At 72.1% G+C, this 230,686-nt stretch carries 183 protein-coding genes and 3 tRNA genes (2 of these 186 cut by a window edge); 101 read left to right on the top strand and 85 right to left on the bottom strand.

Going from position 1 to position 230,686, the window contains the following annotated elements:
- Positions 1–546 carry the 3' portion of a hypothetical protein gene (locus ACFPCY_RS22280; RefSeq protein WP_378258076.1) on the top strand. 132 nt of this gene lie to the left of the window's left edge, so 546 of the gene's 678 nt are visible here — the last part of the coding sequence; its start codon lies beyond the left edge, outside the window; the stop codon is at positions 544–546.
- Between the two features lie 61 nt (positions 547–607).
- The gene (locus ACFPCY_RS22275; RefSeq protein WP_378258074.1) at positions 608–1,309 is read left to right on the top strand and encodes an SDR family oxidoreductase; all 702 of its coding nucleotides are present in this window, start codon (positions 608–610) and stop codon (positions 1,307–1,309) included.
- A 163-nt stretch (positions 1,310–1,472) separates the two neighbouring features.
- On the opposite strand, the gene ACFPCY_RS22270 is transcribed toward ACFPCY_RS22275, so the two are convergent.
- From ACFPCY_RS22270 to ACFPCY_RS22260, 3 genes are all read right to left on the bottom strand, one after another.
- Positions 1,473–2,075, bottom strand: coding sequence for an FMN reductase (locus ACFPCY_RS22270; RefSeq protein ID WP_378258072.1), 603 nt, complete (start codon positions 2,073–2,075; stop codon positions 1,473–1,475).
- Positions 2,072–3,205 carry an LLM class flavin-dependent oxidoreductase gene (locus ACFPCY_RS22265; protein ID WP_378258444.1) on the bottom strand — a complete coding sequence of 378 codons (1,134 nt, stop codon included), beginning with the start codon at positions 3,203–3,205 and terminating at the stop codon, positions 2,072–2,074. The genes ACFPCY_RS22270 and ACFPCY_RS22265 overlap by 4 nt, the downstream gene beginning before the upstream one ends.
- A gap of 72 nt (positions 3,206–3,277) precedes the next feature.
- Positions 3,278–4,234, bottom strand: a complete 957-nt coding sequence (locus tag ACFPCY_RS22260) for a MerR family transcriptional regulator (protein WP_378258070.1) — start codon at positions 4,232–4,234, stop codon at positions 3,278–3,280.
- A gap of 68 nt (positions 4,235–4,302) precedes the next feature.
- On the opposite strand from ACFPCY_RS22260, the gene ACFPCY_RS22255 reads away from it, so the two are divergent.
- Together ACFPCY_RS22255 and ACFPCY_RS22250 are read left to right on the top strand one after the other, a co-directional pair.
- On the top strand, positions 4,303–5,070 hold the full coding sequence (locus ACFPCY_RS22255; RefSeq protein ID WP_378258068.1) for a maleylpyruvate isomerase family mycothiol-dependent enzyme: 768 nt from the start codon (positions 4,303–4,305) through the stop codon (positions 5,068–5,070).
- A gap of 108 nt (positions 5,071–5,178) precedes the next feature.
- Entirely contained in the window at positions 5,179–6,417 is a 1,239-nt protein-coding gene (locus ACFPCY_RS22250; protein WP_378258067.1) for a M20 metallopeptidase family protein, read from the top strand.
- A 69-nt stretch (positions 6,418–6,486) separates the two neighbouring features.
- On the opposite strand, the gene ACFPCY_RS22245 is transcribed toward ACFPCY_RS22250, so the two are convergent.
- Both ACFPCY_RS22245 and ACFPCY_RS22240 read right to left on the bottom strand, forming a co-directional pair.
- Positions 6,487–8,802: an ATP-binding protein gene (locus ACFPCY_RS22245; RefSeq protein ID WP_378258066.1), complete on the bottom strand. Its 2,316-nt coding sequence runs from the start codon at positions 8,800–8,802 to the stop codon at positions 6,487–6,489.
- A 201-nt stretch (positions 8,803–9,003) separates the two neighbouring features.
- Positions 9,004–10,125 carry a TDT family transporter gene (locus ACFPCY_RS22240; protein ID WP_378258064.1) on the bottom strand — a complete coding sequence of 374 codons (1,122 nt, stop codon included), beginning with the start codon at positions 10,123–10,125 and terminating at the stop codon, positions 9,004–9,006.
- A 95-nt stretch (positions 10,126–10,220) separates the two neighbouring features.
- On the opposite strand from ACFPCY_RS22240, the gene ACFPCY_RS22235 reads away from it, so the two are divergent.
- Positions 10,221–11,135: a LysR family transcriptional regulator gene (locus tag ACFPCY_RS22235; RefSeq protein ID WP_378258063.1), complete on the top strand. Its 915-nt coding sequence runs from the start codon at positions 10,221–10,223 to the stop codon at positions 11,133–11,135.
- A 26-nt stretch (positions 11,136–11,161) separates the two neighbouring features.
- Here ACFPCY_RS22235 and ACFPCY_RS22230 read toward each other — a convergent pair whose 3' ends face one another.
- Positions 11,162–11,740, bottom strand: coding sequence for a YceI family protein (locus ACFPCY_RS22230; protein WP_378258061.1), 579 nt, complete (start codon positions 11,738–11,740; stop codon positions 11,162–11,164).
- 367 nt (positions 11,741–12,107) lie between these two features.
- Between ACFPCY_RS22230 and ACFPCY_RS22225 the strand changes: the two genes are divergently transcribed.
- The 5 genes from ACFPCY_RS22225 (at position 12,108) to ACFPCY_RS22205 (ending at position 14,518) form a co-directional block, all read left to right on the top strand.
- Positions 12,108–12,926 carry a universal stress protein gene (locus ACFPCY_RS22225; protein ID WP_378258060.1) on the top strand — a complete coding sequence of 273 codons (819 nt, stop codon included), beginning with the start codon at positions 12,108–12,110 and terminating at the stop codon, positions 12,924–12,926.
- A gap of 121 nt (positions 12,927–13,047) precedes the next feature.
- Positions 13,048–14,076: a CHAP domain-containing protein gene (locus ACFPCY_RS22220; protein ID WP_378258059.1), complete on the top strand. Its 1,029-nt coding sequence runs from the start codon at positions 13,048–13,050 to the stop codon at positions 14,074–14,076.
- Positions 14,077–14,237: 161 nt separating this feature from the next.
- A tRNA-Gly gene (locus ACFPCY_RS22215) sits at positions 14,238–14,309 on the top strand.
- A gap of 28 nt (positions 14,310–14,337) precedes the next feature.
- A tRNA-Cys gene (locus ACFPCY_RS22210) sits at positions 14,338–14,408 on the top strand.
- Between the two features lie 35 nt (positions 14,409–14,443).
- A tRNA-Val gene (locus tag ACFPCY_RS22205) sits at positions 14,444–14,518 on the top strand.
- Between the two features lie 38 nt (positions 14,519–14,556).
- Here the strand turns inward: ACFPCY_RS22205 and ACFPCY_RS22200 are convergent.
- Complete coding sequence (locus ACFPCY_RS22200) at positions 14,557–15,438, bottom strand: ABC transporter permease (RefSeq protein ID WP_378258057.1); 882 nt, start codon at positions 15,436–15,438, stop codon at positions 14,557–14,559.
- Entirely contained in the window at positions 15,435–16,379 is a 945-nt protein-coding gene (locus tag ACFPCY_RS22195; RefSeq protein WP_378258055.1) for an ATP-binding cassette domain-containing protein, read from the bottom strand. The genes ACFPCY_RS22200 and ACFPCY_RS22195 overlap by 4 nt, the downstream gene beginning before the upstream one ends.
- A gap of 113 nt (positions 16,380–16,492) precedes the next feature.
- On the opposite strand from ACFPCY_RS22195, the gene ACFPCY_RS22190 reads away from it, so the two are divergent.
- Positions 16,493–17,218 (top strand): TetR/AcrR family transcriptional regulator, encoded by a 726-nt coding sequence (locus ACFPCY_RS22190; protein WP_378258054.1) that lies wholly within the window; start codon positions 16,493–16,495, stop codon positions 17,216–17,218.
- 120 nt (positions 17,219–17,338) lie between these two features.
- Here ACFPCY_RS22190 and ACFPCY_RS22185 read toward each other — a convergent pair whose 3' ends face one another.
- Positions 17,339–17,953, bottom strand: a complete 615-nt coding sequence (locus tag ACFPCY_RS22185; protein ID WP_378258052.1) for a TetR/AcrR family transcriptional regulator — start codon at positions 17,951–17,953, stop codon at positions 17,339–17,341.
- Between the two features lie 299 nt (positions 17,954–18,252).
- Between ACFPCY_RS22185 and ACFPCY_RS22180 the strand changes: the two genes are divergently transcribed.
- From ACFPCY_RS22180 to ACFPCY_RS22140, 9 genes are all read left to right on the top strand, one after another.
- Positions 18,253–19,239 carry a TauD/TfdA dioxygenase family protein gene (locus ACFPCY_RS22180; RefSeq protein ID WP_378258050.1) on the top strand — a complete coding sequence of 329 codons (987 nt, stop codon included), beginning with the start codon at positions 18,253–18,255 and terminating at the stop codon, positions 19,237–19,239.
- A 3-nt stretch (positions 19,240–19,242) separates the two neighbouring features.
- Positions 19,243–20,085: an ABC transporter permease gene (locus ACFPCY_RS22175; RefSeq protein WP_378258048.1), complete on the top strand. Its 843-nt coding sequence runs from the start codon at positions 19,243–19,245 to the stop codon at positions 20,083–20,085.
- Entirely contained in the window at positions 20,058–20,993 is a 936-nt protein-coding gene (locus ACFPCY_RS22170; RefSeq protein WP_378258046.1) for an ABC transporter ATP-binding protein, read from the top strand. The genes ACFPCY_RS22175 and ACFPCY_RS22170 overlap by 28 nt, the downstream gene beginning before the upstream one ends.
- On the top strand, positions 20,990–21,958 hold the full coding sequence (locus ACFPCY_RS22165) for an ABC transporter substrate-binding protein (RefSeq protein WP_378258045.1): 969 nt from the start codon (positions 20,990–20,992) through the stop codon (positions 21,956–21,958). The genes ACFPCY_RS22170 and ACFPCY_RS22165 overlap by 4 nt, the downstream gene beginning before the upstream one ends.
- Positions 21,955–24,249 carry an arylsulfatase gene (locus ACFPCY_RS22160; RefSeq protein WP_378258043.1) on the top strand — a complete coding sequence of 765 codons (2,295 nt, stop codon included), beginning with the start codon at positions 21,955–21,957 and terminating at the stop codon, positions 24,247–24,249. Before ACFPCY_RS22165 ends, ACFPCY_RS22160 begins: the two co-directional genes overlap by 4 nt.
- A gap of 445 nt (positions 24,250–24,694) precedes the next feature.
- Entirely contained in the window at positions 24,695–25,729 is a 1,035-nt protein-coding gene (locus ACFPCY_RS22155) for a glycosyltransferase family 2 protein (protein ID WP_378258042.1), read from the top strand.
- A 19-nt stretch (positions 25,730–25,748) separates the two neighbouring features.
- Complete coding sequence (locus ACFPCY_RS22150; RefSeq protein WP_378258040.1) at positions 25,749–26,249, top strand: GNAT family N-acetyltransferase; 501 nt, start codon at positions 25,749–25,751, stop codon at positions 26,247–26,249.
- A gap of 71 nt (positions 26,250–26,320) precedes the next feature.
- Positions 26,321–26,800, top strand: coding sequence for a hypothetical protein (locus ACFPCY_RS22145; protein ID WP_378258038.1), 480 nt, complete (start codon positions 26,321–26,323; stop codon positions 26,798–26,800).
- A 196-nt stretch (positions 26,801–26,996) separates the two neighbouring features.
- The gene (locus tag ACFPCY_RS22140; protein ID WP_378258036.1) at positions 26,997–27,818 is read left to right on the top strand and encodes an MOSC domain-containing protein; all 822 of its coding nucleotides are present in this window, start codon (positions 26,997–26,999) and stop codon (positions 27,816–27,818) included.
- Positions 27,819–27,864: 46 nt separating this feature from the next.
- Here the strand turns inward: ACFPCY_RS22140 and ACFPCY_RS22135 are convergent, their stop codons facing one another.
- Complete coding sequence (locus ACFPCY_RS22135; RefSeq protein WP_378258034.1) at positions 27,865–28,617, bottom strand: phosphotransferase; 753 nt, start codon at positions 28,615–28,617, stop codon at positions 27,865–27,867.
- 20 nt (positions 28,618–28,637) lie between these two features.
- The gene (locus ACFPCY_RS22130) at positions 28,638–29,888 is read right to left on the bottom strand and encodes an MFS transporter (protein WP_378258032.1); all 1,251 of its coding nucleotides are present in this window, start codon (positions 29,886–29,888) and stop codon (positions 28,638–28,640) included.
- 498 nt (positions 29,889–30,386) lie between these two features.
- On the opposite strand from ACFPCY_RS22130, the gene ACFPCY_RS22125 reads away from it, so the two are divergent.
- Complete coding sequence (locus ACFPCY_RS22125; RefSeq protein WP_378258030.1) at positions 30,387–30,992, top strand: response regulator transcription factor; 606 nt, start codon at positions 30,387–30,389, stop codon at positions 30,990–30,992.
- Here ACFPCY_RS22125 and ACFPCY_RS22120 read toward each other — a convergent pair.
- Positions 30,918–33,236 carry a sensor histidine kinase gene (locus ACFPCY_RS22120; protein WP_378258028.1) on the bottom strand — a complete coding sequence of 773 codons (2,319 nt, stop codon included), beginning with the start codon at positions 33,234–33,236 and terminating at the stop codon, positions 30,918–30,920. The genes ACFPCY_RS22125 and ACFPCY_RS22120 overlap by 75 nt on opposite strands.
- 189 nt (positions 33,237–33,425) lie before the next feature.
- Here ACFPCY_RS22120 and ACFPCY_RS22115 point away from each other — a divergent pair, with 189 nt between their 5' ends.
- The 4 genes from ACFPCY_RS22115 to ACFPCY_RS22100 all read left to right on the top strand — a co-directional run bounded on the left by ACFPCY_RS22115 (position 33,426) and on the right by ACFPCY_RS22100 (position 37,614).
- Complete coding sequence (locus tag ACFPCY_RS22115; RefSeq protein ID WP_378258026.1) at positions 33,426–34,061, top strand: DUF1579 family protein; 636 nt, start codon at positions 33,426–33,428, stop codon at positions 34,059–34,061.
- Between the two features lie 90 nt (positions 34,062–34,151).
- On the top strand, positions 34,152–35,087 hold the full coding sequence (locus tag ACFPCY_RS22110) for a zinc-binding dehydrogenase (RefSeq protein WP_378258024.1): 936 nt from the start codon (positions 34,152–34,154) through the stop codon (positions 35,085–35,087).
- A 337-nt stretch (positions 35,088–35,424) separates the two neighbouring features.
- A complete protein-coding gene (locus ACFPCY_RS22105) occupies positions 35,425–36,084 on the top strand; it encodes an MBL fold metallo-hydrolase (RefSeq protein WP_378258023.1) in 660 nt (219 codons plus the stop codon).
- A 57-nt stretch (positions 36,085–36,141) separates the two neighbouring features.
- Complete coding sequence (locus ACFPCY_RS22100; protein WP_378258022.1) at positions 36,142–37,614, top strand: carboxylesterase/lipase family protein; 1,473 nt, start codon at positions 36,142–36,144, stop codon at positions 37,612–37,614.
- On the opposite strand, the gene ACFPCY_RS22095 is transcribed toward ACFPCY_RS22100, so the two are convergent.
- Positions 37,548–38,669 (bottom strand): TetR/AcrR family transcriptional regulator C-terminal domain-containing protein, encoded by a 1,122-nt coding sequence (locus ACFPCY_RS22095; RefSeq protein ID WP_378258020.1) that lies wholly within the window; start codon positions 38,667–38,669, stop codon positions 37,548–37,550. The two genes, ACFPCY_RS22100 and ACFPCY_RS22095, sit on opposite strands and share 67 nt — an antisense overlap.
- A gap of 152 nt (positions 38,670–38,821) precedes the next feature.
- On the opposite strand from ACFPCY_RS22095, the gene ACFPCY_RS22090 reads away from it, so the two are divergent.
- From ACFPCY_RS22090 to ACFPCY_RS22075, 4 genes are all read left to right on the top strand, one after another.
- Positions 38,822–40,396, top strand: coding sequence for an amidohydrolase family protein (locus ACFPCY_RS22090; RefSeq protein ID WP_378258019.1), 1,575 nt, complete (start codon positions 38,822–38,824; stop codon positions 40,394–40,396).
- Between the two features lie 90 nt (positions 40,397–40,486).
- Positions 40,487–41,371 carry an SDR family oxidoreductase gene (locus ACFPCY_RS22085; protein WP_378258017.1) on the top strand — a complete coding sequence of 295 codons (885 nt, stop codon included), beginning with the start codon at positions 40,487–40,489 and terminating at the stop codon, positions 41,369–41,371.
- Positions 41,372–41,474: 103 nt separating this feature from the next.
- Positions 41,475–42,434: an NAD(P)H-quinone oxidoreductase gene (locus ACFPCY_RS22080; protein ID WP_378258016.1), complete on the top strand. Its 960-nt coding sequence runs from the start codon at positions 41,475–41,477 to the stop codon at positions 42,432–42,434.
- A 30-nt stretch (positions 42,435–42,464) separates the two neighbouring features.
- Positions 42,465–43,019 (top strand): P-loop NTPase family protein, encoded by a 555-nt coding sequence (locus tag ACFPCY_RS22075; protein ID WP_378258014.1) that lies wholly within the window; start codon positions 42,465–42,467, stop codon positions 43,017–43,019.
- Here the strand turns inward: ACFPCY_RS22075 and ACFPCY_RS22070 are convergent.
- Complete coding sequence (locus ACFPCY_RS22070) at positions 43,001–43,888, bottom strand: alpha/beta fold hydrolase (protein ID WP_378258012.1); 888 nt, start codon at positions 43,886–43,888, stop codon at positions 43,001–43,003. The genes ACFPCY_RS22075 and ACFPCY_RS22070 overlap by 19 nt on opposite strands.
- A gap of 85 nt (positions 43,889–43,973) precedes the next feature.
- Between ACFPCY_RS22070 and ACFPCY_RS22065 the strand changes: the two genes are divergently transcribed.
- Entirely contained in the window at positions 43,974–44,525 is a 552-nt protein-coding gene (locus ACFPCY_RS22065) for a CGNR zinc finger domain-containing protein (RefSeq protein WP_378258009.1), read from the top strand.
- A 7-nt stretch (positions 44,526–44,532) separates the two neighbouring features.
- Here the strand turns inward: ACFPCY_RS22065 and ACFPCY_RS22060 are convergent, their stop codons facing one another.
- Complete coding sequence (locus tag ACFPCY_RS22060) at positions 44,533–44,664, bottom strand: hypothetical protein (protein WP_378258007.1); 132 nt, start codon at positions 44,662–44,664, stop codon at positions 44,533–44,535.
- 102 nt (positions 44,665–44,766) lie between these two features.
- Here ACFPCY_RS22060 and ACFPCY_RS22055 point away from each other — a divergent pair, with 102 nt between their 5' ends.
- Positions 44,767–45,450, top strand: coding sequence for a GNAT family N-acetyltransferase (locus ACFPCY_RS22055; protein ID WP_378258005.1), 684 nt, complete (start codon positions 44,767–44,769; stop codon positions 45,448–45,450).
- Here the strand turns inward: ACFPCY_RS22055 and ACFPCY_RS22050 are convergent.
- The 4 genes from ACFPCY_RS22050 to ACFPCY_RS22035 are packed head-to-tail and all read right to left on the bottom strand — an operon-like array spanning position 45,416 to position 46,818.
- Positions 45,416–45,610 carry a DUF397 domain-containing protein gene (locus tag ACFPCY_RS22050; protein WP_378258003.1) on the bottom strand — a complete coding sequence of 65 codons (195 nt, stop codon included), beginning with the start codon at positions 45,608–45,610 and terminating at the stop codon, positions 45,416–45,418. The two genes, ACFPCY_RS22055 and ACFPCY_RS22050, sit on opposite strands and share 35 nt — an antisense overlap.
- 33 nt (positions 45,611–45,643) lie before the next feature.
- Positions 45,644–45,805, bottom strand: coding sequence for a DUF397 domain-containing protein (locus tag ACFPCY_RS22045; RefSeq protein ID WP_378258002.1), 162 nt, complete (start codon positions 45,803–45,805; stop codon positions 45,644–45,646).
- A 3-nt stretch (positions 45,806–45,808) separates the two neighbouring features.
- Entirely contained in the window at positions 45,809–46,000 is a 192-nt protein-coding gene (locus ACFPCY_RS22040; RefSeq protein WP_378258000.1) for a DUF397 domain-containing protein, read from the bottom strand.
- Positions 45,997–46,818, bottom strand: a complete 822-nt coding sequence (locus ACFPCY_RS22035) for a helix-turn-helix domain-containing protein (protein ID WP_378257999.1) — start codon at positions 46,816–46,818, stop codon at positions 45,997–45,999. Before ACFPCY_RS22035 ends, ACFPCY_RS22040 begins: the two co-directional genes overlap by 4 nt.
- Before the next feature lie 114 nt (positions 46,819–46,932).
- Between ACFPCY_RS22035 and ACFPCY_RS22030 the strand changes: the two genes are divergently transcribed.
- Positions 46,933–47,349, top strand: coding sequence for an ATP-binding protein (locus tag ACFPCY_RS22030; protein WP_378257997.1), 417 nt, complete (start codon positions 46,933–46,935; stop codon positions 47,347–47,349).
- Positions 47,350–47,352: 3 nt separating this feature from the next.
- Here the strand turns inward: ACFPCY_RS22030 and ACFPCY_RS22025 are convergent, their stop codons facing one another.
- On the bottom strand, positions 47,353–48,228 hold the full coding sequence (locus tag ACFPCY_RS22025; RefSeq protein ID WP_378257995.1) for a LysR family transcriptional regulator: 876 nt from the start codon (positions 48,226–48,228) through the stop codon (positions 47,353–47,355).
- A gap of 2 nt (positions 48,229–48,230) precedes the next feature.
- Positions 48,231–49,124, bottom strand: coding sequence for a LysR family transcriptional regulator (locus ACFPCY_RS22020; protein WP_378257993.1), 894 nt, complete (start codon positions 49,122–49,124; stop codon positions 48,231–48,233).
- 208 nt (positions 49,125–49,332) lie between these two features.
- On the opposite strand from ACFPCY_RS22020, the gene ACFPCY_RS22015 reads away from it, so the two are divergent.
- The gene (locus ACFPCY_RS22015) at positions 49,333–50,262 is read left to right on the top strand and encodes a GNAT family N-acetyltransferase (protein ID WP_378257991.1); all 930 of its coding nucleotides are present in this window, start codon (positions 49,333–49,335) and stop codon (positions 50,260–50,262) included.
- 14 nt (positions 50,263–50,276) lie between these two features.
- Here the strand turns inward: ACFPCY_RS22015 and ACFPCY_RS22010 are convergent, their stop codons facing one another.
- Entirely contained in the window at positions 50,277–50,975 is a 699-nt protein-coding gene (locus tag ACFPCY_RS22010; RefSeq protein WP_378257988.1) for an alpha/beta fold hydrolase, read from the bottom strand.
- Between the two features lie 34 nt (positions 50,976–51,009).
- Positions 51,010–51,531, bottom strand: coding sequence for a MarR family winged helix-turn-helix transcriptional regulator (locus ACFPCY_RS22005; RefSeq protein ID WP_378257986.1), 522 nt, complete (start codon positions 51,529–51,531; stop codon positions 51,010–51,012).
- Positions 51,532–51,612: 81 nt separating this feature from the next.
- Between ACFPCY_RS22005 and ACFPCY_RS22000 the strand changes: the two genes are divergently transcribed.
- Positions 51,613–52,656, top strand: a complete 1,044-nt coding sequence (locus ACFPCY_RS22000; protein ID WP_378257984.1) for an alpha/beta hydrolase — start codon at positions 51,613–51,615, stop codon at positions 52,654–52,656.
- On the opposite strand, the gene ACFPCY_RS21995 is transcribed toward ACFPCY_RS22000, so the two are convergent.
- Together ACFPCY_RS21995 and ACFPCY_RS21990 are read right to left on the bottom strand one after the other, a co-directional pair.
- Positions 52,643–54,655, bottom strand: a complete 2,013-nt coding sequence (locus tag ACFPCY_RS21995) for a hypothetical protein (protein WP_378257982.1) — start codon at positions 54,653–54,655, stop codon at positions 52,643–52,645. The genes ACFPCY_RS22000 and ACFPCY_RS21995 overlap by 14 nt on opposite strands.
- A gap of 4 nt (positions 54,656–54,659) precedes the next feature.
- Positions 54,660–55,214, bottom strand: coding sequence for a helix-turn-helix domain-containing protein (locus ACFPCY_RS21990; RefSeq protein WP_378257980.1), 555 nt, complete (start codon positions 55,212–55,214; stop codon positions 54,660–54,662).
- Positions 55,215–55,251: 37 nt separating this feature from the next.
- On the opposite strand from ACFPCY_RS21990, the gene ACFPCY_RS21985 reads away from it, so the two are divergent.
- Positions 55,252–56,154 (top strand): alpha/beta fold hydrolase, encoded by a 903-nt coding sequence (locus ACFPCY_RS21985; protein ID WP_378257978.1) that lies wholly within the window; start codon positions 55,252–55,254, stop codon positions 56,152–56,154.
- A gap of 9 nt (positions 56,155–56,163) precedes the next feature.
- On the opposite strand, the gene ACFPCY_RS21980 is transcribed toward ACFPCY_RS21985, so the two are convergent.
- Positions 56,164–57,321, bottom strand: a complete 1,158-nt coding sequence (locus tag ACFPCY_RS21980; RefSeq protein WP_378257976.1) for an NAD(P)/FAD-dependent oxidoreductase — start codon at positions 57,319–57,321, stop codon at positions 56,164–56,166.
- A 75-nt stretch (positions 57,322–57,396) separates the two neighbouring features.
- Positions 57,397–58,434, bottom strand: coding sequence for an RNA polymerase sigma factor SigJ (sigJ, locus tag ACFPCY_RS21975; RefSeq protein ID WP_378257974.1), 1,038 nt, complete (start codon positions 58,432–58,434; stop codon positions 57,397–57,399).
- A gap of 44 nt (positions 58,435–58,478) precedes the next feature.
- Here sigJ and ACFPCY_RS21970 point away from each other — a divergent pair, with 44 nt between their 5' ends.
- Positions 58,479–59,240 (top strand): dioxygenase family protein, encoded by a 762-nt coding sequence (locus ACFPCY_RS21970; RefSeq protein ID WP_378257973.1) that lies wholly within the window; start codon positions 58,479–58,481, stop codon positions 59,238–59,240.
- Between the two features lie 48 nt (positions 59,241–59,288).
- Here ACFPCY_RS21970 and ACFPCY_RS21965 read toward each other — a convergent pair whose 3' ends face one another.
- Complete coding sequence (locus ACFPCY_RS21965; RefSeq protein ID WP_378257972.1) at positions 59,289–60,422, bottom strand: amidohydrolase family protein; 1,134 nt, start codon at positions 60,420–60,422, stop codon at positions 59,289–59,291.
- 262 nt (positions 60,423–60,684) lie between these two features.
- On the opposite strand from ACFPCY_RS21965, the gene ACFPCY_RS21960 reads away from it, so the two are divergent.
- The 3 genes from ACFPCY_RS21960 (at position 60,685) to ACFPCY_RS21950 (ending at position 63,568) form a co-directional block, all read left to right on the top strand.
- Positions 60,685–62,127, top strand: coding sequence for a type I glutamate--ammonia ligase (locus tag ACFPCY_RS21960; protein WP_378257970.1), 1,443 nt, complete (start codon positions 60,685–60,687; stop codon positions 62,125–62,127).
- A gap of 167 nt (positions 62,128–62,294) precedes the next feature.
- Positions 62,295–62,873 (top strand): hypothetical protein, encoded by a 579-nt coding sequence (locus tag ACFPCY_RS21955; RefSeq protein ID WP_378257968.1) that lies wholly within the window; start codon positions 62,295–62,297, stop codon positions 62,871–62,873.
- 155 nt (positions 62,874–63,028) lie between these two features.
- Positions 63,029–63,568 (top strand): CGNR zinc finger domain-containing protein, encoded by a 540-nt coding sequence (locus ACFPCY_RS21950; RefSeq protein WP_378257966.1) that lies wholly within the window; start codon positions 63,029–63,031, stop codon positions 63,566–63,568.
- Between the two features lie 163 nt (positions 63,569–63,731).
- Here the strand turns inward: ACFPCY_RS21950 and ACFPCY_RS21945 are convergent, their stop codons facing one another.
- Positions 63,732–64,481, bottom strand: a complete 750-nt coding sequence (locus ACFPCY_RS21945) for an MBL fold metallo-hydrolase (RefSeq protein WP_378257964.1) — start codon at positions 64,479–64,481, stop codon at positions 63,732–63,734.
- Positions 64,482–64,498: 17 nt separating this feature from the next.
- Positions 64,499–65,449: a methyltransferase gene (locus ACFPCY_RS21940; RefSeq protein ID WP_378257962.1), complete on the bottom strand. Its 951-nt coding sequence runs from the start codon at positions 65,447–65,449 to the stop codon at positions 64,499–64,501.
- A gap of 546 nt (positions 65,450–65,995) precedes the next feature.
- Between ACFPCY_RS21940 and ACFPCY_RS21935 the strand changes: the two genes are divergently transcribed.
- Positions 65,996–66,292 carry a VOC family protein gene (locus ACFPCY_RS21935; RefSeq protein ID WP_378258442.1) on the top strand — a complete coding sequence of 99 codons (297 nt, stop codon included), beginning with the start codon at positions 65,996–65,998 and terminating at the stop codon, positions 66,290–66,292.
- 104 nt (positions 66,293–66,396) lie between these two features.
- Here ACFPCY_RS21935 and recD2 read toward each other — a convergent pair whose 3' ends face one another.
- On the bottom strand, positions 66,397–68,607 hold the full coding sequence (recD2, locus tag ACFPCY_RS21930) for an SF1B family DNA helicase RecD2 (RefSeq protein WP_378257960.1): 2,211 nt from the start codon (positions 68,605–68,607) through the stop codon (positions 66,397–66,399).
- A gap of 164 nt (positions 68,608–68,771) precedes the next feature.
- Here recD2 and ACFPCY_RS21925 point away from each other — a divergent pair, with 164 nt between their 5' ends.
- Together ACFPCY_RS21925 and ACFPCY_RS21920 are read left to right on the top strand one after the other, a co-directional pair.
- A complete protein-coding gene (locus ACFPCY_RS21925) occupies positions 68,772–70,883 on the top strand; it encodes a M28 family peptidase (RefSeq protein WP_378257958.1) in 2,112 nt (703 codons plus the stop codon).
- 8 nt (positions 70,884–70,891) lie between these two features.
- Positions 70,892–72,049 carry an aldose epimerase family protein gene (locus ACFPCY_RS21920; protein ID WP_378257956.1) on the top strand — a complete coding sequence of 386 codons (1,158 nt, stop codon included), beginning with the start codon at positions 70,892–70,894 and terminating at the stop codon, positions 72,047–72,049.
- A 64-nt stretch (positions 72,050–72,113) separates the two neighbouring features.
- Here the strand turns inward: ACFPCY_RS21920 and ACFPCY_RS21915 are convergent, their stop codons facing one another.
- Both ACFPCY_RS21915 and ACFPCY_RS21910 read right to left on the bottom strand, forming a co-directional pair.
- Positions 72,114–72,323: a DUF397 domain-containing protein gene (locus ACFPCY_RS21915; protein WP_378257955.1), complete on the bottom strand. Its 210-nt coding sequence runs from the start codon at positions 72,321–72,323 to the stop codon at positions 72,114–72,116.
- 32 nt (positions 72,324–72,355) lie between these two features.
- Positions 72,356–73,216 carry a helix-turn-helix domain-containing protein gene (locus ACFPCY_RS21910; RefSeq protein ID WP_378257953.1) on the bottom strand — a complete coding sequence of 287 codons (861 nt, stop codon included), beginning with the start codon at positions 73,214–73,216 and terminating at the stop codon, positions 72,356–72,358.
- Positions 73,217–73,385: 169 nt separating this feature from the next.
- Here ACFPCY_RS21910 and ACFPCY_RS21905 point away from each other — a divergent pair, with 169 nt between their 5' ends.
- Positions 73,386–74,141 (top strand): nucleotidyl cyclase domain-containing protein, encoded by a 756-nt coding sequence (locus ACFPCY_RS21905; protein WP_378257952.1) that lies wholly within the window; start codon positions 73,386–73,388, stop codon positions 74,139–74,141.
- Here the strand turns inward: ACFPCY_RS21905 and ACFPCY_RS21900 are convergent.
- Genes ACFPCY_RS21900 through ACFPCY_RS21890 form a run of 3 tightly spaced genes read right to left on the bottom strand, consistent with a single transcriptional unit; the run spans position 74,125 to position 76,736 of the window.
- Entirely contained in the window at positions 74,125–75,126 is a 1,002-nt protein-coding gene (locus tag ACFPCY_RS21900) for an NAD-dependent epimerase/dehydratase family protein (protein ID WP_378257950.1), read from the bottom strand. The genes ACFPCY_RS21905 and ACFPCY_RS21900 overlap by 17 nt on opposite strands.
- A 14-nt stretch (positions 75,127–75,140) precedes the next feature.
- Entirely contained in the window at positions 75,141–76,166 is a 1,026-nt protein-coding gene (mtnA, locus tag ACFPCY_RS21895) for an S-methyl-5-thioribose-1-phosphate isomerase (RefSeq protein ID WP_378257948.1), read from the bottom strand.
- A gap of 45 nt (positions 76,167–76,211) precedes the next feature.
- Positions 76,212–76,736, bottom strand: coding sequence for a CGNR zinc finger domain-containing protein (locus ACFPCY_RS21890; protein WP_378257946.1), 525 nt, complete (start codon positions 76,734–76,736; stop codon positions 76,212–76,214).
- On the opposite strand from ACFPCY_RS21890, the gene ACFPCY_RS21885 reads away from it, so the two are divergent.
- Entirely contained in the window at positions 76,735–78,003 is a 1,269-nt protein-coding gene (locus ACFPCY_RS21885; RefSeq protein ID WP_378257944.1) for an MFS transporter, read from the top strand. The genes ACFPCY_RS21890 and ACFPCY_RS21885 overlap by 2 nt on opposite strands.
- Here the strand turns inward: ACFPCY_RS21885 and ACFPCY_RS21880 are convergent.
- Positions 77,909–78,871 (bottom strand): D-2-hydroxyacid dehydrogenase family protein, encoded by a 963-nt coding sequence (locus ACFPCY_RS21880; RefSeq protein ID WP_378257942.1) that lies wholly within the window; start codon positions 78,869–78,871, stop codon positions 77,909–77,911. The genes ACFPCY_RS21885 and ACFPCY_RS21880 overlap by 95 nt on opposite strands.
- Positions 78,872–78,980: 109 nt before the next feature.
- Between ACFPCY_RS21880 and ACFPCY_RS21875 the strand changes: the two genes are divergently transcribed.
- The 3 genes from ACFPCY_RS21875 (at position 78,981) to ACFPCY_RS21865 (ending at position 84,769) form a co-directional block, all read left to right on the top strand.
- A complete protein-coding gene (locus ACFPCY_RS21875; protein WP_378257941.1) occupies positions 78,981–79,832 on the top strand; it encodes a hypothetical protein in 852 nt (283 codons plus the stop codon).
- A gap of 116 nt (positions 79,833–79,948) precedes the next feature.
- Positions 79,949–81,472, top strand: a complete 1,524-nt coding sequence (locus ACFPCY_RS21870; protein ID WP_378257939.1) for a DNA polymerase Y family protein — start codon at positions 79,949–79,951, stop codon at positions 81,470–81,472.
- 21 nt (positions 81,473–81,493) lie between these two features.
- Positions 81,494–84,769, top strand: a complete 3,276-nt coding sequence (locus ACFPCY_RS21865) for an error-prone DNA polymerase (RefSeq protein ID WP_378257938.1) — start codon at positions 81,494–81,496, stop codon at positions 84,767–84,769.
- 69 nt (positions 84,770–84,838) lie between these two features.
- Here the strand turns inward: ACFPCY_RS21865 and ACFPCY_RS21860 are convergent, their stop codons facing one another.
- The gene (locus ACFPCY_RS21860) at positions 84,839–86,293 is read right to left on the bottom strand and encodes a polysaccharide deacetylase family protein (RefSeq protein ID WP_378257937.1); all 1,455 of its coding nucleotides are present in this window, start codon (positions 86,291–86,293) and stop codon (positions 84,839–84,841) included.
- A gap of 234 nt (positions 86,294–86,527) precedes the next feature.
- On the opposite strand from ACFPCY_RS21860, the gene ACFPCY_RS21855 reads away from it, so the two are divergent.
- Positions 86,528–88,888, top strand: coding sequence for a protein kinase domain-containing protein (locus ACFPCY_RS21855; protein WP_378257935.1), 2,361 nt, complete (start codon positions 86,528–86,530; stop codon positions 88,886–88,888).
- Here ACFPCY_RS21855 and ACFPCY_RS21850 read toward each other — a convergent pair.
- The 3 genes from ACFPCY_RS21850 to ACFPCY_RS21840 all read right to left on the bottom strand — a co-directional run bounded on the left by ACFPCY_RS21850 (position 88,848) and on the right by ACFPCY_RS21840 (position 92,691).
- Positions 88,848–91,004, bottom strand: a complete 2,157-nt coding sequence (locus ACFPCY_RS21850; RefSeq protein ID WP_378257934.1) for an MMPL family transporter — start codon at positions 91,002–91,004, stop codon at positions 88,848–88,850. The genes ACFPCY_RS21855 and ACFPCY_RS21850 overlap by 41 nt on opposite strands.
- A 228-nt stretch (positions 91,005–91,232) precedes the next feature.
- Positions 91,233–92,159 carry a Ppx/GppA family phosphatase gene (locus tag ACFPCY_RS21845; RefSeq protein WP_378257932.1) on the bottom strand — a complete coding sequence of 309 codons (927 nt, stop codon included), beginning with the start codon at positions 92,157–92,159 and terminating at the stop codon, positions 91,233–91,235.
- Between the two features lie 37 nt (positions 92,160–92,196).
- Positions 92,197–92,691 (bottom strand): LURP-one-related/scramblase family protein, encoded by a 495-nt coding sequence (locus ACFPCY_RS21840; protein WP_378257931.1) that lies wholly within the window; start codon positions 92,689–92,691, stop codon positions 92,197–92,199.
- A gap of 60 nt (positions 92,692–92,751) precedes the next feature.
- Here ACFPCY_RS21840 and ACFPCY_RS21835 point away from each other — a divergent pair, with 60 nt between their 5' ends.
- Complete coding sequence (locus ACFPCY_RS21835) at positions 92,752–93,225, top strand: PH domain-containing protein (protein WP_378257930.1); 474 nt, start codon at positions 92,752–92,754, stop codon at positions 93,223–93,225.
- Here ACFPCY_RS21835 and ACFPCY_RS21830 read toward each other — a convergent pair.
- The 5 genes from ACFPCY_RS21830 to ACFPCY_RS21810 form a co-directional block, all read right to left on the bottom strand.
- Complete coding sequence (locus ACFPCY_RS21830; RefSeq protein ID WP_378257928.1) at positions 93,192–94,094, bottom strand: ribokinase; 903 nt, start codon at positions 94,092–94,094, stop codon at positions 93,192–93,194. The genes ACFPCY_RS21835 and ACFPCY_RS21830 overlap by 34 nt on opposite strands.
- Before the next feature lie 39 nt (positions 94,095–94,133).
- Entirely contained in the window at positions 94,134–96,077 is a 1,944-nt protein-coding gene (locus tag ACFPCY_RS21825; RefSeq protein WP_378257926.1) for an ABC transporter permease/substrate-binding protein, read from the bottom strand.
- Entirely contained in the window at positions 96,074–97,600 is a 1,527-nt protein-coding gene (locus ACFPCY_RS21820) for a sugar ABC transporter ATP-binding protein (RefSeq protein ID WP_378257924.1), read from the bottom strand. The genes ACFPCY_RS21825 and ACFPCY_RS21820 overlap by 4 nt, the downstream gene beginning before the upstream one ends.
- Positions 97,597–98,697, bottom strand: a complete 1,101-nt coding sequence (locus tag ACFPCY_RS21815; RefSeq protein WP_378257922.1) for a LacI family DNA-binding transcriptional regulator — start codon at positions 98,695–98,697, stop codon at positions 97,597–97,599. The genes ACFPCY_RS21820 and ACFPCY_RS21815 overlap by 4 nt, the downstream gene beginning before the upstream one ends.
- A gap of 110 nt (positions 98,698–98,807) precedes the next feature.
- On the bottom strand, positions 98,808–99,899 hold the full coding sequence (locus ACFPCY_RS21810) for a LuxR C-terminal-related transcriptional regulator (protein ID WP_378257920.1): 1,092 nt from the start codon (positions 99,897–99,899) through the stop codon (positions 98,808–98,810).
- Between the two features lie 149 nt (positions 99,900–100,048).
- On the opposite strand from ACFPCY_RS21810, the gene ACFPCY_RS21805 reads away from it, so the two are divergent.
- The gene (locus ACFPCY_RS21805; RefSeq protein WP_378257918.1) at positions 100,049–101,497 is read left to right on the top strand and encodes an FAD/NAD(P)-binding protein; all 1,449 of its coding nucleotides are present in this window, start codon (positions 100,049–100,051) and stop codon (positions 101,495–101,497) included.
- Here the strand turns inward: ACFPCY_RS21805 and ACFPCY_RS21800 are convergent.
- A complete protein-coding gene (locus ACFPCY_RS21800; protein WP_378257916.1) occupies positions 101,484–101,696 on the bottom strand; it encodes a hypothetical protein in 213 nt (70 codons plus the stop codon). The two genes, ACFPCY_RS21805 and ACFPCY_RS21800, sit on opposite strands and share 14 nt — an antisense overlap.
- Positions 101,697–101,797: 101 nt before the next feature.
- On the opposite strand from ACFPCY_RS21800, the gene ACFPCY_RS21795 reads away from it, so the two are divergent.
- Positions 101,798–102,427, top strand: coding sequence for a GNAT family N-acetyltransferase (locus ACFPCY_RS21795; RefSeq protein ID WP_378257915.1), 630 nt, complete (start codon positions 101,798–101,800; stop codon positions 102,425–102,427).
- Here the strand turns inward: ACFPCY_RS21795 and ACFPCY_RS21790 are convergent.
- Together ACFPCY_RS21790 and ACFPCY_RS21785 are read right to left on the bottom strand one after the other, a co-directional pair.
- On the bottom strand, positions 102,424–103,569 hold the full coding sequence (locus ACFPCY_RS21790) for a glycerophosphodiester phosphodiesterase (protein WP_378257914.1): 1,146 nt from the start codon (positions 103,567–103,569) through the stop codon (positions 102,424–102,426). The two genes, ACFPCY_RS21795 and ACFPCY_RS21790, sit on opposite strands and share 4 nt — an antisense overlap.
- A gap of 280 nt (positions 103,570–103,849) precedes the next feature.
- A complete protein-coding gene (locus tag ACFPCY_RS21785; RefSeq protein ID WP_378258440.1) occupies positions 103,850–104,644 on the bottom strand; it encodes an aldo/keto reductase in 795 nt (264 codons plus the stop codon).
- Positions 104,645–104,846: 202 nt separating this feature from the next.
- Between ACFPCY_RS21785 and ACFPCY_RS21780 the strand changes: the two genes are divergently transcribed.
- From ACFPCY_RS21780 to ACFPCY_RS21765, 4 genes are all read left to right on the top strand, one after another.
- Positions 104,847–106,286: a cytochrome P450 gene (locus ACFPCY_RS21780; protein ID WP_378257912.1), complete on the top strand. Its 1,440-nt coding sequence runs from the start codon at positions 104,847–104,849 to the stop codon at positions 106,284–106,286.
- Positions 106,287–106,509: 223 nt separating this feature from the next.
- Positions 106,510–109,488 carry a helix-turn-helix transcriptional regulator gene (locus ACFPCY_RS21775; RefSeq protein ID WP_378257910.1) on the top strand — a complete coding sequence of 993 codons (2,979 nt, stop codon included), beginning with the start codon at positions 106,510–106,512 and terminating at the stop codon, positions 109,486–109,488.
- A gap of 266 nt (positions 109,489–109,754) precedes the next feature.
- Positions 109,755–110,852, top strand: coding sequence for an alpha/beta hydrolase (locus ACFPCY_RS21770; RefSeq protein ID WP_378257908.1), 1,098 nt, complete (start codon positions 109,755–109,757; stop codon positions 110,850–110,852).
- Positions 110,853–110,912: 60 nt separating this feature from the next.
- Complete coding sequence (locus tag ACFPCY_RS21765) at positions 110,913–113,594, top strand: GMC oxidoreductase (RefSeq protein WP_378257906.1); 2,682 nt, start codon at positions 110,913–110,915, stop codon at positions 113,592–113,594.
- 110 nt (positions 113,595–113,704) lie between these two features.
- On the opposite strand, the gene ACFPCY_RS21760 is transcribed toward ACFPCY_RS21765, so the two are convergent.
- Entirely contained in the window at positions 113,705–115,783 is a 2,079-nt protein-coding gene (locus ACFPCY_RS21760) for a CehA/McbA family metallohydrolase (RefSeq protein ID WP_378257904.1), read from the bottom strand.
- 208 nt (positions 115,784–115,991) lie between these two features.
- Positions 115,992–116,564 carry a CGNR zinc finger domain-containing protein gene (locus ACFPCY_RS21755; RefSeq protein WP_378257902.1) on the bottom strand — a complete coding sequence of 191 codons (573 nt, stop codon included), beginning with the start codon at positions 116,562–116,564 and terminating at the stop codon, positions 115,992–115,994.
- A gap of 70 nt (positions 116,565–116,634) precedes the next feature.
- Here ACFPCY_RS21755 and ACFPCY_RS21750 point away from each other — a divergent pair, with 70 nt between their 5' ends.
- Entirely contained in the window at positions 116,635–117,405 is a 771-nt protein-coding gene (locus ACFPCY_RS21750; protein WP_378257901.1) for a class I SAM-dependent methyltransferase, read from the top strand.
- 21 nt (positions 117,406–117,426) lie between these two features.
- On the opposite strand, the gene ACFPCY_RS21745 is transcribed toward ACFPCY_RS21750, so the two are convergent.
- Both ACFPCY_RS21745 and ACFPCY_RS21740 read right to left on the bottom strand, forming a co-directional pair.
- Entirely contained in the window at positions 117,427–117,855 is a 429-nt protein-coding gene (locus ACFPCY_RS21745) for a PPOX class F420-dependent oxidoreductase (RefSeq protein ID WP_378257899.1), read from the bottom strand.
- Positions 117,856–117,971: 116 nt separating this feature from the next.
- A complete protein-coding gene (locus ACFPCY_RS21740; RefSeq protein ID WP_378257897.1) occupies positions 117,972–118,697 on the bottom strand; it encodes a hypothetical protein in 726 nt (241 codons plus the stop codon).
- A gap of 354 nt (positions 118,698–119,051) precedes the next feature.
- Between ACFPCY_RS21740 and ACFPCY_RS21735 the strand changes: the two genes are divergently transcribed.
- From ACFPCY_RS21735 to ACFPCY_RS21725, 3 genes are all read left to right on the top strand, one after another.
- Positions 119,052–119,786: a sigma-70 family RNA polymerase sigma factor gene (locus tag ACFPCY_RS21735; protein ID WP_465251230.1), complete on the top strand. Its 735-nt coding sequence runs from the start codon at positions 119,052–119,054 to the stop codon at positions 119,784–119,786.
- On the top strand, positions 119,783–120,535 hold the full coding sequence (locus tag ACFPCY_RS21730; protein ID WP_378257895.1) for an anti-sigma factor family protein: 753 nt from the start codon (positions 119,783–119,785) through the stop codon (positions 120,533–120,535). The genes ACFPCY_RS21735 and ACFPCY_RS21730 overlap by 4 nt, the downstream gene beginning before the upstream one ends.
- Positions 120,536–120,635: 100 nt before the next feature.
- On the top strand, positions 120,636–121,331 hold the full coding sequence (locus ACFPCY_RS21725; RefSeq protein ID WP_378257894.1) for a hypothetical protein: 696 nt from the start codon (positions 120,636–120,638) through the stop codon (positions 121,329–121,331).
- Positions 121,332–121,347: 16 nt separating this feature from the next.
- Here the strand turns inward: ACFPCY_RS21725 and ACFPCY_RS21720 are convergent, their stop codons facing one another.
- Positions 121,348–122,139 carry an ABC transporter permease gene (locus ACFPCY_RS21720; protein ID WP_378257892.1) on the bottom strand — a complete coding sequence of 264 codons (792 nt, stop codon included), beginning with the start codon at positions 122,137–122,139 and terminating at the stop codon, positions 121,348–121,350.
- The gene (locus tag ACFPCY_RS21715; protein WP_378257890.1) at positions 122,136–123,095 is read right to left on the bottom strand and encodes an ATP-binding cassette domain-containing protein; all 960 of its coding nucleotides are present in this window, start codon (positions 123,093–123,095) and stop codon (positions 122,136–122,138) included. The genes ACFPCY_RS21720 and ACFPCY_RS21715 overlap by 4 nt, the downstream gene beginning before the upstream one ends.
- 97 nt (positions 123,096–123,192) lie before the next feature.
- On the opposite strand from ACFPCY_RS21715, the gene ACFPCY_RS21710 reads away from it, so the two are divergent.
- On the top strand, positions 123,193–123,957 hold the full coding sequence (locus ACFPCY_RS21710) for a TetR/AcrR family transcriptional regulator (RefSeq protein WP_378257888.1): 765 nt from the start codon (positions 123,193–123,195) through the stop codon (positions 123,955–123,957).
- 60 nt (positions 123,958–124,017) lie between these two features.
- On the opposite strand, the gene hrpB is transcribed toward ACFPCY_RS21710, so the two are convergent.
- Positions 124,018–126,585, bottom strand: a complete 2,568-nt coding sequence (hrpB, locus tag ACFPCY_RS21705) for an ATP-dependent helicase HrpB (protein WP_378257886.1) — start codon at positions 126,583–126,585, stop codon at positions 124,018–124,020.
- 325 nt (positions 126,586–126,910) lie between these two features.
- Here hrpB and ACFPCY_RS21700 point away from each other — a divergent pair, with 325 nt between their 5' ends.
- Positions 126,911–127,672: a nuclease-related domain-containing protein gene (locus ACFPCY_RS21700; protein WP_378257883.1), complete on the top strand. Its 762-nt coding sequence runs from the start codon at positions 126,911–126,913 to the stop codon at positions 127,670–127,672.
- Between the two features lie 268 nt (positions 127,673–127,940).
- Here ACFPCY_RS21700 and ACFPCY_RS21695 read toward each other — a convergent pair whose 3' ends face one another.
- Entirely contained in the window at positions 127,941–128,420 is a 480-nt protein-coding gene (locus tag ACFPCY_RS21695) for a hypothetical protein (protein WP_378257881.1), read from the bottom strand.
- Entirely contained in the window at positions 128,413–128,778 is a 366-nt protein-coding gene (locus tag ACFPCY_RS21690) for a hypothetical protein (protein ID WP_378257879.1), read from the bottom strand. Before ACFPCY_RS21690 ends, ACFPCY_RS21695 begins: the two co-directional genes overlap by 8 nt.
- Before the next feature lie 219 nt (positions 128,779–128,997).
- On the opposite strand from ACFPCY_RS21690, the gene ACFPCY_RS21685 reads away from it, so the two are divergent.
- Positions 128,998–129,705, top strand: a complete 708-nt coding sequence (locus ACFPCY_RS21685) for a histidine phosphatase family protein (protein ID WP_378257878.1) — start codon at positions 128,998–129,000, stop codon at positions 129,703–129,705.
- Positions 129,706–129,735: 30 nt separating this feature from the next.
- Here the strand turns inward: ACFPCY_RS21685 and ACFPCY_RS21680 are convergent, their stop codons facing one another.
- Positions 129,736–131,235, bottom strand: coding sequence for a helix-turn-helix domain-containing protein (locus ACFPCY_RS21680; protein WP_378257876.1), 1,500 nt, complete (start codon positions 131,233–131,235; stop codon positions 129,736–129,738).
- A gap of 609 nt (positions 131,236–131,844) precedes the next feature.
- Between ACFPCY_RS21680 and ACFPCY_RS21675 the strand changes: the two genes are divergently transcribed.
- From ACFPCY_RS21675 to ACFPCY_RS21650, 6 genes are all read left to right on the top strand, one after another.
- Positions 131,845–132,702 carry an SDR family NAD(P)-dependent oxidoreductase gene (locus ACFPCY_RS21675; RefSeq protein ID WP_378257874.1) on the top strand — a complete coding sequence of 286 codons (858 nt, stop codon included), beginning with the start codon at positions 131,845–131,847 and terminating at the stop codon, positions 132,700–132,702.
- Positions 132,689–133,735 carry a threonine aldolase family protein gene (locus ACFPCY_RS21670; protein ID WP_378257872.1) on the top strand — a complete coding sequence of 349 codons (1,047 nt, stop codon included), beginning with the start codon at positions 132,689–132,691 and terminating at the stop codon, positions 133,733–133,735. Before ACFPCY_RS21675 ends, ACFPCY_RS21670 begins: the two co-directional genes overlap by 14 nt.
- Positions 133,736–133,804: 69 nt before the next feature.
- Complete coding sequence (locus ACFPCY_RS21665) at positions 133,805–135,031, top strand: thiolase C-terminal domain-containing protein (protein WP_378257869.1); 1,227 nt, start codon at positions 133,805–133,807, stop codon at positions 135,029–135,031.
- A gap of 403 nt (positions 135,032–135,434) precedes the next feature.
- Positions 135,435–136,313, top strand: a complete 879-nt coding sequence (locus tag ACFPCY_RS21660) for an oxygenase MpaB family protein (RefSeq protein WP_378257867.1) — start codon at positions 135,435–135,437, stop codon at positions 136,311–136,313.
- Between the two features lie 99 nt (positions 136,314–136,412).
- Positions 136,413–137,480, top strand: a complete 1,068-nt coding sequence (locus ACFPCY_RS21655) for a lysylphosphatidylglycerol synthase domain-containing protein (RefSeq protein ID WP_378257865.1) — start codon at positions 136,413–136,415, stop codon at positions 137,478–137,480.
- Positions 137,481–137,597: 117 nt separating this feature from the next.
- Positions 137,598–138,116, top strand: a complete 519-nt coding sequence (locus ACFPCY_RS21650; RefSeq protein WP_378257863.1) for a GNAT family N-acetyltransferase — start codon at positions 137,598–137,600, stop codon at positions 138,114–138,116.
- Positions 138,117–138,186: 70 nt separating this feature from the next.
- Here ACFPCY_RS21650 and ACFPCY_RS21645 read toward each other — a convergent pair whose 3' ends face one another.
- On the bottom strand, positions 138,187–139,062 hold the full coding sequence (locus ACFPCY_RS21645) for a hypothetical protein (protein WP_378257861.1): 876 nt from the start codon (positions 139,060–139,062) through the stop codon (positions 138,187–138,189).
- A gap of 83 nt (positions 139,063–139,145) precedes the next feature.
- Between ACFPCY_RS21645 and ACFPCY_RS21640 the strand changes: the two genes are divergently transcribed.
- The 3 genes from ACFPCY_RS21640 to ACFPCY_RS21630 all read left to right on the top strand — a co-directional run bounded on the left by ACFPCY_RS21640 (position 139,146) and on the right by ACFPCY_RS21630 (position 141,001).
- Positions 139,146–139,751, top strand: a complete 606-nt coding sequence (locus ACFPCY_RS21640) for a gamma carbonic anhydrase family protein (protein WP_378257859.1) — start codon at positions 139,146–139,148, stop codon at positions 139,749–139,751.
- Positions 139,752–139,874: 123 nt separating this feature from the next.
- On the top strand, positions 139,875–140,507 hold the full coding sequence (locus ACFPCY_RS21635) for a hypothetical protein (protein ID WP_378257857.1): 633 nt from the start codon (positions 139,875–139,877) through the stop codon (positions 140,505–140,507).
- Between the two features lie 5 nt (positions 140,508–140,512).
- Complete coding sequence (locus ACFPCY_RS21630; RefSeq protein ID WP_378257856.1) at positions 140,513–141,001, top strand: HIT family protein; 489 nt, start codon at positions 140,513–140,515, stop codon at positions 140,999–141,001.
- An 8-nt stretch (positions 141,002–141,009) separates the two neighbouring features.
- Here ACFPCY_RS21630 and ACFPCY_RS21625 read toward each other — a convergent pair whose 3' ends face one another.
- Complete coding sequence (locus ACFPCY_RS21625) at positions 141,010–141,390, bottom strand: VOC family protein (protein ID WP_378257855.1); 381 nt, start codon at positions 141,388–141,390, stop codon at positions 141,010–141,012.
- Between the two features lie 331 nt (positions 141,391–141,721).
- On the opposite strand from ACFPCY_RS21625, the gene ACFPCY_RS21620 reads away from it, so the two are divergent.
- From ACFPCY_RS21620 to ACFPCY_RS21605, 4 genes are all read left to right on the top strand, one after another.
- On the top strand, positions 141,722–142,666 hold the full coding sequence (locus ACFPCY_RS21620) for an ABC transporter substrate-binding protein (protein ID WP_378257854.1): 945 nt from the start codon (positions 141,722–141,724) through the stop codon (positions 142,664–142,666).
- A gap of 251 nt (positions 142,667–142,917) precedes the next feature.
- Positions 142,918–143,895, top strand: coding sequence for a FecCD family ABC transporter permease (locus ACFPCY_RS21615; RefSeq protein WP_378258436.1), 978 nt, complete (start codon positions 142,918–142,920; stop codon positions 143,893–143,895).
- Entirely contained in the window at positions 143,892–144,731 is an 840-nt protein-coding gene (locus ACFPCY_RS21610) for an ABC transporter ATP-binding protein (RefSeq protein ID WP_378257852.1), read from the top strand. Before ACFPCY_RS21615 ends, ACFPCY_RS21610 begins: the two co-directional genes overlap by 4 nt.
- Positions 144,728–145,420 (top strand): adenosylcobinamide amidohydrolase, encoded by a 693-nt coding sequence (locus tag ACFPCY_RS21605; RefSeq protein WP_378257850.1) that lies wholly within the window; start codon positions 144,728–144,730, stop codon positions 145,418–145,420. Before ACFPCY_RS21610 ends, ACFPCY_RS21605 begins: the two co-directional genes overlap by 4 nt.
- Before the next feature lie 113 nt (positions 145,421–145,533).
- On the opposite strand, the gene ACFPCY_RS21600 is transcribed toward ACFPCY_RS21605, so the two are convergent.
- Positions 145,534–145,851: a hypothetical protein gene (locus ACFPCY_RS21600; RefSeq protein WP_378257848.1), complete on the bottom strand. Its 318-nt coding sequence runs from the start codon at positions 145,849–145,851 to the stop codon at positions 145,534–145,536.
- Positions 145,852–145,958: 107 nt separating this feature from the next.
- A complete protein-coding gene (locus ACFPCY_RS21595) occupies positions 145,959–147,479 on the bottom strand; it encodes an AMP-binding protein (protein WP_378257846.1) in 1,521 nt (506 codons plus the stop codon).
- A gap of 272 nt (positions 147,480–147,751) precedes the next feature.
- Between ACFPCY_RS21595 and ACFPCY_RS21590 the strand changes: the two genes are divergently transcribed.
- Positions 147,752–149,893, top strand: a complete 2,142-nt coding sequence (locus ACFPCY_RS21590) for a vWA domain-containing protein (RefSeq protein WP_378257844.1) — start codon at positions 147,752–147,754, stop codon at positions 149,891–149,893.
- Positions 149,890–151,446: an extracellular solute-binding protein gene (locus ACFPCY_RS21585; RefSeq protein ID WP_378257842.1), complete on the top strand. Its 1,557-nt coding sequence runs from the start codon at positions 149,890–149,892 to the stop codon at positions 151,444–151,446. Before ACFPCY_RS21590 ends, ACFPCY_RS21585 begins: the two co-directional genes overlap by 4 nt.
- Before the next feature lie 18 nt (positions 151,447–151,464).
- On the opposite strand, the gene ACFPCY_RS21580 is transcribed toward ACFPCY_RS21585, so the two are convergent.
- Positions 151,465–152,031 (bottom strand): SACE_7040 family transcriptional regulator, encoded by a 567-nt coding sequence (locus ACFPCY_RS21580; protein WP_378257840.1) that lies wholly within the window; start codon positions 152,029–152,031, stop codon positions 151,465–151,467.
- Positions 152,032–152,150: 119 nt separating this feature from the next.
- On the opposite strand from ACFPCY_RS21580, the gene ACFPCY_RS21575 reads away from it, so the two are divergent.
- The 6 genes from ACFPCY_RS21575 to ACFPCY_RS21550 all read left to right on the top strand — a co-directional run bounded on the left by ACFPCY_RS21575 (position 152,151) and on the right by ACFPCY_RS21550 (position 162,950).
- Positions 152,151–153,743 carry a carboxyl transferase domain-containing protein gene (locus ACFPCY_RS21575; RefSeq protein ID WP_378258434.1) on the top strand — a complete coding sequence of 531 codons (1,593 nt, stop codon included), beginning with the start codon at positions 152,151–152,153 and terminating at the stop codon, positions 153,741–153,743.
- An 8-nt stretch (positions 153,744–153,751) separates the two neighbouring features.
- Positions 153,752–155,701 (top strand): acetyl/propionyl/methylcrotonyl-CoA carboxylase subunit alpha, encoded by a 1,950-nt coding sequence (locus ACFPCY_RS21570; protein WP_378257838.1) that lies wholly within the window; start codon positions 153,752–153,754, stop codon positions 155,699–155,701.
- Positions 155,702–155,706: 5 nt separating this feature from the next.
- Entirely contained in the window at positions 155,707–156,627 is a 921-nt protein-coding gene (locus ACFPCY_RS21565; protein ID WP_378257836.1) for a hydroxymethylglutaryl-CoA lyase, read from the top strand.
- Positions 156,628–156,631: 4 nt separating this feature from the next.
- On the top strand, positions 156,632–157,783 hold the full coding sequence (locus tag ACFPCY_RS21560; RefSeq protein ID WP_378257835.1) for an acyl-CoA dehydrogenase family protein: 1,152 nt from the start codon (positions 156,632–156,634) through the stop codon (positions 157,781–157,783).
- A gap of 48 nt (positions 157,784–157,831) precedes the next feature.
- Positions 157,832–161,110 carry an NACHT domain-containing protein gene (locus ACFPCY_RS21555; RefSeq protein ID WP_378257833.1) on the top strand — a complete coding sequence of 1,093 codons (3,279 nt, stop codon included), beginning with the start codon at positions 157,832–157,834 and terminating at the stop codon, positions 161,108–161,110.
- 370 nt (positions 161,111–161,480) lie between these two features.
- Positions 161,481–162,950: a DHA2 family efflux MFS transporter permease subunit gene (locus ACFPCY_RS21550; RefSeq protein WP_378257831.1), complete on the top strand. Its 1,470-nt coding sequence runs from the start codon at positions 161,481–161,483 to the stop codon at positions 162,948–162,950.
- A gap of 135 nt (positions 162,951–163,085) precedes the next feature.
- Here ACFPCY_RS21550 and ACFPCY_RS21545 read toward each other — a convergent pair whose 3' ends face one another.
- The 3 genes from ACFPCY_RS21545 to ACFPCY_RS21535 all read right to left on the bottom strand — a co-directional run bounded on the left by ACFPCY_RS21545 (position 163,086) and on the right by ACFPCY_RS21535 (position 165,743).
- Complete coding sequence (locus tag ACFPCY_RS21545; protein WP_378257829.1) at positions 163,086–163,853, bottom strand: dienelactone hydrolase family protein; 768 nt, start codon at positions 163,851–163,853, stop codon at positions 163,086–163,088.
- Between the two features lie 61 nt (positions 163,854–163,914).
- Positions 163,915–165,462 (bottom strand): acyl-CoA synthetase, encoded by a 1,548-nt coding sequence (locus ACFPCY_RS21540; protein ID WP_378257827.1) that lies wholly within the window; start codon positions 165,460–165,462, stop codon positions 163,915–163,917.
- A gap of 47 nt (positions 165,463–165,509) precedes the next feature.
- Positions 165,510–165,743 carry a DUF397 domain-containing protein gene (locus ACFPCY_RS21535; protein ID WP_378257825.1) on the bottom strand — a complete coding sequence of 78 codons (234 nt, stop codon included), beginning with the start codon at positions 165,741–165,743 and terminating at the stop codon, positions 165,510–165,512.
- A gap of 228 nt (positions 165,744–165,971) precedes the next feature.
- Between ACFPCY_RS21535 and ACFPCY_RS21530 the strand changes: the two genes are divergently transcribed.
- Positions 165,972–166,580 (top strand): ATP-binding protein, encoded by a 609-nt coding sequence (locus tag ACFPCY_RS21530; protein ID WP_378257824.1) that lies wholly within the window; start codon positions 165,972–165,974, stop codon positions 166,578–166,580.
- A 300-nt stretch (positions 166,581–166,880) separates the two neighbouring features.
- Here the strand turns inward: ACFPCY_RS21530 and ACFPCY_RS21525 are convergent, their stop codons facing one another.
- Positions 166,881–168,299 carry an alpha,alpha-trehalose-phosphate synthase (UDP-forming) gene (locus ACFPCY_RS21525; protein ID WP_378257823.1) on the bottom strand — a complete coding sequence of 473 codons (1,419 nt, stop codon included), beginning with the start codon at positions 168,297–168,299 and terminating at the stop codon, positions 166,881–166,883.
- 261 nt (positions 168,300–168,560) lie between these two features.
- Positions 168,561–169,028 (bottom strand): DoxX family protein, encoded by a 468-nt coding sequence (locus ACFPCY_RS21520; protein ID WP_378257821.1) that lies wholly within the window; start codon positions 169,026–169,028, stop codon positions 168,561–168,563.
- A 116-nt stretch (positions 169,029–169,144) separates the two neighbouring features.
- Here ACFPCY_RS21520 and ACFPCY_RS21515 point away from each other — a divergent pair, with 116 nt between their 5' ends.
- The gene (locus ACFPCY_RS21515) at positions 169,145–169,669 is read left to right on the top strand and encodes a MarR family winged helix-turn-helix transcriptional regulator (RefSeq protein ID WP_378257819.1); all 525 of its coding nucleotides are present in this window, start codon (positions 169,145–169,147) and stop codon (positions 169,667–169,669) included.
- 88 nt (positions 169,670–169,757) lie between these two features.
- On the opposite strand, the gene ACFPCY_RS21510 is transcribed toward ACFPCY_RS21515, so the two are convergent.
- The 5 genes from ACFPCY_RS21510 to ACFPCY_RS21490 form a co-directional block, all read right to left on the bottom strand.
- On the bottom strand, positions 169,758–170,276 hold the full coding sequence (locus ACFPCY_RS21510; RefSeq protein ID WP_378257817.1) for a YbaK/EbsC family protein: 519 nt from the start codon (positions 170,274–170,276) through the stop codon (positions 169,758–169,760).
- A 115-nt stretch (positions 170,277–170,391) separates the two neighbouring features.
- Positions 170,392–171,042 (bottom strand): response regulator, encoded by a 651-nt coding sequence (locus tag ACFPCY_RS21505; protein ID WP_378257816.1) that lies wholly within the window; start codon positions 171,040–171,042, stop codon positions 170,392–170,394.
- Positions 171,033–172,139 carry a sensor histidine kinase gene (locus ACFPCY_RS21500; protein ID WP_378257814.1) on the bottom strand — a complete coding sequence of 369 codons (1,107 nt, stop codon included), beginning with the start codon at positions 172,137–172,139 and terminating at the stop codon, positions 171,033–171,035. The genes ACFPCY_RS21505 and ACFPCY_RS21500 overlap by 10 nt, the downstream gene beginning before the upstream one ends.
- The gene (locus ACFPCY_RS21495) at positions 172,136–172,957 is read right to left on the bottom strand and encodes a DedA family protein (protein WP_378257812.1); all 822 of its coding nucleotides are present in this window, start codon (positions 172,955–172,957) and stop codon (positions 172,136–172,138) included. Before ACFPCY_RS21495 ends, ACFPCY_RS21500 begins: the two co-directional genes overlap by 4 nt.
- 98 nt (positions 172,958–173,055) lie before the next feature.
- Positions 173,056–173,853 carry a DUF885 domain-containing protein gene (locus ACFPCY_RS21490; RefSeq protein ID WP_378257810.1) on the bottom strand — a complete coding sequence of 266 codons (798 nt, stop codon included), beginning with the start codon at positions 173,851–173,853 and terminating at the stop codon, positions 173,056–173,058.
- Between the two features lie 217 nt (positions 173,854–174,070).
- On the opposite strand from ACFPCY_RS21490, the gene ACFPCY_RS21485 reads away from it, so the two are divergent.
- Entirely contained in the window at positions 174,071–174,565 is a 495-nt protein-coding gene (locus ACFPCY_RS21485) for a hypothetical protein (RefSeq protein ID WP_378257809.1), read from the top strand.
- A 61-nt stretch (positions 174,566–174,626) separates the two neighbouring features.
- Here ACFPCY_RS21485 and ACFPCY_RS21480 read toward each other — a convergent pair whose 3' ends face one another.
- Positions 174,627–176,846, bottom strand: a complete 2,220-nt coding sequence (locus ACFPCY_RS21480; RefSeq protein ID WP_378257808.1) for a molybdopterin-dependent oxidoreductase — start codon at positions 176,844–176,846, stop codon at positions 174,627–174,629.
- A gap of 19 nt (positions 176,847–176,865) precedes the next feature.
- Entirely contained in the window at positions 176,866–177,444 is a 579-nt protein-coding gene (locus tag ACFPCY_RS21475; RefSeq protein WP_378257806.1) for a MarR family winged helix-turn-helix transcriptional regulator, read from the bottom strand.
- Between the two features lie 59 nt (positions 177,445–177,503).
- Between ACFPCY_RS21475 and ACFPCY_RS21470 the strand changes: the two genes are divergently transcribed.
- The 3 genes from ACFPCY_RS21470 to ACFPCY_RS21460 all read left to right on the top strand — a co-directional run bounded on the left by ACFPCY_RS21470 (position 177,504) and on the right by ACFPCY_RS21460 (position 181,165).
- Complete coding sequence (locus ACFPCY_RS21470) at positions 177,504–178,535, top strand: hypothetical protein (RefSeq protein ID WP_378257804.1); 1,032 nt, start codon at positions 177,504–177,506, stop codon at positions 178,533–178,535.
- 170 nt (positions 178,536–178,705) lie between these two features.
- Positions 178,706–178,960 carry a hypothetical protein gene (locus tag ACFPCY_RS21465; RefSeq protein WP_378257802.1) on the top strand — a complete coding sequence of 85 codons (255 nt, stop codon included), beginning with the start codon at positions 178,706–178,708 and terminating at the stop codon, positions 178,958–178,960.
- Between the two features lie 222 nt (positions 178,961–179,182).
- Positions 179,183–181,165, top strand: coding sequence for an N-6 DNA methylase (locus ACFPCY_RS21460; RefSeq protein WP_378257800.1), 1,983 nt, complete (start codon positions 179,183–179,185; stop codon positions 181,163–181,165).
- An 11-nt stretch (positions 181,166–181,176) separates the two neighbouring features.
- On the opposite strand, the gene ACFPCY_RS21455 is transcribed toward ACFPCY_RS21460, so the two are convergent.
- Positions 181,177–182,622 (bottom strand): serine/threonine protein kinase, encoded by a 1,446-nt coding sequence (locus ACFPCY_RS21455; protein WP_378257799.1) that lies wholly within the window; start codon positions 182,620–182,622, stop codon positions 181,177–181,179.
- Between the two features lie 114 nt (positions 182,623–182,736).
- Between ACFPCY_RS21455 and ACFPCY_RS21450 the strand changes: the two genes are divergently transcribed.
- From ACFPCY_RS21450 to ACFPCY_RS21435, 4 genes are read left to right on the top strand one after another with little or no spacing between them, the layout of a single operon-like run.
- On the top strand, positions 182,737–184,362 hold the full coding sequence (locus ACFPCY_RS21450) for a PD-(D/E)XK nuclease family protein (RefSeq protein WP_378257798.1): 1,626 nt from the start codon (positions 182,737–182,739) through the stop codon (positions 184,360–184,362).
- Complete coding sequence (locus ACFPCY_RS21445) at positions 184,359–185,486, top strand: pPIWI_RE_Y domain-containing protein (protein ID WP_378257797.1); 1,128 nt, start codon at positions 184,359–184,361, stop codon at positions 185,484–185,486. Before ACFPCY_RS21450 ends, ACFPCY_RS21445 begins: the two co-directional genes overlap by 4 nt.
- A complete protein-coding gene (locus ACFPCY_RS21440; RefSeq protein WP_378257796.1) occupies positions 185,479–189,099 on the top strand; it encodes a pPIWI_RE_Z domain-containing protein in 3,621 nt (1,206 codons plus the stop codon). The genes ACFPCY_RS21445 and ACFPCY_RS21440 overlap by 8 nt, the downstream gene beginning before the upstream one ends.
- Positions 189,100–189,121: 22 nt before the next feature.
- On the top strand, positions 189,122–191,917 hold the full coding sequence (locus ACFPCY_RS21435) for a pPIWI_RE module domain-containing protein (protein WP_378257794.1): 2,796 nt from the start codon (positions 189,122–189,124) through the stop codon (positions 191,915–191,917).
- 42 nt (positions 191,918–191,959) lie between these two features.
- On the opposite strand, the gene ACFPCY_RS21430 is transcribed toward ACFPCY_RS21435, so the two are convergent.
- The 3 genes from ACFPCY_RS21430 to ACFPCY_RS21420 all read right to left on the bottom strand — a co-directional run bounded on the left by ACFPCY_RS21430 (position 191,960) and on the right by ACFPCY_RS21420 (position 200,435).
- Positions 191,960–194,071, bottom strand: coding sequence for an MBL fold metallo-hydrolase (locus ACFPCY_RS21430; RefSeq protein WP_378257792.1), 2,112 nt, complete (start codon positions 194,069–194,071; stop codon positions 191,960–191,962).
- A complete protein-coding gene (locus ACFPCY_RS21425) occupies positions 194,068–200,031 on the bottom strand; it encodes a hypothetical protein (RefSeq protein WP_378257789.1) in 5,964 nt (1,987 codons plus the stop codon). The genes ACFPCY_RS21430 and ACFPCY_RS21425 overlap by 4 nt, the downstream gene beginning before the upstream one ends.
- 248 nt (positions 200,032–200,279) lie before the next feature.
- Positions 200,280–200,435 (bottom strand): hypothetical protein, encoded by a 156-nt coding sequence (locus ACFPCY_RS21420; protein ID WP_378257788.1) that lies wholly within the window; start codon positions 200,433–200,435, stop codon positions 200,280–200,282.
- Positions 200,436–200,592: 157 nt separating this feature from the next.
- Here ACFPCY_RS21420 and ACFPCY_RS21415 point away from each other — a divergent pair, with 157 nt between their 5' ends.
- Positions 200,593–203,925 carry a type ISP restriction/modification enzyme gene (locus tag ACFPCY_RS21415; RefSeq protein ID WP_378257786.1) on the top strand — a complete coding sequence of 1,111 codons (3,333 nt, stop codon included), beginning with the start codon at positions 200,593–200,595 and terminating at the stop codon, positions 203,923–203,925.
- A gap of 33 nt (positions 203,926–203,958) precedes the next feature.
- Here ACFPCY_RS21415 and ACFPCY_RS21410 read toward each other — a convergent pair whose 3' ends face one another.
- Together ACFPCY_RS21410 and ACFPCY_RS21405 are read right to left on the bottom strand one after the other, a co-directional pair.
- Entirely contained in the window at positions 203,959–204,468 is a 510-nt protein-coding gene (locus ACFPCY_RS21410; protein WP_378257784.1) for a hypothetical protein, read from the bottom strand.
- A gap of 25 nt (positions 204,469–204,493) precedes the next feature.
- Complete coding sequence (locus tag ACFPCY_RS21405) at positions 204,494–204,628, bottom strand: hypothetical protein (protein WP_378257782.1); 135 nt, start codon at positions 204,626–204,628, stop codon at positions 204,494–204,496.
- A 74-nt stretch (positions 204,629–204,702) separates the two neighbouring features.
- Here ACFPCY_RS21405 and ACFPCY_RS21400 point away from each other — a divergent pair, with 74 nt between their 5' ends.
- Positions 204,703–204,924: a hypothetical protein gene (locus ACFPCY_RS21400; protein ID WP_378257780.1), complete on the top strand. Its 222-nt coding sequence runs from the start codon at positions 204,703–204,705 to the stop codon at positions 204,922–204,924.
- A gap of 120 nt (positions 204,925–205,044) precedes the next feature.
- Complete coding sequence (locus ACFPCY_RS21395) at positions 205,045–205,770, top strand: ROK family transcriptional regulator (RefSeq protein WP_378257778.1); 726 nt, start codon at positions 205,045–205,047, stop codon at positions 205,768–205,770.
- Positions 205,771–206,042: 272 nt separating this feature from the next.
- On the opposite strand, the gene ACFPCY_RS21390 is transcribed toward ACFPCY_RS21395, so the two are convergent.
- On the bottom strand, positions 206,043–209,345 hold the full coding sequence (locus tag ACFPCY_RS21390; RefSeq protein ID WP_378257776.1) for an AAA domain-containing protein: 3,303 nt from the start codon (positions 209,343–209,345) through the stop codon (positions 206,043–206,045).
- Between the two features lie 177 nt (positions 209,346–209,522).
- Entirely contained in the window at positions 209,523–211,076 is a 1,554-nt protein-coding gene (locus ACFPCY_RS21385; RefSeq protein ID WP_378257774.1) for a CBS domain-containing protein, read from the bottom strand.
- A 229-nt stretch (positions 211,077–211,305) separates the two neighbouring features.
- Here ACFPCY_RS21385 and ACFPCY_RS21380 point away from each other — a divergent pair, with 229 nt between their 5' ends.
- The 5 genes from ACFPCY_RS21380 to ACFPCY_RS21360 all read left to right on the top strand — a co-directional run bounded on the left by ACFPCY_RS21380 (position 211,306) and on the right by ACFPCY_RS21360 (position 229,761).
- Complete coding sequence (locus ACFPCY_RS21380) at positions 211,306–212,337, top strand: serine/threonine-protein kinase (RefSeq protein WP_378257772.1); 1,032 nt, start codon at positions 211,306–211,308, stop codon at positions 212,335–212,337.
- Between the two features lie 50 nt (positions 212,338–212,387).
- Positions 212,388–215,153: a DEAD/DEAH box helicase gene (locus ACFPCY_RS21375; protein ID WP_378257770.1), complete on the top strand. Its 2,766-nt coding sequence runs from the start codon at positions 212,388–212,390 to the stop codon at positions 215,151–215,153.
- Positions 215,150–220,153 carry a class I SAM-dependent DNA methyltransferase gene (locus ACFPCY_RS21370; RefSeq protein ID WP_378257768.1) on the top strand — a complete coding sequence of 1,668 codons (5,004 nt, stop codon included), beginning with the start codon at positions 215,150–215,152 and terminating at the stop codon, positions 220,151–220,153. The genes ACFPCY_RS21375 and ACFPCY_RS21370 overlap by 4 nt, the downstream gene beginning before the upstream one ends.
- 897 nt (positions 220,154–221,050) lie before the next feature.
- Positions 221,051–227,566 (top strand): DEAD/DEAH box helicase, encoded by a 6,516-nt coding sequence (locus ACFPCY_RS21365; RefSeq protein ID WP_378257767.1) that lies wholly within the window; start codon positions 221,051–221,053, stop codon positions 227,564–227,566.
- On the top strand, positions 227,563–229,761 hold the full coding sequence (locus tag ACFPCY_RS21360; RefSeq protein WP_378257765.1) for a UvrD-helicase domain-containing protein: 2,199 nt from the start codon (positions 227,563–227,565) through the stop codon (positions 229,759–229,761). The genes ACFPCY_RS21365 and ACFPCY_RS21360 overlap by 4 nt, the downstream gene beginning before the upstream one ends.
- A 51-nt stretch (positions 229,762–229,812) precedes the next feature.
- On the opposite strand, the gene ACFPCY_RS21355 is transcribed toward ACFPCY_RS21360, so the two are convergent.
- Positions 229,813–230,686 carry the 3' portion of a serine/threonine-protein kinase gene (locus ACFPCY_RS21355; RefSeq protein WP_378257763.1) on the bottom strand. 44 nt of this gene lie beyond the right edge of the window, so 874 of the gene's 918 nt are visible here — the last part of the coding sequence; its start codon lies off the right edge, out of view; it ends in the stop codon at positions 229,813–229,815.

Below are 230,686 nucleotides of genomic sequence, written 5' to 3'. Positions count from 1 at the left end.
GGGCCCGCCGCGCGCGTCCGGATGCGGCTGCGCTTCCTGCACGTCCAGGTCCGCCGGGTCGAGCCGGACGGCGTCTCCGACGGTCACGGCGTCGCGCTGCACGCCGGGGACGAGGCCGTCCCCGAGGAGCTCGACCCGGAGTACCGCCTCGCCGACCTGCTGGACGCCGAACGCACGCTCGCGCGGGTCGTCCCGGCGCGGCGGATGGTCGAACCGCTCGGCTGCGGACGCGTCGTCCGCAGCCGCTGGCCCATCCAGGTCCTCATGCGCACGCGCGCCGGACGCGACCGGGACGGCGAGGTGACGCGGCTGAGCGTGGAGGTCCTCAACATCACCGACTGGCCGCACTCGCTCGCCCCGGACGAGGCGCTGCGGCGCTCGCTGCTCGTCCCGCACCTGATCGTCGCGCTGGACGGCGGCGCGTTCGTCCGCCCCGACGGCCCGCCCGGACGGGACGCGCTCTGGCCCGTCCTCGTCGCGGACGATCTGCTGCTCGCCTCGCCCGTCCGGCTTCCCGACCGTCCCGGCACGAAGATCCCCGGCTAGCGGCGGCATCCGCCCGCACGCGGTTGACCTGGAGCGCGCTCCAGGTGATGGGATCTGCGGCATGACCGACACCCACGTCACCCTCATCACCGGCGGCGGCACCGGCATCGGCGCGGCCACCGCCCGCGAGCTGATCTCCGCCGGGCGGAAGGTCGCCATCACCGGCCGCCGCCGGGAGCGCCTCGACGAAGTGGCCAAGGAGCTCGGCGAGCCCGACGGGCTGCTGACGATCGCGGGCGACGCGGCCGACTACGGGCACGTCGAGGCGGCCGTCCGGGCCACGGTCGAGCGGTTCGGGCGCCTCGACGCCGTCGTCGCGAACGCGGGCGGGGCCAAGGGGCGCTCGGTGGCCGACTCCGATCCGGACGACATGCGCGAGATGGTGCTGACCAACGTGCTCGGCCCGGCCTACCTCATCCGCGCGGCGCTGCCCGCGCTGACCGAGTCCAAGGGCCGGATCGTGATCGTCGGCAGCGTCGCCGGGTTCGTGAACACGCCCGGCAACTTCTACGGCGCGACGAAGTGGGCGATGACGGGCCTGGCGGAGAACACGCGCCGCCTGGTGTCGTCCGACGGGGTGGGCGTGACGCTCATCGCGCCGGGCGCGACCGAGTCGGAGTTCTGGGACCACGTCGGGACGCCCGACTACCCCCACATGCTCACCTCGGAGGACATCGGCCGCGCCATCGTCTGGGCCGTCACGCAGCCCTACGGCGTGGACGTCAACACCATGGTCGTCCGCCCGATCGGCCAGGCGAACTAGCACCCGGCCGACCCGCGCGGCGACCTCACCCGGCCGCCCCCCGCGCGGCGACCTCACCCGGCCGACCCGCGCGGCGGCCCGTCCGGTCGACCGGTCCGCCGCCGCGCCCGGCCGTTCGGGCGACCCGTCCGGCCGGCCCGTCCGCCGCCGCGCCCGGCTGCGGTCACTCCTTGAAGAGCAGGCTCTCGAAGGGGACCGGCTCGTCGAACGGGTCGGGCTTGGCGGCGGGGGCGCGTCCGGCGATCGTGTCGGCGAGCTCCCGCCCGGCCTGGGCGATCCGGCCGGAGAGCTCGCCGCTCCCCCAGTCCTCGGTGGCCGCGTACACGGCGGTCGGCTCGACGGCGGCGCGCAGGTACGCGAACAGCGGGCGCATCGCGAAGTCGATCGCGAGCGAGTGCCGGGGCGTGCCGCCGGTCGCGCCGAGCAGCGTCGGCGTGTTCTCGATCGCGTCCTTGTCCAGGACGTCGAAGAACGTCTTGAACAGGCCGCTGTAGGACGCCTGGAACACCGGCGTCACGGCGATCAGGCCGTCCGCGCCGGTCACCGCCTCGACGGCGGCCTTCAGGTCCCCGGCCGGGAAGCCGCTGACCAGGTTGTTCACCAGGTCGTGGCCGAGCGCGCGCAGCTCGACCGTCGCCACGACCGCCTCGTCGCCCCGCTCGCGCAGGGCCTCGGCGGTCGCCGCGGCGAGCCGGTCGGCGAGCATCCTGGTCGAGGACGGGTCGCGCAGGCCGGACGAGACGACCGCCAGGCTGCGGGTGGTCATCGCGCGACCTCCTCCTTCGCCGAGTCGTCACCGGCCGGCGCGACCTGCTCGGCCTGCTCGGCCGTCTTCGCGGCGAGCAGGGAGCCGTGGGTCGGCGCGTCCGGGACGTGCGCGGGACGTCCGATCGCGAACTCCTTGCGCAGCACCGGGACGACCTCCTCGCCGAGGATGTCGATCTGCTCCATGACCATCTCCTCGGGCAGGCCCAGGTCCAGCGTGAAGAGCTGGCGCTGGTAGTCGCCGACGGAGTCGCGGAAGGCGAGCGTCCGCTCGATGACCTGCTCGGGCGTGCCCACGGTCAGCGGCGTCGTCTTCATGGTCTCCTCAAGGGAGGGACCGTTCGCGTACACGTAGGACGTGGCGAAGTACGGCCGGAACTCGCGGATGGCGTCCTCGGCCTTGGGCCGCATGTAGACCTGCCCGCCGAGACCGACGATCGCCTGGTCCGCGGCGCCGTGGCCGTAGTGCTCGAAGCGCCGCCGGTAGAGGGCGACCATGCGCTGCACGTGCTCCATGGGCCAGAAGATGTTGTTGTGGAAGAAACCGTCGCCGTAGTAGGCCGCCTGCTCGGCGATCTCGGGGCTGCGGATCGAGCCGTGCCACACGAACGGCGGCACGCCGTCCAGCGGACGCGGCGTCGCGGTGAAACCCTGGAGCGGCGTGCGGTGCTCGCCCTTCCAGTCCACCGAGTCCTCGCGCCAGAGGCGGTGCAGCAGGTGGTAGTTCTCGATCGCCAGGTCGAGGCCGTCGCGGATGTCCTTGCCGAACCACGGATACACCGGCGCGGTGTTGCCGCGGCCCATCATCAGGTCCACGCGGCCGTCGGCGAGGTGCTGCAGCGTCGCGTAGTCCTCCGCGATCTTCACCGGGTCGTTGGTGGTGATCAGCGTGGTGGCGGTGGAGAGCACCAAACGCTCCGTCCGGGCCGCGATGTACCCCAGCAGCGTGGTCGGCGAGGACGGCACGAACGGCGGGTTGTGGTGCTCGCCGGTCGCGAAGACGTCGAGCCCGGCGGCCTCGGCGCGGCGCGCCATCCGGACCATCATCCGGATCTTGTCCCGCTCGCTCTGCACCCGTCCGGTCGCCGGGTCGGTCGAGACCTGGCCGACCGAGAAGATCCCGAACTGCATCATCACGGCTCCATTTAGTAGAAGGTTCAACTACCTTAGCGGAGCCTCGGTCGGCGATATTCCCCGCCCTGCTCAGCGGAGGTTCCGATGCTCCCCCGGCCCGTCCTCCACGGCCCGGTCGAGCGCCTCGAACAGCCACAGGTGCGCCCGGCTGATCACGTGCGGGACGCCGGTGACGACCTCGGTGAGCGCCCAGTAGCGGACCATGCGGGGCTCCCGGTCGGCCTGGAGGTCCTCGGCCAGCTCGCCGCGGAACCCAGGCGAGTCCCGCGTCTCGCGCGCGGCGGCGTGGGCCGCGACGAACAGGTCCAGCTCCGGGCCGGGCTCCGGCGCGGCGCCCGCCAGCGCGAGCGGCGCCGTCCGGTCGCACGCCTCGGCCAGCCCGGTCAGCAGGGTCGGCTCGTCCCTGACCTTCTCGGCGTTGGCCAGCCGCCGCGCGCGCAGCATCGCCCGCAGCGACCGGTCCTGCGCGAGACCGACCAGCTCGGCGTAGGCGACGACCTGCTCGGGCGTCGGGTCCGGCGGCGGGGCGGGCACGGCCATGTCGAGCAGGGCGTCCAGGTACGGGCCGGAGTCGAGCGCCACGGCCTGCGCCCGCCAGAAGTCGGTGAGCAGCGCGTGCGCGGCGGACCCGTCCGCGACGGCGGCGAGCAGGTCCAGGCGCGCGGCCCGTCCGGCGGGATCTTCGGCTTCGGCCGCGCGCAGCGTCGCGCTGCGCCAGGCGAGCGCGGCCAGCTCGGCGTCCACGGCGGCCCGCTCGCGCGCGATCGCGGTCCCGAGATCGTCCTCACCCGCGAGGACGGACCGGATCGCGACCAGGCCCATGCCCAGCGCGCGCAGCCGCCGGATCGTCCGCAGCCGCTCCACCGCGTCCGGACCGAACCGCCGGTGCCCGCCGCCGCTGCGCACGGGCGTCAGCAGGCCCTCGTCACAGTAGAACCGGATCGTCCGCACGGCCACGCCCGTCCGCCGGGACAGCTCCCCGATGCCCAGCGAGGCCACTTGCGGCGTGACGTGGGTCACGGACACTTGAACCTCCAGCCGACTGGAGTTCCTACGGTACGGGTAACGGTCCCGCCACGCAGGAAGGGCAACCCATGGACATTCCCACCGAGGAACGGCTCGCCGAGGCGATGCGGCTCCACGCGTCCGCGTTCGGGCGCAAGGCGAGCGGCGGCGATCCCGGCATGACCGTGCCGACCTGCCCCGACTGGACGCTCCGCCAGCTCGTCGAGCACATCGGCGGGGCGCTGCCTGCGATGGCCGAGATGGTCGCGACGCGCGCGCGTGAGCCGATCCCCCAGGTGGTGCCGGACGGCATGACCCCCGACCGCTGGGAGGAGTGGCTGAGCGACGGCGCCGAGCGGCTCATCACCGCCGTCGAGAAGGCGGACCGGCCGGTCTGGAGCCCGTTCGGAGGCGACGTGCGCGCCGAGTTCTGGCTGCGGCGGCTGCTGCACGACACGACCGTCCACCACGCCGACGCCGCCTTCACGGTCGGCGCGGACTGGTCGCTCGACGCCGATCTCGCCGCCGACGGCGTCGCCGAGGGCCTCGACCTGGTCTGCTCGCCGGTCGTCGCGGAGCTGAACCCGAAGATCGCGGAGCTGCGCGGATCCGGCGAGACGCTCCTGTGGCGTCCCGAGGAGGACGGCCTGCCCGCCTGGCTGGTCACCCGCACGCCGGACGGCCCGCGCGTCACCGAGACCTCGGACGGCGCGGACGCCCGCGTCGTGGTCACCGCACCGGTCGCCGAGCTGTTCCTGCTGCTCAGCCGCCGGATCACCGCCGACGACCCGCGCGTGAAGGTCGCCGGCGACCGGGCGCTGCTCGACCACTGGACGTCGCTCACCGCCTTCGGCTGACGGCTCCGTCCGGCACCTCCCCTGCCGCGGGCCGGGGGCGCGGGCTAGCGTGGGACCAGAGATCGTTTCCGCGATCCGGAGATCGGTTCCAAGGTTCAGGAGGCGCCCATGTCCCCGTCCCCGGCCCCCGGCCCGGCCCTGCGCGCGGACGCCGCCGGGCTCCGCGACGAGCTGGTGCGGCTCCGCCGCGACCTCCACCGCGAGCCCGAACTCGGCCTGGACCTCCCGCGCACGCAGGAGAAGGTGCTCGCCGCCCTGGACGGCCTCCCGCTGGAGATCACGACGGGCGAGCGGCTCAGCTCCGTCACCGCCGTGCTGCGCGGCGGACGGCCCGGCCCGACCGTCCTGCTGCGCGGCGACATGGACGCGCTGCCCGTCACCGAGCGCGGCGACGCCGATCTCATCTCCCGCGTCGAGGGCCGCATGCACGCCTGCGGTCACGACCTGCACACGGCCATGCTCGCCGGGGCCGCCCGGCTGCTCGCGGACCGGCGCGAGAGCCTCGCGGGGAACGTCGTGTTCATGTTCCAGCCGGGCGAGGAGGGGCTCGGCGGCGCGCGGATCATGATCGACGAGGGCGTGCTCGACGCGTCCGGGGAGCGGCCGGTCGCCGCCTACGCGCTGCACGTCCTGTCGGCGGCCGCTCCGTCCGGGCTGTTCCTGACGCGCGGCGGGCCGATGCTCGCCGCCGCCGATCGGCTGCGCGTGACCGTCCGCGGACGCGGCGGCCACGGCTCGATGCCGCACCTGTCCAACGACCCGCTCCCGGCCGCCTGCGAGATGGTCGGCGCGTTGCAGACGCTCGTGACGCGCCGGTTCGACGCGTTCGACCCGGTGGTCCTCACCATCGGGACGTTCCACGCGGGCACCAGCGACAACGTGATCCCCGACGAGGTGAGGTTCGCCGGAACCGTCCGCTCGTTCTCCGGGCGCGCGCACGAGGAGCTGGCCGACCGCTGCGTCCGCCTCCTGCGCGGCATCGCGGACGCCTATGAGCTCGAACTCGATGTCGACTACGTGCAGGACTACCCGGTCACCGTCAACGACGCCGCCGAGGCCGCGTTCGTCGGCGAGACCGTGCGCGAGGCGTTCGGGGAGGAGCGCTACTTCGAGGCGCCGCGCCCGCTGCCCGCATCCGAGGACTTCTCGTTCGTGTGCGACGAGGTGCCGTCGGCGTTCGTCGCGCTCGGCGCGTGCCCGCCCGGCCTCGATCCCGCGAAGGCGGCCAACAACCACTCCCCCGAGGCGGTCTTCGACGAGGCCGTCCTTCCGGACGGCGCGGCCCTCTACGCCGAGCTGGCCGTCCGCCGCCTCGCCGCCGAATCCCGGTCGGCGCAGACCGACTGAGCCCGCCCGGGTTAGGGCGGCGGAGACCGACTGACCCGCCCGGGGCGGTGACGGCCCGACCATGCGGGGCTAGGAGTTGCGGGTGTACCAGGCGGCGATCTCGGCGCGGGAGGAGACGCACAGCTTGGCGAGGATGTGCTCGACGTGCGAGTCGGCGGTGCGCTTGGCGATGACCAGGCGGTCGGCGATCTCGCGGTTGGTCAGGCCCTGCGCGACCAGCTCGGCGATCTCCCACTCGCGCGGGCTGAGCACCGAGCGGGAGCGGCCCGCGGGCGCGTCGGCCGGCGGGCGCCGCTCGCCGGTCGCCTCGGCGACCACCGCGTCCAGCTCCATCCGCCCGCCCGCCTCGGCCGCCGCGCAGTACGCGTCGTCGCCGAGCTCGGCGCGGACGCCCTCCTTCACGACGCCGACGAGCACCGTGTAGGCCGGGCCGAACAGCACCGCGCCGCTGTCCTCGTACTGCCGCCGGGCCGCGCCGAACAGCACCGCCGCGCTCTTCGGCTCCTCCGTCGCGGCCAGGCAGCAGGCGATCGCCTCCAGGCACAGCGCCAGGCCGAGCCGGTTGTCGATCTCGGCCATGGTCCGCAGGCCGTCGCGGCCGGTGGCGAGGCCCTCCGCCGGGGCGCCGAGCAGCAGCAGCGCCAGGCAGCGCAGCGCACGCGCGTAAGCCTGGCCCCACACGTTGCCGTTCCGCTCGGTCTCGGCCTCCATCCGCACCGCGATGTCGCGGGTCGCGCCGGGCTCGCCCAGCGCGGCGTGCGCGACCCCGGCGAGCAGCGGCACGATCGACGAGATCACCTCGCCCGGACGCGTCTCGGCGAGCATCCGCTCGGCCTCGGCGAGCAGGTCGCGGCCGCGGGCCGGATCGTCCTCCTGGAGCGCGACGAGGCCCTCGGCGGCGCGCGCGTAGCCGAGCCCGCCGAGATCGCCGTCCGCGGGCGCGCGCTCGGCGACCGCCGCGGCCAGTCCGCGCGCGGCGGCCAGGTCCTTCTGGAAGACCGCGAGCAGCGCCGCGAGACCGGCCGCCTCCATCCACTCCGCCGTGTCGCCGATCGGGCGCGCGTCCAGCATCCGGCGCACCCAGTGCCGCGCCTCGCCGATGCGCCCGCGCAGGCAGAGCAGGCGGCCGTTCGCGATGAGGCTGCACAGGAGCGGCTCGTCCGGGATGGCGCGCAGCGCCCACTCGTGGACGGCCCGGATCCCGCTCTCCTCGCGCGCGTGCCATTCGAGCCAGTGCCGCTGCCGGGGGCCGCCCAGCTCGTCGTTCGCGCGCCGCAGCGTCTCGCCGAACCAGTCGAACGCGCGGGCCCGCGTCCGCTCGGCCTCGCCCAGCTCGTCCAGCCGCTCCCCGCCGTACTCGCGCAGCGTGTCGAGCATGCGGTAGCGGACCCGCCCGTCGCGTTCCACGCGCTGCACGATCGACTTGGCCAGCAGTCCCGAGACCAGGTCGAACACGGCCGCGGCGGGCAGCCGGTCGTCGCCGCAGACCTTCTCGGCGGTCTCCAGGTCGAAGTCGGCGGCGAGCACCGACAGCCGCGCCCACAGCAGGCGCTCGTCCGGGGAGCAGAGCTCGTGGCTCCAGTCGATCGCCGCGCGGAGCGTCTGATGCCGTTGCAGCGCGGTGCGGCGGCCGCGCACCTCCAGCGCGCGGCGGTCGAGCCGCTCCAGGATCTGCCGCGGCGACAGCGCCCGGACCTGCACGGCGGCCAGCTCGATCGCCAGCGGGATGCCGTCCAGCCGCCGGCACAGCAGCGCGACCGCCTCGCGCTCGTCGCCGGTGGCCGTCCAGCCGGGCACGACGGCGGACGCGCGGTCGGTGAACAGCGCGACCGCGCCCGGCTCCTCGTCGCTCGCGCCGTTCGCGCCGTTGGCGCCCTCCTCGCCGGGCACGGGGCTCGGCAGCGGCGCGACGACGAGCGTGTGCTCCCCGGCGATGTCGAGGGGCTGCCTGCTGGTGGCGAGCACGCGCAGATCGGGCGCGGCGCTCAGCAGCGTCTCGGCGAGCATCGCGCACGAGTCGATCTGGTGCTCGCAGGTGTCCATGACGAGCAGGCCCGGACGGCGGGCGAGGAGCTCGATGGCCGCGTCCAGCGGCTCGCCGCCCTGGTCGGGCAGGCCGAGCGCGTCCGCGATGACGCGGGCGACCAGCCCGGGCTCCGGCGCGGCGGTCAGGTCGACGAACCACACGCCGTCGGGCGGCCCGGCGGCGCGGGCGGCGCGGAGCGCGAGGCGCGTCTTGCCGACCCCGCCGGGACCGGTGAGGGTGACCAGCCGGCAGCGCGCGAGCAGGCGATCGATCTCGGCCAGCTCATCGCGGCGGCCGACGAAGCTGGTCAGTTCGGCCGGGAGGCGACCCGGCCGTTGGTGCAGTGTGCTCAGCGACACTGGGCGCCTCTTCCCACCGGCGCGCGGGCCGGTGACGGATGGGGGGACGTCGGTCGCATCGTACCCTCTGGAGCACGCCATGCAACCGTTCCGTCACCCCCGGTTCCGGCGCGTCCGAATCCCGTGGTCCGGTGGGGTGAGACGCTCGGGACGCGACCGCGCGCAAGGGGCGCGAGAGCCGTGCGGCAGGGGGCGCCTGGGTCAGCGGGGCGGGAGCAGGAGGCGGCCGGTGCGCAGGCCGCGCGCGGTGTTGGTCCCGGCCGCGAGCCAGCCGGCCGCGAGCAGGACGTAGAGCGCCACCGCCACCCAGGTCATCGCGTCGAGACCGGTCGCCTTGGCCAGCGCGGACGCGCCGGTCACGCACGTCCCGACGGGGAAGGTGAAGGCCCACCAGGTCATGGCGAACGGCATCCCGGACGCGAACGCCCGGCGGTTCGCGGCGAGGCACAGCACCAGCCAGACCAGCGCGAACCCCATCACCGGCACCCCGTACAGAACGCCGAACGCGCGCATCGCCCCGGCGTACTCGGGCGCTGTGGCGGGGGCCGCGACGCCGAGCGCGCCGACCGCCGTCGTGGACTGGCCGAGCGGCCCGAGCACGAGGAAAAGCGTCGGGGTGAGCGTCAGCGGGGCGAGCTTGTCGTGCGCGAGCCGGTGCCAGACGCCCGGTAGAAGGACGAGGGTGAGCATCAGGCTGGCGCCGAACATCGCGTAGCAGCCGTAGAGCATGGTCTCGCGCGCCTGGCCGGACGGGAGGTGCGGGATGAGCGCGGGGCCGGTCGCCGCGGCGACCATCGGCGCGACCACGGGCAGCAGCCAGGTCGGGTTCGCGGTTCCGGGCTTGATCTCGTGGCGGGTGGCCATCAGATACGGGATGCCGAACGCGACGAGCAGGGAGTAGAGCGTGCCCGCCGTCCACAGGACCCCGTCGACCGTGACGGCGGCCCGCTCGCCCAGGACGTCCCGTCCGACCGCGAGGGTGCCCGCGCCGACCGCCAGCAGCGCCATCGGCGGGCAGCCGTAGAAGACGGCGGTCGCGGGGTTCTCCAACAGCATCGCGCGCGCCTCGGCCCGATGCCGGACGAAGTGGACGACCCGGGCGGCGCCGAGCGCGACGAGCATCGCGAACCCGAGCGCCCAGAACGCCACCGCGTAGCCGTGCCGGCCCGGGAACGCCACGGGCAGCGCGTTCACGCCGTTCGCCATGATCGCCGTGCCCATGACGGCGGCGTACCAGTTCGGCCCGAGATGCCGGAAGACCTCGGCCGGGCGGCCGAGGTCCCCCAGCACGACCCGCTGCGGCGGTGCGACGGTGATCCCCATGGCGTCCAGACTGGCGCGGACCGGAAAGGATCACTAGTGGTCACGGCCCTATGAGGCCATAAGGCGCGGTTATGACTCGGGGCTAGACTGGCATCATGCCGCTGTCCCGACGCGTCCCCGACCTGGCCGCCCTGGAGCTGCTGCTCGCGGTCGTCCGGCTGGGCAGCGTGGGGCGCGCGGCGGCGGAGCTCGGCGTCACCCAGCCCGCCGCGAGCGCGCGGATCCGGTCGATGGAGCGGCAGCTCGGCATGCCGCTCCTGGAACGCTCGCCGCGCGGCTCGCGGCCCACCCAGGCGGGCGCGCTGGTCGCCGAGTGGGCCCAGCAGGTGGTGGACGCGGCGCACGCCCTGGACGCGGGCGTCGCCGCACTGCGCGAGAAGCGCGACGGACGGCTGCGCCTGGCGGCCAGCCTCACCGTCGCCGAATATTTGATGCCGGGCTGGCTGGTGGCGCTGCGGGAGTCCCGTCCGGACACGGCGGTGACGCTGCGCGCGGCGAACTCGACCGACGTCGCCGAGCTCGTGCGCGCGGGGGAAGCGGATCTCGGGTTCGTGGAGGGCGCGCGCAAACCGGCCGGGCTCAGCGGGGCCGTCGTGGCCGCCGACCGGCTCGTCGTCGTGGTCGCGCCCCGGCATCCGTGGGCGCGCCGCCGGTCCGGGATCACACCCGAGGAACTGGCCACGACGCCGCTGATCCTGCGCGAGGAGGGGTCGGGGACGCGTGAGGTCCTGGACCGGGCGCTCGCCGCGCACGGCGGCGCCGCACCGCCGATGCTCCAGCTCGCGTCCACGACGGCACTCAAGGGATCGGCGGTCTCGGGGGCGGGGCCGGTGGTGGTGAGCGAACTGGCCGTCGCCGACGAGCTGGCCCGGGGACGGCTGGTCGAGGTCCCGGTGCTGAACCTCGATCTGTCGCGTCCGCTGCGGGCGGTCTGGCCTGCGGGAACGCGCCCGGCCGGGCCCGCCCGCGACCTGCTGTCGCTCTGCCGGAACCCGGCCGCCGCACCCTGATCCCTGGCGCCGGCGGCAGTCTCGGCCTAGCCGCCCGTCCTGACGAACTGGATCTCCAGCTGGATCGCGATGGCGTCGCCGAGGACGACCTTGTCGCCCTGGAGCGGGATGTTGAACTCGATGCCGAAGTCGCGGCGGCTGATCTCGGTGGTGGCCGTGAAGCCCGCCCGGACGCCGCCCCACGGGTCCCCGCTGACACCGTGGAACTCCGAGAGCAGCCGGACGGGGCGGGTGACGCCCCGGACGGTCAGCTCGCCGTCCACGTGGAAGCGCGGCGTGCGGGCCCGCCGGCCGATCGTGGCGCGTTCCAGGCCGGTGCTGGCGAAGGTCATCACGGGGTACCGCTCGACGTCCAGGAAGTCCCCGGACCGGACGTGCGCGTCCCGCTCGGCGTTGCGGGTGTCGAGGGAGGCCAGCCTGATCTCCGCGCACGCGGACGAGGCGAACGGGTCGGCGGCGACGAGCGCCTCGCCGGAGAAGTCGGGGAACGTCCCGCGCACGGTCGTCATCAGGTGCCGGACGCTGAAGGTGATCTCGGAATGGGCGGGATCGATCGTCCAGCGGCCGGGCGTCAATCCGGGCGCTACGGCATCCAGCGTCAACATTCCCCCAAATGTCTACATTTCACGCAGCGGACGTGAATCTACCGCAGAACCATCCAGACAAGACCATCGCGACCGCCCCCACCTGCGCACATGCCCCGTCGGCCGTCCCCAGCCAGGCGCAGTTCGCCTCCCGCTCGCCTCCGGCGCAACTCCAACGCGGGACCAGCGCGGAGCCAGCGCGGAGCCAGCGCGGAGCCAGCGCGGAGCCAGCGCGGAGCCAGCGCGGGGCCGACGCGGGACCGGCGCAGGGCCAGCGCGGAGCCAGCGCGGGACCGGCGCAGGGCCGACGCGGGACCGGCGCAGGGCCGACGCGGGGCCAGCGCGGGGCCGGTCGCATGGCCGCTGAGGAGCCGGGAAGGATCAGGACGTGATCGGACAACACGTCCTCGCCGGGTACGCGGCGGGCGCGGGTGGCCGCGAGGCGCTGCGGCTGGCCCGGGCCGTCGTGGCGCACACCGGCGGCCGGCTGACCGTCGTCCACGTCCACCCGCCGGACCGTCCGGCCGCCGCGGGCGAGGCGCTCGCCGTCCTCAAGCAGGCCGAGGAGCTGCTCGCCGAGACCGCGCCCGAACTGTCCGCCGACTTCGTCGCGCAGGAGGCGCGCGGGGTGGGACGCGGCCTGTCCACGCTGGCCAGCCGGTCGGGCGCGGACCTGATCGTGATCGGCTCCCCGGAGGGCGGCGCGCACGGCCGGGTCGCGATCGGCGCGCCCGGCGACATGCTGCTGCACGCCTCGCACGAGGCCGTCATGCTCGCCCCGGCCGGATACGACCCGCCCGAGCGGCTGTCGCGCATCACCCTGTCCTACGTGCGCCGTCCCCAGGCGGACGAGGCCGTCGAGCGCACCGCGCAGGCGGCCCTCGCCCTGGACGTCCCGCTGCGCCTGATCACCCTCGCGGTCGGGGACGACGAGCCGCGCGGACGCCTCCGCGACGATCTCGCCCTCGCCATCCGCTACGCCCAGGAGTCGTCCGGGCTGCCCGCCGACCAGGTGACGGCAGAGCTGGCCGAAGGCGACGACGTGGCGGACGCACTGGCAGACGTCGCCTGGCCGGAAGGGGAACTCCTAGTCCTGGCCAGTTCCGAGGACGCCTCCGCACATCAGGTCTTCCTAGGGGAGATGGCGTTGAAGGTCCTGCGGGCGGCCACGAGCCCGGTCGCGGTCCTCCCAAGGGGCTACTCGTGAGGTAGTCACGACCGACCCCCACCCAGATAGCCCAGGATGACCGTTTCAGCCCGAACAACTTGCGGCCTCGAATTTACCTTCGCTACATTCCGTCGAGATCGTCACGTGACCTTGGAGCGCCATGGACCCCATCGGCGGAAAGCTGCTCGACGTCGCCCGGAAGCAGATCGGCTACCAGGCGAAGGACGACGGCTACTCGAAGTACGGCGAGTGGTACCGCAAGACCGTCGACGGTGACCACGACTCGTACTTCTCGACCGCACCCTGGTGCGACATGTTCCTCGCCTGGGCGGCGCAGCAGGCGGGCGTCGCCGAGCAGGCGGGCCAGTTCGCCTCGACCGTCGACCACGCGAAGTGGTTCCAGAAGCAGGGCGCGTTCGGGCACAAGGCCGAACCGGGCGCCCTGGTCTTCTTCGACTGGTCGGGCAGCGGTGACGTCGACCAGATCGACCACGTCGGGCTCGTCGAGTCGGTCGACGGCGACTGCCTGCACACGATCGAGGGCAACACCGACGGCGGCCAGCTCATCCGGCACACCCGGTGCGACGACGGCATGGTCGTGGGCTACGGGTACCCCGGCAAGGTCAGGACGCCGGAGACGTCGGAGAAGTACGCGCCCAAGCACGCCGCTCCCCCGGCCCCGGTGCAGAACATCGGCGCCGCGCACGACGCGTCCGTCCCGGCGGCACGGCACCGTCCGGCGCCGGCGGCGCGCCACGAGCACGACGCGACCCTGCCCTCGCAGGAGGTCGTCATGGGCGGCGTCCTGGCGCTCATCCTCTGTGGAACGGTCGCATTGACCGCCGGGAAGGCCGCGGCGGCCCGCGCCGCCGAGATGGCTCCGGAACGCGCGCCCATCCGCGTCCGCAAGCGCGGCAAGCACCACCGCCCGGCCGTCCCCGTCGCCCTCCCGGCCGACGTCACCCCCGCCGACCTCGACGCCGCCGCCAGCGAGACGACGGTCATGCCCGCGCTGTCCCTGGCCGCCGCGCACGAGGCCGAGGACCGCGAGTTCTGGGGCCGCATCGCCCACCTCAAGGAGGACGAGGACCTGGCCTTCTGGGACGAGCTGCACGCCGAGTCGACGCTCACGTCCGCCCTGTCCCGCGCACTGGCCACCGGCACGGACGGAGCGCCTCGGCCCCTGTGACGACGGACGGAGCGCCTCCGGCTCGACCGTGACCATCGCCCGCCGAACGGCCGCGCGGCGGGCGGGGCGGGACGTGAGGCACGCCGCGCGGCCATCGAGTAGGCATCCGCTCGAGAGTTCGGCTAAAGTTAACGACGTCGCCGGGGGAACCCGGAGGGCACGCGGAAGTGGCTCAGGGGTAGAGCATCACCTTGCCAAGGTGAGGGTCGCGGGTTCGAATCCCGTCTTCCGCTCTGAGAGGCCGTCAGCCGGTCTCGCTCTGGTGGAGTGGCCGAGAGGCGAGGCAACGGCCTGCAAAGCCGTGTACACGGGTTCAAATCCCGTCTCCACCTCTGCGCCGTGCAGCCCCACGCGAGAGCACGAGCCCGGGCGATTAGCTCAGTGGGAGAGCGCTACCTTGACACGGTAGAGGTCACTGGTTCAATCCCAGTATCGCCCACCACCCACCCCAGGTGCGGACCGCGGTCCCCTGGGGTTTCTTCATCTCCCCCACCGGGTGTGGGCGCGCACCGAGAGCGGGACGAACACCAGCAGCAGCCCGGCCGACCAGAGCAGCACGGCGATCACCGGATGCTCCACCGGCCACGCCATGTTCCCGTGATGCGCGGTGTTCGCGATCTGCTCCGTGTGCGCGGCGTGCGCGGCGTGCGCCGTCTGCGAGCCGGGGCCGCCGAACAGGTTCCGCGCGGCGGCGGTGATCGCGCTCACCGGGTTCCAGTCGCAGACGAGCCGGAGCCACGCGGGCATGCCGTCCGTCGGGACGAACGCGTTGGACAGCATCGTGACCGGCAGGAACAGCGGCACCAGCTGCGCGGCGAGCCGCTCGTCCTTCACCAGGAGCCCGAGGTAGACGCCGAGCCAGCCGAGCGCGTACCGCAGCAGGACGATCAGCAGGAAGGCGGCGGCCGTGAGCGCCACGCCCCGGTGCGGACGCCAGCCGACGAGCAGGCCCGCCCCGACCATGAGCGCCAGCAGCGGCAGGCCGGTCACGGCGTCGGCGCCGGTTTGCGCGAACGGCACGGCGAGCCGAGCCGTCGGCATCGAGCGGAACCGGTCCATCACGCCCCGGGACGCGTCGGCGGCCATGCGCGTCATGACCCCCTGGGCGGCGGTGAACACCACCATCGCGAACAGTCCGGGCATCAGGTACTCGCGGTAGTCGCCGCCGCCCGGCACCTCGATCGCGCTGCCGAAGACGTACCCGAACAGGACGACCATGACGACGGGGAAGAGCAGCGCGGCGACGATCTGTCCCGGTTCCGCCTTGAGCCGGGCGAGCTCGCGTCCGATCAGCGTCAGCCCGTCGCCGAACAGGCGGACGATCGCGGACGGACGCCGCCCGGGCGTGGTCACGACGGTCATCGGACGCTCTCCTCGCGTTCGGTCAGGCGCAGGAACACCTCGTCGAGGGTCGGGCGGCGCAGCCTCACGTCGGCCACCGCCACCCCGGCGCGGTCGAGTTCGCGGACGGCCTCGGCGAGCCGGGGCCCGCCGCTCGGCAGCGGCACGCTGAGCCGGTCGCGGTCGGTCATCGCGGGATCGGCGCCGGCCAGGCCGTGCAGCACGGTCGCGGCCGGGCGGAGCCCCGCCGGATCCTCCAGGACGACGTCCAGCCGGTCTCCGATGGCGGCCTTCAGCTCGTCCGGAGTGCCCTCGGCGATCACCCGGCCCTCGTCCACGACGGCGATCCGATCGGCGAGCCGGTCGGCCTCGTCGAGGTACTGGGTGGTGAGCAGGACGGTCGTGCCGTCCGCGACCAGCGCCCGGACGGCGTCCCAGATCTCGCCGCGCCCGCGCGGGTCGAGGCCGGTGGTCGGCTCGTCGAGGAAGAGGACGTCGGGACGCTGGAGGAGGCAGGTGATCAGGTCGAGCCTGCGGCGCATGCCGCCGGAGTAGCCGGCGACGCGGCGGTCGGCGGCGTCCGCGAGGCCGAAGCGGTCGAGCAGCTCGTCCGCGCGGCGGCGCGCCTCGCGGCGGGGCAGGTGGTAGAGCCGCCCGAACAGGCGCAGGTTGGCGCGGCCGGTGAGCTGCTCGTCCACGGCGGCGTACTGGCCCGCGAGCCCGATCCGCTCCCGGACCCGGCCCGGCTCGCGGACGACGTCGTGCCCGGCGACGACCGCCCGTCCGGCGTCCGGATCGGACAGGGTCGCCAGGATGCGCACGGCGGTCGTCTTCCCCGCGCCGTTCGGCCCGAGCAGGCCGCAGACGGTCCCCTTCGGGACGCTCAGATCCAGGCCGCGCAGGGCCCGGACGCCGCCGAAGGACTTGCGCAGTCCCTCGGCGAGCACCATCGGATCGGTCATGAACCCCTCCACTGGGTATCTTGTACGCAGAGAGAGGCTAGTTACCGGGTACAGCGTACGCAAGAGGTTCGCCGGGAAAAGTGGGTACCGCGTACGCAAGTGAGGGGAGTGCGGTGCCGGACGCCGAGTACGTCAACATCTGGATGCGCCCTGAACGTCCGGCGCGCGGGCCGAAACCCGCCTACAGCCGGGCGCGGATCGCCGACGCGGCGATCCGGCTCGCCGACCGGGAGGGGCTGGAGGCCGCGACGATGCGGCGCATCGCCGCCGAGATCGGCGCGGGCGCGATGTCCCTGTACCGGTACGTCCCGAGCCGCGACGACCTCGTCGAGCTGATGGCCGACCGGCTGATGGGCGAGATCGACCTCGCCGGCGTCCCGTCCGGCGACTGGCGCGCCGACCTGACGCGCTACGCGGACGGGACGCGCGCGATGTGGCTGCGGCACCCGTGGATCGCCACCGCGAACCGGTCGCTGCCCGGCTACGGCCCCAACCAGCTGCTCCTGATCGAGCGCGTGATGGGCGTGCTCGACCCGTACGTCTCCCTGGACGAGAACCTCGCGCTCATGGCGATCCTGAACGGCTACGTCGAGGGCGCGGCCCGCGACGAGGTCACGACGGCCGAGGAGATCCGCCGCAGCGGCCTCAGCGAGGAGGAGTGGACGGCGCGCAACCACCCCTACATCCAGCACCTGATGGAGAGCGGGAAGTATCCGATCTTCACCAGGATCGCCATGGAGGCGCGCCAGCCGCGGATGAGCCGCGACGAGCAGTTCCGGCACGGCCTGGAACGCGTCCTCGACTGCATCGCCGCCGCCCTCCCCCGGCCACCCGAGTGAGCACCGGAAGTCCGTCCGGGCGGCGTTGGGGCCGGGAGGCCGCAGGGCGCCGTTGAGGCCAGGAGGTCGTTGAGGTCAGGGCGCCGTTGAGGCCAGGAGGCCGTCAGGGCGCCGTTGAGGTCAGGAGGCCGTCAGGGCGCCGTTGAGGAAGACGTCGATGGCCTCTTCGACGGGGATCGCGGTCTCGCCGACCGGGCGCGAGCGGCCGAACGCGAGGCTCATGAACATCGCGGCGATCTTCTCGGGCGGAAGGCGCAGGGCGTCGCGTTCGGGCTCGAAGAGCTCGGCGAGCGCCTCCAGCGTGCGCTCCATGGCGGCGGCGCGGTCGAGGCCCGCGTCGGCGTGCTCGCCGCCTCCGTGCCGGCCGCGCTCCTTGCGCCCGGTGGAGAACAGCGCGCCGATGACCATGCCCATGCGGGCGAGGTAGGCGTCGATCGCCGCGGCGGCCTCGATGAGGCGCTCGGCGAGCGGACGGTCGAGGGAGATCGCGCGGATCTCGCCGAGGACGTGGTCGTTGCGCAGCACCTCGGCCACGCAGGCGTCGAGCAGCTCGTCCTTGTCGGTGAAGACGCGGAAGATCGTCGCCTCGCCGATGCCGGCGGCGCGCGCGATCTGGCCGGTGGTGACGGCGGTGCCGTGCTCGGCGACCAGCGGGAGCGCCGTCCGCACGATCATCTCCCGGCGTTCTTCCGGGCTCATGCCGGGCGCCCGGCGGCGGGTGGGTGTGGTCTCCATAGCGGCCACTGTACGGAGTGAGTACTCACTCCGTCAAGCGCGTCCCACTTCCCGTATTTCCATACTTTTTTGGTTGACTTTGTTGGGTCAGATGCGTACGGTCGGTGGCGTGACCAGGACGTACGCGCTCACCAGCCGCCGCGACGTGGACTTCTGCCGCGTCGCCGCCGCGCTCTGTCGCCACTGAGTCGTCCCCTCCTCTTCCCCCCTTCTCTTCTCTTCTCGGCCGACGGCCGTCCGCACCGGCGCGGACCGGCTCGCCGAGCCCTGCCCGCACGACCCCGAAACGAGGGACCCCCATGTCTTCACCCCTGCTCACGTCCGCCGTGGAGGTGTCGCCCGTCGCCGGACGGATCGGCGCCGTGGTGTCCGGCGTCCGGCTCGGCGGCGACCTGCCGGACGAGACCGTCGCCGAGATCCGCGCGGCGCTGCTCGCGCACAAGGTGATCTTCTTCCGCGGCCAGGACCACCTCGACGGCGAGGGCCAGACCGCGTTCGCCCGCCGGCTCGGCCCGCTGACCACCGCGCACCCGACCGTCCCCGGCCTGGACGGCGACGGCCGCATCCTCGACCTGGACTACACCGGCGGCGCGGGCGGCGCCGAGCACTGGCACACCGACGTGACGTTCGTGGACGCGCCGCCCGCCGCGTCCGTGCTGCGCGCCGTGACGATCCCGCCGCACGGCGGCGACACGAGCTGGGCGAACACGGCCGCCGCCTACGAGTCGCTGCCCGCCGAGCTGCGCGACCTCGCCGACCGGCTGTGGGCGCTGCACAGCAACCGGTTCGACTACATCGTGGCCGCGCATCCGCAGAGCGAGGAGGGCCGCCGGCGCGCGGAGGTCTTCAGCTCGGTGACGTACGAGACCGAGCACCCGGTCGTCCGCGTCCATCCCGAGACCGGCGAGCGGACGCTGCTGCTGGGCGGGTTCGCGCGGTCCCTGCTCGGGTTCTCGCCGCAGCAGTCGGCGACGCTGATCAAGCTGTTCCAGGAGCACGTCACGCGGCTGGAGAACACCGTCCGCTGGACGTGGGCCGAGGGCGACGTGGCGGTCTGGGACAACCGGGCGACCCAGCACCGGGTGGTCAACGACTTCGGCGACCAGCCCCGGCGCCTGCAGCGCGTCACGGTCGTCGGGGACGTGCCGGTGTCGGTGGACGGGCGTCCGAGCGTGTCCCGAAGCGGCGACGCGAGCGCCTACAACGGCCGTGACACCGGCCGCGACACTGGCCGCGACATTTCGGCCGGCGAAAGCGTCGCCGTCGGTAGCTCGGATGCGGGCTGAGCGATGACGACCCTCACCACCCCGCCGGGCACCGCCGCGGAGGTCTCCGCGGCGGGGCCCTCCCCCGCGCGCGCAAGACGCCGAACCGTGCCGCGCGGCCTGCGCAGGCTCCTCGGTCCGGTGCTGTTCCTGGTCCTCTGGCAGCTCGGGTCGTCCACCGGGCTGCTCGACGCGCAGACGCTGGCCGGTCCGTCGGTCGTGGCGAAGACCGGCTGGCACCTCGTCCAGGACGGCACGCTCGGCCACCACCTGTGGGTGTCGCTGCGGCGCGCCGCCGCCGGGCTGGTGCTCGGCGTGCTGGCCGGCCTCGCCGTCGCGCTCGTCGCCGGGCTCTTCCGGCTCGGCGAGGACGTTCTGGACGGGACGATGCAGATCCTCCGCTCGATCCCGATCCTGGCGCTGACGCCGCTCGCGATCCTGTGGTTCGGGATCGGCGAGGAAGTGAAGATCATCCTGGTCGCGCTCGGCTGCGCGTTCCCGGTCTACATCAACACGCACGCGGCGATCCGCGGCGTGGATCCGAGGTTCGTCGAACTCGCCCGCACGCTGCGGATCGGACGGCTCGGCCTCGTCCGGCGGGTCGTGCTGCCCGGCGCGCTGCCCGGCTTCTTCGTCGGGCTGCGCTTCTCGGTCACCATCGCCTGGCTGGTGCTGGTGGTCAGCGAGCAGATCAACGCCGACAGCGGGATCGGCTTCCTGATGACGCAGGCGCGCGAGTTCTCCCAGACCGACGTGATCGTGGTCGGGCTGGCGGTCTACGCCGTGCTCGGCCTGGTCTCGAACGGGCTGGTCAGCGTGGTGGAGAGGAGGGCTCTGCGATGGCGTCCCAGCTTCGAGGGCAGCTGAGCGCGACCGACCCGGCCAGCGCGACCGACTTGACGGGCGCGGCCGACTTGACGGGCGCGGCCGACTTGACGGGCGCGGCCGATCCGACGCGCGTGGCGGACGCGACGATCGTCCGGGGGCTTCGCCGGGCGTTCGACGGGCGGACGGTGCTGAACGGCATCGACCTGACGATCTGTCCGGGCGAGTTCGTGGCGTTGCTCGGGCGCAGCGGGTCGGGCAAGAGCACCCTGTTGCGCGTTCTGGCCGGTCTGGACACCGAAGCCGACGGCGAAGTCGACGTCCCGTCCCGTCATGCCGTGGTGTTCCAGGACGCCCGCCTACTGCCTTGGGCTCGCGTTCTCGACAACGTGGTGCTCGGACTAGGGCGTTCCGAGCGCGGACGCGGCGAACGAGCGCTCGCCGAGGTCGGTTTGGCCAAACATGAGCGCGCGTGGCCGTCCACGCTTTCCGGAGGGGAAGCTCAGCGGGCTGCGCTCGCACGCGCGCTCGTACGCGAACCCGAACTGCTGCTTCTGGACGAGCCGTTCGGCGCGCTCGACGCACTCACGCGGATACGCATGCACGCGCTGCTACGTGAACTCGTCGCGCGACACCGTCCGTCCGTGCTCCTGGTCACGCATGACGTGGACGAGGCGATCGTGCTAGCAGACCGGGTGCTCGTCCTCACCGAGGGCCGCATCTCCTTGGACGTGCAAGTGGGTGTTCCGCATCCGCGCAGACGCCATGACGGGGCGTTCGCCTCGTTGCGCGCGCGTCTGCTCGCGGAACTGGGCGTCCAGGACGACGCCGATGACCACGCGGATCCCGACCCGGTCTTCGACACGAGTTCGGATTTCGGCGCGGATCTGGACGCGGATTTCGAAAGTTCGCCTTCCGGCGACGACACAGACAGCGAGAACGACAAATGAGAAAGACCCTGACCGCGATCGGCGTCGCCTCCACCGTGGCCGTGGCGGCGACCGCCTGCGGGACGTCCGACGCCAGTTCGGAGACCACGCTGCGGGTCGGCAGCCTCGGCGCGACCGAGAAGGCGCTGTTCCTGGCGGCGGGACAGGACAAGGGCACCTCGTACCGGATCAAGTGGAGCACCTTCCCGGCCGGTCCGCAGCTCGTCGAGGCGGAGAAGGCGGGCGCGGTGGACGTGGGGCTCGCGGCGAGCACGCCGTCCATCTTCGCGCAGGCGTCCGGCGCGCCCATCAAGGCTGTCGCGGTGCTGAAGCCGAGGAATCCGGCCCTGTCCGCGCAGGCGATCCTCGTTCCCAAGGATTCGCCCATCAAGACGGTCGCCGATCTCCGCGGCAAGAAGGTCGCGGTGACGCAGGGCACGATCCTGCAATATCTGCTCATCAAGGCGCTCGCCAAGAACGGCCTTTCCTACAAGGACGTGAAGCCCGTCAACCTCCAGATCCCGGACGCGCTGACCGCGTTCAAGCGCGGCGACGTGGACGCCTGGTCGACCATCGACCCGTACAGGGCGCAGGCGGAGGGCCTGCTCGGCGCCCGCGCCATTGAGACGGGAGCCGGCTACGGTGTCGGTGCGTTTTATTCGATCGCCCGAGCGAAGGCCGTGGGCGACGCCAAGCTGAGCCCCGCACTACGCGATTTCGTGAAGAGGACGGCCAAGGCGCACGAGTGGGCCAACGCCAATCCGGACGCGTGGGCCAACGCCTACAGCAAGGCCAACAACGTGCCCTTGCCTCTCGCCAAGGCGCTCCTCGGGCGAGGCTCGGCCGTCGAGACCCAGATCAGCGCTTCCGTCATCGCCGACCAGCAGGCTCAGGCGGACTCCTATTTCCAGCTCGGGCTGCTTCCGCGCAAGCTCGACGTCCATGAGGAGTTCGACACCCGCTTCAATTCGGAGTTCGCGTCATGACCTCTCGAACCCGCCGCTATCCCGGCCACGGCGCCGAGGTCGGACGAACCGTCGCGGAGTCCCGTCCCTGGTGGCCCGAGGCCGGAGCCGGGGAGGGCGCGCCCAACGTCGTGATCGTCCTGCTGGACGACATGGGCTACTCGGATGTCGGCCCCTTCGGCGCGGAGATCGAGACGCCGACGCTGGACCGGCTCTCCGAGCGAGGCCTGCGCCTGACCAATTACCACACCAATCCGCTGTGCTCACCGTCCCGTGCGGCCCTGCTCACCGGGCTGAATCCGCACCGCGCGGGATACGGCTTCGTCGCCAACGCCGATCCGGGTTTCCCCGGTTACACCTTCGAGATCGCGGACGACGTTCCGACGCTGGCCGAGACGTTGCGCGCAGGCGGCTATGCGACGTTCGCCGTCGGAAAGTGGCACCTCACCAAGGACGCCACCATGAACGACGGCGCCGCCCGGTCGTCCTGGCCCACGCAACGCGGATTCGACAGGTTCTACGGAATCCTTGAGGGCCTGACGAGCCTGCACCATCCGCATCGACTCATTCGGGACAACTCTCCGGTCGAAATCGACTCCTATCCGGAGGGCTACTACCTGACGGACGATCTCACGGATGAGGCGATCGGGCTCCTCAAGGGCCTGCGTGCGAACTCGCGCAAGCCGTTCTTCCTGTACTTCGCGCACCCTGCGGTGCATGGACCGTTGCAAGCGAAAGCGTCCGACATCGCGAAGTATCGCGGCCGGTATGACGGTGGCTGGGACGCCCTGCGCGACGAGCGTTTCGCACGCCAGATCGCGAACGGGCTCTTCCCCGAAGGGACGGCCCTGCCGCCGCGCAACAGCGAGCAGTTCCTGGACGTTCCCGCCTGGGACTCGCTTTCCGAGGAGGACCGCTCGCTGTTCGTCCGCTACCAGGAGGTCTACTCCGCGATGGTGGACAACGTGGACCAGAACCTCGGGCGGCTCCTCGCCACGATCGAGGCCCTCGGCGAACTGGACAACACCATCGTCATCTTCACGTCCGACAACGGCGGCACCGGGGAAGGCGGAATCCGCGGTACGCGAAGCTACTTCGCGCAGTTCCTCTCCAGGGTCGGCCTACCGGACGACTGGGAAACAGACGTCGCCCGCGATCCGGAGCTCATCGGCGGTCCGCGCACGATGGTGCACTACCCGCGCGGATGGGGAATGTCGTCGAACACCCCGTTCCGCCTCTACAAGGGGCAGACGCACGCGGGCGGCGTGCGGGTCCCGTTCATCATTTCGTGGCCGCGCGGGTTGGCGGACGAAGCGGGCGGCGTCCGCACCCAGTTCCAGTACGTCACGGACGTTCTGCCTACGGTCCTGGAGCTGACCGGCGTTCCGCGTCCGTCCGATGGGGTGAAGTCCTTGGACGGCGTCAGTTTCGTGGCGCCCCTACGGGATGCTTCGGCGGCGAGCACGCACCCGGAGCAGTACGCCGAGATGACCGGGAACCGCGCGTACTACCGGGACGGCTGGAAGCTCGTCACGCTGCACCGTCCGGGCCGTCCGCACGACGAGGATCCGTGGGAGCTGTACGACCTGCGTACCGACCCCACGGAGACCAACGATCTGGCCGCCGAGCATCCGGACCTGGTGAAGGAGCTGGCAGCCGCGTGGGAGGAGGCCGCCTGGCAGAACCAGGTGTTCCCTCTGGACGACGGCACCGGCTACCTCTGGACGGCCCGTCCCCCTTCAGAGGACGCCTTCCGAGAGCCCGTCACGCTGCTCCCCGGAACTCCGCACCTGGAGCGCTACCGTTCGGCCCGGCTGGTGGCCTTCCGCGATTTCGACGTCGATGTGCGTGTGACGCACGAAGCCGACGCCTCCGGCGTGCTGTTCGCGCACGGCGACCAGGGCGGCGGCTACAACCTGTACGTCGAGGACGGCCACCTCTGGTTCGCCTACAACGAGTACGGCGTCCTGTACGAGGTCGATCTGGGGGCGCTGGAGGCGGGCCCGCAGGCGATCACCGTTTCGGCGTCCGCGCTGGAGGGCTACCGCTGGGATTTCGCCTTCACCGTCAACGGTTCTCTGGCCGGACGCCTCGGCGGAGTCCAGATGCTCATCGGCATGGCTCCGATGCAAGGCATCGACGTGGGCATCGACCGCCGCTCCCCCGTGTCGTGGCCGCTCTACGAACGCCACGGCGCGTTCCCCTACACGGGCGCTCTCGAATCGGTCACCTACCGTCCGGGCGCGCCCGCGCACTACGACCCGCAGGAGGTGTTGGCCGCGCTGCGCGCGGCGGCGGCAGCCTACGAGTGAACGCCTGCACACGAGTGACGGCGTACGAGTGACATAGGCGCTGACCAGCCGAACCTTCGAGTTATCCACAGATTCGGCGTCGACTGTTCCCCGGTGTGCCGGGCGGCCCACGATGGTCCGTGAGCCCGAACCGGCACACCGGAAAGGAACAGATCATGCACGGAGGATTCCCGGGGATCGGCGTCAGCACGCTGGTCTACGGCGCGGTCTGGATCGCCACGACCACCGCCCGCGCCCTGACCCGCCTGCGGGGTGCCCGATGACCACCCCGCCCCTCACGACCACCCCCATCCCGTCCCCGATCCCTGCCCCGAACCCGACGCCTTCCCCGCACCCGACGCCTTCCCCGTCCTCGGCGCCGCCCCCGTCCGGGGCGCCCGTCCCCACCTCGCCCACTTCGGCACCCGCCCCTGCGCCGTCGACCACGGGGACGCCGACGATCACCGTGATCGTCCCGGCCCACGACGAGGAGGCGGGCCTTCCCGCCACCCTGGTTTCGCTGCGCCGGCAGACCGTCCCGCCGGACCAGATCATCGTGGTGGACGACGCGTCCGCCGACGGCACCGGCGAGGTGGCCCGCGCCCACGGCGCGACCGTCCTGCGCCCCGACCGCTGCACGGGCAGCAAGGCCCGCGCGCAGAACTACGCCCTCCCCCACTGCACCGGCGACCTGATCCTCGCCGTGGACGCCGACACCGTCCTCGCCCCCGACTACATCGAGCGGCTGCGGCCGGTATTCGCCGACCCTGGCGTGGTGATCGCGGCGGGCAACGTCCAGGCCCGCTTCGCGCGCACCGTCTGGGAACGCGGCCGCTCCGTCGAGTACCTGTTCGGCTTCCACTTCCAGCGTCCCATCCAGCAGGGCGCGGCGAGCCCGATGGTGTGCTCGGGCTGCTGCTCGGCGTTCCGCCGCGACGTGCTGACCGCGTCCGGCGGCTTCCCCGAACGCACCATCGTCGAGGACATGGACGCCACCTGGAGCCGGCAGATCGAGGGCCACCGCGCCGTCTACGTCCCCGAGGCGGTCGCGTGGGCCGCCGATCCCGCGACCCTCCCCTACCTGCGCCGCCAGGTCTGGCGGTGGATGGCCGGGTTCTTCCAGAACGTCCGGCTGCATCTGCGCCCGATGGCGCGCCGCAAACCCATGCTCGCGCTCTGGGTCGTCCTGGCCGTCCTGGAGATCCTGCTCGCCCCGCTGTGGTGGCTGACACCCGTCCTGCTCACGACGGCCGGGCACGTCCGGCCCGCCATCGCCGTCGCCCTGTGGCTGGGCGGCGAGTTACCGCTGCTGGTGGCCACGCTGCTGCACGCCGCCCGCAAGCGGAACCTGCCGCCCCTCCAGGTCCTCGGCAACGTGCCGTGCCTCTACGCGATCCGCGCCGTCAATACCTACTACGCCTGGAAAGCCATGATCATAGAACTCGTCCTCGTCCCCCTGGGCTTCGCGAAATCCCTGACCACCTACCACAAAGGCCGTTGACCAGACCCCGGAGACGACCATGCCCCTGCACATCCGCCCGATGACCCCGGCCGACGCCCCCGAAGTCCTGGCGATCTACCAGTCCGGTCTGGACACCGGCGACGCGAGCTTCGAGACCACCGCCCCCACCTGGGAGTACTTCGACAAGTCGAAACTTCCCGAGCACCGCTACGTGGCCACCGATCCCACGACCGGCAAAGTGATGGGCTGGGTGGCCGTCTCCCCGGTGTCGCCCCGTCTCGTCTACGCCGGAGTGGTGGAGCCCAGCATCTACGTCGACCCGTCCTACCGGGGCCGAGGCGTGGCCGCCGCGCTCCTCGACACCCTGATCGAGTCCACCGAGGCCGCCGGCATCTGGACCCTCCAGTCGGGCGTCTTCCCGGAGAACGAGCCCAGCCTCCGCCTCCACGAGAAGGCCGGCTTCCGCACCGTGGGCGTCCGCCACCGCATAGCCCGCCACCGCGGCCGCTGGCGCGACGTCATCCTCCTCGAACGCCGCAGCAGCACGGTCGGCCAATGACCCCCGAAGAAACGTCCCCGCCCCGGCACGACGACGCGGCTCCGTCGACCGTTGGAACGCTCGCGCGGTCGATGCATGAGCTGGCGCTTCAGCTGGACCGACCCGGATCACCGGAAGAGTTCACGGTCGTCCTGCCTTCTCCGGGGCGAGAGGACCTCGCCGCGCTTCAGGCGCTCGAACGTGAGGGCGCGCCGCCCGCGCTGCTCGAGATGTACAGCAGCCTCGTCGAGGCGTCCTTGCTCGACCTGCACTACGGCTTCCGGATCGATCCGGCCGAGACGGTGCTCGCGGGAATGCGCGGCGACAAGCCGACTCGACTGACCGGCGCGCGGGACGACGCCATCGTCGTGTTCGGCACGGACGGCGGTGGGTCGTTCTTCGCCGTCAGCCGTACGACCTCAGTGGTCTACCAGCTGACCGGCGGAGCGTGGATCCGCGACACCTATGACGCGGACGAAGGCCACGCCCAGATCTTCGCGTCCGATCCCAGCGACTTCCTGAAGCACCTTGAGGCCCTTCTCAAGGACGAAGTGGAGGCGAACCGAACGTAGCCGACGACGCGAGCGGAGACGAGACGGAAGAAGGTGAGACGAAGGGGGTGAGGCCGCGAGGCGGGTGCCGGACTGCTCGGCTGGTGAGCATGTCGACAAGGCTTTCTGACGAGTTGGTGTCAGGTAACGGCGTCTGAGCTGGCCAGTTCGGTGCGGGGGTCTTTAGCTTGGGGCCGGGGCGTCGAGGGGAGCTCGGATGGCCGTTGTCGCGGGGTTGTACACGTATCCGGTCAAGGGATGTGCGGGGGTGGCCGTCCGCGAGGTCGCGCTGGCGGAGGCCGGCTTGGCGCATGACCGCAGTTTCATGGTGATCGGGGAGGACGGGGTCTTCCGGAGTCAGCGTCGCGACCCTCGGCTGGCGGCCGTGCGTCCGGAGGTCGGTGCGGACGGAACCCGGCTGACGCTGCGAGCTCCCGGGATGGACGCGTTGCACGTCGAGGTCCGGGTGGACGCCGAGCAGCGGGGTGTGGAGTTGTTCGGGGTCGCATATCGCGGCATCGACCAGGGGGACGCCGCCGCGCGGTGGCTGAGCGAGATGCTCGGCAAGCCGAGCCGGATGGTCCGGGTGCCACCGGATCATGGCCGGGTGACGGACGGGTTGACACCCGGCACGTCCGGCTATGCGGACAGCAGTGCCGTGCATCTCGTGTCGCGGGCCAGCCTCCGGGAGCTGAACGGACGGATAGACGGAGAGGAGGTGCCGATGAGCCGGTTCCGGCCGAACATCGTGGTCGACGGCTGGGATTCGCCGCACCTGGAGGATTCGGCTCGCCGGATCGCCATCGGCGGCGTGGAACTGGGTTACACCAAGCTCGCCATCCGGTGCGCCGTCACGACGATCGACCAGGCCGCCGGGGTCAAGGCGGGGCATGAGCCGCTGCGGACGCTCGCGTCCTACCGCCGGGCCGCGGCGGGTGGGGTGGCGTTCGGTACGAAGTTCTCCGTGCTGCGCACCGGCAAGCTGGAGTTGGGGATGGAGGTGACCGTCACCGAGTGGGGAGCGTCGGAGCTCAGATGACCGGCCCAGCGCTGGAGGGCCAGGCAAAGCGTAGGGGCGCGGCGGGTTAGAGGGCGAGGCGGGAGCGGACGGCGGCCAGGCCCTCGTCGCGCATCGCAGGATCGTCGGTGGTGACGCCTCGTGTGACCTCGTACCAGGGGCCCAGTTTGTGCCAGAGGAGGGCTCGGGCTCGGAGGGGCGGTGTGACGCCGTAGGCGGTGGCCAGGGCGTTCGCGAAGGCGGGCGGAGTGCCGTGAAGGGTCCAGGCGAGGTCGATCGCGGGGTCTCCGGCGTGGGCGTCGCCGAAGTCGATGACGCCGGACAGGCGTCCGTCCCGGGTGAGGATGTGTTCGGGGCCGAGATCGGCGTGGACGACCGTGGTGGCGATGCCCTGGTCGACGGCCTCCAGGAGAGCGGCGGCGTCGGCGCGGGCGTCTTCGGGGAGCAGGGGGATGACGTGGGTTCGGAAGAGCGCGAGGTCCTCGGCGAACTCGTCGCGAATGTCGCGAAGGCCGTGGGCCCTGGCCTCGTCGGTGGGCGTGTCGTGCAGGGCGCGGAGGAACTCGCCCAGGCTCCGGCCTTGCCCGGCGGTCGGAGACTCCAGAGGGTCACCGGGGACGAGGCGGTGGCGGACGGTCAAAGGGTCCTCCGACACGAGTTCCGGGATGGGCACCGGCAGCGGGAGGCGCGGGGCCAGCCACGGCATGAGGCGGACCTCGGCCAGCAGGCGGACGTGCACGTCCGGGCGGCGCGGGACGCGTTCGACCCAGCCGTCCGTGAGCGTCGCCGTGCTGTCCCAGCCCCCGTCGAAATCGTTCATGCTCCGAGTATCGCGGGAGGTCACTGAGGTTGCAGCCCCGGGCGGGGCGGGATGGTGGCGTCCATGCGCATCGAGCGGTTGAGCGTGGCGACCAGGGCGATGGCGATCGACAGCAGGGAGAGCAGGAGGACGGCCGTCCGGGGATCGGCGGCGGACAGCAGGTAGCCGCCGAGCAGCTGGCCCAGCGGCATGGAACCCCAGCCGGCCAGGAGCGCGACGCTCTTGACCCGGCCGAGCAGGTGGTCCGGGATCACCTCGTACTGGTAGCCGACGACCACCACGTTCCACAGCGGACCGGCGAAGGCCATGCAGGCGATGATCGCGGCGAGCTCGTACGGGCTGGTCGCGAGGGCCAGCAGCGGTGCGGTCGCGGCCCAGATCCACGTGACGCCGATGGCCACGGACCGGGAGGACATCAGGTTCGGGACGCGCGGCGCGGCCAGCGCACCGACCAGGCCGCCGACGCCGAAGCAGCCCAGGACCAGGCCCGTCCCGGCGCTGCCCGCGCCCAGAGGCCGGCACAGGACGATCAGGCTCAGGATCAGCGCCTGGAACATCAGGTTCACCGCGGAGGTCAGCACCACGCTCATCCGGACGAACGGCTCGTGCCACAGCCAGCGCAGGCCCGTCCCGATCTCGCCCAGCAGGTCGCGGAACCAGGAACCCTCCGACGGCCGGGGCGCGTCCCGCCGCTCCGTCCGGATGCCGAGGACGGTGCCGAGCGACACCAGGTAGGACGCCGCGTCCGCGAGGAAGGGAAGCGCATGGCCGAGGCCGAAGAGGAACCCGCCGAGCGGGGACCCGGCCAGCGCGGCGCTGCGGCTCTTGGCCTCCTGCCTGGCCAGCGCCTCGGTCAGGCGCTCGGACGGCACGAGCGCCGGCAGCAGGGCCCGCTGCGCCACGCTGAAGAACACGAAGCACGACCCCGACAGGAACCCGGCGGCGAGGACGTGCGCGAACGTCACCCCGTGCAGCACCAGCGCGACGGCGAGACTGCCGAGCGCGACGAACTGACCGATCTCGCAGAAGAGCATGACGCGGCGGCGGTCCCAGCGGTCCACGAGGGCCCCGGCGGGCAGGTAGAACAGCACGTACGGAAGCGTCGCCGCGAACCCGGAGACGCCGGCCTTGGCCGGAGAGCCGGTGAGCGCAAGGACCAGCAGCGGAAACGCCACCGAGGTCATCCGGGTGCCGATCTCGGAGAACGTCTGCCCCGCCCAGAGGAGCACGAAGTTCCGGTTCCGCCAGAGTGACTCGCCTCGCCCCCGCATCCTCCCAAGATCACCCCCCACCTCAGTCCCCGTCAACCACGCCCCCGCCCAAAACCCCGTCCCCTCCCAAGTCCCACCCCCAAACTTCAGCCACACCCGAACCTCAGCCCCTCAAACGCCCCGCCCCTCCCCCTCGCCCCCCAGCCACCCGCAGTGCCGAGCCACCACCGCAAACGCAAAATGTCCCTCCCACGCGTCACCCCCGCGACCCACACGCGTGGCCCGCCCCGTCCACGCCCAGCCCGCCGCGCGCGTTGGCCGCACCGATGGTTCGGCCGGACGCGTCATCCACCTTCGGTTGGCTTGTCCGCCCTTGGGGCGCAGTTCGGAGGGGCGGTCGGTTGGTGCGAAGGGTGGAGGCTTGGGAGTGAGCGGGGCGCCGAAATGGAAGGTTCGTCTGAGTTACGATGGCGGACCGGTGCGGACGGGGGGCGCGGACGTCCGGACGGAACGGTGCCGGGCCGCCTGGGCGGACCGGGGTGGCTGCTCGGAGAAGGCGTGATCAGGGTTCTCATCGCGGAGGACATGACCATCCTGCGCGAGGCGCTCGTCGGACTGCTCTCGATGGAGAACGACATCGAGGTGGTGGCCGAGGTCGCCGACGGGGAGCGGGTCGTCCCCGCCGCGCTGGCGCACCGTCCGGATGTGGCGGTGCTCGACATCGGGCTGCCCGGGCAGGACGGCATCGCGGCGGCGGCCGAGCTCCGCGAGCGCGCGCCGGAGTGCCGCGTGGTCATCCTGACGTCGATCACCAAGCCGGGCGTCCTGCGCCGGGCGCTCGGCGCGCGGGTCGAGGGATTCGTCGCCAAGGACATCCGCGGCGCGGACCTCGCCGACGCCATCCGGACGGTCGCCGCCGGGGGACGTGTGGTGGACCAGGCGCTGGCCCTCGCCGCGCTGCAGGCGCCCGAGAGTCCGCTCACCCAACGGGAGACCGAGGTGCTGCGCATGTCGGCGACCGGGGCGCATCCCGCGCAGATCGCCGAGCGGCTCTTCCTCACCTATGGGACCGTCCGGAACTACCTGAGTTCAGCGGCCGTCAAGCTGGACGCCCGGAACCGGGTCGACGCCATCCGGATCGCGACCGAGGCCGGCTGGATCTGAGCGGAACTCGGCGACGACCTCGAACAGGCCGCCGGGCCGCCGCCTCGCCACCAGCCCTCCGCCAGTGCGCTGCGCCAGGTTGACCAGCCCGGATCCCGGACCAGCGACACCCAGGCCCAGACCGGATTCCAGGCTTGCAGTATCCGTCGCCAGTCCAGACGCTGGACCGGCAGTATCCGAGGCCGGTCCCGATTCCAGGCTTGCGGTACCCATCGCGAGGATGGATGTCGGATTAGCGGTATCCGACGCCGGCCCGAAGCTCAGACCCGCGGTAACCGGCGCGAGTCCGGAGGCCGGATCGGTGGTGGCCGGCGCTGGCCTGGATCGGGGATCAGCGGCAGTCGGCGTCGGCCTGGGTCTGGCGTCATCGGCGTTCGGCGACGTTTCTCGCGCCGGTCGGTCTGCCGTGTCGGGGGTGGCGCCGTCGTTGACGACGTGGAGCCGCACGATGTCGCCGTCCTGCGAGATGGTGATCTCGCAGGTCCGGGCCCTGCTGTGGCGGAGCACGTTGGTGACGGTCTCGCGCAGGACGGCGGCCAGCGCGGTGTCGAGTTCGGGCGGAAGAGGGCGGTGCTCGACGTCCGTCCCGGTCGTGATGCCCGCCGACTCCAGCATGCGGCGGGCCGCGCCGATCTCGGCCGCCAGGGTCAGCCGGACGCGGTCGACGACGATGGCGTCCAGTTCGGCCATGCTCCGCTCCACCAGCGCCGTGAGCGCCGCGATCTCGGCGCGGGCCCGGTCGGGCGCGGTGTCGAGGAGACGCTCGGCCAGCTCGCCCTTGAGCGCGACGGCGGACAGGCTGTACCCGAGGACGTCGTGCAGGTCGCGGGCGACGCGGGTGCGCTCGCGCCGCACCGCCCGGTCGGCCAGGTCGTGCCGGGCCCGCTCCAGCACCGCCGCCAGCTCGGACAGCCGTTCCAGCGCGTACACCAGCCACATGAGCATCACGTGGCCGCCCAGGGCCGCGAGGTCGCTCGTCAGCGAACTCTCGGTCTCCCGGCGCAGCAGCGCGAAGTGGACGGCCAGGACCGCGCCGACGAGCATCCACGAGAACGGGCGGCGCACTCGTAGCAGGAGCGCGCCGGAGAAGAAGCTCAGCAGCCGATCCCACGCCGTGGTGAGGAGGAAGACCGGCAGCACGATCAGCAGCGACTGCACGGCGAAGACGAGCCGCGTCCGGGGCAGCGTCTGGAGGATGACGATCGCGCACAGGGCGAGCACCCCGAGCGCGAGCATCTCCGGACTGAGGTGGCCGAGCCCGAGGTCGTCGTAGAGCGAGATGTTCGCCAGCACGAGCACGCACTGGATCACCAGCACGGCGAGCAGCACCCGCCGCGCCGGCCGCGGCGACCCGAGCGGAAGCGGCTCCTCGGAGAACGGCACGGCGCGATACGCGGCGGCCGTTGCCCGGACGTCACCCAGCGCCCGCCGGGCCAGATCGGTCGCCTCCCGAAGGTCCTCCCCCGCGCTTGCCGTCTCCTCCCCATGGTCGTTTCGTGCAAGCTCTGCCGCCTCTGGAAGGTCGTCCTGGGCGTGGCCCGGCGCCTCACGGAGGTCGTCCAGGGCGCGGCCCGTCGTCTCCCGAGAGTGGTCTCGCGCGAGCCCTGCCGCATCTCGCGAGTCGTCCGGCGGGCGGATCGGGGAAGCGTTGCGAAGGCGGAAGGCTATTGCTTGGAGCCTGCCGCCCAAGGCGTCGCGGAGTTCGTCGTCCAGGCGTAGGCGTTCGCGTGCCAGCGCGGAGCGGGCGAGCTCCTCGCGGGTGGACGCCAGCCGCTCGATGGTGCGGACGAGCGCGGCCATGCTGAAGACGATGAGCCCGTCGTCCGCCACGATGACCATGCGGGAGACGCCGGTCGCGATGTTCCCGCCGTCGAGCAGGACGATCAGTCCGGTCACGGCGACGACGAGGGTGAACAGCGACCACGCCCAGCGGGTGGGCAGGGCGTGGAGCAGGGCGGCGGCCACCGTCCACGGCATCCAGTCCCACTGGAGTCCGAGGATCGGGAACGGGACGAGGTACAGCGCCACCACGCACGCCAGCAGCGAGTAGCGGACGCGCGGCCCTCGGCAGAGTGCGAGCAGCGCGATCAGCGGCGGGTACGAGGTGGTCGCGAGGACGACGCCGAGGGCTCCCCAGCCGTTGTCGATCCCGGACGCGGCCCGGATGGCGAACAGGATGGCGAGGGACGCCCACAGCATTCCGCGGACCGGCCGCGGTGGCAGGTCGTCGGGAATCCGTTCCACGCGTCTCCCCGAGACCTATGACAAATGCACTATCCGCCCGATGACAGCGACACTACCGGGACTTTCGAGGCCACTGGGAGCATTCCGCCGGGAAGCGACGACCGCTTCCCGCGGCGTCCGCCTGACCGCTCGCGCGGTCGCTCGCGGCGTCCGCCCGGCTCGTTCTCGAAGTCGCAGGGAGTCCCCAGCATGATCAGGAAAGTTTCCGTACCGGTGGCCGCGGCCGTGCTCGTCACCGGGCTGGGCGGGGTGGCGGTCGCGTCCGTCCCGTCGTCGTCGCCGTCCGCGGCCGGCCCGGCGGCGCCTGCCGGCAACCTCGACCCGGGACCGAACCACCGACGCCTCGACCCGCTGGTCGGCACGTGGAAGGCCGTGAAGACGAACTACCTGCTCGGCGGCAACGGCAAGCCGGTCGTCTCCCGCGACATCACCGTCCGGACGCGGTGGATCGCGAAGACCGGCGGCCGTTTTCTCGAGGAGCGGACCGAGGGGACGCTCGCGGGGAAGCACTACTTCCGGCTCGGGATCCTCGGCTTCTCCAACATCGACCGCCGGTACGAGTGGACGACCTTCGACAGCGTCACGCCCACCGCGATGACCTACCGCGGTCCGCGGGTCAGCGGCACGCCGTCGGTGCTCTCCATCCCCGGCGCGTTCACCGATCCGGGGCTGCTCGGCCCCCGCTACTACGGTAAGACCATCCCCATGCGGACGGTCATCACGATCCCCCGCAACGGCCACCCCACCTTCGACCTCTACTTCACCCCGCCGCAGCAGAAGGAACGCCTCGTCGACCGCGTCGTCTACACCCGGAAGATCGGCTAGGCGGCCGCGCCTGGCCGGGCCAGGCCAGGCCGGGCCAGGCCGGAAACGGGAACGGAAAGAACGCGGATCACGAGAAACGGAGAGGTTCACATGCGCGCACTGATCGTCGACCCCGACGCGCCGGCCCGGCTCGTCCTCGGCGAGGCGCCCGAGCCGGTCCCCGCGGCGGGGCAGGCGGTGGTCGAGGTCCGGCACTCCTCGCTCAACTCCGCCGAGCTGTACTTCGCCGGACGGGCCGAGCCCGGCACCGTGCTGGGCTTCGACGCCGCCGGCGTGGTGGTCGAGCCCGCCGCCGACGGGACGGGCCCGGCCGCCGGCGCGCGGGTCGTGACGTTCGGTGACGGCGGGGGCTGGGCCGAGCGCCGCGCGGTCGACGTGATCGACCTCGCGGTCGTCCCGGACGCGGTGGACCTGGCGGACGCGGCGACCCTCCCGGTGGCGGCCGGCACGGCCCTGCGCGCCCTGTGGCAGGCCGGGCCGATCGCCGGACGGCGCGTCCTGGTCACCGGCGCGTCCGGCGGGGTCGGCTCCTTCGCCGTGCAGCTCGCCGCGATCGGCGGCGCCCACGTGATCGCGTCCGTCGGTTCGGCGGCGAGCGGCGAGGGCCTCGCGGAGCTCGGCGCGAACGAGGTCGTCCTCGGACCGGAGAACGTCGGCGGACCCGTCGACGTCGTCATCGACATGGTCGGCGGCGCGCAGCTCGCCGCCGCCTACGGCCTGCTGACGCCCGGCGGCAGCCTGCAGAGCATCGGATGGGCGTCCGGGGAGGCGGCCGTCCTTCCTCCCGGCTCCACGTTGGGGCGCCGGTCCCCGACCTCGATCACCTCGGTCTACAACGGCGCGGGCGTGACCGACCGGCCCGCCCAGCTCAAGGCGCTGCTGGACCTGGTGGCCACCGGCCGGCTCCGTCCGAGGGTCTCCTGGCGCGGCCCCTGGGACCGGGTGGCGGAGGCGGCCGACGCTCTGGCGGGACGGCGCCTGCAAGGCAAGGCGGTGCTGGACGTGACGCCCGAGCCATCGCGCTAGGCCGCCGTCCCCCGGCGTTGGGCTCCCGCGATCCCGATCATTGGGAGGGACGCGGGAGGGCCCCGGTTTCGGGGACGCGGCGCAGGTGGCCGTTTCGCTCGTCGTTTCCCTGGCCGTTCCGGTCGCGAGGCGGCGGCCGATCGCGGTGGCGGTTCCGCCGCTGCCCGCGCCGACGACCACCCAGTCAGGGGCGGCGGGCAGGCGGCCGAGCAGGACGGCGCCGGTGTGCGCGCGGTGCTCGGCGGCGTCGGCGTCCAGGAGGCGGAGAGAGTCGATCACCGCACGACGGTAGCTTTCCGGGCGGCGTCGCGGACCGGCGCCGAGTACTTTGGCGATCATGCGCATGACGAAGTACGGGCACGCGTGCGTGCGGCTGGAGAAGGACGGCCGGTCCCTGGTGATCGACCCCGGCGAGCTGACCCCCGAGGCCGAGGCCACCGACGGTGTGGACGCGGTGCTGATCACGCACCAGCACGAGGACCATTTCAGCTTCGACAAGCTGCGCGCGACTCCCGCCGCCGTCTACACCAGCGCCGGGATGGTCCGGCGTCTGGAGGAGCTGGACGACGCCCGCGAGCCGGACGACGCTCAGAAGCTCGACCGCGAGAACATCCACGCCGTCCGCGACGGGGACACGTTCGAGGTGGCGGGGTTCCGGGTGCGGGTGATCGGTGAGAAGCACCATTTCAGCCATCCCGACTTCCCGCCTGTGGACAACGTCGGTTTCCTCGTCGACGACGTGGTGTTCCACCCGGGCGACGCGCTGACGCAGGTCGAGGTCCCGACGCTGCTGCTGCCGGGGCAGGCGCCGTGGCTGACCGTCCCGATGATGATCGAGTACCTGCGGACGGTCGCGCCGGAGCGGGCGTTCGCGATCCACGACGGCCTGGTGAACGAGATCGGCCTCGCGGTGCTCGACGACGTGCTGGCGATGGAGGCCGAGCGGGCCGGCCGCGAGTACCGGCGGCCCGCGGTCGGGGAGAGCGTGGAACTGTAGGACAGTTTGGTGCGGCCGTGGGCTCCGCACGGCCCGACCTTGGGAAACGCTCCCAGCATGAGCAGTGTGGAAAGGGACGTCCGGGCGGGGCGCGTGCGCGGGGCCTGGCGCGGCGGGGTGGCGCGGTTCCTCGGCATTCCCTACGGCCGTCCGCTGACGGGCGCCGCGCGGTTCGCCGCCCCGGACACGGCCGTGACGTGGGACGGCGTCCTCGACGCGACGGCGTTCGGGCCGTCCCCGCCGCAGGCGCCCGATTCGCGCCGCCTACCCGGTCCGTCCGATGCGCGCCGCCCGCCCGGTCCGTCCGATTCGGATCCGGACGACTACCTGCGCGTCAACGTCTGGACGCCCGACCCCGACGCGACCGGCCTCCCGGTGATCGTCTGGGTGTGCGGAGACGGTTTCGTCGCGGGCGCGTCGGCCGACCCGTCGTTCGAGGGGACGGGCCTCGCGCGGGACGCGAACGTCGTCCTCGTCTCGATGGACCACCGCCTCGGCATGGACGGGTTCGCGCTGCTGGAGGACGCTCCCGCGAACCGCGGCCTGCTCGACCAGGCGGCGGCGCTGCGCTGGGTCCGCGACAACGTCGCCGCGTTCGGCGGCGATCCGGGGAACGTGACCGTGTACGGGCAGTCGGCGGGCGCCGCGTGCGTCGCGGCGCTGGTCACGATGCCGTCCAACCGGGGGCTGTTCCGGCGGGTCGTCCTCGGGAGCGTGCCGAACGCCTACCTGTCGCCCGAGCGCGCCCGGCGGGTCGCGGCGGACGTCGCGGGCCTCGTCGGCGCCCGTCCGACCGCCGGGGATCTCGCGCACGTCCCGGCGGACGACCTGGTCAAGGCGGTCGGCGCGGGTCCGGCGCAGAACGTGCCGGGTCCGGTCGTCGACGGCGAGGTGCTGGCCGCCGACCCGTGGACGGCGTTCGGCGACGGCGCGCTCGCCGACGTCCCGCTGATGATCGGCCACACCCGGAACGAGTACCGCCTCTTCGTCGCCCGCGCCGGTCTCCTCGGCCGCGTCACCGCCGACGTGGCCGACCATGCGCTCGGCGCGCTCGCACCGCCGGGCGGTCCCGACGCCTACCGCGAGGCCCATCCCGACGCCGGGCCGGAGGAGCTGTACGACCTCGTCCTGAGCGACGCGCTGTTCCGCATGGGCACCTACCGGCTCGCCGAGCTGCACCAGGGACCGACCTACCTGTACGAACTCGGACTCACCGTGCCCGCGCACGAGGGAGCGCTCGGCGCGCCGCACTGCGCGGACATCCCGCTCCTCTTCGACGTTTTCGACGCAGGGCTCGGGGTGGAGCTGTTCGAGGGAAATCCGTCCTGCACGGCCCGCAAGCTAGGCGCCCGTATGCGCCGCGCGTGGGGCGAGTTCGCTCGCGGCGGCGATCCGGGCTGGCTTCCGTTCGACCGCGACCGACGCCTCACCCGGGTCTTCGACGAGCACCTCTCGGAGGTCCGCTACCCCGAGGAGGCGTCGCGCCGCATCTGGTCCGATGTCCGCTTCGGCCCGCTTCCGGCGTCCTGAGCCGGACCGCTTGCAGCGGATCGCGCGAGCAGGGCGTCGATGCCGTCGAGGTGCAGGCGCAGGCCGAACTCGAAGAGCTCGTCGAGGTCGGCCAGGACCGTCGCGCCGGGCGGGATCACGGCGGCGAGCGCGCCGAACCGGCCGCCGGCGAACAGGTCGGCGTGCAGGGAGCGGTCGGCTGACATCCGCTCGCGTCCGGTGATGCCGGTGTCGTGTTCGGCCTGCACCTCCAGCGCGTGGCTGGCGGCGATGCCGCCCACGTAGCCGTCGAGCGCGAGGACGGTGTGCAGCGTGTCGTGCCCGCTCAGGCCGAGCCCGCCGAGGGCGCGCACCTCCCAGTCGACCATGCGGACGCCGCTCGGCACGGCGGGCGGGCGGACGAGCGAGTTGTGCATGATCGCGGGCAGCCAGGGGTGGCGGCGGTACGCGCGCCACTGCACGCGCGCGGACAGTTCCAGCTTGGCGCGCCATCCGTCCGGGCCGGGCTCGGGCAGCGCCTCCTCGCCGAACGCGACGTCCGCCATGAGCCGGAGCAGTTCATCCTTGTCCGGAATGTACCGGTACAGCGACATCGGGCCGACGTTCAGGCGCGCGGCGAGGCGGCGCATCGTGAGGGCGGTGAGGCCCTCGCGGTCCGCGAGGTCGATCGCCGCCCTGACGACGACGTCCCGCGTCGAGCCGGGCGCCACGCCCGTCGGCGACGCTCCCGGGACGATGCCCTCGGCGACCCGGCCGGGACCGCTGGCGCCCCGGCCGGTGTCTCCGGCGCCCCGGCCGGTGTCTCCGGTGTCGCGGGCGGGGTCTCCGGTGTCCCGGCGGGGATCTGCGGTGGCCCGCTCGGCGACGATCGTCCCGCCGCCGGGCACGGTGCGGACCCAGCCCTGCTGCCGCAGGACGTTCAAGGCTTTCGCCGCTGTCGCCATGGCCACGCCGTATTCGCGGACGATCTGCCGCGTGGACGGCACACGCCGCCCCACCGGCAATTCCCCCGACTCGATCCGGTCGCGGATGGAGGCCGCGATGCGCAGGTAAGGAGGGGTTCCGTCTGGCTCCACCGTTCTAGTCCACTCCCCTGCCGATCGGTCACCGTACTAGTACAAGGCCTGCCCTTTTCGCCGAAATGCCTTCAGAGCGAGGCATTTCGGCAGCCGCCCCAGGATTCTCCTCTATACGTTGTACGCACTGTACTAGTCACGAGGAGTTGTGGATGGCGCACGACGAGAAGGCCCGGTCACGCCGGGAGGTACTGGGCGGGACGGCGGCGGTGTTCGCGGGGGCGGCGCTGCTCGCCTCCGTCCCGCGCCCCGCCTCCGCCCTCGAAGGTCCCGGCTCGTCGAGGGCGGGCGAGGGGGCGGCGTTCGCGCTGACGCACGCCACGCTGATCGACGCGACGGGCGCGCCGCCGATGCGCGACATGACCGTCCTCGTCCGGGGCCAGGTGATCGCCGCGATCGGGCGGACCGGCGAGGTCGCCGTCCCGTCCGGCGCGAAGGTGCTCGACCTGGCCGGGCGGTTCGTCATCCCGGGACTGATCGAGTCGCACGTGCACAGCATCGGGCCGGAGACCGTCGTGCCGCCGCTGTACGCGCTGACCGGCGTGACGTCCGTACGGGAGATGCGCGGCGAGACGTTCCACCACCAGTGGCGGGACGAGATCGCAAGCGGCCGGCTGCTGGGGCCGCGCTGGATCATCGGCAGCCCGATCGTCGACGGGCGTCCGTCGCTGCACACGTCCGTCACCGGTTCGCTGATCGAGGTCGGGACCGCCGCCGAGGCGCGCGAGGCCGTGCGGCGGGCGAAGCGCGAAGGGGCCGACTTCGTGAAGGTCTACTCGCGGCTCACGCGCGAGGCGTACTTCGCGCTCGCGGACGAGGCGCGCGTCCAGGGGATCCCGTTCGCGGGCCACTGCCCCGACCCGGTCACGATCGCGGAGGCCGTCCGCGCCGGGCAGCGGACCCTGGAGCACATGGACGCCGTGCTGCTGGCGACGTCGTCCCGGGAGCGGGAGATCCGGCGCGGGCTGGCCGCGATCACCACGGACGCGTCGCAGGACACCTTCCACCGCTACCGCGACTGGTACCAGCGGATCCATGCGCTGGAGCACCTGGCCGTGCGCTCGTTCGACCCCGAGCGGACGCGCGCGCTGTTCCGCGATCTGGCCCGGCACGGACGCGCGGTCGTCCCGACGCTCCGCATCCACCAGTCCCTGGAGTTGCCGGAGACGAACCGGAAGACCGACGAGTGGAAGTACCTGTCGTCCGACATGACGAGCTGGTGGAGCGACGTCGCCGAGGTGATGACCGGCGGGCGCTCCGCCGAGGAGGCCGCCGAGATCAGGGAGATCTTCGAGCACCGCAAGGCGCTGGTCGGGCGGATGAAGCGGGCCGGGGTCCGGCTCCTCGCGGGCACCGACACCGGCGACCCGTACATCGTCCCGGGCTTCGCGCTGCACGAGGAGCTGGAGCTCCTCGTGCAGGCGGGGCTGACTCCGATGCAAGCCCTGCAAGCCGCCACGAGCGAGCCCGCCCGCGCTTTCGGCATGGCCGAAAAGCTGGGAACGGTCGAGCGTGGCAAGCTCGCCGATCTGGTCGTCCTGGACCGTGACCCGCTGGCCGACATCCGGCACACCCGGACGATCCACGCGCTCGTCGTCAACGGCCGCCTGATCACCTCCGACGAGCGGACCCGCCTCCTCGCCGAGGTCGAGAAGGCCGCCCGCTCCGAGCGAGGCCCGGTGGCCCCCGCCGGATGCGGTTGCGCGAAGCACCCGTCGAGACCATGACGGCCCGTTCGCCGCGGCTTGACCTTCCGGCCGGGGCGAACGGGTATCCCCTGCTCACAGGCATTCCGCGCCGAAAGTTGGGGGTTTCGCATGCGGGTGTTCGTCACGGGCGCGTCCGGCTGGATCGGCTCGGCTCTCGTCCCGGAGCTGCTCGGGGCCGGTCACGAGGTCGTCGCGCTCGCCCGGTCGGAGCACACGGCCGCCGCGGTCGCCGAGGCCGGCGCCGAGGCCGTGCGCGGCGACCTGTCCGACGCGGACACCCTTCGCGCGGCGGCCGCCGACGCCGACGGGATCGTCCACCTGGCCTTCGACCACGATTTCTCCCGGTTCGCGGAGGCGACGCGGACGGACGCGCACGTCATCGAGACGTTCTGCGACGCGCTCGCGGGCTCGGCGAAGCCGCTGGTGGTGACGGCCGGGACGCCCGTCGTGCCGGGACGCGTGGCGACCGAGCGCGACGACTCCGCGCCCGACTCGCCGGCGGCGGCGCGGGACGCGAACGCGCGGACGGCCCTCGCGGCGGCGGGCCGGGGCGTCCGGCCGTCGGTGGTGCGGCTGCCCCGGTCGGTGCACGGCGAGGGCGACCGGCACGGCTTCGTCCCGCGCCTGATCGCCATCGCCCGGGAGAAGGGCGTGTCCGGGCAGGTCGGCGACGGGTCGGCGCGCTGGCCCGCCGTGCACGTCCGGGACGCCGCGCACCTGTTCCGGCTGGCGCTGGAGAAGGCCCCGAAGGGCGCGGTGCTCCAGGCGGTCGGGGACGAGGGTGTGCGGACCCACGACATCGCCGAGGTGATCGGACGCCGCCTGGGCGTGCCGGTCGCGTCCGTCCCGGCGGAGGAGTTCGGCTTCCTGGGACCGCTCCTGTCCGTGGACCAGCCGGCGTCCGCCGAGCTGACGCGCGAGGTCACGGGCTGGACGCCGACGCGTCCGGGCCTGCTGGACGACCTCGCCAAGGGCCACTACTTCTCAGCCTGACTGATGCTGGCCTGACCTGCGGAGATTCAATGTTGCCACTGCTCACATCTGACCTGATGTGAGCGGTGTCGACATCGGGCGGATGAGCCATGGACGGAGTGTCATGAAGGCGATCACGATCAGGGAGCCGGGCGGCCCCGAGGTGCTGGAGTGGACGGAGGTCCCGGACCCGGAGCCCGGCCCCGGCGAAGTGGTCGTCGACGTGGCGGCGAGCGCGCTCAACGGCGCGGACGTCGCGCAGCGTCTCGGCTTCTACCCGGTGCCGGAAGGCGCGTCGCCCTATCCGGGGCTGGAGGCGTCCGGACGCGTCAGCGCGGTGGGTTCAGGCGTGACGGGCTGGCGGGTCGGGGACGAGGTGTGCGCGCTGCTGGCGGGAGGCGGCTACGCGGAGAAGGTCGCCGTCCCGGCGGGACAGGTGCTGCCCGTCCCGCAAGGGGTCGGGCTGGTCGAGGCCGCGGCGCTGCCCGAGGCCGCCGCCACGGTGTGGTCGAACATCGTCATGACCGGCCGGCTGGCGAAGGGCGAGACGCTGCTGGTCCACGGCGGTTCGGGAGGCGTCGGGACGATGGCGGTCCAGGTCGCCAAGGCCCTCGGCGCCCGCGTCGTCACGACCGTCAGCGGCGCGGAGAAGACCGCGCGCGTGCGCGAACTCGGCGCGGACGTCACGATCGACTACCGCACGGAGGACTTCGGCGAGCGCGGGCCGTACGACGTGATCCTCGACGTCATCGGCGGCGACTACCTGGAGCGCAACGTCCGGTCCCTCGCCACGGACGGGCGCCTTGTGATCATCGGCGTGCAGAAGGGCCTGGAGGGCAACCTGAACCTCGCCGAGCTGGTGTTCAAGCGCAAGTCGGTCTTCGGCACGACGCTGCGGTCCCGGCCCGCCGAACGGAAGGCCGCGATCGTCGCCGCCGTCCGGGAGCACGTCTGGCCCATGATCGAGTCCGGGGCCGTCCGGCCCGTCGTGGACCGGACCGTCCCGCTGGCGGAGGCCGCCGAGGCGCACCGGCTGATGGCCACCGCCCAGCACATCGGAAAGATCGTTCTCGTCGGCGGCTAGAGTTCCTGGAGTGCGGTTAGAGTTCCTGGAGTGGAACGGGTGCTGGTGAGCGGGATCTCGGGAGCGGGGAAGACGACGATGGCCCGGCGGCTGGCGGCGCGGCTCGGCCTGCCGCGCCACGAGCTGGACGCCCTGCACCACGGCCCGAACTGGCAGCCGCGGCCGTCCTTCAGGGCCGAGGTCGAGCTGATCGCGGCGACGGACCGGTGGGTGACCGAGGACCAGTACCACCGCGTGCTGGGCGAACTCCTGGCGGAACGCGCGGACACCTACGTCTGGCTCGACCTCCCCCGCCGGACCGTCATGTTCCGGGTGATCCGCAGGTCACTGGTCCGGGCGCTGACCAGGCGCGAGCTGTGGAACGGGAACCGGGAGCGGTTCCGGGACTGGGCCGATCCCGAGCATCCCATCCGCTGGGCGTGGTCGCGGCACGCGGTTCGCCGCCGGCGGACGCGTGAGATGCTGGCCCGCCATCCGCACCTGACGGTCGTCCACCTCACCTCGGCGCGCGCCGCGCGAGCCTGGCTGAGGACGCTGGAGCCCGGCAGCCCGGTCCCGCGGAAGGATCACCGGGTCGTGTCCTGACCGACGCGGTCCAGGAAGGCGGCGATGAGCGGGGCGATCTCCGGCAGGTGCGTCTCAAGCGCGAAGTGGCCGGTGTCGAAGAGGTGCAGGTCGGCGTCGGGGACGTCGGCGAGGTAGGCGCGCGCGCCGGGCGCGGGGAAGAACGGGTCGTTCGCGCCCCAGGTGATGAGGGTCGGCGGGGTGTGCTCGCGCAGCCACGCCTGCCAGGCGCCGTAGCGCTCGACGTTGGAGTGGTAGTCGAAGGCCAGCGCGACCTGGGCCTCCTTGCGTCCGGGGAGGTCGAGGAAGTGCTGGTCGAGCGTCCAGGCGTCCGGGTCGAGGGACTCCGAGTCGGCGACGCCGGTCTCGTACTGGCCCCGGGTGCCGTCGAGGGTGAGCAGGTTCCGGACGGTCTTTTCGGCGTCCGGCTGGTCGGGGCGAAGGGCGATGAAGCCGCGCGCGCCGTCCGAGAGCCCGGCCTCGTACGCGTTGCCGTTCTGGACGACCAGGCCGGCGATCCACTCGGGGTGCCTTTCGGCGAGCCGGAACCCGACCGGAGCCCCGAAGTCGAACACGTACATGACGAACCGCCGGAGCCCGAGCCGCTCCACGAAGCCTTCGGTGACATCGGCGAGGCGGTCGAAGGTGTAGGTGAAGCCGTCGGGCGTCTCGGTATGTCCGAAACCCGGGTAGTCGGGGGCGACGAGCCGGTAGCGCGAGCCGAGGGCGTCGATCAGCCGCCGGAACTGGTGCGAGCCGGACGGGAAGCCGTGCAGGAGGAGGAGGACGGGCGCGTCGTCCCGCTCGGGCAGCGACTCGCGGTAGAAGACGCGGACGCCATCGACGTCCAGGTACCGGTGGACGGACCGTGCGACCTGCGGAAACGTCATCACTAATGCCTTTCGCCGTCGATGATGCGTTAGTTATAGCCGCGTTCGATCTAACGGGTCAACCCGTCGATGTAGCATTAGATGCATGAGCGACGTCGTGCCCCTGACCGGCGAGCCCCTGGCTCTGGACCTGGTCAACACGCTCACGGCCGCGGGCGACCTGCTCGCCACCCCCGATGACCTGCGCGAATGGCAGCGCCTGCAAAGCGAGCGGCTCCCAGAAACCGATGAGATCGGCGCTGAGGCGCTGGCGGCCGTGCGTGCCGTCCGGAACCACACGGCTCGGGCGCTGGAATGCGTCCGGAATGGCGATCGTCCGGATGCGGCAGACCTGGACGCGCTGCATCAAGCGCAGCGCGCGGCACCAGCGATCACCGAGCTGACCTGGAACGGAACGAACGTTGTCGCCGCGCGCCGCAGAAACGGGCCGTCCGATTCAAGGCTGGCCGCGCAGCTCGCCGAGGCGGCGGCCGAGCTGCTCGCGGACCCGGCCGTCAGCCGGATCCGGCAGTGCGAGGCGGACGACTGCGTGATGCTGTTCCTGCCGGCGCATCCGCGTCGCCGCTGGTGCTCCGCCGCCCGCTGCGGCAACCGAGTCCGCGTGGCACGGCACTACCAGCGCCGCAAGTCCGGCTAGCAACGGGTCACGCGCCGAAGGCTGCGGACGCAAGCGCGTCCCCCACGGCCATCGCGCCCGTTTCGAGCTCGGCACGCATGGCACCGTCGCGCGCCTGGCCGGAAAGGCCCTGCAAGCCGTAACCGCGCTTCCAGAACACGTCCAGCGCCTGCCGTGTATGCCGCGCACGCCGGCCGGTCCGAAGCGGTCGCCGAATGCCACGAATATGGATGGACCCGAACTCCCCGGAAGGTGAAGCACGATGATCGACGCCGTCCTCGACGATCCCATGGGCGAGTCACTCCGCGGCTCCCACGCCCATCTGGCTCGCCGGATCGGCCGGGCGGCGGGTTACGTTCCGCAGGTCACGACGTTCTCGACGGTGTCCTCCGCCCCGGACGCGGCCGAGTGGGCCGACCTGGCCCGCCTCCTCGGCCCCGGCGAGTTCGCCGACCTGTTCAGCTCCGAAGCCGTCCCGCCCGCGGACTGGGAGCCGGTCTTCACCCTGGACGGCCTCCAGATGATCGGCCCCACCGAGACCTTCGCCGAGGACGACGACATCGTGGAGCTGACACCCGCCGACGTCCCCGAGGTGCTGGACCTCACTGCCCGCACCCGTCCCGGACCGTTCTGGCCGCGCACCCACGAACTCGGCACCTACCTGGGGATACGCGAGAACGGCGTCCTCGTCGCCATGGCCGGCGAGCGTCTGCATCCGCCGGGCTGGACGGAGATCAGCGCCGTCTGCACGGCCCCCGAAGTCCGCGGCCGAGGCCACGCCGCCCGCCTCGTCCAAGCCCTGTCAGGACGCGTCGTCGCCCGAGGCGAACGCCCATTCCTGCACGTAGCCGCCGCGAACACCGGCCCGATCGCGCTCTACGAACGCCTGGGCTTCGAGGTCCGCAAGCAGGTCACGTTCCGAGGCTTCCGCGTCCCCTCCGCTTGAGCACATCCAGCACCCCGGCGAACTCCCCCAAGCTCACCCGGATGTGCCCACCCGCCACGTCCTTGGAGTCCCGAACCCCGACCCCACCCCCAAGCCGCCCCAGCTCAACGCACTGCTCGTCGTTCACGCCACCGCTGTAAGTACTCTTGCGCCAGCGCATCGCTCAACCCTCCGGCGTGGCCACCTGCCTGATTCACTCCACGAGAGCGCCGAACTCGGCCGCGGTCAAGTGCAGGAGGCCAGCGCTCGGAGCCTTCGAGTCCCGGAGGCTGACACCTCCTCGCGCGAAACTTGCCAGCTCAACACACTGCTCGTCGTCTGCGCCCCCGCTGTAGGTGCTCTTCCGCCAGCGCATAACTCAAGCCTCGGGGCTCCAGCGCTTGATGCGCTCAACCAGCCCACCAAGCTGCGCCTCGGTCAACCGGAAATGTCCCCGTTCGGGAGCCTTCGAGTCCCGCACCCCTATCCCCGGCGAGAGTTTCCCCAGCTCAACGCAGTGCTCATCGTTCGCGCCACCGGTGTAGGAACTCTTACGCCACTGAACTGTCATGAGTATCGCTCCAAGTGTTGCCAGATGATCTCGCGCGAGCCATCCTCGGACGCCGCCTTGCTACCACTGCGATCGAACATAACCGACAGCTCGCGAACCTCGCCAGGCGTTTCGATCATGCGGCCCCCGTTCTGCGCTCCGGCATACGCGACATCGCGCCCATCGAAACTGATGATGTGCAACGGGCCGTCGGATCCGGGGTAGGCCCCCGCTGAGAACGGCACGACCCGAATGCTCACGTTGGGGGTGTCGGCAAGTTCGAGCAGATGCTCCAGCTGAGGCTTCATCACCGCAGCACCACCAACCGCCCGAGCAAGGACGGACTCATCGAGGAGCGCCCAGATCTCGACGTCGTTCCCCCGCTTGAAGAACGCCTGCTTTCTAGCGATCCGACGCGCCAGCGTCGCCTCATAGTCGCGGTTCTTGGGAGTTCCCGCCCGCACATAGGCCCACGTGTAGTCATCCGTCTGGAGAGCGAGCGGAATGAGCTGGCCATGGTAGATCTTGATCAGTTCGGCCAGCTCCTCGTACTTGACCAGCTGCTTGCTCCACTCCGGGTCGTGGGCCATGCGGGCGAACCACAGCATCACCCGGAACAGCACGCCGGTGCCGTAGTGCTCGTCCAGGAGCTTCATCTGGTCGTCCTGGGGCCGACGTCTGCCCGCCTCCATGTTGGAAACAGTCGAGCGCGCCAGGCCCATGATCTGTCCGCACTGGGTCAGCGACAGGCCCTCTTTCTCGCGCCAGAAGCGCTGCGTGTGCGCAAGGAAATGCCACACCGAGATCTTGGGGTCGAGTTCGTCGCGCACGATCGGCATGTCCGTCCTCCTGTTTCCAGATTCCAGGTCAACACCACGACCTTAGAACTGCGGGGGGACGCTGGGGGCGTGAATTCAGACATTCGATCTGTGGAGGGCACAGTGGGGACGGCGGTGACGGGGGACCTGATCTTGTCGATGCTGGGCTCACCTGCGGCGGCGGGGCTGGCGCGGACGCTGGCGGCGGAGCGACTTCGCAAATGGGACCTCTTTCACCTCAACGATGATGTCGCCCTTATCGTCGCGGAATTGGTGGCGAATGCGGCGGCGGCCACGCCTCGGGCGGAGATCCGGTTTCAGGTCAGCCGGGACGCCCACGGAATCGTGATCGGTGTTTGGGATCGCAGCCCTGCGATGCCCACCGCGCGGCCGGTTCGGGAGATTACTCTGGACGAACTCGACATTTCCGAAGAATCGTTCGATGTGAACGGCGGGTGGGGGCTTCCGATCGTCGAGGCGCTTTCGGCTTCTTGCGGGTGTGCGCCTGATCCGTCCGGTGGGAAGTGGATCTGGGCGCGGGTCGTGCCGTGAGCGTCAGGCCTCGGCGACGGCGGCGGCGAAGGCGCGGATCAGCGGGTCGTCGTTGCCCGTGCGCCAGGCGAAGGCCCACTGGCAGGGCAGGGCGTCGCGGACGGGCACGTAGACCAGGTCGGGCCACGGGTAGAACCTGGCGGCCTCGGCCGGGCAGGCGATCACGGCCCGTCCGGAACTGACCGCTTTCAGCTGGTCGTCCCAGCTGGTCACCACGGGGCCTCTCGCGATCAGCCGTCCGGACGGGGTGCGGTAGGGCTGGAAGCTCTCCTCCATGGACGCGGGCAGCGTCGACTGGTGCGCGACGAACGTCAGGTCGCCGTAGTCCTCCAGGCAGAGCGACTCGCGCTGGGCGAAGGGGTGCGCGGCGGCCATCGCGACGACGATCGGCGAGGTGTGGGTGACCGGTCCGATCGCGATGTCGGGCTCGCGGACCGGCAGCCACAGGTGGGCGACGTCGAGCTCGCCCGTCCGCAGCGGGGTGAGCGGATCGACCGGGTTCAGGTCGCGGTGGACGAGCCGCGCGGCGGGATGCCGCTCGGCGAACCGCGCCACGATGTCGCGGACCATCCACCCCTGCGGTCCCATGCTGCCGAGTGTGAGCGTCCCCTGGACGTCGCGGACGGACGCCGCCACCTCCTCGATGCCGTCGATGATCTGCCGGTAGGCGGGCGCGAGCGTCTGGTAGAGCCGCTCGCCGGCCGGCGTCAGGCGGACCGTCCGCGAGGTGCGTTCGAACAGCGGCGCGCCGACGCGCCGCTCCTGCTTCTTGATGACGTGGCTGACCCGCGACGCGCTGATGCGCAGCCGCTCGGCCGTCCGGCCGAAATGCAGTTCCTCGGCGAGCGCCAGGAAGATCTCGATGTCGCGCAGTTCCATGGTCACTCGTTCCGGGCGGCGAGGTCGGTGAGCAGGTCGACGAACGCGAGGGCGGGCGGGCTCTGCCCGGCGGCGGGCCACAGGACGCCGTAGTCGAGGGTCGGGCCGTCCCGGAACGGGACGAAGGCGATGCCGGGCCGGTCGTGGTAGCGGGCGGCGCGCACCGCGACGATCGAGACGCCGAGGCCGGCGGCGACCAGCGCGGGGACCTCCGACCAGAACGTGTACGACGGCCCGGGCGGGACGGGCCGTCCCAGCGGCGTGTGGGTGGGGACGTGCAGGTCGAGCAGGAGCCGCGGGACGTCCGAGCTCGGCCTGATCAGCGGAACGTCGGCGAGGTCCTCCAGGGAGACCCGGTCGCGCCGGGCGAGGGGGTGGTCCGACGCGACCATCAGCGCCCTCGGCTCGCGGAACAGGACCGGGCCGTCGCCGAGGCCGGGCATCTGGACGGGCAGCTCGCAGAGCTGGAGGTCCAGGTCACCGCGGCGCAGCGGCCCGAACGGGTCGTCGAAGCGGACCTCCTGGACGCGCACGGCGCAGTCGGCGTACCGGTCGCGGAAGATCGCGGCGGCCCGGTAGGCGAGGTCGGCGCACCAGGGGGTGGTGTAACCGGCGCGCAGGGTGCCGGTGATGCCGCGCGCCTCGGCGACGGCCCGGTCCACGGCCTGCTGGATGCGCAGGTGGGCGGGCAGCAGGTCGTCGCGGAGCCGCTCGCCCAGCGGGGTGAGCCGGACGGTCCGCGAGGTGCGCTCGAACAGCGGCCCGCCGATGCGGCGCTCGGCCTTCTTGATCGCGTGGCTGACCCGGGACGGCGTCACGCGCAGGCGCTCGGCCGTCCGGCCGAAGTGCAGCTCCTCGGCCAGCGCCAAGAAGATCTCGATGTCCCGAAGCTCCATGAACCCCCCGGACCGTGAACCTAGCCGTCATCGCTGCGTTGACCAAACGCGCATCGATGACCCTTCGGGCAACGCTGCCTTGCCGATTTCGCCATTGTTCGGCCGCGTCCGCCGGGCCAGCCTGTTACCCGGCGCCTCCGGTGTTCAGGAGCGCCGGACGGCGTTGAGGAGAGGACGGAGCGGTGTTGATCAGTAACGCGCGGCGGTCATGAGTAGGACCGTCGAGGACGTCCTGGCCCGGGCGGCGCGGGTGCGCGTCGTCCGCGTCCGGCCGGAGTACGAGGACCCGGACGGGGCGCGGCTGCGGGCGTGGCACGCGGTGGTCGCCGCGTCCACGATCCAGGACACGCCGGGCGCCGCGGCCGTGAGCCCCGGCCGGTTCCACGCCCACCTGACCACCGGGTCGACGCTCGTCTGGACGGCCTCCCGCGCGGGCCGCGTCGTCGGGCTGGCGATGCTGCGCCTGCCCACCACGACCGCCACCGGACGCGCGCAGGTGCACGTCCATCCGGATCACCGTCGCCGCGGCGTCGGCGACCGGCTCGTGAAGACGCTGACGGTCGAGGCGGCGGAACGCGGCCTGCGCGGGCTGATCGCGGCGGTGCCCGCCGGCGGGACGGGCGACGCCCTGTGCCTGCGGCGCGGGCTCGTCCGGCTGCGCACGCTGCACCATCTGCTGCTGTCGCTACGCGAGGTGCATCCGGGCTGGCTGGACGAGATGGTCACGGCCGAGCATCCGGGCTACCGGCTGGCCGAGACGGCGCGGATCGCGCCGCCGGGCGGCGAGGACGCCGCGGCGGGCGCCCTGCCCGGCGACGTGCTGCTGACCGTGGCCGCCGAGCACGGCCGCAAGGTCGTCGCGTGCACCGAAGTGGTCGTCCCGGCGGGCGGCGGGCCGCGCGCGACGCAGCACGACCGCCGGCCGGAGGACGGCCATCACCGGCTGTGCCTCGACCTCTGGGTCAAGGCGGCGATGCTGCGCCTGCTGTACGACCGGTATCCGCAGGTCAGGGAGGTCGCCACCGAGAACCACGAGCACGACGCGGCCTCCCTGGAGGTCAACCGCCACCTGGGTTTCCGGCTGCACCACCGCGTCCACGAGTACCGTCTCGACCTGACCGGTTCCGGCGGGGGATGACCGCGCCGCGGTCGTCAGCGCGCGGCCACGTCGAGGAGGATCCGCGCGAGTTCGTCCGGCTCGGAGAGCATCGGCCAGTGGCCCGTGTCCATCCGGACGAGCCGCCAGTGCTCACTGCTCAGCAGTTTCGCGACGTCCTGGTTCGGCTCGTCGCCGTCGAGCAGGCACTTGACGTACGTCGCGGGCAGTTCGGCGAGCGGCCGGACGAGCACGGCCCGATCGGCCAGGGACGCGCCCGGATGCGGCGTCCCCTCGGCCAGGAACTCGGCGATCCGCTCGTTGCTCAGCCCCTGGCCTGCGAAGTCGGCCGGTGCCGGCAGTGCCCAGAAGTCGCCGTTTTCGGCCAGCACGGCTTCGAGCTTCTCCGCTCCCTCCCACCAGGTGGAGACGAACGACTCGCCCTCGGCCGGGACGTTCGCGTCGACGAACACGACGTGCGCCAGGCGGTCACCGATCCGCCCGGCGGCCTGGCCGACCGGAATGCCCGAGTAGCTGTGCCCGACGAGGACGACGTCGCGCAGGTCGAGGCGTTCGATCTCGTCCACGATGTCCCGGACGTGGGTCTGCGGCCCGACGGGCGCGTCCCGCTTGTCGGCGAGACCGGACGGTGTCAGCGGATGGACGCCGTGGCCGCCCTGGCGGAGCGCGGGGACCAGGTCGTCCCACACCCACGCTCCGAGCCATGCGCCGGCGACCAGTACGAAGTTCACCATGGCCGCACGGTAGCGGACGCGGGGACGGCCCCTTTCATTCGGCGAGCGGCAGCAGGTCGGGGCCGTCCGCCTCGGCGGCGAGCGTGACGATGCGGAGGAGTTCTGCGAGCTGGCGGCGCTGGTCCGGCGAGAGGGCGGCGAGCAGGGTGTGCTCGCCGGACGAGCGGTCCTCGTAGACCGCCTCCCACGCTTCGCGAGCCTTCGCGGTGAGCCGGACGAGCAGGCGGCGGCGGTCGTCCGGGTCGGGGACGCGCTCGACGTAGCCGTCGCGTTCCAGGCGTTCGAGCCGGTTGGTGAGGGTCGCCGGGCGGACGTCCAGGACCTGGGCGAGCCAGGTCGGACCCGCCTGGTACGGGGCGCCGGCCGAGCGCAGCCACCAGATCACGTCGTACTGCCAGTCGTGCAGGCCGTGCTCGGCGAGGGCCTCCTCGCGCTCGCGGCGCAGCCGCCGGACGAGGGCCTGCATGCGGGTGACCGCGCCCTCGACGTCCGGGTCGAGGCCGGGCAGCTCGCGGGACCAGAACGCGATGTGCCGGTCGATGGAGTCCTGTGCCATGGCGGAGATATTACCATTTCGGATATTACGATTTCGTAGTACCGTCTCCCGGCACCACCCCCGACGACGAGGAGGACCGCCATGCCGCTATGGCCCGACGACCTGGCCGGACAGGTTCACGAGCACGTCTTCGACAGCGAGCTGCTGCGCGGCAACCCGCTGGGCGACCCCCACGAGCGCCCGCTGTGGGTCTACACGCCGCCCGGCTACGACACCGACCCCGACCAGCGGTTCCCGACCGTCTACATGCTGCTCGGGTACACCGGGCAGGTGCAGGCGTGGAGCCGGGCGACCTCCGCCTACCGCGAGCCCGTCCCGGTCGCGACCGACCGGCTGTTCGCGCGGGGCGAGGCGCCGCCCGCGATCATGGTGTTCGTGGACGCGTTCACCGCGTACGGCGGCAGCCAGTACGTGGACTCGCGCGGCACTGGCCGCTACCACTCCTACCTGTGCGACGAGGTCGTCCCGTGGGTGGACGCCCACTACCGGACGCTCGCCTCGCGCGACCACCGCGGCATCGCGGGCAAGTCGAGCGGCGGGCTCGGCGCGTCCATCACCTCGATGATGCGGCCCGACCTGTTCGGCGCGTTCGCGACGCACTCGGGCGACTCCCTCTCGGAGGCGCAGTACACGCCGCACTTCTACAAGGCCGTCCGCGACCTGCGGGCCTACGACGCCGACATCTTCGCGTGGTGGGACGACTTCCGGTCCCGCGTCGCGTTCACCAAGGACGAGGACCTGCGCCTCCTGGAGATCCTCGGTGTTTCGGCCTGTTTCTCCCCCGCCGGGGACGGCACGCCCGTGCTGCCGTTCGACCCGGTGACCGGCGCGCTCCGTCCGGACGAGTGGCAGCGCTGGCTCGACTGGGACCCGGTCCGGATGGCGCCCGCGCACGCCGACGCCCTGCGCTCGATGCGCGGCATCTGGATCGACGCGGGCGTCCGCGACGAATGGTTCCTCGACCTGGGCGCGACGGCGTTCCGGCGGGCCGTCGCCGAGGCGGGCGTGCCGGACGACGCCGTCCGGTTCGAGCTGTTCGACGGCGGTCACATGGCGGTCGAGTACCGCCAGCCGCCGGGCGTCGCCTGGCTGTCGCGCGTCCTCACCCCGGCTAGCGGCGGGTGAGCGTCCTGGTCACGCCCGCGGCGACCGTGGACACCAGGATCCAGCCGACCGCGACCAGCAGGTAGGAGAACCACTGCGCCGCGCCCTTCGGGTTGAAGGCGTACTTCTGGCCGAGGGTCACCAGCGGCAGCATGAGGTCGAGCGTGTAGACGAACGCGTTGAAGTGCGGGGCCTCGTCCTTCTTGAGCGGCGCAGGATGGTCGAGGGAGAACACGGTCGTGCCGATGGCCAGGAAGAACGCGACCCACGCGGCGGCGAGCCACGGCCGGTAGCCGTAACCGACCGTGATGTCCTGGACGAGGCCCCACGCGCTCGCGATCGCCGGCTTGGAGCGCCGCTGGCCGCGTTCCCGCTCGTAGAGGATGCGCTGCGCCTGGGACTGCTGTCCGAGGCGGGCGTACATCCTGGCGAGCTGGTCGCACGCCTGCGGCCGCTGGTCCAGCGGCGCGCGTTCCACCCAGCCGAGGCGTTCGCGCGCGGTCAGCGGCGGTTGCAGCGACTCGTAGACGAGGCCGTCCATGCTCAGCTCCTCGGGCCACCGCTCCGGCAGGTCGCGCAGGACGGTCAGGCGCGCGCCGTCGAGGACCACGCGTCCCTCGGCGGCGTCGCCGGGCAGCAGCTCCAGCTCGGCCGCCTGGACGCGGGACAGGTCGAGCGCCGTGCCCCCGGGACAGTGCGGCTCGATGCCCTTCATGTTCACGCCGAGGCGGAACCGGGTGTCGACCAGGCGGATCTGCCGGTCGGACCGCACCTTCAGCAGGCGGGTGCTGGACGCGACCTCGTTGCGGGTGAAGCGGAGCGCGACGCCGGTCGGAGAGCCGGTCAGCCGCATCTTGCTGGCCAGCACGCTGCTGCCCATGCGGCTGTTGCTGATCCGGATCTCACCCTCCGCCTTCAGTCTGCTCAGCCGCATCGTGCCGCCGATCTCGCCGTTCTCCATGTCCAGGCACATGCCGTCGCGGCCCGGCCCGAGGGACGCCTCGATCAGGCTGAACTCCCCCGCGACGCTCGTGCCGCGCAACCGGATCCCGCCGCCGCGCAGCGTCAGGCGCGGCGCGTCGATGTGCCCGAAGGACGCGCGGTCGAGGTTGAGGGCGGATCGTCCGGCTCCGTCGAGGGTGGCGTCGGCGAAGTGGAGCCCCGCATCGAAGCGGGCGCCGATCAGGCGGATCTCGCCCTCGACGGTCATGCCCTTCTCGCACCAGAACGCGCCGGTGACGTGCGCGCGGGCGGCGCTCATCGCGAAGCCGCCGGGGTTGGCGAGCCGCGCGCGGGGCAGCAGCAGCGGTCCGCTGATCGCGGCGCTGCGGAGGCGGATCTCGCCGCTGGTCTCCAGGGCGCTGCCGTCGAGGCCCTCGCCGACGGTCGCGTTGTCGATGTCGAGCGCGATCGCGCCGGGGTTGCGCAGGCGCGCGCGGCACAGGTCGAACAGTCCGGTGATCCGCGCGCCGCGCAGCACCACGGGACCGTCCGCCACGAAGTCGCGGCAGCCGAGGTCGCCGCGCACCGAGACGCCCTCGCCGTCGAGCGCGGCGTCGTACTCCGAGCGTCCCACGGTCGCGCCGTGCAGGCGGAGACCGCCGGAGATCTCGGCCCGGTCCACCCGGACGCCGCGCTCGATCTCGGTGCGGCGCAGGTCCAGGACGCCGTCGATCCGGGCCCGGGGAGCCTTGAGCTGGTGCAGGCGGCTGCCGACGAGCCGGACGGTCCGGGTGGTGGCCTCGGCGAGGCGCAGCGTCCCGTCGAAGACGCAGTTCTCGCAGACCAGCGCCACGGTGAGGGACGCGCCCATGAGGTCGAGCGCGCCGGTGACCGTCGCGCCGCGCAGCCGGATCGCGGCGAGCCCGCCCGGTTCGGGGTCCCGGCCGCCGAGGAGCAGGCCGCGGAGGACCTCGGCGCGGACGGTCCGGTCGGGGGCCGTGGTGAGGTCCGTCCAGGCCCCGGTCGGGAAGGCGTCCCAGAGGAGCCTCTCGGCGTCGGTCAGGTCGTCGGGCTGCACGCGATCATTCTGGGGGCGCGCCGTCCGGGCGGCCAGGCTCGCTCGGGAACAGGACGGGACTCAGCAGGTAGCGGTCGCGGCCGGGTCCGGCCGGGTTCGCCAGGTGCGGGACGATCGCGGCGCGCAGGTCGGCGAGGAGCGCCGACAGCTCGTCCGGGCTGAGCCAGATCGCGTGCTGCCGGTAGCCGACCGGATCGGACGCCGGGTCCGAGCCGTCCCGGTCGAGGTAGGCGTCGAACTCGGCGGCCAGGGCGGCGAGCGCGGCGGTGAACGCGGCGCGGTGCTCGTCCGGCGACAGCGCGGCGGCCTCGGCGGGATCGACGCCGGCGCGCTCGCGGCTGAGCCGGTAGCGGCGCTCGACCGCGCCGCGCACGCGCCGCTCGCCGGCGACCTCCAGGACGCCGCCGGCGGCGAGCGCGTCCACGTGCCGGTAGACGGTGGCCTTGGAGACGTCCGGGATCAGCTCGGCGAGGCGCGAGGTGGGCAGGACGCGTCCGCCGCGCAGCGCGTGCACGATCCGCAGCCGGACGGGATGGGCGAAGAGGTCCAGAGTGCGCACGGGACGAATGCTCTCATACGTGCTACCTTTCGCAAACATGAGAACGGATGAGTGGACGCCCCCTTCCTACGCCGATCCCGACGCCTTCGAGGAGCGGGACGTCGCGGTCGGATCGGTCGGCGGGACGCTGGTCGTGCCTCGCTCGGCGTCCGGAGTCGGGGTCGTGCTGCTGAGCGGCGGCGGACCGTTCGACCGCGACGGGACGGCCGGGCCGAACAAACCGCTGAAAGACCTCGCATGGGGTCTCGCCGGAAGCCTTCCCGGGGGCGGCCTCGGCGGGGTCGCGTCGGTGCGGTTCGACAAGCCTTCCGGGCAGGCGGCGACGATGACCGACGAGTACGTTCCGTTCGCCGTCGAGGCCGTCCGGCGGCTTCGTGACGTGGCGGAACGGGTGTTCGTGGTCGGGCACAGCATGGGCGGCAAGGTCGCGCCGCGCGTCGCGCGGGCGGTCCCCGTGGACGGCCTGGTGCTGCTCGCCGCCGACGCCGAGCCCATGCACCGGGCGGCGGTCCGCGTCTCGCGGCATCTGGCGTCGCTCGATCCCGCGTACGCGGACTTCGCGGCGCAGATCGAGCGGCAGGTGGCGGCGATGGATGCGCTGACGGCGGACACCCCGTCCGCCGACCTGCCGTTCGGCCTGCCCGCGTCCTACTGGCTCGACCTGCTCGGATACGACCCGGTGGCGGCGGCCGGGCCGCTCGGGCTGCCGCTGTTCATCGCCCAGGGCGGACGCGACTACCAGGTGACCGTCGCGGACGATCTCTCCCGCTGGCGCGCGGGTCTCGCAGGAAGCCCGGACGTGACCTTCCGGGTCTACGAGGCGGACGACCACATGTTCTTCCCCGGTTCCGGACCGTCCGGCCCGGCGGATTACCTGCGTCCGCAGCATGTGGATCCGGACCTCGTCGCCGACATCGCCGCCTGGCTGTCGGCCCGCTGACGGCTCCGCTCACCGGCGGGACGCGTTCGTGCCGATCGCCTTCGTCAGTGCGGGACGGGACAGCGCCATGACCGTGCTGCGCACCACCGTCTCCTTCAGGGGCACGACCGCACGTCCCGCGAGGACGGCGCGGATCGGCGTGTCGTCGGTGCGGGTGAGCTGGAACAGCGCGTCGCGGCGGCCCAGGCTGACGCACTGCCCGACGTAACGGAGCCTGAAGCGGCGCGGCGCGCGGCCGTCCAGGCGGGCCGCGACGTTCTCGGCGGCCTGGAACCCCATCGGGATCGCGGCCTGGCAGGACAGGCGCGTCGCGCCGTCCTCCAGCGCCGCCGCGTCCCCGGCGGCGTACACGTCGGGGTGCGAGACGGAGCGGAGCGTGGCGTCCACGAGGACGCGTCCGTCCGCGTCCACCGCGAGACCGGCCTCGGCGGCCAGCGGGGACATCTCGAACCCGGCGGCCCACGCGATCGCGTCATACCGGACGGCCTGCCCGTCGCCGAGGAGCACTTCGCCGTCCGCGACCTTCGCGACCTCGCCGTTCTCCCGCACGCGGACGCCGAGCCGGTCGAACACGCGGCGCAGGTGCGCGCGGGCGCGCGGCGCGAGCCAGTCGCCCGCGGCCCCCTCGGTGATCAGCTCGACGTCCAGGTCGGGACGGGATTCGGCCAGCTCGGTGACGGTCTCGATGCCGGTCAGGCCGCCACCGACGACCGCGACCGCGCCTTGGCGCAGGTCGGCGAGGCGGCGGCGGAGAGCCCGGGCACCGTCGTGGTCCGCGATCCTGAACGCGTGCTCGGCGACGCCGGGCACGCCCGCCGTCCCGCCTCGGCTGCCGAGGGTGTAGACGAGCGTGTCGTACGGGATCTCCTGACCGTCGTCAGTGCGGACGGCGCGGGTCTCCAGATCGATTGCGGTCGCTCGGGCGACGACGAGCCGCACTCCCTTCAGGACGTCGCGCAGCGGGATGTCGCGGAGGTTCTGGCCCGCCGCGAGCTGGTGCAGGCGGACGCGCTCGACGAACCGGTCAGACGCGTTCACCAAGGTCACGGCGGCCTTCGCCCGGTCCGGGAGGCGGTCGGCGAGGCGGTCGGCGAGGCGGTCGGCGAGCCGGCGCGCCGCGATGACGCCCGCGTAGCCGCCGCCGAGCACCACGATCCGATGAGTCATGATCTCCCCTTTCGTCACCTCGCCTTCTGGACCGGTGACGGGGATCGTTCGTGACACTCGCCGACGTGTCCTGCCTCACAGGCGTTGCGCTGCGGCGAAGCGGAGCTTGGCGGGGTTGAGGACGATCTGGAGGCCGGTGACCACGTCCTCGTCCACCTCCACGACGGCGACGAGCAGCACGGCGCCCCGCGCGTGGACGATCACGCCGGGCTCGCCGTTGACCTCGGCCAGGTCGAGGCCGATCTCGGCGGGGTCGAGGTGCTCCAGGGCGTCCGTCCAGCGGGAGCCGTCCCGCATCCGGTCCATGAGGCCGAGCAGGTAGCGGGCGAACCGCTCGCGGCCCACCACGGGGCGGCGCGCGGCGCGGCGTCCGCCGCCGTCCGCCCAGGCGGTGGCGTCCTCGGCGAGCAGGCGGACGAGGCCGTCCAGGTCGCCGGTCGCGGCGGCGGCGAGGAAGCGCTCCACGATGCGCCCGCGCCGCGCCTTGTCGGCCTCGAACCGCTTGCGGCGGTCGCCGACGTGCGCGCGGGCGCGGCGGTGCAACTGCCGCGCGGACGCCTCGTCCACGTCCAGGATGTCGGCGATCTCCCGGTACGGCAGGCCGAACGCCTCGCGCAGCACGAACACCGCGCGCTGCGGTGGCGACAGCGTCTCCAGCAGGACGAGCACGCCCATCGACACCGACTCGCGCTGCTCCACGGTCTCCAGCGGGCCGAGCGCGCCGCGGTCGGTGAGCACCGGCTCGGGCAGCCAGGGACCGAGATAGCGCTCGCGGGTCGTGCGGGCGAGCGCCAGCCGGTTCAGGCAGAGGTTCGTGACGACCTTGGTGAGCCACGCCTGCGGCGACTCGACCTGCGCCCGGTCGGCACGGTCCCAGCGCAGGTAGGCGTCCTGGACGGCGTCCTCCGCCTCCGCCGCCGAGCCGAGCAGCCGGTAGGCGAGCCCGAACAGCCGTCCCCGCTGCCGCTCGAACTCCTCCAGCCCGTCGCCCTCCAGCTTGCCGCCCTCCGGCCCGTCGCCTTCCAGCCTGTCGCCTTCCAGCTTGTCGCCTTCCAGCCCGGTGTGCTTCAGCCCGGTGTGTTTCGGCCCGTCGCCCACGACCGCGTCGCTCATGGGCCGAGTATCCCCATAGTTAAAATTTGAACTACACTGGGTCCATGGTCAGGATGCCCGCGATCTACCTCAGCCACGGCGCGCCACCGCTCGCCGACGACCCGGTCTGGCCCGGCGAGCTGGCGGCGTGGGCCGCCGGCCTGCCGCGTCCCGAGGCCGTCCTGATGGTGTCGGCGCACTGGGAGGACGCCCCGGTCACGGTCGGCGCGACCGCGCCCGTGCCGCTGGTCTACGACTTCTGGGGGTTCCCCGAGAAGTACTACCAGGTCACCTATCCCGCGCCCGGCGCGCCGGAGCTGGCCGCGAAGGTGCGCGGGCTGCTCGGGCCGTCCGTCCACAAGGCGCCCGAACGCGGCCTCGACCACGGCGCGTACGTCCCGCTGAAGGAGATGTATCCGGACGCGGACGTCCCCGTCCTCCAGATGTCGATGCCGACGCTCGACCCCGCCGAGCTGTACGAGCTGGGCCGCCGGCTCGCGCCGCTGCGGGACGAGGGCGTGCTGATCGTCGGCAGCGGCTTCTTCACGCACAACCTGCGCGCGATCGACCCGTCCGGCGGGGTCGCGACCGCGACGGCCGAGTTCGACGACTGGGGCCGCCGCGCCCTCGCCGCGCACGACGTGGACGCCCTGCTCGACTTCCAGCACAAGGCCCCCGCGCCCGGCTTCGCCCACCCGCGCACCGAGCACTTCGCGCCGCTGTTCGTCACGCTCGGAGCGGCGTCCGAGGACGACGGGGACGACACCAGCCAGCCGATCGACGGCTTCTGGCTGGGCATGGCGAAGCGGTCCGTCCAGTTCGGCTGAAGCGGTCCGCCCAGTTGGGCTGAAGCGGTCCGTCCGGTTCGGGTGAGGTCACTCCGGGCGGTCGAGGCCGTAGACGCGGCGCGCGTTGCCCGCCGCGACCAGCCCCGCCAGCCGGGACGCGTCGTCGCGCGTCCACGACCCTTCGGACACGCCCTCCTCCATGATCCGGCCGAGCGCGCGCCGGAACAGCAAGGCGGCGAGGTGGTAGAACTCGGCCAGGCCGTAGGCGTCGGACGAGTAGAGCACCTTGCCGAAAGGTGCCAGTTCGAGCAGCTCGTCCAGCAGGACGGACGCCCGGTCGCCGACGCCGTGCAGGGCCAGCCCGACGTCCGCGAACACGTTCGGGAAGACCTGCGCGAGGTACCCGGCGCTGCGATGGAACGGGTAGTTGTGCAGGAGGAGGACCGGCGTGTTCGCGCGCGCCAGTTCGCTCAGCAGTGACGTGAGCAGCAGCGGGTCGCCGCGCCGGAGGTCGGCGTCGGCGTCCCCGTACCCGACGTGGAACTGGACGGGCAGCCGCAGATCGGACGCGCACCAGACGAGGAAGCGGTGCAGCACCGGATCGTCCACGCGCGGATTCCGCCTGGGCGCGCCGTCCGACTCGCGGAGAAGGCGGCCCGCGGCCCGGATCACCTCGCGGTCGTCGGGGCGCTCCCCCGCCAGGTCGAGCCCGGCGCGGTACGCGGCGATCGACTTCACGCCGACGGCGTTCCGCGTGCGTTCCGCGAGGGCTTCGCGGAACGCGTCGGGGAAGGCGTCGGCGCTCGCCGCACGCGCAGCGACGCCTTCGGCGAGCGTCTCCAACCGGACGATCTCGTGCGAAGTCGCGTCCGCCAGCCGGCCCAGTTCGCCGGGGTCGAGGAGCCCGTCGGGGTTGAAGCCGGTGTCGACGCAGAGCGCGTCCAACCCGGCGGACGCCAGGAAGCGCCGGTTGACCTCGGCGTACCCGAGGCCGGCGCGGCGAGCCAGGTAGTCGTCCGGCGAGGCGTGCGGCGGAAGGTCGAGGACGGGCGCGCACCAACGCCGGACGGCCAGCCCGGCGCGCGTGTCGAAGAGCGTGCCGCCGAGCGGGCCCGGACCGTCCGCCTCGGTCAGCAGGGACTCGAACTCCGCGCGGTCGAGATCGCGGCGGACCACCCCGTGGCAGTGGTGATCGATGAGCGGTGGAAGGTCGTCACGCACCGTGCCTCCTCGTCATGCGGTCAGGACGACCCTACGATGCGTAGTTGCGGCCGTGCGGCCTACGGGCGTCCGGCATGCCAGACCGCCGCGCGAGCACGTTGCGCCCGCGCAGCACGTGCGATGCGAGCGTCGAGTGCCCGCGCAACACGTGCGCGGTGCGTGCGCTGGGTGCCCGCGCCGCGCACGATGGCGGCACCGAACGGCGGACCGCGCGGCGCGGCGCGGGACGAGGCCGAATGTGGACGAGCGACGGGAGCACGGCATGGAACGCGACGTGGAGCGGGACGGCGGCGGAGCGGCGCGGCGGGCGTTCCAGCCGCTGGACGGGGAGGAGCGGCAACGCCTCGCGGCCCGCGCGGCGGACCTGACCTCCGACCTCGCCGATCTCAGCGGCATCGCGCTGACCTGGGTGGACACCAGCGGCATCGCGCGCACCAAGACCGTCCCGGTGGCCCGGCTGGAGCACGCGGCGGCGTGGGGCGTCGGGATGTCGCCGGTCTTCGACGCCTTCCTGCTGGACGACTCGATCGTGTCCGGGCGGTACGCGGGCGGACCGGTCGGAGACCTGAGGCTGCACCCGGATCTCGACCGGATCGTCCCGATGGCGGCGCTGCCCGGCTGGGCCTGGGCGCCCGTGACCCGCTACACGCAGGAGGGGACCGTCCACCCGATCGACACCCGCGCCGTGCTGGCGCGGGAGGTCGAGCGGCTCGCGGACCTCGGCTGGTCGGCGCGCGCGGCGTTCGAGATCGAGTGGGTCCTGTCGGACGGCGAGGGCGACGACTTCACCCCGGCCTGCAACGGCCCCGCGTACGGCATGACGCGCCTGACCGAACTGTCCCGGTACCTGCGCGACCTGCTCGACGCGCTCGCCAAGACCGGGATCTCCGTCGACCAGCTCCATCCCGAGTACGCGCCGGGCCAGTACGAGCTCTCTGTCGCGGCCGAGGACCCGGTGGGCGCGGCCGACACGTCCGTGCTCGTCCGGGAGACGATCCGGGCGGTGTCCTTCGACCACGACATGGTCGCGTCGTTCTCCCCCAAGGTGCTCGCGGACTCGGTCGGCAACGGCGGCCACGTCCACCTCAGCCTGTGGCGGGAGGACCCGGCGGAAGGCCCGGTCAACGCGATGACCGGCGGGCACGGACCGTTCGGGCTGACGGCGGAGGGCGAGGCGTTCGCCGCCGGGATCCTCGCGCGGCTGCCCGCCCTGCTCGCGGTCGGCGCGCCCACCGTGGCGAGCTACCTGCGGCTGATCCCGTCGCACTGGGCGGGCGTGTACCAGTGCTGGGGTCTGGAGAACCGGGAGGCCGCGATCCGCCTGGTCACCGGCGCGCTCGGCGAACGCGGGCGGGCCGCGAACATCGAGATCAAGTGCTTCGACGAGGCCGCGAACCCCTACCTGGCGCTCGCCGCGCTGCTCGCCGCGGGGCGGGCGGGACTCGCCGAGAAGGCGTCGCTGCCCGAGCCGATGGCCGCCGACCCGGCGGCGCTGACGGACGCCGAACGCGCCGACGCCGGCCTCCGACGGCTTCCGGAGACGCTGGCGGACGCGGTCGCCGCGTTCGAGCGGGACGAGGCGCTCGCCGAGGCGCTCGGCCCGGAGATCGTCGACACGGTCGCGACCGTCCGGCGTGGCGAGATCGAGCTGTTCGCGGGCGCGTTGCCGGAGGAGATCACCGAATCCACCCGATGGCGCCACTGATCGCTACTTTTTCCGCGGGCTCTGACCAGCGGGGCTCTTCGGACGACAGGGACAGAAGGGACTCTCTTAACAGTCCGGACACCGGGCGGTGACCTTGGGGCGGCAGGCTCTCGACCGTTTCAGCCGCCGCGCAAGCGTCGGCGGTTCCGACGAGTTTGGGAGTCGACGTGTCCCTCCACGCCGTCCGAGTCTCCGCGGCCGCGTTCGGCGCGGCCGCCCTGCTGGCGGGGTCCTGGGCCGGGGCAGCCCAGGCCGCCCCCGCCGGGCCTGCGTCCGCCGGTGCTCCGTCCGCGGGTTCCGTGGCCGCCGCGGCCAAGTGCCACGCGTCCAGCCTGAACCCGGCCACCACCCGGCCGGACCCGAAGTGCCAGCCGGGCGCGACCAACCCGGCCGTGACGCAGGCGAACATCCACAGGACCATCTGCGTGCCGGGCTACTCCAAGAAGATCCGCCCGCCGGTGTCGTACACCAACGCGCTGAAGAAGAAGCAGATCAAGGAGTACGGCTACCGCAACACCAGCCCGAGCGCCTACGAGGAGGACCACCTCATCCCGCTCAGCCTCGGCGGCGCGCCGCGCGACCCGAAGAACCTCTGGCCGGAGCCCGGCGCGTCACCCAACCCCAAGGACTCCATCGAGTTCAAGCTGTACAAGGCGGTCTGCGCGGGCAAGGTCACCCTCCGCGCCGCCCAGAAGGCGATGGCCACCAACTGGACCACCGCCGGCCGCCTCCTCGGCCGCCCCTGACCCGGCCCGCCGCCCGGGCCGTCCCCGCTCCCCCGCGGACGGCCCGGGCGGCTTCGGGTCGCGAGCCTGTCGGGACGGGCGGGACGGGGAGGGCGACGGGATAATCTCGGTGCCAGCCCACAGCCGACACCGCGACAGGCAGGTTCCGCCGTCCCATGAAGATCACCGGATATCGCAGCCACGGCGTCGCGGCCGCGGTCGCCCTGGTGAACGCCGTCACCGTCGCGGGCGGGGACGGCAGCCCGAACGCGCTGCGCGAGATCCTGCGCGTCCACGGCTTCGTCTGGCAGGACTTCGACCCCGCGACGGCGGACGAGTTCCGCGCGTGGGGCCGCGAGCTGCGCCCGTTCTTCGAGGCGCCCGGCCTGCACGAGGCCGTCGCCGTGCTGAACGGCCTGCTCGAACGGACGCCGACGCATCCGCACCTGGCCGACCACGACGGGCTCGGCCTGCACATGCACCACGCGCCGCCGTCCGCGAAGCTCCCGCTCCGCTTCCGCGCGACCACGCTGATGCACCTGTCCGAACTCGTCTGCACGTACGGCGTCGGACGCACCGGAGTCTGCGCCGCGCCCGACTGCGACCGCGTCTACGCCGACACGTCCCGCGCGGGCCGCCGCCGCTACTGCTCGGAGACCTGCGCCAACCGGACGAACGTGGCCGCGTTCAGAGCGCGCCGCCGCTCCCCCGGCTGACCCCGAGGGCACGATCTCCGCCCGCCGGACGCCCCCGCACTCCGCTCAGGACGCCGGACGCCCCCGCCCTCCGCTCCGCCCGCCGGACGGCCCCCGTACTCCGCACCGCCCGCCGGACGGCCCCCGCACTCCGCTCAGGACGCCGGACGCCCCCGTACTCCGCTCAGGACGGGGACGCTCCGAGCGTGACGGTGAGCCCCTCCTCGGCGGTCAGCACGTCACCGGCGAACTCCTTCCGGGCGGTCGCCACCGCCGCCGCGCGGTCGTTGCCGGGCCAGAAATGGGTGAGCATGAGCCTGCGCGCGCCCGCCTTCCGCGCCCAGTATCCCGCCTCTTCCGAGGTCATCAGGTTGCGGGGCGTCCGCCGGGTCTCGCCGTCCCGGTCGGTGGCCTCGACGATGAACAGGTCCGCGTCGCGGCCCAGCTCGGCCAGCGCCGCATCGGGGGCGGTGTCCCCCGTGTAGGCGAGCGCGGTGGCGTCGTCCTCCAGCCGGACGCCGGCGTTGGGAACGTAGTGCGGCAGCGCCGATCCGGTGAGCGTCAACGGCCCGACCTCGTACCGGCCCGGCAGCGGGTGGACGTCGAAGACCGCTTCCAGATCCACGTCGGGTTCGAGCCCCGCGAGCCGTTCGAGCACGCCCGGCGGGCAGTACAGCGGCACCCTGCCGGACGCGCCGCCGTAGAGCCGCATCCGGAACAGTCCATGCAGGTCGACGCAGTGATCCGGATGCTCGTGCGTGATGACGACCGCGTCCACGGCGCCGTCCGGCCAGTGCGCGAGCAGGCGCGGGAACGTGCCGTACCCGAGATCCAGGACGACGCGGAAACCGTCCCAGTCGACCGCGAACCCGCTGCACGCCCGTCCCGGTTCGGGGAACGCCCCGCAACCGCCGAGCACCGTAATCCGTCGCATCCTCCCAAAATGTCACGTCACCCGGCCGGCAGCATCTCGACCACCGCCCGCGTCGCCGCCGGAACGACCGCGCCCAGCGAGAGCCCGGCCCTTGCCGCCAGCGCGCCCAGCTCCTCGACGCCCCGCTCCCGCCCCCGGACGTAGCAGAGCATCCGCAGGTCACCCTCGGTATCGGACGCGCCGGCGAGATCGTCGTCGAGGTGGTCCACGACCAGGACCCTCCCCGTTTCGCCGGCGGCCTCCGCGCACCGGCGCAGGATGCGCAGCGCGTCCGGGTCGTCCCAGTCATGCAGGACGCCCGAGAGGACGTATCCGCCCGCCCCGGCGGGAAGCTCGTCGAAGAAGCTGCCCACCCGAGCCTCGGCGCGATCACTCATCCCCGCCGCGGCGATGGCCTGCTCGGCCCGGGCCGCCGGCCCGGCCAGATCGACGACCGTCCCGCGCAGTCCGTCGTGGGCGCGCAGGATCGCGAGGAGCATCGTCCCGTCCCCGCCGCCCACATCGACCACGTGACCGAGCGTCCCCCACGGATACGCCTCCGCCACCACGGGCGCCTCGGCCAGCAACCGCGACCGCATCAGGGCGTCGAACGACGCGCCGCGCCGCTCGTCGGCCGACAGGTCCTCCCAGAACGGCCGCCCGAAGAACCGCGGGAACGCGGGCCGACCGGTACGGACCGTGTACAGCAGCTCGACGAGGCACAGCTCGGCATGCCCGATCGCCCCCTCCAGATCCAGCCAGGCGCGCATTCCCCGCGGATCGCCGTCCAGAAGCTGCTCCCCGATCTCGGTCAGCCCGTAAACGCCGTCCTCCGCCCGCGTGAACACCCCTGCCGTCACGAGATGCTCCATGACCCGTCTCAGGGCGTCCGCGTCGGCGTCCACCACCTCCGTCAAAGCCTCGACCGTCCGCCGCCCCGCCGCGATGTGATCGGCCAACCGCAACGTCGCCGCCACCCGGACCGCCATCGGAGTAACGAGATCCGCGACCTTCCAGACCCCGCTGTTCCACTCCCCCGCATCCGCGCTCACAGCACCCTCCAGCCCTACTACCGCCCCTTTCCAGTCAGCCTCCTACCCCTCCAAGCCCCCCGCCAGATCCTGGAGACCAACGGCTCGGTCGACAAGCCGACCACGCCGGTCACCCTGCACTGGAACAGCAGAAAATGGGCGAAGCTGTCCCCGCGCCCCCACGCCCTGGCCGGTCTCGCCGACAACGGCCACAGCGGCCTCTGGCCCCCACGATCTACTCCCCACGCAGATCTGGCGCTACAGCAAGGGCCGCAGGAGCAAGGCCACTCCGAAGGGCGGCGCCCTTGATCCCTACCTAAGCTGGATGACCCGCATCCCCGGCACCGCCGCCACCGTCGCCGTGGGCAACGAGAACGGCCCCGCCGTCCTAGCCACCGGCCCCTTCTACCCCCTTCCCCGACACCCCTCCCACCGACATCTCGCCCCTCCCGGACGGCGTCCTTCCACGAAAGGAAGCGCGTGACCACGCCACCCGCCCCCGCGATGCGCGTTCAGCTCATCGTGATCTACAGCCCGCTGATGGAAGAATGCCGGGCCTTCTACGAGTCACTGGGCCTGCGCTTCGCCACCGAGCGGCACGGCGACGGACCGAAGCACTACGCCGCCGTCCTCGACGACGGCATGGTCTTCGAGATCTACCCCGCGTCCCGCCGTGGCGAGACCGGCGCTCTCCGCCTGGGCTTCACCCTCGACGGCCGATCACTGCGGCCACCCCTTCCCCCTGGCCGGCACCTCCTCACGGACCCCGACGGCCGCACCGTCGAACTTGCTACCGCCTGATCCCTCTCCCACGCTCCGAGCGTTTCCACTCATCAGCGCCGGCGACTGCCGCGCGCCCAGCTCTTGCGGACGCCGTCGACGCGTGACGTGTGCTGGGGGTGCGGTCATGGCGGGGTCGTCAGGCGGTGGGCCAGGGCGGTGTGGCGGCGGCCGGCGGAGGTGGTGCGGACGGCGGCGGCCAGGGCTCGGCGGGAGCCGGTGAGGACGACGAGTTTCTTCGCGCGGGTGATGGCGGTGTAGAGGAGGTTGCGCTGCAGCATCATCCATGAGCTGGTGGTGAGGGGGATGACCACGGCGGGGTACTCGCTGCCCTGGCTGCGGTGGATGGTGATGGCGTAGGCGTGGGCCAGTTCGTCCAGCTCGTCGAAGGAGTAGTCGATGTCCTCGTCCTCGTCGGTGCGGACGGTCAGGGTGTGCTCTTCCGGGGAGACGGCGGTGACGACGCCGACGGTGCCGTTGAAGACGCCGGCCTCGCCCTTGTCGTAGTTGTTGCGGAGCTGGGTGACCTTGTCGCCGGGGCGGAAGACGCGGCCGCCGTAGCGGCGTTCGGGGAGGTTCTCCCGGTGGGGGGTCAGGGCGTCCTGGAGGAGGGTGTTGAGGGCGCCCGCTCCGGCGGGGCCTCGGTGCATGGGGGTGAGGACCTGGACGTCGCGCCGGGCGTCGAGGTCGAACTTGGCGGGGATGCGGTTGACGACGACGTCCACGGTGAGGGCGGCGGTCTGCTCGGAGTCGTCGCAGGGGAACAGGAAGAAGTCGGGGTAGCCGCGGGTGTGCGGGTGCTCGCCGGCGTTGACGCGGTGGGCGTTGACGACGATGCCGGACTGCTGGGCCTGCCGGAAGATCTTGGTGAGCCGGACGCGGGGGACGGTCTCGTCGGCGGCGAGCAGGTCGGCGAGGACCTCGCCCGCGCCGACGGACGGGAGCTGGTCGACGTCGCCGACCAGGAGCAGGTGCGCGCCGGGCGGGACGGCCTTGACCAGCTTGTTCGCCAGGATGAGATCGACCATCGAGCACTCGTCGACGACGACCAGGTCGGTGTCGAGGGGGTTGTCCTGGTCGAACTTGGCGTCGCCGCCGGGCTGGAGCTGGAGCAGCCGGTGCACGGTGGCGGCCTCGTGGCCGGTGAGCTCGGCGAGGCGCTTGGCGGCGCGGCCGGTCGGCGCGACGAGGGTGATCTTCGCCTTCTTGGCGGCGGCGAGCTCGACGACGGAGCGGACGGTGAAGCTCTTGCCGCAGCCGGGGCCGCCGGTGAGCACGGCGACCTTCTCGGTGAGGGCGAGCCGGACGGCCTGCTCCTGCTCCGGGGCGAGTTCGGTGCCGGTGCGCGCGCGCAGCCAGGCCAGGGCCTTGGTCCAGTCGACGTCGGCGAAGGCCGACAGGCGGTCTTTCGGAACGTTCAGCAGCGTGCGCAGTCCGCGGGCGAGGGACCGTTCGGCGCGGTGGAAGGGCACGAGGTAGACGGCGGGGACGTCGTTGACGCGCTCGCGGATGACGCCCTCGTCGGCGGCGAGCTCGTCCAGGGCGAGGCCGATCAGGTCGCGCGGGACCTCGAGGATCTTCTCGGCGGCGGTGACGAGGTTGGGCTCGGGCAGGTAGCAGTGGCCCTGGTCGGCGGCCTCGGAGAGGGTGTACTGGAGCCCGGCCTTGATGCGCTCGGGGCTGTCGCGGGCGATGCCGACGGCCTGCGCGATGGTGTCGGCGGTGCGGAAGCCGATGCCCCACACGTCGGCGGCGAGCCGGTACGGCTCGCGGCGGACGGTGTCGATGGACGCGTCGCCGTACTGCTTGTAGATGCGGACGGCCAGGGACGTGGAGACGCCGACGCCCTGCAGGAAGACCATCACCTCCTTGATGGCCTTCTGCTCCTCCCAGGCGGCGGCGATGCGCGCGGTGCGGCGCTTGCCGAGGCCGTGCACCTCGACCAGCCGCTCCGGCTCCTCCTCGATGACGCGCAGGATGTCGGTGCCGAAGTGGGAGACCATGCGGTCGGCCATCACCGGGCCGATACCCTTGATCATGCCGGAGCCGAGGTAGCGGCGGATGCCCTGGACGGTCGCCGGGAGGACGGTCGTGTAGGAGTCGGCCTCGAACTGCCGGCCGTAGCGGGGGTGCGAGCGCCACCGGCCGGTCATCCGGATGCTCTCGCCCACCTGCGCGCCGAGCAGCGCGCCGACGACGGTGAGCAGGTCGCCGCCGGACTTCTCGGTGGCGACGCGCGCGACCGTGTAGCCGGTGTCGTCGTTGGCATAGGTGATCCGTTCGAGCACCGCCTCGAGGACCACCGGTTTCGGGGGGACTGCCGCCTGGTTCGTCACGGATCTCATCCTTCCCGACCCGGTCCCGGCACCGAAACCGAACACCGTTCTGGGGATAACTTCACGCCCTCGGTGGCCGCTTCCGGATAACGATCTGGATCTCCGAGTGATCGCGACGTACGGTCCGGGCGCACCCGTACCACGAGTACTGGGAGGTATCGCTGGTGTTCCGCTCCCGAACCCTGGCCCTCGCGACGGGCCTCGCCACCGTGGTCCCGCTCGTCGCCGCCGCCCCCGCGGCCGGACGGAGTCCCGCCCCCGTCCCCGCCCCCGTCCCCGGATTCACCGCCAGGTCGTCGGCCTGGCAACGCGCGTACGAGAAGGCGTTCAGCGCGATCCCCTCCGCCGCCAATGCGCGGCGTCTCGACTCGGAGCTCGCGCAGGAGCCCGCTCTCGCCGGGACGACCGGCGACTGGCACCGCGTCCAGCGCATCGTGCGCGAGCTGCGCTCCTACGGGCTCCATCCGGAGGTGAAGACTTACTACACGTACCTGTCGCGGCCCAAGCGCGTGAGCGTCGAGGAGACCGCGCCGCAGCGCCGGGTGCTTCCGGTGAAGGAGAAGAAGCAGCCCTGGCAGAAGTTCTACGACGAGGTCATTCCCGGCTACAACGGCCTGTCGCCGAGCGGGAACGTCGAGGGCGAGGTCGTCTACGCGAACTACGGGCGTCCCGAAGACTTCGCGTTGCTCGCCAAGAACGGCATCTCCCTCAAGGGCAAGATCGTGCTCGTCCGCTACGGGCAGGTGTTCCGCGGGGTCAAGCCGCGGGAGGCCGGGAAGGCGGGCGCCAAGGCGGTCATCATCTACTCGGATCCCGCGAACGACGGCTTCAGCCGAGGACCGGTGTATCCGAACGGCCCGTGGCGCGCTGCGGACGGCATCCAGCGCGGAAGCATCGCGCAGATGATGTACGCGTCGGGCGACCCGCTCACTCCCGGCTGGCCCTCGACTAAGAACGCTCCAAGGCTGAAGCCTTCGCAGGCACCCGAGCTGAAGGGCCTCATCCCGACGACGCCGATCTCCTACGGCGCCGCCGAGCCGCTGTTGCGCGCGCTCAAGGGAAGTCAGGTTCCCAAGGAATGGCAAGGCGGACTGCCCTTCCCGTACCGGTTCGGACCTGGCGGTACGCGCGTCCACCTGAACATCCAGAGCGACTTCATCACGACGCCCATCTGGGACGTGACCGTACGCATCCCTGGCGCGCAGCGTCCCGACCAAGAGGTCGTCCTAGGCGGCCACCACGACGCATGGGTCTACGGGTCGCTGGACAACCTGTCCGGTGCGGAGAACGTCCTGCAGGTGGCTCGCGCTCTCGGGAAGCTCCTGAAGCAGGGCTGGCGTCCTAACAGGACGATCGTCCTCGCCACATGGGACGGCGAAGAGTACGGCATCTACGGCAGCACCGAATACGCCGAAGCCCACGAACGGGACCTCCGCAACGCGGTCGCCTACGTGAACATGGACATCGCCGCCGGATCCCAGTTCGGCCCCTCCGCGACGCCCGCGCTGGACCAGAGCGTCATCGACGCGTCCAAGGAGGTCCGCTGGCCGGGCACCAACGGGACGCTCTACGACGCCTGGAAGCAGCAGAACGGCGGGAAGACCCCGATCGACCGCATCGGAGGAGGCTCGGACTTCCAGCCGTTCTTCCAGCGCTACGGCGTGCCCGCCATGGACCTCGGCGCGAGCAGTCCCGGAGCGTCCGGGAACTACCACTGCTCCTGCGACGACCTCTACTCGACCGAGCACTTCGGCGACCCGACGTGGGAGTACCACGCGGCCATGTCGAGGCTCGCGGGCATCGCGACGCTGCGTCTGGCCAACGCCGACGTCATCGCCATGCGCTACCAGCCCTACGCGGCCGAAACGCTGGGCTACCTGAACGACTTCACCGCCCGGCAGCGGCAGAAGTTCGGCAGGGTCGTCGTGGACGTCTCGCGTGACGTCCAGCAGGCGCAGGCATGGGCGCGCGCCGCGCAGTCGCTCCAGAGCAAGGCCGATGCGGCGCTGAGCAAGGGCGACAAGGCGACGTTCCGCCGCTTCAACGACCGTCTCATCCGCGCGGAACGGGACCTTCTCACGAACGCCGGGCTTCCGACGCGTCCGTGGTACAGGCACCAGATCTACGCCCCCGGCATCGACACCGGTTACGCCACCCAACGGCTTCCGGGGCTGAACGACCCGCTGTTCCTTCAGAACGACCCGGGCACCGCGCGCGCGTACGAGGCGCGCCTGTTCGCGAGTCTCAAGGCCGCCACCCGAACCCTCGACCTCTAAGGACGACCATGAAGGCCAGTTACGCAATCGCAGGAACCGTTCTCCTGGGTACGGCGACGCTCATCACGGCCGTCCCCTCGCAGGCGACGAGCGGACCGTCCATCAGCAAAGAGGCGTTCGGGAAGCTCGCCGACGGCACGCGCGTAGACCGCTACACGCTGCGCAACGCGCACGGGATGCGTGTCCGGATCCTCACGTACGGCGGGATCATCCAGACGCTGAACGTCCCCGACCGCAAGGGGCGTGACGCGAACGTCGCCCTCGGCTTCGCCACGCTGAAGGACTACGTCGACAAGAACGGCGGCCCGTACTTCGGCGCGCTCATCGGCCGCTACGCGAACCGCATCGCCAAGGGGCGTTTCACGCTCGACGGCAAGACGTACCAGCTGCCCATCAACAACGGCCCGAACAGCCTGCACGGCGGTCTCAAGGGCTTCAACACGAAGGTGTGGAAGGCGGCGGTCGTCAAGGGCAAGGGCACGGTCGGCCTGCGGCTCACCTACGTCAGCAAGAACGGCGAGGAGGGCTACCCGGGGACGCTCACCACGACCGTCACCTACACGCTCGGCACCAGCAACCAGCTACGGCTGGACTACCGGGCCAGGACCGACAAGGCCACCATCGTCAACCTGACGAACCACTCCTACTTCAACCTCGCCGGAGAGGGAACGGGCGACGCCTACGGGCACCGGCTGCAGATCAACGCCGCACGGTTCACGCCCACCGACAAGACCCAGATCCCCACCGGCAAGCTCGCTCCGGTGAAGGGCACGCCGTTCGACTTCACGCGCCCGCACGCGATCGGCGAACGCATCAGGGACAACGATCCGCAGCTCCTCATCGGCCAGGGCTACGACCACAACTTCGTCCTGAACCAGCACCGCCCCGGCGAGATGGTCCTGGCGGCCACCGTCACCGAGCCGCGCTCCGGACGCGTCCTGCGGCTCAGCACGACGCAACCCGGCGTCCAGCTCTACACGGGCAACTTCTTGGACGGCACCCTCGTGGGCACGAGCGGCCACGCCTACCGCCAGGGCGACGCGCTGGCCCTGGAGACCCAGCACTTCCCCGACTCCCCCAACCACCCGAACTTCCCCTCGACCGTCCTGCGCCCCGGCCAGACGTTCACCTCGACGACCGTCTACGCCTTCTCCACCACCCGCTGACGACGAATTCCACGTTCTGCTGACGGCGAGGGGGAGCCGGCCCGAGGCCGCGCTCCCCCTCCCGTCACCGTTCCGCCTTGATCCTGGCGACGAGCCCGGCCCAGTCGTCCGGCGCGAACCGGAGGACGCCGAGCCCCACCGCCTTCGAGTCACGAGCGAGGAGGCAGCCGACCGTCCCGTCGTGGGACCGCGATATCTCCACGCAGTCGCCCGAGGCCGAGCTGTGGCTGCTCTTACGCCAGTCAACGCGACCGGCGTCGATCCCAGTTGTCAATCCGACCAACTTTCAGCAAAGCGCACGGTCGATTAAAGTTCGGCCAACGCGCTGGAAATGAAATCCCTACTCTCCGCCTCGGACAAAGCTCGACGGCGGATCTCCTCCAGCGCCAGGATATAGGGAAAGACCTGGCGCTCGCTCTCTATGAAAAGATCTCCGGTCATCTCTTCCACGTGGACGACATCCGGCAGGATCGCACCGGGAAAGCTGAAGATGCTGAAGGGCGCGGCGCCGACCGCGGCGTGCTCACCGGCGGCGAACGGCAGGACCTGGATGGTCACGTTGTCCTGGCGCGCCACGTCCAGCAGGAAGCCGAGCTGTTCCCGCATGACCTCCCGCCCGCCCACGAGCCGCCGCAGAACGCTTTCGTCGAGCACCGTCCAAAGGTGCAGCGGATCCTTTCCCGTGAGCCGTTCCGCCTGCCTGATCAGGCGGACCCGCACGCGCCGTTCGATCTCGCCCGGCGCGACCATGGGCGTGACCGTGCGGGCGATCGCGGTCGAATACGCCTCGGTCTGGAGAAGCCCGTTCACGGTGCCCACGCGGAAGGACCCGACCCGTTCGGCCTCATTCTCCAAACCGATGAACGTGGTGTAGCCCGAACGCAGGCTCTCGGCATATCTCTCCCACCAGCCGCGCTCCCCCGCGGACCGCGCCAGGCCCAGCAACCGCTCCCGCTGGGCTTCGGTGACGTCGTAGAGGGCGAGCATGCGGCGCGCGTCGGCCACCGTCACGGAACTCTTGGCCGACTCGATGCGGGAGACCTTCGCGGTGGACCAGCCCAGCCGGTCGGCCACCTGCTCGCCGGTCAGTTCGGCGGCCGTGCGGAGATCGCGGAGTTCGCGTCCCAGCTGGCGGGCGCGGACGCTGGGCACTCGTGGATCGGGCATGACCGCCTCCCTCGACACGTCCCGAACGCCGGAGCAGGGATGCACGCAACCGAGCGTGGGGGGATACCAGTCACCCTACATGCAAGCTTGCATAAACGCTTGCGTTCGCGCACTCTCGAAGGCAGAGAGAAGGCCGACCGGCGTTCTGCGCGCGGGAAGCGGGTCACCGATGGTTCGCATCGACTCGGGGGACGGTCCGTCACCTGGCATCCCCCACTTTTCACCTCGGCCCGGCGGCGTCACGAAGCCGGGCGAGCACGACTCCCGGCTCCAGTACCGGTACCTGCTCGGCGTGGACGTCGCCGGGTACTCGCGGCTCAGCGCGCTGGACCAGGCGCGCACGCAACGCGACCTCGACTGGGCCATCAGCCTCGCGGCGGAGCGGACCGGAATGGACCGGGAGGCGTGGCTCCGCCAGGTCGCGGGCGACGGCGAACTGGCCGTGCTGCCGGCCGGCACCGACGGCCTGCGCCTGGTCGTGTCGTTCCCGCGCGAGCTGGGGCGTGCCCTGGACCGCGTCAACCGGACGAGGCTGAACGGGCAGCGCATCCGGGTGCGTCTGACCCTGCATCACGGCACGCTGATGGCCGGTCCGTTCGGCCCGGTGGGCCAGGCCCCCATCGTGGTGGCCCGGCTCCTGGAGGCACAGCAGCTCAGGGACGCGCTCGCAGCGGACGGCACCGACCTCGTCCTCATGGTCTCCGAGTCCATTTACGTCGATGTCGTCCAGACGAGGCTCGAAGGACTGGACCCGGACCGTTTCGAACCGATCACGGTGGAGGCGAAGGAACTGACTTACCGGGGTTATCTCTACCGAGGGCTGCTGTACACGCCGACATGGTCGTCGCCGATGCGCCGACGCTGGCCGAGGTCCGGGCCGCTCTCGCGGCGCCCTTCCTCACCATCCCTCAGGCGTCATCCTTGACGTGAAGCATCGCTCTCAGGGTTTCCAAGGAGGAGTGCTCGGGTTCCCAGTGGAGGTCGCGCCGGGCCTTGGAAATGTCCATGAGCATGGGATGGCGGGCGGCGTGAATCCATTCCGCTTGGGGCGGGACGTAGGGAAGGAGGTCGACCAGCTCGGCGGTCACGGCCACCAGTTCGGCCGGGACGGGGACGGCGTAGGCGTCGAGTTCGCGGGCCAGGTCGGACATGGTGATGTCGCCTCCGCCCGCGATGTTGTAGGCGCCCGGAGGGCCGTCGCCGCAGGTCGCTGCCACGAGTGCGGAGGCCACGTCGTCGTGGTGGACGAGTTGGAAATGAAGGCCCGGATCCGGGAGAACGGGACGGAGGCCGGGCACCGCGCCCAGAAGGCGGCGCAGGGGTTCGGGAATGCGGCCGCCCAGTTTCTCCCACGGCAGGCTTCGCAGGAGAATGGTGGCGTCCGGGCCTGCGACGATGCTCGGGCGTAGGACGTAGACGGCCAGATCCGTCTTCTCCGTCAGTTCCGCCAGGGCCTTCTCGCAGGCGGCCTTCTGCGCCGAGTAGTAATGGCCGGACGAGCCGCGCGCCGGCACCGATTCCGTAAGCGGCACGGGGTTGTCCTTGTGGTAGCCGTAGGCCGCCACCGAGGACGTGTACACGAGGCGCTTGGGGCGTTCGGCGGCGACTGTGGCCGCGAAGACATTGCGGCTGCCCGTGAGGTTGACGCGCTCGCTTTCGGAACGCGAACCCATGATGACGTAGGCGAGGTGGACGACGACGTCCGCCGAGGCGACCAGGGCGCTCACCGCTTTGCGGTCGAGGATGTCGCCCTGGCGGTATTCGGTCTTGCGCCATCCGTGGTCGGCGGGGTCGAACGGGCGGCGGGCCATTCCGAGAATGCGTTCCACCCGGTCGTCGGCTTCGAGAGCGCGGACGGCCGCCATGCCGATCTCGCCGGTCGGTCCGGTTATCGCCACCGTGAGGGCCATGAGCGATCCCTTCGTCAGAGGGAGAGTGCGGGGGTCCTACCCGCCGCGACCTCCAGGACGCCGGTTTCGGTCGCCAAAGCCGTGACCAGGCGGGCCGGGGTCACGTCGAAGGCGGGATTGTGCGCGCGGGCGCCCGGTGGCGCCACCGGGTCGCCGGCGTAGGAGAGGACTTCGGCGGAGTCTCGTTGTTCGATGGGAATCTGCGTGCCGTCGGCGGTGGCCGGGTCGATCGTGCTCCAAGGGGCGGCGACCACGAACGGGATGCCGGCGGCGGCGCACGCCAAGGCGATGCCCACGGTGCCGATTTTGTTAGCGGTATCACCGTTGGCGGCAATGCGATCGGCTCCTACGATCGCCGCGTCCACGTGGCCGCGAAGAATGGTGCTCGCGGCTGCGCCGTCCGGCTGGACGTAATAGGCGACGCCCAGTTGTTCGAGTTCCCAGGCGGTGAGGCGGGACCCCTGGAGCAGCGGACGGGTTTCGTCGGCGTAGACGACTTCGACGCGGTTACGCATGTGCAGTTCGCGGACGACGCCCAAAGCCGTTCCCCATCCTGCCGTGGCCAGCGCACCGGCGTTGCAGTGCGTGAGGAGGCGAAGCGGTCTGTCACCGAGACGAGCGGCCAGCCAGTCCGCGCCGTGGCGTCCGATGGCCCGGTTCCCTTCGATGTCCTCGTCCAGCAAGGCTAGGGCTTCGGTGAGGACGGCTTCTGCGCCCTTCTTGACAAAAGGACGGACCCGGTCGACTCCGCTTGCGAGGTTGACCGCGGTGGGACGGGCCTCGCGAATCCGGGAAATCGCGGAATCCAGGGTGGCGGCGTCCCAGTTCTCCCGTTCGGCCTGGCGCAGGGCGAGGACGACACCGAGCGCGCCCGCCACGCCGAGGGCCGGCGCGCCGCGCACGACGAGCCGCCGGATCGCGTCGACCAGGTCGTCCACCTCGGTGACGTCCCGGTGGACGAGGCGGGCGGGCAGGAGCGTCTGGTCGACGAGCCGCAGCGCGTCACCGGTCCACGCGATGGGCGCGATGTCCGCCGTCATGGGGCGCCGGTCCACGCGATGGGTGCGATGTCGGCCGTCATGGGGTCATTTTCCCGCACGCCTGTGGGCGGCGACACGTTCGCGGCTCCCGCAGCGCGCCGAGCAGTAGCGCCGGGGAGCGCCTCGCCCGGTCATGACGAACGGCCTTCCGCACGCCGGGGACGCGCAGAGGCCCCCCGGCAGGGCTCGGCGTTCGGCCAGCAAGACCGCCAGGGCCAGGGCGGACGACGCGGCGAACCACTCCGCCCAGGACGCGTCGTCGCTGCGGTCCGCATGGAGGTGCCAGAACGTGCCGTCGTGGGCGCTGAGCCTCGGCGGGCCGCCCATTTCGGCCATCAAGGCGTTGATGCGACGCGCGGCCGTGTCGAGGTCGGGAGCGCCGAACACGTCCCAGAGGCGGTCGGCGACCGCGCGCAGGGCGACGACGTCCTCGTCGCGCACCTCCACGGGGTCGGGCTCCCCGTGCGCGCGCAGGAGGGACGCGACCGTCGTCGCGTCCGCGCCGTCCAGGCGCAGTGCGCCGGTGAGGGCAGCGGCCCGTTCGGCGGCGTCCGACGGCCGGTTGAGCATGGCGACCTCCCTGTGTTACGCCTTTTACATGATAACCCGTTACAGCGCTCCGGCGGCCTACTTCGCCGGAGCGCTCGGCGCGCGCACGGCCGACGAGATGTCGGCCCCGGCCCTGCTGCTGCTCGGCATGACCGTGCTGGGGTCGCAGCGTCCGGCCTCGCTGCTGTTCGCCGCGCTCACCATGGCGTCCGCCGTGGGCGGGCCGCTGCTGGGCACGCTGATGGACCGGGCGACGCGTCCGGGACGGTTTCTGGCTCTCGCCCTGGGCGCATATGCGGCCGGCCTGGCGTTGGTCACAGCCGTCCTAGGGAATCTGGGTCTCGCTCTAATGGCGGCCGTCTTCACTGGGCTTCTGGCTCCGTCGCTCTCGGGAGCGTGGACGCCACGCCTCGCCGACGTCCTCCCCGAGAAACACCTGACGCGCGGCCACGCGCTCGATGCCGCGACCTACAACGTGGCCGCGCTGGTCGGACCCGCTACAGCAGGACTGATCGCCGAAGTGGACGCCTACTGGGCCATGGTCGCGACCATCGGACTGCTCCTGCTCAGCGTCCCGGCGGCATTGGCGCTTCCCCGTCAGAAACCGCAGGCCACGCCCACGGCTTTCACCTCCGACCTCCGGGCGGGGTTCGCGGCCATCGTGCGCGCGCGAGGGCTGCGCAGGGTCACGGCGGCGTCCATGGTGGCGTTCGTGGGAACGGGCATGCTGATCGTGTCGTGTCCGCCGCTGGGCGAGCGTCATCTCGGCGGCGCCGGACACGGTGGCCTGCTGCTGTCCTTGCTCGCGGCGGGAGCGATGACCACTGCGGCCATCACGGCGCGGTGGCCCCCTAGGCGGAGGCCGGAAACCGTTTTCGCGGCCAGTGCGACCTGTATCGCCCTTGGGCTGGCCCTTCTGGCGGTCGCCCCGAACGCGGCGGTGGTGGTGCTAGCGGCGCTCCTCGCGGGCGCGGGTGAGGGACCCCAACTGGCCGCGGTGTTCGACATCCGACACAGGGAAGCTCCGCTCCGCCTACGCGGGCAGGTGTTCACCACTGGCGCGAGCCTGAAAATCACCGCGGGCGCTGTGGGGGCCGCTCTGGCGGGCGGCCTCCCCCTCACCCTCGCCCTCGTTCTGGCCGCCGCTACTCAACTGCTGGCAGCCGCCATCCTCATGAGGCCGACAAGGTCTCCTACGGAGCCAGCACCCGGACGGGCGCGCCCGCGAGGAACGCCTCGATGTCCTCCACGGCGTCGGAGAAATAGCCCCGATAGTTGTCGCGGGTGACGTAGCCCAGGTGCGGCGTGGCGAGAAGGTTCGGCAACGTCCGGTACTCGTGGCCCGGCGGGAGCGGCTCGATGTCGAAGACGTCCACGCCCGCGCCCGCGATCTGCCCCTCGCGCAGCGCGGTGGCGAGGGCGTCCTGGTCCACGATGGACGAGCGGGACGTGTTGATCAGGTAGGCCGACGGACGCATCCGCGCCAGCTCGTCCGCGCCCAGCAGACCGCGCGTGTCCTCACCGGGCTTCACGTGGACGGTCACGAAGTCGCTGGTCTCCAGCAGGTCGTCCAGGGCGGCGAGGCGGCGCGCGCCCGCCTCGGCGGCCCGCTCGTCGGTGAGGTTCCGGCTCCAGGCGACCACGTCCATGCCGAAGGCGGCGCCCACCTGCGCGACGCGCGCACCGATGCGGCCCAGCCCGATCACGCCGAGCCGCCGTCCGTGCAGGTCGGTGCCGAGCGTCTGCTGCCAGGGGCCGTTGTGGCGCAACGCGGTGTTCTCGGTGACCACGTGCCGGGCCAGGCCGAGCAGCAGGGCCCAGGTCAGCTCGACGGTCGGGTGCGTGGCGCTCGCCGTCCCGCAGACGGTCACGCCGTAGCGCTCGGCCGCTTCGAGGTCGATCGAGGCGTTCTGCATACCGCTGGTGATGAGCAACCGGAGGTTCGGCAGGCGCGACAGCAGCTCTTCCCGGAAGGGCGTGCGCTCACGCATCGCGACGACGATGTCACAGTCGCCGATCTCCTCGGCCAGCCGTTCGGGGTCGGGCTCGTGCGCGCGCAGGAAGCGAACCTCGACCTCCGGACCGAGCCTCGCCCAGTCGGCCAAAGACTCCGCAACGCCCTGGAAATCGTCGATGACGGCACATTTGATCTTCATTCCGAGCACTGTATCCGACGCCTCCCGAACACTCTTTGACCTGGGGTAACTTGACAATAGTCGAACTCGTGTTCGACATTGACGGGGTGGTGATCGCAGGGGAGGTAGCGTGGCGGACGCGTCGGCGGCGCGCAGTCTCCCGGCCCATGCCGAACTGCGGGACCGGCTCGTCCGCGCGGAGGGGCCGCGGGTGCCGGTGCTTCCCGCGTTGCGGACGCTGCTGCCCGGCGGCCTCCGTCCCGGCTCGGTCGTCGGGCTGGACGGCTCGGGAGCGGCGTCCCTCGGCGTCGCGCTGGTCGCCGGAGCCTCGGCCGACGGCAGCGCCCAGACACTCAGCGGCGCCCACACGGTCAGCGGCATCCACGCGGGCGGCAGCGTCCACGCGGGCGGCAGCGTCCACGAGGGCAGCAGTGTCCATGCGGTCGGGCACACGGACGCGGCCGGGGGCGCGAACGGCTGGTGCGCGGTCGTCGGCGTCCCCGAGTTCGGCGTGCTCGCGGCATGCGGCATGGGCGCCGATCCGCGCCGCCTTCTGCTGGTGGACGATCCGGCCGAGCGCTGGCCCGACGTGGTGGCGGCCCTGGTGGAAGCCGTGAGCCTGGTCCTGGTCAGGCCGCCCGAGCGTCCGGCGCCCTCGGCCGTCCGGCGCCTGACCGCGCTCGCGCGCAAGCACGGCAGCGTCCTGACGCTCATGGGTCCGGCTACGCGGACGTGGCCGGGGCTGAGGCTGAAGCTCGCGGTGACCGAATCCGAGTGGGAGGGCTTGGGCGACGGTCACGGTGTCCTCGGCGGGCGTCGTGCGCATGTAGTCGTCCAGGGGCACGACGCCCCGGGCGCGGGACGCCGCCAATGGCTGTGGCTGCCGAACGCCGCCGGACAGGTCGAACCGGCCGAGGCCCCACGCGCCCGCGCGTCCGGACGTCCCGTGCTGGAGGTCGTCCCGACACCGAGGGTGTCATGAGCAGGGTGCCGGTCGTATGAGCAGGGTGCCGGTCGTATGAGCAGGGTGCCGGTCGTATGAGCAGGGTGCTTGTCGTATGAGCAGGGTGCTTGTCGTATGAGCAGGGTGCTGGGCGTATGAGCAGGGTCCTGGTGGTGTGGTGCCCGGACTGGCCCGCGACGGCGGTCGGGATCGAGGCGTCCGTGCCCGGAGCGGTGGTGGACGGCGGCCGGATCGCGGCGTGCACGTCGGCGGCGCGTGCCGAGGGCGTGCGGCGAGGCCAGCGGATCCGGGACGCGCAGCGGCGCTGTCCGGATCTGCTCGTGCGCACGCGCGACACCGACGCCGAAGGCCGCATGTTCCTGGCCGTCGTGACGGCCGTCAGCGAGCTGACGCCGAGAGTCGAGGTCGTCCGGCCAGGTCTGTGCGCGATTCCCGCTAAGGGACCCGCCGCGTTCTACGGCGGCGAGGAGGCCGCCAGGGTCCTGCTCCAGGACGCGGTCGTCGAAGCGGGCTTCGACTGCGGCGTCGGTGTCGCGGACGGGCTGTTCGCCGCCGAGCTGGCGGCGCGCGTGCAGGGCGGCGTGGTGGTCCCGCCCGGCGGCGCGGCGGCGTTCCTCGCGCCGTACCCGCTGTCGGTCCTGGACCGTCCCGAGCTGGCCGACCTGCTGGGCCGGCTCGGCATCCGCACGCTGGGCGCGTTCGCGGCGCTGCCCGCCGGGCACGTCGCGGGCCGGTTCGGCGCGGACGGCGCGCTCGCGCACCGGCTCGCGCGGGGCGAGCCGCCGCGGCCGGTCGCGCCGTCCGACGCGTCGGCCGACCTGACCGTCCGCGCCGACTTCGACCCGCCCGCCCAGGCCGAGGAGGTGACCTTCGCCGCCAAGCGGCTGGCCGCCGAGCTGCACGAGTCGCTCGCCGGGCACGGCCGCGACTGCGTGCGGCTGTCGGTGGAGATCGGCCTGGCGGACGGCCACGTCCTGCACCGCCTGTGGCGGCACGACGGGGCGCTCTCGACGCTCGCGGTGGCCGAACGCGTCCGGTGGCAACTGTCGGCGTGGCGCGGTGACGCGCCCGGCCACGACACCGGCGCCGTCTGGGGCGGCGTGGTCTGGCTGGAGCTCACTCCGGACCAGCTCGTGCCCGCGATCGGCAGCCAGGACGCGCTGTGGGGCCACAGCGGCGTGGACGAGCGGGTGTCGCGCGCGACGGACCGCGTCCAGGCGCTGCTCGGCCACGGCGGCGTCACGCGGCCCGTGCTGGTGGACGGCCGCGGCCCCGGCGAGCAGGTGATCAAGGTTCCGGTCGGCGATCTGCCGCCGCGCGCGATCCCGGACGGCCCGTGGCCCGGCCGCGTGCCCGCCCCCGCGCCCGCGATCGTCCCGCCCGAGCCCCTGCCCGCCGCCGTGACCGGTCCGGACGGCGCTGAGATCCGCGTGTCGGCGCGTTGCGCGGTCTCGGGACCTCCGACCCGCATCGCGGTCGCCGAGGGCCGCCAGGACGCCGTGACGGGCTGGACGGGCCCGTGGCCGGTGGCCGAGCGCTGGTGGGACCCCGAGCGTGCCCGCCGGCGCGCGCGTTTCCAGGTCACGACGGCCGAGGGGGCCGCGTACCTGCTGGCGGTCGAGGGCGGCCGGTGGCACGTCGAGGCGGCCTATGAGTAGCCAGTCCCTGGGCGGCCGGTCATGAGCGGCTGGTTCAACCCGCCCGTCTCCTGGTCCGAGCTGGAGAAGCGGCTGACGTGGAACAGCGGCGCCGGCGCGCCCCCGCTCGCCGAGCGGGACGCCGCGCCACCGCCCAGGGCCGCGAAGTCCGGGACTGCATGGGCCGAGCTGCACTGCCACACCTCGTTCAGCTTCCTCGACGGTGCCAGCGATCCCACGCGGCTCGTGGAGGAGGCCGCGCGGCTCGGCGTCGGCACGATGGCGGTGACCGACCACGACGGCATGTACGGCGTCGTGCGGTTCTCCCAGGCCGCCCGCGAGGCGGACATCAGGACCGTCTTCGGAGCCGAGCTGAGCCTGGGCATCGAGACCCCGCGCGCGGGCGAGACCGATCCCGCCGGACGGCATCTGCTCGTGCTCGCGCGCGATCCGTCCGGCTACGCCAAGCTCTGCTCGGCCATCACGACGGCGCAGCTCGCGGGCGGTCAGAAGGGACGTCCGATCTATGACCTGGAAGCCCTCGCGCACGCGCACGAGGGCCGCTGGGCCGTGCTCACCGGATGCCGTAAGGGGCCTGTTCCGGCGGCGCTCGCCGAAGGAGGTCCGGAGGCGGCGAAGCGCGAACTCCGGAGCATGGTCGAGATGTTCGGCCGGGACAACGTGTTCGTCGAGCTGATCGACCACGACCAGCCCGGCGACGACACGCGCAACGACGTGCTGTTCGCGCTCGCGCACGAGGTCGGCGTGCAGGTCGTCGCATCCAATAACGTGCACTTCGCCGCTCCCGGAGCGGAAGCGCGCCTGGCCGAGACGATGGCGGCCGTACGCGCGCGACGCGCGTTGGACGACATGGTCGGCTGGCTCCCAGCGAGCGGTACGGCTCACCTGCGCAGCGGCGAGGAGATGGCGGCGCGCCTGGCCAGGTTCCCCGGAGTGCTCGACCGGACGGTCGCCCTCGGCGCGGAGTGCGCGTTCGACTTCTCGGTAGTCGCGCCCAAGCTGCCCGACTGGCCCCTCGAAGAAGGCGAAACGGAAGCCAGTCACCTACGGAAACTCGTCGCGAAAGGCGCTCTCGAACGTTACGGGCCTCCCGGCAACGAGACGATGCCCGGCGCCTACGAGCAGATCGCCAAAGAGCTCGACATCATCGAGAGCCTGGGTTTTCCCGGCTACTTCCTGATCGTCCACGACATCGTGGCGTTCTGCCGGAGAGAGAACATCCTGTGCCAGGGACGGGGTTCGGCGGCGAACTCGGCCGTCTGCTACGCGCTCGGCATCACCGGCGTGGACGCCGTACGGCACGGCCTGCTGTTCGAGCGCTTCCTCTCTCCCGGACGCGACGGACCGCCCGACATCGACCTCGACATCGAGAACCGCCGCCGCGAGGAGGTCATCCAGTACGTCTACGACAAGTACGGGCGCGCGTGCACCGCGCAGGTCGCGAACGTCATCAGCTACCGTCCGCGCATGGCCGTCCGGGACGCGGCGCGCGCGCTCGGCCACTCCCCCGGCCAGCAGGACGCCTGGTCGCGCGGCATCGACCCGCGCGATCCGGTCGGGTCCGAGACCGCCGTCCCGAAGCCCGTCCGCGCTCTCGCGGAGCAGATGCTGAAGCTGCCCCGGCACCTCGGCATCCACTCGGGCGGCATGGTCATCGCGGACCGTCCGGTGGGCGAGGTGTGCCCGATCGAGTGGGCGTCCATGGAGAAGCGCAGCGTCCTGCAATGGGACAAGGACGACTGCGCGGCGGCCGGGCTGGTGAAGTTCGACCTGCTCGGCCTCGGCATGCTCGCCGCCCTGCACGACTGCTTCGACCTCGTGTGCGCGCATTACGGCAAGACCTACGACTTGCAGGCCATGCCGCCGGAGGACTCCGCCGTCTACGACATGCTCTGCGACGCCGACACGGTGGGCGTCTTCCAGGTGGAATCGCGCGCGCAGATGTCCGCGCTACCGCGCCTACGGCCACGCCGTTTCTACGACCTGGTCGTACAGGTGTCGCTGATCCGTCCCGGGCCGATCCAGGGCGATTCCGTCCATCCGTACCTGCGGCGACGCAAGGGGCTGGAGCCGCCGACGTGCCCGCATCCGCTCATGGAACGCGCGCTCGCGCGCACGCTGGGCGTCCCCCTGTTCCAGGAGCAGATGATGGAGCTGGCCATCGCCTGCGCCGGATTTACGCCCGCCGAAGCCGACCAGCTACGGCAAGCGATGGGTTCCAAGCGCGCGCCCGAAAGGGTGGAGCGTCTGCGCGCACGCCTCATGCGCGGCATGGCGGAACGCGGCATCCCGGACGACATCGCCGAGGACGTCTACCAGAAGATCCTGGGCTTCACCGGTTACGGCTTCCCCGAATCGCACGCGCAGAGCTTCGCGCACCTCGTGTACGCGAGCGCCTACCTGAAGCGGCACCACCCGGCCGCGTTCACGGCCGCCATCATCCGCAACCAGCCGATGGGCTTCTACAACACCAACTCGTTGCTCGGCGACGCGAAGCGCCACGGCATCACCGTCCGGGGCGTGGACGTCAACGCCAGCGACGTGCACACCTCGCTCGAAGAACCGGTCGCTCCCACGCGCGCGCACAAGCACGCGCCGGACGAACCGCAGCCCGCCATCCGAGTGGGTCTGGCGAGCATCCGCGACCTCGGCACCGCCACCGCCGAAGCGATCGCGACCGGACGTCCCTACCGCGACATGGAGGACCTCGCCCGTCGCGTCCCGCTGTCGGCGGCGGCGCTGGAGGCCCTCGCGACAGCGGGCGCGTTCGGCTGTTTCGGGCTGTCGCGTCGCGAGGCGCTGTGGGCGGCGGGCGCGCTCGCCGGAAACAGCCAGAACGCCCTGGAAGGGGTCACACCGGGCACCGTCGCCCCGGCCCTGCCCGCCATGACGCCCGTCGAGGAGACCATCGCCGACCTGTGGGCCACCGGCATCGCGCACACCCATCCCATGACGCACGTGCGCGAGGCGCTGGACGAGCTCGGCGCGCTGTCCTCCGCGAACCTCGGGAAACAGCCCGGCGACACGAACGTGATCGTCGCCGGGCTGGTCACGCACCGGCAGCGGCCCCCGACGGCGGGCGGCATCGTGTTCATGACCCTGGAGGACGAGTCGGGCGTGATCAACGTGGCCTGCCCGCCGTCGGTGTTCGCCCGGCACCGCGCCCTCGCCGTGGACTCCCAGGCCCTGCTGGTCAACGGGCGCCTCGAACGCGAGGACGGCGTCACCCACATCCGCGCAACGCGGCTCCGGCGGCTGCCCATCCCCGGCCGCCTCCGCTCGCGCGACTTCCACTGACCCACCCCGCTGTCACCCCCCGACGCACCCCGCTGTCGCGTCGCGTCGCGTGGCGTGGCGTGGCCGGGTCTACCAGCCGGAGAAGCGGTCGCCCGGACGGGCGTGCCGGGCCGCGAGCAGGTCGGACACGGTCGCCGGCGTGTAGCCGCGGGCCTTCAGCCGCGCCACGATGTCCGGCACGGCGTCCACGGTCGTCCCGTAGACGTCGTGCATGAGGATCACCCCGCCCGGACGCGCGCCCTTCACCGCCCGCTCGGCGACGACCGAGGCGTCCCGGTCATGCCAGTCCAGGGTGTCGACGTTCCACAACGCCTGGACGAGCCCGAGCGAACGCGCGACGTCCGTCACCACCCCGTTGGACGCGCCGTAAGGCGGCCGCAACAGCACCGGCGCCCGTCCGGTGATCTGCCGGACGGCGTCCTGCGTCTCCTGCACCTCGGAGTGCACCTGGATCGGCGCCAGCCGGGTCAGGTCGCGGTGGTCGCGCGAGTGGTCGCCGATCTCGTGCCCCTCGGCGGACTCCCGGCGCACGACCTCGGGATAGGCGGCGGCGTTCGCGCCGACGACGAAGAACGTCGCGCGGGCGCCCGCGCGGTTCAGCTCGTCCAGCAGCCGGGACGTGTCGGGTCCGGGACCGTCGTCGAAGGTCAGGGCCACGCACTTGGCGACGGCGCAGTCGACCGACGAGGCCGGCGCGCGCGCCCCCTCCGGTCCGCCGGGCCTGGGGGCGTTCGCGCCGAGCGCGAGCCGGGGACGGGGCGTCAGGGACGCCGCGCGGGCGCGCCGGCCGAGGTCGGAGAGCAGCGGCTCGAACTCCGAGGCGGGCAGCGCGACCGCGACACGGCCGGGAGCGCCCGGGGCGACCGAGTGGTCGCTGAACTCCACGACCAGGTCGCCGTCGTCGTTGAAGGCCATGGACGCGAAGGTCGCCGGGGTCGCGGTGACGCGGACCGGGTCGGCCTTGGCGCCGATGCGCGCGCGCACGCGTTCGGTGAGGCGCTTCAGGCCGGGCTCGCCCTGGACGAGCGCGTCCGAGCCGACGGCCTGCCCGGTGCGGCCGTCGTACCAGTAGGTGCGGCGGGTCTCCCCGGCGTCCGCGCCCTGCGACTTCCAGCCGGTGATCCGCACGCCGACGACGTCCCCGGACGCGGCGGTCAGCGTCCACTGGACGTTCAGCTCCGGGACGGGCGCGCCGGGCGCTGCGGGCGGAGTGCCGTCCGTCTCCTGCTCGTAGGGGTCGCTCAGCTCGTCCACGGCCTGCGCGAGCCGGTCGGTCAGCGGGCGCGCGCCGGGCACGGCCGGGTAGGCGGTGTAGAGGTGGCGCCGCGCGTCCTGCTCGCTCTCGGTGACGGTCTCCAGCCCGGAGACCGTCGCGGCGTCCACGGCGTGCGGGAGGGTCGGGTCCGGCGCGCCCGGCCGGGCCCAGCGGCCGTCCCCGGACGTGCCGGCGCAGGCCGAGGCCGCCGCGCCCAGCAGTCCCGCCGCGAGCACGGCGGTCGCCGCACGTCCTCGCGCCGGTCGCACGCCACCCACCCAAACAATTCCGACTAATCAGACAGACCGGCAGACTATGGCGGCCATCCCGCCAGTGGCGGCACATGCGGACAGCCATGAACGAGGTTTGCCCCAGCCCCGATTTCGCTTTACCTCTACTTGGCCTTGGCTTGGCACTGGCCCTACCAGTCGGGCCTCTGTCATGGTGTGACGGTCGGGGGAATCCGCCGGGCGGGCGGAGTTCAGGGACGCAGGGTGATCGCCATGGCGGGTCGGCCGTTGGGACCGGACGATCCGGTGCGCGTCGGGGCGTACCGGATCGAATCCAAGATCGGCGAGGGCGGGATGGGCGCGGTCTACCTCGGCCGCGCCCCGGTGGAGGAGGGCGGCGACGGCCGCCGCGTCGCGGTCAAGGTCGTCCGGCCGGAGCTGGCCGGGGACGCCGCGTTCCTCGCCCGCTTCCACGACGAGGCCGTCAACGCCGAGCGGGTCGCCTCGTTCTGCACCGCCCAGGTGCTCGAACACGGCCGCGACCTCGGCCTGGCCTACCTGGTCACCGAGTACATCGAGGGCCCGTCGCTGCTCCAGTACATGAACCAGAGCGGGCCGCTCAGCCCCGGCATGCTGCACGGCGTCGCGGTCGGGGTCGCCGCCGCGCTGGTCGCGATCCACTCGGCCGGGCTCGTGCACCGCGACCTCAAGCCGAGCAACGTGCTGCTGTCGCTCACCGGCCCGCGCGTCATCGACTTCGGGATCGCCCGCGCGCTGGACGTCGCGGTCTCGCACACCCGCACCGGGCAGGTCGTCGGGACGCCCGGCTACATCGCGCCCGAGCAGGTCATGGCGCACGAGATCACCCCGGCGGTGGACGTGTTCGCCTGGGGCTGCCTGGTCGCCTACGCCGCCAGCGGGCACAACCCGTTCGGGCGCGGTTCCTTCGAGGTGATGATCGCCCGGTCGCTGCACGCCGACCCCGACCTCGGCGCGCTCCCGAGCGAGCCGCTGGCGGGGCTCGTGCGGCGCGCGCTCGCCAAGGAGCCCGCGAACCGCCCGACCGCGCAGGACCTGCTGCTCGGCCTGGTCGGCGGCGCGTCCGAGGCGGCCGTGTCGACCACGCTGAACGAGGCCTGGAACGAGCCGCTTCCGCCGCGTCCGTCCGGGGACGTCCGGATGGTCCCCGCGCCGACCCCGCCGCCCGAGGCCCTGCCCGAGGCCCCGCCCGAGCGTCCGGCGGAGTCCGCATCGCCGCCTTCGCAGCGTCCCGTATCGCCCTCCACGTCGCAGCCCGCGTCTCAGGCGGCGACGCATCCGCCGACGGACGTCGCGCAGGGGTCGGGCGTCCGCGACTCGGTCCCGTTCGGCCAGCGCGTCCCGAGCGGGCCGGGATACACGGAGGACGTCCCGAGCGAGCCCCGCGGCAGGATCCCGGAGCAGAACACCCACCCGCCCACCGCGGCAGCCGCCTACCAACAGCAGCAGGCCGTCGCCCAGCAACGAGCAGCCCAGCAGCAGGCGGCTCAACAACAGGCAGCTCAGCGACAGGCGGCCCATCAGCAGGCGGCCCATCAGGAGCAGGCGGTCGTCGCACCCGAACGCCGCACCGGCCCCGGCGGCATCCCCTGGACCGAGCCCGGACGACACCAGCGCCCGAAGCGCCGCGGCGGTCCGCTCCTCGTGGCGCTCGCGGTCGCGGCGGTCGTCGCGGCGGGCGGAGGCGGCGCGGCCTACCTGATCGCGAACTCGGGGAACTCGCACAAGCCCACCACCGGCAGCGGCGGCGTCTCGTCGCAGGGAGGCCCGGCCGTCGCGGGGTTCCCGAGCGACCCGATGCTCGTCCGGCAGGACACCGCGCCGGGCTGGCCGCAGAGCTGCCACGCCCGCATCGCCCGGTACTCGGCGGACGCGGGCTCGGCGGTGTCGGCCGTGACGTCCGGGAGCTGCGACATGCTGCCCGAATACTCGCGCGACCATACGAAGTTCGCCTTCACCCGCAAGACCGACACCGGCTACGAGGCGTGGACGGCCGACGCGAACGGAGCGAACGCGACCAAGCTGACCGACAAGCTCACCGGCGGACGGGTCGTGTGGTCCCCGGACGGCAGGCTCCTCGCCTACGTCGGCAAGGACGACAACGGCGTGGCCCAGCTCTACTCGATCCCGGCCGGCGGCGGCAAGGCGTCCCAGCTGACGACGGACGGCTCCGCCAAGGACGACCCGGCGTGGTCGCCCGACGGACGGCTGGCGTTCTGGTCCAAGCGCTCCGGGACCGAGCAGATCTACGTCCTCGACCCCGGGTATCCGGACCAGGCGTGGACGCAGGTCACCCACGGGACGCGCCCGGCGGTGGATCCGGCCTGGTCACCGGACGGCAAGCGCCTCGCGTTCACCTACGGCACCTATCCCTCCGGCCAGATCTGTGTCACCGACGCGGGCGGGGCGAACGAGCACGCCCTGGTCAGCTCGGGCGAGCACGAGATGGACCCGGTGTGGTCCCGCGACGGCAACTGGGTCGCGTACACGCGCGGGACCTACGCCTCGCCCGCCGTCTGGGCGGTGCGCGCCGACGGCTCCGGCGCCCGGAGGGTCAGCCCGCAGGGGTCGTCTCTCGCTCATCCGGCCTGGTGACGGCGGCCCGCCCGCCGAGGCGGCTCGGCCACCACATGCGCGATCCGACGTCCAGGTTCAGCGCGGTGACCAGCACCGACCGGACGACGAAGGTGTCCAGCAGGACGCCGAACGCGACCGTGAAGCCGAGCGCGGTCACGAACACCAGCGGCAGCGAGCCGAGCGCCGCGAACGTCCCGGCGAGCACCGCGCCCGCCGAGGTGATCACACCGCCGGTCGCGGCCAGGCCGATGAGCGCGCCGCGCCGCGTCCCGTGCCGCTTGGCCTCCTCGTGGACGCGCGTCATGAGGAAGATGTTGTAGTCGGTGCCGAGCGCGACGAGGAAGACGAACGTCCACAGCGGGAACGACTGGTCCACTCCGGCGAACCCGAAGGCGTGCTTGAACATCAGCGCGCTCACCCCGAGGGCCGCCGTGTAGGACAGCACGACCGTCAGCACCAGGATCACCGGCGCGACCACCGCCCGCAGCAGCAGGCCGAGGATGACGAGCACGACCATCAGGACGATCGGGATCACCACCCACTGGTCGTGCCGGGACGCGTTGTTGACGTCCAGCGTGAACGCCGACCCGCCGCCGACCTTCGCGTTCGCGTCCGGCACGCGGTGCACGGCCGTCCGGGCGTCCTTGACGGCCCGGAACGCGGCGTCGCTGTCTGCCGCGGCGGTCAGCGTGCCCTCCATGTACGCCTGGCCGCCCCTGACCGGCCCGACCTGGTGGACGCCGATGATGCCGGGCACGCGAGAGGCCGCCACCTGGGCCCGGGGTTGCTGCGCCGCGTTCGACACGATCACGACCGGTGAACCGGTGCCCGCCGGGAAGTGCCTGGTCAGCACCTCTTCACCGGTGACCGAGTCGGGCTTGCCGGAGCTGAACGCGTCCTTGTTGGCGACCGGCCCGGTGTGCAGCGTCAGCAGCCCGAACGACAGGGCCGACAGGACGACCGCGGTACCGATCCAGGTGATGCGCGGACGCACGGAGATCAGCGTCCCGACGCGCGCCCACAGGCCGCGCTCGGTCGGCTCGGCGGTGCCGTACTTCGGCTTCAGCGGCCAGAACACCCAGCGGCCGAGCACGACGAGCAGCGCGGGCAGCAGCGTGACCTCGGCGAGCAGCGCCACGCCGACGCCGATGGCCATCACCGGCCCCATGCTCTTGGTCGAGTTCAGCTCGGCCGTGAGCAGGACCAGCATGCTGATCGCGACGGTCGTGCCGCTCGCGATGATCGCGGGACCGGCGCGGTGCAGCGCGATCGCCATGGCCTCGTGCCGGTCGCGGTGCCGCCGCAGCTCCTCCCGGTAGCGGGCGATGAGCAGCAGCGCGTAGTCGGTGCCCGCGCCGAACACGAGGACGGTCAGGATGAACGCCGACTGCCCGTTGACGGTCAGCCCGGCGTGCGCGGCGAGCAGGTACACCACCCCCTGCGCCGCCTCCAGGGCGAAGAACACGCAGATCAGCGGCAGCATCCAGAGCAGCGGGCTGCGGTAGGTGAGCAGCAGGATCAGGATCACGATCGCCGCGGTGATGTACAGCAGCGTCTTGTCGAACCCGCTGAACACGTTCCCGAAGTCGCCGCCGTACCCGGCGGGTCCGGTGACGTGCGAGGACAGCCCGGCGGGGTTCCCGTGCCGCACGATCGTGCGGAAGTCCTTGACGCCCGCGCCCAGCAGGTCCCAGCCGGACTTGCCGACCTTCACGTTCACGATCGTCTGGAGCGCCCGGCCGTCCGCCGACGGTGTCGGCCCCCGGACGGTCGAGACGATGGGCCGCCTCGGCTCGCCCTTCGGCTTGCCCGTGACGGCCTTCAGCGCCGCCGCGTCGGCGGCGGCCTTGGCCCGGTCGGCCGGCGTGATCGCGCCGCCGGCGCGCTCGTAGACGACGACCGCCGGATACTCGTCGGACGGCACGAACGGCTTGGACCGGTTGTAGACCTCGGTCGACTCCGCCTTCTTCGGCAGCCACGACGAGGCGTCGTTCTTCTGCACGTGGACGAGCTTGGCCGCGAGCGGCATGGCGACCGCCACGATGACCAGCCAGACGACGATGACCGCCCATTTCGTCCAGCGTCCGCACGGCAGCGCGGAGATCCTGTTCGCGCCCGATTTCGCGCTCGACATGACACCCCCGATGACGATCCGCCCGCGTCCAGTGCAACCCGGCCGTCCACCACGGTCAAGACATGTCGCGTTATTCAAAAGAACGGTAAAGTTCTATGGTCACAGCGATGCAGGTGGCCGGGCGAGCGCCGTCCGGATGCGGCCAGGGAATGAACCGGAGGCCCGCCGCATACGTGCGACGAGCCTCCGTGCGAGCATCGGCCCCCGGCTACCCGAGGGGCCGGCGGGTCAGCCTGTGATCATGTCCAGGCGGCGCAGGATGACGCCCTCGCGCAGCGCCCACGGGCACACCTCCAGGACGCGCAGCCCGAACAGGTCCATCGCGGCGTCCGCGATGACCGCCCCGGCGGGCAGCAGCTCGGCGCGCCGCTCGGACACGCCGGGCAGCGCGGCCCGGTCGGCGGCGGGCATCCGGGCGAGCTTGTCCACCCACTCGGTGAGGTCGGCGTGCCGCAGCGTCCGGCGCACGAACGGCCCCTCCGAGGACGGCGCGGCCCCGGTGATCCGGGCGAGCTGCCGGAACGTCTTGGACGTGGCGACCGCGTGGTCGGGCGGGCCGTAGCGGGCGATCTCCCCCACCCGGCGGGCGATCTCCGCGCGGACGTGGCGGCGCAGCTCGCGCACCCGCTCGGGGGACGGCGGGTCGCTCTCGAACCACTCGCGGGTGAGCCGGCCGACGCCGAGCGGCAGCGAGATCGCGACGTCGGGGTCCTCGTCGATGCCGGTCGCGAGCTCCAGCGAGCCGCCGCCGATGTCCATCACGTGCAGCCGCCCGGACGACCAGCCGAACCAGCGGCGCACCGCGAGGAAGGTCAGCCGCGCCTCGTCCGGGCCGGGCAGCACCTGGATGTCCACCCCGGTCGACTCGCGCAGCCGGGCGAGCACCTCGGCGCCGTTGGCGGCCTCGCGGACCGCCGAGGTCGCGAACGCGACCAGGTCCTCCACGCCCTTGTCCTCGGCGACGCGGAGCGCGTCGAGGACGAACGAGCGCAGCCGCGCCTCGCCCTCCTCGGTCAGCCGGTCGCCGTCGAGATGGGCGGCGAGCCGCATCTCCTCCTTGTGGGAGAAGGCGGGCAGGGGCCTGGCCCCCCGGTGGGCGTCCACCACGAGCAGATGCACCGTGTTGGAGCCCACGTCCAGCACACCGAGTCGCATGATGGAACGCTATAGCGACCTGCGGCCCGACACCGAATCAGTCGTCGTGTTTGTCCTCGGTGAGGGCGTCCACGCAGACCGCCACGGCGAGCACGAGCGGGACGTCGTAGCCGTCCACGATGTCCACCGCGTAGGTGTCGCGGACGCGGAACCACTTGCGCGAGATCAGCGCGACCGGCCCCTGCCCCTCGTCCCCCTCGATGCCGTACTCCTTGTCGAGCAGGTCGCCGCGCACGGTCCACTCGCCGCCGCCCTCGTGGTCCACCTTCAGGTGGTCGCGCAGCAGCGTGAAGTGCTTCTTGTGGACGGTCGCGATCTTGTCTCCGCCGCGCTCGATGACCATCGCGTCGTGCACGCTCATCAGCTTCTTGCGGATGACCGCGACGACCTCGCCCTCCCGGGTCTTCAGCTCGAACGTCTGCCGGATCCGCAGCGCCTTGCCGTCCACGAGGAAAACCTTCCGGCCGTTCTCGTCCTCGACCCAGAAATCCTCGCCGATGCCGAACACGCGGTCGCGAATGAGGAACTTCATGCCCGCCTTGCCTCCGTCCCCGCGGCGGAGGGGTTCGCCGCTACGGCTACCGTGGCGGACGTGAGTGAGGACACGCAACCCGCGGCCCGCTGGCGGGTGCCGCCCGCGCAGACCGCGCTGAAGGTCGCCGCGACGGTCGTGATCGCGGTGTCGGCGCCCTTCTACGCCACCGACGTGCAGGCCGCCTTCCTCATCGGGGTGGCGGTGGTCGGCGGAGCCGTGTTCTCGCTGCGGGACTTCCTCGCGCCGGTCCGCCTGGAGGCCGACCGCGAGGGGCTGACGGTCGTCCGGGGCTACGCGCGCAAGGTGCGGCTCGGCTGGAGCGAGGTCGTCGCCGTCCGGGTGGACGAGCGCAAGCGGCTGCTCAGCAAGACCGTCCTGCTGGAGATCGAGACCGCGGACGACCTGGTCATGCTCAGCCGCTTCGACCTGGGCGCGGACGTCCGCGACGTGGCCGAGGCGCTGGAGCGCCTCGGCCAGGCCGCACCAGAGGGCAGCGGTCAGGAGGGCAGGTCGTCGCCCTCGGCCGGGTAGGACGACTGCGCGCCCTCCCCCAGGACGGCCGCCGCGCCGACCCGGACGGCGAACCGGGCCGCCGCCTCCAGACCGTCGCCGCGCGCGAGCCGCAGGCAGAGGGCGGCGGTGAAGGCGTCCCCGGCCCCGGTCGTGTCGACCGGCTCGACCTTCGGCGACGGGACGGACCGCGCGCCGTCGCGGGTGGCGACGAGCGCGCCGTCCGCGCCGAGCGTGATCACGACGGACGTCGGGCCCAGCTCCAGCAGGGCCGCCGCCAGCGCCGCCGGGTCGTCGCTCGCCGCGTGGTCCGGCAGCAGGAACGCCGCCTCGTGCTCGTTGACCACCAGCGGGTCGCAGAGCGCGAGCAGTTCCGGCGGCACGGGCGCGGCGGGCGACAGGTTGAGCACGACGCGCGCTCCGGCGTCCGCCGCCGTCCGGGCGGCGCGCACCACGGTCGGCAGCGGGATCTCCAGCTGGAGCGAGACCACCGCCGCGCCCTCGATCACCTCGCGGGCCGCGGCGACGTCCTGCTCGGTGAGCCGGGCGTTCGCGCCCGGCGACACGATGATGCTGTTGTCGCCGTCCGGGCCGACCGTGATCAGCGCGACCCCGGACGGCCCCTCGGCGACCAGCAGGCGCGACACGTCCACCCCGGCGGCGCCGAGCGCGTCGCGCAGCAGGGCGCCGTGGCCGTCGTCGCCGGTGCGGGCGACGATGCCGACCCGGCCGCCGAGCCGTCCGGCGGCGACGGCCTGGTTGGCGCCCTTGCCGCCGGGCAGCGTGGCGAGGTCGGAGCCGAGCACCGTCTCGCCCGGTCCGGGCCGCCGGTCGACCCGGACGACCAGGTCGGCGTTCACCGACCCCACCACGACCACCTCGTGCGCCATCTGCTCCCCCTCGTTCCGCTCGGCCCCGCCCGGCACCCGTCAGCCCGAGAACTGGTCGGCGTTGGCGCGGGTCGCGACCTTCACCGGCACGGCGTTCGTCGGGTCGATCTTCTCACCCTTGGCGGCCCTGACCGCGCTCTGCACGGCCATCTGGCCGAGCAGCCTGGGCTGCTGGGCGACGGTCGCGGTGAGCGTGCTGTCCTTGACCGCCTTGATGCCGTCCGGGGTGCCGTCGAAGCCGACGACCTTGACCTGGGACCCGGCCTTGGAGCCGAGCGCCTTGATCGCGCCGAGCGCCATCTCGTCGTTCTCGGCGAACACGCCGTTCACGTCGGGGTGCGACTGGAGCAGGTTGGTCATGACGTCCAGGCCCTTGGTCCGGTCGAAGTCGGCGGGCTGCTTCGCGACGACCTGGATGCCGGGGAACTGCCTGATGCCCTCCTCGAAGCCCTGCCCGCGCTCGCGGGAGGCGGAGGTGCCCGGCTGGCCCTGGATGATCACGATCTTGCCCTTGCCGCCGAGCGAGTCGGCGAGCGCCTTCGCCGCGTCCTTGCCGCCCGCGATGTTGTCGGACGCCACGAACTGGGCCAGCTTCGCCTTGTTCACGGTGCGGTCGGCGGCGACCACGGGGATGTCGGCCCGGTTGGCGGCCTGGACGGCGGGCGCGGCGGCGTCGGAGTCGACCGGGTTGATCACGATCGCCTTCATGCCCTGGCTGCTGTAGTTCTGCACCTGGTTGACCTGCTGCGACGCGTCGTTCTGCGCGTCCTGGACGGTCAGGCTGACGCCTTCCTTCTTCGCCTCCTCCTGCGCGCCCTCCTTGAACTGCACGAAGAAGGGGTTGTTCAGCGTGGAGACCGAGAGGCCGACCTTGATGTCCTTGTTCGCGCCGCCCGCGACGCCCGAACCGGACTTGTCGCCGGTGGACGCGACGCCGACCGCGATCGCGACGACCGCCGCGAGGGCGACGATCCCGCCCGCCCACGCCTTGCGGGACGACAGGTTCAGGCCCTTGCGCCGGACGGTGTCCAGCAGGACGGCCAGGGCGATCACGACGCCGATCACGACCTGCTGCCAGAACGCCGACACCGAGAGCAGGTTCAGCCCGTTCCGCAGGACGGCGAGGATCAGCGCGCCGACGAGGGTGCCGAACGCGCGGCCCTTGCCGCCCGCGAGGCTCGCGCCGCCGATGACGACGGCGGCGATGGCGTCCAGCTCGTAGCCGTTGGCGGCCTGCGGCTGCGCCGAGGCCAGCCGGGAGGCGAGCACGACGCCCGCGACGGCCGCGAACGCGCCGGACAGCGCGTAGGTGACCAGCTTCTGCCGGTCCACCCGGATGCCGGACAGCCGCGCGGCCTCCTCGTTGCCGCCGATCGCGTACATCGCGCGGCCCGAGTAGGTGCGGGCGAGGACGACGGCGGTGACCACGCCCATCGCCAGCATGACGAGCACGGGCACCGGCAGGTACTTGCCGATCGTGTCGCCGAGGTGGGTGACGGCGGACGGCAGCGGGATCGGGCTGCCGTTGGAGATCACCAGCGCCAGGCCGCGCGCCACGCCGAGCATGGCGAGCGTCGCGATGAACGGCGGCAGCTGCCCGTAGGTGATCAGCAGGCCGTTCACGAGCCCGGCGGCGATGCCGACGAGGATCGCCAGCACCAGCGCCACGGGCCACGGGACGCCGTGGTCGGTGGCCGTCCAGGCGAGGACGACCGCCGAGAGCGCGGCGACCGCGCCGACCGACAGGTCGATGCCGCCGGTGACGATGACGAAGGTGACGCCGAACGCGAGGATGGCGGTCACGGCCGCCTGCACGCCCACGTTCAGCAGGTTGGTGACGGTCAGGAAGTCGCCCGACATCAGCGCCAGGACGACGACCAGCACGATCAGCCCGGCCAGCGCCCCGTTCTCCCCGAGGAACCGCCGGACGGTGCTCAGCGTGCCGTTGCTCTGCCGCGCCTCGCGCGGCGTGGTGGTGCTCATGATCGCAGGTCCTTCTCGGAGTTCTCGGGGGCGCCCGCCACGGCGAGCGCCATCACCGCGTCCTGGGTGGCGTCGGCCGCGGGCAGCTCGCCCGCGATCCGGCCGCGCGCCATCACCAGCACCCGGTCGCTCATCCCCAGCACCTCGGGCAGGTCGCTGGAGATCATCAGGACGGCCCGGCCGGCCGCGGTGAGCCGGTTGACCAGCTGGTAGATCTCGACCTTGGCGCCGACGTCCACGCCGCGGGTCGGCTCGTCCAGGACGAGCACCCGGGCGTCGGCGAGCAGCCACTTGCCGATCACGACCTTCTGCTGGTTGCCGCCCGACAGGGTGCGGACCTCCTGGCCGAGGCCGCTCATCCGCACGCCGAGCCGGTCGGCCATTCCCGCGGCTTCCGCGCGGTGCTTGGAGCGATCCACGAGACCGCCGCGGCTGTCCGCGCCGAGCGTGACCAGGCCGAGGTTCTCGCCGACGTCCGCGCCGAGCACCAGGCCCTGGCCCTTGCGGTCCTCGGGGACCAGGCCGAGCCCGGCCTCCCGCGCCGCGTGCACCGACCCGGGCGGCAGCCGCCGCCCGTCCACGATCACCTCGCCGGTGTCGTAGCGGTCCGCGCCGAACACCGCCCGCGCGACCTCGGTGCGGCCCGCGCCGACGAGCCCGGCGAGGCCGACGACCTCGCCCGCCCGGACCTCGAACGACACGTCCTCGAAGACGCCCTCGCGGCCGAGGCCCTTCACCTGCAGCAGGACGGGGCCGGGCTCGGTCCGCTCGCGCGGGTACTGCTGCTCGATCGAGCGGCCGACCATCAGCCGGACCAGCTCCCGCTCGGGCGTGTCCGCCGGGACCTCGCCGACCGAGCGGCCGTCGCGCAGCACCGTCACCCGGTCCCCGACGCGCGGGATCTCCTCCAGGTGGTGGGTGATGAACACGACCGCGACGCCCTGCCCGCGCAGGCCGGACACGATCTCGAACAGCCGGTCCACCTCGCCCGTGGTGAGCACGGCGGTCGGCTCGTCCATGATCAGGATGCGCGCGTCCAGGCCGAGCGCCTTGGCGATCTCGACCATCTGCGCGCGGGCGATGCCGAGGTCGCCCATCCGGGCGGTCGGCTCGACGTCCACGCCGACGCGGGCGAGCAGCTCGCGCGCCCGCGCGTTCATCGCGCGCTTGTCGACCAGCCCGAACCGGCGCGGCTGGCGGCCGAGGAACAGGTTCTCGGCGACGGTCAGCTCGGGGACGAGGTTGAACTCCTGGTAGATGGTCGCGATGCCGAGGTCCGCGGCGTCCTGCGCCGAGCGGATCTGCACGGCCTCGCCGTCCACCTCGATCGTGCCCTCGTCCGGGCGGTGCGCGCCGGACAGCGTCTTGATCAGCGTGCTCTTCCCGGCCCCGTTCTCGCCGAGCAGCACGTGGACCTCGCCCGGACGCAGGTCGAAGTCGACCCCGTCCAGCGCCTGCACGCCCGGGAAGCCCTTGCGCAGGCCCCGCACGCGCAGGATCTCTCCGGATCTCCCGGTGCTCATGCGGTCACGCTCCCTTCGTCGTTCGTTCCGTCCCCGTGGACCGCGTCCGGGCGCCGCGCGCCCGGTCTCCTCCGGCCCGGCGGCCCCTCCGCGCGCGGCTCGCCGCACGACCCGCGGACGATCAGCCGCGCCCGCAGCGTCACCGCCTCGACCTCCCGCCCGGCCACCCGGTCGGCGAGCGCGCGCACGGCGCGCCGGCCGAGCTCCTGGACGGGCTGGGCGATCGCGGTCAGCGGCGGGTCGAGGTGGAGGAACCAGGGGACGTCGTCGTAGGAGGCGAGCGCGACGTCCGCCGGGATGGACAGCCCGCGCGCGTGGATCTCGTCCAGCGCGCCGAGGGCCATCAGGTTGTCCCCGGCGACCACGGCGTCGGGGGGCTCGGGGAGGTCGAGCAGGCGGGCGAGCGCCGCGCGCCCGCTGGCCGCCTGGAAGTCACCGGCCTCCAGGTACTCGGGCCGCACCTCCAGCCCCCGCCGCGCGAGGGCGCAGGCGAACGCGTCGGTACGCTCGCGGCCGGTGGAAAGGATCGCCGGCCCGGACACGAACGCCAGGCGGCGGCGTCCGAGCGCCACCAGGTGCGCCACGAGCTCGTCGATGGCGTCCGCGCCGTCCGCCCGGACGGTCGGGACGTCGAGGCCGGGCAGCGTGCGGTCCAGGAACACCACCGGCGTCCCTGACTCGACGGTGTCGCGCACCAGCGGCGTCACCTCGGCGGTCGGGCACAGCAGGAGGCCGTCCACGCGGCGTTCCAGCAGGGTCCGCACGTAGTCGTCCTGGCGGTCCGGCCGCTCGTCGGCGTTGCCGATCACGACCGCGTACCCGGCGGTGCGCGCCTCGTCCTCGACGGCGCGCGCCAGCTCGGTGAAGAACGGGTTGAGGATGTCGCCGATGACCAGCCCGATCGTGCCGGTCGCGTCGGTGCGCAGCGACCGCGCCACGGCGTTGCGCCGGTAGCCGAGCCGCTCGACCGCCGCCAGCACGCGGGCGCGGCTCTCCGCCGAGACGGTCGCGCTGTCGTTCAGCACCCGCGAGACCGTGGCCACCGACACGCCCGCCAGCCGCGCCACGTCCTTGACGCTCGCCTTGCCCGGGGCCATGCCCGCACCCCCTTCCGGAAGCCCTCGATGTAATCGTTTACATCTGCTGGTGTAAACGATTACACCATCTCCCTTCTTCCCGCCAACCCCAGAGATCTACCTGCGGCCCGTCAGCGGCCGGTGGCCGGCCAGTACCGCTCCGCGAACAGCCGCGCGACGAGCTCGCCGCGGCTGGACACGCCGACCTTCGCGAACACCGCCTTCAGATGGCCGCGGACGGTGTGCGGCGAGATCGTCAGCGCGGCGGCGATCGGCCCGGTCGGCAGCCCGCGCGCGACGAGCTGAGCGATCTCCAGCTCGCGCGGGGTCAGCCCGTACGCCTCGGCGACCAGGACGCCGAGGTCGGCGGCGGACGCTGGCTCGATCACCAGCGCGACCGGGCCGGGCGCGCCGTCCGGGCCGTCCAGGCAGGACGCGTGGCACACCAGCCAGCGGCCGTCCTCGGTGCGCACGCGCGTGCGCGCGCCGCCGTGGTCGCGGCCCCGCGCGACGGCCCGAGCCTGGAGCGCCGCGCCGACCGCCCAGATCGGCAGCCGCAGGCCGAGGCGGGACGGCACGAGCGGCCCGTCCGGCAGCGCCTCCAGGTAGGCGCGCGCCTCCGCGTTGGCCGACGTCGCCTCGCCGCGCTCGTCGAACAGCACCAGCCCCGGCCCGACGCCCTCCGTCGCGCCGGACGAGCCGGACGGACGGGCGAACCGGCGAAGCCGCTTCGCCAGCGGCGTGGAGAGCGCCGCGAGCAGGTCCACGTCGGACGGGTCGAACGCCGCGGCGCCACGACCCGTCCGGAACAGGCTGACCAGGCCCCACGGACGGTCGCCGATCCGGAGCACCGCGCGCAGCTCGTCGTGGACCCCCTGGTCGCCGAGCACCCGGCGGAAGCGCGAGCTGCGCGCGGGCGCGCCGCCGGTCGCGGCCCGCAGCCCGGCCGCCGGGACGTCCGAGCGCGCGAGATCGCGGAACGGCAGGACGTTCTCCTCCAGCAGCTCGCTCTCCCAGTAGGCGGCGCAGCGGTCGCCCCCGCCGAGGCCCTCCACGAGCATCGGGGCGGTGACGAGGCCGGTCTCGGGGTCGCTGGCCGTCCAGACGGCGGCGTCGAAGCCCAGCAGCGGGCGCAGCCGGGACGAGGCGCGCCCGAACAGGTCGAGCGGATCGGCGGCGCGTTCGGCCGCCGCGAGGACGGCGGCGCCCGGATCGGACGGCATGGTGATCACTCTGCCCGGCCCGGCGCCCGGCCGCCATCCCCCGAACGAGGGGGTGCCGGGCGGACGGAACACCGCGAACGGGGCGTGCCGTTCCGGCGCGGCGACCGCGAGACTCGGAGCCGATCCGAGCGAGGCTGAGAGGAACGACCATGCGAATCGCGATCATCGGAGCCGGGCCGGCGGCCGTCGGGCTGCTCGACGCGCTGGCGCGGGCCGGCGCCGACGCCGGCGTCGGCGTCGGCGTCGGCGCCGAGCACGAGGTGACGGTGTTCGACCCGGCGCCGTACCCGTGGCGGGGCCGTCCGTACGCGCCCGACATGGACAGCGTCCTGGTAAACGTGCCGCCCGCGCTGATGTCGCTGCGGCACGACGACGGCGGGCATTACGCGGACTGGCTGGGCGAGCGCGGCGCGGGCTTCTTCGACCCGCTCCTGGGCGCGCCGCTGGTCCCGCGCGGCCGTTACGGCGAGTACCTGGAGGAGACGGCCGAGAAGGCGCTGGCGGGCGGGAACGTTCGGCTGGTGCCCGAGCGGGTCGTCGGCGCGTCGCGCGACCTGCTGATCCGCACGGCGGACGGGCACGAGCACCGGGCCGACCGGATCGTGCTGTGCGTCGGGTCCGGAACCCCCGCCGACCCCTACGGGCTGGACGGCGCCCCCGGCTACATCGGCGATCCGTACCCGCTGGCCCGGACGCTGGAGGACGTTCCCCGCGACGCCTCCGTACTGATCATCGGGAGCCGGCTGACCGCCGTGGACGTGGCCGTGTCGCTCGCCGCGCGCGGGCACGGCGGGCCGATCTCGCTGGCGTCCCGCGGCGGCATGCTCCCCCACGTCTGGCAGCGGCCGAACGGCCCGGACGGATATCGGCCGCAGTTCCTCACCACCGACGCCGTCAGGGCGATGGGCCCCGACGTCACGCTCGCGAAGATTTACGATCTGCTGTGCGCCGAGCTGGACGCGCTCGGCGAGGACATCGCCGAGATCGAGGCCGACCTGCGCGGGGCCGCGACCGAGGATCCGGCCGTCCGGCTGCGCCGCCAGGTCGAGCTGGTGAACACGCCCGCGCAGGCCCGGCGGCTGCTCCAGCAGGCGTGCCACACCGTCATGCCGCTCGCCTGGCCGCTGCTGCCGGAGGCGGACCGGGAGACGCTGCGACGGCATTCGCGGCTCGCGGTCTCGCTGGCGTCTCCGATGGTCCCGGTCAACGGCGTCCGCATGCTGGAGCTGTTCGAATCTGGGCAGCTCGACTCCCTGAGCGGCGTCCGGTCGATCGTGGGCGCGGCGAGCGGTTTCGAGGTCGGCTGGGACGGCGGGACCCGGCGCGCGGACATCGTCGTGAACGCGGTGAACCCGCCGCCCGGCTCCGTCCCGCACGCCGCCGTCGAACTGGTCGATGGGCTGCTGCGCGAAGGCCTCGCGGCACGCCACCCGGACGGCGGGATCGTGCCGTCCGATCCGCGCGTGCACGTGGTGGGCGACCTGCACGGCGGGCGGCCGTTCCTGACCTCGGGGATCCCGGAAGTGGTGGGCGCGGCGGCGCGGACGGCCCGGGCGCTCACGCGCGAGTGGGCCGCCCCGTCGCTCACGCGGGCGTGAGCGAGGCGAGATCGACGCATTCGGACAGGTCCGCGACGGTCGCGTACCAGCCCCGGCCGACCGGCCGTCCTTCGCGGGTCACCAGGAAGGCCGAGTCGGCGTCGGCCGGGACGCCCGCGAAGTCGGCCCACACCCGGTGCGAGCCGTCCAGCGGGACGGCCGTCACGCGCAGGCCGTCCGGGCCCGTCCATTCCTCCATGCACTCCAGGTTACCGATCCACCACATAGTGTTATCTATCGGGGGTTGACCGGACCGCGCGGGCCGGTCGATGATCGGCGGATCCATTCGGGAGGTTCGCCATGGCGGGTCCGGAAGCGTCGCCCTCGGCGAGGGTGGCGACGGCGTCCGACGTCGATCGGATCGCGGCCGTCCTCGCGCGGGCGTTCGAGGACGACCCGGTGTGGAGCTGGATCCTGCCGGACGAGGCGTCCCGGCCCCGGCGGCTCGCGGCGGCCTTCGCGATCCTGCTCCGCGAGGTCCATCTTCGGCACGGGGCGAGCGAGCACTCCGGACGGTTCGACGACATCGAGTCCGCCGCGCTGTGGGATCCGCCCGGCGCGTGGCGGCTGCCGCTGGCGACGCAGGCGAGGCAGCTCGTCCCGTTCGTCCGCGCGTTCGGCACGCGCCTGCCGGCCGCGCTGCGCGCGCTCGGACGCATCGAGCGCCACCACCCGAAAGAGCCGCACTGGTACCTGGCGTACCTCGGGACCGACCCGCAGGCGCAGGGCAACGGCCTCGGGTCGGTCCTGCTGCGCTCGCGGCTCGACCGGTGCGACGAGGCCGGGACGCCCGCCTACCTGGAGTCGTCCAAGGAGAGCAACGTCCCGTACTACGAGCGGTTCGGGTTCCGGGTGACGCGGGAGCTCCGGCTGCCCGGCGACGGGGCCCCGCCGGTGTGGCTCATGTGGCGGGACCCCGGGGCCGGTTAGGAGCGCTCGCCCAGGAAGTCCTGCCGGGCGCGGAAGGCGGTGTCGGAGTTGTCGCTGAACATGCCGTCGATGCCGGCCTTGAAGTACGCGCCGTACTCCTTGAACACCTGCCCGTAGTCCCCCGGCGCGGTGCCGTTGCGCAGGTCGGTCGGCAGGAACTGGTTCTCGTTGCGGAAGGTGTACGGGACGACCTTGAGCCCGGCGCGGTGCGCGTCGGCGACGAGCGGCGCGGGCGTGCCGAGCGAGCCGTCCGGCTTCGGCGGGATGACCAGGGTCTTCTCCGGTCCGATCCAGTCGGCGTAGGCGCGGACGGTCTTCAGCCCGGCGGGCGTGGTCATGTCCGCGAAGGTCGGGCCGTGCCCGGTCGCCGTCGTGTCGTAGGGCGAGCCGGAGTTCGAGACGCACTGCAGGACGGTCACGTGCGGCAGCGCCTTGTGCAGCAGCCGGAGGCTGGACGGCTCGAACGACTGGACGACCGTCCGGCCGCCCCGGTCGAAGCCGTTGCGCTTGAGCGTGGCGACGAGCCTGTCCTCCAGCGGCAGCCCGATCGAGCGGAAGTAGGTCGGGTGCTTGGTCTCCGGAACGATCCCGATCTTCCGGTGGTACTCGCGGGTGAACCGCTTGGCCAGGTCGATGACCTCCTGGAGGGTCAGCACCCGGTAGCGGCCGTTGTAGAGGGTGTTGTGCTGCCGGATCGCGGGCAGCCGCTCGGCGGCGTGCAGCGTCTTCAGCTCGGCGAGGGTGAAGTCCTCGGTGAACCAGCCGGTGATCTTCGTGCCGTCCACCGTCTTGGTGGTCTTCCGGCTCGCGAACTCGGGGTGCGCGGCGACGTCGGTCGTGCCGCCGATCTCGTTCTCGTGCCGCACGACGAGCTGGCCGTCCTTGGTGGGGACGAGGTCGGGCTCGATGAAGTCCGCGCCCATCCGCACGGCGAGCTCGTAGGAGCCCTCGGTGTGCTCGGGACGGTAGCCGGGCGCGCCCCGGTGCCCGATGATCAGCGGGCCGCGGACGGCGGTGAGGGCGGGCTCGGCCTGCGCGGACGGGGCGGGCGCCGGCGACGCGGACGGCAGGACGGCGACCGCGATGGCGGTCGCCGGGGCCAGCACGGCCACCGCGGCGAAAGCTCGGGCTCGACGGATCATCGGGGCGGACTCCCTTCGAGGGATGTGAGGGTCGTCCGGAACGTACCGGCCGGACGGTGCCCCGGCCGGGGACCGGCCGGTGACGGCCCGGCCAACCTTGGCCGCCCGCCCGATGAACGCGCGCGGGAACGCCGAGCCAACGGCGGACGGGAACGCGGAACCAACGGCGGGCGGGAACGCGGAGCCAACGGCGGGCGGGAACGCCGAGGCAGCGGCGGGCGGGGACGCGGAACGCCCCGTCCCGGACGGAGCCGGGCGGGGCGGCACACGAATCGGGTTCTCAGCCCATCCACTCGAAGGTCGCCGGGTCCGGGCCGATGCGCTGGTCCGCGTTCATCCCGGCGATCGCGTCCATGTCCTCGGCGGTCAGCTCGAAGTCGAACACGTCGAAGTTCTCGGCGATCCGGGACGGCGTGACCGACTTCGGGATGACGATGTTGCCGAGCTGGAGGTGCCAGCGGAGCACGACCTGCGCGGCGGTCTTGCCGTGCGCCGCGCCGATCCGGGCCAGCACCGGGTCGTCCAGCAGGCCCTTGCCCTGGCCGAGCGGGCTCCACGCCTCGGTGCGGATGTCGTGCCGGGCGTGGAAGGCGCGCAGCTCGCCCTGCTGGAGGTACGGGTGCAGCTCCACCTGGTTCACGACCGGCTTGACCTCGGTCTCGGCGAACAGCCGCTCCAGCGTGCCGACGGTGAAGTTGGAGACGCCGATCGCGCGGATCCGGCCGTCGTTGTAGAGCTTCTCGAACGCCCGCCAGGTGTCCAGGTAGGTGCCGCGCGCGGGCATCGGCCAGTGGATCAGGTACAGGTCCAGCACGTCGAGCCCCAGCCGCGCCATGCTGGCGTCGAAGGCGCGCAGGGTGGAGTCGTAGCCCTGGTCGGCGTTCCACAGCTTGGTGGTGACGAACAGCTCGTCGCGGGCGATCCCGGACTCGCGCAGCGCGCGCCCGGTGCCCGTCTCGTTCTCGTACGCCTGCGCCGTGTCGATGCTGCGGTAGCCGGTCTCCAGCGCGACGCCGACGGCCTTCGCGGCCTCGTCGTCGGCGACCTGCCAGACCCCGTAGCCGAGCTGCGGCATCTCGACGCCGTTGTTGAGCCGCACGTTGGGTACGGTCACGATCCCCCCAGTTCTTTACGTGGACATCTCCCGTCGTTCTACCCGACTCCCGCACCATGCCCCGAAAGCGGGGCCGTGAAAGATGTCGGGGTTTACCACGATGTGACATGCCAGGGGCGGCGGGCACGATCGAAGCACCACCACCCCGTACAGGAGCCCCGCCATGCCCGCCAGCATGCCCGCCAGCAGACCCGCCGACAGGTCCGCGGGCAGGCCGCCCAGGAACGCGCCCCCCGGCTTCCGCCTGCCTCCCGCGGCCCAGGTCGCCTGGCTGATGGCCGATCCGCTGGGCTTCTACGAGGCGGGCCGCCGCCGGTTCGGGCCGATCTTCACCGTCCGCTATCCGGGGCTCCCGCCGGAGGTCTGCGTCGCCACCGCCGAGCTGGCCGAGGAGGTCTTCGCCACCGACGGCGGGCCGGGCCGCGCCGGCGAGATGCGGCGCGCGTTCATCGGGCCGCTCGTCGGCGAGGAGTCGCTGCTCTGCCTGGACGGCGAGCCCTGGTGGCGGCACCGCCGCCTGGTCAGCCCGCCGCTGCACGGCCGCGCGGTCGCCGCCTGGAAGGACCGGATCGCCGACATCGCCGCGGCCGAGGCGGCGCGCTGGCCGGTCGGCGCGGCCATGCCCGTCCGGCCCGCGATGGAACGCGTCACCCTCGAGGTCATCATGCGCGTGGTGTTCGGCATCGAGGACGCGCGGCGGCTCGGCGCGCTGCGCACCCTGCTCCCCCGGCTGATGCGGCTCGCCGGTTCGGCCGCGCTGGTGCGGATCCCGCCGCACGCCCGCGAACGCGCGCTGAACTCGCCGCTGCTGCTCCGCGCGGGCGCGCTGCCGACCACGCGGTACGTCCGCGTCCGGGACGAGGTGGACGCGCTCCTGTTCGACGAGATCGCCCGCCGCCGCGCCGAGTCCGGCGAGGCCGCGGCCGACGTGCTGTCCCAGCTTGTCGCCGCGCGGGACGAGGACGGCGCGCCGCTCACCGACCGGGAGGTCCGGGACGAGCTGATGACGCTGCTGGTCGCCGGGCACGAGACGACCGCGACCGCGCTGACGTGGACGGTCGAGCGGCTCGTCCGGACGCCGCGCGCGATGGACGCGCTGGTCGCCGAGCTCGCCGCCGGGACGACCGCGGCGCGCGGCGAGACGTCCTACCTGGACGCCGTCGTCAAGGAGGGGCTGCGCGCGCGTCCGGTCGTGCTCGGCGCGCCCCGGCTGCTGGACGAGGCGACGAAGATCGGCGGCTACGAGATCCCGGCGGGCTGGTACCTGTCGGCGTCGATCCCGCTCGTGCTGAGCGATCCGGAGGCGTTCCCGTCGCCGGACCGGTTCCGTCCGGAGCGGTTCCTCGCGAGCGAGTCGCCGTCCGAGGACGTCGCGCGGGCGAACCGGGCGTGGCTGCCGTTCGGCGGCGGACGCCGCTACTGCGCGGGCGCGCAGCTCGCACTCCTGGAGATGCGCGTCGTGCTCGCGGAAGTGCTACGGCGGGTGACGCTGACGGCGGCGCATCCGGAGGCCGAGAAGCGGCGGCTCAAGAACGTCACGCTCGCGCCGAGCCGATCGGGCCTGGTCATCGCCTATCCGAGGGCCGGGGCGTCCGCCGCGTGAACGCCGTGCGACACGTCCACAGGAAGATGACGACTAAGGCACGGTCCACTTCAGACTGTTGACACCCGTGCGCTGAGGACGGTTGATAGCACTGTGGCGATCGGGGGGGATCAGATCACTCTCACCGACCGTCCACTCGGTAGAGTGGCCCCCGCGATCGACGCATTCGCGACAAGAGTACCAACACGGCGTATCGACCGCCTGTCTCTGGTGGGGTGTGGACATGGATGGTCGTACGGACCAGCAGCGCGCGGAGCGCCCGCGCCCGGCCGGGCACGGTCCCGGCCGCCCGGCGGCGGGGCGGGGTCCGGACGAGCGGGATGCCGAGCCGACCGGCCAGGTCCCCCTGGTCGGACGGGCGGACGTCCTCCATCTCCTCGAGGAGAGCCTCGACCACGCGGCGGCCGGCGCGTTCCGGTTCGTCGCGCTCGCCGGCGAGCCCGGCGCGGGCAAGACCCGGCTGCTCGGTGAGCTGACCTCCGGCGCCGCCTCCCGCAAGCTCGCCGTGTCCTCCGGGCGCGCCGCCGAGTTCGAGCAGGAGATGCCGTTCGGCGCGGTCGTCGACGCCCTCGACGACCACCTGGAGGAGCACCTCCCCGACCTCGGCCCGGCGACCGTGAAACTGCTGGTCCCGGTGTTCCCCGCGCTCGCCGCCGTCGTGCAGGGCACGATGCCGACGCTGATCGGGAACACCCCCGTCGCCCGCTACCAGCTCTACCGCGCGGTGCGGCGGCTGCTGGAGCAGCTCGCCGCCGAGGACGGCCTCGTCCTGATCCTCGACGACGTGCACTGGGCCGACGAGGCGACGATCGAGCTGCTCGACTACCTCGTCCGGCATCCGCCCCGGGCGCGCGTGATGATCGCCGTGGCGTTCCGTCCGGCGCAGGCGTCGGCGCGCCTGGCCGCGCTCGTCGAGGCGTCGGTGCAGGGCGGGTGCGGGCACCGTGTCCGGGTCCGGCCACTGTCGGAGGACGAGGTCGCGCAGCTGCTCGGCCCGAACGTGACGGCCACCCGCTGCCGCGAGCTGTTCGAGGCGAGCGGCGGCAACCCGTTCTACCTGGAGGCGCTCGCCCGCAGCGGCGAGCCGCTCGCCGAGGGTCCGCAGGTCGGCGACCTGCCGCCGGCCGTCCGGGCCGCGCTGCAGATGGAGCTGACCGGCCTGTCCGCCGACGCGCTGCGCGTCGCGCAGGGCGCGGCGGTCGCCGCCGACGAGTTCGCGCCCGCGCTCGCCGCCGTCGCCGCCGAGGTGACCGAGCCGGTCGCGCTGTCCGCGCTGGACGAGCTGGTCGCGCGCGACATCGTCCGGCCGAGCGCGGAGCGGTTCCGGTTCCGGCACCCGCTGGTGCGGCACGCGGTCTACGGGTCGGCCGCGGCGGGCTGGCGGCTCGCCGCGCACGCCCGCATCGCCGCCTACCAGGCCGACATCGGCGCGCCCGCCGCCGTCCGGGCCCGGCACGTCGAGCGGTCCGGACGCGTCGGCGACCGCGCCGCGATCGCCACGCTCGTGGAGGCCGGGCGCGCGTACGCGACGCAGGCCCCGGTGACGGCCGCGCACTGGCTGAAGGCCGCGCTGCGCCTGATGCCCGAGAACGCCCCGGCCGAGGTCGGGCTCCCGTCCCGCCTCGACCTGCTGATGGAGCTGGCGCAGGTGCAGTCGGTCGGCGGCGCGCTCAGCGACGGCCGCGAGACCGCCCGGACGCTGCTGCGCCTGCTGCCCGCCGACGCCTACGAGCGGCGCGCGAAGGCCGCCCGGCTCGCCGCGCTGATGGAACGCCAGCTCGACCGCCCGCACGAGGCCCGGTCGCTGCTGCTGGACGAGCTGCGGAACATGCCCGACCCGCGCTCGCCCGCCGCGATCCCGCTGCGGATGCGGCTGGTCGCCGAGCGGACGATGCGCCTGGAGTTCCGCGCCGCGCAGGCCGTCCTGGACCTGATGCCCGACGACTCCGACGACTGGGAGCCGAGCCTGAAGGTCGCGGTCGCGGCACTGCGTCCGATGCCCGCGTTCGCGGGCGGACGGGTCGCCGACGCGCTGCGCTACGCCGAGGCCGCCGACCGGCTGCTGCACACCGCGCCGAACGAGCACCTGGCCGACTGGATGGACGCGATCGCCTGGCTGTGCTGGGCGGAGACGATGCTCGGCCGGTACCGGACCGCCGCCCGGCACTTCGAGCGGGCGCTCGACGTCGCCCGCGACACCGGCCAGCTCTACGTGGTCACCAACCTGCTCGCCGGGCTCGCCCGCTCCTACGGGACGCTCGGGAACCTGGCGCAGGCCGCGTCCGCCGCCGAGGACTCGGTGGAGGAGGCGCGGCTGGTGGCGTCCGGGCAGCAGATGGTGTTCGCGCTCACCCAGCAGAGCCTGGTCGCGACCTGGTCCGGGAGCGAGGAGACCGCGCTGCGGCACGCCGACGAGGCCGTCGCGGTCGGCGCGGGCGTCGGCGAGTGGTGGGGCTCGATGGCCCACTACGCGCGGGCGATGGCGCTGTTCGGCCTCGGCCGCCAGGACGAGGGCGTCCAGTCGGTGATGAAGGCGACCAACGGCTTCGAGTCGCCGACGCTGGACCAGCGCACGCTGCTGTCCTGCGCGGAGACGCTCGCGCAGGTCGAGGCGGGCCGCGGCCACCCGGACCTCGCGCTCCAGTGGGCCGAGCGGGCCCGGCACATGCGGCTGGAGGGCGTCGACTCCAACAACGCGCTCGCCGACCTCGCCCGCGCGCACGCGCTGCTGGGCAGCGACCCGGCCGAGGCCGCGCGCGCCGCGATCACCGCCGCCGAGGCGCTGGAGGCGGCCGGCGAGCGGATCGACGCGGGCCGGGCCCGGCTGCGCGCCGGGACGGCGTACGCCGAGGCCGGGGACCGCAAGGCCGCCCGCGACCACCTGCGGATCGCCGCCGACACGTTCCAGGCGTGCGGGGCGCGCACCCTGCACGGGCAGGCGGCCCGCGAGCAGCGCCGGGTCGGCGTCCGGGTGCCCGCGCCGGGCGGCCGGGGCTCGGGGCCGGGCGGGCTGTCCAAGCGCGAATACGAGGTGGCGTCGCTGGTCGCCGAGGGCTTCACGAACTCGCAGATCGCCGAGCGGCTCTTCGTGAGCGTCCGGACGGTCGAGACGCACCTGTCGCACATCTTCGCCAAGCTCGGCGTCACCTCGCGGGTGGGCGTCGTCAGCGCCCTGAACCGGGGCGAGCCCGGCCAGGACTGACCCGAACGCGAAACGCCGGACGCCGGACGCCGGGACGCCGGGACGCCGGAGATCGGACATTCGCCCTGCGGAATGTCGCAACCGGACGGCCGCCGCCGTCGTCTCACGGAAGACGAATCCACTACGGACGAGGACGCCGCGGACCTTACCCGCACGTCGTGTCAGTGACGGCGGGACGGACCGTCCGGAACAAGTCAGGGTTTCCCACGATGCCGCCGGTGAGGGGCCGGCCGCATCATTCTTGCGGGGCGAACACGGAGGCGAGGATGACACAGACGACGATTCCGAGACGGACGCTGGAAGGCGTCAGGGACGCCGGCGTCACGGTGTACCCGTTCGCGACCGAGGACGGCCTCGGGCTGGAGCTCACCCGGTTCGAGCGCGCCGAGTGCGACGACGTCGTGCTGCTGGTCCACGGCCTCACCTCGGCCAGCGACGTGTTCATCATGCCGGAGCACCAGAACCTGGCCTCCCACCTGCTGGACGCCGGGTTCACCGACGTGTGGGCGCTGGACTTCCGGATGAGCGGCCGGTTCCCCTACGACACCGAGACGCACCGGTACACGCTCGACGACATCGCGCTCTACGACTTCCCGGCCGCGCTGGAGGTCATCCGGCGCCAGATCGGGGACCGGCGGCTGCACGTCGTGGCGCACTGCCTCGGCTCGGTGTCGTTCACGATGGCGCTGTTCGCCGGGACCGTCACCGGCATCACCAGCCTGACCTGCAACAGCGTCTCGCTCACGCCGCGGGTGCCGCGCTTCTCCAAGCTGAAGCTCGCGCTCGGGCCGTCGCTGCTGGAGTACGTCGTCGGGCTGCCGTTCATCGACCCGCGGTTCGGCCAGGCGCCCGCGTTCACGCGCGGATGGATGCTGTCGCGGCTGGTGTCGCTGTTCCACGGCGAGTGCGACGTGCGCGCCTGCCACATGCAGAGCTTCCAGTGGGGCGCGGGCAAGCCCGCGATGTACCAGCACGAGAACCTGCTGCCGGTCACGCACGACCGGGTCGCCGACATCTGCTGCGCGTCCGGGCTGAACTACTACCGGCACGTCCACAAGATGGTGAACGCCGGGCGCTCGGTGAAGTACGCGCCGGACGATCCCAAGTACGGCGGGCTGCCGACGGACTACCTCGCGAACGCCGCCGACGTCACCACGCCGCTGCTGCTGCTCGCACCGGAGAAGAACCGGGTCTTCACCGACTCGAACATCCACTTCCACAAGATCCTCGAACGGGTCGCGCCGGGCCGCCACGAGCTGGCGGTGCTGCCCGGCTACGGGCACCTCGACCCGCTCATCGGCAAGAACTCCCATCTCGACGTGTTCCCCCGCATCGTCGACTTCCTCAAGCGGCACTCCGCCTAGCCGGCCGGCCGGGCGGGCGCCGCGGCGTCCGGACAGCGAGAACAGAGCAGGAGCAAACGCATGGAGCAGGTCGACGCGGTCGTCGTCGGCTCGGGATTCGGCGGGTCGGTCAGCGCGTACCGGCTGGCCGAGGCCGGGCGGTCGGTGGTGCTGCTGGAGCGCGGCCGGCCGTACCCGCCCGGCAGCTTCCCCCGCTCCCCCGCCGAGATGGGCCGGGCGTTCTGGGACCCGGGCGCGGGCCTGTACGGCATGTTCGACGTCTGGCGCTTCGACGGCTGCGACTCGGTCGTGTCGTCCGGGCTCGGCGGCGGCTCGCTGATCTACGCCAACGTGCTGCTCCGCAAGGACGAGCGCTGGTTCGTGCACGAGGAGCTCCCGGACGGCACCTACGAGTCGTGGCCGGTGAGCCGCGCCGACCTCGACCCGCACTACGACGCGGTCGAGGAGATGATCGCGCCGGCGCCGTTCCCGCTGGACCGGCCGCCGTTCGACAACACGCCCAAGGCGCACGCCATGCAGGACGCCGCCGCCGAGCTCGGCCTGGACGTGACGCTGCCGCCGCTCGCCGTCCGGTTCTCCGCCGAGCCCGGCGGGCAGCCCGCGGTGGGCCTGCCGATCGCCGACCCGTCCTACGGGAACATCCACGGCGTGCCGCGCCGCACCTGCAACCTGTGCGGCGAGTGCGACATCGGCTGCAACGACGGCGCGAAGAACACCCTCGACCACACCTACCTGTCGGCGGCGAGGCACCACGGCGCGGACATCCGCACCGGGCACGAGGTGAAGGCGGTCCGGCCGCGTCCGGGCGGCGGGTACGAGGTCGACTACATCGTCCACGACATGGTGTCGCGGGAGCGCCGCGGGGCGGTCCGGACGATCGGCTGCGACCGGCTGATCCTGTCGGCCGGGACGTACGGGACCACGCACCTGCTGCTGAGGTCGCGGGCGCTGCTGGGCGGCCTGAGCGGCGCGCTCGGCACCCGGTTCAGCGGCAACGGCGACCTGCTGACGTTCCTGCTGAAGGCCAAGGACCGCAACCGCGTCCGGCCGCTGAACGCCGCGCGCGGCCCGGTCATCACCAGCGCGATCCGGCTGCCGGACGAGCTGGACGGCGTGGCCGGCGCGGGCCGCGGCGCCTACATCCAGGACGGCGGCTACCCCGGCTTCGTCGACTGGGCGGTGCAGGGCCTCGACATGCCCGGCCAGATCGAGCGGATGGTGAAGTTCCTGGCCGAGCGGTTCCTCGACTTCTTCAAGGACGTCCCGGACACGCACCTGTCCGCCGAGCTGTCGGAGCTGATCGGCAGCGGCTCGCTGACGGTCAGCTCGCTGCCGCTGCTCGGCATGGGCCGCGACACCCCCGACGGCCGCCTCGACCTCGACCGGCACGGCCGCCTCTACGCCGACTGGACGACCAAGACCAGCGAGGCGTACTTCGAGCGCGTCCGCAAGACGATGCAGAGCATCGCCGACGTGCTGGGCGCCGAGTACGCCGACAACCCGATGTGGTTCCGCAAGCGGATCATCACCGTCCACCCGCTGGGCGGCGCGCCGATGGGCGCGCATCCGGGCGTCGGCGTCTGCGACCCGTACGGCGAGGTGTACGGGCATCCCGGCCTGTACATCGCGGACGGCTCGGTCATGCCGGGCTCGGTCGGGCCGAACCCGTCGCTGACGATCGCGGCGTTCGCCGACCGGATGAGCACCCGCCTGCTGGAGGGCGGCACGGGCACGGCGACCGCCGTGCCGGGCATCGGCGACTCCGCGGCGGTCGCCTCCGCGGCGGGCGCGTCCGCCGCGACCACCACCGCGACCGTCACGGCGGGCGCCACGACGGCCACCGTGAGCGCTTCCACGACGAGCACCACCACGACGGGCGCTTCCACCACGGGCGCTTCCACCACGGGCGCTTCCACCACGGGCGCCTCGCCGGCCGGAGCACCGGCCGCGAGCGCGCCGACCCTCGACGTGTCCGTCGCGAGCGCGGCCACGGTGTCCGCCGGCGTCGGCGGCGCGTCCATGAGCGCGGGGGCCGGGCCTGCCTCTTCGGCCGGCCCGCAGCACGGGGCGGGAAGCGGCAGTGCGTACGCCCGCGAGCCGGGGCCGCCGGCGGGACCCGGGGACCGGTCCCGCCCGGCGACGGGGCGTACGTCACTGTCCTTCACCGAGCAGATGAAGGGGCACGTCACCTTCGGCACCCCCGACCCGCGCGCCGGCGAGGTGGACGAGAACCGCGAGCCGCTGGCGTTCCGGCTGACCATCACCGCCGACGACGTGCACCGGTTCCTCGACGAGCGCGAGCACGAGGCGACCGCCGAGGGCTGGATCGAGGCCCCCGGATGCGGCGGGCGGCGGCCGGTCCTCCAGGGTCGGTTCAACCTGTTCGCGCCGACCGGCGAGGAGCACCGCCGGGTGATGCGGTACCGGCTGTTCTTCACCGACGACGGCGGCCGCGACCTCACCCTGACCGGGGAGAAGAACGTCCTGCACGGTCCGCCGACGCGGATCTGGCCCGACACGTCCACGCTGTACACCCGGCTGCTCGCCGGGCACGTCCGGCCGGAGGACGACCCGGACGCCGACGTCGTCGGCGCGGGCGTGCTGCACATCCAGCTGACCGACTTCGCGCGGCAGCTGACCACCTTCCGCACCGGCGGGCCGCACGGCACGACGGCCCTGGTGCGCTTCGGCCGGTTCTTCGCCGGCGAGCTCTGGGAGGTCTACGGCCCCGACCTCACCTGAGGGGCCCCACGAACGCGCGGGACGGAGGAACTGCGGGGTGCCTCCGTCCCGCGCCCCATTTCTCGGAGCCGGACGGCCCCGGCTCCGCGCCTCCGTCTCGGCTCGGCCGTTCAGCCGAGGCGGGCGCGGTACACGGCGCGGGCCGCCTCCAGCAGGTTCACGTGGTCGGCGAGCTGCCGGGCGTCGCTGAGACGCGCGCGGGTGCGGATCATGTTCTCCAGGCCGTCGAGGTACTCCAGGCACCAGCGGACGTCGTCCTCGTGCGCGACGTGCCGTCCGCCGACGTGCAGGTACACCGGGCTGGTCTGGGCGTAGACCCCGGCACGGTGCATCGAACGGGCGTGCGGCGGGCCCTCCGCGACGGCGATCACGTACGTCGGCTCCGGGACGGCGAGCCGGACGGACAGCTCGTCCGGCGGCCCCTCGGCGAGGACGCCATCGGCGGTGAGCAGCCGGACCGTCCCGACCTCCTCGCCGATGCTGCGGACCGTGACGGTGACGGCCTCGCCGGTCGCGGGCAGATCGACGGTGTCACCGGGGCCGTGGCCGTCCACGTCGAGTTCGAGCCAGGGACCGGTGGTCGCGAAGGTCCGCCCGCGCCGGATCGCCTCCGCGAAGGACGCGGCGGTCAGCCCCCCTTCGACGCGGGCGTAGACGCGTTCCCAGCCAGGCGGGCTGGACTGGTTGCCGCGCCGGGTGAACGAGATCTGCGTGTCGGTCCCGGCGGTGACCGCGAGCCGGTTCCCCGCGCCGATCAGCCGCCGGTACACGCGCGCGGTCGTGTGGATGTCGGAGTGGTTCAGGACGTCGAGGCTGTGCACGAGGCCGAGCGCCGCGTCGGCGACGATCTCGCGCGCCGAGCAGTTGCGGCCGTCCGAGAGCACCTCGCTCGGTGGCCCGTCCTCGCCGACCGGCACGTGGAACGGGTGGCTGTAGCCGAGGACGGCGCCGAGCGCGGCGAGCCGCCGGATGCCCTCGGCGTTCGGCGGCCAGTCGTCGGTGCCGAGGAAACCCGTGTGGTACAGCTCGGGCGGCGTCTCCATGCCGAACGCGTAGAGGTGACCGAGCAGGTCGTTGCGGTACTCGACGCCGAAACGGGCGATGTGCGACGGCGTGGACCAGGGGGCGTCGCGTCCGGCCCAGTGCTCCAGGGCCTCGCGGTCGTAGACGCGGACGGTCGAGACGTTCCCGGCGACCAGGTTGAGGACGTGCAGGTCCTCGCCCTGCTGGACGGCGGCGGCCTGCTCGGGCGTGCCGACGCTGTTCCCGGCCCAGTTCATGTGGACGTGCATGTCGCCGCCGTACCAGCCGCGCGCGGCGGCGTCGTAGCGCCGGCGCGGCGTCAGCTCCACGGTCAGCTCCTCGCCGGCCGCGGGGTGGACGCGGATCTCGACGATCTCGTACTCCGCGCCGCGCGTGACGCGGACGGTGAGGGGCTCGGCCGGGACGTCCAGCAGGAGGTCGTCGCCGTGGAAGTAGGGGCGGCCGTGCGCATCGTGCCGGTCGGGCGCGTCCGGCGGGTACCAGCCGTGGCCGTCGTCGCCGACGACCGTCCAGCGGCAGGGCAGGCCCGCCCGGACGCGCAGCCGCGCGGCCGGGACCTCGCGGGTGAGGCCGCCGAGCGGGACGTCCGCGTCGTCCACGACGATGCGGCTGTCACTGGCGATCGGCACCAGCCGCGCGCCGTGCGGCTTCAGGTCGTGGACGGCGCCGTCGATCTCGACGCGGACGATCTCGTCCCGCGACGAGTCGAGCAGCAGCGTGGTCGAATGCCGCTGCCGCCGGGCGAAGACCGGGCGCGGACGGGCCTCCACGCGCACCCCGCCGGGAGCGAGCCGGAGCGCGGCGAGGTTGTCGGGCAGGTCGCCGTCGAGGACGTCGCGGAGCATCTCGTGCATGTCGACGGCGTTCAGCGCGGCTTCGATCTGCGGGCCGGCCGGCCCCTCGGCACGTTCCACCGCCTTGAGGAACCAGGCGACGAAGAACTCCCGCTCGTCCGGGACGAAGGGCGCGACCTCGAGCTGCCGGACGTAGTGGATCGGGTCCTCACCCCACGTGGGGCCGTGCGCCGCGAGCAGCTCGCGGTACTCGGCGAGCGCCCGCCGCACCGTCTCGGGCACGTCCTCCAGCCAGCTTCCGGGCACGTTCTCGGGCACGTCGAACTCGTGCTGCGTGCAGTCTCCGCACATCCCGGCCTCCCACCGTCGCGCGCCGCCGACAGCGTGACACGCCCGGCGGCCGGAACGTGCGCAGAGGAGCTGGCCGGTTACGGACGGCCAAGGAACCTCCCCCGCGGCGGAAAATCCTCATCCCGCCGGGACGCAAGTGCCGTCGGTCGTGAGCGCAAGCCCCGTCGGTTGCGGGTGCGGGAGCCGTCGGTTGCGGGCGCGGGAGGCGTCAGTTGTGGGCGCGGGCGCGGAAGGCGGCGGTCTTCACCCGGTTCTGGCAGGCGGTCGAGCAGTAGCGGCGGGTGCCGTTGCGCGAGGTGTCCACGTAGACGCGGTCGCATCCGGGCGCGGTGCACACGCCGAGCCGGTCGTACAGCTCACCGCCGAGCACGACCGCGAGGCCGGTGGCGCACGGCCCGCCCCACTCGGCGCTCACGCCGCCGTCCGCGCTGTGGAAGTGCAGGTGCCAGGGCTCGCCGTCGTGCCGGGCGAGGCGCGGGCGGGCGGCAGTGTCCTCCAGCATCCGGTTGACGCGCTCGGCCGCGCCGTCGATGTCGCCGCGCGCGACCGCCTCGAAGACCTCGCGCAGGCGGAGCGCGACGTCCGCGAGCTCGTCCAGCTCGGCGTCGGTGAAGACGGTGTGGTCGCTCTCGCCGTCCCACACGGCTCGCGCGAGGGCGGCGCGCTCCTCCGGGTCGGACGGCGGCTGGTAGGGGCGGCCTCGGCGCTCGCCGGGGGTCAGGGCGTTGACCAGCTCGACGGCGGCGGTGACCACCCGATCCGAGTGACTGTTGAAATCCACTTGACCAGTTACATTCTCTCGGGGCACGATGTGACCAGCAAAAGCCTACACGGCAGTTACAGGAGGGTTCATGAGCACGCTCGCCCCGACCGTCGCCGACCGCTGGATCACCCGCTGGGATCGCCAGCAGGAGGGTTACCTGCCGGACCGCGAGGAGCGCTTCACCGCCCTCATCGACGCCGTCGAGGCGGCGGGCCGCCCCGACCCCCTGGTGCTGGACCTCGGCTGCGGCCCCGGCTCGCTCGCCGCCCGCCTGCTCGACCGGCTGCCGGACGCCACCGTCGTCGGCGTGGACACCGACCCGCTGCTGCTCACCCTCGGCCGGTCCGTCCACGCGTCCCGGCCGAACCTGCGGTTCGTGGACGCCGACCTGCGCGTCCCCGGCTGGACGCGCGCGCTCGGCCTGGACCGTCCGGCCGACGCGGCCGTCAGCACCACGGCCCTGCACTGGATCACCGAGGACGAGCTGGCCGTCACCTACGGCGAGCTGGCGACCGTGCTGCGCCCGGGCGGCCTCTTCCTGAACGGCGACAACTTCGGCGTGGCCGACCGCGCCCCCGGCCTCGCGCGGCTGGACCGCGCGCTCCAGGAGCGCGAGCGGACCCGCCGGTTCGGCGACACGCCCCCCGAGGACTGGTCCGACTGGTGGGACGCCGCCGCCCTCGACCCGGACCTCGGCCCCCTGAAATCCGAGCGCGACGACTCGGCCGCCGCCCACCACGGCTCGGAGTCGCACCTGCTCTCCACCCACGTGCGCGTCCTCACCGACGCGGGCTTCCGCGAGGTCGGCACGGTCTGGCAGCGCGGCGACAGCCGGGTCCTGGCCGCTCTCCTCCCCTGACGGCGTCCGGCGGGCCGGAGGTCAGGAGAGGGGCCGGCCGTAGACGCGGTCCACCGGGATGCGGACGACGAGGCGGTGGTCGCGGACCATCGCGCGGCGGTAGTCGTCCCAGTCCGGGTGCTCGCCCTGGACGGCGCGGTACAGGTCGACCAGCTCCTCGACGGCGGCGTCGTGCTCGCCGGCGGCGACGTCGGACAGCTCGGCCGTGCCCTCCGCGACCGTCCAGGACCAGCCGTCCGAGCTGCTCACGTGCAGGCTCGCGCGCGGGTCGCGGCGCAGGTTGCGGGTCTTGGCCCGGCCGTCGGTGACCGAGATCCGGATCAGGTCGCGCTCCGCGTCGTAGTGGTAGTTGATGTTGGAGAGCTGGGGGCGCCCGTCCTTCTTGATCGTCACCAGGACGCCCAGCTTGCGCTGCGCGAGCAGCTCGCGCAGTCCCTTCTCGTCCGCCATGGCGTGCCTCCGTCGTCGTCGTTCGGCCTCGTCCCATCCTGACCTTGTCCGGAACAACCCGGAAGCCCGCCCCGCGCTTCCCGGCGCGGGGCGGGTCCCGCGTTCCGGCCCGGCGGTCAGTTGAGGTCGTCGCCGCGCGCCCCGACCCCGGTCAGGAAGGTCAGGTCCGACAGCCGGACGGGCGGGTCGCCCTCGGCCGCGCGGACCGGACGTTCCCGGACCGGCCGGATGCGGCCCGCCTCCGGCGGCCGGGTGAGCAGGTGGCCGCGGAACACCGCGCCCTTGGCGGTGATCCGGACCGGCTCGAACGCCGCCGCGGGCAGCGCGCAGAAGCCCGAGCGGACCACGTCGGCGAACATCGCGTCCGACACCACGACGGCCAGGTCGCGGCGCGGGTCGTCCAGCAGGCGGCGCAGCGCGGCCGAGTCGAGCAGCCGCTGCACCGCGACCGGGGCGTCCCCCGCGGGCCCGAACGGGCCGGGCGTCAGCGTGCCGTGGTGCAGCGCGAGCCGCACCCGCAGCCGCCAGCCGCGCGGGGCGCCGGCGCGCCCGCCGGCGTCGCGGGCCGCGTTCACGTCCCGCAGCGCGGCGTCGAAGCCGAGCACGAAGTCGCCCGCGACCGCGGCCGGGGCGGTGCCCGCCGGGAGCGTCGCGAGCTCGCCGTCCCCGCCGACCTGCTCGATCCAGTCGGCGCGGCGCAGCCCCGCGGCCGCCGCCGCCCGGTCGAGCACGGCCGCCAGGTCGTGCTGCGCGGCGAGCTGCTGCCGCGCGGTCAGCCTGCTGTAGCCCTGGATGTCCACGGCGAGCAGCAGCCGGTAGACCAGGTCTTCCTCCAGGTTCACGCCCATCCCGCCTTCGTTCCTCCGAGCGCGTGGGGCGTTCGCCCACAGCCGCTCCACGCTGGAGTGAGTGTCGCCGTCGATGGAGGAGCGCTGTGACGTGGGGGGTGCGTGGCGCCTCCGATCCCTTGTGATGCCGTCGTCGGCGGATAGGACGGATCGACGGGCCGGTCCGAGCCCGCAGGTAAGCATGACCTATCTCACCGGTAAGTATCCGGGCCGGTTTGAACCCGCCCCGCGCCCCGCGGCGTACTGCCTGCCGACGCGTCATCCCCGTCCGTCCCCGGCGCCTCGCGGGCCTCTTCCGGCCGCGTCCGCGCCGGCGGTCCGCCTTCCGCGTCCTGCCCGGAGAAGCCGATGGCCCACCGAAGTCCCAGCGCCGTCCCCCGCGACCGAGGCGCCGCCCACCGCGCCACCCGCCGCCAGCCCGCCCCGAGGCACCAGCCGGTCGCCGCCGACCAGCCCGCACCGGGGCACCAGCCGGTCCCGGGCCGGAGGCGTCCGGGGCCCGCGCACGCGGCGGGCGGACGGGCCGCCGGGCCGGGGCCGTGGAGCTGGTTCCGCGCGGGCGGCCCGGACGGCGCGGTGGACGACCAGGTGATCGTCACCGAGCTGTACCGCGTCTACGGCCGCCCGCTGCTGTCGCTGGTGCTGCGGCTGACCGGCGGCGACCGGCACTGGGCCGAGGACGTCGTCCAGGAGACGATGATCCGCGCCTGGCGCAGCGCGGGCCAGCTCGACGAGAACGCCGCCTCGCTGCTGCCGTGGCTGGCCACCGTCGCGCGCCGGATCGTCATCGACGACCAGCGCCGCCGCAACGCGCGCCCGCGCGAGGCGGGCGAGGGCCCGCTCGCCCAGCTCCGCGGCCCGGACGGCCTGGACGACATGCTCCGCTCGGTCGTCCTGTCCGAGGCGCTGGGCGCGCTGTCCGCCGCGCACCGCGAGGTGCTGACCGAAACGTTCTTCCGCGACCGCTCGGTCAACGAGGCCGCCGAGGTGCTCGGCATTCCGGTCGGGACGGTCAAGTCCCGTGTCTACTACGCCCTGCGCGCCCTGCGCGTCGCGCTGGACGAGCGGGGAGTGACACCGTGACCAGCCGCGAGGCCCTACCCCGGGACGCCCGGGACGCCCTGGACGCGCTCGGGCCGCACGTCGAGATCGGCGCGTACGCGCTCGGCCTGCTGGACGGGCCCGACCGGCGCGGTTTCGAGGCGCACCTGGCGGGCTGTCCCCGCTGCCGGGACGAGCTCGGCGCGCTGCGCGGCGTCGCCGAGGCGCTGGACGGCCTCCCACCGGAACTGATCATCGACGGCGAGCCCGCCGAGGAGCCGGACGCGACCGTCGTCAGTCTCCTGCGGCGGCGCGTCGGCCGGGCTCGGCGGCGGCAGCGGACCGCGGTACTCACAGGCATCGCGGCCGGGATCGTCCTGCTGGCCGGGGCGGTCGGGACGGGCGTCACCATCGGCGACCGGCACGCTTCGCCCGGGTCCTCCGGGGAGGCTGCCGCCGCGCTGCTGGCGCACGGCCGGTCGCTGACGGCGTCCGACCCGTCGTCCGGGGTCGCCGGGACGGTCGCGCTGGAGCCGAAGGACTGGGGCAGCCGCGTGGCGCTGCGCCTCACCCGCTCCCCCGGCCCGCTCGAATGCGACCTGGTCGCCGTGGACCGGTCGGGCGTCGCGCACCCGGTCGCGGGCTGGTCGGTGCCGACCGGCGGGTACGGCGGCCCGTCCGGGAGGGACGCGGTCACGCTGACCGGCGCGACCGGCCTCTACCCGCCCGAGATCGTCCGGTTCGAGGTGCGGACGCCCGACCGGAGACCGCTGCTCAGCCTGCCCGCCTGAGGCCCGCGCCGCCTGCCGCTCTCGAACGCCGTCCAGAGCGCGATCATCGACCCGGACCACTGGTTACCGACCGGTACCGTCCGGACCGTACGCTGGGGCCGTGAGCGCGACCCGACCCGTCCAGGGACCCCGACTGCTGCTGCCCGCCCTGCGCGAGGTGTACGAGGTGTTCGTGCGGGCGTCCGGCGAGCTGCCCGCGCTGCCCGGCGCCCTGCCCGCCGAGGTGTGGGTGTCGGCGCAGCTCGGCACGCTGGAGGCCGCGGCCCCGCACGCCGAGGGCCGCCGCGCCGCGCTCGGCGACCTGGTCACCTCGCTGCGGGCGGCGGGCACCCCCGGCGCGCGGACGTTCCTGCGCGGCCTCGCCGCGATCGGCCCGGCCGAGGTCCGGAAGATCGCCGCGAAGGCGGCGGGGGCTGTGCGCGCCGGCGAGCCGTCCTGGGCCGCCGACCTCGGCGCGGTCACGCCCGGCCAGGTCTGGCTCATCCAGGAGGGCCCGCTCGACGGCGACCGGCTGGTCTGCGAGTTCCGCTACCCGGACGGCCGCGACCTGCACGCGGTGGCCGTGCGGCTGAGCTACGGCGACGCGCCGGGCGAGATCGTCCCGGTCGGGGACGTCCCGGCGCTGATGAACGCCGCGCGCCAGGCCATGCAGGCCGAGCTCTGCACCGTCCAGCCGTTCTCGCCCGCCGCCGTGGGCGAACGCCTGCGCACCGCGCTCAGCGGCGCGCAGGCGATCCCGGACGACTGCTACCCCGCGCTCGCCCTGGCCCGGCACCGGGCCTCGCTCCTGCCCTAGCGGCCTGCGCTCCCCCCTAGCTGAGGCGGCGGTAGCGGCGGACGGCCAGCGGAGCCGTCACCGCGGTGATCACCAGCGGCCAGGCGAGGGCCAGCGCGAGCGCGTGCCGTCCGGGCCAGGAGTGCGACTCCCAGCCCGGCTGGCCGAACAGGTCGCGGCACGCGGTGACCGTCGCCGACAGCGGGTTCCACTCGGCGATCGCTCCCAGCCAGCCCGGCATCGTGGACGGGTCGACCAGCGCGCTCGACAGGAACCCGACCGGCCAGACCAGCACCTGGATCACCATCACCGACTCCGGCCCCTTCGCGAGCAGGCCCAGCCAGACGCCCGCCCACACCAGCGACGCGCGCAGCAGGAGCAGCAGCCCGAACCCGGCCAGCGCCCGGCCGGCCCCGTCGTGCCAGCGCCAGCCGACCGCCAGGCCGCAGACCGCCATGACGGCCAGCGCGAGCGCCGCGTCCACCAGGTCGGCCAGGCACCGCCCGGCGACCGGCGCGGACGCCGACAGCGGCAGCGCGCGGAACCGGTCGGTGATGCCGCGCGAGGCGTCCGCCGCGATCGCTGTGAACGTGCCCTCCAGGCCGAACGCCATGGTCAGCGCGAACATCCCCGGCATGATGAACTCGCGGTAGTTCCCGCCCGGCGCGTCCATCTGGCCGCCGAACAGGTAGCCCATCATCAGCACGAGCATCACCGGGAAGGCGAGCGCGGCGATCAGCGCGCCCGGCCTGCGCACCCGGCGCTCCAGCTCCCGGACGGTCATCGTCCAGGTGTCCAGCACGGTCCAGCGGACGGTCGCGGCGGTCATCGCAGGGCCTCCTCGGGCTGCTCGGAACGGTCGGTGAGGCGCAGGAACACCTCGTCGAGGGTCGGCCGGCGCAGGCCGATGTCGGCGACGGTGACGTGCACGTCGTCCAGGGCGCGCAGCACCCCGGCGAGCGCGCCCACCCGGTCGGCGACCGGCGCGGACAGCCGCAGCGCGTCCGCGTCGGCCTCGGGCGGGACGCCGGTGACGCGCTCCAGCGCGGCGGACGCGGCGGCGAGGTCGCCGGGATCGGCGATCACCACGTCCAGGCGGTCGCCGCCGAACTCGGCCTTCAGGCCCTCCGGCGTCCCGGACGCCACGACCCGGCCGCGGTCGATCACCGAGACGGCGTCCGCGAGCCGGTCGGCCTCCTCCAGGTACTGCGTGGTGAGCAGCACGGTCGTGCCGCCGTCCGCGAGCTCGCGCACCGCCGTCCACACCTCGGCGCGGGAACGCGGGTCGAGGCCGGTGGTCGGCTCGTCCAGGAACAGGACGTCCGGGGCGAGCAGCATCCCGGCGGCCAGGTCGAGGCGGCGGCGCATCCCGCCGGAGTAGGTTCCGGCGGGGCGGTCGGCGGCGTCCGCCAGACCGAACGTTTCGAGCAGCTCGTCCGCGCGGCGGCGGGCGGCGCGCCGGGACAGGTGCGCGAGCCGCCCGAACATCACCAGGTTGCGGCGTCCGGACAGCACCTCGTCCACGGCGGTGTGCTGGCCGACCAGGCCGATCCGGGCGCGGACCCGGCCCGGTTCGCGGACCGCGTCGTGCCCCGCGACCTCGGCCCGCCCGCCGTCCGGGCGGGCGAGCGTGGCGAGGATCCGCACGGTCGTCGACTTGCCCGCGCCGTTCGGTCCGAGCAGGCCGTGCACGGTCCCGGCGCGGACGGCGAGATCCAGCCCGTCCAGCGCGACGGTCGCGCCGAAGCGCTTGCGCAGCCCCTCGGCGACCACCACTGATCTCATGGGCACCCCTAACTCTGTACGACGTACAAGGTTGAGTCTGCCATAGTTTTCCGTACGCTGTACAAAGTTTTTTGACGGGTCTGCGAGGATGGTGGGCGTGACGACCGAGTACACCGGCGCCGGCGATCCGCGCCGCAGCCTGGAGCTGCTCTGGGGAGTGCGGGAACGGCCGCGGCGCGGGCCGCGCCCGAAGCTGACGCCCGAGCAGATCGTCGACCGGGCCATCGAGATCGCCGACGCGGACGGGCTGGAGGCGGTGTCGATCCGCCGCATCGCCGAGGACCTCGGCGTCTCCCCCATGTCGATCTACACCTACGTGCCGGGCAAGGCCGAACTGCTCGACGCCATGCTCGACCGCGCGATGGGCGAGATCGTCCCGCCCGGCGACGAGCCGTCCGGCTGGCGCGAGCGCGTCTCGCACGTCGCGCGCGAGAACTGGCGGATCTACCACGCGCACCCCTGGCTGCTCCAGGTCGCGACCGGCCGTCCACCGCTCGGGCCGAACCTGCTCGGCAAGTACGAGCACGAGCTGAACACCGTCGAGGGCCTCGGCCTCACCGACGTGGAGATGGACTCGGCCATCGCCCTGATCAACGGCCTCGCCGAGAGCGCGGCGCGCACCTCGGTGAACCGCGCGCAGGCCGAACGCCGCACGGGGATGACCGACCTGGAGTGGTGGGAGGCGACCGCGCCGTTCCTGGAGAAGCAGGTCGACCTCTCCCGCTACCCCCTCGGCTCCCGCGTGGGCTCGGCGGCGGGCGAGGCGTACGGCTCGCCCGTCGGCCCCGAGTACGCCTTCGAGTTCGGCCTGGCCCTCATCCTGGACGGCATCGAGGCGCTCATCGCCGCCCGCCGCACCTGACCGCCCGCGTCGGCGGCGAGGCAGCGGAGTCGACGGCGAGGCGGCGTCGGGGCAGCGGGGTCAGCGGCGCGGGTTCGTGCGGCGGGTCGCGGTGGCCTGAGTCGGGTCGTCCGGCCAGGGGTGGCGCGGGTAGCGTCCGCGCAGCTCGGCCCGGACGGCGCGGTAACCCTCGCGCCAGAACGAGGACAGGTCGGACGTCACGGCGGCGGGCCGTCCGGCCGGCGACAGCAGGTGCACGACGAGCGGGACGCGCCCGCCCGCGACGCGCGGCGTGGCGTCCCATCCGAACAGCTCCTGGAGCTTGACGGCCAGGACGGGATGATCACCCGAGTAGTCCACGCGCACCCGCGAACCGGACGGCACCTCGACCCGCTCGGGCGCCAGCTCGTCCAGCCGCGCGGCGCACTCCCAGGGCAGCAGCCCGCGCAGCGCCGCCGCCACGTCGATCTTCGCCAGGTCGGCGCGCCGCCGCGCGCCCGACGCGTCGAGCCAGTTCCCGGCCTGCTCGACCAGCGCGGCGTCGTCCATGGCGGGCCACGGTTCGCCCAGCTCGCGATGGAGGAACGCGAGCCGCTCGCGGAGCGCCACCGCCGCGTCGCTCCACCTGAGCAGGGCGAGTCCCTCGGCGCGCAGACCGTCCAGCAGCGCCTCGCGCACGAGCCGCGAGTCGGCGTTCCGCAGCGGACGCGCCGCCATCTCGATCGCGCCGAGCCGCTCGACCTGCCGCGCGACGACGTCCCCGTCCCGCCAGGCCACCTCCTCACCGGACCGGAGCATCGGCGCGGCCGCGCGCCGGGCGGTGTCCTCGTCGATCACGACGGCCTGCCGCACCCGCGCCGACGCCGCGCCGGCGGGCCGGTCCGCGACGGCGACCGCGAGCCACTCGGCGCGCGCCCCGGCCAGCGCGGACCCGTCCGAGAGCTCCGCCCCGGTCCCCGACGCCATCAGGTATCCGCCGCCGCGCCGCCGGGCCACGCGCTCCGGGAACGCCAGCGCCACGACGAGCCCGGCGGCCGCGTCGTCGCCGGGCGCTCCGGACCGGGCGTGATCGACGCCGTCCCCGCCGCGAGCGCGCGGAGCGCGGACGGGCGGCGGGACGGGCTCCGGCGGACGGACGGCCCGTTCGAGCCGGCGGAACTCGTCGCGCCACCGCGCCGCGTGGGCGTCGGCGGGCGGTCCCTCGCGGCGGAGCCGCCGCCAGACGCCCGTCAGGTCGTCGGGCGCACCCGGCGGCGGTGGCTCGGACAGCAGCGCGACGACCTGCGCGGCCGTGCGCGAGCCGACGGCGGACGCGCCGTCCAGCAGCGCCCGGGCGAGGCGCGGATGGACGCCGAGGCCCGCCAGGCGCTGCCCCCGGTCGGTCACGTGGCCGTCGGCGTCGGTCGCGCCGAGCGCGGCGAGGGTCGCGCGGGCCGCCGCGAGCGCCGCCTCGGGCGGCGGGTCGAGCAGCGCCAGCCCGGCCGCGGACGGGTCGCCCCAGCAGGCCGCCTGCAACGCGAACGCGGTGAGGTCGGCGAGCTCGATCTCCGGGCGCGGACGGGCCGCCAGCCGGTCGTGCTCGGCCTGCGTCCAGCACCGGTAGACCGTGCCGGGCGCCTCGCGGCCCGCGCGCCCCGCCCGCTGGTCGGCGGCGGCGCGCGAGACCCGGACGGTGGTCAGCGCGCCGAGCCCGCGCGCGTGGTCGGTGCGCGGCTCGCGCGCCAGGCCGGCGTCCACCACGATCCGCACGCCGGGCACGGTCAGGCTCGACTCGGCCACCGAGGTCGCCAGGACGACGCGCCGCCGCCCGTCCGGCGGGGCGAGCACGGCGTCCTGCACGGCGGCCGGGGCCTGCCCGTGCACCTGGAGGACGTCCGCGCCCGCATCGCCGAGCATCCCGGCGACCCGCGCGATCTCGCCGACGCCCGGCAGGAAGCAGAGCACGTCCCCGTCCCGTTCGGCCAAGGCCCGCCGGACGGTCCCGGCGACGTGCGCGAGCAGCGCCGGATCGACGCGCGTCCCGTGCGGCGGCCGGACGGGACGCTCCGGCGGCGCCCACACCACCTCGACGGGATGCAGCACGGCCTTCGCCTCCACGACGGGCGCGGGCACGCCGTCCTCGCGGCCGAGCAGCTCCGCCCAGGGGCCGGTGTCGGCCGTCGCGGACGCGGCGACGATCCGCAGGTCGGGGCGGAGCGTCGCGCGGACGTCCAGCAGGAACGCGAGCGCCGTATCCGCGTCCAGGTGGCGTTCATGGCATTCGTCCAGGATGACCGTGCCGACGCCGTCCAGTTCGGGATCGTCCTGCAGCCACTGGAGCAGCACGCCGGTCGTCAGGACCTCGACCGCCGAGCCCGGCCGCCGCTCGCCCCTGATCGTCACGCCGACGCGTCCGCCCACCTTCTCGCCGAGCAGCCAGGCCATGCGCCGCGCGGCGGCCCGCGCGGCCAGGCGGCGCGGTTCGAGGACGACCACCCGTCCGGCCGCCGCCGGAGCGTCCGCGAGGGCGAGCGGCACGTAGGTCGTCTTGCCGGTGCCGGGCGGAGCGGCGAGCACGGCGAGGCCCCGGTCGTCCAGCGCCCGGAGGAGGTCGGGGAGGACGTGCCGGACGGGCAGTCCGGCGAGGGCGGCGCGGCGGTCGTCGTGCATCCGTCCAGTCTGGCGGGCCCTACGGAGCGCCGCGAACCGGGCACCGTACGCCGACTATGAGCAAGCTCACACCCGCGAAACCGGATCCGAGCCTTGCGGCGATAGTTGCACCGAGCATTTCGCCATTCCTGCGTAGAACGTTCTAAACCCAAGGTCAAGAGCGCGCCGGAGAACCTGCGGCAGAAGTCCCCGGAAGCAATATCTCTTGCAGTTCCGTAGCCCGCCCGCCTCACTTCCCTCACCCGATGAAGGGCTGTCGCAATGACGCGGGTATCTCCATAATCAGGGTCGTCACCAGGTGTTGTGCGTGGGGAGGGAACGGGCTATGGGCGGTAGCTCCATCTATCTTCGGGACCGGAAGGCGTTCACCGGCGGGACGCCACAGGCCGTGTACGCGGAGCTGTGGGAACGCGGACGAAAGACCCGCTTGCGCAACCGCGTCATATTCGCCGTGCTGACGCTCATTCTGTGCGGAGCCCTCGTGAACGCCGTGTTCGGAATCATGATGGCCGTCCTGGTGACAGTTCTGGACTTCTACTTCCACTGGCGCGGCTACAACGCCTCCAGCGTGTGGCGGCGCGGGCTGCGCGGCGAGGACCGCACCGACCGGCTGCTCCGGCACACCCTGGAACGGCGCGGCCACCGTGTGCTGCACGCGCGGACCGTCCCGGGCCACGAGCAGGCCGACGAGATCCTCGTCGGGCCGGGCGGCATCTGGCTGATCCACAACGAGGCGTGGCATCCCGACACCGAGATCGCCCCCTACGGCGGCAGGCTGTTCGTGGACGGCCGCACCCAGTCCAAGCTGATGGCGACGCTGACCGGCTCCGCCGAGACGGTCGCGCGGCTGCTCACCGAGGAGACCGGTGAGAAGGTCACCGTCCGGCCGCTGCTGATCGTGCACGGCGGACGCCTCGCCCGCTCCCCCTTCGAGGCCGACGGCGTCGTGTTCGCAACGCCGCTCCGGATGCTCCGCTACATCCGTCGCAACCCCACCGCCGACTACTCCCCCGAGCAGGTGGAGACGCTCGCCCGCGCCACCGTCCACGCGTTGCCCGTCGGCCGCCGCACGATGACCGCCGCGTGAGGCGCGGGTGAGCCACCGCCCTCCGGACGCCGCCGGACCCCGTCCGAGCGACTCCGGCGAGGACCCCGGGGAGGGGGTTCGCGGTGCGCGGGGCGGCCGATTCGACCCGGATGACCTCCCGGGCCGGGCCGCTCCGCGCACCGCCTACATTCCCGCCCCCGCCACCGCCCCCGACACCGACACCGATCCGGACGGACGCGGGGTCGGCCCGCGAGACGAGTCCGGCGCTGTGGAGCGAGGCGGATCGGGCGGTGTCGGACGAGGCGGATCAGGCGGTGTGGGGCGCGTCCCCGGACGCATCGGCGGCACCGGAATCGGCGCGGACGCCCGCTTCGGCGGCGCCGTCCGTCCGGGCGGTGCGCCACAGCCAGACGAGCCCGATGACCGGCAGGACGAGCGGGACGAACCCATAGCCGCGCCCGAAGCCGGACCACACGGTCGCGTCCGGGAAGGCGGAGGTGTCGACGAGGCTGAGCGTCCCGACGACGAGCACCCCGAGCAGTTCCACCGAGCACGCGGCGACGGCGACCCGCCGCGACGTCCGCCCGCCGAGCGCCAGCGCCACCGTCGCGAGGACATAGATGACCGCGGCGACCGCGGACAGCAGGTAGGCGACGGGCGCCTCGGAGAACTTCGTGCCGATCTGAACCCCGGCGCGCGCGCCCGCCGCCAGCGCGAACAGCGCGTAGACGGCGACGAGCAGCCGCCCGGGCCCGCTGCGCGTGGTCGCTCCCGAACCCTCAGGCATTGGTCCCCGTCCAGATCTGGTGCATGCGGACGATCATGACGGCGACGGCCAGGCAGGCCACGACGATCACGCCGGGCCCGTACCGCGACCGCTCCAGCAGTCCCCAGCCCGCGCCCGCGGGCGGGATCAGCAGGATCGCCAGCAGGTAGCCGACGAACGTCGCCGGGCCGTGCGGCCCCTCGCCGCCCGACAGCTTCACGAACCCGACCACCGCCTGGGTGATGAGCAGCACCTCGACCACCCCGAGGACGACCAGGTGCGGCACGCCCATCGCCCGGTTCCGCCAGGTGCTCCACAGGCTGTACGCGGCGGCGGTCAGCGACACCACGATGATCGCGGTGGAGAGGGCGTCGGTCATAGGACCACAAGGGTACTACGCGCTGTAGAACAACGCCTCGGCGAACCACCGCCCGGGCGAGCCGCCCCCCACCCGTCCGATGAAGTCGCACGGAGCCCGGTGCCGCGGCAGGCGGAACGCCGGGCCGGTTCGGGCGGGCGCCAGGCGGATGTCGCATCGGGCTGGTCGGGCGCCGGTGGGCAAAGGTTAGGTCGAGGACGGTCGCGCGGACGTGGGATCATGTCGGCTGTGAAGGCGCTGGAGTGGCTGAACCTGACCCGTCACGGCGAGAGCACCGCGAACGTCGCGTGGCGTGTCGCGTACGAGCGCGGCGCGGAGGAGACCGGCGTCAGCGAGCGCGACGCCGACGTCCCGCTGTCCGATCTCGGCCGCGCCCAGGCCGCGAACCTCGGCCGCTGGCTCGCCGGCCGGCCCGCCGACGAGCGGCCCACGCTGGTGTACTCGTCGCCGTTCCGGCGCGCGCTCGACACCGCCCGCATCGCGCTCGACGAGACGCCGTTCGACCTGCCCGTCCAGATCGACGAGCGGCTCCGCGACCGGGACCAGGGCATCCTGGAGGGGCTCACCGGCGCGGGCATCCGCCGCCGGTACCCCGACGAGTACGCGCGCAAGCTGAAGCTCGGCAAGTTCTACTACCGGCCGCCCGCCGGGGAGTCCTGGGCCGACCTGGCGCTGCGGCTGCGCTCGTTCTACCGCGACCTCTCGGTGGACGCGGCGGGCGAGCGCGTCCTCGTCGTCGCGCACGACGCGATCGTGGTGACCACCCGCTACCTGGTCGAGAACCTCACCGAGCAGGAGGTGCTGGAGATCGAGAAGAACCCGGTCGCCAACGCCTCCATGACCCGCTGGCGCGGCGGCGGCGACCGCCTGACCCCCGTCGTCTACAACGACGTGGAGCACCTGTCGGAGATGTCCGCCGCCTCCTGACCTTCCGGTGCAGACCGCATCCCGTTGCGGTCAGGACGGATAGCAGCGTGCGGCGGCGGTGATGCGGCGCGGATCGTCCGGCGGAAGGATCTGGACGAGCCGCTCGTGCACCTCGAGATCGGCGCGGCCCGGATCGGTCTGGGCGAACCGCCACAGGGCCTCGGCGTGGTCGTGGTCGAGAAGCTGGCGCCGGATGCGTCCGGTCAGCTCGTCGCGTTCGGCGCGGATCGCCGGCGAGTCGGACGCGGGCAGCAGCTCGCCCTGGAAGAGCCGCGCGGCGGTCCCGACGTCGCCCTCGTCCAGCAGCCGCCGGACGACCAGGAAGTCCGCCTCGACCGGGCAGCCGATCCGGTACGGCTTGGCGCGGACCATCCCGCCGAGCCGGTCGCGCAGCCGGTGGATCTCCGCGCGGACGGTCACCGGGCTGCCCTCGTCGCCGTAGAGGCACGCGGTCAGGCGGTCCCCGCTCAGCCCGTCCGGATGCATCGCCAGCAGCGCGAGGATCTCCGCGTGCCGCAGCGACAGCGGCAGCCTCCGGGCGTCCAGCCGCGCATAGGGACGGGCCGCGCCGAGCAGACTCAGGGTCAGCGACGGCGGCGCGCCCCGCTGCGTTCCCGCGAATCCCCCGGTGGCACCGGCGGGTTGCGGACGCAGCAGGAACACCTCGCCGAGCGGTTCGGCGAGCGCGGGCCGCCCGTCCGGAAGGGTGACCGTGTCGCCGGGTGACGGCTTGGCCGCGCTCAGGCGGCGTCCGCGCCAGGCGGGCGGCCCGCCCGCGAGGACGCGCCCCGTCGAGGTCAGCAGGATCTCCGCCTTGCCCGCGTGCCGTCCGTACCGGTCGCGGAGGCGCTCGTCGCGGCGCGCGACGTCCAGTTCGAGCCGCGCCTCGGCGAGCCGCGCCGCCGCCGCGACCAGCGCCGCGGCCGCCGGATGCAGCCCGCGCGCGGTCGCGGCGACGTCCACGCAGCCCACGATGTCGCCGGTGTCCGGGTCGGCGACCGGCGCGCCCGCCCCGGACCAGCGGTGCAGCGCCAGCGCCAGGTGCTCGGTCGAGTACACGAACTGGGGGCGTCCGGTGGCGAGCGTGGTGCCGATGCCGTTCGTCCCGACCGAGCCCTCCGCCCAGCACGCGCCCTCCAGCAGGCCGATCCGGTCGGCCTCGCGCAGCGCGGCGGACGGCCCGTCCCGCCACAGCGCGTGCCCGGCCGCGTCGGTGATGACGACGAGATGCTCGACCGGATCGAGGACGGCACGCAGCGTGTCCAGATGCGGCTCCAGCGGATGCGCGGCGCGCAGATCGGCGACCGTCCGCCCGTCGTACACGACCGGCGCGGCCCGCAGGCGGGTGTCCACCCCCGCCGCCCGGCAGCGCCGCCACGACTCCCCGATCACGGGGCGGACGGTCCGGAGCGCGCCGTTCGCGGCGGCGCCCCGCGCCCCGGCCTGCCCGTCCAGGGCCCGGCGGCTCCGCGCCTGATCGGTGCGGGCGCGGCAGGCGTGCGGCGGTCGCGCCGCCGCTCCCTCCGCCATGGAACCCCCTGGATCCGGGTACCTCCGACGTCACGAGAATCTGCCCGGACGACTCCCGGCGCAAGCGCTTCCCCCAAACGCGCCCGGCACGATCGGGAGTCGCAACGTCACTGCAACGTCACCTCCCCTACGCTCCCTGTCCATCGGACAGCGGCCCCACCGCTCCGAGCACCTTCGGGGGGGAGGTACACGGACGGCGGGGCCGCCTCTCCGCCCCACCCCGCCCGCCGTCCGCCGGCGTCCGGAGACCGCGACGGGAGGGCCGTCGGCATTGGGGCGGCGACGGCCCTTCCGCTCGCTCCGCCGGTCAGCTCCGTGACCAGCGGCCCGACCGGGCGCCGAGCCTCGCCTCCCGCCCAAGGCCGCCTTCGGCCCCGGCCCGCTCCGGCCCGCCCCGCCTTGTCCGTCTCCCCCCTGCCTTATCCGTCTCCGCCCTGCCTTATCCGTCTGGGTCCTGCCTGATCGGTCTCGGTCTTCCTGAGCGGTCTCCGCCCTGTTTGGCCGTCTCAGTTCCGCTTCATCCGTCTCTGGTCCGGCCACGGCTGGGCGAGCGGGGCTCGCTCCGGGCCGACTTGGGCGAGAGGACAGACGGGCGGGCAGAATGCGGGCATGACCGAAACTTCCAGGAGCGCCGACGGGCGGGTCGTCGTCGTGACCGGCGCCAACGGCTCGGCGGGACGGGCCGTGTCCGAGCGGCTCGCCGCGGACGGCGCGCTCGTCGTCGCCGCCGGACGGTCCGTCCGGCAGTGGGACTCCCCGCGCGTCGTCCCCGCCGCCGTCGACCTGCTCGATCCGGACGCGACCCGCCGGTTCGCGGACGCCGTCCTCACCGAGCACGGACGCGTCGACGGCCTGATCCATCTCGTCGGCGGCTGGCGCGGCGCGCCGTCCTTCCCCGGAACCGACCTCGCGGACTGGACGTTCCTGCACGACCAGATCGTCCGGACGCTCCAGCACACCACGCTCGCCTTCCACGACGCGCTGCTCGCGGCGCCGTCCGGGCGTTTCGCGATGGTGTCCCAGCCGGCGGCCCGGCGTCCCGACGCGGGCTCGGCCGCCTACGGGGCCGCCAAAGCCGCCGCCGAAACCTGGACCCTCGCGATGGCCGCCTCCTTCGCCGCCGCCGACACGACGGCCGACGCCCCCTCCGACACCACGAACGCGACGAACACGGCCAGCGCAACAAGCGCGGCAGGTGTGGCCAACGCAGCAACCGCGGCCAACGCGAACAGTGCGGCTAACGCGGCGAATGCGGACAGCACGGTCAGCGCAGCGGACGCGGCCAACGCAGCAGGTGCGGACAGCGCGGCGAACCCGGCAAGTGCGGCGACGATCCTCGTCGTGAAGGCGCTCGTCAGCGAGGTGAAGCCGGGCCTCACGCACGTGGACGACCTCGCCGCGACCGTCGCCGGGCTCTGGAACCGTCCGGCCGCCGAACTGAACGGACACCGTCTTGACCTCTTCTGATCTCCGCGACGTCCACCACGGCTTCGGGAGCGACAACCACGCGGGCGTGCATCCCGAGGTGATGGCCGCGCTCGCCGAGGCGAACACCGGCTACCAGCTCGCCTACGGCTCGGACGAGTGGACCGAGCGTCTCGATCGCGTCATCGCCCGCCACTTCGGCCCGCGCGCCTCCGCCTTCCCCGTGTTCAACGGGACGGGCGCGAACGTCGTCGGGCTCCAAGCGATGTGCGAGCGGTGGAGCTCGGTGATCTGCGCCGAGTCCGCGCACATCAACCAGGACGAGTGCGGGGCGTCCGAGCACGTGGGCGGGCTGAAGCTCGTCCCGGTGCCGACCGCGGACGGGAAGCTGGCGCCGGAGGCGGTCGCCTCGCGCGCGACGGGCTTCGGGAACATCCAGCATTCGCAGCCCGCCGTCGTGTCCGTCACGCAGGTCACCGAGCTGGGCACGGTCTACACGCCGGACGAGATCGCGGCGCTCGCCTCGTGCGCGCACGAGCGCGGCATGTTCCTGCACATGGACGGCGCGCGCCTCGCGAACGCGGCGGTGTCCCTGGACGTCCCGCTCGACGCGATCACCACGGACGCGGGCGTGGACGTGCTGTCCTTCGGCGGCACCAAGAACGGCATGATGCTCGGCGAGATGGTCGTCGTCCTCAACCCGGACGCGGTGCGCGGCATGGCCTACCTGCGGAAGTCGAGCATGCAGCTCGCGTCCAAGATGCGCTTCCTGTCGGCGCAGTTCGTGGCGCTGCTGGACGGCGACCTGTGGGAGCGCAACGCGCGGCACGCGAACGCGATGGCGCGGCTCCTGGCGGACCGGGTCCGGGACGTGCCGGAGGTCGAGATCGTCCGTCCGGTGGAAGGGAACGCGGTGTTCGCGCGGCTGCCCGAGAAGGCCGCCGAGCGGTTGCGCAAGCGGTTCTTCTTCCATGGCGATCCGTCCGACGAGGTCCGCTGGATGTGCGCGTTCGACACGTCCGAATCCGACGTGGACGCGTTCGTCGCCGCCCTCCGCGAGTCGCTCGAGGACTGACACGGCCGGTCGGCCGGGCTGTCGATCTCCACCCAAGCGAACGCTCGATTGGTCATCCGGGTTATCGTGTTGCCGAACTCGATTCGGCACCTGGAGGCGAGCCCGATGGCCAACCGCACCTTCGTCGTCGGCGTGGGCATGACCAAGTTCGAGAAGCCCGGCTCCCGCGACTGGGAGTACCCCGACATGGCCAAGGAGGCCGTGGGCAAGGCCCTCGCGGACGCGGGCGTCGCGTACGGCGCGGTCGAGCAGGCCTACGCCGGGTCGGTGTACGGCGCGATGGGCCAGCGCGCCCTGTACGAAGTGGGCATGACCGGAATCCCGGTGATGACCGTCTCGAACGCGTGCGCCACCGGGTCCAGCGCGCTGTACCTGGCGCGGCAGTCGGTGCGCGGCGGGACGGCCGACTGCGTCCTCGCGCTCGGCATGGAGAAGATGCAGAAGGGCTCGCTCGGCGCGGGCGTCGGCAAGTCGTCGGTGACGATCATCGACCACCACCTGCGCTCGATGACCGCCGGACGCGCCTGGGAGATGGACAAGGCGCCCATGCCCCAGATGTTCGGCAACGCCGGACGCGAGCACATGGAGAAATACGGCTCCGCACCCGAGCACTATGCGTGGATCGGCTGGAAGAATCACAAGCACTCGGCGAACAACCCCTACGCCCAGTTCCAGACCGAGTACTCGCTGGACGACGTGAAGAACGCCCCGATGATCTACGACCCGCTGACCAAGCTCCAGTGCTCGCCCACCTCCGACGGCGCGGCCGCCGCCGTCGTCGCCTCCGAGCGCTTCGTCGACGAGCACGACCTCTGGGACCGCGCCGTCGAGATCGCCGGGCACCACATCGCCACCGACACCGCCGACTCGTTCGAGGACAACTCGTCCATCCAGGTCGTCGGCTTCGGCTGCACGCAGCGCGCCGCCGCCCGCGCCATGGAGGAGGCCGAGGTCTCCATCGAGGACGTGGACGTCATCGAACTCCACGACTGCTTCAGCGCCAACGAGCTCATCACCTACGAGGCCCTCGGGATGGCCGCGGTCGGCGAGGGCCACAAGCTCGTGGACGCCGCCGACACGACCTACGGCGGACGCTGGGTCGTCAACCCGTCCGGCGGCCTGATCTCCAAGGGCCATCCCCTCGGCGCCACCGGCCTCGCCCAGTGCGCCGAACTGACCTGGCAGCTCCGCGGCACCGCGGGCGCCCGCCAGGTCGACAACGCCCGCGTCGCCCTCCAGCACAACATCGGCCTCGGCAGCGCCTGCGCCGTCGCCGTCTACAAGCCCGTCTCCTGAACCCCACACCCAGAGCGCGTGCCGTCCGGTCCCCGACCCCCTCGCCGGACGGCACGCCCACGTCACCCCCCCGTTCCCTCGCCGAACGGCACACCCACGTCAGGCGCCATCCCTCGCCGAACGGCACACCCGCGTCAGGCGCCATCCCTCGCTGAACGGCACGCCCAGGTCAGCCACCGTCCCCTCGCCGAACGGCACACCGCGTCAGGCGCCGTGCCTCGACGGACGGCGCGCTGAAGCCTCCTCCCAACCACCCCTCCCTGGCTCGTCCTAGGAACTGGAGGGCTAGGGCCCGAGGGCGACTCGGCGCGGCTGACCTCGGGTTCTCTTTGGGCGTGAGACGGATGTTGACTTTCGTCTCATGGGGCCGCACTCTGGTAAGTGGGTGATTACTGGAGGCGCCATGCCCGTCCGGTCCGGCCTCGTGGCCGCCGACTCCCCGTCCTCCCCGTCCCTGCTGCGGCGTTACGCCGGAGATCTGCGCTCGCTGCTACCGGGTGCGGCAGCCGGGCTGATGCAGTTGATGCATCCGGGCATCGGCGCGGGGGTGACCGAGCACTCGGCGTTCTTCGACGCGCCGTTCGACCGGATCCACCGCTCGGTGCCGCAGATCTGGGCGACGATCCTCGCGCCGGACGGGCCGGAGCGCGCCCGCGTGATCCGCGACCTGCACCGGGGCATCGGCGGGGTGGACGAGCTGAGCCGCCGCTACCACGCGCTCGAACCGGAGACCTTCTGGTGGGCGCACGCGACGTTCACCTGGGAGATCTTCAAGTCGGTCGAGGCGTTCCACCCGGAGACCCTCACGGCCGAGGACCGCGAACGCCTGTACGCCGAGACCGTCGCCTGGTACGCGCAGTACGGCGTGAGCATGCGGCCCGTGCCGCCGGACCACGCCGCCTTCCGCTCGAAGTTCTGGCACATCTGCTCCGAGCGCCTCGAACTCACCCCCGCGGCCGCCCGCGCGCTGGAGATCGCGCAATACGGCTCCGACACCGTCACGCTGATGCCGGTCGGCGGCGCGATGGTCGAGCGCGCCGGACGGCTCGTCGCCGAACGCCCGCTGCGCGTCATCACCTTCGGATGCCTGCCGACGGTCGTCCGGGAGCGCTTCGACATTCCGTGGACGGCCCTCGACCAGGCGCGCTTCGCCGCCCTCGCGCTCGCCAACCGTCAGGGCTACCGCATGGTCCCGAGTGGCCTGAACCAGCGGGCGTTGCGCGGGATGCTCCGCTACATCGGCGCACAAACGCGAGAAGACCGGTACCAACCCGCCGCGTGACCCTCCTTTCCGGAGATCAACTCCATCCGGCGGCCACCGTTTTCCAAAAGTGAATCCAGTCGCCGCATAAATGTCACCGAAAACGCCGACAACAACAGTGTGGAGAACATCGCCGCCGGCGCCGGACCCGCGGCGCCCACCGGGCTCCCCGCCCTGACCGGTGACGCCGTTCCCGGTCCCGGCGCGGTGGTCGCCCTGTTGGTCCGGGCGCGCACGACCGTCACCCGCTCACGTCGCATCCGCGTCACCGCCGCACTCGTTCCGCTCGCCGCCGTCGTCACCGCACTGATTCTCACCCAGGGTGTCCGGCGCGCTCTCGCCGCGTTCGTGGCCCTCGGCGACGCCCGCTGGGAATTCCTCCCTCCCCTCGCACTCCTCGCAGTTCTGCATTACGTTTTCGCCGCTTTCGCCTTGCGCGGCGCATCCGGCAGGCCGCTCCCCATCCGCCGGACGACCCTCACCCAGTTCACCGCGGCCGCCGCCAACCGCGTCACTCCCGGCGGCCTCGGCGCGGCGGCCGTCAACACCCGTTACCTGGTGACGCGGGGAATGCCCGTCGCGAGCGCCCTGGTCGCGGTCGCCGTCCTCCAGGCCGCCGGCGCGCCCGCCGACCTCCTGCTGATGGGCGGTGCCCTCGCTCTGGGCGGCGGAGACAACCTCGACCCGCACCTCCTCGCGCGACTCGCGCTGCTCCTCCTTCCGTTCACGTTGATCGTGCTGCCCATCGCGCTCCGCTGGGGCCGCCGCGCCGTCCGCTCCCCCGCCGTCGTCCGCGCCCTGACGGGCCTGACCGACCTGTGCCGCCGCCCCGCCGACCTGGCGCTCACCCTGTCCTGCTCGGCCGGGACGACCCTCGTCCTGGCCGTGGCGTTCGCCCTCAGCGTCCAGGCCATCCCCGGCACCCTGACCAGCGCCGGCGACACGATTCCCCTCCTCACCGCGTACCTCCTGGGCGCCGCCGCGGGCGCGGCGATCCCCCTGCCCGGCAGCATGGGCACGACCGAAGCCGCCCTCCTCACCGCCCTCGCCGCCCTGGACACGCCCACGACCCCCGCCCTCCAGGCCGTCCTGCTCTTCCGCGCCATCACCTTCTGGGCCCCCGTCCCCTTCGGCCTCCTCGCCTACCGAACCCTCCGTCCAACCGCCCCCGCGCCGGCCACCTCCTGACTCGGCCCGGGAGCCCACTCGGCCATGAGCCAACTCCCCGGGCGGACTCGGGGACGAACCGCCCCGCCGAGACGTTCCTTCAGGCGATCACGACAGCCACCGGATGGAGCGCCCCCCATGCCTTCCACCTACGAGATCCGGCCCGCACGCCCCGGAGACGGCGTCGGCGTCGCGCGGGCCTGGCAGGACTTCGCGGACTACTACCGGGAGCTGGCCCCCGAAGCCTTCAAGTCCCCGCGCAGTGACGGTCTGAGCGACTACCTGGAGACCAGGCTCCTGACCACCGCTCCCGACCACTTCGTCCGCGTGGCCGACCACGACGGCGAGGCCGTCGGCTTCGTCCATGCCGCCTTCCAGCACCCCCACAAGGACGCCGCCTACCAACTGTCCAGGGACATCGCCGTCCCCCGCGTCTACGTCAACGCGCTGGCCCTCCAACGCCGCCACTGGCGCGGCGGTGCGGGCACCGCCCTCATGAAGGCCACCGAGGAATGGGCCCGAGACCGCGGCGCGCACCTGCTGACGCTCGACACCTTCGCCGCCAGCCCCATCTCCGTCCCCTTCTACGAGACCCGCATGGGCTACCACCGCCACACCATCAACTTCACCAAGCCGCTCCTTCCCGTCACCTCCTAGCCGAAGGCACGGCAGCGGCGCCTCGTCGCTCCCTTTCTTGCTCCAGAGTCGCGGTGGGAGAGGGGCCGAGTCAGTGGAAGGCGTGCTGGGTGTGGCGGGTGGTGGGGTTGCGGAGGCGGGCCAGGTGGGTGGCCAGGCGGTCCATGGTGGGATCGTCGGGGCGCCAGCCGTGGTCGAGGAGGGCGGTGAGGACGGCTTCGAGGTAGGGGCCGGGACGGGGCAGGACGTCCTTGGTGACGGGGATGATCTGCCAGCCGCGGGCGCGGAGCCAGCGGCGGCGGTGGTCGTCGTGGGCGCGGGCGCGGCGGCCGGTGTGATGGCGCTCGCCGTCGTATTCGAGGCCGACGCGCCACTGCTCGTAGCCGAGGTCGATGGAGAGGCGCTCGCCGTGCGGGCCGGGGACGGGGATCTGCGTGGTCGGACGGGGGAAGCCGGCGCGGATCAAAAGGACCCTGGTCCAGCTCTCGCCCGGGGAGGCGGCGCCCCGGTCGCTCATCCGGAGGACCTCGGAGAGGCGGCCGCCCTGGTAGCCGGGGAGGGCCCTGGCCATGGCGCGCAGTTCCGGTTCCGGGACGCCGGCGCGGAGGAACTGGTCGAGGGCGGCGACGGCGTCGAGGCGCGGCAGCCAGCGGGCGCAGTCGAGGGCCGTGCGGGTGCGGGTCGTCAGGCGGACGCCGTGGTGGGTGGTGGTGTGGCCGGGCGGCAAGGGAGCCCACCGGGGGTCGGGCGGCGTGTCGGGCGGGGCGGGTTCCGGGTGAATGAGGTCGAGTTCCCACTGGCCCGGGCGGACGCCGGGCGACAGCACGTCGATCCCCCAGATCCAGGCGGCGGTGCGACGTGCGATCACGGCTCCGGTGGGCAGGATGTCGGCGAGCCGCGCGGGGCGGCCGTCGGCCAGCGGGCGGATCTTCCGGTCGGACGTTTTCGTCCATGTGAGACTGGTCATGGATCAAGGGTCGCGGCCACCGCACGGCCACCGGAAGCCGACCGCCGATCTGTGGACAACTCGAACGCCGGAGGGATTTCGCCATGTTGATCGAGCACCGAGGCCGGCGTCCCGTAGTGCCGACGTCGGCGTACGTGGCTCCGACCGCGGTGTTGTGCGGTGCGGTCACGCTCGGGGAGAACGCTCGGGTGCTGCATGGTGCGGTGCTCACCGCAGAAGACGGCGAAGTGACCCTCGGCGCGGACGTCGTGGTGATGGAGAACGCTCTCGTGCGCGGGCGCGAAGGCCATCCCGTCGTCATCGGCGATTCGGTGCTCGTCGGACCGCACGCGCACGTCAACGGCGCGATCGTCGAGGACGAGGCGTTTCTCGCCACCGGGTCTTCCGTCTTTCCGGGCGCGGTGGTCGGTGCGCGGGCGGAGATGCGCATCAACAGCGTCCTGCATGTGGGGTCGCGGTTGGAGGCGGATGCGGTCGTGCCGATCGGATGGGTCGCGGTGGGTGTGCCCGCGCAGTCGTTCGGGCCGGATCGGCATGACGAGATCTGGCGGGTTCAGCGGGAGATGGACTTTCCCGGGGTCGTCTACGGGGTCTCCAGGGACGCGTCCATGCGCGAGGTCATGGCGCGGCAGGTCACGTTCTATGGAGAACACCGTGATGACCGGGTGGTCGACGAGCCGGGGTCCTAGCGTTGGGATCGGACGGTGGCGGAGAGCAAGGGCGTGGTGCCTGACCCGGCCGTACGCGCGCGAGGAGCCACGGGCATGGACTCGCGGGAGCGACGGTCGGAGGATGGCGTGGAGGTGACGGACATGATGGCGAAAGGTACGCGACAGGCGCTGCACGGCGTCGCCGAGATGGTCCTCGCGGGACCCCAGTTCCGGACGAGCGGGTCGATCGAGCTGGCCGTGCTGGACGGCGGCTTCGGCACGGTGGCCAGGCCCCTCCTGCGCGTGCGCGGGACGGAGCTCGTGGTGGACGAGAGGGCCGTCCCGATGAACGGGCTGACGTTCCGCGAGGTGGCGACCGCCGCGGACGTGACGGCCGGACGGCCCGAGGGCGTCTACAAGGAGGGCAGCGGCCTCGGCCCGGACGACACCATCGGCATCGACGCGGGCGAGGCCGCCGTCATCGAGCGTGCCTTCGCGTGGGGCAGGGAGGCGCTGCTCAGGCTGGAACCGAACGAGCGTCCGATCCTGTGGCCCGAGCACTTCGACATCGCCATCACCGTGGACGAGGTCAATTACGGCGTCTCACCCGGCGACGGGTATCTGCCCGAGCCGTACGCCTACGCGGGCCCCTGGCGGACGCGGGTAGGAGCGTTCTGGAACGCGCCTTTCGGAGCGGCGCGTCCGCTGCGGCTGCTGCCCGGCGCGACGGCCGTGCATGACTTCTTCAGCGAAGCACGGGACCGCGTGGCGTCCGATCCTCCGCGCGAGCCCTGAACCTCGTGCGCGCGCACGAGGAATGCCTCGCCTGTGACCTGGCGACGGGGAAGCGTCCGCTTCCCGGCGGACGCATCGCCGAAGTCGACGGTTGGGTGGTGGAGCACGCCGTCGCTCCGCTCGGCCTGGGCACGCTCATCGTCAAACCGCTCCGCCACGTCCTGCACGTCGCCGATCTCGGCGACGGCGAGAGCGCGGCGCTCGGGCCGTTGCTGCGGCGGGTGTCGGCCGCTGTCACCGAACTCGTCCGGCCCGAGCAGGTGTACGTGTGCCTCTGGTCGCACGCGCAGGGGCGGCCCGGCCACCTGCATTTCGTGGTGCAGCCCGTCCGGAAGGCGGACATGGAGCGGTTCGGCGCCTTCGGCCCGTCCCTCCAGATGGCGATGTTCCTCAAGGACGAGCGCCCTGCGACGGACGACATCGAGGCGTTCTGCGCGCGCGTGCGTCCGCTGCTCACCCAGCCTGCGCGCGTACGCCCCTCGCTCGGGCAGTGAGTCTCGGCTCAGGCCGGGGAGATGAGTTCGTACAGGTTGCCGGACGGGTCCGCGAAGTAGACCCCACGGGCGCCCAGGGGATGCTGCTCGGCCACCCGGCCGTTCGTGTGGTCGCCCGGCCCGTCGCCATGGGGCAGCTCGTGCGCGCGCAGGTACGCGACGGCGGTGTCGAACGTGGCCGGGTCCACGTCGAAGGCCAGGTGATGGCCGGTCGGGTCCGGAACCGTCATGAAGTCCAAGGACAGCTCGTCGTTGATGCGCAGCGGCGCGAAGTGCTTCGCGACGGGGTGCGGACCGTCGTACTCCAGGCCGAGGACCGCGGCGAGGAAGCGTGCGGCGGCCTCGTTGTCGACGGCGGGGACGATCGTGTGGTTGAGCGTGATGGTCACTGCGTTCCTCCGTGAACGAGGGTGCGGCGTCGCCGCCCACGCTACGGAGTGAATACTCACTCCGTCAATCCCGCCGCTGCCGCCGGGCCTCCGCGAGGCCGGGCGATCGGCCGCGGGGGCGGACGATCGGCCGCCGGCCTGCTGATAACGTTGCAGTTCAAGCGTGCGCTGAGCGAAGTCCGGTGAGACCCCGGCGCTGTCCCGCAACTGTGATGGCCTCCCCCGAAGGCCGAGCCAGGTCGCCTTGCCGCACGCCGACGATTTCGACCTCGCGGTAGGGCCGTCCGTCACCGGCGGATCGCGTGCCCGCCGCATGCCTTGGAGGCAGGCTGTGAGACCCGTGCGCGCCCTCGGCGCGTCCCTCGTGATCGGCGCGATGGCGCTGGCGTCCGCCTGCGGCGGATCCGGCGACTCGGGCAAGGACAAGGGCGGGGCGTCCGGCGGCGGCCCCGTCGTCGTCCAGGCGTCGAACGGCAGCGTCACCATCCCGGCGACGCCGAAGCGCATCGTGTCGCTCTCCCCGACGCACACCGAGACGCTGTTCGCGATCGGCGCGGGCAAGCAGGTGACCGCGGTGGACGAGCTGTCGAACTACCCCGCCGACGCGCCGCGCACCAAGCTGAGCGGCTTCAAGCCGAACGCCGAGGCCGTCATCGCGACCAAGCCCGACCTGGTCGTGCTGTCCAACGACATGGACGGCATCGTCGACGCGCTGACCAAGGTGAAGATCCCGGTCCTGCTGGAGCCCGCCGCCACCAAGCTGGACGAGGCGTACGACGAGATCGAGGACCTCGGCAAGGCCACCGGGCACACCGCCGAGGCGACGAAGCTGACCGAGCGGATGCGCACCGGCATCCAGCAGACGGTGGCGGGCGCGAGCAAGGCGGCCGGGGGTCGTCAGCTCAGCTACTATCACGAGCTCGACAACGAGCTGCACACGGTGACGTCCAAGACCTTCGTCGGCCAGGTCTACGCGCTGTTCGGGCTGCAGAACATCGCCGACGGCGCGGACAAGGCGTCCGGCGGCTATCCGCAGCTTTCGCAGGAGTACCTGCTGCGCCGCGACCCGGACATGATCCTCCTCGCGGACACCAAGTGCTGCGGCCAGTCCGGCGTGGCCGTCGGCAAGCGTCCGGGCTGGTCCGCGCTGTCGGCGGTGAAGAAGCAGAACACGGTCGAGCTGGACGACGACATCGCGTCCCGCTGGGGTCCGCGCCTGCCCGACTTCGTGAAGGCCATCGCCGCCGCCGTGCAGAAGGCGTCGGCCTCGAAGTGACGCCCGCCCGCCCGCGTTCGCGGCTGCGCGGGCTCCTCGCCCGCCCCCGCCGCGAACAGCGGGCCCGGCTGGGCGGACTCCGCGCCCGCCCTCGTCGTGGACAGCGGGCCCGCCTGGGCGGACTCCGCGCCCGCCCTCGTCGTGGACAGCGGGCCCGCCTGGACGGGTTGCTCGCTCGTCCGCAGCGCGAACAGCGGGCTCGGCTGCGGCCCGTGCAGCTGGCGGTCGCTCTCGCCGCGCTCGCCGCGACGATGCTCGGCGCGCTGCTGGTCGGAGCGGCCGGGCTGCCCGTGTCCGGCGTGCTGAAGGCGCTCGCGGACACGGTCCCGTTCGTCCATCTCGACTCCGGGCTCGGCGTCGTCGAGCACAACGTACTCTTCGAGCTGCGGCTGCCGCGCGTGCTGATGGCGGCGCTCGTCGGCGGGCTGCTCGCGATCGCGGGAGCGGGTTACCAGGGCGTCTTCCGCAATCCGCTCGCCGACCCGTACCTGCTGGGCGCGGCGGCCGGTGCCGGCGTCGGCGCGACGCTCGTGATCGTCACGCTGCGCGACGCGCCCGGTTTCGCGGTGCCGCTCGCCGCCTTCACCGGGGCGATCACCGGCGTGCTGCTCGCCTACGGCCTCGGCCAGGTCGCGGCGCGCGGCGGGACCGGCGGCGGGACGGGAACGCTCGTCCTCGCCGGGGTCGCGGTCGCGAACTTCCTGTCGGCGGTCCAGACGTTCTTGCAGCAGGCGAACTCGCAGCAGCTCCAGCGGATCTTCGCGTGGATCCTCGGCGGCGTCGGCACCGCCGACTGGGGACAGCTGCGGATGGTCGCGCCCTACGCGCTGATAGCGGTCGTCGTACTGCTCACTCACGGCCGCTTGCTCGACGTCCTCGCCGTCGGCGACGAGGAGGCGACGACGCTCGGGATGTCAGCGGCGCGAGTGCGCCTGCTGGTTCTGCTCGCCGCGTCGCTCGCGACCGCTTGCGCCGTGGCGGTCAGCGGGCTGATCGCGTTCGTCGGGATCGTCGTCCCGCACCTGGTGCGGCGGCTCGCGGGGGGTTCCTACCGGATCGTCCTGCCGCTGTCGCTGCTGGTGGGCGGCGCCTTCCTGGAGCTCGCCGACCTCGTCGCGCGCACGGTCGTCGCGCCCGCCGAGCTGCCGCTCGGCGTGGTCACCGCCTTCGTCGGCGGCCCGTTCTTCGTGCTCGTCCTGCGCGCGACCCGCAGGCAGGTGGACGTATGACGGTCTCGGTCCGGGACCTGGACGTCGAGCTGGGCGGGCGGCGCGTCCTCCGCTCGGTCACCATGGAGGTCGCCGCCGGCTCCTGGACGGCCGTGATCGGCCCGAACGGGGCCGGGAAGTCGACGCTGCTGCGCGCCGTGCTGGGCCTGCGCGACGGGCGGGGGACGATCCGGATCTCCGGACGGGACGTCCGGGCCATGCGTCCCCGGCAGCGCGCCCGCCTGGTCGCCTATGCCCCGCAGAGTCCGCGCCTGCCGCCGGATATGACCGTCTTCGACTACGCGCTCCTCGGCCGTTCCCCCTACATCCCGCATTTCGGACGCGAGAGCACGCACGACCGGTCGGTCACCGCGGACGTGCTGGAGCGGCTCGACCTGTCCGGGCTGGCGGCGCGCACGCTCGACCAGCTGTCGGGCGGCGAGCGGCAGCGGGTCGTCCTCGCGCGGGCGCTGGCGCAGCAGACGCCGGTCCTGCTCCTGGACGAGCCGACGACCGCCCTCGACATCGGCCATCAGCAGCAGGTCATGGAGCTCGTCGACCGGCTCCGGCTCGCGGACGGCCTCACCGTCATGTCCACGATCCACGACCTCACGCTCGCCGCTCAGTACGCCGACCGGCTCGAACTGCTTTCGGACGGTCGCGTCGCCGCGTCCGGGTCGCCCGCGGACGTGCTGACCCGCGAGACGATCGCGGCCCATTTCGACGCCGGCGTCAGCGTGTCCCATGATGCGGAGGGGCGCCCGCTGCTGGCGCTGGAACGTCCCGCCCGTCCTGGCGAACGTCCCGCCCGTCCTGGCGAACGTCCCGCCCGTCCTGGCGAAGGAGCCGGCGAGTGATTGTCGACCTGCACTGGCGCGAGGAGGACGGCGCGCGACTCGCGGCCACTGTCTGGCGGCCCGGCGACGGGTACCGGACGATCTCGTCGGCGATGCTCGGCGGCGGCCTGACCTCCGCCCGCTGGGTGCTGAACGCGCAGGTCGCGGGCGCGTACTCGCGGATGGACCCGGTCGAGCACCTCCACGAGCTCGCCGCCGCGTACGGCCTCGAAGGACCCGGTGTCGGGATGCTCACCGCCGCTTCCGTCGAGCGCACGCAGCGAGCCGAGGACGGCGGCGTCGAGGTGTCGGCGACCGTGGGGCTGCGCGTCCCGACGTGGGCCGCCGCTCCCGTCGGCGCGGACGACCCGGAACTCGCCCCGATCCGCCTGGACGGCGCGGTCCTCCGTCCGGGGACGATCAACATCGTGGTCTCCGTGCCCGTCCCGCTGTCGGACGCGGCGCTGGTCAACGCGGTGATGACGGTGACGGAGGCCAAGTCGCAGGCGATGCTGGAGGCCGGATACGCGGGGACCGGCACCGCGTCCGACGCCGTCTGTGTGGCGGCGCCCGAAACCCCGGGCGAACCGGAGCCGTTCGCGGGTCCGCGTTCGGAGTGGGGGGCGCGCATCGCTCGGGCCGTCCACCGGGCGGTCCTGGCCGGGGCGCACGACTACACGCGGCTGCTAGCAGCCCGTCGCGGTCGCTAACACGCCAGCGCCGGCACCGAGGCCCCGGCCGAGGGCGGAGGCCGGTCGTCGCGGGGCGTCCGAAACGGTGCGACGACCGGCCGGGCAGGGCCCGAAAGATCGGTCGAGAAGCCTCACCTCCTTTCCGGACGCCGTCCGAAGCGTCCGGTGACGTGGGAACCGAGGGAGTCGAGAGAGTGGACGCCCGTGGCCGGTTCCGGATCGGGGAACATGAGCGTGGAAACGTCGTCCTCCCGCCGGTGTCCGGGCGCTCCCGAGCGTTCGGCGGTGAGCTCGTTCACCGCGACGCGGAGCTCTTCCAGCAGGTACGAGAGCTGCCAGACGAGCCGTTCCGCACGCTCACAAGCGTCCCCCCGCATGGACGCATCCGTCCGCTGCTCCATGAACGCTCGTTCGGCCGGGGCCATGGGGACGGTCTTGGGCTCGCTCATGCCCGTGGTACGCACGGCGAGGCTCGATGCGTTCGACCGGTCGCGAGGTTCCCGAAGTCAGCACTTCAAGTGGTTCCCGAAGTCAGTGCTTCGAGTAATTCCCGAAGTCAGTGCTTCATGTACTCCTCGCGAAGGCGCGAGCGGCTGAGCTTGCCCGAAGGCGTGCGCGGAAGCGCGGCCCGGAACTCGATCCGGCGCGGATGCTTGAGGCGGGCGAGGCGCGGTTCGCAGTACGCCAGCAGCTCGGCGCCGAGCGCCTCGTCCGGCGCGTGACCGGGGGCGGGCTCCACGAGGGCGACGGGCCGCTGCCCCCACTCCTCGTCCGGGACGCCGATGACCGCCACGTCGGCGACCGCCGGATGCCCGAGCAGGACGGCCTCGATCTCCGCCGGGTACAGGTTGACGCCGCCGGAGATGATGAGGTCGGTGCGCCGGTCGCTCATGTAGACGAAGCCGTCCTCGTCGAGGTGGCCGAGGTCGCCGGGGGTGTAGAGGTCGCCGCGGTGGGCGGCGGCGGTCTTGGCCGGGTCGCGGTGGTACTCGAAGCCGAGCGTGCCGCCCCGCACGTAGATCATGCCGGTCTCGCCGGGCGGCAGTTCCCGGCCGTCCTCGTCCAGGATCCTGATCTCGACGCCGTCCACGGCGCGGCCGACGGTTCCGGGGTGTGCGAGCCATTCGTCCGGTTTCGCGACCACGACCGCGCCGCTCTCGGTGGAGCCGTAGTACTCCCAGAGCACCGGCCCCCACCAGTCCATCATCGCCCGCTTGGTGTGGACGGCGACGGGCGCGGCGCTGTGGAAGACCTGCCTCAGGGACGAGGTGTCGTAGCGGTCGCGCACGTCCGCCGGAAGCCCGAGCAGGCGGTGGAACATCGTCGGGACCATGAACGTGCTGGTCACGCGGTGCTCCTGGATGAGCCGCAACGCGCCCTCCGGCTCGAAGCGCGGCGGCACGACGACGGTGTGCCCGAGCGTCAGCGCCATCATCGCGTGCGCGCACGGCGCGGAGTGGTACAGCGGACCGACGACGAGGTGCACGTCGTCGCCGGGCGCGAGGTGCAGGTCCCGCCCGATGGTCTGCCTGAGCAGGTCGAACACCGGTTCCGGCGGCAGGTCGAGCAGCGGACGCCGGACGCCCTTCGGCTTCCCCGTCGTGCCGGAGGTGTAGAGCATGACCGAGCCCATGCGCCGCGCGTCCGCCGCGATTTCGGACGCCGCTTCCAGCCATTCCGGCTCATCCACGTTGAGGACGGCGACCGAACCGGCCTCCGCCGCCCGTACGGCGTTCTCGACCGTCACGCCGAGCGCGCCCTCGGTGATGACCGCGCCCGCGCCGCTGTCGGCGAGGATGTAGCCGATCTCCGGCGGGCTGAGATGACGGCTGACCGGGACGAGGTAGAGCCCGTTCTGGAGCGCGCCGAACAGCGCGACGAGGAACTCCGGCCGGTTCCCGAGGACGGTGGCGACCGTGTCACCGCGCCGCAGCCCGAGCCCGCGCAGTACCGCCGAGCAGCGGTTCACCCGTTCGTGCAGCTCGCCGTAGGTGAGGGGCCCGCCGGGTCCCGCGACGGCCGGACGGTCCGGCTCCCCGTCCGCGATCTCGTAGAAGCTGACGCCGTCGACACCCATGCGCGACTCCTCGTCCGGCCGGGCCGCCTGCGCGGTCCGCCGTTTCCCATCGAGCTACGGACCGGCGGTGAAGTCAAGCCGTCACCGTCCGTCCGCGCGTCCGTCCGCGCGTCCGTCCGCCCGCGCGCCTGTCCGCCAACCCGCCTGTCCGTCCGTCGGGCCGTCCGAACCGGAACAAAACGGCCGATCATGGTCGCCGGATTCGGACCCGCCGCGGTGTCCAGGTCACTACGCTTGGGGCGATTCGGCGACAGCGAGCGGTGACTGGCAGCGTGGTGACCGAAGAGACCGACAACGCCCCACCCCCCGACGGCCGGAGCCCGGCGGCCCCGGACGAGAGGCGCTCACCCCTGCGGCGGCTGACGGAGGTCATGGCCTTCGAGCTGGCCTCGTCCGTCCTCGTGGGCCTGCTCGTGACCGTCTTCCACGGCTACTTCTGGCTCAACACGGTCGTCACGCTCGTCGTGCTCGCCGGGTTCTCGGTGTTCCTCTGGCGGTCGCGTCCGGACCTGGTGCACAACGTGCTGGCGCGCGCGACGACGACGCTGGCGTGGATGGCGAGGGCGCTCGCGTGCCTGCTCCTGGGCGCGGCGGCGATGGTGCTCGTGCTGCTCGCGGTGCTCGGCGTGCGGGCGCTGCGCGACGCGGCGCAGCCGTGCGGGCAGCCGCTGGAGCTTCGCGTGATGTCCGCGCCGGAGATGCTGACGCCGCTGCGCGCGGCGGCGGCGGAGTTCGTCGCCGACCGCCGGGACGCCGGCTGCCGCCGCTACACGGTCACGGTCGTCCCGGAGCCGGGGCCGGTCTCGCTCTACGACGCGTTCAGCCGCCTGTGGCGGCGCAACGACACGGGCGAGGACCAGCAGCTCCTCGGCCCGCAGCCGGACGTGTGGATCCCGGCGAGCGGCACCGAGCTCGACTTCGTCCCGCACGGTGGCCAGGCCGGCGGGAACGGCGATCCGCGGTTCCGGCAGTACCGGTCGCTAGGCACCTCGCCGATGGTGCTCGCCCTGTTCCCGAAGACGGACGCGGCGGTCGCGAGCCCCTACAGCGCGCCGCTGAAGTCCAGCCCGGGCGCGCTGCTGAAGCAGATCGCCCAATCGGGGGTGAAGCTGCGCGGCATCGCCCGTCCCGTCCCGGACACCTCGGCGGCGGCGCTCGCAGTGACCCCCGCGCTGTACGACGCGCAGGAGGGCGCGTCCCCGAGCGCGGCGGAGAAGTTCGCGAGCCCGCCCGACCTCGTGGCGCCCGACGCGGTCACGCTCCTGTGCCGGTTCCGCGCGCAGGCGGCGCAGGGCCTGGCGCCTCCGTCGGACATCGCCGTCGCCGTCCCCGAGCAGGTCCTCGCCGACTACGACGCCGGACGCGCCCTCGGCGACCGGTGCGGACCGGCCGACGCCTCGTCCGACCTGAGCGCGGGCTGGCGGCTGCACCCGTACTACGCGGTCGGCCTGCCGACCATGAACTACCCGTTCGTCCAGCTGACCTGGCGCGGGCAGGACACCCGGGCGCGCGACGACGCGATCGGCGACCTGCGGTCCTGGCTGGCCGCGCACCCGCTGAGCGAGCAGGGCCTGCGCGACGACCGCGGCGAGATCCCCGCGCCGCCGGAGGGCGATTCCGAGCATTTCTACCTGTCCCGGCTCCAGGGCATGGTCGGTGAGCGGGCCGTCCCGCCGCTCGTCCAGCTGAACGGCACTCCCCCGGTCCAGGCCGCGCTGGACCGGCTCGCCGCCGCGCGCCCGAAGGTCTCGGCGACGCTCCTGCTGGACGTCTCCGGCTCGATGGACCAGGCCGCCGGGTCCGCGACGCCCGCGTCGCCCGCGGCCTCAGCATCACCCGCCACCACGCCCACGGCGGGATCGGCGGGCGGAGGGGGACCGGCCGCATCGGGCGGGACGCGCCTCAACCGCGCCGTGACGTTCCTGCAGAGCTTCGTGGACCAGCTCCAGGGCTCGGACCGCGTCGGCCTCCAGGTGTTCTCGTCGGCCGCCGATCCCCGCAATCCGGCCACGTTCGGGAACGTCCCGCCGCGCGACGCCCAGTCCGACCAGAAGGACCAGGTCGGCAACCAGCTCCAGGCGGTCACGACGGTCGGCGGGGACCTGCCGTTCCGCTCCGCGCTCGCCGCCGCGAACCTGTCCAGCGGCAGGCAGGACCTCCTCCTCGTCACCGACGGCGAGAGCGCGGGCAGCAACCCGGACGCGTCCGGGCTGGCCTCCTGGCTGTCCGGGCCCTTCCGCGCGGCCAACCCGAACCTGCGCCTCACCGTCGTCCTCACCGGCCCGGCGGGCTGCGGGACGGCGCACATCGCGCAGCTCACGTCCGCGCTCGGTCCCGGCCGGGGCCGCTGCGTCTCCCTGACCAACGCCCCCGAACAGGAACAAGCCGCCCAACTCCTCTCGGGACTGCGATGACCACCGAAGACGACGACCGCGACCGTCCGGCCCGTCCGCCGTCCCGGGACGGCGATCCGCCTGACGAAAACCGGCGTTTCGACGCGTCCTCGACGAACGGTGATGCCACCGGCGGTCCGTCGCCGACGCCACCACGCGCGCACGAGGCAAGGCACGACAAAGCGCGGCACCAGGAGATACGCCGCCAGCAGGCGCGCCAGCACGGGACGCATTTCTCCCGCCGGGCCGCATTGCTGTGCGCGTCCGTGGGCGCGCTGGCCGTTCTCGCGGCGGGCCTGGTGTCGCAGATCCATCCGAGCACGCCGTACCACGCGCTGGCCGCCGACTGCGGGCGCAAGGACCTGGTGGTGGCGGGCGGGACGGACGTGAGCCTCAAGGCGCAGCGGCGGGCGCTGATCAAGCAGTGGAACGCCTCGTCCTACCCGGACGGACGGCCGCACCGGCACGCGCGCCTGGTCGAGGTGTCCGACTCGACCGATCTCCAGCACAGCCAGCTCGCGGCGGTCGAGCAGTCCGGCGGGTGCGCCTACGACGTCCTGATCATGGACAACACCTGGACGGCGCAGTTCGCGGAGGCGGGCTACCTCCGGAAGCTGGGCGGCCTGTCCGATCCCGCCGACTTCATCCCCGCCGCGCTGCGCACGGGCCAGTGGAAAGGCGAGCAGTATGCCGTGCCGTTCAACCTGGACGTCGGCCTGCTCTACTACCGCGAGGGCACCACACCGCCCGCGACCTGGTCCGATCTGCTCGACCGCGGGTACGACGCCCAGCTGGACGACTACGAGGGGCTGACCGTCAACCTCCTTGAGGACGTGTGGAACGACGGCGCGGCGGACGTCCTCACCGGTAACGCGCACGCGGATGAGAAATCGCTCAAGGACCGCGTCTACCCCGCGCTCCGCCGTCTCGTGCCGCGAACCCAGGAGTCGCTGAAAGCTTCACGGCAGTTCCAGGAGCAGGACGCCATCAACGCTTTCGCAAACGGCGACAAGCTGATGCGGAACTGGCCCTACGCGTTCTCGGCCCTGGCCACCGAGCCGCGCATGCGCGCGAGCGGCGATCGTCTGCTGTTCCACGTGGCTCCGCTTCCGGGGCGCACCGTGCTGGGCGGCCAGAATCTCGCGGTTTCGGCCCACTCCCCCAATCCGGGGCCGAGCGCCGATCTCGTCCGCTTCCTCTCGGGGACGGCCGCGCAGCGCCAGCTCTTCTCGTGCGGCGGGTTCGCGCCCGCCCGTTACTCGGCGCTCGGCCTGTCCCCCGAGAAGCACTCGCCGGCGGACGTGCAGGCGCGCTCGTGCTCCGAGCTGATGCGCCGTCCGCCCACGCCGGGCGACCCGGACCTGCCGAACCAGCCGCAGCTCACCGAGCTGGGGCGGGCCGTCGTGACGGCGCTCGGCCGCGCCCGGCCGCGCCCGGTCACCGAGCACTATCCGACGTTCTCCGCGACCTTCCGCGAGTGCGCGAACAAGATCTTCGACGGGACGGCCGCCGACGCCGGGACCTTCGCCGAGGACGTCGTGGAGGCGCTCAAGGGCCGTCCGTCCTCCTGTTAGCGGGCGCTCCGAGGCGCGCTAACAGGCCAGCGCGGCGCGGGCCATCGTGTGCAGCAGCGCGGCCATCTCCGGACGGTCGAGACCGGCCGCGCTGTACGGGGTCGAGTTGAGCAGGCCGAAGCAGGCGTGGACGGCGGCCCGGACGCGCGGCTCCGGCTCGTCCGGACGCAGCCGGCGCAGCACGCCGACCCATTCCTCGACGTAGGCCCGCTGGACGCGCCGGACCTGGTGGCGCTGCGGCTCGGGCACGTTGTCGAGCTCCCGCTCGTGCACGGTGATCAGCGCGGGGTTGTCCAGCGCGAAGGAGATGTGCCAGTCGAGCAGGGCGTCCAGGGCGGCGGACGGGTCGGGCGCGGCGGCCCGGCGGACGCCCTCGGCGCGCAGCCGCTCGCTGATGTCGACGAGCATCTCGGCGAGCACGGCCTCCTTGCCCCGGAAGTGCCGGTAGAGGGCCGGTCCGGTGAGGCCGAGGGCGCGGCCGAGGTCGCCGATGGAGGTGCCGTGGAAGCCGCGCCGGGCGAACAGCTCGGCCGCCGCGGCGAGGATCTCGGCCCGGCGCGGGTTCGCCGTGCTCACGTCGGTCATGATGGGAGTGTAGACGAATCCTGTTAACGAGCATTAACATCGCACTTGTTAACGAGCATTAACTGTCGATGGGGACGGGTGATGACCGGGTGAGCGGGAGCGGAACCGGATCCTGGCCGGTGCTGGGCACGCGCGCCGATCCGGCGGGCGAGGCCTTCAAGGCCAACACCGCGCACAACGAGGCGCTGGCCGCCGAGCTGCGCGAGCGGCTGGACACGGCCGCGCGCGGCGGCCCCGAGCGGGCCCGCGAGCGGCACGTCAAGCGCGGCAAGCTGCTGCCCCGCGACCGGGTGGACACCCTGCTCGACCCGGGTTCGCCGTTCCTGGAGCTGTCGCCGCTCGCCGCGACCGGCATGTACGGGGACGACGCGCCGGGTGCGGGCATCATCACCGGCGTCGGGCGGATCTCCGGCCGCGAGTGCGTGGTCGTCGCCAACGACGCGACCGTCAAGGGCGGCACGTACTACCCGATGACGGTCAAGAAGCACCTGCGCGCGCAGGAGGTCGCCCTCCACAACCGGCTGCCCTGCGTGTACCTGGTCGACTCGGGCGGCGCGTTCCTGCCGAAGCAGGACGAGGTGTTCCCCGACCGCGAGCACTTCGGGCGCATCTTCTACAACCAGGCCACGATGTCCGGGCGGGGCATCCCGCAGATCGCGGCGGTGCTCGGGTCCTGCACGGCGGGCGGCGCGTACGTGCCGGCGATGAGCGACGAGGCGGTGATCGTCCGCAACCAGGGGACGATCTTCCTCGGCGGTCCGCCGCTGGTGAAGGCCGCGACCGGCGAGGTCGTCACGGCCGAGGAGCTCGGCGGCGGCGAGCTGCACTCGCGGATCTCCGGCGTCACCGACCATCTCGCCGACAACGACGCGCACGCGCTGTCGATCGTCCGGAACATCGTCGCGACGCTCGGCCCGCGCTCGCCGCGGCCGTGGGAGACCGCCGCGCCGGACGAGCCCCTGTTCTCCCCGGACGAGCTGTACGGCGTCGTCCCGCCGGACGCCCGCACCCCCTACGACGTGCGCGAGGTCATCGCCCGCGTCGTGGACGGGTCCCGGTTCCAGGAGTTCAAGAAGGAGTTCGGGACGACCCTGGTGACCGGGTTCGCGCACATCCACGGCCACCCGGTCGGGATCATCGCGAACAACGGCATCCTGTTCGCCGAGTCGGCGCAGAAGGGCGCGCACTTCATCGAGCTGTGCGACCAGCGCGGCGTCCCGCTCGTGTTCCTCCAGAACATCACCGGCTTCATGGTCGGGCGCGAGTACGAGGCGGGCGGCATCGCCAAGCACGGCGCGAAGATGGTCACGGCCGTCTCGTGCGCGCGCGTACCGAAGTTCACGGTCGTCATCGGCGGCTCGTTCGGCGCGGGCAACTACGCGATGTGCGGGCGGGCCTACTCGCCGCGCTTCCTGTGGATGTGGCCGAACGCGCGGATCTCGGTGATGGGCGGCGAGCAGGCCGCGAGCGTGCTGGCGACCGTCCGGCGCGACCAGCTCGGCGACGCGTGGTCCGCCGAGGAGGAAGAGGAGTTCAAGGCTCCGATCCGCGCGCAGTACGAGGACCAGGGCAACCCGTACTACTCCACGGCCCGGCTGTGGGACGACGGCGTCATCGACCCGCGCGACACGCGCCGCGTGCTGGGTCTCGCGCTGTCGGCCGCGGCGAACGCGCCGCTGGAGCCGGTCGGCTACGGCGTCTTCCGGATGTGAGGGGCGAGATGTTCGAGAGCGTTCTGGTCGCCAACCGGGGCGAGATCGCCGTCCGGGTGTTCCGCACCGCGCGGCGGCTCGGGCTGCGGACGATCGCGGTCCACACGGCGGGCGACACCTACCACACGGCCTTCGCGGACGAGGCCGTCGAGATCCCGTCCTACCTGTCGATCGAGGCCGTGCTGGACGCGGCGCGCGCGACGGGCGCGGCGGCGATCCATCCCGGCTACGGGTTCCTCGCGGAGAACACCGCCTTCGCGCGCGCGTGCGAGGAGGCCGAGGTCGTCTTCGTCGGGCCGCCCGCGTCGGCGATCGACGCGATGGGCGACAAGATCCGCGCGAAGCGGACCGTCGCGGCGGCGGGCGTCCCGGTCGTCCCCGGACGGGACGAACCGGGCCTGTCGGACGCCGAGCTGGAGGCCGCCGCGCTGGAGGTCGGGCTTCCGGTACTGCTCAAGCCGTCCGCGGGCGGCGGCGGCAAGGGCATGCGGCTCGTCCGGACGGCCGGGGAGCTGCCGGAGGCGATCGCGTCCGCGCGGCGCGAGGCCCGCACGTCCTTCGGCGACGACACGCTGCTCGCCGAGCGGTTCGTGGAGAACCCGCGGCACATCGAGATCCAGGTCTTCGCCGACGCGCACGGCAACGCCGTCCACCTGGGCGAGCGCGAGTGCTCGCTGCAGCGCCGCCACCAGAAGATCATCGAGGAGGCGCCGTCGCCGCTGCTGTCCGCCGAGGCGCGGGCGCGGATGGGCGAGAGCGCCGTCGCGGCGGCCCGCGCTGTCGGCTACGTCGGCGCGGGCACGGTCGAGTACATCGTCTCGGCGGACCGTCCGGACGAGTACTTCTTCATGGAGATGAACACGCGGCTCCAGGTCGAGCACCCGGTCACCGAGCTGGTCACCGGTCTCGACCTGGTCGAACTCCAGTTGCGCGTGGCATCCGGCGAGCCACTGCCGTTCGGCCAGTCCGAGGTCGCGCTGTCCGGCCATGCCGTCGAGGCGCGCGTCTACGCCGAGGATCCGGCGCGCGGCTTCCTGCCGACCGGCGGGCGCGTCCTGGCGCTGGCCTCCGGTTCGGAAGCGCGCGTGGACTCCGGGATCGAGGTCGGGACGGTCGTCGGCGGCTCGTTCGACCCGATGCTCGCCAAGGTCATCGTGCACGGCCCGGACCGCGAGACCGCGCTGACCGTCCTCGACCGGGCGCTCGGCGGGTACGACCTGCTGGGCGTCACGACGAACGTCGCGTTCCTGCGCAGGCTGCTGACCTCGCCGTCCGTCGTCTCCGGCAACCTGGACACCGGGCTGGTCGAGCGGTCCATGGACGAGCTGACCGCCGGGCTGCGCGACGTCCCGGCCGAGGTGCTCGCCACCGCCACGCTGGAACGGATGCTGGCCCTGGAGAGCGACGACCCGGACCCGTGGGCCATCCCGGACGGCTGGCGCCCGGGCCGTCCCGCCTGGACGCCGTGGCTCATCACCCCGGCCGGTTCCGATCCGGTCGAGGTACGCGTCCAGGGGCGCGCCTCGTCCGCGCGCGTATGCGTCGGCGACGAGCAGCCGGTGGCCGCATCGCTCCGCCGCGACGGATCCGACCTCGTCCTCACCTACGACGGCCGGACGACCCGTTACTCGTGCGCGCGCGACGGCAGCACCCTGTGGCTCGGCCGCGGCGGACGGACCTGGGCCCTCGCCGAGCACGAACGCGCCGAAGGCACCGGCGCGGCGGCCGTCTCCGGCGACGGCGTCCTGCGGAGCCCGATGCCCGGAACCGTCCTCGCGGTGAAGGCCGCCGAGGGCGACGAGGTCGAGGAGGGCCAGCCGCTCGTCGTCGTCGAGGCGATGAAGATGGAGCACACCGTCACCGCGCCGCGCGCCGGGGTGGTGGCGTCCCTGCCGGTCCGCGCCGGGTCCCAGGTCGCCCTGGACGAGGTGCTGGCCGTGATCGAGTCGGAGGACTGAGCGCCATGCGCGTACCGCTCGACGGGCTCCCCGAGCGCGTCACTGTCTACGAGGTCGGCCCGCGCGACGGGCTGCAGAACGAGAAGTCGATCGTCCCGGTCGAGGTGAAGTCCGAGTTCGTCACCCGGCTCGCCGACGCGGGGCTGACGACGATCGAGACGACCTCGTTCGTCCATCCCAGGTGGGTGCCGCAGCTCGCCGACGCCGAGGACCTGCTCGGCGTCCTGCCGCGCTCCCCCGACCTGCGCTATCCCGTGCTGGTGCCGAACGAGCGGGGGCTCGACCGGGCGCTCGCCAACGGCGTCACCGAGATCGCGATCTTCGGTTCGGCGACCGAGACGTTCGCCCGCCGCAACCTGAACCGCACGATCGACGAGTCCCTCGCGATGTTCGAGCCGGTCGTCCGGCGCGCGCGCGACGAGGGCCTGTGGGTGCGCGCGTACGTGTCCATGGTCTGCGGCGACCCGTGGGAGGGCGACGTGCCGCTCGCGCAGGTCGCGTCCGTCGCGCGCCGCCTGATGGACCTCGGCTGCTCGGCGCTCAGCCTCGGCGACACCATCGGCGTCGGCACGCCCGGCCAGGTCACCGCGCTGATCGGCGAGGTCGTCGGCGCCGGGATCCCGCTGGACCGGATCGGCGTCCACTTCCACGACACCTACGGCCAGGCGCTCGCGAACACCCTCGCCGCGCTGCGCGCCGGGGTCACCGTCGTGGACGCGTCGGCGGGCGGCCTCGGCGGCTGCCCGTACGCCGAGTCCGCCACCGGCAACCTCGCCACCGAGGACCTGGTCTGGATGCTCGACGGCCTCGGCGTCGAGACCGGCGTCGACGTGCGCAAGCTCGCCGAAACGAGTCTCTGGATGGCCGGCCGGCTCGGCCGCCCGTCCCCGTCCCGCGTCGTCCAGGCGCTCGCGCCCAAGGAGTAACCCGATGATCGACTTCACCCTGCCCGACGAGCAGGAAGAGCTGCGCCGCACCGTCGAGCGCTTCGCCCGCGAGACCGTCGCGCCCGCGATCGGCGACCTGTACGAGCGCGGCGAGTTCCCGTACGAGATCGTCGCCGGGATGGGCAAGATGGGGCTGTTCGGCCTGCCCTTCCCGGAGGAGTTCGGCGGCATGGGCGGCGACTACTTCGCGCTCTGCCTCGCCCTGGAGGAGCTCGCGCGGGTCGACTCGTCCGTGGCGATCACCCTGGAGGCCGGCGTCTCGCTCGGCGCGATGCCGATCTACCGGTTCGGCAGCGACGCGCAGAAGCGCGAGTGGCTGCCGAAGCTGACGTCCGGCGAGCGGCTGGCGGCGTTCGGCCTGACCGAGCCCGGCGGCGGCTCGGACGTCCCCGGCGGCATGCGCACCACCGCCCGGCTGGACGGCGACCACTGGGTCATCAACGGCTCCAAGGCGTTCATCACGAACTCCGGCACCGACATCACGGCGTTCGTGACCGTGACGGCGTTCACGGGCGAGAACGAGATCTCCACGATCCTCGTCCCGAACGGCACGCCGGGCTTCACGGTCGGCCGCAAGTACTCCAAGGTCGGCTGGTCGGCCTCGGACACCCGCGAGCTGTCCTTCGACGACGTCCGCGTCCCGGCGGAGAACCTCGTCGGCGAGCGCGGCCGGGGATACGCCCAGTTCCTCCGCATCCTGGACGAGGGCCGCATCGCGATCGCGGCGCTGTCGGTCGGCCTCGCCCAGGGCTGCGTGGACGAGTGCCTCCGCTACGTCCGCGAGCGCGAGGCGTTCGGCCGCGAGATCGGCCGCTACCAGGCGATGCAGTTCAAGATCGCCGACATGGAGACGCGCGCGCACACCGCGCGCCTCGCCTACTACGCGGCGGCGGCGAAGATGCTCAAGGGCGAGCCGTTCAAGAAGGAGGCGTCGATCGCCAAGCTCGTCGCCTCGAACGCGGCGATGGACAACTCCCGCGACGCCACGCAGATCTTCGGCGGCTACGGCTTCATGAACGAGTACGCCGTCGGCCGCTTCTACCGCGACGCCAAGATCCTGGAGGTCGGCGAGGGCACCAGCGAGGTCCAGCGCATGCTGATCGCCCGCTCCCTCGGCCTGCCCGCGTCCTTCTAAGGACGAAACGCCCCACACCGGGCCAACTCGACGGGCGATACTGGGCGGATGTCCGTCGAGTTGGCCGCCGTGGGCGTCGGCAAGTCAGTGGCGAAGCTCGTGCTCGGCCGGATGCTCTCCGGCCGGACGGCCCGCCTCGACCGGTCGTCCGACCTGATCGACCTCATCAAGGTCGGCTACGCGGACGAGCTGAAGCGCCGCAAGGCGGTGTCCCAGTTCGAGGACATCGCCACCGCGGTCGCCGACCGCCTCCTGAAGTTCTGCCGCGCCGAGTACCGCGGCCTGACCGACAACGACCGCGAAGCGGTCCTGGGCCAGGTCGTGCTGACGCTCGACCGCGCGGACCTCTCCGACGCTGCGTTGTTGGCGGACGACGCCGACCCGGTGAAACTGGCCCGTCGCCTCCGCGGGACGCTTCCGGCCCGCGAAGCTTCGTTCCAGTTGGGCGAAGCCGGGGCGCGCCTGTACGACGTTGTTCTGGACGAGTGCTGCGACTGTCTCGCACGGGTGCTGACGCATCTGCCGCAGTTCGCGCCGCGCGCTTCGGCGGAGACCCTTTCGCGGCTCTCCGGGTTGGCGGAGCAGGTCGAAACGCTTCTCGCACGCATGCCCGCACGTTCACTCACCGCTCCGGAAGGCATCGGCGAGGACGATGAGTTCACGCGCCGCTACCTGTCGTCGCTGAGCGAAACGCTCGACACGCTGGAGTTGTTCGGCGTCCGGTTCGAGCGGCTGACCCGGCCCAGGACGAGTCTCAGCGTCGCGTACATCAGCCTCAACGTGTCGCGGGAGCAGGACAAGCCTCGCGCGCGGCGGGAGCCCGTAGCGCGCTCTGAGTGGCGCGAGGAGCGCTCCGGCGGGACCGTCCGCATCGAGACCGCGCTGAAGGACCACCGTCTTCTCCTCGTGCGCGCGGAGGCCGGCGGCGGCAAGAGCACCCTGCTGCGGTGGCTGGCCATCGCTGCGGCGCGCGGCTCGTTCACCGACGAACTCGCCGACTGGCGCGGACTCGTTCCGTTCCTGATCAAGCTCCGCAGCCATGCGGGCGGCACGCTGCCCACGCCCGAAGAGTTCCTGGACGACATGGCCGGGAACCTCGCAGGACTGATGCCGAAGGGCTGGGCGCACCGAGTCCTGCTCTCCGGCCGTGCCCTGGTGCTGGTGGACGGCGTGGACGAGATCACGAACTCCCAGCGCCAGGCCGTCCGGGAGTGGGTGGGACGCCTCGTCCGCGACTTCCCGGGCATCCGGGTGATCGTCACGTCCCGTCCGGCCGCCGCGACCGCCGACTGGCTCCGCGCCGAAGGCTTCGGGACGGCCTTCCTGGAGCAGCTCAGCCCCGCCGACCTGCGCGAACTGATCGCCCACTGGCACGCGGCCGTCCGCGACTGCGCCGACCTGCCCTGCGAACCGGAACGCCTGCCCGGCTACGAATCACGGCTGCTGGCCCGCTTCGAGGCGGCCCCGCACCTGCGCACGCTGGCGTCCACTCCCCTGCTCGCCGCGATGCTCTGCGCCCTGAACCTTGATCGTGAGTCACTGCCGCGCGACCGCATGGGCCTCTATGCGGCGGCCTTGGACCTCCTCCTGGAGACCCGCGACGCCAAGCGCGGCGTCGCCGTCTCGAACGCCGTTTCGCTGGAGAAGGACCAGAAGATCCGCATTCTGCGCGACCTAGCGTGGAGTCTGTCCACGAGCAACCGCGTCGAACTGCCCAAGCCGATGGTCGAGCGCCTCATCGCCGACCGGCTCGCCGCGATGCCGAACGTCGAGGCGAAGGCGGCAGACGTCCTCGAAGCGCTCTTGCAACGCAGCGGCGTGCTCCGCGAGCCCGTCCCGGGACGCATCGACTTCGTCCACCGGACCGTCCAGGAGTACCTGACCGCCCAGCACGCCGCCGACATCGGCGACATCGACCTCCTCGTCCGCGAGGCCCACCGCGACCAGTGGCGCGAAACCGTGATCATGGCGGCAGGCCACGCCAACGAGCCGCTCCGCCGCGACCTGATCACCGGCCTGCTCGCCCGCATCGACGCCGAGCCGCGCAAAGCGCGCCGCCTGAAGCTCCTCCTGGTGGCATGCCTGGAAACCCTCCCGGCCGTCCCGCCGGATCTTCGCCCGGCCTTCGACCGCTGCCTCAACGAACTCGTCCCACCGCGCGACAAGGCCGCCGCCCGCTCCCTGGCCGGCGCAGGCGAGGCCGTCCTCGACGCCCTCCCCGAGACCGTCGAGGCCCTGTCTCCCGGTGTCGCGCAGGCGACGATCAACACCGCTTGGCTGATCAACGGCCCCAGGGCGCTGGCCGCCCTGGGCCGCTATGCCTCCGACGCACGCATCGAGGCGGTCGTCGAACTGAACCTCGCCTGGGACTACTTCGACGACGCGGAATTCGTGGACCGCGTCGTGCGACACCAGCCCGCGCAAGTCGTCGTGCGCGCCGACAACGGGAGGCAGCTGGAAGCGCTCCGGCACATTCCGCCTCGCTCGCACCTGAGCGCCTACGTGCTGGACGGCTCCGAACTCGACCTGGTCGGCCATCACTGCGCGGAACTGATCGAGCTTCTTCTCTACGGTCCGTCGGCGGAGAAGGTCGATCTGGCACGCCTGCCGGACATGCCGAACCTCAAGGCGTTCACACTGGGGTCCGAGGTGCCCGTGCCATCGTTCGACTTCCTCGACAAGATGCCGGTCCTCCAGCGGCTCAAACTCTGGAACTGCACCGGTCTGACCGACTTCTCGGGGCTTCGACGGCGCGACGGCCTGCAGGTCCTCCTTCTCCAGAATCCCCGTGCTCTGACCAGCCCCGACCAGCTCCCTCCGCTCTCGGAGGTCTCGACCCTCGGCCTGGTCGGGGGCCGCTCGGAGGAGGTCGCCCGTTTCGCGGTCGCCGCAGCACCGGCCCTGGAGGCGCTCTACCTGGGCGAATCGCCATGGCTCGCGGACCTGGACTTCCTGACCGGCTCGCCACTCCGCAGCCTCGACCTCGATGACTGCGGTGAGCTGCAGGACTTCAGTCCTCTCGGCGCCCTCAAGCGACTCGCCACCCTGAGTCTCGAGGGGACCCGCGTCGCGGAGCTCGACTGGATCCGCGGTCTCCACGAGCTCAGACTCCTCTGGCTCCGCAACTGTCCCGAGCTGGACGATCTCTCCCCGCTCGCCTCGCTCCCCGCACTCCGCAACCTCTATCTGGGCTGTGAAGGCGGCCGACCGCTCGACCTCACGCCCCTCGCGTCCAACCGCGTGCTGAACGTGTATATCGCCCACAACCAGCCGGTCATCGGAGGCCAGGCGCTCGGACGGCGGCTGAAGAAGCTGCCGCTGCGATGAGTTCTCGGCGGGCGGGCGGTCTGTACGGGTGACCGCTTCGCTGAGGGGTTTCCAGGGGGTGAGGGTGTTGTGTAGCGAAGGTCACACTCGTCCTGACCTGCCGGGACCTCCCGGTGCGGGGTGAGCTGCCAGAAGTGTCGTAGGTCGCTGGAATACTCCGGGAACCGGCCGGGTTAAATGGTTCGCCCAAGTGTCAGTGACTGCACTATTTTGGCGCGGTCGATCCCCCGGACCACCCCGTGATCCGTTCAGGCTGCCCGTGCGCGCGGGCCCACACGATTGGAAGATTCACTTGACCGCTCCCGCGTCTCCGCAGACGACGGACGGCCCTCCCGAGGCGAACGCCTCCGGAGGAGGTCTCGATCGCGGCGTGCTCGCGGTGGCCATGGTCGTCGTCCTGGGCGCGATCATGTCCATCCTGGACGTGACCGTCGTCAACGTCGCTCTGCGTCATCTCTCCGAAGACTTCAACACCGACCTCGCCACGATCCAGTGGGTGGCGACGGGGTACACGCTGGCGCTCGCCACGGTCATCCCGGTCACCGGCTGGGCCGCGTCCCGGTTCGGCACCAAGCGGCTGTACATCGTCTCGATCGTGCTGTTCGTGCTGGGCTCCGCGCTCGCCGGCACCGCGTGGGACGCGCCGTCGCTGATCGCGTTCCGGGTCCTGCAGGGCCTCGGCGGCGGCATGATCATGCCCGCCGGCATGACGATCCTGACGCAGGCGGCCGGGCCGCAGCGGGTCGGCCAGGTGATGAGCATCGTCGGCATCCCGATGCTGCTCGGCCCGATCCTCGGCCCGATCCTCGGCGGCTACCTCGTGGACGACGTGTCCTGGCGCTGGATCTTCTACATCAACGTGCCGATCGGCATCGTGGCGGTGTTCCTCGCGTCCCGCATCCTGAAGAAGGACCAGCCGGGCAAGGGCGAGAAGCTCGACTTCCTCGGCCTGGTCCTGCTGTCGCCGGGTCTCGCCGGGCTGATCTACGGCCTGGCCACCGGCGCCGAGAAGAACGACTTCGCCCGTCCGGACGTCCTGGCCACCACGGTCCTCGGCGCCGTCCTGGTGATCCTGTTCGCCGCGCACGCGCTCAGCAAGCGGAACACCGCGCCGCTGATCGACCTGCGGCTGTTCAAGCGCAAGTCGGTGGCGGCGGCGTCCGGCACGATGGTGCTGTTCGCCTGCGCCTTCTTCGGCGCGATGCTGATCCTGCCGCTGTACTACCAGACGATCCGCGGCCAGAACGCGCTGCACGCCGGCCTGCTGCTGGCCCCGCAGGGCTTCGGCGCGATGGTCACCATGCCGGTCGGCGGCAAGCTGACCGACAAGCTCGGCCCGGGCAAGGTCGTCCTGGTCGGCCTGGTCACGGTGGTCATCGGCGTGGCGGCGTTCGCCTCGCAGATCAGCGTCGACTCGTCCTACTGGGCGCTCGGCGGCGCGCTGTTCGTGATGGGCATGGGCATGGGCATGACCATGATGCCGACGATGTCCGCCGCGATGGCGACGCTGCAGCACGCCGAGGTGCCGCGGGCGAGCACCGCGCTGAACATCATCCAGCAGGTCGCCGGCTCGATCGGCACCGCGTTCATCGCCGTCCTGCTCGCGACCCAGCTGAAGGACCGGGGGCTCCCCTCGGGCGGCGACCAGGCGCAGCAGGCCGCCGCGCTGAAGAAGCTGCCGCCGGAGATGCTGGCTCAGGTGCCGCACAAGATGGCGGACGCCTTCCAGACCACCTACTGGTGGTCGGCGGCGCTGCTGATCCTCGCGTTCATCCCGGCGCTGTTCCTGCCGCGGAGCAAGCCCGAGGCCACGGTCGACGCGCCGATGCCGATGCACTGACGGGTCACTCCGCCAGAAAGCACTGACGGGTCACTCCGTCCGGAAGGGACGCCCCGGCGTCCGGTCCCCCTCACACGGACCGGACGCCGGGGCGTCCCGCGTTTCCAGGGTCCGGACGGCCCGCCGGTCAGTCGGTCAGTCGGTCAGTTCGGCGGCGAACAGGTCGCGCACGCGCGCCCAGGAGTCCTCGGCGGCGGCCTTGTCGAACATCTCGCGTCCGGGGAAGAAGAAGGCGTGCTTCGCCCCCGGGTAGACGATCGACTCGTAGTTCGCTCCGGCGGCGGTGAGCCCCTCGTCGATCCGCTGCCGCTGCTCGGCGTCGATGACGTGGTCGAGTTCGGCCCAGAACAGCAGGACGCGTCCGCCGCCGTCCGCGAGGTCCTGCGCGCAGGCGTCCAGCAGGGGTTCGGGACGGCTCAGCGCGGTTCCGGCGACGGGCAGCCAGCCCGGGTAGTAGAGCGCGGCGGCGGACAGGCCCAGGCGGCTCATGACGAAGAACGCGATGTGGCCGCCGAGGCTGAAGCCGAGCACGCCCGCCTTCGGACCGCCGTTCGCCTCCACGCGCGCGTACTTGAGCGCGGTGTCGAAATCGGCCGTGACGCCGTGCCGCGTCAACTGCCCGATCATCTCGAAGCCGCGGCGCCGGTTCGCGTCGGTCTCCTCCATTCCGGACGCGCCCTCGGTGCCGGAACGGTGGTAGACGTCCGGGGCGATCGCGACGTAACCGAGCGCCGCCACCTCCCGGACCATGGCGCGGACCTCCTCGGTCAGCCCCCAGAGTTCGGATCCCACGAGGACGACCGGACGCGTCCGGTGGTCGTCGGGACGGGCCACGTATGCCGTCATCGGGCCGGAGTCGCCGACCTCGATCTCAACCTGTCGGGTGGCGATTTCTTGAGACATGGGTGAATCATGCTGTGCGGGAGCGGCCCACCGCACTCGCATTCCGGGATGAAGGCGCGCTTCACGCCGTCGGGGCGTGAGCCTTCCAGTACTCGTCCTTCAGCAGGCGCTTGAGGAGCTTGCCGGTGGGGTGGCGCGGCAGTTCGGCGCGGAAGTCGACCGAGCGCGGGCACTTGTAGTGGGCGAGGCGCTCGCGGCAGTAGGCGATGAGCTCGGCCTCCAGTTCCGGCCCGGCACGGTCGGGGTCGAGGGGCTGGACGACGGCTTTGACCGCCTCGCCCATCTCCTCGTCCGGGACGCCGATGACGGCCACGTCGGCGACCTCCGGGTGGACGGCCAGGACGTTCTCCGCCTCCTGCGGGTAGATGTTCACCCCGCCGCTGATGATCATGTAGGAGCGGCGGTCGGTGAGGTGGAGGAAGCCGTCGGCGTCCACGTGGCCGACGTCGCCCAGGGTCGTCCAGCCGTGGCCCCACGGGTCGCGGGACGCGGCGGTCTTCGCGGGGTCGCCGTGGTACTCGAACGACGAGCCGGACGCGAAGTACAGCGTGCCGTCCTTCCCGGGCGGGAGCTCGTTGCCGTCCTCGTCGCACACGTGCACCTCGCCGAGCAGCGGACGCCCGACGGTGCCCTTGTGGGCGAGCCAGTCCGACGGGCTCGCGTAGACGAAGCAGTTGCCCTCCGTCCCGGCGTAGTACTCGTGCAGGATCGGGCCCCACCAGTCGAGCATGCGCTCCTTGACCGGGACGGGGCAGGGCGCCGCGGCGTGGACGGCGTGCTTCAGCGACGACAGGTCGTACCGGGCGCGCACCTCTTCGGGCAGCTTCAGCATGCGGATGAACATGGTCGGCACCCACTGGCTGTGCGTGACGCCGTAACGCTCGATCGCCGCGAGCGCCGCCTCCGGATCGAACTTCTCCATCACGACGACGGTCGAACCGCAGCGATGGAAGTTCATGCTGTAGCGCAGCGGCGCCGCGTGGTACAGCGGCGCGGGAGACAGGTACACCGAGTCGGCGTCCGGCTGGAAGAGCAGCGTGATCAGCTGGTACAGCGCGGACGGGGTGCCCATCGGCGCGAGCGTCAGGGGGGTCTTGACGCCTTTGGGGCGTCCGGTGGTGCCGGACGAGTACAGCATGTCCGCGCCCTCGAACTCCTCGGGGAGCGGCGTCGGCGGATGCTCGGCGACGCGTTCCTCATAGGAGTCGAAGCCGGGCGCGGTGCCGTCCAGCATGAGCTTCAGCGTGACGTCGGGGATCCGCTCGGGCGGGACGGCGGCGGCGCGGTCGGCGAGGGCGGCGCTCGTGATGAACGCCTTCGCCTCGCAGTTGTCGACGATGTAGGCCAGCTCGTCCGGCTGGAGGCGGGAGCTGACGGCGGTGTAGTGCAGGCCGGAGCGCTGCGCGGCCCAGGCGACCGCGAGGAACAGCGGATGGTTCTCCAGCATGAAGGCGAGGTGGTCGCCGGGGCGGAGTCCGGCGGCGGCGAGCAGCCGGGCCAGCCGGTTGGACGCCTCGTCCAGCTCCCCGAAGGTGACGACCCGTCCGGAGCCCGCCATGATCACGGCGGGCTTGCCGGGGGTCTGCGCGGCGATCTGCCCCAGGTGCATGCCACCGCACGGTACCCGGACCGGACGTCGAATGGAACGCGGTTCGGTCAGACGAGCATGTGGTCGAAGTCCCCGTCCTTGGCCCCGCCGACGAAGGCCTCCACCTCCGCGCGCGTGTACACGAGGATCGGCCCCTCGGGGTAGCGGGAGTTGCGGACCGCGATGTCCCCCGTGGGCAGCTCCGCCAGCTCGACGCAGTTGCCGTTCGGATTGCTGCGACGGCTCTTCTGCCAGACGAGCCGGTCGTCGCGCGAGACGGTCGGCATGTCGTCGCCGTCCATCGTGTGCCCCCTTGCTGGAGTTCGTGGCCCGCCGCCGGGGCGGGCCGGAGAGTGTCCCCGCTCCCGGCTCCGATCGGGCCCCGGCAGCGATGATACGAAATGCACGTGCATCTGGTTGTGCGTATGGCCATGCATTCGTGCTTGCAAACGGTCTTGCATCTGCACGACGTGAGGAGCAAGATAGCGAACGCTCGCACCCGTCCCGCCCGCACGCCCCGGGGGTTGCCAATGTTCGTTGACCAGGCCGACGACCTCGCGGCTACCGTCGAGCGGGGCCGGCGCCCCCTGGACCTCCCGTTCGCCGGCCCGGACCTCGGCGCGCCGGACGGCGCCGCCGCCGGGGACACGGTCTCCTCGCTGCCCGGCCACCGGGATGCCACCGCCGCGACAGGGTTCGCCGGCCTCTGGCCGACGCCGCACGAGGGCAGCCCGCGCACCGCGCGGACGGTCCTGCCCGCCGACCCGACCGCGCCCCGCGCGGCCCGCGCGTTCGCGCGCGGGACGATCGCCGAATGGGGCCTGCCCGGTGACGGTTCCGACATCCTCGTCGCGGTGTCCGAACTCGTCACCAACGCCCTCCGTCATGGGATGGAGACGTCCCTAAACCAGGTTCAGTCGCGTCCCATACAGCTCGTGCTGCTCGGTCACCCGCGCCGTCTGGTCGTCACGGTGACCGACCCCGGCGGCAGCAGGCCCGCCGTCGCGCGCCCCGAGGACACCTTCAGCGAGGACGGCCGCGGCCTCCTCGTCGTCGCCGGGATCAGCGACGCCTGGGGCTGGGCGCCGCTCAGCACCGGCGGCAAGGCCGTCTGGGCCGCCTTCGACCTGACCTCCTGACCCTCGGGCCGAGCCTCCCCGCTCCGCCGGGACGACAAGGACGTGCCGTCCCTACCCGCACGGCACGTCCCAAACAAGCGCCACGTCAGCGAGTCAGGCCCCAGTCATGCGGGTCAACCTCGTCCGCCCCGAGTCAAGGCCCACTTCGGGCACCCGGCACAGCACTGACGCGCAGTCCAGGTCTTGTCCGGCGCCCGCTGCCATCCGGCCAACCAGCGTCGCGGCACACAAGAACGCGCCGTGCGGCGCTGGAGCGTCGCACGGCGCGTGATTGTTGAGCAGCGGCTTCTTGAGCCGAGGTCAGACGGCTTCGCGCCCCATGGCCGCGGGAGGCGACGGCTCCTCCAGGGAGGCCAGGAAGTCGCGCGCCCAGCGGTCCACGTCGTGTTCCAGGACGCGGCGGCGCATCGCGCGCATCCGGCGCCCCTGCTCGGCGGGATGGTCGCGCAGGGCGTCCAGCAGGGACTTCTTCAGGCCGTCGATGTCGTACGGGTTGACCTGGTAGGCGCGCTTGAGTTCGGCCGCGGCACCGGCGAATTCACTCAGGACCAGGGCACCGCCCAAGTCTTCACGGCACGCGACGTACTCCTTGGCGACGAGGTTCATGCCGTCCCGCAGGGGCGTGACGACCATGACGTCGGCGGCGAGGTAGAGGGCGGCGAGTTCGGCCCTGTCGTAGGACGTGTGCAGGTAGTGGATGACGGGCGTGCCGAGCTCGCCGTGCTCGCCGTTGATGTGGCCGACCTGCTGCTCGATCTGGTCGCGGAGCAGCTGGTACTGCTCGACGCGCTCGCGGCTGGGCGTGGCGATCTGGATGAACACGGCCTCGCCGGGACGCAGCTCGCCGTCCCGGAACAGCTCGCCGAACGCCTCCAGGCGCTGCGTGATGCCCTTGGTGTAGTCGAGCCGGTCGACGCCGAGCAGCAGCCGGGCGTCGCCGAAGTCCTCGCGGATCTCGGCGGCGCGGCGGCGGACGCCCGGGTCCTCGGTGAGCTTCTGCAGCTCCTCGGCGTCCACCGAGATCGGGAACGCGCGGGCCCGGACGGTGCGGCCGTCCCAGAACACGTCCTGCTTGAAGGTGCGCGCGTCGAGCAGCCGGCGGCACAGCCGGACGAAGTTCTGGGCCGCGCCGGGCAACTGGAAGCCCACCAGGTCCGCGCCGAGCAGCCCTTCGAGGATCTGCCGCCGCCACGGCAGCTGCCAGAACAGCTCCAGCGGCGGGAACGGGATGTGCAGGAAGAACCCGATGCGCAGGTCCGGCCGGAGGCGCCGCAGCATCGCCGGGACGAGCTGGAGCTGGTAGTCCTGCACCCAGACCATCGCCCCCTTGGCGGCGACGTCGGCGGCCACCTCGGCGAAGCGCTCGTTGACGCGCACGTAGGCGTCCCACATCGCCCGGTCGTAGACGGGCGGCGCGACGACGTCGTGGTACAGCGGCCACAGCGTCGCGTTGGAGAACCCCTCGTAGTACAGCTCCACGTCCTCGGCGGACTGGTGGACGGGCACCAGCGACATGCCGTCCTCCTCGAACGGCTCCAGCCGCTCGTCGGGCGCACCGGCCCAGCCGATCCACGTCCCGTGCCTGCGACGCATCAGCGGCGCGATGGCGCTGACCAGTCCGCCCGGGCTGCGCCGCCAGGACGGCTCCCCGTCCTCGCCGACGACCCGGTCCACGGGAAGGCGGTTGGCCACCACAACGAAGTCACTAGCGCGCGACACCCCACGACCTGCCTTTCCAGCTCCAGCGTGATCACCTGAGCTCTACCCCTCCGGGAACGGAACACGCGGGCACATGATCACAAGATGGCATCATACGGGTCTCTACCTGGCCGTTCTTCACCTGCCCGTTCTTCGCACGGCGCGACGGGAGCCCGGTACCGACCCCCGCCGATCGGTACCGGGCTCCCGCCTTCTGTCGCTTTCCGTCCCGGAGCGCCCGCACACGCCCCGGGACGGGCCGGCGTCCGTCCCCGGAAGGGATCAGACGTTGACGGCCCGGCGTTCGCGGTCGAGCGCGCCGCCCCTCCTCAGCCCGCCGTCGAGCAGCGCGTCCAGGGAGAGCCTCCCGGGACCGGCGAGGGCCACGAGCAGGGACAGGATCCCGAGCACGAGGACGTACTCGTAGCCGCCCTTCTCGGAGAAGAAGCCGTGGTCGGCGTGCGCGAACCAGAGCGCGCCGGCCATGTCGCCGAACAGCAGCAGGCCGACGAGCGGGGTCAGCACGCCGACGATCAGGAGGATGCCGCCGGCGAGCTCGACCCAGGTCGCGTAGGTCGCGGCCAGGCCGGGCAGCGGGATGCCCATGCCGTCGAACATCTTGGTGACGTTGGCGTGCCCGTACTTGTGGAACTTCTGCCAGCCGTGCGCGACGAACACGACGCCGAGCACGAGGCGGCCGAGCAGCAGCCCGGCATCGGAGAGGGCGGGGATTCTGCGGGACAGGTACACGGGAGCTCCTTCGCGGGGTCGTGCGGGGAAACCTGGCGGGGGGAACAAAAATGTTCAAACCTGTACTAACACCCTCGCGGTGATGATTCAAATCTGAACCGAATAGAATCGGATTCATGTTCCACCCCGACCGTTCCGACCGCCCCGGCCCGTCCGGCGAGGCGGGCGCCGGCGAGCCCGCCGGCGGCGCGCCCCTCGAACCGGCCGAACTGCGCGCCTGGAAGGGCTTCCTCGCGGCGTCGCACCTGCTGGAGCAGGAGATCGAGCGGCAGCTCAAGACGGACGGCGAGCTCTCCCACGCCGACTTCGAGATCCTGGTCACGCTGCGCGGCGCGGACGAGCGGCGGCTGCGCATGACCGAGCTCGCGCGCCGCGCGATGGTCTCCAAGAGCCGCCTGACCTACCAGGTCACCCAGCTCGAACAGCGCGGCCTGGTCCGCCGGTCGCCCTGCCCGACCGACCGCCGCGCCGTCTGGGCGCAGCTCACCGCCGAGGGCGAGGACCGGCTCGCCCGCGTCCGGCCCGGCCACCGCCGGCTCGTCCGGCGGCACCTGATCAACGCTCTCTCCGCCGAGGAGCTCGACGTCCTCGGCACGGCCCTCTCCCGCGTCGCCGACAACCTCCGCGCCGGCGGAGGCTGAGCGCGCTCGCGCTTTCGCTTCCCTCGCTTGGGAACGTTCCGTTTCGCCCGCCGGGAAATTCCGCCGCCGTTTCGCGCGGCGAGGCTCCTCACTGGGCCAGCGGGATGACCTCCGCGCCCGGCAGGGCGGCCAGGGACTTGCCGGGGACGAGGAGCTTGGACCCGCGCACTCCCCCGCCGATCACGACCTCGGCGGCCTCGGCGACGGCGGCGTCCACCAGGATCGGCCAGTCCGCGGGCAGGCCGACGGGGGTGATCCCGCCGTACTCCATGCCGGTCAGGGACGTCGCCTCCGCCATCGGCGCGAAGGACGCCTTGCGCGCGCCGAGGTGCTTGCGCACGACGCCGTTCACGTCCGCCCGGTCGGTCGCGAGGACCATGCACGCCGCGTAGCTCACCTCGCCGCCGCGCTTCGCCGCGACGACCACGCAGTTCGCGCTGATCTCCAGCGGCACGCCGTAGCGCTCGCAGAACGCGGCGGTGTCGGCCAGCTCCGGGTCGATCTCGGCGACGCGCGCGCCCGCGACGTCCGCGATGGCCGCCGCGACGGGGCCGGCCAGCAGATCGGGACGCTCCGTCGCCGGAATCCAGTCGAGCTTGTCCGTCATGCCGTACTCCTCCGTCGATCGATTCATCTCTTCGCCGCGCGGCACTGCGCTGCGGCGCCGCGCCGCGTCGGCCGCTCGCCGGACGCCAGCTTGCCATGATCGTCGGGTCGGCGGGTCATGCTCCGAGGTGGCGCAGGACGGCCAGGACGCGGCGGCTGTAGCCGGACGCCCCGTCCAGTCCCAGCTTGCCGAAGATCGCGTTGGCGTGCTTCTCGACGGCGCTCTGCGAGACGTGCAGGCGTCCGGCGATCGCGGCGTTGGTGAGGCCCTCGGCCATCGCGGCGAGGACCTCCCGCTCGCGCGGCGTCAGCGCGGCGAGCGGATCGGCGCGCTCGCGGTCCGCGCCCGCCAGCAGCCGCCGGACGACCTCCGGGTCGAACGCCGCGCCGCCCGCGTGCACGCGGTCGAGCGCGTCGAGGAACTCGTCCACCTGCGCGACGCGGTCCTTCAGCAGGTAGCCGACACCGCTCGCGCTGGACGTGAGCAGTTCGGTGGCGAACCGGCGCTCGACGTACTGCGACAGGACGAGCACCCCGACATCGGGACGGGTCCGGCGCAGCTCGAGCGCGGCGCGGAGTCCCTCGTCGGTGTGCGTCGGCGGCATCCGGACGTCCACGACGACCACGTCCGGCGGGTCGGCGGCGACGGCCGCGAGCAGCGCGTCGGCGTCCCCGACCGCCGCGGCGACCTCGTGCCCCTCCTCGGCGAGCAGGCGCACCAGGCCCTCGCGGAGCAGCGCGGAGTCCTCGGCCAGCATCACCCGCACGGCAGCTCCGCGGTGATCTCGGTGGGGCCGCCGGGCGGGCTGACCACGCGGAACGTCCCGTCGAGCGCCGCGGCGCGGCGGGCGAGGCCGCGCAGCCCGCCCCCGGACGGCTCGGCGCCGCCCGTCCCGTCGTCGATGATCGTCACGGACAGGATTCTGCCGTCCCCGGCGACCCGCACCGCCACCCGCGACGCCCCGGCGTGCTTCGCCGCGTTCGTCACGGCCTCGCAGACCACGAAGTACGCGGCCGTCTCCACCTCGCGGGGCGGACGGTCCGGGCCGTCCAGCCGGACGTCCAGATCCACCGGTAGCGGGGCGCGTTCGGCGACCGCCTCCAGCGCCGAGCCGAGCCCCTCTGAGTCGAGCGCGGAAGGGAACACCCGCCAGGACGTCTCGCGCAGATCCGCGAGGGCGAGCCGCGACGCGTCGTGGGCCTGCCGCAGCAGGTCACGGGCGCGGTCGGGGTCGTCCGCGCGGCGGGCGCGGCCGATGAGCATGCCGAGCGCGACGAGCCGCTGCTGGACGCCGTCGTGCAGGTCGCGTTCGATGCGCCGGCGCTCGTCGTCCACGGCGGCGACGACCTCGGCGCGGCTCGCGGCCAGCTCGGCGACGCGCCGCCGGTAGGCGTCCAGCGGGTCCGGGCCGAGGAACCGCGCGGCGAGCCGCCGCTCCATCGCGGCGACGCCGACGAGCCCCTGGACGGCGAGGAAGGCGAGCACGATCCCGGTAACCGCGATGTAGGCGATGATCGCGGGCGAGGGCGGGATGTGGTCCAGGTCCCGCCCGGTGACCCACCATCCGACGGGCAGCCGCACCGCCGTCACGACCCCGATCGCGATGAGGGCCAGGATCACTCCGCCCAGCAGTCCGGCGGGAACCCGGGCGCACAGATAGGCCGCCGCGCGCCGCCGATCGACGCCGACCGGCGTGATCCGCGCGTTCAGGAACGCGTCCACCCTGCGCCGCTCGAGCTCGGCGGACGCCGTGGCGACGCGCGCGCTGAGCAGGGCCGGAGCCACGAGGACGGTGAGCACCGCGGTCACCGTGCCCAGCGCCAGACCCGCGAGCGCGCGGACCAGGGTCGATCCAGACGTCACACGTCCGCCGAAGGGTCGTAGCGGTCGTCGTGCCGACGGTCGTGGCGAGCGCCGTACCGGGTTTCGTAGCGGTTGTCGTGCGGGGCGGCGTGACCGTGATGGCCGAGGTCCGGGCGCGGGATGTCCGGCCGGGTGAAGTCCGGGCGGTCGTTGCTCATGGCGTGGGCGCCGCGTGCGCGCCGCGCCCGGACGATCCGGACGCCCAGGAAGGCCACGGCCGCCAGCGCGACCGCCGCCAGGACGGCCTTGGAGTAGACGCCGACGGACTCCTCGACCACGTGCCAGTTGTCACCGAGCCAGTATCCGGCCAGCACGAAAACGGTGTTCCACAGGGCGCTGCCCAGGGTCGTGAGCAGCAGGAACGGCCCGAGCGACATCTGCTCCACCCCGGCCGGGACGGAGATCAGGCTGCGGAAGATCGGGATCATCCGGCCGAAGAACACCGCCTTCGCGCCGTGCCGCGCGAACCACGCCTCGGTGCGGTCGAGGTCCTCGACCTTGACGAGCGGGAGCCACGCCGCGACCGCCCGGACCCGGTCGCGTCCGATCGCGCCGCCGACGCCGTAGAGGGCCAGCGCGCCGACCACCGAGCCCAGCGTCGTCCAGACGAGCGCGGCGACCAGGTTCATGTCGCCGCGCGCCGCCGTGAACCCGGCGAGCGGGAGGATCACCTCGCTGGGCAGCGGCGGGAACAGGTTCTCCAGGGCGATCGCGATGCCCGCGCCGGGGGCGCCGAGGCGTTCCATGAGGTCGGTGGCCCAGCCGGTCACGCCGCCGTCGCCGGCGGCCACCGCCGTCCATCCCGTCGTTTCCATCATGACCGTCACGCTAGGAACAACGATTTCGTCCCACCATGAGGTCCACCGTCCGCTTTCGGGTGGTCATCCGGAGGGCCGGCCTGCGGACAACCCCACCTTCACGCGGGCCCGTCGGCCGGGCGCCGCCGGACGGCGCGGCGGCTCTGCGGCAACCGGTCCACGAACCGGCCGAGCCGTTCGGCGGTGCCCTGGAGCGGGCTGACCGTGGCGTTCAGCGTCTCGATCGCGTCCCGCATCTCGATGATCGACTCGGCCAGCGGCCGCAGGCCGTCCACGGTCTGGGCGAGCGGGCCGACGGTGCCGCTGAGCTGCTCCAGGACGGGCACGACCCGGCCCAGCTCGCGCAGGTCGTCCATCGCGGTGGCCAGTTCCTCCAGGACGGGCGCGATGGCCGCGAGCCGTTCGAGGTCGGCGGCGACGGCCGGGATCTGCTCGGCGGCGTCGGCGAGGCGGCCCAGCTCGTCCGCCGCCTCGCCGATCCGGTGCAGCTCGTGCGCGGCCTCGCCGATCCGGTGCAGGGACGAGGCGGATTCGGCGAGCGACTCCAGGCTGACCGCGGCGTCCGCCAGCCGGTCCAGCGACGCGGCGAGGTGCGGCAGCACCGCGACGGCGTCTCCCAGCGAGGTCGCGGCACGCCCGGCGCCGGCCGACACCGCCGCCGCGCCAGCGATCCCCTGCCCGGCGACCTCGATCATCCGCGCGACGAGGCGGGTCGTGCGCTCCGTGCTCCCGGTCCCGATCCCGGCGGCGCGGACGGCGAGGTCGGCGGCCGTGTCGGCGGAGGCGGCGAGGGCGCCCGCGGCCTTCCGCGCCCCGCCGCGGACGACGCCGCTGAGCAGGGGCAACGCGCCGCGCTCTGACGCGGACGGGCGCTGCGGATCCGGCGGACCCGGCATGTGACCTCCTCGGTCGGGAGCTGTCTCGATTGTGCCGTGCCGGGAGGTTACGGACCAAGAAGCGTCGGGTTTCGGACATCGCCCACTCAAGATCCCATTTCCGACTTCCTCGTGATCGACTTTTCCGATAAGACTCTTTCCGATAGCGTTCGCTCGGCTTTGTGAAGTGAATTCATGATCCGACTTCCCCGCGGCACGATCATGAAAGGATTCCGCGATGGTCTTGGCCGTGATCGTGTTCGCCGGCCTGCTGGCGCTGCTGGCCGCGCTGCGCCGTGCGGCGCCGCGTCCGCAACCCGCCGCCACTGCGCGCGAGACCGCTCCCGGCGGGCATCCAGAGTCCCTGACGGCCGAGCTGGAGCCCGGCGAGGAGGAGTACCTCGCCTGGCTCGCCGACCACCACTGGCCCGCCGACGACTACCTCGACCTGGAACAGCAGTGGCGGCACGAGCTCGGCCTGCTCGACCTCTCCGAGGTCCCGCACTGCCCGAGCTGCCTGCTGCGCCGCGAGGACGTGTGGCCCTGCCCGCGCTGCGGCCGGCTGCTGCACTCCTCCTGCGGGCACGGCATGCGCCGCCGCGAGGTGGCCCGGCCGTACCACGCGCTCGGGCTCGGCGACGACCCCGAGGCGGTGGTCGCCGAGTGGATCTGCACCGGCTGCGCCTCGGTGGTGGGTCTGGACGTCGAGAACGACTCCGATCCCCTTTCCTGAACGATCAATACGCAAAGGTAAAGAGTTAGCCAAGAACTGCCGTTTCGGCTTCTGGCGATCACTAATTCTCCGTGTCCGGAACCGGGCGTCCCGATGGCGACACGATGTGCTCGGTGTTCGATTCCCGTCCCACGGCCCCCACCCGCACCGGGATGCCGTTCAAGCGGGCCATTCCGGCAAGTTTCTCCAGGTCGCCGGGGTCGGGCGAGGCCAGGACGTTGACGTTCGCGCCGCCGTTCGCGGTCGCGACGCGCCAGCCGCCGCCCTCGTGGCCCCACCCGTGAGGCACGACCACAACACCGGGCGTGACGTCGTCCGTAATCAGGACGGGCAGCCGGATCGTCCCGTGCGCTGAGGCGATCTCGCAGGGGGCGCCGTCCGTGAGGCCGTAGCGCGCGGCGTCCCGCGGGCTGATCCGGGCGGCTTGCGTACGCGCGCGCATGAGGGACGGCACGTTGTGCATCCACGAGTTGTGCGAGCGCGGCTCGCGGAGGCCGATCAGACGGAGCGGCAGGTCGGCGGGCGCGGGCGGGGCCGTTCGGAGGCGCTCGATCGCGGCGGCGATCTCGTCCGGGGCGAGGTGGACGCGCCGGTCGCGATGGGTGATCCGGCGGCGCAGCCTCCCCGTCGGCTGATGCTCGGCGAGGACGATCCCGTGCGGATTCTTCCGGAGTTTCCGGATACTGAGCCCGCCCGGTCGCAGTCCGAACCAGTCGCCACGCGGGCTCGATCGCAGGAGCGCGTCCATCATCGTGCGCGGTGACGGGCGCAGGCCGAGGCGGCGGGCGGCGCGGTGGGCGAGGCGCTGCGGGGCCAGCGCGCCGATGCCGAGGCCCATCCGCGCGGCGAGCTCGTCGATGATCTCCCACTCCTGGCGGGCCTCGCCGCGCGGCGGGACGACGGCCTCGGTCCACGTGACGTAGGGCGTGAGGTAGTTCTGGAGGAACGGCAGCGGAAAATCCTCGCGTTCGAGGAACGTGGTCGCGGGCAGCACGTAGTCCGCCTTGCGGGCCGTCTCGCCGACGTAGAGATCGACGCAGACGAGCAGGTCGAGCTCGTCCAGCGCGGCGTCGAGCGCGGTCGCGCCCGGGACCGACAGCACCGGGTTGCCCGCCGAGACGATCAGCGCGCGGAGCCGTCCGGGGCCGGGTGTGGTGATCTCGCGGGCCATGATCCCGGCGGGGAACGTGCCGAGCACGTCCGGGAAGCCGCCGACGCGGGACCGCGTGCGGCCGTAGGTGCCGAGCCCGGAAAGTCTGACGATCTCGTCCACCGGCAGCGGCGACTCCCCGAAGATCGCGCCGCCCGGACGGTCGAGGTTTCCGGTCACGGCGTTGACGGCGTCGATGAGGAACGCGACCAGCGTGGCGTGCTGGCCGAGGCAGGTGCCCGTCCGGCCGTACACCACCGCGCGCGGCGCGGCGGCGAGATCATGCGCCAGCTTTCGTGCCGCCTCGGCCGCCACGCCGCTGTTCGGCCCCGTCCGCTCGGGCGGAAAATCCCGGACGAGCCCGCGCAGCGCGGCCAGCCCGGTGACCTGCCGTGAGCACGTGTCGATGTCGGCGAGCCCGTCCTGAAAGATGACGTTGAGCAGGGAGAGCAGCAGCCAGGCGTCGCCGTCCGGCGCGACCGGCAGGTGCTCGAAGGCGCGCGCGGTCTCGGTCCGGCGCGGATCGCCGACGACGACGCGTCCGCCCCGCTTCACGATCGCGTTGAGCCGCTCCCGGATGCGCGGCACGCTGACCAGGCTGCCGTGCGACACGAGCGGGTTCGCGCCGAGCATCAGCAGGAAATCGGTCCGCTCGATATCGGGCAGCGGGACAAGGTGCGGCGCGCCATAGAGCAGGGCACTCGCGGCGAACCGGCTGTTAGTGTCCTGGGAGCCTGCCGAATACAAATGCGGCGAGCCGAGCGCGCGCATGAAACCGTTGAGCCACAGCGGATGCGAGTACGAGAACGTGGCCGGGTTGCCGAAGTACCAGCCGATCGAGTCGCCTCCGTGCGCACGGCGCAGCGCGTCCAGCCGCCGGGCGATGTCGCTCAGGGCGTCGTCCCAGGTCACCCGCTCGAACCCGCCGTCCGGTGTGCGGCGCAGCGGATGGACGACCCGGTCCGGATCGTTCTGCACCTCGGTCATCGCGATGCCCTTCGGGCAGGCGAAGCCCCGCGACAGCGGATGCTCCCGGTCGGCGCGGAGCGCGGTCACGACGCCGCCCTCGACGGTCGCCGTCAGGCCGCAGAGCGGCTCGCAGATGCGGCAGTAAGTAACTGCTTTCGCCATGGGGACGATTCTGCCCGCTTCACTCCTCCGCGTCGTTGTACCTGACCAGATATCCGGCGAACCGGGCGAGATCGTCGTCCGACCAGTCGCGCAGCCGCTCGGTGATCGCCTCGTGCCGGCGCCGCACGGCCTCGTCCAGCAGCGCACGCCCGGCCTCGGTCGGCACGAGCCGCTGCCCACGCCCGCCCGCCCGGCCACCGCCACCCGCGCCCACCCGGTCACCGCCGCCGCCCGCCCGGTCACCGGCCCCGCCAGCCCGGTCACCGTCGCCCTCCGCCTGGTCCCCGTGCCCGCTCGCCTGGTCACCGCGTCCGCCGGTCCGCTCGGCGCGCTCGACCAGCCCGAGCCGCTCCAGCGCGGCGACCTGGCGGCTGACCGTGGACTTGTCCAGCAGGAAGTACTCGGCAAGATCGATCGCCCGGCATCCGCCGGTGTCGTTCAGGTGGCTGAGCAGGCTGTAGGCGACCAGCGAGAGCTCCGGATGGGACCGGCCGGCGATCGCCCGCGCGCGCCTGGCCAGCGCCGTCAGCTCCCAGCGGATCGTCTCGAGGGCGTCGTCCCGGGTGTGCTCGTCATCACGTTCCGTCACCGCGTCCATGGTTGTATAGTACAACTTAGTCGTAGTTGTATTTTACAACTCACCCGGACGGGAGGACCATGACGAGCTCCGCCGACACCCGCGCCACGCTGCGCCATCTCTTCGGCCACCTGTTCGTCCCGCTGATCATGTGCATCGGGATGGGCTTCGCGTACCTCGGCGCGTTCCACCAGCCGGAGCCGCACGAGCTGAGGGTCGCGGTCGTCGGCGGCGGCCCGCAGACCCAGGTCCTCGCCCAGACGCTGAAGGACAAGGCGGGCGACGCCCTCGACGTCCGGACCGTCCCGTCCCGCGACGCCGCGACCGCGCAGCTCATGGACCAGAAGATCTTCGGCGCCTACGTCCCCGGCTCCCCGGAGCTGCTGGTCGCCACCGCGGGCTCCGACACCACCGCGACCGCCGTCCAGAAGGTCTTCACCGACGTCGCGTCCACCCAGCACGCCCCGCTGAAGGTCACCGACGTCGCGCCGCCCGCCAAGGGCGACCCCACGGCGCAGGGGCTGTTCTTCCTGCTCGTCGCGCTGAGCATCGGCTCCTACACCTCGGTCGCCGCGATCGGCGGCGCGGGCGCGCCCCTGCCGATGCGCCTGCGCGCCCTCATCGCCGTCGGGACGGGCGCGATCGTCAGCGCCATCGGCACCCTCTTCGCGGGCCCGGTCTTCCACCTCGTCGACCACGACCTGCCCGCCGTGTTCGGGATGTCCTTCCTGTACTCGACCGGCATCCTGCTGATCGGCGTCGGCCTGCACACCTTCCTCAAGCGCTTCACGATGCTGGCGATGATGGTCCTGTTCGTGATGCTGAACTTCACCACCGCCGGCGGCGTCTTCCGCCCCGAGCTCCAGAACGGCTTCTTCGCCTCGCTCCACTCGTTCTGGACGGGCGCCGGCTTCGTCGAAGGCGTCCGGAGCTTCGTCTACTTCGACAACCACAACCTCGGCGCCCACATCCTCACCCTCGCCCTGTGGCTCACGGCGGGCGCGGTCCTGATCAGCCTCGCGGCCCTGCACGAATCCCGCACCCGCACGCCCGTCCCCGTCCCGACCCACGAGGACCTGGAACAGGAACTCGAAGAGGCCGTCCCGGCCTGACGATCACCGGCCCCCGAGCCCCGCTCGGGGGCCGCGGCATGGTCCGAGCCCGGTGAAACTTCGCAAGATCCCTTCCCTGCACGCGGCATGTCGTCCGAGCGCCCGATAGATGCGTCTAGTAGCGTTCAACTGTTTTGCTCCTTACGTGCCACCCGGAAGGACGGCAGGGGTTGATCGCAGCAATCGTCCTGGCAGCGCTCGCCGCCCTCTTCGCCACGATCTGCCTGCCGCGCCTCCTGCGCTCCGCACCTCCCCCGCCCGAGACCCGGCCGCCCTACCCCGAGTCCATGACCGCCGAACTCGACCAGGGCGACGAGGAGTACCTGGCCTGGCTCGCCAACGACCTCTGGCCGGACGACGAGTACCTGGAAGAAGACCCCACCCCTCCCCGAGACGAATCCGACGGCGGCCCCATCCCCGCCTGACCCCCTCGCCTCCATCTGGCCTGAGCCCGCCTCAGCGTGCCGTTCCGGCATGCGCGCCAACCCCCTGGCCGTCCTCACCGAGGCCGTAGCCTGGCGCGTGTCGCGGGCCCACCCCCCGGCAGTCTCTCCGCCCCCTCTGAGTAAACTCAGTCAACGGTTGCTCGGCCCACTTCCGGCATGCACGCTGTAGGCGGCGTGACCGGAGCCGCCAGGGGAGGACAGATGCCGAACGTCGGCGGCGATGCCGCCGTGACCGTGACGCTGGCCGAGATCGCTCGCATCGCCGGAGTGGGCAGGGCCGCCGTCAGCAACTGGAGGCGGCGGCACCCCGACTTCCCGGCTCCGACGGGCGGCAGCGACACCAGCCCGCAGTTCTCCCTGGACGAGGTGGAGGCCTGGCTTCGGGAGCACGGCCGGCTCCCCGGGACTACCGGCGCGGCGCAACGGTTGTGGCCGAGGTTCGAGGCTCTCGGCGAGCGCGACGTGATGGCTCGGATCCTGGCGGCCGTCGGCAATGAGCTCTCGGGACGGCGGCCAGGTCCCGACCCGCAGGGCGAGCTGAACGAGGCGGAGCTCGCGCTGCTGAGGGACGCGCGGGCTCTGGCCAAGCGCGAAGGCTCCGATGCGACGTTCGCCTACCTGTTTGATCGCTGGCTCGGGACGCACGTCCGGCAGGTTTCCGCCACTCCCCCGCTGCTCGCCGAGCTCATGTGCGAGATCGCGGAGCTCGGCGGTGCCGGGAAGGTAGAGACCGTCCTCGATCCGGCGTGCGGCACCGGTTCGCTGCTGCTCGCGGCGGCCCGGCGTTGGGCGCACGGGTCGCGCCCGTCCCTACTCGGTCAGGAGCTCGACCCCGCTCTGGCCGCCCTCGCCGCGGCACGCGTCGGCGTGCATACCAACGTCGAGGCCCGGATCGAGGCGAGCGACACCCTGCGCCGCGACGCGTTCGAAGACGTGCGGGCCGACGTGGTCCTGTGCAATGTTCCGTCGAACCAGCGCGACTGGGGATACGACGAACTCAGTGCCGATCCCCGCTGGGTGTGGGGGCTGCCGCCGCGAACCGAGTCCGAACTGGCCTGGGTTCAGCACGCGGCGTCCGTACTCGCGGACGCCGGGATCGCGGTGCTCGCGCTGCCCCCGTCCGTGGCCGCACGGCGGGCGGGACGCCGCATCCGCGCGGGACTCCTGCGCTCGGGAGCGCTGCGGGCGGTGGTGGCCCTGCCCGTGGGCTCGGCTCCGCCCTACGCCATCGCACCTCACCTATGGGTGCTGGGCGCCCCCGATCGTCGCGGCGACGCGGCCGTCCTCATGGTGGACGCCTCGGACTGCCGGGTCCGGCCGTCCACCGGCCGCCCGGGGGTGGACTGGGCCGCCGTCGCCCTTCGGGTCCGGCACGCCTGGGACGACGCGGAAACGGCGGAGCGCACCCGACGCGTACCGGTGATCGAGCTGCTGGACGAGGACGTCGATCTGTCTCCCGCCCGGCACCTGCCGTTGGACGCTGAGGAGTACGCCGCCGGGCTGCGCGCGAACTGGTCGGAGTTGACCGACCGCCTGCGGCGTGCCGACGAGCTGCGGCGCACGCTGTCGGGACTCGCGGCCGACCCCGATGCGGCCCCGATCGCGAAGGTGACGATCGGAGAACTGGAACGCGTCGGAGCCCTGCGTGTGCAGGCGAGCGGAACGGTTCCCTCAGACCGTGTCGGCGTGGGCCCGGCCCCGGCGAACGCGGTGCCGGTGCTGACCCCTGAAGGGCTCGCCGCCGGAGACGCGCCGCAGTGGATCGCGCCACCGGAGGACGGGAAGGACGATCTCCTCCTCGCACGGCGCGGCGACGTGATCGTCGTCGGCACGACCCGCGCGTTCGACGCCCGAGTGCACACCGACGAACCCGCGGCCCTGTCGTCACTGCTGCTCGTGCTCCGCGTGGATCCGGACCGGATCGACCCCTGGTTCCTGGCCGGTTGCCTGCGTGCTCCCGGCAACGCCCGGCGTGCCGGAGGCCATGCCTCGACCAGCTCGCGCGTGGATCCACGCAGGCTGTCGGTGCCTCGGCTTCCGATCTCGGAACAGCGACGGCTGGGCGCGGTGTTTCAGCAGCTCGCCGACCTGAACGCCACGCTCGACCACCTGTGCCGGACCGGAGCCGCGCTCGAGGCGACGGTGGGAGCGCTGGCGGCGGAGGGACGCCTCGACGCGCGCTGACCGCTCCGCCGTCACCCGTCCCAACCCCGCTCGGCCAGGTCGATGCGGACCTGTTCGAGGCGTTCGCGCAACCAGGGCGACCGGATGCCGTTCGCGGAGATCTCCTCGGCCACGCTCCGCCACAGTCCTCCGGCCTCGGCGAGCTTCCCCGAGCCCTCCTCCACGAGCATGCACTCGGCGATACCGAGCTGCGCCTCGCACCACAGCACCCTGGCGTCGTGGTCCGGACGGCGGCGCAGTCCCCGCTCCAGCTCGCGGTACAGATGCCCCGCCTCGATGCAACGCCCCTCTTCCCCCGCGCGCAGGGCGTCGGCCCAGCGGAGCTGCCCGAGCGCGACTTCCGGCCGTTTGAATCCCCATCGGCGGCGTGCAGCTACAAGAAGGCGCTCGAAGTGCGGCGGAACGCGGTCGAACTCCTGGGCCCGGATCATCCGGTCGACGTCGGGAACCGCGCGGAGGAACGCATGGCAGTCCTCCGCATCACTCCAGCCGCGCCTCCGCGCAGTCCGGCGCTCGTTCTCCGTCTGCGCGGGCGGTCCCGCCGCAGCGTCACGGAACCGGAGAGTCGGGTCGGGCACGAGTCCGGGCAGCGCGGGAGCGCCGCGTTGCGGAAGATACCGCGCCAGCACCTCCTTGACCTCCTGCCAGCCGGGACGCCGTGAGGGATCGCGTTCGAGGAGTCCGGCCACGAGGTCATCGAGATCCTCGGGCAGATCCGGGAGCACGCTGCGCATGCGGGGCGCGGTCCTGGTGAGCTGTTCGTACTCGATGGCGCCGCGCTCGGTCGCCGTGAAGTGCCGCCGTCCCGTCAGCAGGAGATAGAGCACGCCCCCGAACCCGTACATGTCGGCTTTGACGGTCGTCTCACCTCGGTCCAGCAGCTCGGGAGCCTTGTAGCCGAGTGTTCCCGGGGTCCGGTCCTCGGTGGTGTACCGGGTGGCGTCGGGGTCGGTGTCGAACGCGACGCCGAAGTCGACGAGGAAGACGGCGCCGTCCACGGCGCGCAGGACGATGTTCTGGGGTTTGACATCGCGGTGGACGATCCCCGCCGCGTGGACGCGTTCAAGCGTCTCCGCGAGCTGCATTCCGATGGCGGCCCCCGCCTCGACGGGAATGCCCTTGCGCCAGTCCTGGAGCGGTGTGCCCTCGACGAGCTCCATGACCAGGTAATCCACGCCCTTGTGCACACCGCGTCCGAGCAGTGCCGGGATGCCCTGGCCACCATGGTCCCGAAGCAGGTCGCCCTCACGCCGGAACCGGTGCCGCCACTCGTCCGCCTCGGTCGGCGAGGACGGACCGCAGCCGACCCCGTGCGGATCGAGGCGGTCGTGAATCACCTTGACCAGCGCCGGAGCACCGGTTCGCAGGTCTTCCGCCCGCCACGTCCTGGCCATGCCGCCCGCGAAGTAGGGCGCCTCGATGCGGAACCGACCGCCGATCACCTCATCCGGCTCCATCGCGCTCTCCTGAATTGTCAGCCTCGTCCGGGACGATGAATCTAGCAGCATACGAGCGAAAGTGCCTTGACTATGTTTACACTGAGCCCACTGCCAACCGAGGAGGTGGCTTCCGTGAACACGACTCCCCCCGGCACCCACGGCGATCCCCGGCTCGTCCGGGTCGGGCTCCCCGTGCTCCAGCAGGACCCCCGCAGCTGCCCGCGGGCCGCCGCGCTGCGCGTCCGGCCGCTCGTCCAGGCCGACCGCGGTGCCCCCTGGGCCAAGCTCGAGGATTTCGCCCTCGGTCCCTTCATGCGGGTGCTCGACCGCATCGAGCACCACGGCGTGGAACTCGACCGGGCGCTCGCCGAAGACGTGTCGTTCCGCCGCTGCCTTCCCGCGCACCGGCACTGGACGGCCGATGCGGTTCGCACCTACCTGGCGGCCCGAGAACGCTCCGAGCGCCTCCGCACGGACGCCGGTCATCCGGCCACGCTCCCCGTTCGACACGAATGGGTGGCGATCCATCACGCGGCTCAGCCGGACGCGCGCGGTGCCCAGCGTTACGAACGGTGTGCCTGGGGACGACGCTACGCCTCGGCGGACGGCTCGGTGCGAGAACTGTGGCTTCTGTCCGTCAATGAGCTGAGACTCGACCGCGCGCCTGCTCAGATCGCCGCGGCCGCGTCCGTCCTCGCGTCCGGTGTCCCGGCGACGAAGTCGCGCCACACCCGCTGGTATGAGCCCGTAGGCGTGAACATCCCACCGGCCCGCGTGCGGGTGATCGGGGTCGGCTGCGGGGACGGTGAGGTCGAGGTCCTCGCCGACTGGGACGTCCATGAGGTCTCCGAGCGGTACGACGAGCTGGCGAAGCCCGTCCTGACGCAGGTGATGGGACGTTCGGAGCTCGTCCCGGGTTCCGACTGCGTCGGCTGCAAGGCGCTGGCGGAGTGCCCCGAGCCACCCCGGACGCCGGGCCTGCTCCAGGTCCCCGCCCCGGCCCGGCCGCGCGAGCGGCGCAGCGTGTCGGCGTCCGACCTGCGCCGCCACTCCGAGTGCCCGGCGGCGTTCCACCTCACCCGGGTGCTGCACCTGAACGACGGTCGGCCGGAGAACGCCGCGATCCGCCGGGGCCGCATCGTGGACGCCGTGCTGAACGAGCGGCACACGCGCCGTCCCCGCAACGGTTGCCGTGACGTGCCCGTGCCGGAAGGCCTGCCCGATCTTCCGCCCGACGAAGCCGACACGGCCACACGGATGCTCGCCCAGCACCGCGGGGTGTGTCCGCTCGACGGCCTTCCTGCTCACGAGCAGGTGCTCGTCCAGCCGCGCCTGACGGCCTACGACCCCGAGCTGGACACCGTCGTCATCGCCGATCCCGACCTCCTCTACACCGACGCGGGTGGCTGGGTCTGGCGGGAGACCAAGACCGTTTCCCGTCCCCTCTGGGAGGGGCGTTCCCTGCTGGCGACCTACCCGCAGCTCGCCCTGGCCGTGGTGATGACGGCGGCGGGCGTTCCCGGCGGCGATCCCCGCAGATCCCGCATCGAACTGGAGGTTCTTCGGGGGGACGGGGTCTCCTGCGAGGAGATCGACCCGTTCGACGCGTCGACTCTCGACGAGGCCCGCACGGTGCTCGGCGCGCTCACCGGCCCGTGGGCGGCCGACCAGACCTGCGCCCCGAATCCCGGCCCGTACTGCGCCGACTGCGAGGTACGCCGCTGGTGCCCGTCCCGACAGCAGGAGGCGGCCCGATGACCACCATGGTCGCCCACGACGGGCAGGCGCTGCTGTCCACCCTGGCGGCGGCGCTCATCGCCCTGGAACGTCAGGACCAGCTGGACTCGTTCGCCCTGCCCTATCCCGACGAAGCGCAGCTCGCCCTCGACCGCACCGTCCTGCTGTGCCTGCTCCATGGGGCCGACCCGCCGTTGAGTCTGGCCGAGCTGGTCCTCTGGTGTCGGGAGCGGCCCGTCTCCGACTGGCCGCTGGACCTTCCCGACCTCCTGGTCGGTCCGGGCGACCGGTTGCTGGACCGGGACAGCGGACGCCCCACCGAGCTGTGTCACGAGTGGGCCGCACACGGTCGCGACAGCGCGGGCAGGCTGTGCGACCGCGAGGTGTTCGACCGGGCGATGCGCGCGTGCCGGGAGTACGGCGAACCCGACAGCTACACCGCCTTCCGGGACATGCTGGTCAACCGGCCGGTGCTGACGCACGGCGGCATGGAGATCATGTTCGAGCTGCTGCTGGAGCCGGTCCGCGACCTTCTCGACGAGATCTATTGGGACGTTCCCGACAGCTTCCTGCGCGACGGCCGCTACGCGGTCTGCGGCCGTTGCCGCACGCTGCTCACGCCCGTCCCCGGCGACGGCTGGTGGTGCGAGCGGGACCGGTGCCGCCGCCAGGGGCCGCCCCCGGTCGGCCGCTACCTGACCCCGGTGGACGACGGGCCGGTGCGGCAGCTCGCCCGCCCGTTCCGGCAGTTCGTCACGGGCCCCGGCCGGGCCGAGATGGACCTGCGCGACGCCCTGGCCGCGCTGGGGCTCAGCGTCGCGATGTGGCCGGGCTACGACAGCTACGACCTGCGGGTGACGTTCCCGGACGGCCACGTCTGGGCGATCGATGTCAAGGACTGGGCGCATCCCGCGCTGCTGGGACGCACGGCCCGTCCGGTTCCCGCCGTCCCGCCCTACGACGAGGGTTTCTGGGTGGTGCCGCGCCATCGGCTGGACGCGCGGTCCGACTACATCCGGGTCTTCGAGCGGTCCCGCCCGGAGGAGGCCGGTGACCTGACCCTGGTGACCGATGAGGAGCTGTGCCGCCGGGCTCGGCGGCGGTTGCGCGGCGAGGCCGTCGGCAGAGGGAGGAAGCATGCGTGACGAGGAGTCCTGGCACAGCCCGGTCAGCTCCGCGCTCCGCAAGGCATGGCGGGACGAGGCCGCCGAACCGGGTATGCACCCCCGCGACCTCTGCCGGGTCGAGCTGGCGTTGCTCCTGCTCGGACGCATCGCGCCGGGACGCCCCGCCGAGGACGCCTACGTCCTGCTCAGCGGGTACCCGTTCCCGGACGCGGCCGGGCTCGTCTCCACCGAGGAACAGCGGACGGCGCTGGCGGCGGCGCGTGTCCTGCTCTGGACGATCCGCCGCCGCCGCAGCTGGTTCCAACTCCTGGAGACCTACCGGGGAGTGCCCGAGCGGCTGCGCGCCTACGACGTTCCCAAGGGTGCTCCGCCGCGAGTGCTGCGTCCGACCGTGGCGGCCGATCGGACGCGGGTGTACGAGGACGCGCTGTCGGCGCTGCCGCCCTACCGGACCCACGATTTCACGCTCGCGACGGCGGGACGCCACTCCTTCCTCGACCGCCGCCGGGCGACGTCGGTGACCATCCCCGACGAACTGGTGTTCGCGCGCGCGGCGGGCCATGACCTGGCCAAGGGCAGAGCGGGCGACGGCGCGCCCCTGGTCATCACGCGGGCCATGCTGCTGGAGACCGCCCGGTGGATGGACGAGCGGGAACGCGGCTCGGCCGAGGCGGGCGACTGGGAACGGCGGCTCGACGAGCTGCACGTCGCCGTCCGCGACGCGTCCGGCCGTGACTTCGCCGAACGCGACGACGGCGGATTCGTCCTGGCCGAGCTGCTCCACATGGTCGGCATGGTCGGCGCGGGCAAGTCGACGCTGATGGTGCTCGTGGCGGTGTGGGCCGCCCGGCTGCCGACGCCGCTGCGCACGACCCTGGTCGTGGGGGACGTGGCCGAACAGCTCCGGCTGACCGCGCTGTTCGACCGGCTCGGTATCCCTGCCGCTCCGGTCCTCGGATCGTCCACTCGCGAGGATCACGTCCGGCGGCTGCACCGGCGCCAGGCGGCGCAGGGCAAGGAGAACCTGCTCGACCACGACGACGACGGGTTCGACTTGTTGAGCACGGCGTGCCCGGTGGACGCATTGCGCGGCATCGAGGCCGCCCAGCCTCTTCGGTACGCCGACGCCCCGTGCGTCGGCCTGCATCCCGAGCAGCGAAACCCCGTCGCCACGAGTGAGGAGCAGCCGCTGCTCGATCTGTACCGGCCCAGCAGCCGCACCGGCGCTCGGCCCGCGCGCGACCCGGACGAGGGGCGTGTCCTGCGCGGTAAGCCGCACGCATGTCCGGTCTGGAGCCGCTGCCCCCGCCACCACGCGGCCCGCCGGCTGGTGGACGCCCGGATCTGGATCGCCAACCCCGCCAGCCTCGTCCAGTCCGGCGTCCCGAAGCACCTCAACGACGAGCGGCTGCGCTACCTGGAACTGGCGTGCACGGTCGGCGACATCGTGATCGTGGACGAGGCGGACGCGGTCCAGCTCCGGCTGGACGGGATCTTCGCTCCGGCGGCGACGCTGGTGCAGCCCGGGCCGGAGTCCTGGCTGGACCGCATCCACACCCACAAGATCGCCGAGCTGACGCGCAGCGGGCGTCTTCCGCTGACCGACCGGGACGTCAAGCAGTGGAACACCGCCGTGGGGATGTCGAGCCTGGCGACCGACGAGCTCTACCGTCTGCTCATCTCCGACGGGGACCTGCGGGACTGGGTGGACGTCGACTACTTCAGTCCTTGGACGCTGCAGGAGAAGCTGCTTGCGGAGTGGTTCGGCGACGCGCGTCGTGAGGGCGCCGACAACGGCGTCCGTGACGAGCGGGAGCTGTTCGAGAACGACGAGGACGACGAAACCGGCTCCGGTGACGACCCGGCCCACGTGCTCGCCGACGCCCGCCGCGCCGCGTTGACCGCCGTGTTCGACGGTTTCCGCGACGACCCGCTCGGCGTCCACGGACCGCACGGCGAGGCGATCGACGGCCTGGTGGCCCTCGCCCATGACCTGATCGGCACGTCCTCTCCCACCGAGACCCGTAAGCGGGCCATGGTCCTGCTCCGGGAACTGCTGACCGACACGCCCGTCCGGGAGAGGACGCAGGACGCCGCCTGGGCCGACACCGCCTGCCGCCGCCTGGAGTTCGCGCTGCTGCTGTCGATCCTGGCCAAGCATCTGGACCGGGTCGCCTGGCTGTGGCCGATGGTGGAGGCGGCGCTGCGGCTGGACGCCACCGGAAACGAGCTGGCGCGCCGCCCCCCGGCGGACTACGCGCCCGTCGTCCCCGAGTCGCCCATGGGCAACGTGCTCGGTTTCCAGTTCCTCCCCGACGAGCGCGAGACCGACGAGGACGGACGGCAGAGCGGGACACTGCGCTTCTTCCGCTGCGCGGGCGTCGGGCGTGAGCTGCTCACGGCCCTCGCCACGCTCGGCGCCGATCCCGGCAAGGGCAGGCCCGGTCCGCACGTGCTGCTGCTGTCGGGCACGAGCTGGGCGGGAATGTCCAGCCGCTACCACGTCCCGGCACCGGTCGGCGCGGTGCTGAAGCCGTCGGCGCGGGCCACGGAGGCCGTGCTGGGCACCGCGTTCGCCACCCGCTGGATCAGCGACGCGCACGGCAGACGCATCCGCCTGTCGGGGGCGGACCCGAAAGTCCGGCCTGCGCTGGCGGAGGCGCTGGCGATGCGGCTCGGCTCTCCCGGACGGGGCGGAACCGCCAGCCCGCTGGAGCAGGAGCTCGCACACGTCCGTGACCCGCACCGGCGGCGAGCGCTGCTGCTGGTCGGCAGTTACCGGGAGGCGGCCCGCGTCGCGACCGTGCTGAACTCCATCCCGCGCTGGCGCGGTGGGGTGCGGCTGCTGATCCCCGACACCGCCGACCTGGACGCCGGCGCCGGACCGGACGCGGGCACGGACGAACCCGTCGGGGTGCTGCGTCGCGGTGACCTGGCCTCCTTCGGCGAGTGCGGCGCCGAGGTCCTCGTCGCGCCGCTGATGGCGGTCGAACGCGGCCACAACATCCTCAACTTCCAGCGCAACGCCGCGTTCGGGCTGGCGATGTTCCTCGCCCGCCCCCACCCGCGCCCGGACGACCTGGCGCTGGCGGTGCACTCGGTCAACGACTGGGCCGCGCGGTTCTCCCGTGGGCTGCCCCGCGTCCTGTCCGGGGACGACGGCCGCACGGGTCCGGCCACGTTCGGCGAACTGGTCACGAGGGCGGGCGGGCTCGACCGGGCCGCACTGGACTTCCGGCACGAGGCCCGCCAGGAGTGGCGGCGCCTCCTCACCCGCCGCTACATCCGCTCGCGACTTCCCGCGTGGGAGCGGCAAGTCTTCGCCTGGGACCAGCTCGTCGTCCTGTGGCAGGTCATCGGACGGCTGGTACGCGGCGGGGTCCCCGCGCGAGTGGTCTTCGTGGACGCAGCGTTCGCCGACGCCGAGGTGCTCGACGGGGTTCCCGCCGTCGCCTCGCCCGACCACGGCGTCCCCGAGGGACTGCTCCGCGACCTCCTGGACATTCTCGGCCCCTACTTCGACGGCGCCCTCGCACCGGAAAGGTTCCCCGACCCGGCGGACCCCGCTGTGGCACGGCTCCTCTACCGGCCGCTGCACCGGGCGTTGCTCACCCTCCGGAACCACACCTGAACCTCACCCGAAAGGCACCCTCATGGCTGTGGCTTACCACCACGTCCAGGCAGCCGCCTGGGCTCCCGTCTCCCCCGACGCTTCCCTCACCGCCGGGTACCGCGCGCTCCAGTTCCCCGAGACGTGGCAGTCGGCGATTCTCGAGCTGTGCAACGCCGGCCGTCCCGCCGACGCCGAGCCCTGGCGGACGGCGCCCACCCGGCGCATGGAACTGGCCGTCCAGGCACTCGCTCCCGACCTGCTCGCCCTGCCCAGGCCGCCCGGTGCCACGGACGAGCCGGGCTGGTGGCTGTGCTCGCCCGCCGGCACCGAGCCGATTCCCGAGCGCGCTTTCCAACTGCTGCGCAACGCCTGGCTGCGCGATCTCCGCCCCGAGCTGGCCCGAGACCGCGAGTACCGGGAACTGCGCACCGGTGTTCAGGGCGAGCTGGACGCCGCACCGCCCGTCTGGCGGGAGGTCGAGTTCGAGCTGCTGCGCTGTCCGGTCAGCGGCGGCGGCACGGCCGCGCCGCTGCCGCACCAGTACGCGCTGACGACCGACTGGCTCGCCCGCCGCATCCTGGACCTGCCCGAGTTCGAGTTCGAGGGCGGACGGCTCCGTTTCCACGCGATGCCGCGCGGACCCCGCGACCAGGGCGCCGAGCTGGTGTCGGAGCCGCGGCCGTTCGAGGACGCCAAGGGACGCACGTGGTGGTTCTCCGTTCTGCTCAACATCACGTTGCAGACGGTCCCCTTCAACCCGATGCCGCGGTTCCACCTGCACTGCGGAATCCGCCGCTGGGCGACCCGCGTCAACACCAAGACCGGACAGCTCCACGTGCCGCATGGTCGCCGTGCCACGGTGTTGCTGCGGCCGTCCGTGCCGTGGCTGCCGGGCGCGCCGCCGTCCGACCGCTTCGCCGTCGCGCGGCTGGAGCGCCGTCGTACCGACGACGGGTACGTCACCGACTGGGCGGACGGCGGTCCCACCGGCGTGCTGGACGGGATCTCCTTGCAGGCCCCCTTCCCGTCCGCCGAGGAGATCGTGACGTTTCCGGAGAAGTGGCTCGCCCCCGAGATGCGCGCCGGGGTCGTGCACAACACCGCGATGGGCGGTCACGCGGTCGCTTCCGGGCTGATGTCCCATCAGCGCTCGGAGATCGTCAGCTGGGCCGAGCAGGCGTTGCCGCCCGAGCTGCGTCCGGTTCCGCGCCGCCGCCGGACTCGGCTCGGTCGTGCCACCCCGAGCAAGGCTCCCGCCGCCCAACAGCGGGCTCAGACCGTGCGCACCGCTGCGGCGCTCGCCGTATCCGCCTTGAGTGGAGCGCCCGTCCTGGAGGCGCGGTTGCTGTGGCAGACACCGGAGATGCGCGACACCGCGATCGCCGCTCTCATCGAGCATCTCGGCCTGCAGGACGACGGCGTCCGCCCGAGCGCCGAGGAGTTCGAGAACGCGGAGCCCGGTTCGGCCGCCGTCCTGGAATGGAGCATGCCGGAGCTGACCGTGCGGCTGCGCTGCCTGAAGCTCACCGATGGTCTCGGCGAAAACCTGGCACTACCGGAGAAGGGCCGTCCGTCCCGTGCGACGGCTGCGACTGCCATCACCGCCCGGCGTAACGCCGTCGCCGCGTTCACCGCCGCCGACAAGCCCGGGAACGGCCCGACCCTGGCGCTGGTCGAGATCGACCATCCGGGCGATTTCAGTTCGCCCGCGCACGACCCGAAGTTCGCTCTGCGCCTCGGACTCGCCGACGCGGGCGTGCTGAGCCAGTTCGTGCTGGTCCCCAAGAAGGCCGGCAAGCAGGACAGGCACCGGGCTCTCATGGCGTGGGATGACGGCCTGCGCCAGCTCGGCGCGCGTGTGCTGCCCGAGCCCGGTACGCTCAGCGGCCTCCCGGACGGCCTGCGCTACGCGGCGCTCTGGCTCGTGCAGAAGAACCGCACCGCACGCAACCGTTGGGCCGGGCACTCCCCGGTCGCCGTCCTGGTCACGCCGGGTGAGCCGGGCACGGGTATCGCGCGCGTGGAGGGCTTCGACCCGGCGGGTGACGACGGCGCGGGCGAATGGGTCCCCTACCCGGTGATGCTGCTGCGGCTCGCCGCCCGCGCCGAGGTCGAGGCCGCGGTCGACACCGACGAGCCCGCCCCCCAGCCGCAGGCGACGCGCCGCCAGTCCGCTGACGAGCAGCGCCGCGCGACCGAGCAGTGGTTGCAGAAGGTCCAGCGCCGCCTGCGCGGCACTCCGACCCTGCTGTTCGTCCACGCGCAGAACGCCCGCCGCCACTGGACCTGGATCCAGGACGGCCGCGTCGAGCGGGACCGGATCCGCACCGGCCACGCCCCCGCCCGCCGCCTGGATCCCGACCTGCGTCTGCTGCGTGTGCGGGGTGCCGGCAACCGCGAGGTCGCGCAGTGGTGGGGCGTGCACCCCAAGGGCGACGCGAACGGCATCCCGGCGAACCTGTGGGTTCCCGAGAGCGAACCGAACGGTGACCGCGTCTTCTGGAGCACCACGCCCAAGCCCGTCCAGTTCGGCTCGTCGGCCGTCAGGGGTGACAAGCTGGCTCCGCGCCCCCTCACCCTCGGCGGCAACGAGGGCAGGCTCACCCTGGACACCGACAAGGTCGGCTGGAACCCGACCCTGATGGAGCTGACCGTCCTCGGCTGCCACGAGCAGGACGGCGACTCCCCCGAGGCCTTGGCGCTGACCGCGCACATCCTCCGCCAGCCCCCGGACTATCCCGAGGCCCTGGCGCTGCCCCTCCCCCTGCACCTGGCAGCTCTGGCCCAGGAGTACGTACTGCCGATGGACGACCCCGACGCGTCCGACTCCGAGTGAAGGCACCGGGGTCCGGCCGACGCCGGCCCCCGGCCCCCGGTCTCAGCCCGCGCGCCACTCCCCGGTGCGCACGACCCGGTGTCCGCGGTGCCGGAGCACCTCAGCGAACCTGCGCTGCCGGCCGGCCAGGCCGTGGACGAGCATGACGTCGGCGGCGGCCACACCGTCGGCGATCTCCAGCAGGCCTCCCCGGTCGGCGTGCGCGGACAGCCGCATCGTGGCCACCTTCGCCAGGACCCTGAGGCTTATCTTCTCGTCCCGGTCCATCAGCGCGAATTCACCTCCGCCCTGCCCGGCCAGCCGAAGCAGTTCCGCGCCGGGCGACTCCTCGTCCTGGTAGCCGGAGACGAACAGCGCGCTGCCGGGCTCGGGAAGGATGTGCCGAGCCCACTGGACGGCGGGACCGCCGTTGAGCATCCCGGAGGTGGAGACGATCACGCCCGTGCGGAACGTCTCCAGCTCGCGGGGGCGGTCGGCGACCGCGACGGCGCCACCGAAGATCTCCAACGGCCGGTCCGAACCCGCGGTCGCGCTCTCGAACAGATGCGCCAGATCCGTCGCCATGCCGTCGATGCGGACCGGGACGTCCGGCAAGTGGCGGCGGAGAACGAGCGCCACCTCCTGCGCGCGGCCGAGCGCGAAGGCCGGGATGAGCACCCGGCCGCCGCCCTCGCAGATCTCCGCCACCGAGCGGATCAGCTCGTGCACCCGTCCGGTTCGGTCCCCGTGGTTCTCGCCGCAGCAGGTGGACTCCATCACGAGCAGGTCCGCCCCCGTGGCCGACTCGGGCAGCCGGTAGCCGTCCACGCTCTCCTGCACGAAACCGGAGATGTCCCCGGTGACCACGGCGCGCCGATCCCCGGCCCGGATCACCACGCCCGCCGCGCCGAGGATGTGCCCGGCGGGGAACAGCTCGATCGTCAGGTCACCGATGCGGCGTCGCGCGCCGAAGGGAACCTCCTCGCACCGTCCCACGGCCGCCCTGACCTCCGCGTACCCGAAGTGGGCCGCGGATGTCGCGCCCCATTCCGACCACAGCCGGTCACGGCCACGTGTGACCTTCACCGTGTCGGCCCACATGACGGGCATGAGCTGAACCGTTTCGGGCGTCGCCAGGACGCGCAGGTCGGGCCGCCGGGCGACCAGCGCTGGGACGTACCCACAGTGGTCGTTGTGCGCATGGGTGACCACGACGCCATGCAGCGGTCCGGCGAGCGCCCGGTCGATGCCGCTGGGCGGCGCCCCGTCACGCGGTACCAGTCCAGCGTCCACCAGCAGGCGGGAGTCCCCCGCCTCGACCAGCAGGCAGGACCCGCCGATCTCCGTTCCGCCGCCCAGCGGCGTGATCCGGAGGTCGAGTTCCCGAGCCGTCGCGGGCGCGGGTTCGCGGGGCGGTGTCGGGTCCACCATGGCGCGGAGCACTTCCAGCAGCCTGTTGCGGTCGAGCTTCACCGTTCTGGCGACGTCCTCCAGGTAGCGGTCGCGGGAGGCCGCGATGTGTTCGGTGGTCTTGGCGGAGGCCGCGGTCACACCGGTCCGGTGTGGGCGAGGATCTCGTGAAGCGGCGTCATCGCGCGGCTTCGGCGGCAACGGTTCCAGGATGCCCAAGAGCGCGGCGGCCAGCGCGTGGGGGTCCTTCCAGCGGAGCCGCTCGATGCCCTGACGGTCTTCCAGATCAGCGAGTCGTTCCTCGTACTCGGCCAAGGCTTCGCCGACCTCGGCCAGCCGACGGTCCTTCTCGGCTGTCTCCCGCTGCGCATGGTCGAGTCGTCCTTCCGCACGCTCCAGACGTGACCGGAGATCGGCGACCTTGCGCTCGAGGCGTTCGGCCGTGCGCGCCGCCGCCCGGTCCCGCTGGTGGTTTCCGGCGGCGTCGCACAGCGCGAGGCCGGCGCGGACCACCTCGGCGTCGGGGTGTACGAGCAGCGTGACATAGGGCTCGGCCCGGTCGGGCAGAGAGCGCTCCGCGAGCAGTTCCGCCACTCGTGCTCGGACACCGGGGACGCGTTCGAGCGCCCGGCGAAGGATCTTCGCCTGCTCGGTCACCATTCGTTCGGGATCGCGGGCGAGCCCGGCCTGGTGCGGCCGGGTGAGCACCACCTCCGCGACCGCGTGCAGCACAGCACTCAGAGCGGCGTCGGCATCGCCGCTCATACCCCGTCACCGGCCTGGCGCGTCGCGGCGGCGAGCACGGGCTCCACGGTCAGCCTCGTCCCCTCGGGGATGAGGGCTCCCAGCACGCGCAGCGCCTCCACCAGGTCGGCGGTACCGCCGTATCCGGCGGCGTCGAGTTCGGCCGGGGACAGGCCGCTGCCGGGTTCCTCGCCCTGCATGGACAGCAGGTCGGCGAGCTCGTCCGGCGCGGCGGGACCGCCGAACTCGACCAACGTCCGCCAGGCCCCGGTGAGGCAGGAGTCGACGGCCACCCCCGACGCTTCCAGCAGCATGTGCGGGTGCTCGGCCAACCAGCCGCGGCACCGCTCCAGCGCCCGGTCCCGGTCGTTGTCCTCGGCGAACCAGGTGACGACCTTGCCCACCAGCAGCGGCCAGCCTCCGGTCACCTCCAGCAGCCGTTGCTGTCCGGGCTTGTCCGGGAAGCCCTGGGACTCCTCCAGCATCCACTGCCGGACGGCGGCCTGGTCGAACCGGCGCAGCTCGACCAGCTCGACGTCGTCCTGCCGTCCGACCCGGACCCACGACGGGGCCAGGCCCGGACCGGCCACCACGACGACCGACAGCCGGTCGCGGACCTTGCCGGTGACCCGACCGCGGATCTCCTCCAGCGTTCGCTCGAACGGCCCGGCGTCGGTGCACATGGCCTTGTCGATGAGCAGAACGTGCTGACCGTCCTGGAGAGCGGCCTGGCTGAGCGCCCCGCGCAGCGTCCGCTCTCCGGGGCGCAAGGTCCAGATCCGCAGTCCCTCCCGGTCGGTCACCCCCTCCTGCAGCGCTGCGGCGACGCGCTCGACCTGCAACGCCGCCGATCCGGCGACGACGTGTACGAGCGGCGTGGGCCGCAGCAGCCGGGAGAGCTGGGCGCTGCTGAGCGGAGACCGCTCCGGACCGTCATGGTAGGAGGCTCGGTAGGAGTGCGCGTCGAAGGCGTCGGGCAGTTCGAAGTCCTGGTTGAGCAGGACGGACTCGACCTCCCGGGTGCCGCCGAGCAGGTCCAGGATGTACGGAGTGCGCAGCCGGTACCGGTCCCCGTCCACCCCGAGCACGCCCAGGTTGACGCACTCCTCCAGCAGCAGCCGGAACGCGTCGCTGGTGCAGTCCGTGAAGCCCTCCTCCCACCAGCTCTGGCACTCGCGGCGCAGCTCGGCGACGCTCAGGCCCGCCGATGCTCCCGAGTAGAGGGCGTGCAGGGCGACGGTGTAGGCGATGACCTTGTACCGGTTGTCGAGGTTCAGGGTCCACTCGAAGCGGTCCCGGAAATCGCGCCGCAGCTTGCTGTCCCGCCAGACGCTCGCCACATGCTCTCGGGTGATCGCGTGGGGCAGCGCGGCGAGGGTCTCGGGGTCGTCGCGCAACCGGGTCAGCAGCTTCTCGGCGAAGAGCTGGATGAGCGCCGGGGCGTTGTTGGCCTCGGCGATGACGCGTGCGGCCAGCGTCTCGGGGAACCGGAAGCCGAGCGTGCCGAACGGCTTCACCAGCAGGTCGAAGGCGTCCTGCGGGTCCAGCGGGCCGATCGCGATCTGGCCGCCGAGATGCGGCAGGGGCTGGTTGGGCAGCCGGTGGAAGCGGACGGTCTGGTGCAGACCAGCCCAGACGACCTTGATCCTCCGGTCGGTGTCGTGCATCAGGTCCCGCAGCGCGCCGACGTCGCGGAAACGTCCCTGCGCCGCGTCCCGGTTGAGGAAGTCGTCGGCCTCGTCCAGCAGGATGAGCAGCTGCTGATGCGGGTTGGCCTCACTCCACTCGCGCATGCCCTCGACGACCTGATCACGGGTGGTCAGGCCGCGCCGGACGATCCCGGCCTTGCACAGCCGCTCGCCGAGTCGCGGCCACAGCGAGCTGGCCGGGTCCCGGCCGATGTGCTGGATCGTCTCCAGGATCACCGTGCGGTCGGCGTCCTTGTCACGCACCTCCCGCTCGGCCTTGCGCAGGAGCGCCGACTTGCCGAGCTGCCGACCGCCGTACACGAAGGACGGGCCGCGACGGTCGATGACCTTGTCGAGCTGGGCCCGGCGACCGTAGAACATCTCGTCTGGCACCAGGCTGACGTCGCTGGCGGAGATGTAGGGGTTGGTGGCCGTGAACGGCGCCATCAGGGTGACGGTCACCGCCCAGTTGTCGGGGTGGCAGGCCAGGTAGGCGATCGCGGCGTCGTCCAGCACCCCGGCGACTGGCCAGTGGTCGGCCGCCTGACGGCGGGCGCCGGTGTGCCGGCGGACGAGCCGGGCGAGCTCGACGCGGTCCCGATCGGAGAGCACACCGAAGTACAGGACCAGCACCGTCTGTCCCTCGGGCTGGCCGCGCAGCAGGTCGATCAACTTGCGCGGGTCCGGCTGCCGCCACACCAGCAGCAGTCGGAGCCGGTTCCCGGACGGGCTCATCCCGCTGCCGAACGCGGGCAGCGGCGCACGCTCGGTGGAGCGGACATTGCGCAGATCGAGCCACCAGCGGTCGGGTGTGGTCTCGATCTCCTGCTGGTCACCCTCAAGTCCGATCATCTTCAGCACGCGGGCGATCGAGGACCTCAGGTTGCCCACGCTGCGCTTGCCGCCCTGGGCGCAGGCCAGCCACTGCCGCAGGCCGTCACGGGCGATGGAGTGGCTGGCGGCCCGCATCGCGCCGATGTCGATCCCGGCCTGCTCCAGCAGCCGTTCGAGGTCGGCGTCCGCCGGCGCCTTCCCAACCTGGACGGCGTCCTTGAGCGAGCCGAGCAGCCCGCTCTGTTCCGGGGAACGGGTGCGGCGTCCGTCCTGGGCACGGCGGGCGAAGACGCGCGGGAACTCGGGGTAGAAGAGGGTGAAGTGGTCGGGCTCGGTGGAGCGCTGCGGCAGTGACCTGCCCACCTCCAGCTGGGCGAGGGACTCGCGCGCGGTGGTCAGGTCGCCCTTGTCGACGCAGTCGCGAACCCGCTCGGCGTCCGCGGCGGACAGGGCGCTCTCGATCCGGGTCAACCGTTCCCGCTCGACCTCGATGGCCTCCGCACGTTCGCGGAGGGCACGGGCACGCAGTTCGCCGAGCTCCCGGCTGACCCGGTCGAAGTCGGCGCGTTCGGCGGTGAGCGGGACGAGGTCCTCGGTGAGCCGCCGGACCTGGTCCTCGGTCAGCACACCGTCGCGCCGCCACAACGCGATCTCGTCCCGCAGCTCGTCCACGCGCCGGTCCCGCTCCGCCCGCGCGGCGGCGACGAGGTCGTCCCGGCGGGTGCGCAGCTCCGCGGCGAGCGTCGCGTCCGTCCCCGCGACGACGGCGACGATGTCCCTGGTCGCCTCGTGGTCCAGCCGGTCGGCGCGGGCCTGGAACGCGGCGGCCCAGTCGGCGTCTCCCGCCAGCGCCGTTCGCACCAGACCGTCGAGGGCGGGCGGCGTTCGCGGGGCCAGGGTCCGCGGCGCGACCGGAAGGTCGGGGACGAGCAGGAGGTCCCGGTTGAGCACGTATCCGACCGAGGGTTCGGCGGTCGGCAGCGGTGCGCCGTCGAGCAGGCCGACCGTGCGGTCGAGCAACCCGGCGGCGGCGTGCGCGGCGGCCCTGATCACCGGGTCCGCATCGGCCGCATGGGTGGCGAAGTCGGTGAACTCGCCGCTGATCCGGGCCCGCTTCTCGGCCATGGTGTCGCGCAGTTGCCGCAGGGTCGCGACCCGGTGGTCCTGATGGTCGCCGGCCTGCTCGTCGTGCCTGCGGGCGGCCCTGACCCACGCGTCCACGACAGCCAGGGCGGTCGCGATGCGCTCCTCCAGCTTCTTGCGCGCGGGACCGATGATGGTGTTCTTCTTGCGGCCGAGCCGCACTTCGGCCTCGGCGATGACGCGGTCCCGTTCGGACGGGGCGGCGAGCCGCACGGCGGCGGCGCCGACCTCCGCCACGCGGGACGCGTCGTCGGCCGCGACGAGGGCCAGCAGTTCTCCCACCGCCCCGCCGTCCTTCTTGAGCAGCGACTTGAACACCTCGGTGGCGAACTGGAACTTGATCTTCCCGCGGGGTCCCTCCGTCAGGAGGCGGTCGGCCTCGCGCTGCGCGGCACGGCGTTCCTCGTGCGCCGCCGCGGCACCGCGGATCAGCCCGTCCATGTCGGGGCTGAGGTAGGCCCCGGACCGGGCCGCCTGCACGAACGCCTCGCCGCAGTCGCGCAGCAGAGGCCATTCCGTGAAGAAGACGTTGAGCTGGTCGACGAGCTGGGTGGATTCAGGTGTCGGGCAAACGATCCCCGCGCGGATCCCGGCGGCCCACGCCAGCATCGCGCCGCCCAGGTCGTCGGCGAAGGACTTGGGTTCCAGCCCTTCGGCGGCGAGCGTGAACTCCCCGGCGAGTTCCTGACCGAACAGCGCCATGTGGCTGGCGAGCGCGGCGCAGCGGCGGGCGTTGCGCTCGGCGTCGGGGCGCCCCGCGGCCTCCCGCAGGTGGGCGGCGAGCCCGAAGCGTCCAGCGCGGATGGCGGCAGCTTCAGCCTGCACGAACTCCTCGGCTTCTCGCTGCGCGCGCTCGCTCACTTCCGGCGGGGCCGGTGCGGCGACCGGCTCCGCGGCTTCGGCGTCGGCGTCGGCGTCGACGGAAGCGTCGGGCTCGGGCTCGGCCTGCTCCGGCGCCGCTTCGTCGCGGTCGGCGCGTTGGCCGCCGGTCGCCTCGCGGATGATCGCGTCGAGCTCGGCCAGATCATCCTCGGGGAGCCGTGGTTCGGTGGGCTCGTTGTCGGCGTCCGGTTCCGCTTCCGGAGTTGCGTCCGCCTCTGGTTCGGGTTCTGACTCGGGCGTCGGTTCGGGTTCTGACTCGGGCGTCGGCTCCGGCTCTGGTTCGGCTTGCTTGGTGGTCTCCCCTTCCGGCGGCGTCACCGGGCTCGGCTGCTCTGCCATGCTCAGCCGTCCCGTCGTGGCGGCGAACACGACCTTCCGGAGGCGGTCGGGAAGCTCGGCGGCGGCCCTCTCCGCGAGTTCAACGGCGCGGTCGTCGTCGCCGGCCAACGCGTCCAGTAGGTCGGCCAGGACGACCAGACGCTCGGCATCCGGGCCCTGGCTCATGGCCCGGATCTCGTCGATCTCCCCGGCGAGCATCTCCGGACCGCTCAGCCCCGCCAGAGCGCGGACCCGTTCGACCTGCGAGGTCGCCTGGACGCGTCGCTCCAGGTCGGCGAGCTCGGCGGCGGGCTCGTCTCCGCCGAGGGCCGCCACCTTGACGCGGAGGGTGTCGAAGTCACGGACGGCGTCGCGCACCTGGTCGAGGTCGGTGTCGTCCGGCCGTTCTCCACGGCGAAGGCATCCGGCGACGCGTTCCGCCGATTCGGCGGCTGCCGGGAAGCGCTCGCGGAGACGGCCGAGCTCGGCGGCGAAATCCTCGGTGTCGATCGGCGCGGTGGCTGCGGCGTCGCTGGTTCCGGAGTTCATCGTCGGCTCGCTTTCCGCGGGCGGGGTGGCGGTCGCGGCGCGGGCGATGGCACACAGCCGCTCCGCACCGATCGGCTGTTCGGGAAGGTCAGGATGAACGCACCGGAGCTGCTGCCAGGCGGACCGAAGCGCTGGCCCTGTGTCAGCGAGGTGGGCGGCCTCTCCGGCGAGCAGGCCGAGCGCCATCGCGGCGAGCGGCCTGTCCTCCTGGACGACCTGGGCGAGTGACCAGAGCCGGATCGTGCCCGGGCACTCCCCGACGGCCCAGCTCCACAGGTGTTCTGAACGGCGCAGGACGTCAGCGGCTCCGGTTTCGGTAAGCAGGGCGACGCAGTCGTCACGGCCGAGACCGTCGGGATTGCCGAAGGCGTGCAGGGCCCACCCGGCAAGGATCGAACGGAAGCGTTCGGTTCGGCGTGGATCGCCGCCGCTCAGCATCCGCAGGGCGGCGGTGACCGCCGCCGCCGGGACCCTCCGGGCGTCTCGCACGCCGACCGGCGCCAGCGCGGCGCGCCGCACGTCCAGGGGAAAGGTCTCCAGCATGTCGGCCAGCTCCTGGGCCGACACGTGTGTCGCGAGGTCCTCGGCCAACTCTCGCCGTCCGAGACCGGGAAGCAGATCCGTGAGCGGCTCGTACGGAGCTTCGCCATCGACGCAGTGCGCATGGCGCCGGGGATCAGACATGATCACCTCCGGAGGAGTAGCCGGAATGACCGGGATAGGTAGAATACGCCCCAGTCAACGGGTGATCAACCTGTTGACTCTATTCACATTGCCAGGATGTCCGAACTTGCCGGGAACGCTGCGCGTCCGGGTCAGATCTCGGAGATGTCGCGAGCATAGGGCCGGGTCAGCCTCACCGAGAGCAGGTTGCCCCAGACCATGACTGCCCTCCGGCACCGATCGAGCACCAGAACGTTCAGGTGACCTGCGAAGCAGGCGATGACCCCGGCGTCGCCCCCCTCGACCATGACCAGATCCGGTCGCGCCGCACCGCGCATCCCTCCCGTACGCGAGGTTCCCCTGACCGACCGAATGCCCGGTTGTGGCCAGGACGTCCCGGCACCTCTTGCCGCTTCGGCTGCCGGGAGTCACGGTGAACACGCGGAGCGTTCACCGGAGGTCACCGTGGCCAGACCGTTCAGGCAGCTTCCTCCTCGCACCGCCACCGCCGCGCTCACCGCGTTCTGGAACGAGGTGGCGCAGAAGAGCGGACGTGGCGGAGAGGCCGAAGACCAGCTCCGCGGGCCGGTGGAACGGCTGCTTCGGGAACTGGGCACACTCGCCGGGATCGAGGCCGTCCCCTACGGTGAGGTGAGGCTCAAAGACCTGCGCGCCCGACCCGACTATGCCGTGGACGTCGGACGTGTCAGAGTCGGGTACCTCGAGCTCAAAGCCCCCGGAAAGGGGGTTCCGACCGATCGGTCCTGGGGGCCGACGAAGGCGGACCGCGAACAGTGGGCAAAGCTCCAGGCGCTGCCGAACGTTCTCTACACCGACGGGCTGGCCTGGGGACTCTATTCGTTCGGTGAGCTCCGAACTCCCGTGGTCCGGATCGCCGAGTCGCGGTCGGGCCTACGACGGCCGTCCGACACGGCCGCGGAAGAGCTGAAGAGTCTGGTCTACGGATTCCTGCTCTGGGAGCCGGAGGCGCCGCGAACGCTCGGCGACCTCGTGAAGATCATGGCCGGCCTCTGCCTTCTCCTCAAGGAGGAGGTGATCGCGACGCTGGCCGGTCCGAGCGACCGCAAAGCCCGGGAACGCCTGTCGCTCCTCGCCGACGACTGGCGGACCCTGCTGTTCCCCGGTCTGGACAACGAGCAGTTCGCCGACGCGTTCGCTCAGACGGTGACCTTCGCCCTACTCCTGGCCCGATCGGACGGGATCGACATCTCCACCGGGTCCTACGCTGAGATCGCCCGGCAGTTGACCAAGCGGCACCAGGTCATGGGGCAGGCATTCGCCGTCCTGACGGGCGGAGGTTCCGACGAGCTCCAGACCATCGACACATTGCGGCGCATGCTCGCGGTGTCCGACCTCAGGGAGCTCGACGTCTCGCCGATCCGAGCCTACAACGAGCTCTACGCGCGTTTCCTCGGCGAGTACGATCCCCAGCTCCGCCGGGACACCGGCTCGTACTACACCCCGGTGGGCGTGGCCCGGTCCATCGTCGGCTTCACCGACGAGGTACTGCGACTCCACCTGGGCAAGGAGCGCGGGTTCGCCGACGACGACGTGATGGTCATCGATGCCGCCATGGGTACGGGAGCCTTCCTCGTCGAAGTCGTGAGCGCGGTGGCGCGCCATGTCGGGTCGGCCCTGGGGCGGGGCGCGCGGGAGGAGTACGTCAAGGATCTGCTGCGCAAACGGCTGATCGGTTTTGAGATCCAGGTGGCTCCGTACGCGGTTGCCGAACTCCGAATACACGGCACTTTCCGAAGTCTGTTCGGCCTCGAGGCCCCGACTCAGGAGCTTCGCTTTCTGACCGACGCGCTGGCGAACCCGCACCATTCGCAGCCGCCGCTCGGGTCCGCCTACCGCGTGATGGAGAAGAACCGCGACGAGGCGAACAGGTTGAAGCGTGACGTTCCCGTCATGGTCGTGATCGGTAACCCACCTCACGTGGAGAACGCGCGTGGCCGCGCACCTTGGATCGAGGAACGCCGTGGAAGGGCGACCGGTCCGGCCGCCGTGATCGAGCGTCCTTCCCTTGACGAGTTTCGTGCTCCGGGCATGGGACGCTACGAGTCGGACCTTCATGGAATGCCCTGGTACTTCCTGCGCTGGGCGGCATGGAAGGTCTTCGAGGCCCACCCGCTGTCCGATGCGGGGGTGGTGGCGTACGTCCTACCGTCGAGTGTGGTGAAGAGCCGCGCCTTTTGTGGACTCCGGGAGTATCTTCGCCGCAAGTGCGCCGTTGGGTGGGTCATCGAGCTGTCTCCCGAAGGCAACCGGCCACCGATGGCCAGCAGGATTTTCGGACCGCAGGTGGGACGCAAACTGTGCGTTCTCATCTTCGCCCGGCCTTCGGGAACGGACGAGCAGGTACCCGCCCGAGTGCACTACGTCGAACTCCGCGGAACCCGAGCTGAGAAGGAGGGGACGCTACGCGAGCTGCGGACGACCTCCCCCGGGTGGCGCGTCTGCGATGACGACTGGCAGAGCCCGTTCCTTCCCGCGCCGGACTCGGAGTGGATGCGTCACCCGGCGCTCGCCGATCTGATGCCCTGGCGCTCGCGCGGCGTGACCCCCGGTCGGACCTGGGTCTACGCGCCCAGCCCCGAGACGCTGCGGAAGCGCTGGCAGTACCTGATCTCCGCCCCGGTCGAAAAGCGGCGACGGCTCTTCCGCGAGTCGCGAGACCGAAACCTGCATAGCCGGCCTGCTCCACTTCCGGGGTTTCCAGCGCCCCGGCGGTCTCTGGCGGAGGAACATGGTCGCTCTCTGGAGCCCGTCCGGGTGGCTTACCGGTCCTTCGATCGGCAGTGGCTGATCCCCGACAGCCGCATCCTGGAAATGCCGCGACCGGCACTCTGGCGCGTCCGCTCCGATGACCAGATCTTCGTTTCGGAACAGGACGCGCATGAGATAACTGTCGGTCCAGCACTGATCTTTCCCGGGCTCATCCCGGACCTCCACCATTTCAATGGCTGGGGAGGAGGCGGCGTCCGGCCACTGTGGCGGGACGCTTCAGCAGGGTCACCGAATCTGGCTCCAGGCTTGCTGACCATGCTCGGAGACAGGCTCGGGTTGAACGTGACGTCCGTCGACGTGCTGGCCTACATCGGCGCACTGACAGCCCACCCGGCGTACACGGCGCAGTTCTCCGAGCACCTCCAACGGCCCGGGGTCCGGGTGCCCCTCACTGCCGATTCCGGACTCTGGAAGCAGGCCGTCGCGCTCGGACGTGACATCCTCTGGCTGCACTCCCACGGCACTCGGTGTGTTGCCCCGGACGCGGGGCGAAGGGAAGGCGATTTCGCGGTCATCGAACGCTTCGGAATCAAGGCCGAGTCACCCGTCCGTGCGCTCCCCGCGCAGCTTCCCGACCAGCTCTCCTATGACGAGCGCACTCAGTCTCTTCTCGTGGGAGAGGGCCTGTTCAAGCCCGTGCCGCCTGGAGTCATCACCTACCAGGTCAACGGACGACGAACCGTGTGGCGCTGGCTGAATGACAGGACGATCCAGCCTCGCAACAAGCGATCGACGAGTGAACTCGACGGCATCGTGCCCGAAACGTGGGAGCGCGAGTTCACCGTCGAGTTCCTGGCCCTGCTCTCGGTGCTGGCGGGATGCGTACTGCTGGAGCCGCGCCAGGCCGATCTACTGACCCGGGTGTGCCAGGGGCCGCTCATCACGACCGGTGACCTGACCAGCGCCGGCGTCCTTCCCGTTCCGCCCGAGGCCCGCAGGCCTTTGGCCGGCGGTATGCCGGGCACGTCCCACCTGGCCGAGCCCTGAAGGAGCGGCCGCACCGTAACCGTGCGACGTAGGTCAGGTCGGACGCGCAGCCGCCCGGTCCAGGTAGGAGCCAAGATGCTCGTCCGGGGAACCGGCCATCGGACGCAGGGCCTCGCGCAGCAGGTTGGCGTCACGCTCGGACAACCGGAGCAGCGGACGGCGAAGCCGGACGCTCCACACCTTCGGATCGGGGAAGGCATCGAGGTATTCAACGAGAGGTTGCAGCTCGACCCCACTGCGGAACGGGGCGAGCGCGTCGATGCTCAAAGCGCAGCCGCGCGGGAACTCACGGCGCGCGATCTCCACCGGCTCGTCCAGCTCCGTCACGGTGGAGATGACGGTGGCGCGGCCGATGACCCGACCCCGGTCGCGGGTGGGGTTACCGAAGGCTCCGCGCGTCGCGTAAATGAGCAATTCGTCCCCGACCGCGAGCTGGTTCACCTCGGATCGGGGCGTGCGCGGGAACGCCATGCGGCTCTCGCTCAGCACCCAGGCGATGGCCCGGACCTCGCCCAGGATCAGCAGGTACGTCGACGCGCTCACGACGCCAAGGTTAACGGAGCGGCGATCAGGGAGGGAGCTGCTGCGCGCGGTCGCGGACGAACTGCACGGTGATGCCCTCTGTTGGCAGGGACGGCCAGACGGCGAGAGCCGCCGTGTGGACGCGTTCGGCCGTCTGGTGACGGACGGCGGCAGAGGTCACGCGGCTTCCGTCCATGTCGTCGTCTCGGCGAAGAAGGTGGTCGATCAACTGTCCGAGCAGACAGGATCGGAGGCATGACCGAGAACTACACGGGTTGGCGCAAGGCGAGCTACAGCGACCTTTCGTCGATGTGGGCGCTCCGCCAGCGGGGCGAAGTCGGCGTCCTCGGCGATCAGGACGACCACCTGGTGCCGCTCGTACGCCGCGACCTGGTCGCCGTCGCACGAAGTCGCCCCCACACATCACAATGTGCAAGCGCCCATGATCCTGCGCAACGATTCGCGTACGATCAGTGACGGATGCCAGGACTCCGCCGAAGGGCTCGACACGTCGGCGGAACCATTTCGAACGTCTGCGGTGCTGGATCGCACCGGGCGCATTCCGGCGTCCCGGCGGTGTTCTACAGGTGCGGCACCATGAGCGCGGTGGACGGCGGTACTCCCCGGGAGACCCGCAGGCGCCATCTCGGCGCGGTACTGCGGCAGGTGCATCTGAGCGGTCCCGTCTCGCGCGCGGCGCTGGCCAACCGGCTGGGGTCGAACCGCAGCACGATCCTGGCGCTGACCACACGGTTGGCGGCGGCGGGCCTGGTGGCCGAGCAGGCCTCCGGAGCGACGGGACGGGCCGGACGGCCGTTCCTGGTGGTGCGGCCCGAGGGGCGACCGCTGGTACGTCCTGGCCTTCGACGTGGCGATGGACCGGATGGTCGCCGCCCGGTGGGGCTCGGCGGCACGGTGCTGGAACGCCACGAGGCCGCGCGGCGGCGCAGCTGGGACGCCGACCTGGACGAGGTGGTCGACGTCCTGGCCGGGTTCGGTCGCGCGCTGGTGGACGCCGCGCCCGGCAGCGCCCGGTGCGTCGGGATCGGCGCGTCGTACTGCGGCCTGGTCAGGGCCGCCGACGGAAGGGTGCGCCCGGCCCCAATATGGGTTGGACCGACCTGGACTTCGCGCCCGCGCTCGGCCGGCGAGCCCGGCCACATGATCATCAATCGCTATGACGGCCGTCCCTGCACCTGCGGCGCGCGGGGCTGCCTGGAGGGCGCAGGTGGGCGAGGCGGCCCTGCTGAAGCCGGCGGGACGCGCCGACGGTCCGGTCGGCCGGGGAGGGAGCGCGCGCCGTTGTGGACGCCGGCGAGGTAGGCGAACTACTGGCCGAAGGCGAACTCCGCTACGACGCGCAGACCTATCGAGGATCAGCCCGTAAAGCTCCTCCACTTCGACGCACCTGAACGGCACTTCGCTTTCACCGCCTCCGTGTCCACGTGTCGGGTCGGCGAGCCGCCGCGTAGAGCGCGGTGAACGGGAACGTGCCCGCCGAGTGCCTTCGTCATCAGCTCGCGAGCCCGCTTCGCACGTGGCCGAGCTTCCACCACGCCCGCACCCGAGCCCGCTCATCGCCGTGCCTCCCCTGTTCAGGAACGGCGTTGGTTGCGTCCACCGGGCACATCGGGCAGCGGTAGCCGCCAATGGTCCGGTCTCCCCTTCGTCCCGCCGCACAGCCAGTGCAGCCGGCGTTTCATGCCGCTTCCCCGCAGCTCGATCTCCGCCCGCCTTCCGCACTCCGGGCACGTCGGCGGACGGGACAGCGCGTCCGCGCGCTCATGCTCCAGGACGTGCCGCGCCAGACTGCGGCTCTCGAAGAGTGCCATGATCTCCCGACGGCCTCTCGAACGGCGATGCGACAGCAGATTCATGCTGCCGAGGAGGACGAGCCGCTGGTCGATCACCACGATCTTCTGATGCTGGTTGCGCATGAAGATCACATCCGGCAGCGCCGCGGTCACCCGCTCGGCGAACGGCTCGAACCGCGTCCCCTTCAGGTCCCAGTCCGGGAGCATGATCACTCGTACGCGGACGCCCCGGTCCACGGCCGCGCGCAGCGGTGGAAGGAACTCCGCGACCCGTGTGGCCGCCCAGGGACTCCACAACCAGATGCTGCTCTCGGCCTGCTCGATGCGCCGGATCAGCTCCGCTGGCAACCGCTCTTCGTCATAGAGATCGATGACCTTCACATAGGTCCGCAGGGCGTCCCAGACTTCATGCGCCGGTCCCTCACCAGGAGCCTCCTCCTCGTGCAGTCCCAGCAGATCCGCCGCTCGAACGACGGTGACCGCACCGGCTTCCAGGACCTCCCGCAGCTTGCGGAGTACTCCGCCTCCGCGGTGGACGACAGCGGAGTTCACGACCACGTAGAGCCGGTGGCGAGCCCGGGTCGCCCCGACGTTGAAAACCCGTCGCGCGCCCAGTGAGTCGCGCGTCATCCATCCGGTCCCGTCCTCCACGAGATCGAGGATCACGGTGTCGAACTCGCGCCCTTGGAAGGAATGGACCGTCCCGACCTCGACCCGGGCGCTCGTTCCGCTGTCGGCGAGGACGCTTTCGGTCAGTTCGCGTTGCGGCTTGTACGGCGTGACGACGCCGACCTTGCTCTCCCCCTGCGCAAGATGGTGCTCGGCGAGGGCCCGGGCGATCAGCGGGCCGATCGCCCACTTGCGGGACTTGCCGTCCCGCTGGACCTGCGCGAGCGCTTCCGGCAGCCCGTCCACGTCGATCAGGACGATCTCGTCGCGCGTCCGGGACGCCACCTGGAGCAGCCCCTCGTACGCCACGGCGTTGGCAAGAGCCGTGATCGCGGGACCGAAACGGTACTGCTCGGTCAGTACCACGCAGCCGGGCAGGCCGCGGGCACGAGCGACCCCCGTGATGCCGACGGCCTCGAACGGATCACGCTGCAGCCAGGTCCGGACCGCCGGGTCCTGCGACCGCTGCAGCTGGGGAAGGACGATGGGCCCGTTCTGGAAGAAGTCGCCCAAGAGGGTCGCCCCCTCCTCGGCCAGCCCCAAGGCGTACAGGACCTCCAGCGGCGTCGACGCGGAGACCTCGTCGACGATCACATGGTCGTAACGGCGCCGGTGGACGTCAGTGTTGATCCTCAGCCGGGCCAGCGTCGTCGCCACGACCCGCGCCGCCGCGACCAGTTTGCGGGCGGCGTCGCGCGAGAGTTTCCGCCACTCATCCATCACCTTCTCGTGCTCGCGCTCCAGGACGTCCAGCCGTTGGAGGACGGCGTTGGCCGAAAGGCGCAGTCCGCTCAGGCGCTCTGCAAGTGCGGGCAGACCTTCGGCGTCCGCCCGTGCCACCAGATCCAGGTCCTCGGGTGTGGGGTGGGGCTTGGCCGCGGCCTGATGCGCCGAATTCTTCGCTTGCTCCAGATCCCCCCTGGCGTGCTGAAGCTCATGACGGGCGGTCGCGACGTCACGCTGGGCGGCCTCGTACTCCTGGCGCCGCCGCTCGATCTCCTGCTCTGTGTACCGCGCCGACGCTCTCGCCGCGCCCATTCTCCGGATCAGCTCCGGCTCGATCGCCGTGAGGTTGTCCTGGATGCCCCGCGCATGGTCCGCCGCCACGGTCCAGCGGCTCCATGCGGCGTCTGTCGCCGCTTCCAACCGGCGACGGTGCGACCGGGCGCGCAGGCGGGCCACCGGCGGTTGGCGGTCGTGGAGGTCGAGCTCGATCTTCAGCCGCTGGTGCTCCGCCTGCAGATGTGCCGCTTCTGCCTGTGCGCGGTCGCGCTCCAGGCGCCGACCGGACAGTTCGTCCCACAGATGCGCCGCCGCCTGGAGGTGTGCGCGCGAATCAGCCGTGTCGCTCCAAGCCGCATGTGCCGAGGTCTCGGCGGAAACCGCCTGCGCCAGACGCGCCTCTGCCTGGGCGCAGGAACGTTCGCGCCCCTTCACGTCGTTCGCGCGACGTTCGGCCTCGGCTCGGTGACGAATGCGTCGCTCGGCCTCCTGGTAGGCGTCAGGATCGAAGTCGCTGAGGGCCTGCTCCGCCTCCTCCACCTCGCGAATCTCGTCCCTTCCGCGAAGCTCCTCGATCTCGGCCGACATCGCCTCCGCACGCTGCATGAGCTCGGAGAGCATCGCCTCTTGGAGGCGAGTGAGGCAGATCCGTCCGTCGTCGGCGACCTCCGGCACGGCCGGAGGGCCGACGCGCAGCATGGTCCCCGGAGCCGGGCGGAGTGACGTCGCCGCCTTGAGCAGCGCGTTGTCCACGGCCACGTTCGTCCCGGAGACCAGCAGGACCGTCTTGCCCCTCGCGAGCAGGTCTTCGATCATCCGCGCGATGACCGAGGTCTTGCCGGTGCCCGGCGGACCCCAGACCACGCTCAGCCCTCGCGCCGTCCCTGCGCTCCAGGCCAGGCGCTGCTGCTCGTTGAAACCCGGCGGCGGGTCGGCGCGCATCCGCACCGGTGCGAGTCGCCCAAGTGCGAAGTCCTCGGCGAGCCGATTCGGCACCATGCGCCGAAGCCCGTCGAGCAGCGCCTCGGACAACTTCGATCCGCCGGTGTCGCGCACCCAGAAGCACAGACCATAGCGAGGCGCGTGCGAACCGGCACGCAGCCGCAGAATCGCGCCGTCCTGGACCACCTCGATCAACGAATAGCGGCGTTCCGCGGCACCCGACTCCGAAGCCAGGTAGGCGTCGGCCAGCCGATCGGGGTCGAACCGCTCACCCCGGATCGCCACCTCGTACCACCCGTGCCCGCGCACCGCATCCGGCTCAGCCCGGCCAAGGCAGCGGTCACCGGTCGACTCCTTGGCCCCCTTGCCGCCTCCTGCCAGGAGCCTGTGCTGCGCCTCCGCCGCCCGAACGGCCTCCTCCAACCACTCGGGTCGTCCCGCGTCCGTCGCACCACTGTTGACTTGACCCACGCCGTCAACCCTAAGCAGCTCCGCTGTCGCATGTCAGCGAATATCTCGATCATGATGGAAGTCTCCGGCGCGACGGTCAGAGAATCGAGTGCCTCGTCCTGCCGGTGACGGCAACGGCCCTGGCGGTCTCCGCCGGTCGGACGTGCAGCCACAGCAGCCGGTTTCCGCCGTGTCGGCTCATGCGTCCGGTTGGACGGTGCGGAGCAAGGCCAGGAAGCTGGTGAGCGTGTTCAGGTCTTTGTCGCTCAGGGGGTCCGGGCTGAAGTGCATGGTGTCGTTCCGGATCCTGCGCACGGCCTCCAGCCGGTCGAGGAAGATTCGGCGGTCGAGCGGCCAGTCGAGCTTCTTCCAGTGCTCCTCCGGCTCGAAGAGATGCCAGTAGCTGCCGAGCGTGAGGTCGGCCGCCGAACGCACCCGTTCCGGCCGCATGCGGACCTTGCTGCGGATCTCGTCCAGTGACAGCTTCTCATCCGCACGGCGCCGGAGCCGACGTTCGATCTCCTCCAGCAGGACGAAGGGCCGGGCCAGATCGTCGAACTGGTCGGTCAGGTCGGCCGCCGTGACGATCCCGCACAGTCCCGACTTGTCCTGGCTGCGGACGAACACGAAGCCTCGCGTATAGATTTGCGCGATCTGCTCGAGCAGCGGCTCGTGATACTCCACGACCGAGGCGGGCACGGTGGCGTCGGTCAGCGTGGCGTTCGATCGTGCGATCTGGGCGCGTCCTATGGACTCCCAGCTCACCGCGCCGTGGAACGTCCCGTCCTCCGAGACCACGGCGAGCTGGGAGTAGTTGTTCAGCACCATCAGCGTGGTCGCGGTGTGCAGCGAGTCCTCGGGCCGGACCGTCGCCACCTCGCGGTTCGCCGCCTTGAGGTCTCCGATCCGGAGCGTGATCCCGGGCAGGTCCGAGACGTCCTCGGTATCCTCCGCCACCTGTGCGGGGTAGCTCGTCTCTCCGACGACCGGCTCCTGCCCCACCGGGACGAGCTGGATGATGTTGTCGAGCCATCCCTCGGTGAACGCCGGCCGGGTCGCGAGCCCCTTCTCCGCCAGTGCCTCTTCGATCTCGGCCACGACGCTCGGCGTCCGGCGGGCCGCGCCCCAGTATCCGAGGAGATCCCTGATCGACAGCCGGAGGGGGTTGTCGGGGCTGCGGTCGGCCGCCTCGGCCAACAGCTCGGCCCGACTCCTGGACTCGTGTTCGCTTTCGCCGTCGCCGGCGCCCGGGTCGACGCCGTGGGCGGCCAGGTGCGCGACGCGTCGCGCGGCGTCAAATCGGGTCAAGCCACAGACCGTCAACAAGGACCCCAGACTGTCGAGGAGATCCTGCTTGACAGCGTCCCGGGGAATATCGGTCCGAAGCCATTCGACCGGCCGGATGTGCCGAAGCCCCACCGGCACGTCGTGACGGTAAACGTAGGGGCCGATGATCCGTCCCACCGCCAGCTGGCCGGGGCGGGTCTTGAGTGGAAGGACGACGTGGTCACCCTCCTGGATGCCGCTCAGGAACCGCCACAACTGGCCGGTCCAGTTGGCGATGCGCGCCTTACCGTCGTCCGGGTAGGTCTCCTGGATGATCCTGCGGAGATCCTCCCTGGTCTTGGCGCCGCTGATGTCCCCGAGCTCGTCCCAGCCGACGATCGCGAAACCCTCGGCAAGGGCTTGGCCCTCTCGTTCGCCATCGCGCCCCGCACGGACCATCCAGGCCGCTGGAACCAACTCCGCCATACCGTCCCCTCCGGCTCCCCTAGATCATCCGGAACCTTAGCGGAAGGTAAAGCGTGAGTGTGTGGGTTTCCATATAATGCCCATCCTCTATAGACGAACAGCGCGTCCGTTGAGGTCCCCGCCCGGGACATCGCGCGCCGGACGAACTGGCCGGTTTCGCTTTGTGTCAAGCGCGGTCAGACTATGATCTTGGGCACGTCGTAGCGGATCGTGACAAGGCAGGTGATTCATGCAGTCCCTCTCGCCCTCCGATCCGCGCCGGGTCGCGGGCATCGAGCTGCACGGTCGGCTCGGTGAAGGCGGAATGGGACAGGTCTTCTTCGGGGTCACCCCGGATGGCGTCCAGGTCGCCGTCAAGATCGTCCACAAGCAGTACGCGGGGCGCGAGGACATCCGGGCACGCTTCGATCGTGAGATCGCCGCCCTGGGCATGGTGCAGGGGCCGCGGGTGGCCTCGCTCATCGCCGCCGCCGGGCCGGACGACGAGCAACCGTGGCTGGCGATGGAGTACGTCCGCGGGCTCACCCTGCGCGACTTCGTCAGCGAAAACGGTCCGTTAGAGGCGAACACCGGAGCGGCGCTGGGCGACCTGCTCGCCGAAGGGCTGGGCGCCATCCACGAGGCGGGGCTGCTGCACCGTGATCTGAAGCCCGCCAACATCCTTCTCGCCCACGACGGGCCCAAGATCATTGATTTCGGGCTGGTCTCCCTCGGCGAGGCGCTGAACGCGGACGCCGTCGAACTCACCACCAGCGGTGCCACGCTCGGCACCCCGGTGACCATGTCCCCCGAACAGGTCTCGACGCCCCGGAACCTCACTCCGGCCGCGGACGTCTACTCGCTGGGGGCGAGTCTGCTGTTCGCCCTGACCGCGCACTACCCCTACCAGCGCCCGCAGTTGCCCGCTTTGATGTGGGCGATCACTGATCCGAACACCGCACCAGACCTGAGCGGACTGCCGCCGGAGCTGGTGCCCGTGATCAGTGGCATGATCGGGCACGAGGCGAGTGACCGGCTCGACCTGGACGACGTCCGCGAGCGTTTCCGGCATGTGCTCGCCTCGGCAGGGCTGACTCTCGGCGAGGCGCTCGTCCGGCTGACGGACGTCACCTTCGTCGCGCGACCGTCGGATCCTCCGGCCGATGTCGACCCGCCGCCCCAGCCACCTCGGCATGACCGGCCGCCTCGTACACCGACTCCAGTGGTCGAGCGTCTAGCAAGTCGGCTGTGCAGCGCGTACCGGCGAGACCGATCCCTCTGACCGGTATCAGAGCACTACCCTGAGTTACTGCGAAAGAAGGAGCCGTGGGAGTGACCGTCAGCGAGGCGACGCCGTTCGCGCCGGGTGCGCGCATCGAGGTGCGCGACACCGAGTGGATGGTTCGGACGTGCACGCCGACCGAGCACGACGGTTACATGATCAAGGCGGTTGGCGTGTCGGAGCTGGTCCGCGACGAGGACGGGGTCTTCTTCACCGGCCTCGACGAGGTCAAACCGCTGCGTCCGGAGGACACCGAGCTCGTCGCCGACGACACTCCCCGCTTCGCCAAGAGCCGCCTGTTCCTGGAGTCGGTGCTGCGCCGCACGCCACTCCCCCAGTCCGAACGCGGCCTGGCGCTGCCGGACCGGTTCCTGCTGGACCCGCTCCCCTACCAGCAGCGTCCGGCCGAACTGGCGCTGAAGGGGCTGCGTCCGCGCATTCTGATCGCGGACGTGGTCGGGCTCGGCAAGACGCTGGAGATCGGCCTGATCCTCGCCGAACTGATCCGGCGGGGCCGCGGCGAACGCATCCTTGTGGTCACCCCGCAGCAGGTGTTGGAGCAGTTCCAGCACGAGCTGTGGACGCGGTTCGCGATCCCGCTCGTCCGGCTCGACTCGGTGGGGCTGGAACGCATCCAGCGGGACATCCCGGCGGGCCGGAACCCGTTCCTGTACTACAAGCGGGTCATCATCTCCGTCGACACCCTGAAGAACCAGGGCAGGTACGGCCAGCACCTGCGGAACATGCACTGGGACGCCGTCGTCATCGACGAGTCGCACAACGTGATCAACAAGGGAAATCTGCGCAACGACCTCGCCGCGTTGCTGGCCCGGCACACCGATGCGCTGCTGCTGGCCAGCGCGACTCCGCACAACGGCGTCGCCGAGTCGTTCGCCGAGCTGATCAGTCTGCTCGACCCGGCCGCGATCGTCGACAAGAAGAAGTACTCCGCCAAGGACATCGAGCACCTCTACATCCGCCGCACGAAGGTCAGCCCGGAGGTCCGCGACCAGATCGGCGGCAAGTGGCCGGCGCGCGGCCCGTCGGAGGCGATCCACTGCGCGGCTTCCGAGGCCGAGGAGGCGGTCTTCCGGGAGTTGAGGGAAACCTGGCTGCCGGGGCCCGGGCAGGTCGCGCCGGTCGTCGGCCGCGATCGGAGGCTGTTCCCGTACACGCTGGCCAAGGCGTTCCTCTCGTCGCCGCGGGCGCTGTCCATCACCGTCGGACGGCGACTCGAGAACGCGACCGAGCCTCGCGAGGTCGAGGCCTTGGGAAGGCTGGCCGGGCTCGTCGCCGCCGTGAAGGCCGACGAGACGTCCAAACTGAACGCGCTCGTCGCCAAACTCAAGGAGATCGGCGTCGGCAAGGGGGCCACGCGGGCCGTGGTGTTCTCCGAAAGCGTTCCGACCTTGAAGTGGCTCCAGGAGGTCGTGCCGGGCGAGGTCGGCCTCAAGGGGAACCAGGTGCAGATCATGCACGGCGGCCTGTCGGACCAGCAGCAGCAGGAGATCGTCGAAGACTTCTCGCTGGCCGACAGCAAGGTGCGGGTGCTGTTCACCGGCGACGTCGCGTCCGAGGGCGTCAACCTGCACCGGCAGTGCCACCACCTGATCCACTACGACCTGCCATGGAGCCTGATTCGCATCGAACAGCGCAACGGCCGCATCGACCGGTACGGGCAGACGCACCAGCCGCAGTTCAGCGCGCTCATCCTCGAGTCGTCTGTCGAGGGTGCCCTGGACGACACGGTGGTCTCCGAGAAGCTGCTGCGCCGCGAGGAGCAGGCGCACAACAGCCTCGGCACAGCTGAGGCCGTCACCGGCGAGTTCTCCGCCAAGAAGGAGGAGGACCGGCTGATCAAGGACCTGTTCGAGGGCAAGACGGTGGAGCAGGCGCTGGAGCAGGCTCCGGACACCGACTTTCTGGCCGACCTGCTGGGATCGGTCGGAGTGGACCACGGGCAGGCCGAGCCGGAGCGCGCCCCCGTGCCCCGGCTGTTCGCCTCCACCGAGGAGTTCATGCGCGAGGCGCTGGACACGGTCGTCCCCGATCTGAAGATCGACGACGACGGCGAGATGCTGGCGTTCGAGCCGCCCGCCGACCTGGTGCACCGCCTGTCGGCGCTGCCCTCCTCCTACCTGCGCACCCACAAGATCAAGGAGCGGATGAAGGTCACCTTCAACCGCGAGCTGGCGCAGCGCAAGCTGGACGAGGCCCGCAAGACCAAGACCTTCTGGCCGGACATCGCCTACCTGTCGGACCTTCATCCGATGGTGGAGTGGGTGGTCGACAAGGTGCAGGTGCAGTTGGTCCGCCAGCAGGCGCCCGTGCTGACCGCGAAGGTCGGCGAACCCACGTTCCTGGTGCAGGGCATCTACTCCAATGCGCTCGGACAGCCGACCGTCGTCGAGTGGATGGCGGTCAGCGGGCTGCCCGACGCACCGAGAATCGACAAGATGGCCGACGTGCTGGCCGAGGCCGGGGTCGGTCCCCAAATGATCAACACGTCGCGTACGCCGGACCTGGAGCGGCTCGGCAGGCTGGTCCGGCCCGCGGTCGACGCAGCCCGCGCGTACCTGGACAGGCAGCGGACCGAACACGAGGCCAAGGTCGACGTCCAACTCGAACCCTACGAGTCACGGGTCGTCGAGTGGGAGCAGGCCAGCCTGGAAGGGATTCCGGAGGACTGGCGGGCCGCGCGCAAACGCGAGTCCGTGCGGGCCACCGCCGAGGAGCAGCGCCGTCTCGTCGCGTCGTTGCGGACGACGGGCGAGCCGCTGCTGCGCATTCTCGCCGTTCTCGAGGGGGACAAGTGACCTACGACTCGCTGGTCAACCGGGGTGAGTACTTCTCGGCGCACTACCTGGCCGAGGTATTGCCGAACGAGCTGAAGAAGAAGGACGGTATCCGGGCGCGGTGGGCTGCCCGGGAGGACGCCGGCGGGCCGAGCCCGGCGGCCGGGCTGCGGGCGCTCAAGAGCGCCTACACCAACGACCGGTTGTTCTTCGCGGACACGTTGGACGACATCCGCGAAGGCGTCATGCCGAAGGACGCCGACGGGTGGCGCAAGGCCCTGCACGAGTTGCACGGCGATGTGCTGCGTGCGCTGGGATTCTCGCCGGTGCCGCAGGAACTGACGATCGTGCGCGGGGACAAACAGCACACGGTCCAGGTCGCCCACGCGGAGCCGACGCTGGTGGCCATCGAATGCGGTTGGGCCCCGGACGTGGACGCCGCGTTCGACCCCGAGCAGGCCGGACTGCTGCTGTCCCCGGTCGAGCTGGACGGCCGGGAGCGGATCGATCTCGGCGACAAGCTGGCGACATGGTTGTTCGGCGCGGACGAGCAGATCCGGTTCGTGCTGATCCTGGCCGGGGGCGTGATCATCCTCGCCGACCGGATGACGTGGGGTGAGGGCCGCTACCTCGCCGTCAGCCTGGACGTCGCGCTGGGTCGTGGAGACACCAAGGAACTGGAGACGATCGGCGCACTGTTCGGCGCCGACTCGCTGCTCCCCCCTGAGGAGGGTGGCGCGGAGCCGCTGTCGGAGTTCCTGGACAGCTCCCGGCAGCACGCCGTCGGTGTCTCCAAGGAACTGCGCGAGGGCCTGCGCAAGTCCGTCGAGATCATCGCCAATGAGGTCCTGGACCGGATCCGCGAGCAGGGACACCGGCCCGAGGACATCATGGAGCCGAAGGAGCTGGGCAGAGAGCTCAGCCGCGAGGCGCTGCGCTACCTGTACCGGATCCTGTTCCTGCTGTATGCCGAGGCGCGTCCGGAACTCGGGATCCTGCCGACCGACGACGAGGCCTACATCCGGGGATACAGCCTGGCCCGGCTGGGCGACCTGGTCGTGCGGGACCTGGTGGGCGAGCAGTCCCGGCAGAGCGTCCACCTGTACGAGTCGCTGGACCTGCTGTTCCAGTTGGTGAACGGCGACCACCCATCGCAGCGGGTGGCTCGCCCCCGGGGAACGTCCGAGGGCGAAGGTCTGCGGTTCGAGCCGCTGAAGGCCGAGCTGTTCGAGCACCGGCGGACCAAGCTGATCGGTAAGGACGCGATCGTCCTGGACGAGGACGACCCGGACTCGCCGCGCATCGACACCCGACTGCGGAACAGCGCGCTGCACCAGGTTTTGCGACTGCTCATGCTTACCAAGGGCAAGCGCAAAGAGCGCGGCGGGTTCATCTCGTACGCGCAGCTCGGCATCAACCAGCTCGGCGCGGTGTACGAGGGGCTGATGTCCTACACCGGGTTCATCGCCAAGGAGGAGCTGTACGAGGTCGCCAAGAACGGTGATCCGAAGGACGGCTCCTGGATGATCACCCGATCGCAGATGGAGTCGGGCGCCTACGCCGAGGACGTCTTCGTCATGCAGGTGGACGAGAACGGCGTCCGCACCAACGAGCGCGTCCGGTACCGGCCGGGCTCGTTCGTCTACCGGCTCGCCGGACGCGACCGGCAGACCAGCGCGTCGTACTACACGCCGCCGTCGCTTACGAAGGTCACCGTCGAGCTGGCGCTGAAGGAGCGCCTCGACCAGAACGGCACCACGACCTCGGCGCGCGAGATCCTGAACTGGACCATCTGCGAGCCCGCGCTCGGGTCGGGCGCCTTCCTCAACGAGGCCATCGACCAGGTGGCCGCGGAGTATCTGAAGCGCCGTCAGGGGGAACTGGGCCAGGAGTTGGAGCCCGAGCGGTACCTGGAGGAGCTTCAGAAGGTCAAGGCGTATATCGCACTGCACAACGCCTACGGCGTTGACCTGAACGAGACCGCTGTGGAGCTGGCGGAGGTCTCGCTGTGGTTGAACGTCATGCACCCGGGGTTGCAGGCCCCCTGGTTCGGCCTGCACCTGCGCCGGGGTAACTCGCTGATCGGCGCGGGCCGCCGCGTGTACGAGCCGCACCACCTCAAGCGGAAGGCCTGGCTTTCGACCGCGCCCAAGGACATCCCGTTCCGAGACGGCGCGATTCCCGACGGACACATTCATCATTTCCTCCTGCCTGCGTCGGGCTGGGGCGCGGTGGCGAGCGAGAAAGAAGCCAAAAACCTGGCCCCGGACGACGCAAAGCGGCTGGCCGCCTGGCGCAAGGAGCTGCTGAAGGACCCGTCCACCAAGAAGAAGCAGGGCCACAAGCTCACCCAGGTCCAGCGCCTCCAGGCGATCACCCGGCGCGCCGAATTCCTGTGGGACCTGGTCGTCCAGCGACTGAAGATCTCCGAGCGCGAGATCAGCCGCCGCATCGACGTCTGGGGAGCCGAAGACCTGCCCCAGCCGCAGGAAGCGATCAGCCGCGACGAGATCCTCGCCGACCTGACCGCACCGGGCACCCCGTACTGGCGACTCAAGACCGTCATGGACGTCTGGTGCGCCCTGTGGTTCTGGCCCCTCCACAAGGCAAACCTGCTCGATGGCTCCGCGAACGTCTACCGGCGCTTCGGCGATCTGGAGACATCGGTCATCGAGGTGACCGAGCTCGTCGAGCCCGAGCCGGACCCCGGCTTCCCGACCATCGTGGAGCAGGACTCCCTGTTCGGCGGCGAGACCAAGCAACTACCGCTGCGGGGCTCGCTTACGGCCGGCCGCGGGGGCAAGACTCGTTCGCGGACTCTAGACCCGGTACGCGCCATCATCCCGCTGGCGCATGTGGACGACTGGCTCGACTTCGCCGAAGCAACCCTCGGCCGCGCCGACGTCCCACCGAACTCCATCCCGTCCGCCCTTGGCACCCTGGGGGCACTCTCCGAATACGAGGATGAGCTCCCCAAGTGGACCGGCATGGACTCCGCCGACCGGCTGGCGGCTCGTTTCCCCTGGCTCGACGCGGCACAGGATGTTGCAGAAGAGCTGGGCTTCTTCCACTGGGAACTCCAATTCGCCCAGGTCTTCCAGCGCGGCGGCTTCGACCTCCAGGTAGGCAACCCACCCTGGGTCCGGCCCGACTGGGAAGAGGACATCATCCTCGCGGAATTGGAACCTTGGTTCAAGCTGGCGACCAAGCCATCATTGGATGAGTGGCGCGACCGCAAGACCCATATTCTGAGCACTGAGAGGGCAAAATCATACTTCCTGGACGAGCTATCCAGCACTGCCGGGACAGTCGCATTTCTCGGAGGCGAGACCACCTATCCGCTACTCAACGGGACGCGACCCGATCTCTATCGAGCCTTTATGTGCCGCACCTGGAAGAATCTCAGCATCACTGGGAACGCGGGCCTGATCCACCCTGACAGTCATTTTGGAGGCGTCAAGGAAGGCAGACTCCGCGCCGCCACCTTCCGACACCTTCGACTCCATGGACATTTTCATAACCGCCGTGCCATATTCCCTGAGATCCATGCAAATACAGAATTTGGTGTTCATGTTTATGGGGCGTCAAGAAATATATCTTTCACAAATGCAAGTTGGCTCTTCGATCCAGTGACCTTGATCGAATCGTTTCGTCATGACGGAAGTGGCGAACTTCCTGGAATCAAGCATGATGGAAAATGGGACCTGCGACCGCACAAGGACCGTCTGCTGCACGTTGATTACTCGCTACTTGAACAATGGCGAGCACTCACAGATTCCATCGATGCGCCGGTCGATCAGACGCCATTGCTCTACCCGGTGACCACTGCGGAAGCTGGCGCAATCGAGGCACTTACAAAGTATGCCCGTCGGCTGGCACAAGACAATCCGAACATAGCGGTCGGCCTTGATGAAGCAAAAGCCAAGAAGGATGGCCTAATTCAATGGAATACAGCTGCACGAAGGTCGCTATCTGAGGTCATCCTACAAGGGCCACACTTCAACCAGGCCACCCCATTCAACAAACAGCCAAATATTCCATGCAAAACCAACCGCGACTGGTTGCCATGGAACATTGCCGCGCTACCAGACGACGCCGTTCCAGTAACTAACTACGAAAGAGCGTGCGATCTTGACACTTATCTCGCCGCTCAAGATCAGTGGACTACAGCGAACGGCGACGTGCTCAGCTTCAATAGCTTCTACCGTCTCGCCTGGCGCGCAAGAATCCCGTTTGATACAGAACGTTCACTGTTTGCAACCATTATTCCGCCAGGCCCTTCCCATGTGAACCAAGTACATAGCCTTGCACTGTCCGACAACCAGGCTACAGTGCTGACAGCGGGTTTTTGGGCAGCACTTCCACTTGACTATCTCCTGCGAGTTATAAGACGCCCAGACCTTCATATTTCAGACGCAAAAAGGATGCCCGCAGCCAGCCCTGCTCACCCACTAGTCCAGGCACTATTGCTGCGCACCCTCCGGCTGAACTGCTTGACCAGCGCATTTACCGATCTGTGGGCTGAACTATATTCGCCTGACTGGAGGAGGGAGACCTGGGCCGTCGACTGGCCAGCGCTCCCAGCACTAGGTAACGTCACCTACACCTGGGGGCACACCACCCCGCTACGGACCGAGAGGGAACGCCGAGCTGCTTTGGTGGAAATCGATGCTCTGGTGGCGCTCTGGCTCGGTATCACCGCAGACCAGCTCGTGGCGATCTACCGGTCTCGCTTCCCTGTCCTTTCCGACTATGAGGCACAGACCTGGTTCGACGCCACCGGGCGGAAGATCGCAGGCAACCACAACGCCTTCGGCTACGGCCAGACCAAGGCGGACTTCGAGGCACTAAAAGCTCACCTCACCCCCGAGATCAACGGGCCGGTGCCCGAAGGGTATGAAGCACCGTTCTACAAGGCAGATCGGGAGGCCGAATATCGGCAGGCCCATGCGGCGTTCTCGAAGCGGCTGGAGCGGGCCCAGACCGAAGGCTGGACACCCGATAAAGGGATCAAGGCGTGAGTTGGCCCCTTGCAGGAAGGAACGTCAGGTGGGCCCCACGCTGGCTCCCGAAGAGGTGCAGCGGAACATCACACTACCTCACCATGACGTTCACCCTCACGGACGAACCGGTACTCGACGGGCTCAAACGCCTCCTCAACCACCTCGCTCAGGGCCATCTTCCGTGGCTTCTACCCGCGTACCCGCACGCCGTTCACCCCTGCCGAGGACAGCCGGGGTGGACGGCTGGAGTGAGCCCCGCCCGCCACTCGCCCTACGCACGTTTGGCCCAGGCATTGGAAGCGCTGGCCCTGGTGAACGGCCGTTCAGCGGAGACCGCTGCGCCTCCTGTAGTTCCTGGGCTGTGCAGGTGGTCAGGGTCTAGGGCATGCTTCCGTCATCCCGCCAATGAGGAAGGCAGCGGCATGAACGTGAGCGACGCTTCAAAGAAGGCAAAAGGCGAAGTACCAAGTCCCCCTGGCTCAAAGTCCAGCGTTCCAGAATTCACCGACTGGGTACGTGCCTTAATGAAGGCGCGAGGCATAACTCAAACCGCTCTAGCTCGCCATCTAGACGTAAGGGATAAGAACAAGATCAGCAAAGACCTTAAGGGCAATTTCCTCCCTAGCTGGGACTATGTGGAGAGAGTATACCTACGAGGTATTGCAGAACTCTCCGGCCAAGGGTTGGCCGAAAGTGAAGTCGCCCAAGGATTGCGCCTATATTCGATCGCAACCAGATACGCTACGCCTCGCGAGCCAATTCCGAGAAGTGAGCTAGAAAAAGAGGTTCAGGAATTGCGCGAGCAGTTGAAGTCCTGCTGCATTTTCCGGCGCCGCTAGCATTGAGGCTAGTTGATAGTAATGGGCTAAAATTCACCCCAGGATGTGGGATCTCGATGAGATGGGGGACGCGTAAGTGAGGCCGACGCTGGCTGCCGAGGAGGTGCGGCGGAACATCACGCAGTACCTCACCACGACCTTCGCCCTTGCGGACGAGCAGGTGCGGGACGGGCTCGAACGCTTCCTCAACCACCCCGCTCAGGGCATCTTCCGTGGTCCTTACCTGCGTATCCGCACCCCGTTCACGCCTGCTGGGGACGGGTGGCATGACCGGCTGGAGTGGGTGCCCGACGGATTCTCGCCTTACGCGCACCAGGCGCGGGCGTTCGAGCGGCTCAGCACGTTCAACCACGAGGCCCGTCCGACGCTGATCACTACCGGCACCGGCTCGGGAAAGACGGAATCGTTCCTCCTTCCCGTCCTCGACCACTGCCGCCGCCAGAAGAAGCTGGGCAAGCACGGGGTCAAGGCCGTCCTGCTGTACCCCATGAACGCGCTCGCCACCGACCAGGCGCAGCGGCTCAACGACTATCTCCGGCAGCCGAAGCTCAGCGAGGTGACCGCCGGTCTCTACATCGGTGACACCCCGGAGACCGGTTATCCTCGCGTGCTCACCCAGCGGTCGGAGATCCGACGCGCCCGGCCGGACATCCTGATCACCAACTACAAGATGCTCGACCTTCTTCTCCAGCGCGCCGACGACGTGCCGCTGTGGGAGGACGCCGAGCTCGCCTATGTCGTCGTGGACGAGTTCCACACCTACGACGGCGCGCAGGGCACCGATGTGGCGATGCTGCTCCGGCGCCTCGCCGCCGCCACCGGGCACAGTGAGGCCGGCAGGCCGCTGGGGCGGATCTGCCCTGTGGCCACCAGCGCCACTCTCGGAGAGGGCGGCGACGGTCAGAAGATCCGTGAGGTCGCGTCCACCGTCTTCGGGGTGGAGTTCGATGCGGATTCCATCGTCGGGGAGGATCGACGCTCGGTCGACGAGTTCGTTCCCCTCTCGGCCATCGACTACGGCCTGCCGCTGCCCGCCCCGCACGAGCTCGCGGCCATTCCCGACCCGCACGACGACCCGTCCGCGATGGAACGCGTCATGGAGGTCGTCACCGGCCGCTCGGGGCTGGACGGGCCAGAGCTCGGTCGGGTCCTGAAGCAGCATGTCCTGACCCGCGCGGTGCTCGCGGCGATGTACGAGGACCTGGACGGGGCCCCCGAACTCCCCGAGCGCATCCTGGAGTTCCTCCCCCAGCACAACGCCTACAGCTGGGGCGCGGCCTTCCGGCAGCGCAGGACGCAGACGGTTACCGCGCTGAGTCGGTTCATCGCGCTGCTGTCCACCGCACGCGCCCCCGAGCATCCCGAGCGTCCCTTCCTGCACATCGAGGCCCATCTGTGGGTCAGGTCGGTGAGTCGGCTGCTGCGTGCGGTCGCTCCCCGGCCCGGCTTCGCGTGGCACGGCGAGGCCGCGCCGCCGATCGACGTCGACACGACGCTTACCGGCGGCGGTCGAGAGCTGCTCCCCGCCGTCTACTGCCGTCACTGCGGCCGGTCCGGGTGGGCGGCCATCTCGCCCGAACGCGACCCGCACGACCTGATCAACGACCCGGAGAAGATCTACCGGGCGGGCGTCCAGGACAAGCGGCTACTGCGCGCGCTCATCACCGCGACGGACGACGAGGTCAGAGCCCGGGCGGAGGGCAGAACCGGGCCGGACGTTCTGGTCCTCGAGGCCAACGGCCGCCATGTGCGGCCGTTCGACCCCACGAAGGACCTGGACGCATCAAGGTCCGGCGAGTTCCAGCACGTCTTCGTCCTGGCCAACCTCAGCCACACCAAGGAGGCCAACAGCAACGCGCAGAACGACCGTTGCCCCGCCTGCAACATGGACCAGGGCACGCGCTTCCTGGGCTCGGGGCTGGCCGCGCTCGCGTCCGTCGCGATCACTGAGCTGTTCACCGGCGGGCAGCTCCGGGACGCTCAGCGCAAAACGCTGTTGTTCAACGACTCGGTGCAGGACGCCGCACATCGGGCCGGGTTCGTCTCCAACCGCTCCTACAGCTTCTCGCTGCGCACGCTGCTGGCCCACGAGCTCGACTCCGCGACGGCGACGCCGCTGAACGACCTGATCTCCAACGTGATCAAGGAAGCCAGCGATCCGTCCTACCTGCCCGCCGTCGTCCCGCCGGATCTGCACGACCGAAGCGCCGTGGACGAGCTGCTCGCGGGCGAGTCCGAGGGCTCGACGCGGACCTGGGAGCTGATCGGCGAGCGGCTGGCGTTCCAGACCATCATGGAGTTCGGTCTGCGGTCCCGTCAGGGCCGCACGCTGGAACTCACCCGCACCGCCGCCGCCGAGGTCATCCTCGACCACCCCGAACGCATCGCCGAACTCGCCCGTGACCTGCAACTGCACGGCCCCGCCGCGCTGAGCGGGCTCCCCTCACCCGAGACCTACGTCGCCTACCTTCGCGGTCTGCTGGAACGCATGCGGATGCGCGGCGGCATCAAGCACCACTGGCTCGACCGCTGGATCGAGCAGGCGGGCGCGAAACGCTTCGGGACGATCTGGGGTCAGCGCCCCGACGGCATGCCCGCGTTCCCGCGCGGGCTCTCCGCGCCGCGTTTCGTGCTCGGCGGACGCAAGGACCGCAGCGAGTTCGACGGCATCACCAGCCGTCAGGGCTGGTATGTGGACTGGACGGTCCGCTGCCTCGGCCTGAAACCCGACGACGCACCTTTCTACCTGGCGCGCTTGCTGGACGTCCTCGTCGACGAGGACGTCATCGCGCGGCGGGTCGCCGGGGACGGCAGCACCAAGATCTATGGTCTGCTGCCGGGGCACGTCCAGGTCTGGAAGCTGGAGAACGACCAGGTCGTGGACGCCGGGGTGATGTGCCCGGTGTGCCGCTGGGAGCAGACCGTCCACCCCGCCCGCGCCGCCGAATGGTCGGGCCGGCCCTGCCCTCGGTACCGCTGCCCCGGCCGGCTCGGCCGCCCGGAAGCCGCGCGCAACGAGCGGTACAAGGACGACTACTACCGTCGCCTGTACCTGGACGCGAAACCGTTCCGCGTGACCACCGCCGAACACACCGGCGCGCTCAGCCGACCCCAGCGCGAGCAGATCGAGCAGGCGTTCCGTGAGGGCAACCGCTACAACGACCCGAACGTGCTCTCCTGCACGCCCACACTTGAGCTCGGCATCGACATCGGCGATCTGTCGGCCGTGATCCTCGCTTCCCTGCCCCACGGTCCCGCCAACTACGTGCAGCGTGCCGGACGCGCCGGACGCAGGTCCGGCAACGCGTTCCTGCTGACGATGGTCGGACGCAACCCGCGCGACCGCTACTTCCTGGCCGATCCGCGGCAGATGATCGCCGGGGAGATCGTCCCGCCCGGAAGCTACCTGTCCGCCGTGGAGATCCTCCGGCGGCAGTACGCGGCGCACCTGGTGGACCTGGCGGCGCGGGGCGAACTTCCCGGCGTGCTGCCGCTGCCGAGACTCGCGGCGGTGCTGTTCGGCGATTCGGGCTGGCTCGGCTCCTTCCAGGACGCCGCCTTCGCCCGCGGAGGGACGCTCGTCGAGAAGTTCCTCGCGCTCTTCGGGGACGACATCTCCCCTGAGGCGGCGGAGGAGCTGCGCGCCTTCGCGGTCTCCGGGCTGAAGGAGAGCATCGGACGCGTGGTGCGGATCTGGGACGACCGGCTCGCGGATCTGCGCGCCCGCCTGGAGATCATCGACGGCGCGATCGCCGCGATGGCCGACACCGACACCGAGCAGCTCGCCCGCAAGCGGGAACTCCAGGCCGAACGCCGCGCGGTGCAGAGGCGCATCGGTGAGATCGGACGCAGCAGCGCGCACGCCACCCTGGTCGACCTCGGGCTGCTGCCCAACTACTCGCTCATCGACTCCCGCACCGCGCTCGAAGCGACGCTCACCTGGAGCGAGGACCCCGACGACGCCGCTTCCGGCGAACCGGCCGTCCGCCGCCATCACAGCGAGCTGCGCGAGTACACGCGGGACGCCTCGATCGCCCTGACCGAGTTCGCTCCGGGTAACAGCTTCTACATCCAGGGCTACCGGCACACCATCTCGGGCCTGGACATCGGTTCGACGCGGCGGCCCACCTGGCAGCAGTGGCGGGTCTGCCAGGACTGCGGTTACGTGCGGGCGACCGCCGCGGCCGAGGACACCAGCCCCTGCCCGCGATGCCGCAACGCCCAGATCGGTGACAGCAGCGCCCTGCACAACGTGCTGATGCCCGTCCGGGTGACCGCCGAGGACAGGCGGGACGACGCGCGCATCCGCGACGATCACGACGACCGGCAGCGGCGGTACTACGAGACCGCGGTCGCCGTGGACGTTCCACGCGACGAGATCGCACCGGGATCCTGGCGCCGGACCAGCCAGACGTTCGGCGTGGACTTCACCCGACGCGCGGTCATCCGGCACTTCAACCTCGGTGCGCTGCGGATGGACCGGCCACCGTCGGACGCCTTCGCCGGAGACCTGCGGCGCATCAACCCCTTCTTCGTCTGCACCACGTGCGGCGGTGCCACCGCCGACGGGCCGCCGCAGGCGGCGCAGCGGTTCGCCGGAACGGGAACCGGTTACGACGCCTCCCCCGGACACCACCGCAAGTGGTGCCCCCAGCGACGCGGCGGGGAGGTCGAGCACCTGAAGCTGGTGCTGGCGCACGAGCTGCGGACGGAGGCGCTGCGCATCCTCGTCCCGGTCGCCACCACGATGATCGCCGAGCGGACGGTGACGTTCCGGGCGGCGCTGATGGCGGGGGTGGCCGCCAAGTACGGCGGGGACCCCGCCCACCTGGACATCGTGACCGCCACGATGCCCGACCAGCAGACCGGGTACCAGCGGCGTTTCCTCGTGCTGTACGACACGCTGCCCGGCGGCACCGGATACCTGCACCGCATGTCGTCCGAGGACGGCTTCAAGGAGGTGCTGGAGCGGGCGCTGGAAGTGGTGACGACCTGCCCCTGCGCCGAGGAGGAGGGCAAGGCCGCGTGCCATCGCTGCCTTCTCTCCCACGTCCCGGGACCGGACTTCGACAAGGTCGATCGGGCGCTCGCCGTCGAGATGCTCCAGGACCTACTGCAGGACTGGGAGACCGACTCGGTCGCCGACACCGACGACATCTCCCTGTGGGACCAGATGGAGAGCGAACTGGAGGCCCGGTTCCTCGCCGGGCTGAAGACCTGGGCGGCCAGACCCGGCGCGGGCCGTACGCTCGCCCTCGGTGGACGGGTCAACGACCGGCGCACCGCCGACCTGCGCATCACCGCCCCCGACGGCTCGGTGGTGCACTGGCAGGTCATCCTCCAGAACACCATCAAGGGCACCCGCCCCGACGTGACCTTCCGCCGTCTGGACGCCGCGCCCTTGCAGGTCGACGTCTACCTCGACGGCTACGCCTACCACGCGGCGCCGAAGAACAACCGGCTCGCCGACGACTCGATCAAGCGGGCGCGGCTGCGCGCGGACGGCCGCATCGTCTTTCAGCTCGCCTGGGACGACATCGCTCACTGGGCGGACGGCGGCGCGCCGGAGTCGCCGGTGTGGCGGCCCTATCAAGGCAACGCCCAGCAGGCCGCCCGCCAGACGTATCTCCAGCTCGGGGGCGATCCGACGGAGCTCGCGGACATGATCTGGACCAGCCCGGTCCAGACCCTGATGGCCTTCCTCTCCGACCCTCACCCCGGGAGCTGGCAGCGTCGGGCCGCGGCTGCCTTGGCGGGACTGCTCGTCCAGAGTGAGGCCGAGAAGACCCAGGCCGCGCCAGGAGGCATCGGTGAGCGGCTGATGGCTGCGGTGCGCTCGCAACCCCTCCCGCCGCCGGCGCCGGGTGAGCTGGTTCTGGTGCGGACCCGGGACGACTCGGGCTGCCTGGTCGTCACCGTCGTTCATCGTCAGACTCGAACCTGGTCGGCGTTCACCGTCATCGACGACCGTACCGAGACGATCGAGGCCGACACCCGTGCCCATGAGAGACGCTGGCTGGCCTGGCTCTACTGGGGCAACCTGGTGCAGTTCCTCTCCTTCGGCGGTGGTGACGGTGGGCAACTCGCGTTCACGACGCTGGACGGGTTCGATCCGTCCGCGCTCGCCATGACCGGTGGTATCGGTCTGAACCAGACGCTCGCTTCGCTTCCTCCGGTTGATGAGGACGAGGACGTCGCGCCGGGATTCGACACCACCCGCCCTCATCCGGAGCCCACCCAACCGGCCTCGGCTCCGACACCGGCTCCCGGACCGCCCGCGTCCGCTCCGGACCCGGCCTGGGCGGAGGTCTTCGACATGCTCGACCCGGAGGAGCCGGGACTGGCCGAGCTGGCGCGGGCGCTGTCCGCGGCGGGCGTCGCCGTCCCCGAGGTGGGTTACGAGCTGGGAGAACACGCGTGGCAGGCGGAACTCGCCTGGCCGGCGGCCAAGGTCGGCGTCGTCCTCGACGGCGACGACCAGGAGGCGACCGACCGGGACCGCGCCTACCGGGCGGCGGGCTGGGACGTGCACACGGCGCAGGCGTGGACGGCCGCCGAGCTGGCCGCGAAGATCATGGGTGAGGGAGCATGAGCGTGCAGGACGGCGCGACACTGAGGCTGCTCGACAAGGCCGACAAGGAGATCCAGAAGCTCCCCCGCACGATCAAGGGCGCCATCTACGAGTTCCAGCACAAGTTCCGCAAGAACCCGGACGCTCCGGGCCTGCGGCTGAAGCAGCTCAAGGGTGATTCTCAGCTCTACTCGGCGCGGGTCACCGACAGCTACCGGGCCCTGTTGCTGCACGCCGGCAACCGCGACTACATCCTGGTGGCGGTCAAGGACCGCAAGGAGGTCTACGACAACCTCGACCGGTACTACTACAAGATCAACCAGGTCACGGGCGGAATCGAGTTCGTCGACCTGAGCATCGTGCCGGGCACGCCGGTCGCGCCCCCGGCCGAGCCCGCCCCCGCCACTTCCGAGCCCGTCACGCCCACTCCCCTCTTCGCCCGGTTCACCGCGGACCGGTTGCGTGAACTCGGCGTCGCCGAACCCCTCATCCCGCTCGCACTGAAGATCACTACCGAGGAGGAGCTGCTCGGTCTCGTCGAGTACGCTCCGGCGCTGACCGAAGAGGTCCTGCTCGCCCTGTACGACGGGAAGACGTTCGAGGAGGTCCTCGAACAAGTGACCCGCCCGGTCACCACGGACGAGCAGATCGACCCGGCGGACTACGCCACCGCGCTCGCCCGCCCGGCGACCAAGGTCACGACCGAGGACACCGACCTGCAGTCGGTGCTGGACGGCGACTTCGGGCGCTGGAAGGTGTTCCTGCACCCCACCCAGCGCAAGATCGTCGAGCGGGACCACAGGGGACCGGCGCGGGTGAGCGGCGGACCTGGCACCGGCAAGACCATCGTCGCCCTGCACCGGGTCAAGTATCTGGTCGACCGGCTGCCCCCCGGCGACGACCGTCCCGTCCTGCTCACCACGTTCAACAAGAACCTGGCCGCCGACCTGCGCAACCGCCTACTCGAGCTCGGTGGGCCGGAGACCCTCGCACGCGTCGACATCGTCAACATCGACAAGCTCGCCACCAGCATCGTCAGCGGCACCCTGGCGGGTGGCAGGCGGCGCTGGATCGACGATGAGCGGGCCGTCCGGGAATGGCGCGAGATGCTGCTGGAGCTCGGTGAAGACCAGTGGGATCCGCAGTTCCTGCACGACGAGTGGAGCCAGGTGATCCTCGGGCTCGGGGAGAGATCACGAACCGCCTACTTCCGCGCTCGGCGGGCGGGCCGGGGACGCAACATCGGCCGCGCCCAGCGCTCCCAGATCTGGCAGCTGGTGGAGAAGTTCACGATGCGGCTGGACGAGAAGAACCTGTGGACCTACCGGCAGGTCGCCTGGGAGGCCGCGCGGCTCGAACTGGACCGCGCGTCCAGGATCAAGAAGTATGCGGAGAGCCCCCTCAACATCCACGTCGCCGACCAGTCGATCGCCCGCGAGAACTACCGCTACCGGCACATCGTGGTGGACGAGGCGCAGGACCTGAACGTCGCGCACTGGCGGATGCTGCGGGCAATGGTCCCCGAGGGGGACAACGACATGTTCATCGCGGGCGACACCCATCAGCGGATCTATGGGAACTACGTGACGCTGGGCAGCCTGGGCATCAACATCCGCGGACGGTCCTCCCGGCTGACCCTGAGCTACCGCACCACCCACGAGATCCTCGGCTCCGCGCTCGGTCTGCTCGGCGATGAGTCCTGGGACGACCTGGACGACGGCACGGACGACCTGAAGGGATACCGTTCCGTCCTGCGCGGACCCAGGCCGGTGTTGCAGCACGCGAGCAGCTGGCAAGACGAGCTCGCGATCATCACCGAGCAGGTCGCCGAGTGGGCGCAGACCCCGGCCGCCTCGATCGCCGTCTGCATTCCGGACCGGAACATGGTCGCCGACGTCGAGTCCAGCCTCGGCAGGGCCGGGATCCGAGCCGCGGCCATCGGCCCGGACGGGCCCAAGCTCGACGACGCCGTGCACGTCGGAACCATGCACCGGTTCAAGGGCCTGGAGTATCAGCACATGATCATCGCCGGGATCCGCGAAGGCCTGGTCCCGCGCGCCGCCATCGAGCAGTACAAGACCACCGATCCCGTGCGCTACCGCCGCGAGCTCCAGCAGGCCCGGTCACTGCTGTTCGTCGCCGCCACCCGCGCCCGCGACACACTGCTGATCACCTGGCACGGCGAGCCGAGCCGCTTTCTCCCCGCTCAGCGGTGACACGCCTCGTCGTCGCGGGGGCGTCGGCCCGCGACCGGCCTCATGGTGCGTTCACTTCGGCAGCGCCGCGAGCGCGGTCGCGTAAAGATGCTCAGGCGCGTCGGGCAAGGGCTCGTAGAAGCCGGGGAGTGGCGGAAAGTCCTTCGCGTGAGCGAGCAGGGCCCGGCTCACGACGGCACCGGAGGCGGGACGGTCGTCGGGGTTCTTGCTGAGCAGGGAGTAGATGAGCTGCTCCAGATCGTCCGGCACGTCGTCCCGGCTCAGTGGCGGTGCCTCCTCGTCGGACTGGTGGCGCATGGCCTCGTCCATAACCGTGTCGGTGACGAAGACCCGATGGCCCGCGAGGAGCTCGTACAGGACACAGCCGACCGAATAGAGGTCAGTGGCGACGTTGGCGTGCTGGTAACCGTCCAGCTCGGGGGCCGTGTAGAACAGCGATCCGGGAGCCTCGCCCGGGCGGGTGATGGTGCTGAAATCGGACGGCCGCCCCGCCATTGCCGCGGCCACACCGAAGTCGAGCACGTGCGCGGTGCCGTCCCGGCCGAAAACGATGTTGGACGGCGTCAGGTCACGGTGGACGAGACCGGCCTGGTGGGCCGCCGAGAGAGCGGCGCAGAGCTGCGCGCCGATCAGGGCGACCCAGGGCACGGGAAGCAGGTCGGTCCCCCGCTCGGCGATCATGTCACGGAGGGTCACGGCTTCGGAGACCAGCTCCATGACCATGAACAGAGTCCCGCCCTCGTCACCGAAGTCGTACAGCGCCGGTACGCCTTGGTGGTGGAGCCGGGCGAGAACGCGAGCCTCACGGTAGAAGCGACGGCGGGCACGCTCGGAGTCGCCGTGCAGCCAGTCGGCGATCAACTTGACGGCCACGCTTCGAGCGAGCCGAAGGTCCGTCGCCTCCCAGATCTCCCCCATGCCGCCA

The organism is Actinomadura gamaensis (genome assembly GCF_042652125.1).
Taxonomy (GTDB): Bacteria; Actinomycetota; Actinomycetes; order Streptosporangiales; family Streptosporangiaceae; genus Spirillospora; species Spirillospora gamaensis.
Note: the sequence above shows the minus strand (reverse complement) of the source record. Positions and strands in the feature narration are given on the sequence as shown.

What these genes read in the sequence shown, in the direction of transcription:
- ACFPCY_RS22275 (WP_378258074.1), top strand. Translation starts at nt 608, where the DNA reads ATGACCGACACCCACGTCACCCTCATCACCGGCGGCGGCACCGGCATC.
- ACFPCY_RS22270 (WP_378258072.1), bottom strand. Translation starts at nt 2,075, where the DNA reads ATGACCACCCGCAGCCTGGCGGTCGTCTCGTCCGGCCTGCGCGACCCG.
- ACFPCY_RS22265 (WP_378258444.1), bottom strand. Translation starts at nt 3,205, where the DNA reads ATGCAGTTCGGGATCTTCTCGGTCGGCCAGGTCTCGACCGACCCGGCG.
- ACFPCY_RS22255 (WP_378258068.1), top strand. Translation starts at nt 4,303, where the DNA reads ATGGACATTCCCACCGAGGAACGGCTCGCCGAGGCGATGCGGCTCCAC.
- ACFPCY_RS22250 (WP_378258067.1), top strand. Translation starts at nt 5,179, where the DNA reads ATGTCCCCGTCCCCGGCCCCCGGCCCGGCCCTGCGCGCGGACGCCGCC.
- ACFPCY_RS22240 (WP_378258064.1), bottom strand. Translation starts at nt 10,125, where the DNA reads ATGGGGATCACCGTCGCACCGCCGCAGCGGGTCGTGCTGGGGGACCTC.
- ACFPCY_RS22235 (WP_378258063.1), top strand. Translation starts at nt 10,221, where the DNA reads ATGCCGCTGTCCCGACGCGTCCCCGACCTGGCCGCCCTGGAGCTGCTG.
- ACFPCY_RS22230 (WP_378258061.1), bottom strand. Translation starts at nt 11,740, where the DNA reads ATGTTGACGCTGGATGCCGTAGCGCCCGGATTGACGCCCGGCCGCTGG.
- ACFPCY_RS22220 (WP_378258059.1), top strand. Translation starts at nt 13,048, where the DNA reads ATGGACCCCATCGGCGGAAAGCTGCTCGACGTCGCCCGGAAGCAGATC.
- ACFPCY_RS22200 (WP_378258057.1), bottom strand. Translation starts at nt 15,438, where the DNA reads ATGACCGTCGTGACCACGCCCGGGCGGCGTCCGTCCGCGATCGTCCGC.
- ACFPCY_RS22195 (WP_378258055.1), bottom strand. Translation starts at nt 16,379, where the DNA reads ATGACCGATCCGATGGTGCTCGCCGAGGGACTGCGCAAGTCCTTCGGC.
- ACFPCY_RS22185 (WP_378258052.1), bottom strand. Translation starts at nt 17,953, where the DNA reads ATGGAGACCACACCCACCCGCCGCCGGGCGCCCGGCATGAGCCCGGAA.
- ACFPCY_RS22180 (WP_378258050.1), top strand. Translation starts at nt 18,253, where the DNA reads ATGTCTTCACCCCTGCTCACGTCCGCCGTGGAGGTGTCGCCCGTCGCC.
- ACFPCY_RS22175 (WP_378258048.1), top strand. Translation starts at nt 19,243, where the DNA reads ATGACGACCCTCACCACCCCGCCGGGCACCGCCGCGGAGGTCTCCGCG.
- ACFPCY_RS22170 (WP_378258046.1), top strand. Translation starts at nt 20,058, where the DNA reads ATGGCGTCCCAGCTTCGAGGGCAGCTGAGCGCGACCGACCCGGCCAGC.
- ACFPCY_RS22165 (WP_378258045.1), top strand. Translation starts at nt 20,990, where the DNA reads ATGAGAAAGACCCTGACCGCGATCGGCGTCGCCTCCACCGTGGCCGTG.
- ACFPCY_RS22160 (WP_378258043.1), top strand. Translation starts at nt 21,955, where the DNA reads ATGACCTCTCGAACCCGCCGCTATCCCGGCCACGGCGCCGAGGTCGGA.
- ACFPCY_RS22150 (WP_378258040.1), top strand. Translation starts at nt 25,749, where the DNA reads ATGCCCCTGCACATCCGCCCGATGACCCCGGCCGACGCCCCCGAAGTC.
- ACFPCY_RS22145 (WP_378258038.1), top strand. Translation starts at nt 26,321, where the DNA reads ATGCATGAGCTGGCGCTTCAGCTGGACCGACCCGGATCACCGGAAGAG.
- ACFPCY_RS22140 (WP_378258036.1), top strand. Translation starts at nt 26,997, where the DNA reads ATGGCCGTTGTCGCGGGGTTGTACACGTATCCGGTCAAGGGATGTGCG.
- ACFPCY_RS22135 (WP_378258034.1), bottom strand. Translation starts at nt 28,617, where the DNA reads ATGAACGATTTCGACGGGGGCTGGGACAGCACGGCGACGCTCACGGAC.
- ACFPCY_RS22130 (WP_378258032.1), bottom strand. Translation starts at nt 29,888, where the DNA reads ATGCGGGGGCGAGGCGAGTCACTCTGGCGGAACCGGAACTTCGTGCTC.
- ACFPCY_RS22115 (WP_378258026.1), top strand. Translation starts at nt 33,426, where the DNA reads ATGATCAGGAAAGTTTCCGTACCGGTGGCCGCGGCCGTGCTCGTCACC.
- ACFPCY_RS22110 (WP_378258024.1), top strand. Translation starts at nt 34,152, where the DNA reads ATGCGCGCACTGATCGTCGACCCCGACGCGCCGGCCCGGCTCGTCCTC.
- ACFPCY_RS22105 (WP_378258023.1), top strand. Translation starts at nt 35,425, where the DNA reads ATGCGCATGACGAAGTACGGGCACGCGTGCGTGCGGCTGGAGAAGGAC.
- ACFPCY_RS22100 (WP_378258022.1), top strand. Translation starts at nt 36,142, where the DNA reads ATGAGCAGTGTGGAAAGGGACGTCCGGGCGGGGCGCGTGCGCGGGGCC.
- ACFPCY_RS22090 (WP_378258019.1), top strand. Translation starts at nt 38,822, where the DNA reads ATGGCGCACGACGAGAAGGCCCGGTCACGCCGGGAGGTACTGGGCGGG.
- ACFPCY_RS22085 (WP_378258017.1), top strand. Translation starts at nt 40,487, where the DNA reads ATGCGGGTGTTCGTCACGGGCGCGTCCGGCTGGATCGGCTCGGCTCTC.
- ACFPCY_RS22080 (WP_378258016.1), top strand. Translation starts at nt 41,475, where the DNA reads ATGAAGGCGATCACGATCAGGGAGCCGGGCGGCCCCGAGGTGCTGGAG.
- ACFPCY_RS22070 (WP_378258012.1), bottom strand. Translation starts at nt 43,888, where the DNA reads ATGACGTTTCCGCAGGTCGCACGGTCCGTCCACCGGTACCTGGACGTC.
- ACFPCY_RS22065 (WP_378258009.1), top strand. Translation starts at nt 43,974, where the DNA reads ATGAGCGACGTCGTGCCCCTGACCGGCGAGCCCCTGGCTCTGGACCTG.
- ACFPCY_RS22055 (WP_378258005.1), top strand. Translation starts at nt 44,767, where the DNA reads ATGATCGACGCCGTCCTCGACGATCCCATGGGCGAGTCACTCCGCGGC.
- ACFPCY_RS22050 (WP_378258003.1), bottom strand. Translation starts at nt 45,610, where the DNA reads ATGCGCTGGCGCAAGAGTACTTACAGCGGTGGCGTGAACGACGAGCAG.
- ACFPCY_RS22045 (WP_378258002.1), bottom strand. Translation starts at nt 45,805, where the DNA reads ATGCGCTGGCGGAAGAGCACCTACAGCGGGGGCGCAGACGACGAGCAG.
- ACFPCY_RS22040 (WP_378258000.1), bottom strand. Translation starts at nt 46,000, where the DNA reads ATGACAGTTCAGTGGCGTAAGAGTTCCTACACCGGTGGCGCGAACGAT.
- ACFPCY_RS22035 (WP_378257999.1), bottom strand. Translation starts at nt 46,818, where the DNA reads ATGCCGATCGTGCGCGACGAACTCGACCCCAAGATCTCGGTGTGGCAT.
- ACFPCY_RS22025 (WP_378257995.1), bottom strand. Translation starts at nt 48,228, where the DNA reads ATGGAACTGCGCGACATCGAGATCTTCCTGGCGCTCGCCGAGGAACTG.
- ACFPCY_RS22020 (WP_378257993.1), bottom strand. Translation starts at nt 49,124, where the DNA reads ATGGAGCTTCGGGACATCGAGATCTTCTTGGCGCTGGCCGAGGAGCTG.
- ACFPCY_RS22015 (WP_378257991.1), top strand. Translation starts at nt 49,333, where the DNA reads ATGAGTAGGACCGTCGAGGACGTCCTGGCCCGGGCGGCGCGGGTGCGC.
- ACFPCY_RS22010 (WP_378257988.1), bottom strand. Translation starts at nt 50,975, where the DNA reads ATGGTGAACTTCGTACTGGTCGCCGGCGCATGGCTCGGAGCGTGGGTG.
- ACFPCY_RS22005 (WP_378257986.1), bottom strand. Translation starts at nt 51,531, where the DNA reads ATGGCACAGGACTCCATCGACCGGCACATCGCGTTCTGGTCCCGCGAG.
- ACFPCY_RS22000 (WP_378257984.1), top strand. Translation starts at nt 51,613, where the DNA reads ATGCCGCTATGGCCCGACGACCTGGCCGGACAGGTTCACGAGCACGTC.
- ACFPCY_RS21985 (WP_378257978.1), top strand. Translation starts at nt 55,252, where the DNA reads ATGAGAACGGATGAGTGGACGCCCCCTTCCTACGCCGATCCCGACGCC.
- ACFPCY_RS21980 (WP_378257976.1), bottom strand. Translation starts at nt 57,321, where the DNA reads ATGACTCATCGGATCGTGGTGCTCGGCGGCGGCTACGCGGGCGTCATC.
- sigJ (WP_378257974.1), bottom strand. Translation starts at nt 58,434, where the DNA reads ATGAGCGACGCGGTCGTGGGCGACGGGCCGAAACACACCGGGCTGAAG.
- ACFPCY_RS21970 (WP_378257973.1), top strand. Translation starts at nt 58,479, where the DNA reads ATGGTCAGGATGCCCGCGATCTACCTCAGCCACGGCGCGCCACCGCTC.
- ACFPCY_RS21960 (WP_378257970.1), top strand. Translation starts at nt 60,685, where the DNA reads ATGGAACGCGACGTGGAGCGGGACGGCGGCGGAGCGGCGCGGCGGGCG.
- ACFPCY_RS21950 (WP_378257966.1), top strand. Translation starts at nt 63,029, where the DNA reads ATGAAGATCACCGGATATCGCAGCCACGGCGTCGCGGCCGCGGTCGCC.
- ACFPCY_RS21945 (WP_378257964.1), bottom strand. Translation starts at nt 64,481, where the DNA reads ATGCGACGGATTACGGTGCTCGGCGGTTGCGGGGCGTTCCCCGAACCG.
- ACFPCY_RS21940 (WP_378257962.1), bottom strand. Translation starts at nt 65,449, where the DNA reads ATGGCGGTCCGGGTGGCGGCGACGTTGCGGTTGGCCGATCACATCGCG.
- ACFPCY_RS21935 (WP_378258442.1), top strand. Translation starts at nt 65,996, where the DNA reads ATGCGCGTTCAGCTCATCGTGATCTACAGCCCGCTGATGGAAGAATGC.
- ACFPCY_RS21920 (WP_378257956.1), top strand. Translation starts at nt 70,892, where the DNA reads ATGAAGGCCAGTTACGCAATCGCAGGAACCGTTCTCCTGGGTACGGCG.
- ACFPCY_RS21910 (WP_378257953.1), bottom strand. Translation starts at nt 73,216, where the DNA reads ATGCCCGATCCACGAGTGCCCAGCGTCCGCGCCCGCCAGCTGGGACGC.
- ACFPCY_RS21905 (WP_378257952.1), top strand. Translation starts at nt 73,386, where the DNA reads ATGGTTCGCATCGACTCGGGGGACGGTCCGTCACCTGGCATCCCCCAC.
- ACFPCY_RS21900 (WP_378257950.1), bottom strand. Translation starts at nt 75,126, where the DNA reads ATGGCCCTCACGGTGGCGATAACCGGACCGACCGGCGAGATCGGCATG.
- mtnA (WP_378257948.1), bottom strand. Translation starts at nt 76,166, where the DNA reads ATGACGGCGGACATCGCGCCCATCGCGTGGACCGGTGACGCGCTGCGG.
- ACFPCY_RS21885 (WP_378257944.1), top strand. Translation starts at nt 76,735, where the DNA reads ATGGCGACCTCCCTGTGTTACGCCTTTTACATGATAACCCGTTACAGC.
- ACFPCY_RS21890 (WP_378257946.1), bottom strand. Translation starts at nt 76,736, where the DNA reads ATGCTCAACCGGCCGTCGGACGCCGCCGAACGGGCCGCTGCCCTCACC.
- ACFPCY_RS21880 (WP_378257942.1), bottom strand. Translation starts at nt 78,871, where the DNA reads ATGAAGATCAAATGTGCCGTCATCGACGATTTCCAGGGCGTTGCGGAG.
- ACFPCY_RS21870 (WP_378257939.1), top strand. Translation starts at nt 79,949, where the DNA reads ATGAGCAGGGTCCTGGTGGTGTGGTGCCCGGACTGGCCCGCGACGGCG.
- ACFPCY_RS21865 (WP_378257938.1), top strand. Translation starts at nt 81,494, where the DNA reads ATGAGCGGCTGGTTCAACCCGCCCGTCTCCTGGTCCGAGCTGGAGAAG.
- ACFPCY_RS21855 (WP_378257935.1), top strand. Translation starts at nt 86,528, where the DNA reads ATGGCGGGTCGGCCGTTGGGACCGGACGATCCGGTGCGCGTCGGGGCG.
- ACFPCY_RS21850 (WP_378257934.1), bottom strand. Translation starts at nt 91,004, where the DNA reads ATGTCGAGCGCGAAATCGGGCGCGAACAGGATCTCCGCGCTGCCGTGC.
- ACFPCY_RS21845 (WP_378257932.1), bottom strand. Translation starts at nt 92,159, where the DNA reads ATGCGACTCGGTGTGCTGGACGTGGGCTCCAACACGGTGCATCTGCTC.
- ACFPCY_RS21840 (WP_378257931.1), bottom strand. Translation starts at nt 92,691, where the DNA reads ATGAAGTTCCTCATTCGCGACCGCGTGTTCGGCATCGGCGAGGATTTC.
- ACFPCY_RS21830 (WP_378257928.1), bottom strand. Translation starts at nt 94,094, where the DNA reads ATGGCGCACGAGGTGGTCGTGGTGGGGTCGGTGAACGCCGACCTGGTC.
- ACFPCY_RS21825 (WP_378257926.1), bottom strand. Translation starts at nt 96,077, where the DNA reads ATGAGCACCACCACGCCGCGCGAGGCGCGGCAGAGCAACGGCACGCTG.
- ACFPCY_RS21820 (WP_378257924.1), bottom strand. Translation starts at nt 97,600, where the DNA reads ATGAGCACCGGGAGATCCGGAGAGATCCTGCGCGTGCGGGGCCTGCGC.
- ACFPCY_RS21815 (WP_378257922.1), bottom strand. Translation starts at nt 98,697, where the DNA reads ATGGCCCCGGGCAAGGCGAGCGTCAAGGACGTGGCGCGGCTGGCGGGC.
- ACFPCY_RS21810 (WP_378257920.1), bottom strand. Translation starts at nt 99,899, where the DNA reads ATGCCGTCCGATCCGGGCGCCGCCGTCCTCGCGGCGGCCGAACGCGCC.
- ACFPCY_RS21805 (WP_378257918.1), top strand. Translation starts at nt 100,049, where the DNA reads ATGCGAATCGCGATCATCGGAGCCGGGCCGGCGGCCGTCGGGCTGCTC.
- ACFPCY_RS21800 (WP_378257916.1), bottom strand. Translation starts at nt 101,696, where the DNA reads ATGGAGGAATGGACGGGCCCGGACGGCCTGCGCGTGACGGCCGTCCCG.
- ACFPCY_RS21795 (WP_378257915.1), top strand. Translation starts at nt 101,798, where the DNA reads ATGGCGGGTCCGGAAGCGTCGCCCTCGGCGAGGGTGGCGACGGCGTCC.
- ACFPCY_RS21790 (WP_378257914.1), bottom strand. Translation starts at nt 103,569, where the DNA reads ATGATCCGTCGAGCCCGAGCTTTCGCCGCGGTGGCCGTGCTGGCCCCG.
- ACFPCY_RS21785 (WP_378258440.1), bottom strand. Translation starts at nt 104,644, where the DNA reads ATGCCGCAGCTCGGCTACGGGGTCTGGCAGGTCGCCGACGACGAGGCC.
- ACFPCY_RS21780 (WP_378257912.1), top strand. Translation starts at nt 104,847, where the DNA reads ATGCCCGCCAGCATGCCCGCCAGCAGACCCGCCGACAGGTCCGCGGGC.
- ACFPCY_RS21775 (WP_378257910.1), top strand. Translation starts at nt 106,510, where the DNA reads ATGGATGGTCGTACGGACCAGCAGCGCGCGGAGCGCCCGCGCCCGGCC.
- ACFPCY_RS21770 (WP_378257908.1), top strand. Translation starts at nt 109,755, where the DNA reads ATGACACAGACGACGATTCCGAGACGGACGCTGGAAGGCGTCAGGGAC.
- ACFPCY_RS21765 (WP_378257906.1), top strand. Translation starts at nt 110,913, where the DNA reads ATGGAGCAGGTCGACGCGGTCGTCGTCGGCTCGGGATTCGGCGGGTCG.
- ACFPCY_RS21760 (WP_378257904.1), bottom strand. Translation starts at nt 115,783, where the DNA reads ATGTGCGGAGACTGCACGCAGCACGAGTTCGACGTGCCCGAGAACGTG.
- ACFPCY_RS21750 (WP_378257901.1), top strand. Translation starts at nt 116,635, where the DNA reads ATGAGCACGCTCGCCCCGACCGTCGCCGACCGCTGGATCACCCGCTGG.
- ACFPCY_RS21745 (WP_378257899.1), bottom strand. Translation starts at nt 117,855, where the DNA reads ATGGCGGACGAGAAGGGACTGCGCGAGCTGCTCGCGCAGCGCAAGCTG.
- ACFPCY_RS21735 (WP_465251230.1), top strand. Translation starts at nt 119,052, where the DNA reads ATGGCCCACCGAAGTCCCAGCGCCGTCCCCCGCGACCGAGGCGCCGCC.
- ACFPCY_RS21720 (WP_378257892.1), bottom strand. Translation starts at nt 122,139, where the DNA reads ATGACCGCCGCGACCGTCCGCTGGACCGTGCTGGACACCTGGACGATG.
- ACFPCY_RS21715 (WP_378257890.1), bottom strand. Translation starts at nt 123,095, where the DNA reads ATGAGATCAGTGGTGGTCGCCGAGGGGCTGCGCAAGCGCTTCGGCGCG.
- hrpB (WP_378257886.1), bottom strand. Translation starts at nt 126,585, where the DNA reads ATGCACGACGACCGCCGCGCCGCCCTCGCCGGACTGCCCGTCCGGCAC.
- ACFPCY_RS21700 (WP_378257883.1), top strand. Translation starts at nt 126,911, where the DNA reads ATGGGCGGTAGCTCCATCTATCTTCGGGACCGGAAGGCGTTCACCGGC.
- ACFPCY_RS21695 (WP_378257881.1), bottom strand. Translation starts at nt 128,420, where the DNA reads ATGCCTGAGGGTTCGGGAGCGACCACGCGCAGCGGGCCCGGGCGGCTG.
- ACFPCY_RS21690 (WP_378257879.1), bottom strand. Translation starts at nt 128,778, where the DNA reads ATGACCGACGCCCTCTCCACCGCGATCATCGTGGTGTCGCTGACCGCC.
- ACFPCY_RS21685 (WP_378257878.1), top strand. Translation starts at nt 128,998, where the DNA reads ATGTCGGCTGTGAAGGCGCTGGAGTGGCTGAACCTGACCCGTCACGGC.
- ACFPCY_RS21680 (WP_378257876.1), bottom strand. Translation starts at nt 131,235, where the DNA reads ATGGCGGAGGGAGCGGCGGCGCGACCGCCGCACGCCTGCCGCGCCCGC.
- ACFPCY_RS21675 (WP_378257874.1), top strand. Translation starts at nt 131,845, where the DNA reads ATGACCGAAACTTCCAGGAGCGCCGACGGGCGGGTCGTCGTCGTGACC.
- ACFPCY_RS21660 (WP_378257867.1), top strand. Translation starts at nt 135,435, where the DNA reads ATGCCCGTCCGGTCCGGCCTCGTGGCCGCCGACTCCCCGTCCTCCCCG.
- ACFPCY_RS21650 (WP_378257863.1), top strand. Translation starts at nt 137,598, where the DNA reads ATGCCTTCCACCTACGAGATCCGGCCCGCACGCCCCGGAGACGGCGTC.
- ACFPCY_RS21645 (WP_378257861.1), bottom strand. Translation starts at nt 139,062, where the DNA reads ATGACCAGTCTCACATGGACGAAAACGTCCGACCGGAAGATCCGCCCG.
- ACFPCY_RS21640 (WP_378257859.1), top strand. Translation starts at nt 139,146, where the DNA reads ATGTTGATCGAGCACCGAGGCCGGCGTCCCGTAGTGCCGACGTCGGCG.
- ACFPCY_RS21635 (WP_378257857.1), top strand. Translation starts at nt 139,875, where the DNA reads ATGATGGCGAAAGGTACGCGACAGGCGCTGCACGGCGTCGCCGAGATG.
- ACFPCY_RS21615 (WP_378258436.1), top strand. Translation starts at nt 142,918, where the DNA reads ATGCTCGGCGCGCTGCTGGTCGGAGCGGCCGGGCTGCCCGTGTCCGGC.
- ACFPCY_RS21610 (WP_378257852.1), top strand. Translation starts at nt 143,892, where the DNA reads ATGACGGTCTCGGTCCGGGACCTGGACGTCGAGCTGGGCGGGCGGCGC.
- ACFPCY_RS21600 (WP_378257848.1), bottom strand. Translation starts at nt 145,851, where the DNA reads ATGAGCGAGCCCAAGACCGTCCCCATGGCCCCGGCCGAACGAGCGTTC.
- ACFPCY_RS21595 (WP_378257846.1), bottom strand. Translation starts at nt 147,479, where the DNA reads ATGGGTGTCGACGGCGTCAGCTTCTACGAGATCGCGGACGGGGAGCCG.
- ACFPCY_RS21585 (WP_378257842.1), top strand. Translation starts at nt 149,890, where the DNA reads ATGACCACCGAAGACGACGACCGCGACCGTCCGGCCCGTCCGCCGTCC.
- ACFPCY_RS21580 (WP_378257840.1), bottom strand. Translation starts at nt 152,031, where the DNA reads ATGACCGACGTGAGCACGGCGAACCCGCGCCGGGCCGAGATCCTCGCC.
- ACFPCY_RS21570 (WP_378257838.1), top strand. Translation starts at nt 153,752, where the DNA reads ATGTTCGAGAGCGTTCTGGTCGCCAACCGGGGCGAGATCGCCGTCCGG.
- ACFPCY_RS21565 (WP_378257836.1), top strand. Translation starts at nt 155,707, where the DNA reads ATGCGCGTACCGCTCGACGGGCTCCCCGAGCGCGTCACTGTCTACGAG.
- ACFPCY_RS21560 (WP_378257835.1), top strand. Translation starts at nt 156,632, where the DNA reads ATGATCGACTTCACCCTGCCCGACGAGCAGGAAGAGCTGCGCCGCACC.
- ACFPCY_RS21555 (WP_378257833.1), top strand. Translation starts at nt 157,832, where the DNA reads ATGTCCGTCGAGTTGGCCGCCGTGGGCGTCGGCAAGTCAGTGGCGAAG.
- ACFPCY_RS21545 (WP_378257829.1), bottom strand. Translation starts at nt 163,853, where the DNA reads ATGTCTCAAGAAATCGCCACCCGACAGGTTGAGATCGAGGTCGGCGAC.
- ACFPCY_RS21540 (WP_378257827.1), bottom strand. Translation starts at nt 165,462, where the DNA reads ATGCACCTGGGGCAGATCGCCGCGCAGACCCCCGGCAAGCCCGCCGTG.
- ACFPCY_RS21535 (WP_378257825.1), bottom strand. Translation starts at nt 165,743, where the DNA reads ATGGACGGCGACGACATGCCGACCGTCTCGCGCGACGACCGGCTCGTC.
- ACFPCY_RS21530 (WP_378257824.1), top strand. Translation starts at nt 165,972, where the DNA reads ATGTTCGTTGACCAGGCCGACGACCTCGCGGCTACCGTCGAGCGGGGC.
- ACFPCY_RS21515 (WP_378257819.1), top strand. Translation starts at nt 169,145, where the DNA reads ATGTTCCACCCCGACCGTTCCGACCGCCCCGGCCCGTCCGGCGAGGCG.
- ACFPCY_RS21510 (WP_378257817.1), bottom strand. Translation starts at nt 170,276, where the DNA reads ATGACGGACAAGCTCGACTGGATTCCGGCGACGGAGCGTCCCGATCTG.
- ACFPCY_RS21495 (WP_378257812.1), bottom strand. Translation starts at nt 172,957, where the DNA reads ATGATGGAAACGACGGGATGGACGGCGGTGGCCGCCGGCGACGGCGGC.
- ACFPCY_RS21490 (WP_378257810.1), bottom strand. Translation starts at nt 173,853, where the DNA reads ATGCCGGGTCCGCCGGATCCGCAGCGCCCGTCCGCGTCAGAGCGCGGC.
- ACFPCY_RS21485 (WP_378257809.1), top strand. Translation starts at nt 174,071, where the DNA reads ATGGTCTTGGCCGTGATCGTGTTCGCCGGCCTGCTGGCGCTGCTGGCC.
- ACFPCY_RS21480 (WP_378257808.1), bottom strand. Translation starts at nt 176,846, where the DNA reads ATGGCGAAAGCAGTTACTTACTGCCGCATCTGCGAGCCGCTCTGCGGC.
- ACFPCY_RS21475 (WP_378257806.1), bottom strand. Translation starts at nt 177,444, where the DNA reads ATGGACGCGGTGACGGAACGTGATGACGAGCACACCCGGGACGACGCC.
- ACFPCY_RS21470 (WP_378257804.1), top strand. Translation starts at nt 177,504, where the DNA reads ATGACGAGCTCCGCCGACACCCGCGCCACGCTGCGCCATCTCTTCGGC.
- ACFPCY_RS21460 (WP_378257800.1), top strand. Translation starts at nt 179,183, where the DNA reads ATGCCGAACGTCGGCGGCGATGCCGCCGTGACCGTGACGCTGGCCGAG.
- ACFPCY_RS21455 (WP_378257799.1), bottom strand. Translation starts at nt 182,622, where the DNA reads ATGGAGCCGGATGAGGTGATCGGCGGTCGGTTCCGCATCGAGGCGCCC.
- ACFPCY_RS21445 (WP_378257797.1), top strand. Translation starts at nt 184,359, where the DNA reads ATGACCACCATGGTCGCCCACGACGGGCAGGCGCTGCTGTCCACCCTG.
- ACFPCY_RS21440 (WP_378257796.1), top strand. Translation starts at nt 185,479, where the DNA reads ATGCGTGACGAGGAGTCCTGGCACAGCCCGGTCAGCTCCGCGCTCCGC.
- ACFPCY_RS21435 (WP_378257794.1), top strand. Translation starts at nt 189,122, where the DNA reads ATGGCTGTGGCTTACCACCACGTCCAGGCAGCCGCCTGGGCTCCCGTC.
- ACFPCY_RS21430 (WP_378257792.1), bottom strand. Translation starts at nt 194,071, where the DNA reads ATGAGCGGCGATGCCGACGCCGCTCTGAGTGCTGTGCTGCACGCGGTC.
- ACFPCY_RS21420 (WP_378257788.1), bottom strand. Translation starts at nt 200,435, where the DNA reads ATGGTCGAGGGGGGCGACGCCGGGGTCATCGCCTGCTTCGCAGGTCAC.
- ACFPCY_RS21400 (WP_378257780.1), top strand. Translation starts at nt 204,703, where the DNA reads ATGACCGAGAACTACACGGGTTGGCGCAAGGCGAGCTACAGCGACCTT.
- ACFPCY_RS21395 (WP_378257778.1), top strand. Translation starts at nt 205,045, where the DNA reads ATGAGCGCGGTGGACGGCGGTACTCCCCGGGAGACCCGCAGGCGCCAT.
- ACFPCY_RS21385 (WP_378257774.1), bottom strand. Translation starts at nt 211,076, where the DNA reads ATGGCGGAGTTGGTTCCAGCGGCCTGGATGGTCCGTGCGGGGCGCGAT.
- ACFPCY_RS21380 (WP_378257772.1), top strand. Translation starts at nt 211,306, where the DNA reads ATGCAGTCCCTCTCGCCCTCCGATCCGCGCCGGGTCGCGGGCATCGAG.
- ACFPCY_RS21360 (WP_378257765.1), top strand. Translation starts at nt 227,563, where the DNA reads ATGAGCGTGCAGGACGGCGCGACACTGAGGCTGCTCGACAAGGCCGAC.